Source organism: Lysobacter firmicutimachus, assembly GCF_037027445.1.
Classification (GTDB): Bacteria; Pseudomonadota; Gammaproteobacteria; order Xanthomonadales; family Xanthomonadaceae; genus Lysobacter; species Lysobacter firmicutimachus.
On sequence record NZ_JBANDL010000002.1, the window covers coordinates 168,639 to 395,079 of the forward strand.

At 70.5% G+C, this 226,441-nt stretch carries 192 protein-coding genes and 1 riboswitch (1 of these 193 running past the window's edge); of the genes, 98 read left to right on the top strand and 94 right to left on the bottom strand.

Annotated features, from left to right (window positions below):
* Window positions 1-80: 80 nt before the first annotated feature.
* The 3 genes from V2J18_RS00850 to V2J18_RS00860 all read left to right on the top strand — a co-directional run bounded on the left by V2J18_RS00850 (window position 81) and on the right by V2J18_RS00860 (window position 6,513).
* The gene (locus V2J18_RS00850) at window positions 81-1,979 is read left to right on the top strand and encodes an autotransporter assembly complex protein TamA (protein ID WP_336130614.1); all 1,899 of its coding nucleotides are present in this window, start codon (window positions 81-83) and stop codon (window positions 1,977-1,979) included.
* 28 nt (window positions 1,980-2,007) lie between these two features.
* A complete protein-coding gene (locus tag V2J18_RS00855) occupies window positions 2,008-5,886 on the top strand; it encodes a translocation/assembly module TamB domain-containing protein (protein ID WP_336130615.1) in 3,879 nt (1,292 codons plus the stop codon).
* Between the two features lie 84 nt (window positions 5,887-5,970).
* On the top strand, window positions 5,971-6,513 hold the full coding sequence (locus tag V2J18_RS00860; protein ID WP_336130616.1) for a DinB family protein: 543 nt from the start codon (window positions 5,971-5,973) through the stop codon (window positions 6,511-6,513).
* Between the two features lie 12 nt (window positions 6,514-6,525).
* Here V2J18_RS00860 and V2J18_RS00865 read toward each other — a convergent pair whose 3' ends face one another.
* The 3 genes from V2J18_RS00865 to mutM form a co-directional block, all read right to left on the bottom strand.
* Entirely contained in the window at window positions 6,526-9,345 is a 2,820-nt protein-coding gene (locus V2J18_RS00865) for a serine/threonine-protein kinase (protein ID WP_336130617.1), read from the bottom strand.
* 117 nt (window positions 9,346-9,462) lie between these two features.
* Window positions 9,463-10,035, bottom strand: a complete 573-nt coding sequence (locus V2J18_RS00870; protein ID WP_064747984.1) for an ECF-type sigma factor — start codon at window positions 10,033-10,035, stop codon at window positions 9,463-9,465.
* A 145-nt stretch (window positions 10,036-10,180) separates the two neighbouring features.
* The gene (gene mutM, locus V2J18_RS00875) at window positions 10,181-10,993 is read right to left on the bottom strand and encodes a bifunctional DNA-formamidopyrimidine glycosylase/DNA-(apurinic or apyrimidinic site) lyase (RefSeq protein WP_336130619.1); all 813 of its coding nucleotides are present in this window, start codon (window positions 10,991-10,993) and stop codon (window positions 10,181-10,183) included.
* An 81-nt stretch (window positions 10,994-11,074) separates the two neighbouring features.
* Here mutM and V2J18_RS00880 point away from each other — a divergent pair, with 81 nt between their 5' ends.
* From V2J18_RS00880 to V2J18_RS00920, 9 genes are all read left to right on the top strand, one after another.
* Complete coding sequence (locus tag V2J18_RS00880; protein WP_336130620.1) at window positions 11,075-11,926, top strand: CHAD domain-containing protein; 852 nt, start codon at window positions 11,075-11,077, stop codon at window positions 11,924-11,926.
* Between the two features lie 220 nt (window positions 11,927-12,146).
* Window positions 12,147-13,352, top strand: a complete 1,206-nt coding sequence (locus tag V2J18_RS00885; protein ID WP_064745993.1) for a DesA family fatty acid desaturase — start codon at window positions 12,147-12,149, stop codon at window positions 13,350-13,352.
* A 407-nt stretch (window positions 13,353-13,759) separates the two neighbouring features.
* The gene (locus V2J18_RS00890) at window positions 13,760-13,933 is read left to right on the top strand and encodes a hypothetical protein (RefSeq protein ID WP_336130621.1); all 174 of its coding nucleotides are present in this window, start codon (window positions 13,760-13,762) and stop codon (window positions 13,931-13,933) included.
* Between the two features lie 59 nt (window positions 13,934-13,992).
* Window positions 13,993-14,163: a hypothetical protein gene (locus V2J18_RS00895; protein ID WP_186442483.1), complete on the top strand. Its 171-nt coding sequence runs from the start codon at window positions 13,993-13,995 to the stop codon at window positions 14,161-14,163.
* A gap of 138 nt (window positions 14,164-14,301) precedes the next feature.
* Window positions 14,302-14,640, top strand: a complete 339-nt coding sequence (locus V2J18_RS00900) for a CREC-EF hand family protein (RefSeq protein ID WP_336130622.1) — start codon at window positions 14,302-14,304, stop codon at window positions 14,638-14,640.
* An 88-nt stretch (window positions 14,641-14,728) separates the two neighbouring features.
* Entirely contained in the window at window positions 14,729-15,547 is an 819-nt protein-coding gene (locus V2J18_RS00905; protein WP_336130623.1) for a kanamycin nucleotidyltransferase C-terminal domain-containing protein, read from the top strand.
* Window positions 15,548-15,626: 79 nt separating this feature from the next.
* Entirely contained in the window at window positions 15,627-16,619 is a 993-nt protein-coding gene (locus V2J18_RS00910; protein WP_336130624.1) for a hypothetical protein, read from the top strand.
* Window positions 16,616-17,428: an ABC transporter ATP-binding protein gene (locus tag V2J18_RS00915; protein ID WP_336130625.1), complete on the top strand. Its 813-nt coding sequence runs from the start codon at window positions 16,616-16,618 to the stop codon at window positions 17,426-17,428. The genes V2J18_RS00910 and V2J18_RS00915 overlap by 4 nt, the downstream gene beginning before the upstream one ends.
* A gap of 473 nt (window positions 17,429-17,901) precedes the next feature.
* A riboswitch (glycine riboswitch) is annotated at window positions 17,902-18,000 on the top strand.
* Window positions 18,001-18,186: 186 nt separating this feature from the next.
* Window positions 18,187-18,792 carry a trimeric intracellular cation channel family protein gene (locus tag V2J18_RS00920; protein ID WP_336130626.1) on the top strand — a complete coding sequence of 202 codons (606 nt, stop codon included), beginning with the start codon at window positions 18,187-18,189 and terminating at the stop codon, window positions 18,790-18,792.
* Window positions 18,793-18,797: 5 nt separating this feature from the next.
* Here the strand turns inward: V2J18_RS00920 and V2J18_RS00925 are convergent, their stop codons facing one another.
* From V2J18_RS00925 to V2J18_RS00935, 3 genes are all read right to left on the bottom strand, one after another.
* Window positions 18,798-19,304, bottom strand: a complete 507-nt coding sequence (locus V2J18_RS00925) for a uracil-DNA glycosylase family protein (protein WP_336130627.1) — start codon at window positions 19,302-19,304, stop codon at window positions 18,798-18,800.
* Between the two features lie 301 nt (window positions 19,305-19,605).
* Window positions 19,606-21,273: an MFS transporter gene (locus tag V2J18_RS00930; protein ID WP_064745999.1), complete on the bottom strand. Its 1,668-nt coding sequence runs from the start codon at window positions 21,271-21,273 to the stop codon at window positions 19,606-19,608.
* 105 nt (window positions 21,274-21,378) lie between these two features.
* On the bottom strand, window positions 21,379-22,782 hold the full coding sequence (locus V2J18_RS00935; RefSeq protein WP_336130628.1) for a DcaP family trimeric outer membrane transporter: 1,404 nt from the start codon (window positions 22,780-22,782) through the stop codon (window positions 21,379-21,381).
* 319 nt (window positions 22,783-23,101) lie between these two features.
* On the opposite strand from V2J18_RS00935, the gene acs reads away from it, so the two are divergent.
* The gene (gene acs, locus V2J18_RS00940) at window positions 23,102-25,054 is read left to right on the top strand and encodes an acetate--CoA ligase (RefSeq protein ID WP_336130629.1); all 1,953 of its coding nucleotides are present in this window, start codon (window positions 23,102-23,104) and stop codon (window positions 25,052-25,054) included.
* Between the two features lie 238 nt (window positions 25,055-25,292).
* Here acs and V2J18_RS00945 read toward each other — a convergent pair whose 3' ends face one another.
* Window positions 25,293-25,532, bottom strand: coding sequence for an endonuclease domain-containing protein (locus V2J18_RS00945; RefSeq protein WP_336130630.1), 240 nt, complete (start codon window positions 25,530-25,532; stop codon window positions 25,293-25,295).
* Window positions 25,532-25,678 (bottom strand): DUF559 domain-containing protein, encoded by a 147-nt coding sequence (locus V2J18_RS00950; RefSeq protein WP_336130631.1) that lies wholly within the window; start codon window positions 25,676-25,678, stop codon window positions 25,532-25,534. Before V2J18_RS00950 ends, V2J18_RS00945 begins: the two co-directional genes overlap by 1 nt.
* 116 nt (window positions 25,679-25,794) lie before the next feature.
* Here V2J18_RS00950 and V2J18_RS00955 point away from each other — a divergent pair, with 116 nt between their 5' ends.
* Both V2J18_RS00955 and V2J18_RS00960 read left to right on the top strand, forming a co-directional pair.
* Entirely contained in the window at window positions 25,795-26,463 is a 669-nt protein-coding gene (locus V2J18_RS00955; RefSeq protein ID WP_064746004.1) for a response regulator transcription factor, read from the top strand.
* Window positions 26,464-26,589: 126 nt separating this feature from the next.
* Complete coding sequence (locus V2J18_RS00960; RefSeq protein WP_336130632.1) at window positions 26,590-27,591, top strand: 3-keto-disaccharide hydrolase; 1,002 nt, start codon at window positions 26,590-26,592, stop codon at window positions 27,589-27,591.
* A gap of 22 nt (window positions 27,592-27,613) precedes the next feature.
* Here the strand turns inward: V2J18_RS00960 and V2J18_RS00965 are convergent, their stop codons facing one another.
* Both V2J18_RS00965 and V2J18_RS00970 read right to left on the bottom strand, forming a co-directional pair.
* Window positions 27,614-28,300, bottom strand: a complete 687-nt coding sequence (locus V2J18_RS00965) for a hypothetical protein (RefSeq protein WP_336130634.1) — start codon at window positions 28,298-28,300, stop codon at window positions 27,614-27,616.
* A 108-nt stretch (window positions 28,301-28,408) separates the two neighbouring features.
* Complete coding sequence (locus V2J18_RS00970) at window positions 28,409-31,873, bottom strand: PAS domain-containing hybrid sensor histidine kinase/response regulator (protein WP_336130635.1); 3,465 nt, start codon at window positions 31,871-31,873, stop codon at window positions 28,409-28,411.
* A gap of 737 nt (window positions 31,874-32,610) precedes the next feature.
* On the opposite strand from V2J18_RS00970, the gene V2J18_RS00975 reads away from it, so the two are divergent.
* Window positions 32,611-33,870: a trypsin-like serine peptidase gene (locus V2J18_RS00975; RefSeq protein WP_336130636.1), complete on the top strand. Its 1,260-nt coding sequence runs from the start codon at window positions 32,611-32,613 to the stop codon at window positions 33,868-33,870.
* Between the two features lie 376 nt (window positions 33,871-34,246).
* Entirely contained in the window at window positions 34,247-35,482 is a 1,236-nt protein-coding gene (locus V2J18_RS00980) for a trypsin-like serine peptidase (RefSeq protein ID WP_064746008.1), read from the top strand.
* Between the two features lie 470 nt (window positions 35,483-35,952).
* Here V2J18_RS00980 and rpmG read toward each other — a convergent pair whose 3' ends face one another.
* From rpmG to V2J18_RS01035, 11 genes are all read right to left on the bottom strand, one after another.
* Window positions 35,953-36,117: a 50S ribosomal protein L33 gene (gene rpmG / locus V2J18_RS00985; RefSeq protein WP_064746009.1), complete on the bottom strand. Its 165-nt coding sequence runs from the start codon at window positions 36,115-36,117 to the stop codon at window positions 35,953-35,955.
* A 13-nt stretch (window positions 36,118-36,130) separates the two neighbouring features.
* Window positions 36,131-36,367 (bottom strand): 50S ribosomal protein L28, encoded by a 237-nt coding sequence (rpmB, locus tag V2J18_RS00990; RefSeq protein WP_064746010.1) that lies wholly within the window; start codon window positions 36,365-36,367, stop codon window positions 36,131-36,133.
* A gap of 468 nt (window positions 36,368-36,835) precedes the next feature.
* Entirely contained in the window at window positions 36,836-37,171 is a 336-nt protein-coding gene (locus V2J18_RS00995; protein ID WP_064746011.1) for a lipid-A-disaccharide synthase N-terminal domain-containing protein, read from the bottom strand.
* Between the two features lie 10 nt (window positions 37,172-37,181).
* Complete coding sequence (locus V2J18_RS01000; RefSeq protein WP_064746012.1) at window positions 37,182-37,922, bottom strand: glycosyltransferase family 2 protein; 741 nt, start codon at window positions 37,920-37,922, stop codon at window positions 37,182-37,184.
* A 192-nt stretch (window positions 37,923-38,114) separates the two neighbouring features.
* The gene (locus V2J18_RS01005; RefSeq protein ID WP_336130637.1) at window positions 38,115-39,080 is read right to left on the bottom strand and encodes an NAD-dependent epimerase/dehydratase family protein; all 966 of its coding nucleotides are present in this window, start codon (window positions 39,078-39,080) and stop codon (window positions 38,115-38,117) included.
* Between the two features lie 140 nt (window positions 39,081-39,220).
* The gene (locus tag V2J18_RS01010) at window positions 39,221-39,655 is read right to left on the bottom strand and encodes a hypothetical protein (RefSeq protein ID WP_064746014.1); all 435 of its coding nucleotides are present in this window, start codon (window positions 39,653-39,655) and stop codon (window positions 39,221-39,223) included.
* A 176-nt stretch (window positions 39,656-39,831) separates the two neighbouring features.
* Entirely contained in the window at window positions 39,832-40,029 is a 198-nt protein-coding gene (locus tag V2J18_RS01015; protein ID WP_064746015.1) for a hypothetical protein, read from the bottom strand.
* A gap of 263 nt (window positions 40,030-40,292) precedes the next feature.
* Window positions 40,293-41,204, bottom strand: a complete 912-nt coding sequence (locus V2J18_RS01020) for a ParB/RepB/Spo0J family partition protein (RefSeq protein WP_064746016.1) — start codon at window positions 41,202-41,204, stop codon at window positions 40,293-40,295.
* Window positions 41,201-42,019: a ParA family protein gene (locus V2J18_RS01025; protein WP_064746017.1), complete on the bottom strand. Its 819-nt coding sequence runs from the start codon at window positions 42,017-42,019 to the stop codon at window positions 41,201-41,203. The genes V2J18_RS01020 and V2J18_RS01025 overlap by 4 nt, the downstream gene beginning before the upstream one ends.
* Before the next feature lie 71 nt (window positions 42,020-42,090).
* Window positions 42,091-42,795: a 16S rRNA (guanine(527)-N(7))-methyltransferase RsmG gene (gene rsmG / locus V2J18_RS01030; protein WP_336130639.1), complete on the bottom strand. Its 705-nt coding sequence runs from the start codon at window positions 42,793-42,795 to the stop codon at window positions 42,091-42,093.
* 50 nt (window positions 42,796-42,845) lie between these two features.
* The gene (locus V2J18_RS01035; RefSeq protein ID WP_064746019.1) at window positions 42,846-43,442 is read right to left on the bottom strand and encodes a 4'-phosphopantetheinyl transferase family protein; all 597 of its coding nucleotides are present in this window, start codon (window positions 43,440-43,442) and stop codon (window positions 42,846-42,848) included.
* 170 nt (window positions 43,443-43,612) lie between these two features.
* Here V2J18_RS01035 and V2J18_RS01040 point away from each other — a divergent pair, with 170 nt between their 5' ends.
* Both V2J18_RS01040 and V2J18_RS01045 read left to right on the top strand, forming a co-directional pair.
* The gene (locus V2J18_RS01040; protein ID WP_079247969.1) at window positions 43,613-45,001 is read left to right on the top strand and encodes an AMP-binding protein; all 1,389 of its coding nucleotides are present in this window, start codon (window positions 43,613-43,615) and stop codon (window positions 44,999-45,001) included.
* 492 nt (window positions 45,002-45,493) lie between these two features.
* A complete protein-coding gene (locus V2J18_RS01045; RefSeq protein WP_064746020.1) occupies window positions 45,494-45,769 on the top strand; it encodes a GlsB/YeaQ/YmgE family stress response membrane protein in 276 nt (91 codons plus the stop codon).
* A gap of 152 nt (window positions 45,770-45,921) precedes the next feature.
* On the opposite strand, the gene xth is transcribed toward V2J18_RS01045, so the two are convergent.
* The 3 genes from xth to V2J18_RS01060 all read right to left on the bottom strand — a co-directional run bounded on the left by xth (window position 45,922) and on the right by V2J18_RS01060 (window position 49,472).
* Entirely contained in the window at window positions 45,922-46,695 is a 774-nt protein-coding gene (xth, locus tag V2J18_RS01050) for an exodeoxyribonuclease III (RefSeq protein ID WP_064746021.1), read from the bottom strand.
* A 16-nt stretch (window positions 46,696-46,711) separates the two neighbouring features.
* Window positions 46,712-47,959 (bottom strand): hypothetical protein, encoded by a 1,248-nt coding sequence (locus V2J18_RS01055; RefSeq protein WP_336130640.1) that lies wholly within the window; start codon window positions 47,957-47,959, stop codon window positions 46,712-46,714.
* A gap of 82 nt (window positions 47,960-48,041) precedes the next feature.
* Window positions 48,042-49,472 carry a coniferyl aldehyde dehydrogenase gene (locus V2J18_RS01060; protein WP_336130641.1) on the bottom strand — a complete coding sequence of 477 codons (1,431 nt, stop codon included), beginning with the start codon at window positions 49,470-49,472 and terminating at the stop codon, window positions 48,042-48,044.
* Between the two features lie 194 nt (window positions 49,473-49,666).
* Between V2J18_RS01060 and V2J18_RS01065 the strand changes: the two genes are divergently transcribed.
* From V2J18_RS01065 to V2J18_RS01100, 8 genes are all read left to right on the top strand, one after another.
* Window positions 49,667-50,212, top strand: coding sequence for a gamma carbonic anhydrase family protein (locus V2J18_RS01065; protein WP_064746024.1), 546 nt, complete (start codon window positions 49,667-49,669; stop codon window positions 50,210-50,212).
* 64 nt (window positions 50,213-50,276) lie between these two features.
* Window positions 50,277-50,774, top strand: a complete 498-nt coding sequence (locus tag V2J18_RS01070; RefSeq protein WP_064746025.1) for an RDD family protein — start codon at window positions 50,277-50,279, stop codon at window positions 50,772-50,774.
* Entirely contained in the window at window positions 50,774-51,457 is a 684-nt protein-coding gene (locus tag V2J18_RS01075) for an RDD family protein (RefSeq protein ID WP_064746026.1), read from the top strand. The genes V2J18_RS01070 and V2J18_RS01075 overlap by 1 nt, the downstream gene beginning before the upstream one ends.
* Window positions 51,454-52,467 (top strand): stage II sporulation protein M, encoded by a 1,014-nt coding sequence (locus V2J18_RS01080; RefSeq protein WP_336130644.1) that lies wholly within the window; start codon window positions 51,454-51,456, stop codon window positions 52,465-52,467. Before V2J18_RS01075 ends, V2J18_RS01080 begins: the two co-directional genes overlap by 4 nt.
* On the top strand, window positions 52,464-54,152 hold the full coding sequence (locus tag V2J18_RS01085; RefSeq protein WP_336130645.1) for a DUF4129 domain-containing protein: 1,689 nt from the start codon (window positions 52,464-52,466) through the stop codon (window positions 54,150-54,152). Before V2J18_RS01080 ends, V2J18_RS01085 begins: the two co-directional genes overlap by 4 nt.
* Window positions 54,149-55,372 (top strand): DUF4350 domain-containing protein, encoded by a 1,224-nt coding sequence (locus V2J18_RS01090; RefSeq protein WP_336130646.1) that lies wholly within the window; start codon window positions 54,149-54,151, stop codon window positions 55,370-55,372. Before V2J18_RS01085 ends, V2J18_RS01090 begins: the two co-directional genes overlap by 4 nt.
* Window positions 55,369-56,358, top strand: coding sequence for an AAA family ATPase (locus tag V2J18_RS01095; RefSeq protein WP_336130647.1), 990 nt, complete (start codon window positions 55,369-55,371; stop codon window positions 56,356-56,358). Before V2J18_RS01090 ends, V2J18_RS01095 begins: the two co-directional genes overlap by 4 nt.
* 83 nt (window positions 56,359-56,441) lie before the next feature.
* The gene (locus tag V2J18_RS01100; RefSeq protein ID WP_064746072.1) at window positions 56,442-57,740 is read left to right on the top strand and encodes a DUF58 domain-containing protein; all 1,299 of its coding nucleotides are present in this window, start codon (window positions 56,442-56,444) and stop codon (window positions 57,738-57,740) included.
* A 363-nt stretch (window positions 57,741-58,103) separates the two neighbouring features.
* Here the strand turns inward: V2J18_RS01100 and V2J18_RS01105 are convergent, their stop codons facing one another.
* The 3 genes from V2J18_RS01105 to aroE are packed head-to-tail and all read right to left on the bottom strand — an operon-like array spanning window position 58,104 to window position 59,626.
* Window positions 58,104-58,367: a YkgJ family cysteine cluster protein gene (locus V2J18_RS01105; protein ID WP_336130648.1), complete on the bottom strand. Its 264-nt coding sequence runs from the start codon at window positions 58,365-58,367 to the stop codon at window positions 58,104-58,106.
* A gap of 28 nt (window positions 58,368-58,395) precedes the next feature.
* Window positions 58,396-58,752, bottom strand: coding sequence for a DUF952 domain-containing protein (locus V2J18_RS01110; RefSeq protein ID WP_336130649.1), 357 nt, complete (start codon window positions 58,750-58,752; stop codon window positions 58,396-58,398).
* A gap of 4 nt (window positions 58,753-58,756) precedes the next feature.
* The gene (aroE, locus tag V2J18_RS01115; protein ID WP_064746033.1) at window positions 58,757-59,626 is read right to left on the bottom strand and encodes a shikimate dehydrogenase; all 870 of its coding nucleotides are present in this window, start codon (window positions 59,624-59,626) and stop codon (window positions 58,757-58,759) included.
* Between the two features lie 49 nt (window positions 59,627-59,675).
* Between aroE and V2J18_RS01120 the strand changes: the two genes are divergently transcribed.
* Both V2J18_RS01120 and V2J18_RS01125 read left to right on the top strand, forming a co-directional pair.
* A complete protein-coding gene (locus V2J18_RS01120; protein WP_064746034.1) occupies window positions 59,676-60,587 on the top strand; it encodes a TolB-like translocation protein in 912 nt (303 codons plus the stop codon).
* Between the two features lie 451 nt (window positions 60,588-61,038).
* Window positions 61,039-61,356: a hypothetical protein gene (locus tag V2J18_RS01125; protein ID WP_064746035.1), complete on the top strand. Its 318-nt coding sequence runs from the start codon at window positions 61,039-61,041 to the stop codon at window positions 61,354-61,356.
* Between the two features lie 48 nt (window positions 61,357-61,404).
* Here V2J18_RS01125 and V2J18_RS01130 read toward each other — a convergent pair whose 3' ends face one another.
* The 9 genes from V2J18_RS01130 to V2J18_RS01170 all read right to left on the bottom strand — a co-directional run bounded on the left by V2J18_RS01130 (window position 61,405) and on the right by V2J18_RS01170 (window position 70,049).
* Entirely contained in the window at window positions 61,405-62,235 is an 831-nt protein-coding gene (locus tag V2J18_RS01130) for a hypothetical protein (protein WP_336130650.1), read from the bottom strand.
* Window positions 62,214-63,206: a porphobilinogen synthase gene (hemB, locus tag V2J18_RS01135; protein WP_064746037.1), complete on the bottom strand. Its 993-nt coding sequence runs from the start codon at window positions 63,204-63,206 to the stop codon at window positions 62,214-62,216. Before hemB ends, V2J18_RS01130 begins: the two co-directional genes overlap by 22 nt.
* A gap of 199 nt (window positions 63,207-63,405) precedes the next feature.
* The gene (locus V2J18_RS01140; RefSeq protein WP_425605923.1) at window positions 63,406-64,449 is read right to left on the bottom strand and encodes a sulfate/molybdate ABC transporter ATP-binding protein; all 1,044 of its coding nucleotides are present in this window, start codon (window positions 64,447-64,449) and stop codon (window positions 63,406-63,408) included.
* A gap of 15 nt (window positions 64,450-64,464) precedes the next feature.
* Window positions 64,465-65,325 (bottom strand): sulfate ABC transporter permease subunit CysW, encoded by an 861-nt coding sequence (gene cysW / locus V2J18_RS01145; RefSeq protein WP_064746039.1) that lies wholly within the window; start codon window positions 65,323-65,325, stop codon window positions 64,465-64,467.
* Window positions 65,318-66,184: a sulfate ABC transporter permease subunit CysT gene (gene cysT / locus V2J18_RS01150; RefSeq protein WP_064746040.1), complete on the bottom strand. Its 867-nt coding sequence runs from the start codon at window positions 66,182-66,184 to the stop codon at window positions 65,318-65,320. Before cysT ends, cysW begins: the two co-directional genes overlap by 8 nt.
* Window positions 66,185-66,623: 439 nt before the next feature.
* A complete protein-coding gene (locus V2J18_RS01155) occupies window positions 66,624-67,640 on the bottom strand; it encodes a sulfate ABC transporter substrate-binding protein (protein ID WP_064746041.1) in 1,017 nt (338 codons plus the stop codon).
* 29 nt (window positions 67,641-67,669) lie between these two features.
* On the bottom strand, window positions 67,670-69,142 hold the full coding sequence (locus tag V2J18_RS01160; RefSeq protein WP_336130651.1) for an OprO/OprP family phosphate-selective porin: 1,473 nt from the start codon (window positions 69,140-69,142) through the stop codon (window positions 67,670-67,672).
* Window positions 69,143-69,321: 179 nt separating this feature from the next.
* Entirely contained in the window at window positions 69,322-69,573 is a 252-nt protein-coding gene (locus tag V2J18_RS01165) for a hypothetical protein (RefSeq protein WP_336130652.1), read from the bottom strand.
* Window positions 69,570-70,049 (bottom strand): RrF2 family transcriptional regulator, encoded by a 480-nt coding sequence (locus tag V2J18_RS01170; protein WP_336130653.1) that lies wholly within the window; start codon window positions 70,047-70,049, stop codon window positions 69,570-69,572. Before V2J18_RS01170 ends, V2J18_RS01165 begins: the two co-directional genes overlap by 4 nt.
* A 602-nt stretch (window positions 70,050-70,651) precedes the next feature.
* Between V2J18_RS01170 and V2J18_RS01175 the strand changes: the two genes are divergently transcribed.
* Complete coding sequence (locus V2J18_RS01175) at window positions 70,652-71,410, top strand: ABC transporter permease (protein WP_064746045.1); 759 nt, start codon at window positions 70,652-70,654, stop codon at window positions 71,408-71,410.
* Window positions 71,407-72,957 (top strand): dipeptide ABC transporter ATP-binding protein, encoded by a 1,551-nt coding sequence (locus tag V2J18_RS01180; protein ID WP_336130654.1) that lies wholly within the window; start codon window positions 71,407-71,409, stop codon window positions 72,955-72,957. Before V2J18_RS01175 ends, V2J18_RS01180 begins: the two co-directional genes overlap by 4 nt.
* Window positions 72,958-73,005: 48 nt before the next feature.
* On the opposite strand, the gene V2J18_RS01185 is transcribed toward V2J18_RS01180, so the two are convergent.
* From V2J18_RS01185 to V2J18_RS01195, 3 genes are all read right to left on the bottom strand, one after another.
* A complete protein-coding gene (locus V2J18_RS01185) occupies window positions 73,006-73,254 on the bottom strand; it encodes a hypothetical protein (protein ID WP_064746073.1) in 249 nt (82 codons plus the stop codon).
* 98 nt (window positions 73,255-73,352) lie between these two features.
* Window positions 73,353-74,354 (bottom strand): chorismate transformation FkbO/Hyg5 family protein, encoded by a 1,002-nt coding sequence (locus tag V2J18_RS01190; protein ID WP_064746074.1) that lies wholly within the window; start codon window positions 74,352-74,354, stop codon window positions 73,353-73,355.
* Between the two features lie 14 nt (window positions 74,355-74,368).
* Complete coding sequence (locus tag V2J18_RS01195) at window positions 74,369-75,757, bottom strand: NAD(P)/FAD-dependent oxidoreductase (RefSeq protein ID WP_336130655.1); 1,389 nt, start codon at window positions 75,755-75,757, stop codon at window positions 74,369-74,371.
* A 219-nt stretch (window positions 75,758-75,976) separates the two neighbouring features.
* Here V2J18_RS01195 and V2J18_RS01200 point away from each other — a divergent pair, with 219 nt between their 5' ends.
* From V2J18_RS01200 to fabG, 9 genes are all read left to right on the top strand, one after another.
* Complete coding sequence (locus tag V2J18_RS01200) at window positions 75,977-76,246, top strand: phosphopantetheine-binding protein (RefSeq protein ID WP_064746051.1); 270 nt, start codon at window positions 75,977-75,979, stop codon at window positions 76,244-76,246.
* Window positions 76,247-76,308: 62 nt separating this feature from the next.
* The gene (locus V2J18_RS01205) at window positions 76,309-77,010 is read left to right on the top strand and encodes a COG4648 family protein (protein ID WP_336130656.1); all 702 of its coding nucleotides are present in this window, start codon (window positions 76,309-76,311) and stop codon (window positions 77,008-77,010) included.
* A 167-nt stretch (window positions 77,011-77,177) separates the two neighbouring features.
* Complete coding sequence (locus V2J18_RS01210; RefSeq protein WP_064746053.1) at window positions 77,178-77,471, top strand: ApeI family dehydratase; 294 nt, start codon at window positions 77,178-77,180, stop codon at window positions 77,469-77,471.
* Window positions 77,468-78,445, top strand: coding sequence for a lysophospholipid acyltransferase family protein (locus tag V2J18_RS01215; RefSeq protein WP_336130657.1), 978 nt, complete (start codon window positions 77,468-77,470; stop codon window positions 78,443-78,445). Before V2J18_RS01210 ends, V2J18_RS01215 begins: the two co-directional genes overlap by 4 nt.
* Complete coding sequence (locus V2J18_RS01220; RefSeq protein WP_336130659.1) at window positions 78,357-79,103, top strand: LolA-related protein; 747 nt, start codon at window positions 78,357-78,359, stop codon at window positions 79,101-79,103. Before V2J18_RS01215 ends, V2J18_RS01220 begins: the two co-directional genes overlap by 89 nt.
* On the top strand, window positions 79,103-81,451 hold the full coding sequence (locus tag V2J18_RS01225; RefSeq protein ID WP_336130660.1) for an MMPL family transporter: 2,349 nt from the start codon (window positions 79,103-79,105) through the stop codon (window positions 81,449-81,451). Before V2J18_RS01220 ends, V2J18_RS01225 begins: the two co-directional genes overlap by 1 nt.
* Window positions 81,438-81,869 (top strand): hotdog family protein, encoded by a 432-nt coding sequence (locus V2J18_RS01230; protein ID WP_064746058.1) that lies wholly within the window; start codon window positions 81,438-81,440, stop codon window positions 81,867-81,869. The genes V2J18_RS01225 and V2J18_RS01230 overlap by 14 nt, the downstream gene beginning before the upstream one ends.
* Window positions 81,870-81,946: 77 nt before the next feature.
* Window positions 81,947-82,456 (top strand): hypothetical protein, encoded by a 510-nt coding sequence (locus V2J18_RS01235; protein WP_064746059.1) that lies wholly within the window; start codon window positions 81,947-81,949, stop codon window positions 82,454-82,456.
* Window positions 82,457-82,606: 150 nt separating this feature from the next.
* Window positions 82,607-83,347: a 3-oxoacyl-ACP reductase FabG gene (gene fabG, locus V2J18_RS01240; RefSeq protein WP_336130661.1), complete on the top strand. Its 741-nt coding sequence runs from the start codon at window positions 82,607-82,609 to the stop codon at window positions 83,345-83,347.
* A gap of 64 nt (window positions 83,348-83,411) precedes the next feature.
* On the opposite strand, the gene V2J18_RS01245 is transcribed toward fabG, so the two are convergent.
* Window positions 83,412-83,720 carry a hypothetical protein gene (locus V2J18_RS01245; protein ID WP_064746061.1) on the bottom strand — a complete coding sequence of 103 codons (309 nt, stop codon included), beginning with the start codon at window positions 83,718-83,720 and terminating at the stop codon, window positions 83,412-83,414.
* A 277-nt stretch (window positions 83,721-83,997) separates the two neighbouring features.
* Between V2J18_RS01245 and V2J18_RS01250 the strand changes: the two genes are divergently transcribed.
* Window positions 83,998-84,468: a DUF4156 domain-containing protein gene (locus V2J18_RS01250; protein WP_064746062.1), complete on the top strand. Its 471-nt coding sequence runs from the start codon at window positions 83,998-84,000 to the stop codon at window positions 84,466-84,468.
* Between the two features lie 19 nt (window positions 84,469-84,487).
* On the opposite strand, the gene V2J18_RS01255 is transcribed toward V2J18_RS01250, so the two are convergent.
* From V2J18_RS01255 to V2J18_RS01265, 3 genes are read right to left on the bottom strand one after another with little or no spacing between them, the layout of a single operon-like run.
* Entirely contained in the window at window positions 84,488-85,372 is an 885-nt protein-coding gene (locus V2J18_RS01255) for a glycosyltransferase family 2 protein (RefSeq protein WP_336130662.1), read from the bottom strand.
* Window positions 85,365-86,198, bottom strand: a complete 834-nt coding sequence (locus V2J18_RS01260; protein WP_064746063.1) for a beta-ketoacyl synthase chain length factor — start codon at window positions 86,196-86,198, stop codon at window positions 85,365-85,367. Before V2J18_RS01260 ends, V2J18_RS01255 begins: the two co-directional genes overlap by 8 nt.
* Window positions 86,195-87,394, bottom strand: a complete 1,200-nt coding sequence (locus tag V2J18_RS01265) for a beta-ketoacyl-[acyl-carrier-protein] synthase family protein (RefSeq protein ID WP_336133032.1) — start codon at window positions 87,392-87,394, stop codon at window positions 86,195-86,197. The genes V2J18_RS01260 and V2J18_RS01265 overlap by 4 nt, the downstream gene beginning before the upstream one ends.
* A 185-nt stretch (window positions 87,395-87,579) precedes the next feature.
* Between V2J18_RS01265 and V2J18_RS01270 the strand changes: the two genes are divergently transcribed.
* From V2J18_RS01270 to V2J18_RS01295, 6 genes are all read left to right on the top strand, one after another.
* Window positions 87,580-88,263, top strand: a complete 684-nt coding sequence (locus tag V2J18_RS01270; RefSeq protein WP_064746065.1) for a YdcF family protein — start codon at window positions 87,580-87,582, stop codon at window positions 88,261-88,263.
* 394 nt (window positions 88,264-88,657) lie between these two features.
* Window positions 88,658-88,819: a hypothetical protein gene (locus V2J18_RS01275; protein WP_336130663.1), complete on the top strand. Its 162-nt coding sequence runs from the start codon at window positions 88,658-88,660 to the stop codon at window positions 88,817-88,819.
* A 64-nt stretch (window positions 88,820-88,883) separates the two neighbouring features.
* Window positions 88,884-89,036 carry a hypothetical protein gene (locus V2J18_RS01280; RefSeq protein WP_186442485.1) on the top strand — a complete coding sequence of 51 codons (153 nt, stop codon included), beginning with the start codon at window positions 88,884-88,886 and terminating at the stop codon, window positions 89,034-89,036.
* Window positions 89,037-89,094: 58 nt separating this feature from the next.
* On the top strand, window positions 89,095-91,470 hold the full coding sequence (locus V2J18_RS01285; RefSeq protein ID WP_336130664.1) for a DUF4135 domain-containing protein: 2,376 nt from the start codon (window positions 89,095-89,097) through the stop codon (window positions 91,468-91,470).
* A complete protein-coding gene (locus tag V2J18_RS01290) occupies window positions 91,467-92,660 on the top strand; it encodes a hypothetical protein (protein ID WP_336130665.1) in 1,194 nt (397 codons plus the stop codon). Before V2J18_RS01285 ends, V2J18_RS01290 begins: the two co-directional genes overlap by 4 nt.
* On the top strand, window positions 92,657-93,982 hold the full coding sequence (locus V2J18_RS01295; RefSeq protein WP_336130666.1) for a JmjC domain-containing protein: 1,326 nt from the start codon (window positions 92,657-92,659) through the stop codon (window positions 93,980-93,982). Before V2J18_RS01290 ends, V2J18_RS01295 begins: the two co-directional genes overlap by 4 nt.
* A gap of 100 nt (window positions 93,983-94,082) precedes the next feature.
* On the opposite strand, the gene V2J18_RS01300 is transcribed toward V2J18_RS01295, so the two are convergent.
* Window positions 94,083-94,772, bottom strand: coding sequence for a helix-turn-helix domain-containing protein (locus tag V2J18_RS01300; protein ID WP_186442626.1), 690 nt, complete (start codon window positions 94,770-94,772; stop codon window positions 94,083-94,085).
* 263 nt (window positions 94,773-95,035) lie between these two features.
* On the opposite strand from V2J18_RS01300, the gene V2J18_RS01305 reads away from it, so the two are divergent.
* Entirely contained in the window at window positions 95,036-97,297 is a 2,262-nt protein-coding gene (locus V2J18_RS01305) for a serine hydrolase domain-containing protein (RefSeq protein ID WP_336130667.1), read from the top strand.
* 1,069 nt (window positions 97,298-98,366) lie between these two features.
* Here the strand turns inward: V2J18_RS01305 and V2J18_RS01310 are convergent.
* From V2J18_RS01310 to V2J18_RS01325, 4 genes are all read right to left on the bottom strand, one after another.
* Window positions 98,367-100,169 carry a DUF885 domain-containing protein gene (locus V2J18_RS01310; protein ID WP_336130668.1) on the bottom strand — a complete coding sequence of 601 codons (1,803 nt, stop codon included), beginning with the start codon at window positions 100,167-100,169 and terminating at the stop codon, window positions 98,367-98,369.
* A 325-nt stretch (window positions 100,170-100,494) separates the two neighbouring features.
* Window positions 100,495-100,926, bottom strand: coding sequence for a cytochrome c oxidase assembly factor Coa1 family protein (locus V2J18_RS01315; protein WP_064746570.1), 432 nt, complete (start codon window positions 100,924-100,926; stop codon window positions 100,495-100,497).
* A gap of 33 nt (window positions 100,927-100,959) precedes the next feature.
* Window positions 100,960-103,176 carry a S9 family peptidase gene (locus V2J18_RS01320; RefSeq protein ID WP_425606092.1) on the bottom strand — a complete coding sequence of 739 codons (2,217 nt, stop codon included), beginning with the start codon at window positions 103,174-103,176 and terminating at the stop codon, window positions 100,960-100,962.
* A 79-nt stretch (window positions 103,177-103,255) separates the two neighbouring features.
* Window positions 103,256-103,966, bottom strand: a complete 711-nt coding sequence (locus tag V2J18_RS01325; RefSeq protein WP_336130669.1) for a glutathione binding-like protein — start codon at window positions 103,964-103,966, stop codon at window positions 103,256-103,258.
* A 174-nt stretch (window positions 103,967-104,140) separates the two neighbouring features.
* Here V2J18_RS01325 and V2J18_RS01330 point away from each other — a divergent pair, with 174 nt between their 5' ends.
* On the top strand, window positions 104,141-104,785 hold the full coding sequence (locus V2J18_RS01330; RefSeq protein WP_064746568.1) for a TIGR00645 family protein: 645 nt from the start codon (window positions 104,141-104,143) through the stop codon (window positions 104,783-104,785).
* A 40-nt stretch (window positions 104,786-104,825) separates the two neighbouring features.
* On the opposite strand, the gene V2J18_RS01335 is transcribed toward V2J18_RS01330, so the two are convergent.
* Window positions 104,826-105,800, bottom strand: coding sequence for a M61 family metallopeptidase (locus V2J18_RS01335; protein ID WP_336130670.1), 975 nt, complete (start codon window positions 105,798-105,800; stop codon window positions 104,826-104,828).
* Between the two features lie 63 nt (window positions 105,801-105,863).
* Between V2J18_RS01335 and uvrD the strand changes: the two genes are divergently transcribed.
* Together uvrD and V2J18_RS01345 are read left to right on the top strand one after the other, a co-directional pair.
* The gene (gene uvrD, locus V2J18_RS01340) at window positions 105,864-108,041 is read left to right on the top strand and encodes a DNA helicase II (protein ID WP_064746566.1); all 2,178 of its coding nucleotides are present in this window, start codon (window positions 105,864-105,866) and stop codon (window positions 108,039-108,041) included.
* Between the two features lie 247 nt (window positions 108,042-108,288).
* A complete protein-coding gene (locus tag V2J18_RS01345) occupies window positions 108,289-108,708 on the top strand; it encodes a hypothetical protein (protein WP_336130671.1) in 420 nt (139 codons plus the stop codon).
* A 12-nt stretch (window positions 108,709-108,720) separates the two neighbouring features.
* Here V2J18_RS01345 and V2J18_RS01350 read toward each other — a convergent pair whose 3' ends face one another.
* The 3 genes from V2J18_RS01350 to V2J18_RS01360 all read right to left on the bottom strand — a co-directional run bounded on the left by V2J18_RS01350 (window position 108,721) and on the right by V2J18_RS01360 (window position 110,324).
* Window positions 108,721-109,305, bottom strand: coding sequence for a hypothetical protein (locus V2J18_RS01350; protein ID WP_141233341.1), 585 nt, complete (start codon window positions 109,303-109,305; stop codon window positions 108,721-108,723).
* A gap of 116 nt (window positions 109,306-109,421) precedes the next feature.
* The gene (locus V2J18_RS01355) at window positions 109,422-109,847 is read right to left on the bottom strand and encodes a GNAT family N-acetyltransferase (RefSeq protein WP_336130672.1); all 426 of its coding nucleotides are present in this window, start codon (window positions 109,845-109,847) and stop codon (window positions 109,422-109,424) included.
* Window positions 109,848-109,979: 132 nt separating this feature from the next.
* On the bottom strand, window positions 109,980-110,324 hold the full coding sequence (locus V2J18_RS01360) for a DUF2782 domain-containing protein (RefSeq protein ID WP_064746562.1): 345 nt from the start codon (window positions 110,322-110,324) through the stop codon (window positions 109,980-109,982).
* Window positions 110,325-110,445: 121 nt separating this feature from the next.
* Between V2J18_RS01360 and polA the strand changes: the two genes are divergently transcribed.
* Window positions 110,446-113,217, top strand: coding sequence for a DNA polymerase I (polA, locus tag V2J18_RS01365; RefSeq protein WP_336130674.1), 2,772 nt, complete (start codon window positions 110,446-110,448; stop codon window positions 113,215-113,217).
* 428 nt (window positions 113,218-113,645) lie between these two features.
* Here polA and V2J18_RS01370 read toward each other — a convergent pair whose 3' ends face one another.
* Window positions 113,646-115,637 (bottom strand): TonB-dependent receptor domain-containing protein, encoded by a 1,992-nt coding sequence (locus V2J18_RS01370; RefSeq protein WP_336130675.1) that lies wholly within the window; start codon window positions 115,635-115,637, stop codon window positions 113,646-113,648.
* A 311-nt stretch (window positions 115,638-115,948) separates the two neighbouring features.
* Here V2J18_RS01370 and V2J18_RS01375 point away from each other — a divergent pair, with 311 nt between their 5' ends.
* Window positions 115,949-116,431 carry a DUF421 domain-containing protein gene (locus tag V2J18_RS01375; protein WP_336130676.1) on the top strand — a complete coding sequence of 161 codons (483 nt, stop codon included), beginning with the start codon at window positions 115,949-115,951 and terminating at the stop codon, window positions 116,429-116,431.
* A gap of 82 nt (window positions 116,432-116,513) precedes the next feature.
* On the opposite strand, the gene hemF is transcribed toward V2J18_RS01375, so the two are convergent.
* Window positions 116,514-117,413 carry an oxygen-dependent coproporphyrinogen oxidase gene (gene hemF, locus V2J18_RS01380; protein WP_064746558.1) on the bottom strand — a complete coding sequence of 300 codons (900 nt, stop codon included), beginning with the start codon at window positions 117,411-117,413 and terminating at the stop codon, window positions 116,514-116,516.
* 179 nt (window positions 117,414-117,592) lie between these two features.
* Entirely contained in the window at window positions 117,593-119,962 is a 2,370-nt protein-coding gene (locus V2J18_RS01385; RefSeq protein WP_336130677.1) for a S9 family peptidase, read from the bottom strand.
* 466 nt (window positions 119,963-120,428) lie between these two features.
* On the opposite strand from V2J18_RS01385, the gene V2J18_RS01390 reads away from it, so the two are divergent.
* The 4 genes from V2J18_RS01390 (at window position 120,429) to V2J18_RS01405 (ending at window position 126,800) form a co-directional block, all read left to right on the top strand.
* Window positions 120,429-121,832: a cytochrome ubiquinol oxidase subunit I gene (locus V2J18_RS01390; protein WP_064746556.1), complete on the top strand. Its 1,404-nt coding sequence runs from the start codon at window positions 120,429-120,431 to the stop codon at window positions 121,830-121,832.
* Between the two features lie 31 nt (window positions 121,833-121,863).
* The gene (cydB, locus tag V2J18_RS01395) at window positions 121,864-122,868 is read left to right on the top strand and encodes a cytochrome d ubiquinol oxidase subunit II (protein ID WP_336130680.1); all 1,005 of its coding nucleotides are present in this window, start codon (window positions 121,864-121,866) and stop codon (window positions 122,866-122,868) included.
* Between the two features lie 331 nt (window positions 122,869-123,199).
* Window positions 123,200-123,457 (top strand): YcgL domain-containing protein, encoded by a 258-nt coding sequence (locus tag V2J18_RS01400; RefSeq protein ID WP_336130681.1) that lies wholly within the window; start codon window positions 123,200-123,202, stop codon window positions 123,455-123,457.
* Window positions 123,450-126,800 carry an ankyrin repeat domain-containing protein gene (locus V2J18_RS01405; protein WP_336130682.1) on the top strand — a complete coding sequence of 1,117 codons (3,351 nt, stop codon included), beginning with the start codon at window positions 123,450-123,452 and terminating at the stop codon, window positions 126,798-126,800. The genes V2J18_RS01400 and V2J18_RS01405 overlap by 8 nt, the downstream gene beginning before the upstream one ends.
* A gap of 219 nt (window positions 126,801-127,019) precedes the next feature.
* On the opposite strand, the gene V2J18_RS01410 is transcribed toward V2J18_RS01405, so the two are convergent.
* On the bottom strand, window positions 127,020-128,870 hold the full coding sequence (locus tag V2J18_RS01410) for a monovalent cation:proton antiporter-2 (CPA2) family protein (protein WP_064746552.1): 1,851 nt from the start codon (window positions 128,868-128,870) through the stop codon (window positions 127,020-127,022).
* 357 nt (window positions 128,871-129,227) lie between these two features.
* Between V2J18_RS01410 and V2J18_RS01415 the strand changes: the two genes are divergently transcribed.
* Window positions 129,228-129,413 (top strand): hypothetical protein, encoded by a 186-nt coding sequence (locus V2J18_RS01415; protein ID WP_141233340.1) that lies wholly within the window; start codon window positions 129,228-129,230, stop codon window positions 129,411-129,413.
* A 273-nt stretch (window positions 129,414-129,686) separates the two neighbouring features.
* Window positions 129,687-131,489, top strand: coding sequence for an XVIPCD domain-containing protein (locus V2J18_RS01420; protein WP_336130683.1), 1,803 nt, complete (start codon window positions 129,687-129,689; stop codon window positions 131,487-131,489).
* 119 nt (window positions 131,490-131,608) lie between these two features.
* Here V2J18_RS01420 and rho read toward each other — a convergent pair whose 3' ends face one another.
* Together rho and trxA are read right to left on the bottom strand one after the other, a co-directional pair.
* Entirely contained in the window at window positions 131,609-133,327 is a 1,719-nt protein-coding gene (gene rho, locus V2J18_RS01425) for a transcription termination factor Rho (protein WP_064746549.1), read from the bottom strand.
* A 246-nt stretch (window positions 133,328-133,573) separates the two neighbouring features.
* Window positions 133,574-133,900 carry a thioredoxin TrxA gene (gene trxA, locus V2J18_RS01430; RefSeq protein ID WP_064746548.1) on the bottom strand — a complete coding sequence of 109 codons (327 nt, stop codon included), beginning with the start codon at window positions 133,898-133,900 and terminating at the stop codon, window positions 133,574-133,576.
* Window positions 133,901-134,154: 254 nt separating this feature from the next.
* Here trxA and rhlB point away from each other — a divergent pair, with 254 nt between their 5' ends.
* Window positions 134,155-135,918 (top strand): ATP-dependent RNA helicase RhlB, encoded by a 1,764-nt coding sequence (gene rhlB, locus V2J18_RS01435; protein ID WP_336130684.1) that lies wholly within the window; start codon window positions 134,155-134,157, stop codon window positions 135,916-135,918.
* Window positions 135,919-136,092: 174 nt separating this feature from the next.
* Here rhlB and V2J18_RS01440 read toward each other — a convergent pair whose 3' ends face one another.
* Window positions 136,093-136,530 (bottom strand): hypothetical protein, encoded by a 438-nt coding sequence (locus V2J18_RS01440; RefSeq protein WP_064746546.1) that lies wholly within the window; start codon window positions 136,528-136,530, stop codon window positions 136,093-136,095.
* A 300-nt stretch (window positions 136,531-136,830) separates the two neighbouring features.
* Between V2J18_RS01440 and ftsE the strand changes: the two genes are divergently transcribed.
* From ftsE to ung, 4 genes are all read left to right on the top strand, one after another.
* On the top strand, window positions 136,831-137,517 hold the full coding sequence (ftsE, locus tag V2J18_RS01445; RefSeq protein ID WP_064746545.1) for a cell division ATP-binding protein FtsE: 687 nt from the start codon (window positions 136,831-136,833) through the stop codon (window positions 137,515-137,517).
* Complete coding sequence (ftsX, locus tag V2J18_RS01450; RefSeq protein ID WP_336130686.1) at window positions 137,514-138,503, top strand: permease-like cell division protein FtsX; 990 nt, start codon at window positions 137,514-137,516, stop codon at window positions 138,501-138,503. Before ftsE ends, ftsX begins: the two co-directional genes overlap by 4 nt.
* Before the next feature lie 172 nt (window positions 138,504-138,675).
* Window positions 138,676-139,536, top strand: a complete 861-nt coding sequence (locus tag V2J18_RS01455; protein ID WP_064746544.1) for a response regulator — start codon at window positions 138,676-138,678, stop codon at window positions 139,534-139,536.
* Window positions 139,533-140,237: a uracil-DNA glycosylase gene (ung, locus tag V2J18_RS01460; protein ID WP_064746543.1), complete on the top strand. Its 705-nt coding sequence runs from the start codon at window positions 139,533-139,535 to the stop codon at window positions 140,235-140,237. The genes V2J18_RS01455 and ung overlap by 4 nt, the downstream gene beginning before the upstream one ends.
* A gap of 174 nt (window positions 140,238-140,411) precedes the next feature.
* Here the strand turns inward: ung and V2J18_RS01465 are convergent, their stop codons facing one another.
* Window positions 140,412-141,272, bottom strand: coding sequence for a LysR family transcriptional regulator (locus V2J18_RS01465; protein WP_336130687.1), 861 nt, complete (start codon window positions 141,270-141,272; stop codon window positions 140,412-140,414).
* A 145-nt stretch (window positions 141,273-141,417) separates the two neighbouring features.
* On the opposite strand from V2J18_RS01465, the gene V2J18_RS01470 reads away from it, so the two are divergent.
* Entirely contained in the window at window positions 141,418-141,828 is a 411-nt protein-coding gene (locus V2J18_RS01470) for a tautomerase family protein (RefSeq protein ID WP_336130688.1), read from the top strand.
* Between the two features lie 5 nt (window positions 141,829-141,833).
* On the opposite strand, the gene gcvA is transcribed toward V2J18_RS01470, so the two are convergent.
* On the bottom strand, window positions 141,834-142,727 hold the full coding sequence (gcvA, locus tag V2J18_RS01475) for a transcriptional regulator GcvA (protein WP_336130689.1): 894 nt from the start codon (window positions 142,725-142,727) through the stop codon (window positions 141,834-141,836).
* A gap of 140 nt (window positions 142,728-142,867) precedes the next feature.
* On the opposite strand from gcvA, the gene V2J18_RS01480 reads away from it, so the two are divergent.
* The 4 genes from V2J18_RS01480 (at window position 142,868) to V2J18_RS01495 (ending at window position 145,814) form a co-directional block, all read left to right on the top strand.
* Window positions 142,868-143,560, top strand: coding sequence for an FMN-dependent NADH-azoreductase (locus tag V2J18_RS01480; RefSeq protein ID WP_064746539.1), 693 nt, complete (start codon window positions 142,868-142,870; stop codon window positions 143,558-143,560).
* A 126-nt stretch (window positions 143,561-143,686) separates the two neighbouring features.
* Window positions 143,687-144,466, top strand: a complete 780-nt coding sequence (locus V2J18_RS01485) for a HipA family kinase (RefSeq protein ID WP_336130690.1) — start codon at window positions 143,687-143,689, stop codon at window positions 144,464-144,466.
* Window positions 144,444-144,839: a DUF3037 domain-containing protein gene (locus V2J18_RS01490; protein ID WP_336130691.1), complete on the top strand. Its 396-nt coding sequence runs from the start codon at window positions 144,444-144,446 to the stop codon at window positions 144,837-144,839. The genes V2J18_RS01485 and V2J18_RS01490 overlap by 23 nt, the downstream gene beginning before the upstream one ends.
* 66 nt (window positions 144,840-144,905) lie before the next feature.
* Entirely contained in the window at window positions 144,906-145,814 is a 909-nt protein-coding gene (locus V2J18_RS01495; RefSeq protein ID WP_336130692.1) for an EcsC family protein, read from the top strand.
* A gap of 139 nt (window positions 145,815-145,953) precedes the next feature.
* Here V2J18_RS01495 and V2J18_RS01500 read toward each other — a convergent pair whose 3' ends face one another.
* Window positions 145,954-147,240, bottom strand: a complete 1,287-nt coding sequence (locus V2J18_RS01500) for a sensor histidine kinase (protein ID WP_336130693.1) — start codon at window positions 147,238-147,240, stop codon at window positions 145,954-145,956.
* Window positions 147,233-147,937, bottom strand: coding sequence for a response regulator transcription factor (locus V2J18_RS01505; protein WP_064746535.1), 705 nt, complete (start codon window positions 147,935-147,937; stop codon window positions 147,233-147,235). The genes V2J18_RS01500 and V2J18_RS01505 overlap by 8 nt, the downstream gene beginning before the upstream one ends.
* A 312-nt stretch (window positions 147,938-148,249) precedes the next feature.
* On the opposite strand from V2J18_RS01505, the gene V2J18_RS01510 reads away from it, so the two are divergent.
* Together V2J18_RS01510 and V2J18_RS01515 are read left to right on the top strand one after the other, a co-directional pair.
* Window positions 148,250-149,032 carry a phosphatase PAP2 family protein gene (locus V2J18_RS01510; RefSeq protein WP_064746577.1) on the top strand — a complete coding sequence of 261 codons (783 nt, stop codon included), beginning with the start codon at window positions 148,250-148,252 and terminating at the stop codon, window positions 149,030-149,032.
* Window positions 149,029-150,687 carry a phosphoethanolamine transferase gene (locus tag V2J18_RS01515; RefSeq protein WP_336130695.1) on the top strand — a complete coding sequence of 553 codons (1,659 nt, stop codon included), beginning with the start codon at window positions 149,029-149,031 and terminating at the stop codon, window positions 150,685-150,687. The genes V2J18_RS01510 and V2J18_RS01515 overlap by 4 nt, the downstream gene beginning before the upstream one ends.
* Before the next feature lie 7 nt (window positions 150,688-150,694).
* Here the strand turns inward: V2J18_RS01515 and V2J18_RS01520 are convergent, their stop codons facing one another.
* The 3 genes from V2J18_RS01520 to V2J18_RS01530 form a co-directional block, all read right to left on the bottom strand.
* Window positions 150,695-151,960: a patatin-like phospholipase family protein gene (locus V2J18_RS01520; RefSeq protein WP_064746533.1), complete on the bottom strand. Its 1,266-nt coding sequence runs from the start codon at window positions 151,958-151,960 to the stop codon at window positions 150,695-150,697.
* Window positions 151,961-152,310: 350 nt separating this feature from the next.
* Window positions 152,311-156,312, bottom strand: coding sequence for a non-ribosomal peptide synthetase (locus V2J18_RS01525; RefSeq protein WP_064746532.1), 4,002 nt, complete (start codon window positions 156,310-156,312; stop codon window positions 152,311-152,313).
* Between the two features lie 362 nt (window positions 156,313-156,674).
* Window positions 156,675-156,932 (bottom strand): hypothetical protein, encoded by a 258-nt coding sequence (locus V2J18_RS01530; RefSeq protein WP_186442507.1) that lies wholly within the window; start codon window positions 156,930-156,932, stop codon window positions 156,675-156,677.
* Window positions 156,933-157,072: 140 nt separating this feature from the next.
* On the opposite strand from V2J18_RS01530, the gene V2J18_RS01535 reads away from it, so the two are divergent.
* The gene (locus V2J18_RS01535) at window positions 157,073-157,669 is read left to right on the top strand and encodes a TetR/AcrR family transcriptional regulator (RefSeq protein WP_336130696.1); all 597 of its coding nucleotides are present in this window, start codon (window positions 157,073-157,075) and stop codon (window positions 157,667-157,669) included.
* Window positions 157,670-157,673: 4 nt separating this feature from the next.
* Here the strand turns inward: V2J18_RS01535 and V2J18_RS01540 are convergent, their stop codons facing one another.
* The 3 genes from V2J18_RS01540 to V2J18_RS01550 form a co-directional block, all read right to left on the bottom strand.
* On the bottom strand, window positions 157,674-158,183 hold the full coding sequence (locus tag V2J18_RS01540) for a hypothetical protein (protein WP_141233339.1): 510 nt from the start codon (window positions 158,181-158,183) through the stop codon (window positions 157,674-157,676).
* 80 nt (window positions 158,184-158,263) lie between these two features.
* A complete protein-coding gene (locus tag V2J18_RS01545) occupies window positions 158,264-159,631 on the bottom strand; it encodes an ATP-binding protein (RefSeq protein WP_064746529.1) in 1,368 nt (455 codons plus the stop codon).
* Window positions 159,632-160,336, bottom strand: coding sequence for a response regulator (locus tag V2J18_RS01550; protein ID WP_064746528.1), 705 nt, complete (start codon window positions 160,334-160,336; stop codon window positions 159,632-159,634).
* A gap of 167 nt (window positions 160,337-160,503) precedes the next feature.
* Between V2J18_RS01550 and V2J18_RS01555 the strand changes: the two genes are divergently transcribed.
* The gene (locus V2J18_RS01555; protein ID WP_141233338.1) at window positions 160,504-160,992 is read left to right on the top strand and encodes a hypothetical protein; all 489 of its coding nucleotides are present in this window, start codon (window positions 160,504-160,506) and stop codon (window positions 160,990-160,992) included.
* 49 nt (window positions 160,993-161,041) lie between these two features.
* On the opposite strand, the gene V2J18_RS01560 is transcribed toward V2J18_RS01555, so the two are convergent.
* A complete protein-coding gene (locus tag V2J18_RS01560; RefSeq protein ID WP_064746526.1) occupies window positions 161,042-162,028 on the bottom strand; it encodes an alpha/beta fold hydrolase in 987 nt (328 codons plus the stop codon).
* A 144-nt stretch (window positions 162,029-162,172) separates the two neighbouring features.
* On the opposite strand from V2J18_RS01560, the gene V2J18_RS01565 reads away from it, so the two are divergent.
* Window positions 162,173-163,030 carry a helix-turn-helix domain-containing protein gene (locus V2J18_RS01565; RefSeq protein ID WP_336130697.1) on the top strand — a complete coding sequence of 286 codons (858 nt, stop codon included), beginning with the start codon at window positions 162,173-162,175 and terminating at the stop codon, window positions 163,028-163,030.
* Window positions 163,031-163,051: 21 nt separating this feature from the next.
* Here V2J18_RS01565 and V2J18_RS01570 read toward each other — a convergent pair whose 3' ends face one another.
* Window positions 163,052-163,525 (bottom strand): cupin domain-containing protein, encoded by a 474-nt coding sequence (locus V2J18_RS01570; protein ID WP_336130698.1) that lies wholly within the window; start codon window positions 163,523-163,525, stop codon window positions 163,052-163,054.
* A gap of 18 nt (window positions 163,526-163,543) precedes the next feature.
* On the bottom strand, window positions 163,544-164,242 hold the full coding sequence (locus V2J18_RS01575; RefSeq protein WP_336130700.1) for a glutathione binding-like protein: 699 nt from the start codon (window positions 164,240-164,242) through the stop codon (window positions 163,544-163,546).
* A gap of 87 nt (window positions 164,243-164,329) precedes the next feature.
* Here V2J18_RS01575 and pdxR point away from each other — a divergent pair, with 87 nt between their 5' ends.
* A complete protein-coding gene (pdxR, locus tag V2J18_RS01580; RefSeq protein WP_336130701.1) occupies window positions 164,330-165,781 on the top strand; it encodes a MocR-like pyridoxine biosynthesis transcription factor PdxR in 1,452 nt (483 codons plus the stop codon).
* A 4-nt stretch (window positions 165,782-165,785) separates the two neighbouring features.
* Here pdxR and V2J18_RS01585 read toward each other — a convergent pair whose 3' ends face one another.
* The 7 genes from V2J18_RS01585 to V2J18_RS01615 are packed head-to-tail and all read right to left on the bottom strand — an operon-like array spanning window position 165,786 to window position 180,776.
* Window positions 165,786-167,129, bottom strand: a complete 1,344-nt coding sequence (locus tag V2J18_RS01585; protein WP_064746574.1) for an FAD-dependent oxidoreductase — start codon at window positions 167,127-167,129, stop codon at window positions 165,786-165,788.
* Window positions 167,130-167,154: 25 nt separating this feature from the next.
* A complete protein-coding gene (locus V2J18_RS01590) occupies window positions 167,155-167,943 on the bottom strand; it encodes a DUF6875 domain-containing protein (RefSeq protein WP_336130702.1) in 789 nt (262 codons plus the stop codon).
* 33 nt (window positions 167,944-167,976) lie between these two features.
* On the bottom strand, window positions 167,977-168,180 hold the full coding sequence (locus V2J18_RS01595) for an MbtH family protein (RefSeq protein ID WP_064746522.1): 204 nt from the start codon (window positions 168,178-168,180) through the stop codon (window positions 167,977-167,979).
* A gap of 51 nt (window positions 168,181-168,231) precedes the next feature.
* Complete coding sequence (locus V2J18_RS01600; RefSeq protein ID WP_336130704.1) at window positions 168,232-169,575, bottom strand: MFS transporter; 1,344 nt, start codon at window positions 169,573-169,575, stop codon at window positions 168,232-168,234.
* Window positions 169,572-174,077, bottom strand: coding sequence for a non-ribosomal peptide synthetase (locus V2J18_RS01605; RefSeq protein ID WP_336130705.1), 4,506 nt, complete (start codon window positions 174,075-174,077; stop codon window positions 169,572-169,574). The genes V2J18_RS01600 and V2J18_RS01605 overlap by 4 nt, the downstream gene beginning before the upstream one ends.
* 28 nt (window positions 174,078-174,105) lie before the next feature.
* The gene (locus tag V2J18_RS01610; protein ID WP_336130706.1) at window positions 174,106-177,441 is read right to left on the bottom strand and encodes an amino acid adenylation domain-containing protein; all 3,336 of its coding nucleotides are present in this window, start codon (window positions 177,439-177,441) and stop codon (window positions 174,106-174,108) included.
* The gene (locus V2J18_RS01615; RefSeq protein ID WP_336130707.1) at window positions 177,438-180,776 is read right to left on the bottom strand and encodes a non-ribosomal peptide synthetase; all 3,339 of its coding nucleotides are present in this window, start codon (window positions 180,774-180,776) and stop codon (window positions 177,438-177,440) included. Before V2J18_RS01615 ends, V2J18_RS01610 begins: the two co-directional genes overlap by 4 nt.
* 254 nt (window positions 180,777-181,030) lie before the next feature.
* On the opposite strand from V2J18_RS01615, the gene V2J18_RS01620 reads away from it, so the two are divergent.
* The 12 genes from V2J18_RS01620 to V2J18_RS01675 all read left to right on the top strand — a co-directional run bounded on the left by V2J18_RS01620 (window position 181,031) and on the right by V2J18_RS01675 (window position 197,662).
* Window positions 181,031-182,221 carry a class II aldolase/adducin family protein gene (locus V2J18_RS01620; RefSeq protein WP_336130708.1) on the top strand — a complete coding sequence of 397 codons (1,191 nt, stop codon included), beginning with the start codon at window positions 181,031-181,033 and terminating at the stop codon, window positions 182,219-182,221.
* 38 nt (window positions 182,222-182,259) lie between these two features.
* Window positions 182,260-183,918 carry an NTP transferase domain-containing protein gene (locus V2J18_RS01625; RefSeq protein ID WP_336130709.1) on the top strand — a complete coding sequence of 553 codons (1,659 nt, stop codon included), beginning with the start codon at window positions 182,260-182,262 and terminating at the stop codon, window positions 183,916-183,918.
* Window positions 183,915-185,099, top strand: coding sequence for a glycosyltransferase (locus V2J18_RS01630; protein WP_336130710.1), 1,185 nt, complete (start codon window positions 183,915-183,917; stop codon window positions 185,097-185,099). Before V2J18_RS01625 ends, V2J18_RS01630 begins: the two co-directional genes overlap by 4 nt.
* A 23-nt stretch (window positions 185,100-185,122) precedes the next feature.
* Complete coding sequence (locus V2J18_RS01635; protein ID WP_064746515.1) at window positions 185,123-185,929, top strand: class I SAM-dependent methyltransferase; 807 nt, start codon at window positions 185,123-185,125, stop codon at window positions 185,927-185,929.
* Window positions 185,926-186,513 (top strand): phosphatidylinositol-specific phospholipase C/glycerophosphodiester phosphodiesterase family protein, encoded by a 588-nt coding sequence (locus V2J18_RS01640; RefSeq protein WP_336130712.1) that lies wholly within the window; start codon window positions 185,926-185,928, stop codon window positions 186,511-186,513. The genes V2J18_RS01635 and V2J18_RS01640 overlap by 4 nt, the downstream gene beginning before the upstream one ends.
* Window positions 186,510-188,588: a hypothetical protein gene (locus tag V2J18_RS01645; protein WP_336130713.1), complete on the top strand. Its 2,079-nt coding sequence runs from the start codon at window positions 186,510-186,512 to the stop codon at window positions 188,586-188,588. Before V2J18_RS01640 ends, V2J18_RS01645 begins: the two co-directional genes overlap by 4 nt.
* Window positions 188,585-189,343, top strand: a complete 759-nt coding sequence (locus V2J18_RS01650; protein ID WP_336130714.1) for an HAD family hydrolase — start codon at window positions 188,585-188,587, stop codon at window positions 189,341-189,343. The genes V2J18_RS01645 and V2J18_RS01650 overlap by 4 nt, the downstream gene beginning before the upstream one ends.
* Window positions 189,344-189,440: 97 nt before the next feature.
* The gene (locus V2J18_RS01655; RefSeq protein ID WP_336130715.1) at window positions 189,441-191,024 is read left to right on the top strand and encodes a glycosyltransferase family 87 protein; all 1,584 of its coding nucleotides are present in this window, start codon (window positions 189,441-189,443) and stop codon (window positions 191,022-191,024) included.
* Entirely contained in the window at window positions 191,024-193,246 is a 2,223-nt protein-coding gene (locus V2J18_RS01660) for a carbohydrate binding family 9 domain-containing protein (RefSeq protein ID WP_336130717.1), read from the top strand. Before V2J18_RS01655 ends, V2J18_RS01660 begins: the two co-directional genes overlap by 1 nt.
* Window positions 193,247-195,521: 2,275 nt before the next feature.
* The gene (rpoH, locus tag V2J18_RS01665; protein ID WP_087960663.1) at window positions 195,522-196,400 is read left to right on the top strand and encodes an RNA polymerase sigma factor RpoH; all 879 of its coding nucleotides are present in this window, start codon (window positions 195,522-195,524) and stop codon (window positions 196,398-196,400) included.
* 159 nt (window positions 196,401-196,559) lie between these two features.
* Window positions 196,560-197,027, top strand: a complete 468-nt coding sequence (locus V2J18_RS01670) for a DUF1203 domain-containing protein (protein WP_336130718.1) — start codon at window positions 196,560-196,562, stop codon at window positions 197,025-197,027.
* A gap of 209 nt (window positions 197,028-197,236) precedes the next feature.
* A complete protein-coding gene (locus tag V2J18_RS01675; RefSeq protein ID WP_336130720.1) occupies window positions 197,237-197,662 on the top strand; it encodes a hypothetical protein in 426 nt (141 codons plus the stop codon).
* 56 nt (window positions 197,663-197,718) lie between these two features.
* Here V2J18_RS01675 and V2J18_RS01680 read toward each other — a convergent pair whose 3' ends face one another.
* Complete coding sequence (locus V2J18_RS01680) at window positions 197,719-198,585, bottom strand: phytanoyl-CoA dioxygenase family protein (protein WP_336130721.1); 867 nt, start codon at window positions 198,583-198,585, stop codon at window positions 197,719-197,721.
* Window positions 198,586-198,808: 223 nt separating this feature from the next.
* Between V2J18_RS01680 and V2J18_RS01685 the strand changes: the two genes are divergently transcribed.
* Complete coding sequence (locus V2J18_RS01685; RefSeq protein ID WP_064746507.1) at window positions 198,809-199,240, top strand: hypothetical protein; 432 nt, start codon at window positions 198,809-198,811, stop codon at window positions 199,238-199,240.
* Window positions 199,241-199,322: 82 nt separating this feature from the next.
* On the opposite strand, the gene V2J18_RS01690 is transcribed toward V2J18_RS01685, so the two are convergent.
* Together V2J18_RS01690 and tal are read right to left on the bottom strand one after the other, a co-directional pair.
* A complete protein-coding gene (locus V2J18_RS01690; RefSeq protein ID WP_064746506.1) occupies window positions 199,323-200,585 on the bottom strand; it encodes an NAD(P)/FAD-dependent oxidoreductase in 1,263 nt (420 codons plus the stop codon).
* A gap of 16 nt (window positions 200,586-200,601) precedes the next feature.
* On the bottom strand, window positions 200,602-201,552 hold the full coding sequence (gene tal, locus V2J18_RS01695) for a transaldolase (protein ID WP_064746505.1): 951 nt from the start codon (window positions 201,550-201,552) through the stop codon (window positions 200,602-200,604).
* A gap of 172 nt (window positions 201,553-201,724) precedes the next feature.
* On the opposite strand from tal, the gene V2J18_RS01700 reads away from it, so the two are divergent.
* On the top strand, window positions 201,725-202,528 hold the full coding sequence (locus tag V2J18_RS01700; RefSeq protein ID WP_336130722.1) for an NYN domain-containing protein: 804 nt from the start codon (window positions 201,725-201,727) through the stop codon (window positions 202,526-202,528).
* A gap of 62 nt (window positions 202,529-202,590) precedes the next feature.
* Entirely contained in the window at window positions 202,591-204,297 is a 1,707-nt protein-coding gene (locus V2J18_RS01705; RefSeq protein WP_336130723.1) for a VanW family protein, read from the top strand.
* 69 nt (window positions 204,298-204,366) lie between these two features.
* Here the strand turns inward: V2J18_RS01705 and V2J18_RS01710 are convergent, their stop codons facing one another.
* Complete coding sequence (locus tag V2J18_RS01710; protein WP_064746502.1) at window positions 204,367-206,616, bottom strand: primosomal protein N'; 2,250 nt, start codon at window positions 206,614-206,616, stop codon at window positions 204,367-204,369.
* Between the two features lie 554 nt (window positions 206,617-207,170).
* On the opposite strand from V2J18_RS01710, the gene V2J18_RS01715 reads away from it, so the two are divergent.
* The 3 genes from V2J18_RS01715 to V2J18_RS01725 all read left to right on the top strand — a co-directional run bounded on the left by V2J18_RS01715 (window position 207,171) and on the right by V2J18_RS01725 (window position 209,138).
* Window positions 207,171-208,076 carry a hypothetical protein gene (locus V2J18_RS01715; protein ID WP_336130724.1) on the top strand — a complete coding sequence of 302 codons (906 nt, stop codon included), beginning with the start codon at window positions 207,171-207,173 and terminating at the stop codon, window positions 208,074-208,076.
* Entirely contained in the window at window positions 208,066-208,728 is a 663-nt protein-coding gene (locus V2J18_RS01720) for a DUF3106 domain-containing protein (protein ID WP_261370001.1), read from the top strand. Before V2J18_RS01715 ends, V2J18_RS01720 begins: the two co-directional genes overlap by 11 nt.
* 95 nt (window positions 208,729-208,823) lie before the next feature.
* On the top strand, window positions 208,824-209,138 hold the full coding sequence (locus V2J18_RS01725) for an antibiotic biosynthesis monooxygenase family protein (protein WP_064746499.1): 315 nt from the start codon (window positions 208,824-208,826) through the stop codon (window positions 209,136-209,138).
* 10 nt (window positions 209,139-209,148) lie between these two features.
* Here V2J18_RS01725 and V2J18_RS01730 read toward each other — a convergent pair whose 3' ends face one another.
* Window positions 209,149-209,508 (bottom strand): DUF4286 family protein, encoded by a 360-nt coding sequence (locus tag V2J18_RS01730; RefSeq protein ID WP_336130726.1) that lies wholly within the window; start codon window positions 209,506-209,508, stop codon window positions 209,149-209,151.
* Window positions 209,508-210,983 carry a DUF3667 domain-containing protein gene (locus V2J18_RS01735; RefSeq protein WP_336130727.1) on the bottom strand — a complete coding sequence of 492 codons (1,476 nt, stop codon included), beginning with the start codon at window positions 210,981-210,983 and terminating at the stop codon, window positions 209,508-209,510. The genes V2J18_RS01730 and V2J18_RS01735 overlap by 1 nt, the downstream gene beginning before the upstream one ends.
* A gap of 120 nt (window positions 210,984-211,103) precedes the next feature.
* Here V2J18_RS01735 and V2J18_RS01740 point away from each other — a divergent pair, with 120 nt between their 5' ends.
* Together V2J18_RS01740 and sppA are read left to right on the top strand one after the other, a co-directional pair.
* Window positions 211,104-212,525: an MATE family efflux transporter gene (locus V2J18_RS01740; protein ID WP_336130728.1), complete on the top strand. Its 1,422-nt coding sequence runs from the start codon at window positions 211,104-211,106 to the stop codon at window positions 212,523-212,525.
* Between the two features lie 211 nt (window positions 212,526-212,736).
* Window positions 212,737-214,623, top strand: coding sequence for a signal peptide peptidase SppA (gene sppA / locus V2J18_RS01745; protein ID WP_336130730.1), 1,887 nt, complete (start codon window positions 212,737-212,739; stop codon window positions 214,621-214,623).
* Between the two features lie 97 nt (window positions 214,624-214,720).
* Here the strand turns inward: sppA and V2J18_RS01750 are convergent, their stop codons facing one another.
* Window positions 214,721-214,921, bottom strand: a complete 201-nt coding sequence (locus V2J18_RS01750) for a hypothetical protein (protein WP_336130732.1) — start codon at window positions 214,919-214,921, stop codon at window positions 214,721-214,723.
* Between the two features lie 113 nt (window positions 214,922-215,034).
* On the opposite strand from V2J18_RS01750, the gene V2J18_RS01755 reads away from it, so the two are divergent.
* From V2J18_RS01755 to V2J18_RS01765, 3 genes are all read left to right on the top strand, one after another.
* Window positions 215,035-215,811, top strand: coding sequence for an SDR family oxidoreductase (locus tag V2J18_RS01755; protein WP_336130733.1), 777 nt, complete (start codon window positions 215,035-215,037; stop codon window positions 215,809-215,811).
* 27 nt (window positions 215,812-215,838) lie between these two features.
* Window positions 215,839-216,741: a hypothetical protein gene (locus V2J18_RS01760; protein ID WP_336130735.1), complete on the top strand. Its 903-nt coding sequence runs from the start codon at window positions 215,839-215,841 to the stop codon at window positions 216,739-216,741.
* An 89-nt stretch (window positions 216,742-216,830) separates the two neighbouring features.
* The gene (locus tag V2J18_RS01765; protein ID WP_095179423.1) at window positions 216,831-217,163 is read left to right on the top strand and encodes a YbaY family lipoprotein; all 333 of its coding nucleotides are present in this window, start codon (window positions 216,831-216,833) and stop codon (window positions 217,161-217,163) included.
* Here V2J18_RS01765 and V2J18_RS01770 read toward each other — a convergent pair.
* The 8 genes from V2J18_RS01770 to V2J18_RS01805 all read right to left on the bottom strand — a co-directional run.
* Window positions 217,147-218,118, bottom strand: a complete 972-nt coding sequence (locus V2J18_RS01770; RefSeq protein WP_064746490.1) for an ATP-grasp domain-containing protein — start codon at window positions 218,116-218,118, stop codon at window positions 217,147-217,149. The genes V2J18_RS01765 and V2J18_RS01770 overlap by 17 nt on opposite strands.
* Before the next feature lie 21 nt (window positions 218,119-218,139).
* Window positions 218,140-219,498, bottom strand: coding sequence for a Dot/Icm T4SS effector Zinc-dependent metalloprotease LegP (gene legP, locus V2J18_RS01775; protein WP_079248023.1), 1,359 nt, complete (start codon window positions 219,496-219,498; stop codon window positions 218,140-218,142).
* A gap of 386 nt (window positions 219,499-219,884) precedes the next feature.
* Entirely contained in the window at window positions 219,885-220,547 is a 663-nt protein-coding gene (locus tag V2J18_RS01780) for a DUF4124 domain-containing protein (protein ID WP_336130738.1), read from the bottom strand.
* Window positions 220,547-221,242, bottom strand: coding sequence for a DUF4124 domain-containing protein (locus tag V2J18_RS01785; RefSeq protein ID WP_064749157.1), 696 nt, complete (start codon window positions 221,240-221,242; stop codon window positions 220,547-220,549). Before V2J18_RS01785 ends, V2J18_RS01780 begins: the two co-directional genes overlap by 1 nt.
* An 80-nt stretch (window positions 221,243-221,322) precedes the next feature.
* On the bottom strand, window positions 221,323-221,889 hold the full coding sequence (gene tsaC / locus V2J18_RS01790) for an L-threonylcarbamoyladenylate synthase type 1 TsaC (protein WP_064749156.1): 567 nt from the start codon (window positions 221,887-221,889) through the stop codon (window positions 221,323-221,325).
* A 79-nt stretch (window positions 221,890-221,968) separates the two neighbouring features.
* Entirely contained in the window at window positions 221,969-222,973 is a 1,005-nt protein-coding gene (locus V2J18_RS01795; protein ID WP_079248278.1) for a lytic polysaccharide monooxygenase, read from the bottom strand.
* A gap of 554 nt (window positions 222,974-223,527) precedes the next feature.
* Window positions 223,528-226,023 carry a DNA topoisomerase I gene (locus tag V2J18_RS01800; RefSeq protein ID WP_336130740.1) on the bottom strand — a complete coding sequence of 832 codons (2,496 nt, stop codon included), beginning with the start codon at window positions 226,021-226,023 and terminating at the stop codon, window positions 223,528-223,530.
* Between the two features lie 240 nt (window positions 226,024-226,263).
* On the bottom strand, window positions 226,264-226,441 hold the 3' portion of the coding sequence (locus V2J18_RS01805; RefSeq protein WP_064749153.1) for an RDD family protein. It continues 785 nt past the right edge of the window; only the last 178 of its 963 coding nucleotides appear in the window; its start codon lies off the right edge, out of view — the gene reads right to left on this strand; the stop codon is at window positions 226,264-226,266.

Genomic DNA, 226,441 nt, shown 5'->3' on the forward strand with positions numbered 1-226,441 from the left:
AACGCGGACGCAGGCCGCAGGCTTCAAACTGCCCGGAAAAATCCTCAGGCAATACAAGCCGTTGCCGGTTAATCTGACGCATGCCCCCGACCCCCCGCCTGTTACTCGCCGCCGCCCTGTGTTTCGCATCCGTCGGCGCGGCGCAGGCGGCGAAGGTGGAAAAGGTCGACATCCGCGGCCTCGACGAGGCCATGACCCAGAACGTGCGCGTGTCGTTGTCGCTGGTCGACGCGATCGGCAAGACCGTGTCGGGGCGTCGCCTGGGCTATCTGTTGCGTGAGGCCGAGGACGAGGCGCGCGAGGCGCTGGAGCCGTTCGGCTACTACTCCCCGACCATCACCGTGGAAGACTCGCGCGGCAATCGCCGGCGCAGCGAGTCGCAGGCCGGCGACGCAGAAACCGAGCGCGAGGCGGTCGCAGCCGATGCCGCGGCGGCGCCGGAGCCGGCCGCGGAGCGGGCCCCGTCCAGCGCGCCGGTATCGGTGGTGATCACCGTCGACAAGGGCGAGCCGGTCAAGGTGCGCCGCTCCGACGTCGCGATCCTCGGCGCCGGCAGCGACGACCGCTATCTCAATCAGGATCTGGCCGCGTTCCGTCCCGGCCCCGACCAGGTCTTCAATCACGAGCTGTACGAGGCCAGCAAGACCAAGATCAGCCGCCGCCTGGCCGAACGCGGCTATTTCGATGCGGATTTCTCGTCGCGCCGGGTCGAGGTGACCCGGGCCCAGAACGCCGCGGATATCGATCTGGTCTGGACCAGCGGCCCGCGCTACGACATGGGCCCGATCAGCTTCGAGCAGACGCCCAAGCGGATCATCCGCGACAGCCTGCTGCAGCGCCTGGTGTACTGGGAACAGGGCAGCTACTACCACCAAGGCAAGCTCGACCGCTTCCGCGAATCGCTGGCGCGGTTGGATTACTTCTCCAGCATCGACATCGAACCGCAGCCGGACGCGGCGGTCGACGGCCAGGTCCCGGTCAAGGTCACCCTGACCCCGGCCAAGCGCAGCATCTACACCGCCGGCCTGAGCTACGGCACCGACAGCGGCGCCGGCGTGCGCCTGGGCCTGGAGCGGCGCTACCTCAACGATCGCGGCCACAAGGCCCTGGCCCAGGTCGACTACGCGCAGCGGCGCAAGACCGCGACCCTGCAGTACCGCATCCCCGCCTTCGCCTGGGTCGACGGTTGGTACACCTTCAGCCTGCAGGGTTCGGACGAGCAGACCGACTACATCGACACGCGCCGGATCGAACTGGTCGCCAGCCGCAGCGGCAAGATCAACCAGCACTGGACCGCGACCGCCTCGGTGCACGGCCTGCGCGAGCGCTGGGCCTACGCCGACGAGGACGACGACGATCCGACCACGCCGGTCGATTACCGCACCGCGACCTTCCTGTATCCCTCGCTGCGCGCCGAATACATCGACGCCGACGACCGCCTGTACCCGCGCAACGGCATCGGCGCCACCGGCATGATCCGCGGCGGCCTGCAGGGCGCGGGTTCGGACGCCAACTTCATCCAGGCCCACGTCACCGCGCGCTGGTACAAGGGCCTGGGCGAACGCAGCCGGCTGATCGCGCGCGGCGAACTCGGCCATACCTTCACCAACGAACTGGTCGACCTGCCGCCGAGCCTGCGCTTCTACGCCGGCGGCGACCGCAGCATCCGCGGCTACGAATGGCGCGAGGTCGGCCCGCGCATTCCGCCCGGGCCGGACCGCAAAGCCTTCGCGCTCGGCGCTAAGAACGTGATCACCGGCAGCGTCGAGTACGAGCAGTACTTCAACGACAGCTGGGGCGGCGCGGTGTTCGTCGACAGCGGCAGCGCCTTCGACGACACGCCCGACCTGCGCACCGGCGTCGGCATCGGCGTGCGCTGGCGCTCGCCGGTCGGCCCGCTGCGCATCGACATCGCGCGCGGCCTCGACGATCCGGATTCGAACTTCCAGATCTACCTCAACATCGGCGCCGAGTTCTGACCCGGACCCAAGGACGTATCCGCAGCCCATGAGCGAGACGGCGAAAACCCCGGAGCAACTGCTGATCGAGCGGCGCCAGCGCCGTCGCGCGGCGGCCAAGCGCTGGGCCTGGCGCAGCAGTTTCATCGCGGCGACGCTGACCTTGCTGTTCGCGTTCGCGGTGTATTGGCTGATCGCCACCATCGCCGGCCGCGACCTGCTGCTGCGCCAGATCGTGGCCCGCCTGCCGGCCGATTCCAGCTTCACCTGGCGCAGCGCCGAAGGCCCGATGTCGGGGCCGCTGACCCTGCGCGACGTGCGCTTCAGCTACCACGGCACGGTGTTTACCGCCGAACGCATCTACGTCGATCCGGCGCTGCGCCCGTTGCTCGGCCGCAAGCTGCGCCTGGACGCGCTGCAGGTCGAGCAGGCGACGCTGGACCTGGCCAAGAGCGACGAGCCGTTCGAACTGCCGCGTTGGCCGGAGGTCTTGCCGCAGATCGAGCCGCCGCTGGCCGTGCAGGCCGACGACGTGCGCATCGACGGCTTCAAGCTCAGCCAGGAAGGCAAGCCGCTGGTCGACGTGCGTCGCCTGCGCGCCGGTCTCGATGCGCAGGCCGGCCGGCTGCACGTGGAGAAACTCGAGGCCGATACCGACCGCGGACGTTTCACCCTGCATGGGCAATACGAGCCCTACGACGACTTCAAGACCGACCTGGTCGCGACCGCGGTGTTGCCGGCGGGCTTCGGCCGGACGCCGCCGCGGCTGGGCCTGGTCGCACGCGGCGATCTGTCGCGCATGGACGTGGCCCTGGCCGGCGCCGCGCCGGGACCGCTGCGCGCGACCCTGACCCTGCGCGGCAAAGACGATCCGCGATGGCAATTGCGCGCGCGCAGCGACGCGCTCGACATCGGCCTGCTGACCTCGCCCGGCGACGCCCCCGGCGACGCGCCGATGGCGTTGCGCTTCGAGGCCGAAGGCGTCGGCGGCAACGCCGACCTGCGCGGCGAGTTCCGTCAGGGCGAGCTGGCGATCGACGTGCTGCCGTCCAAGGTGTCGCTGAAGGACCAGGTGCTGGACGTGCAGCCGCTGGCGCTGCGCCTGTTCGACGGCACCGCGACCTTGCGCGGCCACGCCGACTTCCGCGACGCCGACAACGGCCAATTCAAGTTCGCGGTCAATGCCCGCGGCCTGACCTGGGGCGGCACCGCGGCGCCGACCACCCTGGCCACGGTCGGCAAGCCCGCCAAGGCGGTCGCCGCGCCGGCGACGCCGGCGGTGACCTTGGAAACCGCCGATCTCGGCTTCGCCGGCACGGTCAAGGCCTGGGCCGCGATCGGCACCGCCAAGCTGGTGCGCGACAAGCAGGCGGCGACGGTCGAGTTCGACGGCCGCGGCGACGACCAGCGCATGACCCTGAAGTCGCTCAAGGCCAGGATGCCGACCGGCCGCCTCGACGCCAGCGGCGACGTGGCCTGGGCGCCGTCGCTGCGCTGGGATGCCAAGGCGACCCTGTCCGGCTTCGACCCGGGCTATTTCGCGCCGGAGTTCAAGGGCGCGGTCGACGGCCAACTGGCCAGCACCGGCACCACCCGCACCGACGGCGGCCTGGAGATCCAGGCCAGCGCCGAACGCCTCGGCGGCCGTCTGCGCGATCGCCCGCTCGGCGGCCGCGGCCGGTTCGCCATGCACGGCGCGGCCAGCGGCAAGACCGGCGACGCCTACGACGGCGACGTCGCCCTCACCCTCGGCGGCAGTCGCATCGACGCCAAGGGCAAGTACGCCCAGGCCATCGATGTCGACGCCACGCTGGCGCCGTTGCAGTTGAACGATCTATTGCCGGGCGCCGCCGGCAGCCTGACCGGCACGCTCAAGCTCAAGGGCGCGGCCGATGCGCCGGACATCGACGCCGACCTCAGCGGCAGCGGGCTGAAGTACGGCGATTACCGCGCCGCCAGCGTCAGCGCCAAGGGCCGCCTGCCCTGGCGCGGCCGCGGCGGCGAACTGATCGTGCGCGCCAGCGACCTCGACGCCGGCCTGGCCTTGTCGTCGTTGAACCTCGACGCGCGCGGCGCGATCGAGGCCTTGCAGCTGCAGGCGCAGGCCAGCAGCGAGGTCGCCGCGCTCGAACTGACCGGCCATGCCGACAAGCGCGGCGCGACCTGGCAGGGCGCCCTGGCTTCGCTGCAACTGACCCCGAGCAAGGGCGCGTCCTGGCGCCTGCAGCAGCCGGCGCAGTTCCGCTGGGACGGCCGCAACGGCGCGCTCAGCAACGCTTGCCTGGCTTCGAGCAGCGGCGGTTCGCTGTGCGCGAGCGCGGATTGGCCGCGGCGCGGCGTGGACCTCAAGGGGCAAGGCCTACCCCTGCTGTTGGCCCAACCCTATTTGCCCGAGCGCAGCGACAAGCGGCCGTGGCTGCTGCGCGGCGAGATCGCCGTCGACGGCAGCCTGCGTCCGCTCGGCAACGGCTGGCGCGGTCAGTTCGATGTGAGTTCCGCCGGCGGCGGGCTCAAGTTCAGCGAGCGCTCGCGGCGCGAATTGCTGCGCTACAACCAGCTCGCGCTCAAGGCCGAATTCGATCCGCAGCGGCTGCGCGCCGAACTCAAGGCCGGTTTCAACGACGACGGCCGCATCGAGGCCGACGTCGCCACCGGCTGGGACGCCTACGCGCCGCTGTCGGGCGCGATCGCGGTCGATACCGACGAGCTGACCTGGATCGAATTGCTCTCGCCCGACATCGTCGAGCCCAAGGGCAAGCTGGAAGGGCGCATCAGCCTGGCCGGCACGCGCTCGCAACCGCTGCTGGGCGGCCAGGCGCGGCTGTCGCAGTTCAGCACCGAAGTGCCGTCGCTGGCGATCGTGCTGCAGGACGGCGACGTGCGCCTGGACGCGCAGCCCGACGGCAGCGCGCGCATCGCCGGCAGCGTGCGGTCCGGCGAAGGCACGCTCAACGTCGACGGCACCCTCGGCTGGCAGGGCGAGGACACGCCGCTGGTGCTCAATCTGCGCGGCACCAACGTGCTGGCCTCCGACACCCGCGACCTGCGCGCGGTGGCCAATCCGGAGTTGACCGTGCGCTACGCGGCGAAGCAACCGCTCAGCGTCACCGGCAAGGTGACGATTCCGTCGGCGCGGATCGACCTGGAGCGCCTCGATCAGGGCGTGTCGGTGTCCGAGGACGTGGTCGTGCTCGACCCGGTCGATCCGGAGGACACCGGCAGTTCGCCGCTGGACCTGGACCTGACCTTGGCGGTCGGCGACGACGTCAAACTCAACGGCTTCGGCCTGGAAGGCAAGCTCGGCGGCCAGATGCGGGTACGCTCGCGCCCCGGCCGCGAGATGACCGCCAGCGGCGCGCTCAACGTCGAAGGCCGCTACACCGCCTACGGCCAGAAGCTGCAGATCACCCGCGGCAACCTGGTCTGGAACAACGGCCCGGTGTCGGACCCGATCCTCGACATCCGCGCCGAACGCGAAGTCGGCGCGGTCACCGCCGGCGTCGACATCAGCGGCCGGGTCAGCTCGCCGCAGGTCTCCGTCTGGTCCGATCCGGCCAGCTCGCAATCCGAAGCGCTGGCCTATCTCGCCCTCGGCCGTCCGCTGTCCTCGGTCACCGGCGACGAGAGCAAGCAGCTCAACGCCGCCAGCGCCGCGCTCTCGGCCGGCGGCGGCCTGCTGGCCTCGCAGCTCGGCGCCAAGATCGGCCTCGACGACGCCGGCGTGATGGAAAGCCGCGCCCTGGGCGGCTCGGTGCTCGGCGTCGGCAAGTACCTGTCGCCGCGGCTGTATGTCGGCTACGGCGTGTCCCTGCTCGGGACCGGCCAGGTGCTGACCCTGAAGTACCTGCTGCGCAAGGGCTTCGACATCGAGATCGAGTCGAGCACGTTGGAGAACCGGGCGTCGATCAACTGGCGCAAGGAAAAATAGGCCGGTGACGGGCGCGGCTTGCGTCGACCCTGCCGGCACGAGCACGGGCACGGGCGCCGGCTCGAATGTCGGGAGGCGGCTGCGATGAGTCTGCGCGAATACGCCGTGTCGATGGCCGGCTACAACCGCTGGATGAACCAAAAGGTCTACCAAGCGAGTTCACGCCTGCCGCACGAGTCGCTGGCCGAAGATCGCGGCGCGTTCTTCGGTTCGATCCTGGGCACGCTCAATCACCTGATGGCCGCCGATCTGATCTGGCTGCATCGTTTCGCGAGCCATCCGGCCCGCTTCGCGGCCTTGGAGCCGGTTCGCGGCATGCCGCGTCCGACCGCCATCGACCGGATCCTGCACGATCGGCTGGCGCCGCTCCAGGCGCAGCGGTGCGAACTCGACCGCGTCATCGAGGCATGGGCGGCGGGCTTGCGCGACGAGGATATGGAGCGGGTGTTGAGCTACGCCAACACGAAGGGCGTCGTTTCGCACCGGCGTTTCGACGGTCTGGTGATGCATTTCTTCAATCATCAGACTCATCACCGCGGCCAGGTCGCGACCTTGTTGACTCAAGCCGGCGAGGACGTCGGCGTTACCGATCTGCTGGCGTTGCTGCCGACGCAGGCGCCGGAGTGATGCCGGTCGGGTTCAGTCCGCGCACTGCGCACGCAGCCGCTCCACATTGCGTTTGATCTCGCTGCCGTCGGTCCGCGCGTCCGCGATCGTCCGTAGCAACCCGTCCAGTTTCGCCCGCGCCTCGCCGCGCTGCGCGCCCTGGCAGCGCACCTGCGCCGCGTACGCCTGTGCGCGCCAGCCCAACTCGCGCAGGGTTTCGTCGGTGATCGGCAGTTCGGCCAGCGAGTCGAGGTGGATCAGGGCGGCGGCGTCGCCGGCGTCGGCCTGGGCGCGGGCGAGTTCGATCTCGGCGCGGCGAGTGTGCGGGTCGCGGTCGCCGTAGTGGCGGCGGGTCAGGTCGACCGCGCGTTGCAGGCGGGCGCGGCCGGATTCGCCTTCGCCCAGGGCCAGTTCGACTTCGCCCAGCAGGCCGTCGGTGTCGCCGACCTGGCCGTGGGTTTCGCCGAACAGCACCACGCGCAGTTCGCGCACCTGCAGCAACAGCGCACGCGCCTCGACCGGACGGCCGCTGTCGAACAGCACCTGGGCGTGGTCGAACAGGACCGTGGCGAGGCGGGCGCGGTCGCCTTGTTTGCGGGCGATGCTGGCGGCGCGTTCGAGTTCGCCCAGCGCCCGCTCTTCGTCGCCGCGCTCCCAGGCCACGCGCGCCAGTTGGCGATGGACCTCGGCCAGTTCGAGGTGGTCCGGCCCCAGGCGCACCACCAACAGGTTGCGGATCTGCTCCAGCTCGCCCTGGGCCTGGGCGTAGCGGCCCTGGGCCACGTGCAGCGCGGCGAGTTGGCGGCGCACGTCCAGGGTCGAAGGATGCTGGGCGCCGTTGACGTCCAGGGCGATATCCAGGGCTTCGCGCGCGTCGCGTTCGGCCGCGTCGAGCTGGCCGAGCTCGCTGCGCAGCATGGCCAGGTTGCGGCCGATCTCGACTTGCAGCGGATGGCGGTCGCCGACCGCCTGCTGCAGGCGGCGGCGCGCCTGCTCGAAGCCGAGCAGGGCCTCGCGGCTGCGCTGCGCGTCGGCCTGCAGGCCGGCCAGGTCGATCAGGTTTTCGACTTCGGCGACCTCGTTGTTTTCCAATTGCTCGCGGCGCAGCGCCAGCGAGCGTTCGAACAGTTGGCGCGCGCCCTGGCGCTCGCCGTTGGCGCGGCGGCAACGACCGAGTTCGGAGTAGAACTCGCTGACCTGCGACGGCAGCTGCGCCTGTTGGCTGCGCGCCGCGTCCAGCGACGGCTGCATCAGTGCGGCGCAGTCGCGCGGCAGCCCGAGCAGGCGCAACACCTTGCCGCGTTGGGTCAGCGATTCGATGCGCAGGCTTTCGGGAATGTCGTCGGTGCTGCCGATGATCGCGGCCTGGCGGTCGAGCAGGGCGCGCGCTTCGTTGTAGTCGCCCAGGCCGGTGCGCATGCGCGCGACCACGCCGAACAGCTCGGCGCGCGCGCGCGGTTGGCGGGCCAGCTCGCGGGTGCCGCGCGCGACCGAGGCGTCGAGCAGGCCGCGCAGGTCCAGGGCTTCGCCTTCCGGCGTGCCGCGCGCGCTTTCGAACAGGCCGACCATGAAGTCCTGCATCGCCTGCGCGCGGCTGGCTTCGCCCAAGGCCTCGCGCGCCTGCCAGGCGACGATGCCGAGCGCGGCGGCCAGCACCACGGTCACCAGGGAGGCGGTGGCCAGGGCCCAGCGATGGCGGGCGACGTATTTGTTGAAGCGGTAGCGCAGGCTCTGCGCGCGCGCCAGCACCGGCCGTCCGGACTCGAAGCGCTGCAGATCCAGCGACAGCGCCTCGACCGAGGGATAGCGCTGCTCGGGCCGCTTGGACAGGGTCTTGAGGACGATGTTGTCGAGATCGCCGGCGAGCTGGCGGCCGAGCCGGCGCAGCGCGCCGGGATCGACGTCGGTGGTGTCGACGTGGCGCATCACCGCCTGCGAGGGCCGCAGCGGATCGGCGGCGAGGATCGCCTCTTCCCATTCGGCCGCGGTCTGGCGCTTGAGCCGGTAAGGCTTGGCGTCGGTCAGCAGCTCGTACAGCACCACGCCCAATGAGTACACGTCGGTCATGGTGGTGACCGGCTCGCCGCGCACCTGCTCGGGCGCCGCGTAGTGCAGGGTGAAGGCGCGCGCGCCGGTGCGGGTCTGTTCCGGCAGCGGCACGTCGCTGCTGTCGAGCAGCTTGGCGATGCCGAAGTCGAGCAGGCGCACGTCGCCGGCCGGCGTGACCAGGATGTTGGACGGCTTGAGGTCGCGGTGGACGATCAGGTTGGCGTGGGCGTGGCTGACCGCGTCGCAGATCTGCTGGAACATGCGCAGGCGCTTGTCGAGCGGGGTGCGCTGGTTGCGGCAGTAGTCGGTGATCGGCTCGCCTTCGACGTATTCCAGCGCCAGATAGGGCAGGCCGTCGCGGGTCACGCCGGCGTCGAGCAGACGGGCGATGTGCGGGTGGGCGAGGCGCGCCAGGATCTGCCGCTCGCGGGTGAAGCGGCTGCGCAGGTTGGTGTCGGCCAGGCCCGGGCGCAGCAGTTTCAGCGCGACCCGGCGCTGGTACAGGCCGTCGGCGCGCGAGGCCAGCCAGACCTGGCCCATGCCGCCTTCGCCGAGCAGACTTTCCAGGCGGTAGCTGCCGACTTCGGTGCCCGGGCGCATGGCGCCGGTGTGCTGGGTCGGCACCAGCGGTTCGGACAGGAAATCCTGATGATCGTCTTCGAGCGCGATCAGCTCGCTCAGTTCTGCGGCGAGGCCGGGATCGTCGGCGCGCAATTCCGCCAGCCGTTCCGCGCGCGCAGCCGGCTCCAGCTCGAGCAGGGCATCGAGCAAGGGAGACAGGCGTTGCCAGCGTTCGGCATCCATGCGGCGGTCAGCCGGCGGTCCTGCGGCGGTCTACGGCGTTGGAGCTCATGGCGTTACCCATACTGAGCGAGCGCGTCGCGCGGCACCAGGGCCGGGGCGCAGCGCAACGGCATCCGATCAGCGGTTGGGCTCGTCCTGCAGCGAAGCCAGCAGGAACAGGCGCGCTTTCTGCCAGTCGCGGCGGATGCTGCGTTCGGAGCGCTGCAACAGGGCGGCGATCTCCAGCTCCGACAGGCCGGCGAAGTAGCGCAGCTCGACCACCTGGGCCAGGCGCTGGTCGACTGCGGCGAGTTTGGTCAGGGCGGTGTCCAGGCCCAGCGTGTCTTCGTCCAGGCGCAGGCCGCCTTCGACGTCGTCGGGCAGTTCGGTGACCCGGTGCAGGTCGCCGCCGCGTTTCTGTGCCAGACGCTGGCGGGCGTAGTCGACCACCACGCTGCGCATCGCCGAGGCGGCGTAAGCGAAGAAGTGCGCGCGATCGTCGAATTGCGCTTCGCGCCGGCCGACCAGTTTCAGGTAGGCCTCGTGCACCAGCGCGGTGGCGTCCAGGGTCTGGCCGTGCTGGCCGGCGAGCTGGCGCCGGGCCATGGTATGCAGCTCTTGATAGAGGGTCGCCAGCACGCGATCGAGCGCACTGCGGTCGCCCTCGCGGGCCGCATCCAGCAGGATGGTGATGTCTGCGCTATCGGCCATATCGCCCCTCGACTGGGGCAAGACTATAGCGCGTTCAGTTTTACTTGGTAGCGACCGCCGGCACCCTGCGGGATCGACCCTCGATATGGCCGCTTTTGCCCCATTCCCCCGTCACGGGCGATTCTGCCGATCCCCAATCCCGGCTTCACCGCTGACAATGCCCGCACCAGACCGTGGTGCGCTGGCCGATCGAGGCCTGCTTGAGCGGCCGGCCGCAGCGCGGGCAGGGCTCGCCGCCGCGGCCGTAGGCGGCCAGTTCCTGCTCGAAGTAGCCGGGTGCGCCGTCGGGGCTGATGAAGTCGCGCAGGGTGGTGCCGCCGCGCTGGATGGCATAGCCGAGGATGGTCTTGATCGAACCCGCCAGTTCGCCGTAACGCTCGCGCGAGACCTTGCCGGCGGCGCGCAGCGGCGAGACGCCGGCGGCGAACAGGGCCTCGGCGGCATAGATGTTGCCGACCCCGACCACCACCCGCTGATCCATCAGGAAGGTCTTGACCGGGGCGCGGCGGCCGCGACTGAGTTCGAACAGATAGTCGCCGTCGAACTCGTCCGACAGCGGTTCCGGCCCCAGGCCTTGCAGCAATTCGTGGGTTTCGCCCGGCGCCTGCCACAGCAGGCAGCCGAACCGGCGCGGGTCGTTGAAGCGCAGCACCCGGTCGTCGTCGAGCAACAGGTCGACATGGTCGTGGTCGCGCACCGGCGTATCCGCGGGCAAGACCCGCAGGCTGCCGGACATGCCCAGGTGCAGCAGCGCGCTGCCGGCCTGGGTATCGATCAGCAGGTACTTGGCGCGCCGGCGCACCGCGTCGATGCGCTGGCCGGGCAGCAAGGTTTCGATGTCGGCCGGGATCGGCCAGCGCAGGTCGGGCCGGCGCAGGATCGCGGTGACGACGTGGCGGCCTTCCAGGTGCGGGGCCAGGCCGCGCCGGGTGGTTTCTACTTCGGGCAATTCGGGCATGGCGCAAGCGTACTATCGGTACGGGCCGCGCGCCGTTCCGATGACGGTCGCGCGGAACGATCGCGCGAAAACGAGGGCGGCATGTCGAAAAAAACCGCACCGGCCGTCGACGCCGAAGCGCCGGCCGAAGCCGGGCGACCGCCGGGCCGGCGCCTGCGCGCCTACGCCTCGCGTGAGCTGGAGGCGGCTATCGAGGCGCTGGGCTGGCGCGGCAGCCGTCTGCATCTGGGCGTGCATCTGGCACGCAAAGGCCTGCGCCGGGTGCGCGCGACCCTGGCCCTGGGCGGCGCGGCGCTGGGGCCGGGCGCGGCCTGGGTCGACCGCGGCTTGCGCGACGCCAATCGCGACCTGTCGGCGCTGCGCGATGCGCAGGCGCTGGTGGAAACCTTCGACCGCCTGCTGCGCGTTGCGGGCGACGAGGCCCATCGCACCTTGTTGCGGCGGGGCCGCCGGCGCGCGGCGGCGGTGCGGGCGGCGGCGGCGCGGCAGGCGCGCGCCGAAGATCCCGACCTGAGCGCGCGCCGCGGCCTGCTGCGGGTGTTGCACGCGGCCTTGCGCGCTCTGCCCTGGGAGCCGTTGGCGGCGCCGCACTGGCGCGCGGCGGTCGCCGATAGCCTGCGGCGGGTCGAGCGCGCCCGCCAGCGCGCCCGCGCCAGCGGCGTCGACGAGGACTGGCACGAGTGGCGCCGGCGCGCGCGCCGGCTGTCGCAGCAACAGCGCGCGCTGCAGGCGGCCGGGCTGGGCGAGGATGCGCCATCGTTCGACAAGCGCCAGGCCGAACGCCTGGGCGAGGCGCAGGACCTGAACCTGCTGCTGGACCATTGCGGCAAGCGCTCGCCGTTCGCCAAGCCGGACCGGCTCGCGCTGCGCGCCTTCGCCCGCGACGAGTTGGCGCGCTCGCGCAGCGGCATCGACCCGCATGGCAGTAGCTGAATGCGGCGCTCGCCGCATCGCCGCCGGTGCCGACCACAAACCTGAACGCGGTGGCTGAATCTCAGCGGTTTTTGCCGCTGCCGCCGCACTTGCGCGTTGGAATGAACGACCCCATCACAGTGCCGAGCCGTACCGGCGCGAACGGGCGGCCCCGGGTGGCATCATCCGGTGCAGGATCGGCCTGTTGCGGCCGGTTTCGTTCGTGTTTTCCGGAGTCCGTATGCCCGCTTCCCTGATCGATTTCCTTGCCGGCGGCCTGGCCCAGGCCGGCCTCTGGGAACTCGTAGCGTATTTCCTGGTGGTGACCCAGCTCACCATCATGTCGGTGACGCTGTACCTGCACCGCTCGATGGCGCACCGCTCGGTCGACTTCCATCCCGCGTTGGCGCACCTGTTCCGTTTCTGGACCTGGCTGACCACCTCGATGATCACCAAGGAGTGGGCGGCGATCCATCGCAAGCACCACGCCAAGTGCGAGACCGAAGAAGATCCGCACAGCCCGCAGTTCAAGGGCATCGACACGGTCATGTGGCGCGGCGTCGAGCTCTACCGCGAAGCGCGCGGCGAGCGCGAGGACATCGAGAAGTACGGCAAGGGCTGCCCGGACGACTGGATCGAACGCAAGCTCTACACCCCGCACGCGACGATGGGCCCGGTGCTGTTGCTGCTGATCAGCTTCGTCCTGTTCGGTTTCGCCGGCGTGGCGATCTGGGCGCTGCAGATGCTGTGGATTCCGTTCTGGGCCGCGGGCGTGGTCAACGGTCTCGGCCACTGGTGGGGCTATCGCAACTTCGAGACCACCGACACCGCGACCAACCTGACCCCGTGGGGCTTCTGGATCGGCGGCGAAGAGCTGCACAACAACCACCATGCCTTCCCGAGTTCGGCCAAGTTCGCCCTGCGCAAGTGGGAGTTCGACATCGGCTGGACGGCGATCCGCGGCCTGCAGGCGCTGCGCCTGGCCAAGGTGCTGCGCGTCGCGCCGACCCTGGACGTGCGCCCCAACATCGCCATGCCCGACGGCGAAACCCTCAAGGCCCTGCTGGCGATCCGCTTCCAGGCCATGACCGATTACTACCGCAACGTCACCTTGCCGGCGCTGCGCGAAGAGGCCGGCCACGCCGGCGATCGCATGCGCGCGCTGCCGCGGCGCCTGCGCAAGGGCCTGGCCGACGGCGGCCGCTGGCTCGACGACGGCGCCCGCGCGCGCCTGCAGAGCTGGGTCGCCGAGCGGCCGCGCATGGCGACGCTGGCCGATTTCCGCCAGCGCCTGGCGCAGGTGCTCGACGACCGTTCGCACGACGCCCAGGCGACCCTGGCCAAGCTGCACGCCTGGTGCGTGGAAGCCGAGGCCAGCGGCATCCAGGCGCTGCAGGCCTTTTCCGCGCGGCTCAAGGGCTACGCTTTGGCGCCGGCCCGGGGCTGAGCCGCGCCCGCCCGGCCGCGATCGGCGGACACCGCGAACCCGCGCAGCGATGCGCGGGTTTTTTGTTGCCTGGCCTCAGCACGGCCGCGCATGCGCATGCCGGCGCGCGCCAGATCGGCATACCGCGACGGCGAGCCGGTTTCGCGGTCGCGCCGCGGTGTAGCGTCGCCGCGAATGGAATTCGTCGCGACGGCAACGCCGTCCGCCGCACAGGGGAAGTGCCGCCGTTCCGCCCCGGGACGGCTCGCGCCGGCCTTTGCGCGTCCGGCGCCGCACCCGCGTTGCGAATCCCCGGCGCCGATGCCTCGGCGCCGCGCCGTCGTCGGCCAGGGAAGGAACCGTACACGAACGCGCCGCGCGCCACGGACCGGCGGCCGCGCACCCACTGCGCACAGGAGAACGCACGCATGACGGCTGTTCGTAACTCGCGGTTGAAAAGGGTGCTGCTGGCGGCGCTGTTCGCCGCTTCGATCGGCTTCGGCGCGGCCCAGGCCGACGGCCCCTACGCGGAAGGCTGCTCGCCGCGCGCGGGCTGCCTGTTCGGCGGCGACCGGCACGGCTGCTGCGTCGACGACAGCTGAACCCGGCGTCAGCCGGCGCTTCCTTTGATTTCGCTTCCCACCGACCAAGGAGAGAGAGCATGAAACTGTTCAAGACCCGCCGCGCCAAGTCCGTGGCGCTGATGGCGCTGTTCGCCCTGTCGACCGGCTTCAGCTTCGCCCAGGCCGACAGCCGCCTCGCCGAGGGCTGCAATCCGTGGCCGGGCTGCGACTACGGCGGCGGCTATATCTTCTGCTGCGTGCCGGAATGACGGTCTGATGGATCGTCCCGACGCGACCGGCGAGGGGCCGGCCGCGTCGGGGCGGGTCCGCTCGCGACCGGCCGGGGCTTGCCTGGGCGGCGTCGAGCCGGCAGGCTTCGCGCCATCTCCCTCGCTACGCGTAGGCGCATGTCCCGGCGACTGCTCGCAATCGCGCTCTGCCTGCCCGCCCTGGCCTCGGCCCAGCTCGCTTCCACCGGCGACTACCTTTCGCGCATGGACGGCGACGGCGACGGCAAGATCTCCCTGCCCGAATACCAGGATTGGCTCAGCTACGCCTTCGACGCGATGGACGCCAACCGCGACGGCGTGCTCGATGCGTCCGAGCAGCCGGCACGCGCGCACGGCGCCGGCCCCAGCGTGACCCGCGAACAGCACCGGCGCACGCTCGCCGAACGCTTCGCCAAACAGGACCGCAATCGCGACGGCAGCCTCGACGCGCGCGAGCTCGCCGCGCCGCCGCAGTAGCCGCGCCGCGCATCGATTCTCCGCCGTGCATCGCAGTGCGCGGATTGCGTCATTGCCGATCGCGCGCAGCGGATGCTATCTAGGCGCGATGGACTACGCACTGCCTTGCGGCGAACTCGATACGCTGTTCGCCGGCCCCCAATCCGTCACGCCCGAACAACGCCGCGACCTGGTCGACGAGATCGTCGCCGCCCTGCGCCGTCGCCATGGCGAACGCCTGCTCGCGGTCGCGTTGTACGGATCGACCGCGCGCGACGGCGACGGCCCCTACTCCGACGTCGAACTGTGGGCGGTGCTCGACGACGAGGCCTACGGCGAGGACTACGACGAATCGCTGGAATGGGTGCACGGCCGCGGCAAGGCCGAGGTCAACCTGATGTCGCGCAGCGCGATCGAAGCCTATGCGCGCGAGGTCGACGAAGCCTGGCCGATCAGCCACGGCCAGTTCGTGCATGCGCGGGCGCTGTGGATCGCGCCCGACCATGGCGCCCTGGTCGAAAGCCTGCGTTCGCTCGCCGCGCACCCCGACGACGCCGCGGTGGATCGGGCCATGGCCGAGCTGGTGGTCGGCGAGCTGTACGAACTGGTCGGCAAGCTGCGCAACCGTCACGGCCGTCAGCCGCTGGCCCTGTTGGCCGGCCGCTTCGCCGAGCATCTGGCCTGCCTGGTCGGACTGGCCGAGCGCCACGTCTACGTTTCCGCCGGCAGCCTGTTCGACGAGGCCGTCGACCTGGGCGGCCCGGACGGCGCGGCGGAGCTGTTCGCCCAGGTGGTGCGCGGCGATTTCCGCGACGAGGCGGCCACCGTCGCCGCGCTCGAGCGCGCCTGGGCCGGGCTGGAGCGCTGGGCCGACGCGATCGGTCTGGAGCCTGCCCTGCGGCGCCGCTGCCAGGCCGGAGAGCGCTGAGGCGCGGGCACGGTTAGAGTCTGCAGGGCGCGCGGTCGCGACGGTTGCGCGCTGCCGATTGCGAGCGGAAACCGCACCCATGTCTGCCTGGTTGCATCCCTGGTTCGCCGAAGCCCGTTACAACCTCGCCCGCGGCGATGCCTGGTGGCGCGGTCGGGCGGTGCGTGCCGCCGCACTGGCCCTGGCGACGCCGTGGCTGTTGCGTCTGTGCGGCGAGCAGGGCTCCGCCCTGGCCGCGGCGGTGCCGCGGCTGATCATGCAGCTGCCGCTGCCGTTCGCCCTGATCGCGCTGACGCTGGGGCATGCCGCCGCGCGCGCGCGCTTGGTCGCCCTGGACGAACATATGCGCCTGGGCTGGTGGGCGGCGGCGCCGATCGAACCGCATCGCAGCACCTGGACCTTGACCGTGCTGGCCGCGCTCGGTGCGGTCGCGGCCGCGCTGCTGGCCGCGTTGGCGCTGCGCGCCTGCGGCGGCGACGGTGCGATCTGGCGCAGTGCGAGCCTGGTGCTCTCCGGCAGCGTGGCGGTCGGCGTCGCACTGGGTTTGCTGTCGGCCTTGCGCCATCGTCGGCACCCGGTGCGGCGTCTGCGCGAGGGCGCGCGCGAGCCGCTGTTCGGCCTGCGCTGGCTCGACGATGCGCGCCTGCCGCACATCAGCGACTGGCAGCGGCGCGAGGCCCTGCTGCGTTGGCGGCGCGGCGGCCGTGCCTGGATGATCGGCGCGGTATTGCTGGCGATGCCGGGCGGCACCGGCCTGGCGCCGGGCGCCGGGGTGCTGGCGATCGCGGTCGCGCTGGCCTGGTTCAGTCTGGTCGCGCAGGCCTGCACTGTGGCGGCGCGCGCGGCCGCGGCGTTGCTCGCCGCCACGCCGCAGCCGCCGCAGGCGCTGGCGCGCGCCGCGTGGCGCTATCCGGCGTTCGCCTTCGCCTGCGCGGCGGCCTGCGCCAGCGGCGGTGCGGCGCTGCTCTCGCTGGGTTGGACGGCGCTGCCCGCGTTGTGGGGGCTGCTCGCCCTGACGGCGCTGCCCTTGCTGCCGGGTTGGCGCCGGGGCCGCGTGGACGCGCGGCCATGAGCCCGTTCCGGAACCGATCCGCGGGCGACGATGCGCCGCCGCCCGATCGCGCCGAGGCGGCGATCGCGGGCGATGCGATGCTGCAAGTGGAGGGCGTGCAGCATCGCTACGACGAGCACGCGGTGCTGCACGGCATCGATCTGGTGCTGCGCCGCGGCGAGTTCGCCGCATTGATCGGCCCGAACGGCTCCGGCAAGACCACCTTGCTGCACTGTCTGGCGGGCCTGCAGCGACCGAGTGCAGGACGGGTGCGGATCGGCGGCCACGATCTGGCGCGCGCGCCGGCCGCGGCCCGCGGCCTGCTCGGCTTCGCGGTCGATCCGGCGCGCTTGCCGCCGCTGCTGAGCGGACGCGAATGCCTGCGCCTGTTCGCCGGCACGCGCGGCCTGCGCGAAGTGCCTGCGCCGACCCTGGCCTTGAGCGAGTTGCTCAACCTCGGGCCGATGCTGGACCGGCGGGTCGGCCACTACTCGCTCGGCACCCGGCAGAAGCTCGCGATCGCGCTCGGCCTGCTCGGCGAACCGCCGCTGCTGGTGCTGGACGAACCGCTCAACGGGCTGGACCCGCTCAGCGCCTACGCGCTCAAGCGGCATCTGCAGGACCTGGCCCACGGACGCGGCACCACGGTGCTGCTGGCCACGCACTCGATCGACGTCGCCGAACGCTTCATCGACCGCGCCCTGCTGCTGGTCGACGGTCGCCTGCGTCGCGATTGGACGGCCCAGGAACTGGTTGCGATCCGCGCCGACCCGCAGCGTTCGCTGGAGCAAGCGATGGTCGAAGCGCTGTCGGCCGCCGGCGAGGCTTGAAGCGCAACGGCGCCTGTAGGCGCGGGGGTAAGCTGCGACGCGGGCTGGCCGACTGCATCGTTACGGCGGGGTCGCGGCTTACCCCGCTCCTACCGGCGACGCCCCGGCGCAGCAAGGGCTATGCGCGGCATTCCACGGGATTTCCTCCGGTCACAAGCCGCGACCGCGCCGTGGCCGGTCGCGGTGTCGTCGTGGTGCGCGGTGGGGCCGGCGACGGCGTAGTTGTGGCCTCGCGGTCGCGGCTCGCGCCACTCCTGCCCTTTGAAGCGGACCCGCTCTTGTAGGAGCGGCGTAAGCCGCGACGCGCAGCGGCCGGTTGCGCCGCTGCGGGAAGAAAGCGGCCGGCTTCGTCCACCGGAGTGTTACCATGCCGGCCGTTGCAGAAGAGTGGCGCCGGCCTGCCGGCCGCGCCCGCCGAAGGCGCAGGCTCCCATAATCGCTCAGGCTCGGCCCCGGCCGGAACACTGCGACGACATCGCCGATCTGGAGAGAGGCCGCGCAGCGGCCCACCGAAGGGGCAAGCGGCCGCATGCGGTCCGCGCAAACTCTCAGGTAAAAGGACAGCGGGAGCGGCACCGCGGCTTCGGTCGCGAAGACAGCCCAGGCCTGCGCGGGGAGCATTCCGCGCAACCGCCTTCGTTCGTGCGCCCGACGCGCTCGCCGCCGCCCGCATCGGTGCGGCGCCGGCGCGCGCGGACGCGGAATCGCTGAGCTTCGCTGCCAACCGCGGTTTCCCTGTCCTTCGCCGGAGTACCGCCGTGTTGCTGTCCCTGATCTACCTCATCGCCATCAGCGCCGAAGCCATGACCGGCGCGCTCGCCGCCGGCAAGCGGCGCATGGACCTGTTCGGCGTGGTCATCATCGCCTGCGTCACCGCGCTCGGCGGCGGCTCGCTGCGCGACATCGTGCTCGGCCACTACCCGCTGGGCTGGGTGCGCCATCCCGAGTATCTGGCCTATACCGTCGGCGCGGCGCTGGCCGCGACCTTCCTGGCCAAGCGCCTGCAGCGCCTGCGCCGCGCCTTCCTGTGGCTGGATGCGCTGGGCCTGATCGCGTTCACCCTGATCGGCTGCGCGATCGCGCGCGAGGCCGGCCATGCGCCGGCGATCGTGGTGATCGCCGGCATGCTCACCGGCGCCTTCGGCGGCGTGCTGCGCGACGTGCTGTGCAACGAGATCCCGCTGGTGTTCCAGCGCGAACTGTATGCTGTGATCGCGCTGCTGACCGGCGTGGCCTATCTGCTGCTGTTGCGCCTGGGCGTGGCCGAGAATGCGACCGTGCTGATCTGCCTCGGCGGCGGATTCGCCGCGCGCCTGCTGGCGATCCGCTACGAATGGGAGATGCCGAAGTTCGTCCTCCCCTGAGCGGATCAGCGACCTTGCGCCAAGACCTCGGCGATGCGCTTGCGCAGCGCCGGCAGCAGCTCGCGTTCGAACCAGGGATGGCGCTTGAGCCAGGCCCGGTTGCGCGGGCTCGGATGCGGCAGGGCGACGATCCGCGGCCAATGCGCGCGCCAGGCCGCGACCGCTTCGGTCAACGTGGCCCCGGCTTCGGGCAGATGCCAGGCCTGGGCGTAGCGCCCGATCGCCAGGGTCAGGCGCACCTCGCGCAGCTGCGGCAGCAGGCGCGGATGCCAGGTCGCGGCGCATTCCGGCCGCGGCGGCAAGTCGCCCGACGCGCCCTTGCCGGGGTAGCAGAACCCCATCGGCACGATCGCCACGCGTGCGGCGTCGTAGAACGCGTCCCGGTCCAACCCCAGCCAATCGCGCAGGCGCTCGCCGCTGGCGTCGTCGAACGGAATCCCCGAGGCATGCACCTTGCGCCCGGGCGCTTGCCCGGCGATCAGCAACCGCGCCCGCGCATCCGCTTGCAGCACCGGCCGCGGCCCATGCGGCAAGTGCGGGGCGCAGAGAGTGCAGCGGCGGATTTGTTCGAGATCGGGATTCGCGATTGGGGATTCGGGATTCGGGATTTGGGATTTGGGATTAGGGATTAGGGATTAGAAAAAGCGAAGACTGCTCTAGCTCTCGCTTTGATCCTATCCCAAATCCCAAATCCCAAATCCCAAATCCCAAATCCCGAATCCCGAATCCCGAATCCCGAATCCCGAATCCCGCCGCAAAGCGAAACGCCGGCCACAGGCCGGCGTTTCGCTTTGCGGAACCCGCGCCGCGGGCTCAGGCGGTGATGTCGCGGTCCTTGGTTTCCGGCAGGAACAGCGCGCCGATCACCACGGTCATGGCCGCGACCACGATCGGGTACCACAGGCCGCTGTAGATATTGCCGGTGGCGGCGACGATGGCGAAGGCGGTGAACGGCAGGAAGCCGCCGAACCACCCGTTGCCGATGTGGTAGGGCAACGACATCGAGGTGTAGCGGATGCGGGTCGGGAACAGTTCGACCAGCCAGGCCGCGATCGGGCCGTAGACCATGGTCACCAGCAGCACCAGGAAGGTCAGCAGCGCGATCACCATCGGCGTGTTGATCTGCGCCGGATCGGCCGAGGTCGGGTAGCCGGCGGTCTTGAGCGCGTCGCCGAGCTGCTTGGCGAACGCGTCGGACTGCGCCTTGAAGTCGTCCTTGCTCAGCGATTCGCCTTCGAAGCTGGTCAGGACGGTGCCGCCGATGCTGACCGTGGCGATGCTGCCGGCGGCGCCGGGCGCGTTGTTGTAGGGGATGCCCTTCTTCGCCAGCGCCGACTTGATGATGTCGCAAGACTGCTTGAAGGTCGCCTTGCCGACCGGGTCGAACTGGAACGCGCAGCGGTCCGGATCGGCGGTGACGGTGACCGGCGAGGCGGCGACCGCGGCTTCCAGGGCCGGGTTGACGTTATGGGTCAGCGACTTGAACACCGGGAAATAGGTCAGCACCGCGATCAGGCAGCCGGCCAGCACGATCTTCTTGCGGCCGATCTTGTCCGACAGCCAGCCGAAGAAGATGAAGCCGCCGGTGGCCAGGGCCAGGGCGACGGCGATGTAGATGTCGGCCTTGTTCGGGTCCATGCCCAGGGTCTTGGTCAGGAAGAACAGCGAATAGAACTGTCCGCCGTACCACACCACCGCCTGGCCGGCGGTGGCGCCCAGCAGCGCCAGCAGGGCGATCTTGCCGTTCTTGGAGAAGAAGCTCTCGGTGATCGGCGCCTTGGAGGTCTTGCCCTCGGCCTTCATCTGCTGGAATAGCGGCGATTCGGCCAGTTGCATGCGAATCCACACCGACACGCCGAGCAGCAGCACCGAGAACAGGAACGGGATGCGCCAGCCCCAGGCTTCGAAGCTTTCCTTGCCCAGGTAATTGCGGCAGCCCCAGATCACCAGCAGCGACAGGAACAAGCCCAGGGTCGCGGTGGTCTGGATGAAGCTGGTGTACAGGCCGCGCTTGCCGTCGGGCGCGTGCTCGGCGACATAGGTCGCCGCGCCGCCGTATTCCCCGCCCAGGGCCAGGCCCTGCAACAGTCGCAGGGTGATCAGGATGATCGGCGCGGCGATGCCGAGGGTGGCGTAGCTGGGCAGGATGCCGACCACGAACGTCGCCAGGCCCATGATCACGATGGTGACCAGGAAGGTGTACTTGCGCCCGATCATGTCGCCGAGCCGGCCGAACACCAGCGCGCCGAACGGCCGCACCGCGAAGCCGGCGGCGAAGGCCAGCAGGGCGAAGATGAACTGGCTGGTGTCGTTCAGACCGCCGAAGAACTGCTTGCCGATGATCACGGCGAGCGAGCCGTACAGGTAGAAGTCGTACCACTCGAACACGGTGCCCAGGCTGGAGGCGAAGATGACCTTGCGGTGGTCCTTGGTCAACGGCGTCGCGCGGGACTGCGAAAGGCTGGCGGTGGTGCTGGACATGAGCTGTTCCCCCGAACAGTGGGATTGGAGCGGGCTAGGGCCCGCCGGGGCGATACCGGACGCGTCGCCGGCGGTCGCGGCGGACGGCCGCGACCGCTGCGATCGTCAGAAGCTGTACTTGACGTGGGTCTGCAGGCGGTTGATCTCGCCGCGGTCGCCGGTTTCGATCTCGCGCTGGCCCCAGATGTATTCGGCGCCCACGTCGAGCTTGGGAATCGGCGTGTAGATCAGATTGATGTGCGCGGACTGCGCCGACTTGGTGATGCCGCGTCCGGTCAGGGCGGTGTCGTTGTCGTACTCGGCGCGCGAGTAGAACAGATTGCCGCGCAGCTTCGGGCTGAACACGTGGCGCCAGCCGACGAAGCCCGAGATCAGGTCGATGTTCTCCAGATCGCCGTTGGCGTCGAGCACCGCATCGTTGTTGAGCGCCAGGCCGACGTAACGGCCGATGCCGCTGCCGGCGGTGACCATGTAGCGCAGGTCGTCGTTGGCGCCGACGTTCCACTTGCCCGACAGGCTGATGCCGTAGCCGGTGTTGGTGTCGTTGATCCGCCCGGACTGGTACTTGAGCTGGCGCGCCAGGGCGCCGACGCTGAAGTGGCCCCAGTCGCCCTTGGCGGTGTAGCGTGCGGTCACGTCCGGCACCGCACCGTCGTCGCCGGCGACCTGGGCCATGTTGCCGCGATAGGGGGTGTAGACCGTCTCCGGATTCTCGATCGAGAACGACCACGGCCCGCTGGTGTAGCGCAACTGCGCCTGGCGCACGAACACCGTGCCCTCGGTGGGACCGAGGAAGTCGACCGTGTCCGGCAGCGCCGCGGTGTCCTGGAAGTTCGACCAGGCCTGGCCGGCGAGCCACTTGTTCCAGGTCACATAGGCCTGGCGCAGGGTCAGCGCATAGGTGTTGGTGGCGACTTCGTTGCCGGTGAAGGCGGTGCTGCCGCCGCCGTAGAGATCGAACTCCAGATAGCCCTTGAGCTTGTCGCCGCTTTCCAGGTCGGTGTCGGCGGCGAACCAGAAGCGCGAGAAGTTGGCGCCCATGTCGGTGTCGCTGCCGCCTTCGCGGGTGGCCGCGCCGCCGACCGGAATCGCCTTGGGGACGTAGAACAGGCGTCCGACCGAGCCGTCGGCGATGTCACCGTCGTTGGTCGAGGTGACCGAGGCGTCGAGCTTGATGAAACCGCCGTAGCTGAAGCGCGTGCCCGGGTTGGCGGAGGGACTGATGGTGGTCGCCTGGATCGGGTTCTTGACCGGCGCCGCCGCGATCGCGGCCGGCGCGGCGGCCTGCGCCGCCTTGACCTCGGTGACCTGGGTCTGCACCTGCTGCTGTTGCGACACCAGTTGCTGGACCATGCGCTCCAGTTCGGCGACCCGCGCTTCCAGCTCCTTCTCCTTCGCGGTCTGGGCGAAGGCCAGACCCGGCAACGCAAGCGCGACCAGCAGCGCCGCGGCCAGGGGCCGTGGCCGCGCCGGCGCGCGGCGTAGTGTGATCTGGGTAGACGTACCCATGGACATCGTGACTCCCTCCCGAAGAATGCATTGCCGCCTGTGCCGACGGTCGCGGCCAGCCTGCGCGCGGCTCCGGCGAGCCAACCATTCGCCTTTGGTCGTAACACGACGCAGTCAGCAAAGCTTTTACGACCAAGGTCTAAACCGGGTTCGCAGCGGCGAGCGCGCTGAATGCGGCAAACTGGCGGCCCTCGCGCGCACGCGCGAAGGGGGCCGCGACGAGCGCCGCGGCCACCCGACCGGCGGGGCAAGACCAGAACCGCGCCGGGTCGGCTATAACGCTCGTCTGCGTCGTTACCGCCAGCCTTTCGGAGCCCCCATGAACCACCCCGCCAGCGTCTACCCGATCGATGCCGACTTCGCCGCGAAGGCGCGCTACCGCAGCGACGAGTACGAGCGCCTGTACGCCGAATCGGTGAACGACCCCGATGGCTTCTGGGGCCGCGTCGCCCAACGCCTGGATTGGTTCAAGGCGCCGACCAAGATCAAGAACGTCAGCTACGGCCTCGAGGATTTCCGCATCAAGTGGTACGAGGACGGCGAGCTCAACGCCAGCGTCAACTGCCTGGACCGGCATCTGGCGCAACGCGGCGACAAGACCGCGTTGCTGTTCGAGCACGACGACCCCAAGCTGCCGGCCGAGCGGATCAGCTACCGCGAACTGCATGCGCGGGTTTGCCGCCTGGCCAACGCCCTGCGCAACCTCGGCGTCGGCAAGGGCGACCGCGTCACCATCTACCTGCCGATGATTCCCGAAGCGGTGGTGGCGATGCTGGCCTGCGCCCGGGTCGGCGCGATCCACTCGGTGGTGTTCGGCGGCTTCGCCCCGAATTCGATCGCCGACCGCATCGCCGACTGCGCCAGCAAGCTGGTCATCACCTCCGACGAAGGCCTGCGCGGCGGCAAGAAGATCCCGCTCAAGGCCAACGTCGACGCGGCGCTGAAGCTGCCCGGCACCAACTCGGTCGAGACCGTGCTGGTGGTGCGCCATACCGGCGCCGCGGTCGATATGCAGATGCCGCGCGACCGCTGGTACGACGCGGTCGTGGAAGGCCAGCCCGACACCTGCGAACCGGAGCGCATGAACGCGGAAGATCCGCTGTTCATCCTCTACACCTCCGGCAGCACCGGCAAGCCCAAGGGCGTGCTGCACACCACCGGCGGCTACCTGACCTACGCCAGCTTCACCCATGAGGCGGTGTTCGACCTGCGCGAAGACGACGTCTACTGGTGCACCGCCGACGTCGGCTGGGTCACCGGCCACAGCTATATCGTCTACGGCCCGCTCGCCAACGGCGCCACCGCGCTGGTGTTCGAAGGCGTGCCGAACTATCCGGACGTGTCGCGGTTCTGGAACGTCATCGACAAGCACCAGGTGACGATTTTCTACACCGCGCCGACCGCGATCCGCGCGCTGATGCGCGACGGCGACGAGCCGGTCAAGAAGACCTCGCGCGCCTCGTTGCGCCTGCTCGGCACCGTCGGCGAGCCGATCAATCCCGAAGCCTGGCGCTGGTACTTCGACGTGGTCGGCGATGCGCGCTGCCCGATCGTCGACACCTGGTGGCAGACCGAGACCGGCGGCATCCTCATCACCCCCCTGGCCGGCGCGATCGATCTCAAGCCGGGCTCGGCGACCAAGCCCTTCTTCGGCGTGCAGCCGGCCCTGGTCGACGCCAACGGCGGCGTGCTGGAAGGCGAGGCCGAAGGCAATCTGGTGCTGAAGGATTCCTGGCCGGGCCAGATGCGCACCGTGTACGGCGACCATGCGCGCTTCATCGAGACTTATTTCAAGACTTACCCGGGCAGTTACTTCACCGGCGACGGTTGCCGCCGCGATGCCGACGGCTACTACTGGATCACCGGCCGCGTCGACGACGTCATCAACGTCAGCGGCCACCGCATCGGCACCGCCGAGGTCGAGAGCGCGCTGGTCTCGCATCCCAAGGTCGCCGAGGCGGCGGTGGTCGGTTTCCCGCACGACCTCAAGGGCCAGGGGATCTACGCCTATGTGACCCTGATCGCGGGCGAAGCCTCCAGCGAGGACCTGCGCAAGGAACTGGTGGCCTGGGTGCGCAAGGAAATCGGCCCGATCGCCACCCCGGACCACTTGCAGTGGGCGCCGGGACTGCCGAAGACGCGCTCGGGCAAGATCATGCGCCGCATCCTGCGCAAGATCGCCGAAAACGCACCGGACCAGTTGGGCGACACCAGCACGCTGGCCGATCCGTCGGTGGTCGAGAACTTGGTCAGCGAGCGGTTAGGGCGGTGAGGTAGGGCTCTCGCTAGGGCAACAGCAAATCCCCTTTTTTCAAAGGGGGAGCCGGCAGGTCGGGGCGATGGGAACTCGTCGTGCGCACGCGGTTCATCGAAACACATGCGTATCGCCGCCGTAACCTCCATGGTCGATGCCATTCGCCATTGTCATTGCTGTTGAAGCTGCTGATGCAGCTGCTGATGCAGTTCCCCCCCCTTTGAAAAATGGGGGGAGGGGGATTTGCTCCTGGCTGTCAGCCCTGTGCTTTTGCTCCTTCCAGCAACCGCCGCTCCACCGCCCGATGGATCTCCTCCATCACCGCCGCCGTCTCCTTGAGCACTTGTAGATTGTCGAACCGGATCACCCTCAGCCTCAGCGCCCCCAGATCGGCCGTGCGTCGCGCGTCGGCCGCCACACCCACCTCGGTCGCGTGCTGCGAACCATCGACCTCGATGACCAACCCCGCCGCAGGCGCGTAAAAAATCCACCACATCAGGCCAGCAACGGTTTCTGCCGATGCACCCGCACGCCGAGCACCTGCCAGCGCCGCAGCAGCCGCCACGGCCGCTGTTCGGCCGCGCTGAGATCCCCGCGCAAGCGCCGGGCCGGGGTTCTCAGACGGCGTTCATACGGTTGCACACCTGCATTTCACCCGACTTCACCCATCGTCCAATAGCGGGCGAGCCCCCGACAGGACGTAAGATTCCCCCATGCACGTCGTCCGCAGCGCCGCACCCCAGCCCAGGCCCTCCCTCATGCCGACCCTGCTGATCGCCGACGACCATCCGCTGTTCCGCGAAGCCCTGCGCGGCGCGGTCGCCCGCGTCCTGCCCGACGCGGCCCTGCGCGAGGCCGACAACGTCGACGCGCTGTATGCCCTGGTCGAAGCCGAATCCGACGCCGACTTGTTGCTGCTGGACCTGAACATGCCCGGCGCGCAGGGCTTCAGCGCCCTGGTGCATTTGCGCGCGCTGCACCCGCAGTTGCCGATCGTGGTGGTATCGGCGCGCGAGGAGCCGGCGACCATGCGCCGCGCGCTCGATCACGGCGCGGTCGGCTTCATCCCGAAATCGGTCGACGCCGCCACCTTGGGCGAAGCCCTCACCACCGTGCTCGACGGCGACCGCTGGGCACCGGCGGCGGCCATCGCCGCGCCGGCCGCCAACGCCGAAGAGCACGATGCCGCGCATCGCTTGCGCGACCTCACCCCGCAGCAGTTCCGCGTACTGCAGATGCTCGGCGCCGGCCTGCTCAACAAGCAGATCGGCTACGAGCTGGGCGTGTCCGAGGCCACGGTCAAGGCCCATGTCACCGCGATCCTGCGCAAACTCGGCGCCAACAACCGCACCCAGGCCGTGCTGATCGCCGGCCGCCTCGCCCTGGACCCGGGCGCGATCGTGCCGCCGCCGGAAGAGGCTGAATAGGCCGGCGCGCCGTCAGCCCGCGACAACGCAAACGGAAGTGGACGCCGGCGCTTGAGGTCCTTGCGGTCGATTCGTCGCTATCCGTCGCAACGCGAAATGGCCAGGCATCCATGGATAATCGTGCGGATGTCCGGCGCCGATCTCAAGACGAAGAACGCGTCTTGCCAGGCGGGATTCAGTTCTGGAGTGAACGATTCAGCCGCGCCTCGGCTTTGCGGAGCGCATGTTCATGCCGGGGCGGCAGCCATGGCCTGCCGCCTGGCGCTTCACAAGAAGGACTGCGGCCGATATTCGCGCCGCAACCCCGCGGACACGGACCGCGGGTCGGAGGTGGACTTGCTGCCCCACGCCAACCCGGAGAGGATGCCGCATCCGCCATCCGCCATCCGCCATCCGGCTTTGCGTTCCCGTCGAGGCCCCATGCAGCGCTTGCTCCTTGCCGCAACGATGCTCTTCCTGTGCCCCACTGCCGCAGTCGTTGCAGGCGAGGTGTCGCGCACGGGCAGCGCCGAATCGCGAGACGTCGGCTTCGAGGGGCTGTTCGACGGACGCAGCCTGCAGGGCTGGCACAACCACGGGCGTCGCGGCGAGCCGGTGCGCGGTTGGGCGGTGGTCGACGGTGCGCTGGTGCGTAGTGGCGACGGCGGCGATCTGGTCAGCGACCGCGACTACGCCGATTTCGAACTGCTTATCGAGTGGAAGATCGCGCCGGGCGGCAACAGCGGCATCTTCTACCGCGCCAGCGAGAATGCGCAGCCGATCTACCGCAGCGCGCCGGAGTACCAAGTGCTCGACGATCTGCGTCATCCCGATGCCGCCAACGGACCCGACCGTCTGGCCGGCGCCTTGTACGGCCTGTATGCGCCGAGCCGGAAAGCCGCCCGCCCGGCGGGCGAGTGGAACCGCAGCCGCATCCTCGTACGCGGCGACGCGGTCGAGCACTGGTTGAACGGCGTCAGGCTGGCGGACTTCCGGATCGGCTCGCCCGACTGGAACGCGCGCTTGGCGCACAGCAAATTCAAGGATTGGCCGGAGTTCGCCGCCGCGCGCCGCGGCGCGATCGGCCTGCAGGATCACGGCGACGAAGTGGCTTATCGCAATATCCGGATACGCAATCTCGAGCCGTGATCACGAGGCAATCTCTGGCCGTTCATCGGACGGCTTGATTGAAGTTTCGGACAACCTTGTATTTTATCGCGCGGTTGGTTGCTTCAACGATTTCAATTTCGGCGCCTTTGTAGCCGATCGTCATGGACTCCCCTAAGTCGTACTCGACATCGTTGTTGAACGACGGGCGAGCTATGTTGTTAGAAAACTCTCTATACGAAATGTTGATTTTGTTGCCTATGCGGCCGCTGTAAAGCAGGGTCTGCTGGAAGCCGTCTTGGGTAAGGGCGGGGCGCTTCACTCTGGTGAAAGGCGCGTTCTTGCTGCAAACCTTGGCTCCGAAAACGGATACCCCGCATAGTGTGGGCGAAGACTTGGACACAAGTAGTGTTCTGTAGGGGTCTGCGAGCAGCGACTTGTCTACTTTTCCGCCCTCTGGACTTGGCTCGGGGCGATAGAACTCGTTCTTGCCATCCTCACCTTCTCTCACGTAATAGCCTCTGGAAAAGGTATAGGCGCCGAGCACTCCGACTTTAACTGTGTCGTGCAGGAGGATGGCGTCGCTTTCCACATATTTTCCCTGCTGAAGCATCGTTCCGCCCACTTCGGCGGTCACCACTTGCCCCAGCGGCGGTTCGCTGATCTCAACCGCAACGGGTCGGTAGTTGGTGTTGGTCGTAGCGCAGCCGGAAATGAAGAGCGGCGCTAGGGCGAGGATTGCGCGTTTCATCGATGAGCGCTCCGAATGCCAGCCATTGATGGATTGAGCCTGCGCTAGGCTTCAACACGCGCAACGTGATTTCCGCGATGCACCGGCCATGGGCGCCCGCGGCCCGGCTCAGTTCAGCGCCTGCCGCTGCGCCGCCAGAAACGCACGCAGCGAGGCCGGCTTGATCGGTTTGGTCAGCACCCGGCAGCCGCGTTCGCGCGCGGCGTGCTTGAGCGCGTCGCTGCCGTCGCCGGTGAGCAGCGCCGCCGGCAGGACGAAGCCGAGGCGCTCGCGCAGGGCGTCGATCGTAGCCAGGCCGTCGAGGCGGTCGTGCAGGTGGTAGTCGACCAGCGCCACGTCGGGCGCCTGGTCGAGCAGGGCCAGGGCGTCGTCGACGGTGGCGGCGAGCAAGGCGGTCGCGCCCCAGCGGTCGAGCAGGGCTCGCATGCCGTCGAGGATTTCGCGGTCGTTGTCGATGCACAGCACGCGCAGGCCGGCGAGCGAATCGCCCAGGGCGGTGTGGGCATTGCCGGCGGCGGCGGCGGCGCGCGGCGCCTGGCCGCAGGGCACGGCGATCGAGAACACGCTGCCGCGGCCGATCTGCGAGCGCACCCGCAGCGGATGGTCGAGCGTGCGGGCGATGCGCTGGCAGATCGACAAGCCCAGGCCGAGACCGCGTTCGCCGCCGCCGCCGGGCTGATCGAAGCGGCGGAACTCGTCGAAGATCTGCTCCAGGTGGTGCTCGGGAATGCCGGGGCCGGTGTCCCAGACCTGCAGTTCGACGTAGCCCGGTTGCGCCGGCTCGGAGCTGGGCCGTGCGCGCGCCGCCATCAGCACGCCGCCCTCGCGGGTGTAGCGCAAGGCGTTGGCGAGGAAGTTCTGCAGCGCGCGGCGCAGCAGGCGGCGGTCGCTGCGCACCGGCATCGAGTCCTGGGCGGTGCGAACGCGCAGCTCCAGGCCGCGGCCGGCGGCGCTGGGCGCGTACTGGGCGGCGAGTTCGCGCAGCAGTTCGCCGGCCTCGAAGTCGCTGAGTTCCGGGCGCAGCGCGCCGGCGTCCAGGCGCGAGATGTCGAGCAGGCCGTCGAGCAGGTCTTCGGCGGCGCGCAGCGACGCGTCGACGCGTTCGGCCAGTCGTCGCTGCTCGCCGGGGTCGGCGCTCTCGCGCAGGGCGGTGGTGAACAGGCGCGCGGCATTGAGCGGCTGCAACACGTCGTGGCTGACCGCGGCCAGGAAGCGGGTCTTGGACTGCTGCGCCGATTCGGCTTCCTGGGTGCGTTGCTCGACGCGTTGCTCCAGGGTTTCGTTGGCTTCGCGCAGAGCCTGCTCGGCGCGTTTGTAATCGGTGACGTCGCTGTAGCTGGTCACGTAGCCGCCGCCGACCAGCGGGCGGCCCACCATTTCGATCACCTGGCCGCTGGCGCGCACGCGTTCGAACACGTGCGGCGCGCCGGCGCGCAGGTGGGCGAGGCGGCGCCGCACCTGCTCGTCGATGTCGCCGGGACCGAGTTCGCCGCGTTCGGCGTTCCAGCGGATCAGGTCGCTGACCGGACGGCCGACGTAAAGCATGCCGTCGGGGTAGTCGAGCAGTTCCTGATAGCGCCGGTTCCAGGCCACCAGGCGCATCTCCGGGTCGACCACGCTGACGCCCTGGCTGATGTTTTCCAGGGTGGTCGACAACACCTGCCGATTGAAGCGCAGCTCCTGGTTGGCCTCGTCGAGCAGGGCGACGACTTCGCCCAGCTCCATACCCGAACCGCGCAGCGCGCTGGTCAGGGTCAGGCGCGCCGAGGCGGCGCCGATCGCCGCGGCCAGCAGGCGCTCGGTGAACTGGGCCAGGGCGCGGTCGGCCAATTGTTCGGGCTGCCAGGGGCGGCCCTGTTGCTGGGCGTAGTCCTCGAACGCGCGGCGCGCATGGCGTTCGCCGACGATGCGCTCGGCCAGCGCCAGCAGATCGCCGCTGCGCACGCTGCCGGCCCAGCCGCCGGGGCCGAGCGCCGGACGCCGCACGTACGGGTCGAGGAACGAGGCGGCCAGCAGCTGCTCCTGCAGCCGCGGCCGCTGCCGCGCGGACACGAACAGGAACGCGCCGATATTGGACAGCAGCGACCAGAACGTGCCGTGGGTCAGGCCGTCCCAGCCGACCAGGCCGAACAACTGCTCCGGCCGCAGCCAGCCGATGCCGAGCGGACCGGTGGCGAGCCAGTCGCCGCCGATCCAGCCGCCGCGCGCCAGCGCCGGCAGCAGCAGGGTGTAACTCCACACCGTCGCGCCGGCGATCAGGCCGGCCAGCGCGCCGGCGCGGCTGGCGCCGCGCCAATACAAGCCGCCGATCAGCGCCGGTGCGAACTGGGCGACCGCTGCGAAGGCGAGCAGGCCGTGCTGGGCCAGGCCGTTGGCGCCGAGCGAGCCGCGGTGATAGGCATAGGCCATCAGCGCCAGCACGACGATGGTGAGGCGGCGCACCCACAGCACCTGGCGATCGAGTCCGGCGCTGTCGCGCAACGCGCCGCTGCGCAGCAGCAAGGGCACGATCAGGTCGTTGCTGACCATGGTCGACAGCGCCACGCTGGAGACGATGACCATGCCGGTCGCGGCCGAGAAACCGCCGATGTACACCGCCAGCGCCAGCGCCTGGCGATCGAGCTGCAGCGGCAGCGCCAGCACGTAGGTGTCGGGCGAAACGCCGCTGGAGGCCAGCAGCGATTCGCCGGTCAGGGTGATCGGCACCACCAGCAGGGTGATCAGCAACAGGTAGCCGCCGAACAGCCAGCGTGCCGGGCGCAGATCGTTGGGGTCCTGGCATTCGACCACGGCGACATGGAACTGGCGCGGCAGGCAGACGATCGCGGTGAAGGCGAGCAGGGTCTGGGTGACGAAGCCGGCCGGCAGCCCGGGCTGGATCACGATGTGCGCGGCATCGCCGATGCGCTGGGCGAGGCTGCCGTCGCCGGGCAGGTGGATCAGCGCGAACACGCCGATGGCGATGAAGGCCAGCAGCTTGACCAGCGACTCCAGCGCCACCGCCAGGACCATGCCGTGGTGGTGCTCGGTGGCGTCGATGCGGCGAGTGCCGAACAGGATCGCGAACACCGCCAGCATCATCGCCACGTAGAACGCCGGATCGGCGAGCAGGCCGCGGTCGGCCGGCACGCCGGCCAGCACTTCCACGCTCATCGCCACCGCCTTGAACTGCAGCGCCACGTAGGGCACCGCCGCGGTCAGTGCGACCGTCGCGACCAGCGCCGCCAGGCCGGGCGCGCGGCCGTAGCGCGAGGACAGGAAGTCGGCGATGGAGACGATGCGGTGTTCGCCGGAGATCAGCACCAGGCGTTCGAGAATGCGCCAGCCGAAGGCCAGCATCAGCAGCGGGCCGAGGTAGATCGGCAGGAACCCCAGGCCGGTGCGCGCGGCGGTGCCGACCGCGCCGTAGAAGGTCCACGAGGAGCAGTACACCGCCAGCGCCAGCGAGTACACGGCGGTGCGCAGCCAGCGCGCGCGCGGCGTGCGTTCGCGCTGATCGCCGTAATAGGCGACCGCGAACAGCAGGCCGACGTAGCCGGCCGATACCAGCAGCAGGATCCAGCCTGGGATCAAGGGCGCGGCGTCGGGTGGATGATGCGGTCGAGTTTACGGCCTCGGCGGCGGCTACGGACCGCGGCGGGCCTGCGACTTGGGCCGGGCGGTTCGCAGGAACGGCGGCAGCCGGGTTTGCCGCGGTCGTGGGCCGATTCAGGGCGCCACTCGAGCCGTCGTGTCGGCGTGGGCCGGAGCGCTCGAACGACCTTCAAGCCGTCGCGTCCGCGCAGGCGGGTCTCCGGAGACTCCGGCGCGATGCCCGGCGCGATGCTGGGTGAAGCCCCGGACTCCCGTTTTCATGGGGAAGACGAGAGGAGGCTTTCGTGGACATGACGACAGGCGAGGTGGCGCGGTGGTTTGCGTGCGGGCCGCGTCGGCGCGCCCTGGAGGGCGCATGCACGAGGCGCCGGAGCGCCACCGAGCCGCGCATTGCTGTCCTGCCGCATCGTGGGATGCCGCGCGCGCAACGTCCTGAACGTTGTCCACCCTCGCCACAGTCGGGTTGAGCCGTCTATCAAGGTTCCGCGCTGCGTCCGCGCTCCCGCGCCGCGGAGCCTACCGCGATCACGGTTTGCCGCGTCCGCATTTGCCAAGGTCGCCCGCGCACGGCCGGGCCAGGCCGTGCGCCATCCCAGTCACCCCCGGCGCAGCAACCGCCACGCCTGTCCGCCGCCCGTTGCCGGCGCGGCGGACCGGCGCGCGTCCGCACGCTTCCCTGTTGCCTTCGCGCCACCACGCCACAGGAGGATTCGCGAATGAACCACGGACTGCAGAACCCGCCCGTTTCCAAGTTGCTCGCTGTCAAGTCGCTGGCTCCCGCGGTGCTCGCCGCGGCCTTGGGCCTGGCGCTGCCCGCCGCGGCGCAGACCGCGCCCGCGCCGCTCAAGATCGCCGACGTGCGCGCGGTCGACCTGCAGTTGGGCGCGCAGCCCGGCCGCGTGGGCCGCGCCGGTGTCGATGCGGGCGCCAAGGCGGTGGAGATCCGTACCCCCGATGCATCTTTCATCAAGGTGCATTTCGAACACTTCTCGCTGCCGGCCGGAGTGACCCTGGAAGTCGCCAGCCCGGACGGGCGCGAGGTGTATCGCTACAGCGCCGACCGCCGCGACGGCCACACCGTCGCCGCCGATCTGGGCGAAGACGGCAAGACCCGCTTCTCGGCGATGTCGATCTCCGGCCCGGTCGCGGTGCTGCGTCTGGTCGGCGCCGCGCGCGAGCCGTGGCGTGCCGATCACGGAATCAAGGTGTCGCGCTATCTGGAAGGCTATCCGGAAGACATGCTGCCGGAGCTGCAGAACGAAGGCTTGCTGAGCACCGACGCCGGCGGCAAGTCGATCTGCGGCACCGACAACAAGCAGGCGGCGGCCTGCTACGTCACCAGCGACCCGTTCGCCTACGCCCGCTCCAAGCCGGTGGCGCGCGCGGTCATGAGCGGCGGCAGCCTGTGCACGGCATGGCGTGTGGGCGCGCAGAACCGCATGTTCACCAACAACCACTGCATCAGCACCGCCGCCGGCGTGGCCGGCGCCGAATTCTGGTTCAACTACCAGCGCAGCACCTGCACCGGTGCGCAGGCGACGGTGACCAAGGTCGCCGGCGACCAGATGCTCAAGACCAACACCACGCTGGACTACACGCTGTTCACGGTGAAGAACTTCGCCAGCATCTCCGGCTTCGGCTATCTCGGCCTGGACCCGCGCGCGGCGGTGGCCAACGAAGGCCTCTTCATCGCCGGGCATCCGGGCGGGCGGATGAAGGAGCTCAGCATCGCCGACACCCAGAACAGCGGCGGCAAGTGCCGCGCCGATGCGCCCAGCGTCACCGGCAATGCGCCCAACAGCGACGTGGGCTATTACTGCGATACCGAAGGCGGCAGCTCGGGCTCGCCGGTGATCGCGCGCTCCAGCGGCAAGGTGCTGGCGCTGCACCACTTCGGCGGCTGCTTCAACTCCGGCGCGAAGATCTCGCTGATCTGGCCGCAGGTGTCGACCTACTTCGGCGGCGTGATTCCCTGATGCGACGCGGCTGAGCGACGTGCGGCTCCGGCGCCGATATCGGCGCCGGAGCCGTGCGCACGACGGCGTTCCGGGGCGTCCGCGCGCGATCGGTGCCGCGGTTGCGGAAAGCCGCTGGCCTGCGGCGCGGCGACGATCTAGGGCTGCTGCGCTCCGCGACGGCGCCGCACGTTCAGCCGATGCGCACACCCGCGTTGCGCGGTGCGTTCAAGTTCCGGACATCGGCCGACCGAATCTGATGCGGTTCACGTTTATGCGCGCAATCGGCCGCGCCCGGCGCGCCTGTGCGGCGCCGTCGCTGTGCAAGCTCGTGCCCGGCGCATGCGCGACGATCGACGTCGCGCAGCGAGCGCCGGGTCGTCATCAAGGAGACGATATGTCCATCGCAAACCTGCCGTTGTGTACGCTCGGCCTGTTGGTGAGCGCCTGCCTGTCCACCGCATCGGCGTTCGCCGCCGAGCGCCCGGCGCCGCTGCGCGCCGGCGAAACCCGTGCCATCTCCCTCAGTCTGGGGCCGCAGCAGGGCCTGTCGAAGTCGGCCTGGTCCAAGCCGGTGCAGATCCGCGCTGCGGACGCGGCCTACATCAAGGTGCATTTCGAGCACTTCGCTTTGCCCGCCGGCGTGACCCTGGAAGTGTCGGACCCGCAACGCCGCGAGGTGTACCGTTATAGCCAAGGCGACCTGGGCCGGCACACCGTCGATGCGAGCCTGGGCGAAGACGGCAAGACCCGTTTCGGCGCGATGTCGGTCGCCGGCGACACCGCGGTGCTGCGCCTGGTCGGAACGCCGACCGAACCGTGGGCGCCGCATCACGGCGTGCGCATCAGCCGTTACGACGAAGGCTTTCCGCAGCCGCTGATGGGCGAGTTGGGCGAGGCCGGCCTGCTCGGCGGCGATGCATCGTCGAAGTCGATCTGCGGGGCCAAGGACAGCCGCCCGGTGGCCTGCTACGCCGCCACCGATGCGACGGCGGTCGCGCGCTCCAAGCCGGTCGCATTGATCCTGCTCAACGGCACCAAATGGTGCACCGCCTGGCGCGTCGGCGCGGGCAATCGCGTCTTCACCAACAACCACTGCCTCGACAGCGCCGCGGACGTGGCCGCGTCCGAGTACTGGTTCAACTACCAGGCCACCACCTGCGCCGGCACCGCCAGCGGCGCGGTGACCAAGGTCGCCGGCGACCAGATGCTCAAGACCGACCAGACCCTGGACTACACCCTGCTGACGGTGAAGAACGCTGCCGCCATCTCCGGCTTCGGCTATCTCAGCCTGGACGTGCGCAAGCCGGTGGTCGGCGAAGAGATGTACATCAGCGGCCATCCGGCGACGCGCATGAAAGAGCTGTCGGTGGTCAGCGATCGCGACGGCGGGGGCCGTTGCAAGATCATCGATGCCGATGCGGACGGCTACGGCACCGATACCGATGCCGGTTACTACTGCGACACCGAGGGCGGCAATTCCGGTTCGCCGGTGTTGGCGCGCTCTTCGCACAAGGCGGTGGCGCTGCACCACTTCGGCGGCAGCTGCAACCTGCAGGCGCCCAACCGAGGGGTGAAGATGCAATTGATCTGGCCGCAGGTGAAGTCGTTCTTCGGCAACGTGGTGCCTTGATTCGAGGCGCCGTCGCGAGGCCGCGGACCGCGCGGCCTCGCGGCGTCGAATCATGGCGACGGCGGCGGTGGATACCGGTTTTTTATTGGGTGCCGGGACGGGGAAAACCGCGACGCATCCGATTGAACGTCGTCTCCGCGGAAGTGGGCGTCGCTTTACTTCGGCATGAACCCGCGGGGCTTTATCGGGGTATGGCGCTGAAGCCTCTGGATGCCCGCCTGCGCGGGCGTGGCGGTTTGGAGAGGTGGCGCCGAGCCCGCCCGTCGCCGTTCCCGCGACGCCGGGAGGCCGGGAGGCCGGAGTGCTATCCAGGCGCGGCCTCGGGGCCTCGATCCTCTCTCCAATCCCGAATCCCGAAAAGAAAAAACCCGCCACGAGGGCGGGTTCTTTCCGAAGGCTCTGGATTCCCGCTCTCGCGGGAATGAGGCGATGGCAGCGGCGTTCGCGCCGGGCGCGAACGCGCCATGGCCTCACTTGATCTTGCCTTCCTTGTAGATCACGTGCTTGCGAACGACGGGGTCGTACTTCTTGACCTCCATCTTGTTCGGGGTGTTCTTCTTGTTCTTGTCGGTCGTGTAGAAATGACCGGTGTTGGCCGTCGAGATCAGGCGGATCTTGTCGCGCTTGGAAGCCATGGTTCAGTCCTCCTCAGATCTTTTCGCCGCGAGCGCGGAGCTCGGCGAGGACGGCGTCGATGCCGTTCTTGTCGATGGTGCGCAGGGCATTGGCGGAAACGCGCAGCTTCACCCAACGGTTCTCACTGGCGACCCAGAAGCGGCGCTCGTGCAGGTTGGGGAGGAAACGGCGGCGGGTCTTGTTCATGGCATGCGAGACGTTGTTGCCAGTCGTCGTTCGCTTGCCCGTTACTTGGCATACGCGGGACATTACGCACCTCGAAAGGAGTCTGTGCTTCCCTTAGCCAGGGAGGCGGCGGCCCCGGCACCGGCATCGAAAGATGCTTGCGCCACGCGATTCGGGCAGGAATCCGCGCTGCACGTGGCGGCCCGGAATCGCGTTTCCGGACCGCCCGGTCGTTCCTGGGAACGGGCCGGACGCAGCGAGCCGCGCATTATGCAGGCAAATCCCTATCCGGACAAGCACTTGGCGGGTCGCCGGCCGAAATGCCCTGCGGTCGCGTGAATCCATGAGATGGAGCGCCCTCCCCGCCGGTAGGAGCGGCGTGAGCCGCGACCGCCGCAGCGGTGGTCGGCAGCGCGGTCTCCGCGGCCGGATCGTCCAAGGACTGCCACGTCCGATCTTCGGGGCTAAAGCGGTGGCCTCAGTCCTGTTGCGGGTGGTCGCGGCTCACGCCTACAAGGGCGCGTCGCACCCGCGCAGGTGGCCGACGAGGCCTCAGTGGCTGGCCTTGTCGCGGTGCCAACCGCGGTGCTTGATGTCCAGGTACAGGCTGTAAGCGGCGGTGAAGGCCGGGAACAGGTTCTGGATCACCCCGACCGAGTCCTGCTTCTGCGAGAACAGGAAGTAGCTCAGGGTCATGGCGCTGCCGACCAGGCTCATGTACCAGAACAGGCGCGGGATCACCGGCTTGCCCATGCGCTTGCTGGCGACGAACTGGACCAGCCAGCGGCCGCCGAACATCAGCGCGCCGACCAGGCCGATCAGCTTCCACGGCGACATGTGCAGGCCGGTCCAGGCCAGCCATTCGATCGGCGAATTCATGAAGTCCATGGCGGCGCCTTCAGCGTTCGACCACCGCGGTGACCTTGCCGCGGCGGATCAGCCAGGCCACCCCGCGCAGGTCGGCGATGCCGACCAGGGCGCGGTTGAGATTGTTGTACTTGGATACGCCGGCGCCGCGCGGGCGATGGTTGACCGGCACGCTCAGGGTCTTCCAGCCGGCGCGCTGCATCAGCGCCGGCAGGTAGCGGTGCATGTGGTCGAAGTAGGGCAGGTCGAGAAAGGCGGCGCGCTCGAACAGCTTGATGCCGCAGCCGGTGTCGGGGGTGTCGTCGCGCAGCATGCGGCGGCGGATCGCATTGGCCCACTTCGAGGCCCAGCGCTTGCTGCCCGAGTCCTGGCGGTTGACCCGCCAGCCGGCGAACAGCTTCACCTCCGGCGCCGATTCGGCGCGCTTGGCCAGCAGCTTGGGGATGTCGGCCGGATCGTTCTGGCCGTCGCCGTCGAGGGTCGCGATCCAGGCGCCGCGCGCGGCCTTGACCCCGGTGCGCACCGCGGTGCTCTGCCCGCTCTGGGTCACGTGGTGCAGCACCCGCAGCTCGGGCACGCCGGCCTTCAGGGCCTGCAGCGCGGCCAGGGTGCCGTCGCGCGAATGGTCGTCGATGTAGACGATCTCGAAGTCGCCGCCGTCGGAAGGCGCGCGGCCGCGCAGGGCGGTGGTGATCTCCTGGATCAACGGCGCGACGTTGTCCTGCTCGTTGAACACCGGAACGACGACGGACAGCTGGGGCGATTGGGTCATGGCTCGGAAACTCGCGTTGGGCGCTCGGGGCCGGGGCCGTCTACTGCAACGGGAACCGCGGCCGCCGCGGGCCTTTCTTATGGGCCGCCCGCTCCCGCGAGAGAGGGGCGAATCGTACCGGCGCGGTACGTTGCCGCGCCGTGAGGCGGTCCGGCCGGCGGATCCTTCCGCAAACGGGGCCGGACCGCGGGTTCAGGCATTCTCGCCGAAATAGGTCCGGCACCATTCGACCACAAGCGGCAGGCCGCGTTCGATCGCGGTCGCCGGCTCGAAACCGAACGCAGCGTGGGCGCGGGCGGTGTCGGCCATGGTCTCGACCATGTCGCCGGGCTGCATCGGCTTGTACACCTTCTGCGCCGGCTTGCCGGCCGCGGCTTCGATCACGCCGATGAAATGCTCCAGCTCGACCGGGGTGTGGTTGCCGAGGTTGAACACCCGGTGCGGCGGGGTCTCGGCCGGCGGGTGGTCGAGCGCGCCGAGCACGCCGGCGACGATGTCGTCGATGAAGGTGAAGTCGCGGCGCATCTTGCCGTGGTTGAACACCTCGATCGGGCGTCCGGCCAGGACCGCGCGCGAGAACAGCAGCGGCGCCATGTCCGGCCGGCCCCAGGGGCCGTAGACGGTGAAGAAGCGCAGGCCGGTGGCGCGCAGGCCGTACAGCTGGGCGTAGGTGTAGGCCATCAGCTCGTTGGCGGCCTTGGTCGCTGCGTACAGTGAGCGCGGTTTGTCGATGCGCTGGTCTTCCGAGAACGGCGGCACGGCCGAATCGCCGTACACCGAGGAGGAACTGGCATAGGCCAAGTGTTGCACGCCTCGGTGCCGGCACAGCTCGAGCAGGTTGACGAAGCCGACCAGGTTGCTGTCGACGTAGGCGTGCGGATGGCTCAGCGAATAGCGCACCCCGGCCTGGGCGGCGAGGTGGATCACCCGCTCGGGGCGGACCTCGTCGAACAGCGCGGCCAGGCCGTCGCGGTCGCCGAGGTCGAGCGCGCGAATATCCACGTCCGGGCACAGCGCGGCGACGCGGTCGCGCTTGAGCTGCGGGTCGTAGTAGTCGTTGTAATTGTCCAGGCCGACGACGGCGCGGCCCCGGGCGCGCAGCGCGCGGCAGACGTTGGCGCCGATGAAGCCGGCTGCGCCGGTGACGAGGATGGTCATGGAAGCTGCGGCGGAATGGGGAGGGACGGTTTGCAGATTGAGCGAAGCGGCGTCGGAGCCGTGTCGCTGCGCCCGCGGCAGCTTGGCCGCGGGCGCCTGAAGCGTAGTTCACTGCCGATTGCCGCAGTGCGGCGGGCGATTTACTGCGCCGAGATCTGCCGCGCCAGGCCGAAGGCCTCGTCCAGCTGCTCCTGGCTGGCGGCGTCGATCCAGACGTAGACCTTGACCTTGCTCTTGGGCTTCTCGCCCGGCAGGGAGATCACCGTCTCGCGCGAGTAGGGGCGGGCGTTGCCGACGGTGGCCTTCTTGTGCCAGATCACCGCCTGGCTGCCGACCGTGCCCTTCTCGGCGCGCGCCTTCTTGGCCGGCTTGAAGCTGCGCTGGCCCAGGTACACGCCCAGGCCGGTGCCGGTGCCAAGGCTGGACGGCAGTTCGAGGTAGCAGATGGTGTAGTTGGCGCCCTGGCGCTGGCCCCATTTCAGACTTGCATCGTTGAGCTCGGGGCAGGTCCCGTTCGACTGCGCCCAGGCCAGGACCGGTGCCAGCATCAGTGCGGCGGCGGCCATCCATTTCATATGCATCTCCTTCTCGGTGTCGGGTTCGGTCGCAGCGGCGACGCCCAAGGCCCGGCCGGAGGGAGATCCGGCTGGGCGGGCGGCGATTGCGGAGGCGCCAGTTTAGTGGATAACGGCGCCGGTTCCGGCGTCGGGGTCACAAGAAAAGCGGCCGGGACCCAGGCGCGGGGCCCGGCTCAGTCGACGGCGGCTGCGCGGTCTTCGTGCGGGTGCCCAGGATAGAAAGCCAGGTCCAGGCCGATCCCGAGCCGAGCCGCCGCGGCCAGCAGGTCGGGCTCCAGTTCCAGGCCGCAATCGTCGTCGCAGAACAAGCCAATGAAGAACCCGGCGCGGCCGCCTTCCTCGCGCAAGGCCCGCAAGGCCTCGGCATGCAACGAAAGCCGCCGCAGCCATCCGGCCAGGAATTCTTCCAGGGGCTGCCGTCGCGAGTAGCAGGGCTGCGGCCCCGCCGTGAGGTCGGCGCTCCAGCTCGATTCGCGGTAGGCCCCGGGCAGGGCCCGGCCGCTCGGGGTCGCGCGAAGATCGCCGGCGCGGCTGTGCCGACAGATGGCTGGATCGAGCTCGAGACCTTCGGTCCAGGGGCCCAGGTCGGCGTCGGGATGCCGCAGTCGCAGGCTGACCCGGTAGCGGTACGGGTTCAGGCCTCGACCTTGCCGCGCAGCTTTTCCAGCACGCCTTCCAGCGAGTCCAGGTCGGTGTAGTGGATCACCAGGCGGCCCTTGCCGCCGCGGCCGTGGAGCACGTTGACCTTGGCGTTGAGCGATTCCGACAGCTCGCGCTCCAGGGTCAGGATGTCGGCCTGCGGCTTGGCCTTGGCCGGCTTGGGCTTGCCGGCGGTGGGGATCTTGCCGGCGGCGAGCTGCTGCACCCGGTGTTCGACGTCGCGCACCGACCAGCCGGCCTCGGCGGCCTGGCGGGCCAGGGCGATCGCCGCCTGCGGGGCCAGGGTCAGCAGGGCGCGGGCGTGGCCCATCTCCAGGGCGCGGGTCTCGACCAGCACCCGGATCTCGGCCGGCAGTTCCAGCAGGCGCAGCAGGTTGGACACCGCGGCGCGCGAGCGGCCCACGGCCTCGGCGGCCTGAGCGTGGGTCAGGTCGAACTCGTCGATCAGGCGGGTCAGCGCCTGCGCCTCTTCCAGCGGGTTGAGGTCTTCGCGCTGGATGTTCTCGATCAGCGCCATCGCGACCACGGTGCGGTCGTCGACTTCGCGGATCACCACCGGGATCTCGCTCAGCCCGGCCAGGCGCGAGGCGCGCCAGCGGCGTTCGCCGGCGATGATTTCGTAGGTCCTGCCGCCGCGTTCGCCGATCTCGCGCACGACGATCGGCTGGATCACGCCCTGGGCCTTGATCGACTCGGCCAGCTCGGCCAGCTTGTCTTCGTCCCAGTGCTTGCGCGGCTGGTACTTGCCCGCGCTCAGCGAATCCACCGGCAGGTGGCGCAGCAGGTCGCCGGGCTGGGCCTCGACCAGGGTCGGCGCTTCGGCAGCCGCCTTGGGGCCGAGCAGGGCTTCCAGGCCGCGGCCGAGGCCGCGCTTCTTGGCGGTCATGCCACGGTCTCCGCGGTGGCGGCGCGCGCGGCGGCCTTGGCGGCCTGCTCGCGTTCGCGCTGACGGCGCAGCACCTCGCCGGCCAGGCCCATGTAGGCGATGCCGCCGCGGCTGGCCTTGTCGTAGCCGACGATGCTCTGGCCGTGGCTGGGCGCTTCGGCCAGGCGCACGTTGCGCGGCACGATGGTCCGGAACACGCGGTCGCCGAAGTGATTGATCAGTTCGGCCGAGACCGCGTTGGCGAGGTTGTTGCGCACGTCGAACATGGTGCGCAACACGCCTTCGATTTCGAGTGAAGGGTTGAGCCGGGCCTTGAGCGCCTCGATGGTGTCGACCAGCGCGCTCAGGCCTTCCAGGGCGTAGTACTCGCACTGCATCGGCACGATGATCGAATCGGCCGCGGTCAGCGCGTTCAAGGTCAGCAGCGACAGCGCCGGCGGGCAGTCGATGATGATGAAGTCGTAGCGGTCGGCCAGCGGCGCCAGCGCGCGCTTGAGCCGCTGTTCGCGCTCGTCCTCGGCCATCAGCCGGATCTCGGCCGCGGTCAGGTCGATGTTGCCGGGCAGCAGGTCGAACTCTTCCGGGGCGCGCACGATCGCGCTGCCGACTTCGGCTTCGCCGAGCAGGACGTCGCAGACCGAATCCTCGAGCTGGCGCTTGTCGATGCCGCTGCCCATGGTCGCGTTGCCCTGCGGGTCCAGGTCGACCAGCAGCACGCGCTTGGGCGCGCGCGCCAGCGCGGCGGCCAGGTTGACCGCGGTGGTGGTCTTGCCGACCCCGCCTTTCTGATTGGCGACGGCGATGATGCGGGCCATGCGGCTCGTCCCCTGCTGATTCGGTGTGATGACGGGAGACGGCCGGCGCTCGGCGCCGGCCGGACTGGGCATTATGCCCCAGGGCGGGTTGCGGGGTTCGCGGCCGCGGCGCCGGCTTCGCCGCGGCGGCCGATCACCACCATGTGGCGCTCGGCGGCCAGGCCGGGCACGCGCATCGGCTCGACCGCGCGCACTTCCCAGGCCGGCGGCAGGGCGGCGATCTCGTCGTCGGGGCGCACGCCCTTCATCGCCAGCAGCACCCCGCCGGGCTTGAGCAGGTGGCCGCCGAGTTCGAGGATCAGCGGCAGCGTGGCCAGGGCGCGGGCGGTGATCGCGTCGTAGGCGCCGGGTTCGGCGAAGGCCTCGATCCGCGACTCGGCCACGCGCGCGTCCTTCAGGCCGAGCTGGCGCAGGGCCTCGCGCATGAACCGGGCTTTCTTGCCGTTGCTCTCGACCAGGGTCACGCGCAGGCCGGGCTTGACGATGGACAGCGGGATACCGGGCAGGCCGGGGCCGGTGCCCAGGTCGGCCAGGGCGCCGCCGCGGCGCGCCAGCGGGTCGACGTAGGCGTGCATGGCCAGCGAATCGAGCAGGTGCTTGGCGACCATCTCCTGCGGGTCGCGGACCGCGGTCAGGTTGTAGGTGCGGTTCCAGCGCGCCAGCAGGGCCAGGTAGTCGAGCAGCGGCGCGGACAGGGCCGGTTCCAGGCCGAGCGCGGACAGGCCGGCTTCGAGCTCGCTGCGCAGCCCGGGCGGCAGAGGGGTGGGGGTCGTCATCGGCGACAGTATCGCCGATGCCCGGCGACGGACGGAAACCCGGGCCGGGGTCAGGCCGGACGCGGGCGCCAGGCCAGCGCGCCCAGATAGCCGGGCGCCGGCTCGATCTCGCGCAGGGTCCAGTCCGGCGCCGCGCCCAGGGCCGGGTCGCACTCGACCAGGCGCAGTCCGCCGGCGCCGTCCTCGAAGCGCAGCTTTTCCAGGCCGAACGACAGGCCGTGGCCGTGCGCCTTGAGCACCGCCTCCTTGGCGCACCACAGGCGCAGGAAGGCGCGGTCGCGGTCGGGGTGATCGCGCAGCCAGTCGGCCTCGGCGACGCTGAAGAAGCGTGCCGCGACCTCCAGCGCGCGCGGCCGGCGATGCAGCCGTTCCAGGTCGACCCCGATCCGGGCCTGCCGCGCCAGCGCCACCAGCAGGCGCTCGCCGCTGTGGCTCCAGTTGCAGTCGTAGCCCTGATGAGGCGGATTCAGGTGCGGGCGCTGGCGCTCGTCGCGGCTCAGGCTCAGGCCCGGGTCGCCGAGCTGCCCGGCCAGCCAGGCCCGCGCTTCGGGTTCGGCGGGTTGGCCGTGACGATGCGCCAGCCAGGTCCAACGCACCGCATGCGGACCGGCTTCGGCATGGACATCGGCGGGAGCGGAGACGGACATGAACGGCGTGCTTTGGCGTCGGCCGGGCCGGTCAGCGTAAGCTAAATGCGGGGAACGGACTCAGCCGGCCGGCGTGGCGCGCGACACGCGCCGTCAGCGCAGGATCAGGCGGGTCCGGGCAAGTTGCAGCGCATGAAGCGGCCTCGGCGGCCGCGGGAAACCACACCAGGATGTCAGCCGTCGTCGATTCCAGCCTCGTTGCGCTCAGCCAGGACGCTGCGCCGCGCGAATGCCAGACGTTCGCTTTCGTCGCCGGCGATGCGGCCTCCGCGCTCGCGTTCGGCCGCGACGGCGCGATCGACCGTGCCCGCTTCCAGGCCGAAGTGCGCGCGCTCGCGGCGAGCCTGCCGGCGGCGCGCCATGCGGTGAACCTGTGCGAAGACCGCTACCGCTTCCTGGTCGCGCTGTGCGCGGTGGCGGTGCGCGGGCAGGTCAACCTGCTGCCTTCCTCGCGCGCGCCGGCGGTGATCGACGACGTGCTCGGCCGCTATCCCGACAGCTATTGCCTCGGCGATCTGGCCCTGGACCCTTTGCCGCCGCGCTACGTCCGCCTCGACGCCGAGTTGGCGCGCGCCGACGCCGCGCCGGCGCTGCAGGCCGATGCCTCGGCGCTGCTGGCGATCGGCTTCACCTCCGGCAGCACCGGCCAGCCCAAGCCCAATCCCAAGACCTGGAGCGCGTTCCGTACCAGCACCGCGCAGAACCTCGCCGCGCTGCACGACCTGCTGCGCGAGGACGGCACCACCTGCGTGGTCGCCACGGTGCCGCCGCAGCACATGTACGGCATGGAGATGTCGGTGCTGCTGCCCTTGCTCGGCCCGGTCGCGGTGCACGCCGGCCGGCCGTTCTTCCCCGACGATGTCGCCCGCGCGCTGGCCGACGCGCCCACGCCGCCGCTGCTGGTGACCACGCCGGTGCATCTGCGCGCGCTGGTCGAGTCCGGCGTGGACCTGCCGCCGCTGGCCGGGGTGGTCTCGGCCACCGCGCCCTTGCCGGTGGAGCTGGCCGTCGCCGCCGAGGCGCGTTACCGCTGCGAAGTGCGCGAGGTGTTCGGTTCCACCGAGACCTGCGTGTTCGCGCGCCGCCGCACCGCGCGCGAAACCGCGTGGACGCCGTTGCCCGGCGTGCGCGTGTCGCCGCAGCCGGACGGCACCGCCGTGCATGCGCCGCACCTGCCCGAGCCGGTGGTGCTGGCCGACCTGATGGAGGTCGACGCCGACGGCCGCTTCGTCCTGCGCGGGCGCAGCGCCGATCTGTTGGAAATCGCCGGCAAGCGCGCCTCGCTCGGCGATCTCACCCGCAAACTGCTGGCGATCGAGGGCGTGCGCGACGGCGCGGTGTTCCAGCTCGACGCCGCCGACGCGTTCGGCGTGCGCCGCATCGCCGCTCTGGTGGTCGCTCCGGATCTGGACGAAGCGACGATCCTGCAGGCGCTGCGGCAAAGCATCGATCCGGTGTTCCTGCCGCGTCCGCTGCGCCGGGTCGCGGCCTTGCCGCGCAACGAGACCGGCAAGCTGCCGCGCAGCGCGTTGGAAGCGATGCTGCACGCCGCCGGTTGAGCGATGCGGCGGCCGGCCGTCGCTTCGCCGATTCGATTCGAGCGGCGCATGTGGCGGATGAGCGGGTGAACATAGCCGTTCAGTGCGGATCATTGGGTGCGTTTCCTGCACCGCGCGCACTTCGCGACCGACGGTCGCAACCGGCCGCCGACCGGCGAGGTCGAGGCGCGAATAGCGCGGTTCGCAAAATCGCCGAGCCAGTCGCGGGCGCGCGGCCGCTTCGTTGCCGCCGACGCTCCCGGGGCGGCGGAAACCCGTCCGCAGGTCGGCCGAAACCGACCGTTCGCGCGGCCCTCGCGAACGGCTGCGCACCGATCTTCACGACGCGAAAACACCTTGTTTTCGCGGTTACTGTGCTTCACGCGACACTGATATCGCTCTGACGCAACCATCACGGTGCGCGATTCAGACTGCGAGCGTCCCCTTTGAAAGGGACGACGGCGGCGCTGCCGCCGCCTCGCGCATCACCCGTGAATCGCTAGGAGAACGCACATGCTCGGTATCATCATTTGGCTGGTCGTAGGCGGTGTCATCGGCTGGATCGCCAGCATGATCATGAGGACCGACGGTCAGCAGGGTATCTTCCTCAACATCATCGTCGGCATCGTCGGCGCGTTCCTCGGCGGTTGGCTGGGCGGCGTGCTCGGCATCGGTTCGGGCACCATCAACAGCGGCGCTTTCAGCCTCTCGGGCCTGTTGCTGTCGCTGGTCGGCGCGGTGGTGCTGCTGGCCATCGTCAATCTGTTCCGCCGCGGTCGCGTGCGCTGACGCGCCGCGTTGCCGCAACGAAAAAAGCCCGGCTTCGGCCGGGCTTTTTCGTTGCGGCGGGGATTGGGGATTAGAGATTCGTCAAAGCAAGAGCGATCTCGCTCTTTCGAATCCCGAAGCTCTAATCCCGGCTTTTTACCAATCCCGAATCCCTAATCCCCGCTCAAAGCCACCCACGCCGGCGCATGATCGCTGGGGCGGTCCCAGGTGCGCGGTTCGCGGTCGATGCCGGAGGCGACGCAGCGGGCGCGCAGGGCGTCGGAGACCAGGTTGAGGTCGATGCGCAGGCCGAGGTTGCGGCGGAAGCCGGCCTGGCGGTAGTCCCACCACGAGAACTGGCCTTCGTCTTGGTTGTGCAGGCGGTAGCCGTCGTGCAGGCCGAGCGCGAACAGGCGGCGCAGCGCGTCGCGTTCGGCGGTCGAGGTCAGGATGTGGTCGTCGTTCCACACCGCCGGGTCGTGGGTGTCGCGCGCTTCCGGGGCGATGTTGAAGTCGCCGAGCACGATCATGTCCGGGTAGCGCTGCAGTTCCTGCTGCAGCCAGGCGTGCACGGCATCGAGCCAGCGCAGCTTGTAGGCGTACTTCTCGGTGCCCACGTCCTGGCCGTTGACCACGTACAGGTTGACGATGCGCAGGCCGCCGACGGTGGCGGCGATGACGCGCTTTTGCTCGTCCTCGAAACCGGGGATGCCGACCTGCACGTCCTCGGCGCTGTCGCGCGAGAGGATGGCCACGCCGTTGTAGGTCTTCTGCCCGGCGAACACGCTGCGATAGCCGGCCTCGGCCAGGGCGGTGTCGGGGAAGCGGTTGTCTTCGAGCTTGGTTTCCTGCAGCGCGACGATGTCCGGCGCGAAGCCGGCCAGCCACTGTTGCAGGTGCGGCAAGCGCACGTTGAGCGAGTTGACGTTCCAGCTGACGATTTTCATGCGGGGCAGTGTAGCGTCAGCGCCGGCCGCTGTCGGCCCGCCCGGCCGCCGGCGCGGCCGGCTTGCCGGACGGGCACAGCGCGGCGCGGATGCGTTCGGCCGCCGCGTTGCGCTCGGCGGTCCCGATCGCGTCCGCCTCGCTGTTGCGCTCGTCGTCGAGGAAGCGGTCGCAGGGCGTCCACGTGCCGCCGTTGCCCGCCGGGTCGGCGCCCGCGGCGCGCAGCGCCTCGACGGTCTCGGCCAGCGCTGCCGGTTGCGGCGCCTGATCCAGGCGCTTGGACAGCCCGTCGGCCTGCGCCGACAGCGCCCGCGCGCCCAGCACCGGATCTTCGCGCAGTTGCGCGGCGATCGCCGGCGCGGCGTCCAGCAGGCGCGCGAGTTGCTGCTTGGATTCCACTGCGCGCAGGGCGGCCAGCGACTGCCCGGGGCCGAAGCCGATACCGGCGTCGAGCCAGGCCTGCAGGCCCGGGCCGCGCCATTGCTGCAGCACGCGTTCGGCCGGGTCGCCGATCCGGCAGTGCTCCGGGTCGGCGTCGTCTTCGAACAGCAGCGGCGCCGCGGCCGTCGCCGTCGGTAAGGTTGCGCGCCACAACTGCGCCCATCGCGCGAAATGCGCGGCGTCGGTTTCGTGTTCGGTCAGTGCGCGCAACACCACCCGCAGCGCGCTTTGCTTGGCTTCGCGGGTGGCCGGTCCGGCGACCACGGCTGCGGCGGCGGTCAACAGCTCCGCGCCGTCCTGGCGCGGTCCGTAAGCCTGTTCGTCGAACCACAGCCAGCGCACGTAGCGGTAGCTGGGGCCGCCGCTGAGCGCGCACAGCGCCTGCGCCGGCGTCGGCTGTTCGGGCAGGGTCGCCAGGCCGGCGCGGATGCGCGCCGGGTCGCCGCCGCGTACGGTCGCCGCGAACGCCTCCAGTCGCGCCTGCTTGGCCTGGAAGTCGCGTTCGCGCAGGTCGACGATCGCCTGGCGGCCGAGCAGGGCCAGCGCCAGCGCGGCCATGCCGCCTAGCGCCAAGCCGAGCAAGGCCGGGCCCACGCGGCGGCCGCGTCCGGCCCAGACCAGCAACGGCAGCGGAGCGAGCGCGGCCACGGCGGCCGCGACCCAGCTGCCCTCGTAGGCCACCCACCCGCTCACGTCGGAGCGATGCAGGCGATGGGCCAGCCAGATCATCCAGACCGCGACGATCGCCGGCCAGACGGCGAAAGCGATCAGGCCGATGCGGAGCGCGGAAGGTGCGGCGTCCGACGCGGGAGCGGCGTGGGTCATGGGCGAGTTCCTTCTCGATGGGCGATGCGATGCGCCGATCATCATCGCATCGCCGACACAGGCGGTGCGCCCGCCGTGTCCGTTACTTCGCCAGCCAGCGGATCATCGCGTCGATCTTGCCGCGGTACGGCGGCTTGAGCAGATCGCTGCCGGCCAGCCGGCGCTGGTGGAACACCGGCAGCAGCTTGCTGAAGGTGTCGAAGCCGTTGCGGCCGTGGATGGCACCGATGCCGCTCGGGCCGATGCCGCCGAACGGCAGGTCGTGAGCGCCGAAATGCAGCAGGGTGTCGTTGACGGTGACGCCGCCGGCCAGGGTCTGGGCCAGGATGCGTTCGATCTGGGCGCGGTCGTGGCCGAACGGGTACAGCGCCAGCGGCCGGTCGAGCGCGTTGATGCGCGCGATGGCCTCGTCAAGATTGCGGTAAGAGATCACCGGCAGGATCGGGCCGAAGATCTCGTGCTGCATCACCTGCGCCTGCGGGTCGGGCTCGATCACCAGCGCCGGCGGGAACAGCCGCTCGGCCTGGCGCTGCGCCTGCGCGGCCGGGGCGGCGAAGGGCTCGATCACCTGCAGCCCGCGCTGGCGCGCATCGTCCAGGTAGGAGGCCAGCCGCGCGTACTGGCTGGCGTTGATGATCCGGGTGTAGTCGCGGCTGGTGCCCAGGTCGGCGCCGTAGCGCGCGCGCAGTTGCGCCAGCAGCGCCTGGACCAGTTCGTCGCGGCGCGACGCGTCGACCAGCACATAGTCCACGCCGATGCAGGTCTGGCCGGCGTTGAACCACTTGCCGCTGGCGATGCGCGCGGCGGCGCGCTCGATCGGGTAATCCGGGCACACCAGTGCCGGCGCCTTGCCGCCCAGTTCCAGGGTCACCGGGGTCAGGTTCGGCGCCGCCGCGGCCATGACCTTGCGTCCGACCGCGGTCGAGCCGGTGAACAGCAGATGGTCGAAGGGCTGGGCCGAGAACGCCGCGCCGAGTTCGGCGCCGCCCAGCGCGACCGCGACCCGGTCGTCGGGGAAGACGTCGGCGAGCAGATCGCGCAGGAACTGCGACGTGCGCGGGGTGTGTTCGGACGGCTTCAGATAGACGTGGTTGCCGGCGGCGATGGCCGAGGCCAGCGGCACCAGGGCCAGGTTCACCGGGTAGTTCCAGGGCGACAGGATGCCGACCACGCCGACCGGCTCGGGGCGGATCTCGGCCCGCGCCGGCCAGAAGCGCCAGCCGACCGCGGCCCGGCGCGGCTTCATCCAGCGCCGCAGCTGAGCCAGGGCGTGGTCGATTTCGGCCAACACGATCATCGCTTCGGACAGCAGGTTCTCGTGGCTGGAGCGATGGCCGAAGTCGGCGCGGATGGCCGCGTCCATCTCCGCGCTGCGGGCGCGGAAGGCGTCGCGCAGGCGGATCAGGTCGGCGCGGCGCTGGGCGTAGTCCGGCTTGCGCGCCTGCCAGGCGGTGCGCAGGCGTTCGCGGGTCGCGGCCAGATCGGCGATGGGCGTGTCGGCGAGGATGTCCATACGCGGCAGTGTAGTCGCGTCCGTGGCCGTGGAGCGTGACCGCGGTGGGGCGAGCGAGGCCAGGCGAGGGGGGCGTGGCGGCCGATCTGCGCGCGCCGGTCGCGCACCGGTCCCGGCCCGACGGGGGGCGGACCATGCGACGACCGGGCCGACCCGAGCAAGCCAGAACCGGTGCCGCGGACTACAATGGGCGCATGAGCTTGCGCCCCTACCTCGATGCCTTCCCCAACCTCGGCGAGCGCGTCTACGTCGACCCCGCCGCGACCGTGATCGGCGCGGTCGACCTGGGCGACGACGTGTCGATCTGGCCCGGTTGCGTGGTGCGCGGCGACGTCAACACGATCTCGATCGGCGCCCGCACTAATGTCCAGGACGGCACCATCGTCCACGTCACCCACGAGGGGCCGTTCACCCGTCCCGGCGGCCTGCCGACCGTGATCGGCAACGACGTGACCATCGGCCATGCCGCGATCGTCCATGCCTGCACCATCGAGGAATTCGCCCTGATCGGCATGGGCGCCAAGATCCTCGACGGCGCGCGCGTGTCGCGCTTCGGTTTCGTCGGTGCCGGCGCGGTGATCGCGCCGGGCAAGACGGTCGGCGAAGGCGAGCTGTGGCTGGGCAATCCGGCGCGCTGCGTGCGCAAGCTCAGCGAGCGCGAAATCGAACAGTTGCGCTACAGCGCGCAACATTACGTTCGCCTCAAGGACCGTTATCTGGGCATGCTCTCGTCGGGCTAGTCACGGAATCGGGCGGCGTTTACAGTCGCGCAGGGGAAAAGCGCGACTCAGGAGTCGGGGCAACATGGAAGAACCGCAGAATCCGTACGCCGCACCGTCGGCACTGCCCGTGGCGGGCGAAGACTACAGCGTGCGCGCCGACCGCGGCACACGCCTGATCGCGCGTCTGATCGACGGCGCCCTGTACATGGTGTGCATGGCGCCGGTGTTCGTCGCCGTGGCGGTCGATCCCAACAGCGAACAACCCTCGCCCCTGCAGCTGGGCATCATGAGCCTGGGCTTGCTGTTCGCCCTGGCCCTGTTCGCCTACAACCTGGTGCTGCTGGCGCAAAGCGGGCAGACCCTGGGCAAGCGCTGGCTGAAGATCAAGATCGTGCGCCTGGACGGCAGCCCGGCCTCGCTGGGCCGCATCCTCGGCCTGCGCATGATCGTGATCGGCCTGATCGAGTCGGTGCCTTGCCTGGGCGCGCTCTTCAGTCTGGCCAACGCACTGTGGATCTTCGGCGACGAAAGCCGTTGCCTGCACGATCTGCTCGCCGACACCAAGGTGATCAACGCCTGATGCTCGACACCTACCGCCAGGTGGTGACGCCCGAAGGCGTCGCGCTGCACCTGCGCGCTGCCGGGCCGGTGCCGCGCGCGCTGGCCTGGCTGCTCGATCTGGCGTTGCGCGCGGTGATCTACGCCGCGCTGTTCCGCGCCCTGGTCGGCCTGTTCGGCGAGGCCGGCTACGCCGTGCTCGCGCTGGTGGTGTTCGTGATGACCTGGTTCTACCAGGTGCTGTTCGAAGTGCTGATGCAAGGCCGCACGCCCGGCAAGTGGGCGCTGGGGCTGCGCGTGGTCGCCGCCGACGGCGCGCCGGTGGGCTGGATGGCCTCGTTCACCCGAAATCTGCTGCGGGTGGTGGACGCGTTGCCGGTGGGTTACGCCGTCGGTCTGGTCGCCTGCCTGTTCGATCCCTGGGGCCGCCGGCTCGGCGACATGGTGGCCGGCACCCTGGTGGTGCACGCGCCGCGGCATACGCCGCAGACCGCGGCGGCGGTGGTCCCGCCGCTGGCGCCGTCGTCGCCGCTGTTGCCGCACGAGCAGGCGGCGATGGTCGCCTTCGCCGAACGCGCGCCGCGTCTGACCCTGGCGCGCCAGATCGAGCTGGCCGAACTGACCGAGCCGCTGACCCGCAGCCGCGGCGAGCAGGCGGTCGACCGGGTCTACGGCATCGCCAACTGGCTGTTGGGGCGGCGATGAGACAAGAGCACTTCGTCGCCCGCCACGAATACGAATGGCGCGAGTTCGAGCGCTGGCTGGAGCATCGTTCCGCCAGCGCCCGCCACGCTCGCAGCCACCGCCGCGAGTGGAACGGGCTCAGCGACGATCAGTTGCCCGAACGCCACCGCCGGCTGTGCCAGCAACTGGCGCTGGCGCGCCGGCGCGGCTACAGCGCGGTGGTCACCGATCGTCTGCAACAACTGATGCAGCGCGGCCACAGCGTGCTGTACCGGACCAAGCCGGTGCATTGGCGGCGGGCGATCGAGTTCCTGTTGGCCGGTTTTCCGCGCCTGGTCCGGGCCGAGCGCCATTGCATGCTGGCCGCGGCGCTGCTGTTCGTGCTGCCGCTGGCGAGCATTTTCGTCGCCATCCAGATCAAGCCCGATCTCGCCGCCGGCCTGTTCGACGTGCAGAGCCTGGCGCGCTTCGAGCAGATGTACGACCCGGCCGGCAAGAGCGACCTGGGCCGCACCGACGAAGACGATCTGCAGATGTTCGCCCATTACATCGGCAACAACGTCGGCATCGGCTTCCAGACCTTCGCCAGCGGCCTGGTCGCCGGCCTCGGCACGGTGTTCGTGTTGATCTTCAACGGCGTGATGATCGGCGGGGTCGCCGGGCATCTGCAGGCGGTCGGCCACGGCGACCCGTTCTGGCGCTTCGTCGCCGGCCATTCGGCGCCGGAACTGACCGCGATCGTGATCGCCGGCGGCGCCGGCCTGCGCCTGGGGTTGAGCCTGATCGCCCCCGGCCAGCGGCGACGGATCGATTCGCTGATCCACGGCGGCCGGCGCGGCGCCAAGATCTGCATCGGCGTGTTCGCCATGCTGGTGTTCGCCGCCTTCGTCGAGGCGTTCTGGTCGTCGATCGCCGGGGTGCCGGCGCCGGTCAAGTACGCGGTTGGCGCGGCGCTGTGGGTGCTGGTCGGGCTGTGGCTGCTGCGCGGCGGCCGCAACGCCGCCTATCGCGACGACGAAGACGCCGCATGAGGCTGGAAGCGCTCACCGTCGCGCTGCGCCCGCGCAGCGCCTGGGAGGCCGCCGAACTCGGCATGGCCCTGGTGCGGCGCCATGCCGGCGCGATCTGGAAGCCGTGGCTGCTGACTTCGCTGCCGTTGCTGGTCGCGCTCAACGCCGTGGGCTGGGCCCTGGATCTGCTGTGGCTGGCCGGCCTGCTGATGTGGTGGCTCAAGCCCTGGTTCGACCGCATCCCGCTGTTCGTGCTGTCGCGCGCGGTGTTCGGCGAAACCCCGGACACGCGCCAGACCGTGCGCGCGGCGCTGCGCTGGGGCGCACGCTGGTGGTTGCCGTATCTGACCTGGCGCCGGCTCGGTCCGGCGCGTTCGCTGTACCTGCCGGTGGATCTGCTCGAGGGCGGCAGCGGCAGCGAGGCCCGTCATCGCCGCGGCGCGCTCGGCGCGCCCGTGTACGGCGTCGGGTCGCTGCTGACCCTGACCTGCGTCCACTTCGAAATCGTGATCGTGCTCGGCGCCCTGCTCGGCGCGCTGATGTTCGTGCCGTTCGATTACCTGCCGGACACGTTCAAGGCCCTGTTCGAAGCGGTCGCGGCCCAGCCGCAATGGTTCGACGCCACCCTCAACGGCCTGGCCTGGCTGGCGACCGCGCTGATCGAACCGTTCTACGTCGGCGCCGGCTTCGGCCTGTACCTCAATCGCCGCACCGAGATCGAGGGCTGGGACATCGAGATCGTGTTCCGTCGCCTGCGCGCGCGCCTGACCGCGGCCGCGGCGCCGTTGTTGCTGGTGTTGTGCGCGATGGTCGGTTTCGCGCCGGACGCGGCAGCGCAGGCGGCGGACGCGTCTTCCGCGGCGCAAGCGCAGGCCGCGGCGGCCGTCGAAGAAGAGGCCGCCGGCGACGAGACGGTGGGCGAAGCGGCGGCCGAAGCGGCGGCCGAAGAAACGGCCAGCGACGAAGAATCCGCACCGCCGTACGCGCCGATCCGCGACTACGTCGACGACAGCCGCAAGAGCCGCCGCTTGCCATCGACCCTGGGCGAGGTGTTCGGCGAGGACCGCCGCGACGACCGCGCGCTGCGCGAGGCGGTGGCCAAGGCGATGCAGGACCCGGCAGTATCGCCCAAGCGCACCCAGACGGTGTGGAAACCCAAGGCCGAGCGCAAGGACCAGGAAAAAGAGCGCAAGCCGTCCAGCCTGGAGATGTTCGACGGCCTCGGCGGCAATCTCGCCGCGGTGGTGCAGTGGCTGCTGTGGGGCGTGGTCGCGGCGATCGCGATCGCCCTGCTGTGGAGCGCCTCGCGCTGGCTGGGCTGGTTCCGCGGCGGCGAGGAAGAGGAGCCGTCGCCGGGCGAGGTGCGGGTCGGCGCCGCGGCCGAGCCCGAGCCCCTGCCCGACGACATTCCGACGGCGATCCGCCGCCTGTGGCGCGCCGGCCGCGCCCGCGATGCGTTGGCGCTGATGTACCGCGCCGCGGTCGAATCGATGGCGCAGCGCGCCGATATCGTGTTGGTGCCGGGTGCGACCGAGGCGCAATGCCTGCGCGCCTCGCGCAAGCTGGCCCTGGCCGACGACCGCGAGGCCTTCGCCCGCGCCGTGCGCACCTGGCAGTACGCGGCCTATGCCGACGTCCTGCCGGACGACGAAGAGTTCGACGATCTGGTCGGCCTGCTCGGCCGTCGTTTCGGGTGGACCGCATGAGCCGCGCCCGTCTGGCGATCGGCGCGCTGCTGGTGGTCGCAGTGGCGGTCGTGGCCGCAGTCGGCGTCGCGGTCTGGCGCGACGGCTACACCCGGGTCGAGGAGAGCGTCGACGCGCCGCGCAGCGGCGAAGCGGCCAGTAACCCGTTGTACGTGCTCAAGCTGGCCCTGCAACGCGATCGGGTCCAGGTCCAGGCGCGACAGCGTCTGGCGCTGGGCCTGCACCCGCTGAAGCCGCGCGACACGGTGCTGATCTTCCGCGACCCGCGCACCTTGAGCGCCGACGACGCCAAGGCCTTGCTGGCCTGGGCCGAGCGCGGCGGTCATCTGATCGTGCGCACGCCGCCGCTGCACGAACAGCTCGGCGAATCGCCGGTGCCGGTGTTGACCGAACTCGGCGTGACCTTGCTCGACCGCAGCGACGTCGCCGACGAGGAGGAGCTGCGTTCCGGCTGCGTCGGCGTGTACGAGCGCGGCCTGGAAGCGCAGAGCCAGTTCTGCGGCGGACGCCGGTTCTACTTCTACAACAGCGACATCGAGCCCGCGCATGCCTGGGGCGACGAGGACAGCGCCTACGTCTATGCCCGCTTCGCCCACGGCCAGGGCCATGTCGACGTGGCGTCGGACCTGGATTTCCTGTCCAACGACACCGGCTCGGACAATCCGCTGCTGCGCGGCCTGCGCTTCTCCGACGACCGGATCGCCAAGCCGGCCAATGCCGCGCTGGCGCGCCAGCTGCTGGCGCCGAACTACCGCGCCGGCACCGTGCACCTGATCTATGCGGCGGAAGTGCCGTCGCTGTGGAAGACCCTGATCGAACGCAGCTGGATGGCCTGGCTGCCGCTGCTGCTGTGGCTGCTGGGCTGGCTGTGGCTGCGCATGCAGCGTTTCGGCCCGCTGCGGCCGGCGCCGGCGCTGGAGCGGCGCTCGCTGCTCGAACACATCGTCGCCAGCGGCGAACACGTCTACCGTTACGGCTACGGCCCGCGCTTGTACGAGGCCGCGCGCCGCGCCTTCCTGGCCCGCCTGCGCCGGCGCGACCCCTACGCCGCCGGCCTCGACGGCGAGCCGCGCGTGGCGCTGCTCGCCGAACGCTTCAAGAGCGCGCCGGCCTTGTCCGCCGACGAGATCCGCGACGCGCTGACTCCGCCGCTGGCGCGCGAACACACCGCGTTCCGCACCCGCATCGCCACTTTGATCCGCATGAGAAACCGCTTATGACCCTCGACGCCGCTCCGCTCGTCCCGATCACCGGCGCCGCGCTGGCGCAACGCGCCGCCGACGTGCGCGAGGAAGTCGGCAAGGCCTTCATCGGCCAGGCCGAGGTGCTCGACCAGATCCTGATCGCCCTGCTCGCCGGCGGCCACGCCCTGCTCGAAGGCGTGCCCGGCCTGGGCAAGACCTTGGTGGTGCGCGCCCTGTCCAAGGCGCTGGACTGCGGCTACGCCCGGGTCCAGTTCACCCCCGACCTGATGCCCAGCGACATCAGCGGCCACGCGGTGTACGACCCGAAGACGGAGAGCTTCAATATCCGCCGGGGCCCGGTGTTCACCAATCTGCTGTTGGCCGACGAAATCAACCGCGCCCCGGCCAAGACCCAGTCGGCGCTGCTGGAGGCGATGCAGGAGCAGCAGGTCACCATCGAAGGCCACAGCTTCGAACTGCCGCCGCCGTTCCTGACCCTGGCCACGCAGAACCCGGTCGAGCAGGAAGGCACCTATCCCCTGCCCGAAGCGCAGCTCGACCGCTTCCTGCTCAAGATCCTGATCGGCTATCCCAACCGCGCCGACGAGAAGCGCATGGTCAGCGCGGTCAGCCTGGGCCGCAGCGCGTCGGACTTCGACCTGTCGCAGGTGCGGCGCGTGCTCGGTCCGGAGGAGATCGTGGCGATGCAACAGGGCACGGCGCTGGTGCGGGTCGACGAGGCGGTGATCGACTACGTGGTGCGGATCGTCGGCACCACTCGCGATTGGGCCGGCATCGCCCTCGGCGCCGGTCCGCGCGGCAGCCTGGCCCTGGTGCGCGCCGCGCGCGCCCAGGCGGTGCTGTCCGGGCGCGACTTCGTCACTCCCGACGACGTGCGCGAGATCGCCAAGCCGGCGCTGCGCCATCGCATCGCGCTGGCGCCGGAGCTGCAGATCGAAGGCCAGTCGCCGGACGACGTGCTGCACGCGCTGTTGGCCAAGGTCGAAGCGCCGCGGCAATGAGTCGGGCCGTCCCGCCGCCGTTGCCGGTCCATGCCGCCGCACCGCCGGTGCCGCGCGAGCGTGCGCTGGCGCGGCGCAGCTGGCTGCGGCCGGCGCCGCGGGTGGGCGCACTGGCGCTGGCCTGGTCGGCGCTGGGCCTGGCGGCGAGCGCCGGCTGGGCGCCGGCCTCGGCCTGGTGGCTGGCCAGTGCGGCCTTGTTCGCGTTGCTGCTGATCGACGGCCTGCGCCTGCGCGGCGCGCCCACGCCGCAGGTCGTGCGGCAGATGCACGACACCTGGGCGATCGGCGTCGAACGCCCGGTCACCCTGGTCGTGGAGACCCTGCGGCGTCAGCGCCTGGACCTGTTCGATCTGCATCCGGGCGAGTGGGCGATGCGCGATCTGCCGCGCCGGGTCGAGTTGCGGCGTGGCGAAAGCGCGAGCTTCGAATATCAGCTGCGCCCCGACCGGCGCGGCGATTTCCAGTTCGACGGCGTGCAACTGCGCCTGCATTCGCCGTGGGGGCTGTGGTGGCAGTCGCGCCTGGGCGGCGAGGTGCAGCGGGTGCGCGTGTTTCCCAATTTCGCGCCGCTGGCCAAGTTCGCGATGTTCAGCGCCGAACAGGCGTCGCGCCTGGTCGGCGCGCACGTCAAGCGGCGCCGCGGCGAGGGCACCGATTTCCATCAGATGCGCGAGTACCGGGTCGGCGACAGCCTGCGCCAGATCGACTGGAAGGCCACCGCGCGCGCGCGCCGGCTGATCTCGCGCGAGTACCAGGACGAGCGCAACCAGCAACTGGTGCTGATGCTCGACACCGGCCGCCGGCTGATGGCCCGCGACGGCGCGCTGTCGCATTTCGACCACGTGCTGGATGCGGCGCTGGTGGTGGCCTATCTGGCCCTGCGCCAGGGCGACGGCGTCGGCCTGCTGGCCAGCGGCGGCGAAAGTCGCTGGGTGCCGCCGCAGCGCGGCGTCGGCGCGATCGACAACCTGCTGCGCGCCAGTTACGCCTTGCAGCCGCAGGCGGTGGCGACCGATTTCCTGGCGGCGGCGACCGAGCTGTCGCTGCGCCAGCGCCGGCGTTCGCTGGTGATGCTGGTGACCAACCTGCGCGACGAAGACATGGACGACCTGCTTGCCGCGGTGCGCATGCTGCGCGGGCGCCATCTGGTATGCGTGGCCAGTCTGCGCGAGGGCTCGCTGGATCAGGCCTTGGGCGACGAGGTCGTCGACCTGTCCGGCGCGATCCGCGCCGGCGCGACCGCGCAGTACCTGGAGCAGCGTGCCGCCGCGCACGACGCGCTGCGCAACCACGGGGTGATGGTGCTGGACGTGAGCTGCGAGCAACTGGCGGCGTCGCTGGTCGAGAAGTATCTGGCGGTCAAGCGCGACGGTTTGCTTTGAGGCGCCGCGCCGGCCGCAGCGGCAACTCCTCCACTTTCGCTGCGCGATCGTCGCCCCTGGGTCGAAGGGGGCAGCGGCAAGGTCGTACGCCGGTCAGGCCTCGGTAGCGCGCAAGGAAGCTGCCGGCGTCATGCCCGCCATCGGGTCGTTCGCCGACGAGTCGTCCTACCGCTCGTGCCATGCGATCACAAAGCGCAGTTCGCCGGGCGTCCCGCCGCGACCCCGTCAAACGGCGCAAACCGCCGGTCGCCCTGTCGCTAACCGGCCCAACGGCGTAGCCGCCTGCCGATCCCCCTTCGAAAAAGACAGGGGGAACTCCGTTCCTGCTTGGCCTGAGTGCTGGTCGATCCAAGGCATCGCGCCTCATCCCGGCCGGGTTTGCTCTTCCAGCCAGCCCAGCCACTGCATCGCCTGTGCGCGGTCTTGCCCGCACATCTCGCCGGTCGGCTGCAGCGAGCCGCAGAACGCCGGACGCTCCGGTCGGCCGAACAAGCGGCAGCGCAGCTCGTCGTCGAGTTGCACGCAGGGTATGCCGGCCGGCTTGCCGTGCGGCATGCCCGGGATCGGGCTGTTGATCGACGGCGCGATGCAGCAGGCGCCGCAGCGGTCGCGGCAGGCCCGGCTCATGCCGGCTCGCGTACGAGACGCAAGTCGTTCATGGCGCTTCGAACGGTTCGACCGCGCGCACCGCATGCAGCGGAATCGGGCCGTAGACGTGCGGGTAGTGATCGCCGCTGCGCGCGCTCCAGTCGTAACGCAGCGCCGCGCCGAGCGCGGCCGCGTCCAGGCTCAAGCGCAGCAGCGCGCCGCGGCCGCGCTGGTGACGCTCGATCACGCCGGCCAGCTGCGCCTGCGTCGCGCAATGCAGGAAGCCCTCGCGCGCCAGCGACTCCGGCGCGTACTCGCCGCGCGCCTGCGCCGCGGCCCAGTCGGCCGGTGCGGCGAAGTGATAGACGAGGGCGGGCGCGGGCCCGGCGAACGCAGGCGTGGGCGCGGAACCGGCGTTCGCCATGCGCTCAGTCCGCCGTGACCAGAGCGTCGTCGCGCTCGCGCAGCATCGCGTACACCGGATCGGTGTCCGGACGCTTGCGGTGCCAGCGTTCGAAGCTTTCCGCGGCCTGTTCGACCAGCATGCCCAGGCCGTCGACGCGGTCGTGCGCGCCGGCGACCTTGGCCCAGGCCAGGAACGGAATCGCCGCTTCGCCGTAGCTCAGGTCGACCGCGGCGGTGCGCGGCGTGGCCAGGCTCATCGGCAGCGAAGGCATGCCGTCCTCGCGCGCGGCCGAGGTCGCGTTGACGATCAGGTCGAAGTTGCCCAGCGTGCCGACGTCGGCGAGGTAGCGCGGATGCACCCGGCCCGGCATGCCCAGCGCGTCGGCCAGCGCGTCGGCGCGCTCGCCGGTGCGGTTGACGATGTACAACTCGCCGATGCCGGCGTCGAGCAGCGCCGGAGCGACGCCGCGCGCGGCGCCGCCGGCGCCGATCAGCAGAGTACGGCGCGCGCGCAGGTCCAGGCCGTGGCGGTCGGTGAGGTCGCGGATCAGGCCGACGCCGTCGGTGTTGTCGCCCTCCCAGCCGGTGGCGGTGCGGATCAGGGTGTTGACCGCGCCTGCGCGTTGGGCGCGCTCGCTCAGATGGGTGCAGATGCTGGCCGCGCGGGTCTTCAACGGCAGGGTGATGTTGGCGCCGAGGCCGCCCTCGGCGGCGAACTCGGCCAGGGCCACGTCGAACTGCTCCGGCGCGGCGTCGATCGCGCGGTACTCCAGGGCGATGCCGAACTGACGCGCGAACGCAGCGTGGATGCGCGGCGACAACGAATGGGCGACCGGATGGCCGAACACGGCGTAACGCAGGACGGGACTGGACGAACTGGAATCGATCGACATGGACGCGCCTCGTTCTAGACTGGAGACCTTTCCTGTTGGGAGACGCACGATGCGGCACGCCAGGGTCCGGTTCGGCTCCAGTCTACTCCTCGCCTGCGTACTGGGCGTCCCGGTCCAGGCCGGTTTGGCCGAATTCGGCATAGAAGGCATGGGCGTGGTGTCCACCCCCGACAGCGAGGTGCGAGCCACGGTGAGTCCCGACGGACGGCGTATCGTCTGGGGCAGCGATCGCCCGGGCGGTCCGGGCGGCCGCGATCTGTGGCAGGCGGAACGGGTCGACGGTCGTTGGCAGAACCCGCAGCCGCTGGCCCTGAACGGCCCGCACAAAGACTACGACCCGATGTTCAGCGGCGACGGCCGCTGGCTGTATTTCTTCTCCGACCGTCCCGGCGGTCAGGGCGCCGAAGACCTCTATCGCGCCGCGGTGCGCGCCGACGGCTTTGGTCCGGCCGAGAATCTCGGCCCCGGGGTCAACACCGCCGGCCGCGAATGGGCGCCCGCGCCGAGCCGCGACGGCCGCTATCTGTTGTTCGCCAGCGACGGCCGCGGCGGCGCCGGCGGCCAGGATCTGTGGATCGCGAGCTGGAACGGCCGCGCCTTCGCCGATCCGAAGCCGGCGCCGGGCCTCAACACCGCCGCCGACGAATTCGATGCGACTTGGCTCGGCGACGGCCGCGCGATCGTGTTCGCGCGTTCGCGGGACGTCGATGGCGATGGCGACGTGCGTGTGTACCTGGCCCAGTGCGACGGCGCGCGCTACGGCGAAGCGACGCCGCTGGCGCTGTCGTTCAACGCGGCCGGCGCCTACACCTACGGCCCGGTGATCGATTGGAACAAGCCCGGCGAGCTGCTGCTCAACGGCACCGCCAAGGCGCCCAAGGCCGGCAAGCAGGACATCTACCGGATGAAGGCGCCGACGGTCACCGGTCAGGACGGTTGCGTCGGCCCAGGCAAGGGCTGAAGCGCTGCGCCCAGCCGCTCGCCGTCGAACTTTTGTAGGAGCGGCGTAAGCCGCGACCGCTCAAGCGCTGGACGCAAGCGCCAGGGCCGTAGTCCGGCCGTGCGGCGCCTCTGCCTTGGCGCACGGTTCTATCGGTGTCGAACACGAACGTGGCGCGACACCGCTTCGGTGGTCGCGGCTTACGCCGCTCCTACAGAAAGCAAGCTGCTGCCGTTGGAGTGGGAGAGGTTTCCCACGGGGATGCCCTCCGGGCGCAGGCCGCGTCCGCGCTGGCCGACGTAAGCGCCGAAAAAAACGGCCAGCCTCCGGTCGCGGACGGGCGGCGCCGGCATTTCCGCCGATACCGGTCGAACCGCCGCCCATCGGAACCGTTCCGCAGCCGGGCGGGCGCGCGCCGTCGCGTGGCTATGCTGCGCCGGCCACGCTGTGTGGCCTATGAAAAGGACTTTTCATGAACGTCTCGAAAGCCAAGTTGGGGGGACTGCTGTTCGGGTTCGTGTTGTCGCTCGCCGCTTTGCCGTCGCTCGCCGCCAGTTCCGGCGGCGCGACGCCGGTGCCGTCGGATCCGGCCCGCTTCGGCGAATGGAAGGCATCGGTGCGCTGGCTGCAGCCGCACCGCGTCGACGGTCCGGGCGGTTCGATGGTGTATTCCTGGACTTACGCCCACATCACCGCGCTGAGCCAGAGCGAGTGCGAAACCCAGCTCTATGGCTACGCCAGCCAGCTCAATGTCCAAGTGGTGAACTACTGCGCCTTCTACCCGTACTGATGCACGCTGCGGAGCCGCCGTGCGCGGCTCCGCAGTTCTTTCATGCGCTCAGTACGGCGCTTCGAGGTTCTGCCATGGCAGCGGGTTGAAGTCGTACACCTGTTGCCGCGACAGCGTGCCGTCGGCCGCGATAGCGCCGCGGAACAGGCCGCCATGTTCGACCCACAGCAGCTCGCCGCGGTCGAACTCGGCCCACTCCCAGTCCGGCAGGTCGATCAGGCGTTCGCTGCGGCGGTCGTAGAGGGCATGGCGATCGTGGCAGTGGCCGCGGCCGGGACGTTCGACCAGGCCGGCGTAGGCGATCTTGCGCAGCAGCCAGTGGCCGCCGGCAGGCTTCTCGAAGGTGGTCAGGGTCGAACCCGAGCTCGGGTCGGCATGCTTCAGCGCCCAGCCGTCGCGTTGCAAGCGCAGGTAGTACACGCCCGTGCAGTCGCTGCCGTAGCGCTCCGGCGAGGGCGGTTCGCTGCGCCGGCGCAACCCGGAGTCGGTGCGTTCGACACAGTGGCTGCCGTTCAACCAGTACTCGCCCCGGTCGAGAAACAGTCCGCCGCCCTGATAAGTGTCGCCCTTGGGAAAGAAGTCCAGCGTCTTCAGGTACGGCGCGCGCGAAACCGCGCTCCACGACGAGGGCCGGCGGCCTTGGTTGGAGGCGAAATAGAGCAGGTGGCGGCCGTCCGGCGACAGGTCGCATCGGCGTTCGTAGATGCGGCCCTTGAGCCACTGGCCGACCGCGACGCGGTCGTCGTCGCGGTTCCAGCCGAGCACGCAGACCCGCTTGCTCGGGCCGCGGCGCAGCACCACTGCGGTGTTCGCGGCGCGCGCCAACAGAATGTGGACGCGCGCCGGAATCCGCGCGATCACCGCGCTTCGCGCATCCATTGCGCCGCATCCAATGCGAAATAGGTCAGCACCCCGTCGGCGCCGGCGCGCTTGATCGAGGTCAGCGATTCCAGCACGCAGCCGCGCTCGTCCAGCCAGCCGTTGCCGATCGCCGCGCGCAGCATCGCGTACTCGCCGCTGACCTGATAGACGAAGGTCGGCGCGCCGAATTCGTCCTTGGCCCGGCGCACGATGTCCAGGTAGGGCAGGCCGGGCTTGACCATGATCATGTCGGCGCCTTCGTCCAGATCCAGCGCGATCTCGCGCATGGCCTCGTCGCTGTTGGCCGGGTCCATCTGGTAGGTGTACTTGTTGCCCTTGCCGAGCGCGCCGGCCGAGCCGACCGCGTCGCGGAACGGGCCGTAGAAGCTGGAGGCGTACTTGGCGCTGTAGGCGAGGATGCGGGTGTGGATGTGGCCGCGCTGCTCCAGCGCTTCGCGGATGCGGCCGATGCGGCCGTCCATCATGTCGCTGGGCGCGACCACGTCGGCGCCGGCGGCGGCGTGCGACAACGCCTGCTTGACCAGGGCTTCGACGGTTTCGTCGTTGAGCACGTAGCCGCTGTCGTCGACCAGGCCGTCCTGGCCGTGGCTGGTGTAGGGGTCGAGGGCGACGTCGGTGATCACGCCCAGCTCCGGAAAGCGCTGCTTGAGCGCGCGCACCGCGCGCTGGCACAGGCCGTCGTCCTGCCAGGCGGCTTCGGCGGTCAGCGACTTGGCGTCCGGCGCGGTCACCGGGAACAGCGCCAGCGCCGGCACGCGCAGCTCGCTGGCGCGTTCGGCGACGCGCAGCAGTTCGTCGATCGACAGCCGCTCGATGCCGGGCATCGAGCCGACCGGCGCGCGGCCGTCGAGTTCGTGCACGAACACCGGATAGATCAGGTCGTCGGCGGTGAGGACGGTCTCGCGCATCAGCCGGCGCGAGAATTCATCGCGGCGCATCCGCCGCGGGCGCGTGTAGGGATAGCTCATGGGCGCCTAGTCTACTCCCGCGGCCGGCGCGGGCCTGCGACCGCGGGTCGCGGCGGGCGGGGACGCAGCGTTCCGGGCACGACGGGCAAGCTCGCGTCGCAACCGACCCGTGTCGCAGCCGACCAAGCCCGGCACCCGCATTGCACCCTTTCCCGCAAGCCAGAGAGGGGGCCGCCGGCCTTCAGGACTGCGCTCGGTGTCAGTCGGAATACACCCGGTAGCGCAGCGGCCGCACGTGCACGGTGCTGCCGGCGGCCGGGATGACCGCGTCCGGGGTCGCGGCCAGGTCCAGTTCCAGCGGCCGGTGCTGGCTTTCGATCGCCAGTTCCAGGGTGATCCGCTCGGCCAGCCGGTGGGTCGAGACCACCCGCGCCGGCAGGCCGTCGTCGCCGTCGACCAGGGCCATGTCGTGCGGGCGTACGTACAGCTTGGCGCGGCTGCGGCTGTGGCTGTCGACCGGCAAGCGCATGGCGTGGCCGTTGACCGACAGCTCGCCGCCCTCGGTCTGGCCTTCGATCACGTTGGCGCGGCCGATGAAATCGAACACGTAGGCCGAGGCCGGCGTGCTGTAGATCTCGTCGGGAGTGCCGATCTGTTCGATCCGGCCGTCCTTGAGCACCACCACCCGGTCGGCCAGTTCCAGCGCTTCTTCCTGGTCGTGGGTGACGAACAGGGTGGTCTGCCCGGTCTGGTCGTGCAGTCGGCGCAGCCAGCGGCGCAGCTCGACCCGGACCTTGGCGTCGAGCGCGCCGAAGGGCTCGTCGAGCAGCAGCACGGTCGGGTCGATCGCCAGCGCGCGGGCCAGGGCGACGCGCTGCTTCTGCCCGCCGGACAACTGTTCGGGATAGCGCGCGCCCAGTTCCGGCAGTTGGATCAGGCCGAGCAGTTCCTGCACGCGCTTGGCGATCGTCGCCTTGTCCGGGCGCCGCGAGCGCGGCCGGCTGCGCAGGCCGAAGGCGATGTTCTCGGCCACGGTCATGTGCTTGAACAAGGCGTAGTGCTGGAACACGAAACCGACGTTGCGTTCGCGCAGGCTCAGCCGGGTGGCGTCCTGTTCGCCGAACAGCAGTCGGCCCGAATCGGGCTGCAGCAGGCCGGCGATGACCCGCAGCAGGGTGGTCTTGCCCGAGCCCGAGGGGCCGAGCAGGGCGACCAGTTCGCCGGAGGCGACCTGCAGGTCGACCGCGTCGAGCGCGGCGACGCCGGCGTAGCGCTTGGCGATGGCGTGGAGATGCAGGTCCATGTACGAAGCCTTGAGTCAGTGCCGGCGGTGCGAACGTGCGAGCGCGTCGCCGTGGCGCGCTTCGAGCCAGATCTTGATCACCAGGGTGACCAGGGCCAGGCCGGCGAGCAGGGAGGCGACCGCGAACGCCGCGGCGCCTTCGCCGCCGAGCTGCTTGTACAGCACCTCGACATGCAGGGAGAGGGTATTGGTGCTGCCCATGACGTTGCCCGACACCACGGTGACCGCGCCGAACTCGCCCATCGCCCGCGCGCTGCACAGCAGCACGCCGTACAGCAGGCCCCATTTGATGTTGGGCAGGGTGACGCGGAAGAACATGCTCCAGGCGTTGGCGCCGAGCGAGCGCGCGGCCAGTTCCTCGTCGCTGCCCTGCTGCTCCATCAGCGGAATCAGCTCGCGCACCACGAACGGAAAGGTCACGAACAAGGTCGCCAGGACGATGCCCGGCGTGGCGAACAGAATCTTGAGGTCGTAGCGGTTGAGCAGGTCGGCGAAGAACCCGTGGGTGGGGCTGAACAACAGCACCAGGCACAGGCCGGCGACCACCGGCGAGACCGCGAACGGCAGGTCGATCAGCGCCAGCAGGGTGCGCTTGCCGCGGAATTCGAAGCGGGTCAGCGCCCAGGCCATGAACACGCCGCAGACCGCGTTGACCGGAACCACTATCGCGGTGGTGATCAGAGTCAGGCGCAGCGCCGACACGGTGTGCGGGTCGCGCACCGCGGCCAGCCACACGTCCAGGCCGCTGCCGAACGCGGTGCCGAGCAGCATCAGCAGCGGCAGCACCACGACCAGCAGCATGATCGCCACCGCCGCGCCGATCAGCGCCCAGCGCACCCAGGCCGGTTCCTGCAACTGGTCGCGCGCCTCAGCCATCGGCGCGGCTTCCGTGCGAGAGCCAGCGCGAGCCGGCGTTGATCGCGACCAGGCACAGGAACGACATCAGCAGCAGCAAGGTCGCCAGCACGATCGCCGCGGTCACCCCGCCTTCCTCTTCCAGGCGGATGGTGATCAGCAGCGGCGCGATCTCGGTCTTCATCGGCAGGTTGCCGGCGATGAAGATCACCGAGCCGAACTCGCCCAGGCCGCGGGCGAAGGCGAGCGAGAACCCGGTCAGCAGCGCCGGCAACAGCTCGGGCAGGATCACCCGGCGCAGGGTGGTCAGGCGCGAGGCGCCGAGCGAGGCGGCGGCTTCTTCCTGCTCGCGGCCCAGGGTTTCCAGCACCGGCTGCACGGTGCGCACGGCGAACGGCAGGCCGATGAAGATCAGGGCGATGACGATGCCGGTGAGGTTGTTGACCAGTTGGATGCCGAACGGCTGCAGCAGGCCGCCGACCCAGCCGTTCTGGCCGTAGATCGCCGCCAGGGTGATGCCGGCGACCGCGGTCGGTAATGCGAAGGGCAGGTCGACCAGGGCGTCGAGCAGGCGCCGGCCGGGGAAGCGGTAACGCACCAGCACCCAGGCCACCACCGCGCCGAACACCAGCGCGATCAGGGCGGCGACGAAGGCGGTGCCGAAGCTGACCTTGAGCGAGGCGACCACGCGCGGGTCGGAAATCGCGCGCAGCCAGCCGGCCAGGCCGAGGCCGCCGGAGCGCAGCACCAGGGCGGCCAGCGGCAACAGCACCACGACCCCCAGCCAGGTCAGGCCGAGGCCCAGGCCGAGGCCGAAGCCGGGGAGCGGCTTGCGCCAACGCGTGGCGGAAGCCGGCAGGGTCAACGCGTGCTCGCTCATGTGGCGGTGGGCGGCCGGTGGCGGGGGACAGAGGGGTGTGACGCTATCGTGGGTTTGCGGTCCTGGGGAAATGCGCGTTGGTTGTTAGCTAGTGCGCGATGGCGATATCGGGCCGGGCCACGATGACCGCCGACGGGTTCGCGGGCGGTGAACGCGGGCCCGGAGACGGGGCGGCGGCGAACCGGACCGGACCGGACCGCCGGCAGGGAGCGATCAGTCCCCCGATCGCCGGGGACAGGAGCAACGCAAACCGAGATCGCCATGCCCGGAACTCGTCGCGTCGGCTGGCCGCCCCCTGTAGGAGCGGCGCAAGCCGCGACCGCACTGCATCCGTCTCGCGTCGTCCGTGTCCGAAGGCTGCGAAGCCACGTGGCCGCCCCTAAGTGGGGGGGCGAGGGCGGTGGATCAAGCGCGCTTGCCCCCCGCCGCCCCAGCGCGATCACTTCGGCAGATAGATCTTGTCGAAGAACCCGCCGTCGGAGAAATGCGCGGCCTGGGCCTTCTTCCAGCCGCCGAAGGCGTTGTCGATGGTCACCTGCTTGACCGCCGGGAACTTGGCCAGCTCCGCCGCCGGCACTTTGTCCGGCTCGGCGGGGCGATAGCCGTGCTTGGCCGCCAGGCGTTGGCCTTGCGGGGTGTAGAGGAAACGCAGATAGGCCTCGGCCTGCTTGCGCGTGCCGTGCTTGTCGACGTTCTTGTCGACCCAGGCCACCGGCGGCTCGGCCTTGATGCTCAGGCTCGGCACGACGATCTCGAACTGGTTGCGGCTGGCCGGTTCCTGCAAGGTCAGCAGGGCCTCGTTTTCCCAGGCCAGCAGCACGTCGCCGATCTTGCGGTCGACGAACGTGGTGGTCGAGCCGCGTGCGCCGGTGTCGAGCACGGGCACGTTCTTGAACAAGCGGGTCAGATAGTCGACCACCTTGCCGCCGTCGCGGTACTGGGTCGAGGCCCAGGCCCAGGCGGCGAGGTAGTTCCAGCGCGCGCCGCCGGAGGTCTTGGGATTGGGGGTGATCACCGACACGCCCGGCTTGGCCAGGTCGTCCCAGTCCTTGATGCCCTTCGGGTTGCCCTTGCGCACCAGGAACACGATGGTCGAGGTGTAGGGCGAGCTCTGGTGCGGCAGGCGGCTCTGCCAGTTGGCCGGCAATTGCTTGGCGTTGGCGATGGTGTCGATGTCGCCGGCCAGGGCCAGGGTCACCACGTCGGCCTCCAGGCCGTCGACCACCGCGCGCGCCTGCTTGCCCGAGCCGCCATGCGAGGCGCGCAGGTTGAGGGTTTCGCCGGTCTGCTGTTTCCATTGCGCGGCGAACACCTGGTTGACCTCGGCGTAGAACTCGCGGGTCGGGTCGTAGGACACGTTGAGCAATTCGGCGTCCTTGGCCGCGGCGGCGCCGGCGGCCAGGGCCAACGCGAGCAGGGCCCATCGCAACGGCGTCTCTCGGAAAATGTTCTTCATGGTTCGGTCCTGTACGAAAGGAGGAAAAGTCAGAAGGCGAGTTGGGCGCGGGTGAAGAAGGCTTTTTCGTCTTCGCGGTCGCGGCCGGCGGCGGCGCCGCCGTCGAACGCGGTCTGGGTGTAGTTGGCGACCAGCTTGAGATTGCCGGTCAGGTACCAGTTCAGGCCCAAGCCCCAGGAGCGCGCCGCCGCGGCCACCGCGTTGCGGTCGGCATAACGCGGGAACGCGGCCTCGTCGATCTCCAGGCGGCCGTAGCGCGCGACCAGTTCGAACGCGCCCCAGCCTGCGCCACCGACCGTAAAAGGTTGGTTAGGCCGGGCCACGCCCTTGTAGCCCGCGTCTTCGCCGGTGAGCACGTAGCCGGCGGTGACCTGCCAGGCGCGGTGGTCGAGTTCGCCGGCGAAGGCGCCGTTGCGCACTTCCTGGCTGGAGCCGACGTATTCGCCGATCACGCCGAAGGCGTTGCGATAGAACCACGCCTGCGGCGACCAGCGGCTGTGCGCGCCGTCGGCCAGCACCGCGCTGCGGTAATTGAAGAACTGCACCTGGCCGGGCGTGCGGTAACGCGGCAAGGCGTTGTTGCCGCCGCCGCGCTTGTCGCCGCGGCTGCCGGCGAGGCCGAAGCCCAACCCCGACAGCGCGCCGCCGTCGTTCTTCCACGGTTCGACGAACACCCGCCCGGCCAGTTCGAACTCGTTGTCGGGATTGACCGTCGGGCTGTCGCGGCCGTCGACCGCGCCGTTGAACACGCCCAGGGCGTACGACACGGTGGCGCCGGCGAGTTCGCCCTGCAGCTGCACGCCGAGGTCGCGGTTCGGGGTCAGCTCCGAGGCCAGGCCGAGCTCGATCAGCGCATTGGAGCCGCTGGACTGCAGCCGTTCCAGGCCGACCGGGCTTTTGAACTTGCCGATCCGCACGCTCGCGCGCGGATCGAACTTGAGGTCCAGGTAGGCGTCGTTGACCGTCGCGCTGTCGCCGGCGAATTCGGGCGTCAGGCGGAAGCCGACCAGCGAACCCCAGGTGCCTTCCAGGGTCGGCTGGATGCGCCGGAACAGGAACGTGTCGTTTTGCGGCGAGCGCTCGTCGCCGATGAAGAAGCGGCCGTCGGCCTGGACCAGCGCCTTGAGCTTGACCTCGACGTCGCCGGGCGGCGGCGATTTGATCGCCAGGCCCTTGCTTGCGCTCAGCGACACGCTTGGCGTGCTCGCGGCCTTGGCCGCGGCCTCTTCGGCCTGCAGCTCCAGCTTGCGTTCGATGATCCGCAAGCGCTGGTCGAGTTCGGCCAGGCTGCCGCTGTCGGCCGAGGCGCCGGCGATCGCGCCGCCGCCGCCGAGGCGTTGCTCGATCGCGCGCAGGCGCTCGGCCAGCGCCTGGACCGTGAGTTCGCCGGCGGGCGGCGGCGTTTGCGCTTGCGTCGGCAGCGCCAGGGCGCAGGCGATCGCGCCGCACAGCCAGACGGTCGCGGCGCGGGCCGCATGCGGAGGTCGAACCCGGATATGCATGATGTGCTCCTACGAACGGGCGGAACGGTGAGACGATCCGGGTGGCGCGGAAACGCGGTGGAGGTGGCGTGATGCATCGGCCCGGTCGCGGCCGCGCCTGCGCGCGTTGGCAGGAGGGCAACCCGGCCGTTCGGCGTCGCCCGCCGCCGGCCCCGGATCGGCGGCGAAGTCGGCGCGGCTCAGTCCCAGGATTCGGCCGCGGCCGCGACCGGCAGGCGCTGACTGCGGACGATCTCGACGATCCGCGCCTGACTGACCCGCACTTCGATCCGGCCCTCTTCCAGCCCGCGCAAAGCCTGCAGCAGGGCGAACTCGGTATCGCTGAGGTTGACGATGTTGATGTCCGGTTCGCGGTCGCGGGGCGCGGTCGCGGCTCTGTCCGCGCGCCGTGCGGCGCTGCGTTTTCCGGCCTCCGCCGCGTTGCGGTTCACCGGGCGTCTCCTTCCAGGTTGAGCAACGTCGGCGTCGACGACGCGCGGGCGAATTCGGCCAGGCTGCGTCGATCGAGCACGTCGGAAATGGCGTCGCGCGCCTCGCGCATCAGCGCGCGCAGGGTGCAGCCGTCGGGGTCGCGGCAGTCGGAGCAGGGCCGGTAGGCGCTGACGCTGGCGCACAACACCGCGGCCAGCGGTCCGTCGATGGCGCGGATCAGGTCGCCGACCATGATGTGCTCGGGCGGCCGGGCCAGCGTATGGCCGCCCTTTTGCCCGCGCCGGCTGTCGATGAAGCCGGCCTCGCGCAGGTCGACCAGGATCGACTCCAGGAACTTGCCCGGCGCGCCGCTGTGTTGGGCGATGGTGCGGGCCTGCAGGCGCGGGCCGTCGGCGCGATCCGCCCCGGGCCGGCCGTGGGCGCGCGCCAGCGCGCACATCGCGCGCAGGGCGTACTTGGCCTTCATCGTCAGCATTTCCCAGTCTCCATGTAGGAAATGTGGCCGGGGCCGGGGGCGGAGGGAAAAGGTTTTGCCTCATCTGCATATGACGGGGCGGTATGTGGCGTGCGGGGCAGCGGGCGCGCGCTGTGCGGCCGTGTCGGATGGGCGGCGGACGTCCGTGGCGCCGGGGGCGGCGGGGATTGCGCGGTGGTCTTGGCGGCGCGGGGAAAGCCAAAAGGCCCAGCCGAAGCCGCTCCCCCCTGACCTGCCCTTTTCAACGGGGGGAGCCGCGCCGCGGCGGCTTGGGCACGCGCCGGGAACCGTGTCCTCGTCCGCGCCGAGCGGCAGCGGCTGTTCCTTGCCTTTCAAAAAGGCGGGCTAGGGGATTCGCCGTCGCTCTTGCTCCGCTCGGGAACGGCTTCGGCGATGCGCCGTGCCGACGCCGCAGAACGGCGACCGGCGGCCCCGCCGTGGCCGGACATCGGGCGGGTCGACCCCGGTCTGCGCGAGCCTGTGCGCGGACGAAGCCGTTACGATGAGCGCCAATGCGTTCTCTCGCCTCGCTTCCGCCGCTCGCCCGCACCTGTCTGTCGGTTCTCGCCGTCCTTGCCGCCGTGTGTTGGCTGGCGCCCGGGATGAGCCGTTACGGGCCGATCCTGCCCGACTGGGACGCGTTGTCGGCCGCGCCGGGCACGGCCGGGCATTGGTTCGGCACCGATGCGATCGGCCGCGACGTGTTCGCGCGCACGCTCGCCGGCGGGCGGCTGTCGCTCGGCATCGGCTTGTTGGCCAGCGTGGTCGCGCTGGCGATCGGGCTGGGCTACGGCGCGATCGCCGGCCTGGCCGGCGGCCGCACCGAGCGCGCGATGCTGCGCGTGCTGGACGTGTTCTCGGCGCTGCCGTTCCTGCTGGTGGTGATCTTGCTGCTGACCTTGTTCGAACGCTCGCTGTGGCTGTTGCTGGTCGCGATCGGCGGCTACGTCTGGATCGACCTGGCGCGGGTCATGCGCGCCGAGGCCGCGCGCCTGCGCGAAGCGCCGTTCGTACTCGCCGCGCAGGCGGCGGGGGCGAGCTTCGGCCAGCGCCTGCGCTGGCACGTGTTGCCGAACCTGCTGCCGCTGGCCTTCGTCTACCTCGGCCTGATCCTGCCGCAGGCCATCCTGGTCGAGAGCTTTCTCGGTTTTCTCGGCCTGTCGATCGACGAGCCGTCGTCCAGTTGGGGCGGTCTGCTCGCCGAAGGCGTGCAGGAGCTCGACAGCGCGCCGTGGACGCTGTTGTTTCCGGCCGGCTTCCTGGTGACCACGCTGGCCGCGTTCCAATTCCTCGGCGACGGCCTGCGCGACTGGCTCGACGTCAAGCGCAGCGCGCCGCGCGGCGAAGAGGCCGCGGCATGAACTCGGTCGCATTGCGCGGCCTGCACGTGAGCGCGAACGGCGGCGCGCGAGCGCTGCTCGGCCCGGTCGACCTGGAGTTGCACGCCGGCCAATGCCTGGGCGTGGTCGGCGAAAGCGGCAGCGGCAAAAGCCTGACCGCGCTGTCCCTGCTCGGCCTGCTGCCGCCGGGGCTGCAGGCGCGCGGCGAGCTGCGGGTCGACGGCGAAACCCTCGGCCTCGGCGGCGCGGCGCATGCGCGCCTGCGCGGCCGCGGCCTGGCCTGGGTGCCGCAGGACCCGCTGGCGGCGCTGCATCCGCTGCGCCGGGTCGGCGCGCAGCTGATCGAAACCCTGCGCACGGTACGCGGACTCGGCAAGGACGAGGCGCGGGCCCGGGCGCAGCATCTGTTCGAGCGCGTGCAATTGCCGGAGCCGGCGACGGCGTTGCAGCGCTATCCGCATCAATTCTCCGGCGGCCAGCGTCAGCGCATCGCCATCGCGCTGGCCCTGGCCACCGCGCCGCGGGCGCTGATCGCCGACGAACCGACTTCGGCGCTGGACGCGCGCATCGCCCGCGACATCCTCGATCTGCTCGACCGGCTGCGCCGCGAGGATGGCCTGGCCTTGCTGCTGATCAGCCACGACCTGCCCCTGGTCGGCGCCTACGCGCAGCGGTTGTTGGTGCTGCAGCGCGGCGTCGTGGTCGAGCAGGGCGAGGCCGCGCGCGTGTTCGCCGCGCCGGCGCAGGCCTACACGCGCGAACTGCTGGCCGCCGACCGCATCGAGGCTTTGCCGGAGGCGAGCTCGGACGCGCCGGTGTGGCTGCGCGGCGAAGGTCTGCGCATGCACTATCCGCGCGCGCCGCGGCCGGCCTTGGACGCGGTCGATATCGAGCTGCGCCGCGGCGAAGGGCTGGCGCTGGTCGGCGAAAGCGGCAGCGGCAAGAGCACGCTCGGCCGCGCCTTGCTGCGTTTGCTGCGCGGCGCGCAAGGCCGGGTCTGCGTCGACGGCGCGGATCTGGTCGGGTTGGACGCGGCCGCGCTGCGCCGCTGGCGGGCGCAGACCGGCGTGGTGTTCCAGGATCCGTATGCCTCGCTCGATCCGCGCCTGCGCGTGGCGCAGATCGTCGCCGAGCCCTTGCGCATCCACACCCGCTCGGACGCGGCGGCGCGCCGCGCGCGCGCCGCCGAGCTGCTGGCCGCGGTCGGGCTGGACGCTGCGATGCTGGACCGCTATCCGCACCAGTTCTCCGGCGGCCAGCGCCAGCGCATCGCGATCGCGCGCGCGTTGGCGACCGAGCCCAAACTGCTGGTCTGCGACGAAGCGGTGTCGGCGCTGGACGCGCACCATCGCGCCGCGATCCTCGCCCTGTTGGCGCGTCTCAAGCGCGAGCGCGGTCTGGCCCTGTTGTTCGTGACCCACGACCTGTCCGCGGCCGCGGCGGTGGCCGAGCGCATCGCCGTACTCGAAGCCGGGCGCATCGTCGAAACCGGACCCACCGCCCAGGTGCTGCGCGCGCCGCAGCACGCGCATACCCGCGCCCTGCTCGCGGCACGACCGCAGGCCTGACGCTGGGATCGGCGCGCGTGCGCCGATGCGGCGTCTATCCGGCGGCGTTCAGATGAAACCGCCGCCGAGGCCGAGCCGGACCACGCCGACCAAGATGGCGATGCCGTTGAGCCACAGCCCGGCCTTGGCGCGGGCGTTGTGCTCGCTGCGGGTGAACAGCAGGCCGATCGCGGCGATCACCGCGCCGATCGCGGCGAACGGGATCATGAACCAGTTGCCCCAGCCCAGGAACGGGATCAGGGCGGCGATCATCCACAGCACGGCGACGATGCCCCAGAGCAGACTGATCAAACCCATCGACGTGGCTCCGCAAGCGGCCGGATCGGCCATGCCTGCAACGTAATGTCTGTCCGGACGATTGCAAGTGCCGCAGGTCGGCGTGACCGACGGCGCGCTCAGCCGCCGTGCACGCCGTCGATCTCGACCCGCAGCTCGTGGCGGCAGATCGCCGCGTGCACCAGAATCCGCGGCACGCGCTCGCCGAAGCGCCGGTCCAGCGCTTCGGCCACCGGCGCCATGTCCTCGGCGTCGCGCACGTAGACCTTCAGTCGGGTGCCGGCGCCGAACGCGGCCGGCAACTGCGGCCGGCGCTGGCGCGCCGCCGCGAGCAGGCTGTCGAAATTGGCCAGGGTTTCCTCGAGCTGGGCCAGCACCGAGTCGGCGTGGCGCGACTCGTGGCCGACCACCGCCGCGGTGCCCGACAGCAGCAGCGGCATCGCCGCCGGCTGCGGCGGCAGCATCGCCCGGGCGAAACTTGGCGATTGCGGACCGTATTGGCGCGGGTAGCGGTAGGCGCTGACCTGGCGCGGATTCTCCAGCGGCGTACCGGCGCTGCGCGCGGCCAGCCAGTAGACCTGCAGCCGGCGCGCGCCGTCGACGCGGCCGATCGCGGTCGCCGCCGGCAGCTGCGCGGTGTCGAAGTCGCCCAGTCCGCGCGCGCGGCCGACGCAGAACACGCGATAACGTTCTTCGTCGCCGTGACCGAGGGTGATGCCGTCGAGGTAGTTCCAGATCCGCAGCAAATGCGGATAGCCGCGCTCGGCGGTGAAGGCGAGCAGCTTGCGGTACAGGTACTCGGCGGCGCGCGCGATCTCGCCGTTGGCGGCTTCGCCCGGCAGCGGCTCGGGTTCGTCGAACTCGATCACGCCGAACTGCAGCGCGCCGTCCTCGGACCAGGCCAGGTCGCCGTCGCGGCCCTTGCTGACCGGGCCGGTGCCGCGCCAGCGCTCCAGGCGGGCGTCGCCGAACGGCTCCAAGGCCACGCGCAGGTAACGCGGATCGTCGTGATGCGGGGCGCCCCCGCCGAAGCCGAACACCGCCAGGGTGTCGTCCTGCGCCAGCAGCGTCTCGGGCGCGGCGTCCAGATAGTCGACCTGCAGGCGCGGGCCGGCCAGCATCGTGGCGGCCGCGCTCACGGGTTGCCCCGCTGCAGCGTGTCGCCGCGGAAGTCGACGCCGACCTGGCGCTTGCGCCGCAGCCAGCCGCGCAGCGCCTGCGGCGCCATGCGCACCGCGGTCAGGGCGTAGATGAAACGAAACAGCCGCAAGCGGTTGAGCACCGCGCGGTTGTCGAAAACGTCGCCGGCGAGCATCGAGATGACCGCCTGCTCGACTTGCCAGAAGTTGCGTGGAGCGTTGAACAATTCGCGCATGACCGGGGTGGTGAAGCGATAGATGAACCACTGGAAATGTTTCAGGCCGCGCTTGAGCCGCACGGTCATTTCGTCCTGCAGCGCGGCCTCGCGGGCCGGTTCGCGCAGCGCGCCGTCGACCACGGCCGCGGCCTGCTCGCCGCTGTTCATGCCGAGGTAGACGCCGGAGGAAAACACCGGATCGACGAAGGCGTAGGCGTCGCCGACCATGACCCAGCCGGGGCCGGTCATGCGGCTGCAGGTGTAGGAATAGTTGCCGGTGACGTGGACCTCGCCGCAGCGCTGCGCGCCCTGCATGCGCGCCCACACCGAGGGCTCGGACTCCAGGGTCCGCATCAGGAAGGCTTCGCTGTCGCCGCGACGCTGCTTGAGGTACTCGGGGAAGCACACCGCGCCCACGCTCATCACTCCGCGCTGCAGCGGGATCAGCCACATCCAGCCGTGGGCGAAGCGCTGCACGGTGATGTTGCCGGCGTCTTCGCCCTCGCGGCGCTGGACGCCGGTGAAATGGCTGAAGATCGCCGCCGACTGGTGCAACGGATTCTTGCGCTTGAGCTTGAGCTGGCTGCCGAGGACGGTGTCGCGCCCGCTGCCGTCGACCAGATAGCGCATGCGCACCTGCAGCGCGGCGCCGTCGGCGCTGCGGGCATAGGCGAGGGCGGGGCGGCCGTCGGCGCCGAATTCGATCCGCTCGACCTTGACCTGCTCGCGTGCGTCGACGCCGTTGCCCTGGGCGTGACGGAACAGCAGTTGATCGAACTCTTCGCGCTTGACCTGGAAGGCGTAGCCGAACACCGGATCGAGCGCGCGTTCGAAACGGAAAGTGTTGTAGCGCTCGGCGTCGATCGGAAACTCGGCCCCGGGCTTGTGCACGCCGATCGCGCGCACCTGCTCGAACACGCCGAGGCGTTCGAGGATGGCGAGGTTCATCGGCAGCAGGGATTCGCCGATGTGGAAACGCGGGTGCCGGTCCTTTTCCAGCAACAGCACCTTCCAGCCCTTGCGCGCCAGCAGGGTCGCCGCGGTGGTGCCCGCCGGGCCGCCGCCGATCACCAGCACGTCGACCTCGAGGGTCTGCGCGGGCGCCTGGGCGGGGGCGGAAGCGGGGGCCGCGGCGGTCGCGCCAAGCGCGGATTCGGACGGAGTCATGCGCAAATCATAGCCTGCCGCCTCCGCCGGCTGTGCAGTCTGCGGCGTCGGGCCGCGCCGGTGGACCGCGTGCCCATGGGCTGCAAGTGCTTGATATGACAGGGACTGTCGCGCCATCGGCGGAGGCGTCGGGACGGCGGACGGCGCCGCCCGGTTGCGCCTGCGGCGCCGATGGCGGATCGTGACCGCCCTTCGTCATAGCCCCACCGGATCGTCCCGATGTCTGAACAAAACCCTGCCGAACGCGAACTGGCGCAGCTGCTGGTCGAGAGCCTGAACCTGGAAGACGTGGCGCCGGAGCAGATCGATCCGGAAGCGGCGCTGTTCAACGACGGCCTGGGCCTGGACTCGATCGACGCGCTCGAACTGGCGCTGGCGATCAGCAAGCGCTACGGCTTCCAGCTGCGTTCGGACAACGACGAGAACCGGCGCATCTTCGCATCGCTGCGCGCCCTGTCGGGCCACATCGAGCAACACCGCGCCGCCTGAGCGGCGCCGCGGCCGCTTCGTTTGCGTTCCCCGTTTCCGTTCCGGCCGCGCGCCGCCGTCCCGTGACCGCCTCTTCGTTCAGCGCCCCGGCGCGCTTGCTGCTCGCCGTCGCCTATCCGCTGCTGGCGCACTGGGCCAGCCACGACGGCGGCGGCGCGGTCGCGGCCCTGGCCCTGGCCGACCTGGTGCTGTTCGTCGCCATCGACGGCCTGTTGGGGCTGCGGGCGGCGGCGTGGGCGGCGGTGCTGGCGCTGTGCGCCGGCCTGGCCCTGGCGGCGCGCACGCCGTTGGCGCAGATGCTGTTGCTGGCGCCGCCGATGCTGTTCAACGCCTGGCTGGGCTGGTGGTTCGGGCGCAGCCTGCGCGCGCCGCGCGAGGCGCTGATCACCCGCATCGTCGCCGCCCTGCACGAACGTGCGCCGGCGGCGCTGGACCCGCCGCTGTACCGCTATACGCGCCGGCTGACCGCGCTGTGGGCGGCGGTGTTGCTGCTGTTGGCGTTGGTCAACGGCGCGTTGGCGACGATCGCCGTGCCCGACGGGCTGCTCGCCCGGCTCGGCCGCCCGCCGGCGTTCGCGATCACCCAGGAGCAATGGTCCTGGTTCGCCAACCTGCTGAACTACGGCATCGTCGGCGGCCTGTTCGCCGGCGAGTACCTGGTCCGGCGGCGCTTGTTCACTCAGCGTCCGGAGACCGGCTTCTTCGACTTCCTGCAGCGCATGGCCCGGCTCGGTCCGCGCTTCTGGCGCGACCTGTTTTCCTGAGTTCCGGCGTTGAACGCAGCGGGCCGGGCCCGCGCCGCCGACCGCTCCAGCGCCGCCACACAACCGGGCGCACGGCCAGCGGCGGCGGTCGCAGTTCCACACGGCCGTAGCGGCCGGTGCTTTATCCTTTCCCTACGATCCATCGCTCGCCGCCGCTCCGATCCCGCATGCGCTTCGTCATCGATTCCGACCATCCCTGCCTGCCGGGCCATTTCCCGGGCCGGCCGCTGGTGCCCGGCGTAGTGGTGCTGGAGCGGGTGATCGCAGCGATCGAGGCCGAGCACGGCCCGCTGCCGGGCCTGCGCCTGCCGCAGGTCAAGTTCGTGCAGCCCCTGTTGCCGCAGCAGAGCGCGCAGATCGAACTGGACGCGCTGGGCGCGGGGCGCTGGCGGTTCCGGGTGATGCGCGAAGCCGAACTGATCGCCAGCGGCGAAGCCGTCGCCGACGGGGCCGGCGCATGAGCGCGCACTGGAAGCAGCGTCCCGAGGGCGGCGGCCGGTTCGCGTTCCGATTGATCGCGTTCGTCGCCCGACGCGGCGGGCGGGTCCTGGCGCGCCTGACCCTGTATCCGATCGTGGCTTATTTCCTGGCCGTGCGCGGGCCGGAGCGGCGCGCCTCGCGCGCGTACCTGAGGCGTGTGCTCGACCGCCGGCCGGGCCTGCTCGACATCGCCCGCCACATCCACACCTTCGCCGCGACCATCCTCGACCGGCTGTACCTGCTGGGTGGGCGCATGCAGCCGTTCGACATCCGGGTCAGCGGCCTGGAGGCGCTGGAACGGCATCTCGACCGCGGCCAGGGCCTGCTGCTGTTCGGTTCGCACCTGGGCAGCTTCGAAGCGTTGCGGGTGCTGTCGCGGCAGCGGCCCGGGCTGAAGCTGCGGGTGTTGCTCGACCGCGGCCACAACCCGGCCCTGACCGAACTGCTGGACACGCTCGACCCGCAGATCGCGAGCACCGTGATCGACGCCGGCCAGGACGGGCCTTCGATCGTGCTGGCGATCAAGCAGGCCACCGACGAAGGCGCGATCGTGGCTCTATTGGTCGATCGCGTCGGCCCGGGCGAGCCCAGCGTCGCCGTCTCTTTCCTCGGCGCCAGCGCGGCGTTCCCGAGCGCGCCGTGGCTGATCGCGGCCGCGCTCAAGGTGCCGGTGGTGCTGGCCTTCGGCCTGTACCGGGGCGGTCCGCGCTACGACCTGATATTCGAAGCGTTCAGCGACGGTGTGGCGATCGAGCGGCCTAACCGCCCGGCTATCCTGGCCGCGCTGGTCCAGCGCTATGCCGAGCGGCTGCAACTGCACACCCGCAGCGCGCCCTACAACTGGTTCAACTTCTACGATTTCTGGCATGCCGATGACGATCAAGCCCTGCCTGTGGACGCTGACGCTGACGCTGCTGTGCGGCGCGGCGTCGCTGCACGCCGCTCCGGTTACTGAGCCGGCCGCCGCGCAGTCCGCGCCCGCGGGCGCGGCGACCGCCGTGCCGGGCGAAGCCGCAGCCGCCGATCCGGCCTGGATCTTGCCGCGCCTGGCGCAGCCGGTGCCGGCGCGCACCGATTTCGTCGAAGTGCGCGGCTCGGCCCTGCTGAAGGCGCCGCTGCGCCTGTCGGGCGAATACCGCCGGCCCGACGCGGCGACCCTGGTGCGGGAAGTGCGCGCGCCCTACGCGGAAACCACCACCATCCGCGCCGGCGCCAAGCCGGGCCAGGGCGAGGTCAGCATCGTCCGCCCGAACAAGCCGGCCAAGCGCTTCTCGCTGGCGCGCGCGCCCGAGCTGGTCGCGTTGCAGGCTAGTTTCGGCGCCCTGCTCGGCGGCGATCGCGCCCTGCTCGAGCAGCATTACCGCCTGGCTGCGGAGGGCACGCGCCGGCAGTGGGCGATCAGCCTGACCCCGAAAGACGCCGGCTTGGCGGCGCGCGTACGCGAGATCGTCCTGCTCGGCCGCGACGACGAATTGCGTTGCATCGAAACCCGGCCCGCGCGCGGCAGCGAACAGCAACGCACCTTGTTGGCGAGCGCGGCGCGCGCCGCCGCCAACGTCGCCGACGCCAGCCAGCTCGCGGCGCTGTGCCGCGGCCACGGCGCGGCGCGTTGATGACGCCCGCGCGCCGTATCGCGCTGGCCCTGCTGTGGCTGGCGGCGCTCGCCGTCGCCGGATGGGTGATCGGCCAGCGCCTGCAGCTCAGCGGCGACCTGCGCCGGTTCATGCCCACGGCGCAGACGCCGGCGCAGAAACTGCTGATCGACGAGCTCGGCGAAGGCCCGGGTTCGCGCTTGCTGCTATTGGCGATCGGCGGCGACGCGCCGCAGGCGCTGGCGGCGCAATCGCAGGCGCTGGGCCAGGCGTTGGCGGCGCAGGATGTGTTCAAGTTGGTCGCCAACGGTGCCGGGCAGGGCCTGGACGCCGTGCCCGAGCGCTTGCGTCCCTACCGCTATCTGTTGTCGCCGACGTTGGACGAGCAGACCTTCGACGCCGACTACTTGCGCGAACAGCTCGATCAGCGCGTGCAGGACCTGGGCTCGCCCGCCGGCGAGCTGATCGAGCCCTTGCTGCCCGGCGATCCGACCCTGGAGATGCTGCGCCTGGCCGAGGCCTGGCAGCCGGCGCAGGCGCCGCAGACCTTGCACGGGGTGTGGTTCGACCGCGCCGGCCGGCAGGCGCTGCTGGCGGTGGAAACCCGCGCCGCCGGCTTCGACCCCACCGGCCAGCACAGCGCGATCGAGGCGATCCGCAGCGCATTCGCAAGCGCCCGCGGCGCCAGCCCGGCGCAACTGACGATCAGCGGCCCGGGCGCGTTCTCGGTCGAGATCGGCGGCCGCACCCAGCGCGAGGCCAGCCTGATCGGGACCATCGACGGCATCGTCTTCGCCCTGCTGCTGTGGCTGGCTTACCGCAGCTGGAAAGTACCGCTGCTCGGTGGCCTGCCGCTGGCGACCGCCGGGCTGGCCGGCCTGGGCGCGGTGGCGGCGCTGTTCGACGGCGTGCACGGCATCACCGTCGCGTTCGGCTTCACCCTGATCGGCGTGGTCCAGGACTATCCGATCCATTTGTTCAGCCACCAGCGGCCCGGACTGTCGCCATGGGCCAGCGCGCGCAGCCTCTGGCCGACGCTCGGCACCGGCGTGGCCTCGACCTGCATCGCTTACCTGACCTTCTTCGTCTCCGGCGTCGACGGCCTGCAGCAGTTGGCGGTGTTCACCATCGTCGGCCTGGCGACCGCGGCGCTGACCACGCGCTTCGTGCTGCCGGCGCTGATCGACCCGGCACCGCGCGACGCCGCCGGCTCGCCCTGGCTGGCGCGGGCCTGGACGCGGCTGGCGCGCTGGCCGCGGATCGGCCTGGCCGGCAGCGCCTCGATCGCGGCGCTGGCGCTGGCGGCGATCGTGTTCGTGCCGGGGCCGTTCTGGCAGAACGACCTGGCCAAGCTGACCCCGGTGCCGGCCGACGCGCTGGCGCGCGACGCGCAGCTGCGCGAGGAACTCGGTGCGCCCGACGTGCGCTACGTGATCGCGATCGAACGCGGCGACGCCGAAGCCGCGCTGCAGGCGTCCGAAGCGCTGATGGCCGAGCTGCCGGCGCTGCGCCGGCGCGGCGCGATCGCCGGCTACGACCTCGCGGCGCGCTACCTGCCCAGCGCCAAGACCCAGCGCGAGCGCCAGCGTCGCCTGCCCGACGCCGCGGCGCTGCGCGGTGCGCTCGCCGCGGCGGTCGCCGACACGCCGTTCCGCAGCGATGCGTTCGGCGATTTTCTCGCCGACGTCGAGCGCGCCCGCGCGGCGCCGCCGCTGAGCGCGCGCGACCTCGCCGGTACGCCGTTGGCCGTCAGCGTCGACGGTCTGCTGCTGCAGCGCGCCGGCCATGCCACCGCGTTGGTGTCGCTGACCGGGCTGGCCGACCCGGCCGCGGTGGAGGCCGCCGCTCGCCGCCACGGCGGCCGACTGCTCGATCTCAAGCAGGCGTCCGAATCGTTGGTCGCCGACTACCGCGGCCGGGTGCTGATGGCGTTGGCGCTGGCCGCGGTGCTGTTGGCGGCGGCGGTGTGGATCGCGCTGCGCTCGCCACGGCGGGTGCTGCGGGTGCTGGCGCCGATGGCGTTGACCACGCTGTTGATCCTGGCCGTGCTGCGCCTGGCCGGGGTCGAGCTCAATCTGTTCCATCTGGTCTCGCTGATCCTCGCCGCCGGCCTGGGCCTGGACTACGCGCTGTTCTTCGATCACGCCGGCGACGACCGCGCCGAGCAATTGCGCACCCTGCATGCGGTGATCGTGTGCAGCCTGACCACGCTGCTGGTGTTCGCCCTGCTGGCGCTGTCGTCGATACCGGTGTTGCGCGCGATCGGCGTCACCGTCGCGCTGGGCGTGGCCGCGAACTTCGCGCTCGCGCTGTTGATCGTGCGCGCGCCGGCGGCGGCCGCGACGGAGGGCGCGCATGCGCACGCGTGAGGCCATCGCCGCGTTGATCCCGCACCAAGGATCGATGTGCCTGTGGGAAGAAGTGGCCGAATGGGACGAGGCTTCCATCGTCCTGCTCAGCCACGGCCACCGCGATCCCGCGCATCCGCTGCGCCGCGACGGTCGCCTGCACGCCGTGCATCTGTGCGAGTACGGCGCCCAAGCCATGGCCGTGCACGGCGGGCTGCTCGCCGTGCGAGCCGGCGGGGCGGCCAAGCCCGGCGTACTGGTGGCGCTGCGCGGCGTACGCTTGCATCGGGCGCGGATCGACGACCTGGCCGGCGCGCTGGAAGGGCGCGCGCGGCAACTCGCGGCCGGCGCCGACAGTTGGCAGTACGAGTTCGAGATCGCGCACCAGGGCCGGCTCGTCGCCAGCGGCCGCGCCGCGGTGATGGCGCGCGGCGACTGAGCGCCGCACGCGAGGACCGGTTCACGGCCGCGGCGCGGCCGCGTTTGCGTGGGTAACCTCGCCCCAGACGCGCGCCGATGCCGTTCCAGTTTCACTTCGAAAACCCGCATGCGCTGCACGAGGACGGCCGGATCGGCCACGAGTTCCGCCTGCGCCTGGCGTTCGCGCACCGCGAGGGCGCGCGGCTGCACTGGATCGAGCGCAGCGACCGGCCTTACGACGAGGACATGCTGGCCGGCCGTTGGGTCGACATGCATGCGGTCGCCGGCGCGCGGCTGGCGACGTTCCTGCCGTGGCTGGAAACCTCGGCCGCGAGCGGCGCGGTGGAGCTGGACTTCGTCCATCGCGTCGGCCTGCGGCGCCGGCCGCTGGCGCAGCGTCGGCTGGAATGGTGGGTGCTGGCGTTGGACGGCCCGGACCCGGACGACCCCGACGATGAGGAGCGCGACTGGGCGCTGTGGTGCGGCGAGCAACGTCTGCAGTGCGACGGCGCCGGCATCGCGATCGCGCACGATCTCGAGGAAGTCGAGCGTCGGCACGGTCGCGGCCGGCCGCCGTATCCGCCCGGGTTCGCGCCGCCGGATTGAATGCGTCGGAAACCGGAGGCGAGAAGCGAAGAACGAGCGTCGAGCGCAGCCGGCGATCCACGACGGGACTCGCCGCTGGCATCGTTGCGCTCGCTTCCCGTTCCGCCCGCATCCGGGGACAATCGGGCTTTGCCGATCGGAGCCGCCCGCATGTCCCAGCCGCTTTCCGCGCCGCGCCGCGTCCTGGTCACCGGCGGCAGCGGCGATCTCGGCGGCGCGATCTGCCGTCGTCTGGCCGGCGCCGGCTGGCAGGTGATCGTGCACGCCAGCGCCGGCCTGGAACGCGCCGAAGCGCTGGCCGCGCAGATCCGCGCCGGCGGGGGCGCGGCCGAGGCGGCGGCGTTCGACGTCGCCGACGGCGAGGCCGCGCGCGCGGCGCTGGAGCGTCTGCTCGAGGCCGGGCCGATCCAGGGCGTGGTCAACAACGCCGGCATCCACGACGACGCGCCGATGGCGGGCATGAGCGCGGCGCAATGGACGCGGGTGATCGACGTGTCCCTGCACGGTTTCTTCCACGTCACTCAGCCCTTGTTGCTGCCGATGGCGCGCACGCGCTGGGGACGCATCGTCAGCGTGTCGTCGGTCGCGGCGGTGCTCGGCAATCGCGGCCAGACCAACTACGCTGCGGCCAAGGCGGCGCTGCACGGCGCGTCGAAATCGCTGGCGCGCGAGATGGCCAGCCGCGGCATCACCGTCAACGTGGTCGCGCCGGGCGTGATCGAGGGGCGGATGGCGGCCGGGGCTTTTCCGCCCGAGGCGATCAAGCAGATGGTGCCGGCCGGCCGCGCCGGCCGCGCCGACGAGGTCGCCGCGCTGGTCGCGTTCCTGTGTTCGGACGATGCCGGTTACATCAACGGCCAGGTGATCGGCGTCAACGGCGGCATGGGCTGAGTCGCGAGCGGTGGGCGCGCCGCCGCCCGCGGCGGACGGCGCGCGATCGCGTGGCCGCGACGGATCAGAAGCCGGTTTGCCAGGTCACCGACAGATTGCTCAGGTACAAGGTGTAATCGCGGTTCGATGTGGTCGAGGGCGCGATGTAGTAGCCGGTTTTGTTCGGGTAGCCGGCCAAGCCGCCGGGGTAATGCGCGGCCGCGTTGTAGGTCTGGCCCTGGATCGGCGCCAGCGTGGCGCTGTCGGTCACTTGGTACTGGATCGCCCCGGCATCGGAGACCTTCACCGTCACCCGATAGGAAAGGTTGTTCTGCATCGGGATCGGGTCTTGGAACTTGTCGTTCGGATCGTAGCTGCGACCGAGGCTCTCCATTGAGACGCATGAATTCGGGACGGATGCGTGGTTCCGCGCCGCTTGGCCTTGGACGAGCCGGACGGCGTGCGGCGAGGACACGCGCATCAAGCCATGCCGCGGTCGCAGGCGCGGTGACCGGCGTCGGAATGCGCGACGCGGCGCACCTGCCGGCCGCGTCGCAGGTGCGGCTGTGCCGGCCGTCGCCGGTCGGCGACCGCTCGCCGGGCCCTCACCCGGCGCTGCGCCGCGCGGCGTAGCATGGGCCGTCCGCCGCGCAATCCGCCGGGAGATCTCCATGCCGCGCACCCTGCTTGTCGTCCTGTCCGCGCTTGTGCTGTCCGCCTGCGCCAGTTCCCATGTCCTGACCGGGCGGCCGCGGCCGCCGGTGCCGGTCTCGCAGGTGCGGGTGTACTTCGCGCCGCCGCCGGGCCGCTACGAGGAAATCGCCCTGTTGCAGAGCAATAGCGGCCCGTTCACCTACGGCGAACAGAACAAGATGGACTCGGTGATCGGCAAGCTGCGCAACGAGGCCGCCAAGCTCGGCGCCAACGGGGTGCTGTTCCAGGGCACCGAAGACGGTTACGGCGGCGGCGGGGTCAGCGTCGGCGCCGGCGGCGGCCGCATCGGCGGGCGCAGCTACACCGGCGGCGGGGTCGGCATCGACATCAGCCCGCGGCAGAAATTCGCCCACGGCGTGGCGATCTACGTGCTGGATCCGCCGCCGCTCAGCGATCCGGGACCGCAAGGCCCGCCGCCGCGTCCCTGAGTCAGGCAGGCGCCGGGGATCAGCGCAGGTGGGTCTGCGGCTTGGCCGGCGCGGAGGCGAATTCGCCGCTGGGATCGTCGATCAGCGGCGGATTGGCGCGGATGCTGCGGTACATCGCCGGTACGCCGCCGCGGCGCAGGCACTGCAGCACGATGTGCGAAGTGATGCGGGTGAAGTCGCGCAGCGGCTTGAAATGGCTGGCGCGGAACTGCTCGTCCGAATCCTGGCTCCGGTAGCGCGATTCGATCGGCACCGAGACGCAGCGCGTGCCCAACTGCTGCGCCGCCGACATCAGGATCTGCGCCTCGAACACGAAGTCTTCGCCGGGCACCTCGCGCAAGGCCATGACTTCGGCCGGGTACAACCGCTGCCCGCTCTGGCTGTCGGCGATCTGGTAGCCGGTGCCCCAGGCCACGCCCCAATCGCCGAAATTGTTGGCCAGCCGGCGGTAGGTCGGTTGCGCCGCGCGCTTGCGCAGGCGCGCGCCGATGACGATGTGGCCGGGATGGCGATTGGCGCTGTCGATCAGGCGCGCGATGTCGCCGGCCGAATGCTGGCCGTCGCCGTCCATGGTGACCGCGGCCAGAAAGCCGCGCCGCAAGGCTTCGGCGAAACCGTCGCGCAGGCTGGCGCCCTTGCCCTGGCGCTGGGCGTGGCGCAACACGGTCACCGGCAGATCGGCGATGCGCTCGCCGGTGCCGTCGTCGGAGCCGTCGTCGATCACGATCACGTGCGGGCACTGCGCCAGCGCGCCTTCCACGACCTCGCGGATGCGCAGGGCTTCGTTGAGCGCGGGAATCACCACGGCGACGTTGTTGCGGTCCAGCCGCGCGGCGCGCGGTCGGTCGGCGGCGTTGCCCGGGGCGGCTGCGTCGCGTCGCGGCGACCCGGCGAGATCAGTCATGGGCGAACTCCACCCGCAGAATCCGGCCGGCGCCCGCCGGCAGTGCGAGCCGATCATGGCCCGAGGCCAGGGCGTCGAACAAGGCCAACATCGGCGCGCCGGCGTTGCCGGTTTCGCGTCCAGACAGCTTGCCGCCGTTGGGCCAAGCGGGCTCGCCATCGGCGTCGTCCATCCACGCGGACAGGCGCGGCCCGTGCGCCGCGGACGACACGTGCGCCAGCACCAGCGCGGCGCCCAGCAGGCCGCGGCTCGGCGCCACTTCCTGCAGCGGGCCGGTGGCTGCGCCGTCGTAGCCGACCAGCAGCACCGCTTCGTCGCCGGCGGCGAGTTGCGCCAGCGCTTCGATCAGGCCCTGGGCGAAGCTGGCTTCGAGCGCGCTGATCGCGGTCGCCGGGCGCATCGCACCGGCGCCGATGGTCCAGTAGCCGGCGGCGGCGTTGTGCACCGAGTTGTGGAAGCGGGTCGGCGAGATCGTGCGCGGCTCGCGGGCAAGGGTGGCGCACATGTAGTCGGTGATGGCGATGTCGCCGTGGCTGGAGGCGAACACCGACGGCAGGCTGGCCGGATCGCGGCCGGCGTCCTGGCAGGCCGCCAGGGCCACTTCCAGCGCCACCGCGACCGTATCCGGCGCGCGCCGGCGCTCGTTCGGCGCCAGCAACTGCGGCGAGGGCCGGCTCGGCGCCGCTTCGGCGTCGCTGCCGTGGGCGACGAACTCGCGCGCCGCCGCCCACGAGGGCAGGCCGCGACTCCAGTAACCGATGCCTTCGACGATGGCGCTCAGGCCGGCAGACGCGCCGGTGCGGGGTTGCGTGACGGCGGAACTCATGCGCGGCCGAACACCAGCGAGCAATTGTTGCCGCCGAAGCCGAAGGAATTGTTCATGGCGTAGCGGATCTCGGTGCGGGCGTCGGCGAAACGGATCTGCGGGCCGTTGCCCGGGTCCGGCGCGACGCTGTTGAGCGTGCCCGGCAGATGACCGCGCTCGAGCGCGAGCAGGGCGATCGCCGATTCGACGATGCCGGCCGCCCCGAGCGTGTGCCCGGTCCAGCCCTTGGTCGAACTGGCGTGCAGGCCGGGCGGGAACAGCCCGGCCACCGCCAGCGCCTCGATCGAATCGTTGGCCGGCGTGGCGGTGCCGTGCAGGTTGAGATAGCCGACCTGGCCGGCGTCGATGCCGGCGCGGGCGAGAGCGTCGCGCATCGCCAGCCGCGCGCCCAGGCCTTGCGGATGCGGCGAGGACATGTGGTGGGCGTCGCTGGACTCGCCGTAGCCGCACAGTTGCAGCGCGGCCTCGTCGCCGGCGTCGAGGCGTTCGAGCACGGCGAAGCCGCCGGCCTCGCCCAGCGACAACCCGTCGCGCTGCGCGTCGAACGGGCGGCAGGGCGCAGTCGACACCAACTGCAGCGAGTTGAAGCCGAACAGCACGCTGCCGCACAAGGTGTCGACGCCGCCGACCAGGGCCGCATCGGCGAGCCCGGCGCCGATCAGGCGCGCGGCCTGGGCGAACACTTTGGCGCTGGACGAGCAGGCCGTCGCCACGGTCACGCAGGGGCCGCGCAGGCCGGTGGCCGCGGCGACGAAGGCGCCGAGCGAATGCGGGGTATGCAGGGACGGCCGTGCCAGGTCCTCAGGAAAGCGACCGTCGTCGCCGAGCCGCGCATAGGCCTCCTCGGTGGCGCCGATGCTCGAGGTCGAGGTGCCGACGATCACCGCGACCCGCTCGGCACCGTGGCGCGCGACGGCGGCGGCGATCGCCGTTTCCATGCCGTCGGCTTGCAGGCTCAGCCAGGCCAGGCGATTGTTGCGGCAGTCCCAGTCGGCCAGAGGCGCCGGCAGGGCGGCCTCCTCCAGCCCCTCGACCCGACCGATCCAGCAGTCCAGCGGTGCTTCGCCCGGCGCCAGCGGCACCAGATCGTTGCGGCGCAGGCCGCTGCGGCGCTCGCGCAGGGCCTGAGCCTGGGCCTCCAGGCCGCGGCCGAGCGCGGTGGTGGCGGTATAGGCGCGGACCGCCAACGGCGGCATCGGAGCGGGTGCGGACGTCACGTAGTCGGTAGAATCGGGCGAGGGGAACCGCCGGCAGTATAGCGAGGGGGCCGCGGGGCCCGCCGGACCGCCCCGGCGGGGCGCGCTGAACGCTTCATCGGCCGCCGCCGCGCGCACCCGGGTTTTCGTCCACACAGGTCGCCGAGGTTTTCGCGCCGCATCGCATGAGCAGTCGCCTGTCCCATCGCCTGTCGTTGTTCGGCGACCGCGACGTGCTGCACGTCGCGGCGGTGGCGTCGGCCGCCTGCGTGCTCAGCGCCGGCCTGGTCTACGTCGGTTACTTCGTCCATGTCCTGCGGGTGGCGCGCAATGCGCCCTGTCAGCCCGAGCGCGGCGAGTGCGTGTTGCTGTTCGGCAAGCACGCGCCGGGCGGACGCCTGGACCACGATTTCGAAGCGCGCCTGGACCGTGCGGTGTCGTTGTGGCGCGAACGGCCGCCGGCCAGCGTGGTCCTGCTCGGCGGCGGCGCCGACGACGAGCCCACCGAAGCCGAGCTGGCCCGTTCCGGGCTGCTCGCGCGGGGGCTGTCCGCCGATGCGCCGTTGCGTCTGGAGGCCGAATCGCGCGACACCCTGCAGAACCTGCGCAACGCCCGCGCACTGCTCGGCGAGGGCATGCGCTCGCGGGTGACCCTGCTCAGCAGCCGCTACCATTTGGCGCGTTGCGCCTTGTTCGCGCGCCAGCTCGGCTACGACTGGGAACTGTGCGCGGCCGAGCCGCGGCTGCAGCTGAGCCCGCGCATGCTGTTGCGCCTGGCCGGCGAAGCGGCCTACGTGTGCATGAGCGACATCGGCGCGCGCTGGGCGCGGCTGATCGGCAACCGGCGCATGCTCGAGCGGATTCGCTGATTCGCTGATTCGCTGATTCGGGATTCGGGATTGGGGATTCGGGATTGGGGATTGGGGATTGGGGATTGAGGATTGGGGCGATGCTGCGGGCGCACATCGCCGGGGCGGTCCGTGCGGGGGCGACGGATGTCGTTTTTCCTTGTTTTCCAGGTTTTTTTACGGGTCCCGGACGGTACGGCGGCGGCGTCGCCCGATTCCGGGGCGGGGGCCGCGTTGCGAAGCCGCTCACGGTTTGCGTGCGTGGCGGCGAAGGCCGCGCGGGCATGGGCTAGAGTCGGGGCAGCTTCGCTGCGGGCGTACGGAGGTACGCGCGGTACGCCGCGAAGCGCTCGTGCGCGGAGTCGCCGTCGGTGTCTCTCCGCGCGTCGCAACGCGTCGTTCAAGGAGAGCCATCGTGAAGCAATCCAGTACCGCGAAAGCGTCCGCACCGGTCGTCGCACCGGTCCCGCGCGTCAAGCTGCAACCGACTTCGGCGCCGCTGAGCAAGCACGCGCCGGCCTCGGCCTCGGCCTCGTACGCGCCGCGTTCGTGCAGTCGTTTCATCTACTGCGTCTGATCCTGCGTCCCTGGCTGCGGCGCATCCGCGCTGCGGCTCGCCAACCGTCGAAGGAGATGGTCCGATGAAGATGAAGAAGTCCAAGCCCGCCCCGACCACCGCGTCCAAGCAGCGCCAGGCCGTACCGGCGCTGGCGATCGGCGAACTGCGCAAGCAGGCCGCTTCCGGCGCGAGCTTCGTGCCGGCCACCTGCCGCCGCATCTATTGCATTCCGTGAGCGGCACCGCGGCCGGCGCCTCGCGCCGGCCGCGCCGTTGCGAGGGCGACGCGGCGCGATGAGCGAATCCCTGCTGGACCTCGCGCCCGCGCCTGCGCGCGCGGCGCCGCCCGCTTCGCCTGCCGCCCGTCGTCTGCTGGCGGCTGTGGCCGGCGGCGGCTCGGCCTGGTGGTGGCCGCGGCGCGCGCGCATCGGCGAGGACGGTTTGCTCGTCCCTTTGCGCGCATGGCGCGGCGCGCGTGCGGCGCGCCGCATCGGCGCGGCCTTGCACGACGCGCGTCTGGCGCCCTGGCTGCGTTTTCTCGATGCGCTCGATCGCGATTGCGCCGCGCTGGCGCGCGCGCATGCGCGACGCGTGGCGCCGTCCGCGCTGGCGCTCGACAACGGCGAGTTGCATGCGCCGGTGCTCGACCTCGCCCTGCATTGGTGCCTGGCGCCGCGCCGCCCGCGCCTGGAAGCGCGCCTGCGCGCTCTGCGCGAGCGCCACCGTGAGTTCCTGGCCTTGTTCCTGCGCCGGCTGCGGCGCGATCTGCGCAGCGGCGCGCTGCAGCGGCAGGCCGGGGCCGACGGCCGCGTCGCGGCGTTGTGGGCGCATCCGGAAGAAACCCACCACGGTGGCCAGCGGGTGCTGCGTGCGACCTGGGACAACGGCGTCGCCCTGGCCTACAAGCCGCGGCCGGCCGATGCCGAAATCGCCTTCCTCGGCGCCGACGGCGTATTCGCCTGGATCAATGGCCTGCGCGGCGGCCCCGCTGCGCTGCGGCTGCCGACACTGAACAGTTTTCATGGCGATGGCCGCGATCGCGACTATCTGTGGCAGGAGTGGATCGGCGCGCCGCCCGGCTACGGCCGCGTGCGCGGCGGGCCGCTGCGCGCCGTACGCTTGAGCCGGTCCCGGGCGCGACGTCTGTGGCGCGACGCCGGCGCATTGGCCGGCGCCTGCTTCGGCTTCGGCCTGGTCGACCTGGGGCCGGGCAATGTGGTCTGCGGCCTGCGCCGCGGTCGCCCGCAGTTGTTGCCGGTCGACCTGGAGGTCTGTCTGTTTCCGGTCCAGGGCCTGGAGGACACCGGCCTGACCGTCGGCGACCGCGACCGCGGCCGCTATCCGGCCGGGTTCGAGCGCGATCCCGGGCGCGGCGACAGCGAAGGCCCGGACTGGGCGTTCTTCGATGCCGACGACGGCTCGGCGCGATTGTGCGCGGTGGCGCGGCCCTGGCGGCGCGAGAGCGCGCCGGGGCTGGTCGCCGATCGCGACGGCCGGGTCGGCTACGGCGCCTATGCGCCCGATTTCCTGCGCGGCTTGTTCGATCTGTGGATGCGCATCCATTGTCATCGGGACGCGCTGGGCGCCGCCGTGGGGGGACGATTGCGCGGGCGCCTTACCCGGGTGTTGTTGCGGCCGACCCCGGCGTACGCCGAGGCCTTGGATCCGTTCGCCGGTGCCGCACCGGACCTGCGCGGCTATGTCGCCGCCGAGCGCGCGCAGCTGCGCCGCGGCGACGTGCCGTACTTCTACACCCGGCTCGACCGGCCGGCGCCGTTGCTGACCTTGCCGCCGCCCCCCGGGACGCCGCACGCCGTCGCCGGGCGCTTGCCGCATCCGCGCGCGCAGCTCAATCCGCAGCCGGCGCGCGCGCGCGGCGAGGGGTTCGGGTTGCTCGATCTGGCGGTCGCGGCGCGCGACGCGATCGCCCACGTGATGGCCGATCTGAGCGCGGCGCACGGCGTCTGCGGCGAATTGCACGAACCGCGCCTGGGCGTGCGCCTGCAATGGTGGGGTGCGCAGGACGGCGAGGCGTGTTTCGACTGGGCCCGGCAGGACCGCCGGGTGATCTGCCGCTGGCAGGGCGAGCAGGTCGGCCTGCGGGTGGAGGCCTTGGCGGCGCCGGCCGAGCCCGCTGCGCCGCAAGACGACGCCGAGGCGATGGCCGCGCGCCTGCTGCGCATCGACCGCATCGACGCGGCCCTGCGCACGCCCTGGACCGACGGCGGTTTCGCCGATCCGGCATTGGAGGCCAGGCTGGACGCGCATGTGCGGGAATCGATGGCATGGTTGCAGGCGGTGGTCGATCGTCACGGTTGGCCCGGACGCACCCTGGTCGGCGAGGCCGCGGCCGCGGCGGCCTGCCGCCTGCTGCAACATGCCGACGGACCGCGGGCGTTTCAGGACCGTTGCCTGCGGCTGATCGCGGCGGCCGCGCGCGCCGGCGACATGGCACTGCGCGAACTGGCCTATCTGACCGACGCCCTGCGCGTGCAGCGCGGGCGCAAGCAGCGCTACGGCACCAAGTTCCGGCGGCGCGGGCAGGGGTTCGAGCCTTGTCCGATCGAGCGCCCGGGCCAGGTCGACCACCGCCGCCTGGCGATGGGACTGGAGCCGTTGGCCGAGTACGCCGAGCGCATCCGGCGCCAGTTCGCGGCGGCGCGCGGATGAGCGCGCCGATCGACTGGAGCGGCTTGCGCGCGCACTGGGGGCGTCGCGCCTGCCGCTTGCCGGGCGCTGCGCCGGCGTTGGATCCGGTCCGGGCCTACGCGCTGGTGCGCCGCGCGGCGCAGCCGTTCCGCGCGGGCACGCGCTTTCTGGCTTTGCCGGACGTGCGTTTCTACGTAGACGGCGGTTGGATGCGCGCGCCGGGCGATCTGTTGCCCGGCGCCGAAGACGCCGATCCGGCCGGATACGCGCAGCGGGTGCGGGCGCGGCTGGACGGGCGCCGATTCCAGTTGCGGGTGACCCAGCCGCTGTTTCTCGATTACGAACTCTGGGCGCAGGCGCGCGCGGCCCTGGCCGGTTTGTTCGCGCAGGTCGGTCAGCCGAGTCTGGCGTTGACCGCGACCTTGTGGCTGGGCGACGCCGATGCCGCCACGCGCGGGCCGCAAGTCGAGCCGGCCGCGGCGAGTCTGCGCCTGCCGCTGTTGGGCGGTTGCCTGGCGCGTTGCCGCCGCACCCGTCCGCGCGCGGCAGGCGCGGCGGGGCGGACGCTGTGCGCCGATGCGGGCGAGGCGCTGTACTGGCCGGCGGGCCATTGGGTCGAAGAGGCCGATCGGGGCACGACGCTCGGACTGGCGGTGAGCATTCCGGTCGGCGGCGAAGAAGCGGCGGTAGCGGTCAAGGACCTGTTGGCCGACCTGGTCGACGCCGAACTCGGCACGCAGGCCGAAGTCGCCATGCTCGACTATCCGCCACGTGCGCGCGGCCGCGATGCGATCGCGCCCTTGCGCGCGGTCGCCGCGCAGATGCGCAGCGCGGTGGCCGGCGGCGCGCTGGAGCGCGCGTTGCGCGCCAGTTGGGCTGCGCGCGCCAGCGCGGCCGGCCTGGAACCGCCACCGCCGCCGCGCGCGGACGATGCGCTGAGGCCGGCCGACCGCGTCCGCCTGGACCGGCGCAGCCCCCTGCTGCGGCTGGCCGAGGGCGCGCAAGAGTGGTGGGCCGTCAACGGCCATGTGTTCTCGGTGCCGGTGCATCCGCGGGCGCAGGCGCTGTGGCGGGCGTTGCACGAGCCGGCCGCGGCGACGGTCGCGCAGCTGTGCGCAGGGCCGCGCCGGCGCATCGACCCGGGGGCGCTGGCCTTGTTGCAGCGCTTGCACGATCTGCGTGCGCTGCAGTGCGAGCGGGCATCGGCATGAACGGCCCCTTCGTGCTGCCGCCGCAGGCGCCGATCGAGCGCGACGCGTTGGACTGGGACACGTTCGCGGGCGAAGACTGGGACCGGCGCCCGGTGCTGTTCAAGGGCGTGCTCGATCGCGCGGGCCCGTTTCGCCTCGACGAGGTCTATCGCAGCGCCCTGGTGGCGACCCGGCGCAGCCGCGCGCGCCTGCCGGGCGATCCGGACAATGCGGTGGTGACCTTGGACCGCTTGCAGCAACTCGATCCTGCGCCGTGGATGCCGCAGGCCGCGGACGGTTCGTTGGCCGGCTATCGGCGGCGCATGCTCGACACGCTCGGCGCGCGCCGCTACGCCCTGGTGATCAGCGCCTTTCATTCCTTCCACCGGCCGTTGTGGCGGCGCGAGCGCGCATTCTTCGCGCCGCTGTGGCGACGCACCGGCTTGCCGTTGACCGGGGCGATCACGACCTTGTTCCACGGCAACTACGAGTCGACGCCGGTCGGCGTGCACCGCGATCGCTTCGCCACCTTCATGGTGCCGGTGGAAGGCCGCAAGCGCATGCGCTTCTGGGCGCAAAAGCCGTGGACCGAGGCGGTGTCGACCTTGCCCGACTACCGCGCGCATCTGGCGACCTCGTTCCTGGTCGAGGCCGGCCCCGGCGACCTGCTGTACTGGCCGGCCGACTATTACCACGTCGGCGAGAGCGTCGGCGGCGGCGTCTCGACCAGCGTCAACATCGGCATACCGCGCACCGAGCACCGGCCGGTCTACGACCTGGAGGACCTGCTGGTCGAGATAGGCGACGCCGCATCCCTGGTCGATCCGGCCGCGCCGCTGCTGCGCGCGCGCATGCCGGCCGGGGTGGCGGCGCTGTGGGACGCTGCCGCGCCCGCGCCGGGGCATTTGCCGCCGCAGTTGCCGCCGGCCCTGGAGGCGGCGCTGGGCTTGCTTCGCGCCGCGGCGCAGGCGCCGGCGCTGGCCGCGCGGGTGGGCGCGGTGTCGTTGCAGCGCTGGTCGGCCGGCGGTTTCGAGCCGGTGCCGCCGTTGCGGCGCGTCGCTCGGCCGCCGGCATCGGCGCGGCTGGCGCTGCGGCCCGACAGCGTGGTGTTGCAGCGGCGCGAGCGCGGCGGCTGGCGTTTCGCCGCCGACGGCCACGGCCTGCGCCTGGACGGCGATGCCGCCGCGGCGCGGGCGCTGCTGGCGCGGCTGCGCGCGGGCGGCGCCCTCGGCCCGGCCGAGGCCGTGCGCGATGCGAGCCGTCGCGGCCGCGGCGAACGCGAGAGCGTGCTGCGCTGGCTGCTGGCGACCGGCGCGCTGCAAGTGCGGCGCGGCCGCGAATAATTTTCCGATCGGGAAAATCCGGCGCCGTGACCGCCGTTTGCGGCCGCTGTGACGGGTATTCGCGCGCCGCCGTGCGCGCGGTCGGACCCCGCGCGGCCGTTCAGCCGGACAGCCGGTGCGGCTGCGCCTCGCGCGGGGCTTCGATCGCGTAACGGTTCGACAGCGCTGCGCGCAGATGGTTTTCGTTGCCCGAACACACTGCGAGCAGACGGCAGGGGCCGGGCGCGGCGGCGATGTAGGCGTGGCCCATGGAGCTGTCGAAGTAGATCGAATCGCCGACCTCCAGGCGCATCGGTGCATACAGCTCGCTGTGCATCTCGACGCAGCCTTCCAGTACCAGCGCGAACTCTTCGCCGGCGTGGCGGATCAATTCGCCGAACTCGTCCAGGCTGCGCGCATGCACGTCGACGATGATCGGCACCAGCCGTTTGTTGAGCAGTTCCGAAGCCGGATATCGATGATCGTAATGCTCGCTGCGGATCGCATAGCCCTCGCCGGCGCGGGTGATGCTGCGGCGGCCGGCGAACTGGTCGCTGCCGCTCGCCGCCGGCGCCGCGAACAGTTCGCCGATGTCGACTTCCAAGCCCTGCGCGATGCGGGTGAGCTTGTCGAAACTCAGCGACATCTTGCCGTTTTCGATCTTCGACAAAGTGGAGATCGGCAGGCCGGTGCGCGCGCCGATCTCGGCCAGCGTCCAGCCGCGCTGCCGCCGCAGCGCGCGCAGCGCGACGCCGGGATTGTGGGCGCTGGGAGCGACGGCGGTTACGTGCTTGCTGCGCATGGCGGGCATGGGAGCGGCCGTAAAGGTTGCCTGCAACGACTCTAGGCGCGCCGCGGGGGCCTTGCCAAGCGGGGGACGGCCCCGTCGCATGCAGGCAAAAGCGATTTTGCGAAAGGCGAAATGCGCGCGCAGCGCGAACGCAGGCGAGGGCCGCGCGCGCCGAGCGCGTACACTGCGCGCGGCGTTGCGAACGGTTTCTGATCGCCATCACATCGCGTCGCGGGCCGGAGGGCTCCGCACGGATCTTGGCGCCGAGGGCTTGCGGGGGACGAATGAAGGCGAGAGCGAACAAGAGCGGTTGGCTGGCGGCGCTGCTGGCGGCCGGGTTGTGCGGGGCCGGGGTCTGGGCGCAGCCCGCGCCGCGGCCGGTGGACCCGGCCGAAGTGCGGCCCGACCCGCCGCCGATGTCCGCCGACGCGCCGGCGCCGGCCGCGCCCGGTGCCTTCCCTGCCGCGACCATGCCGGTGCCGTTGCGCACATCGCCGGTCGAGGCGCGCATCGCACCTGCCGCCCCGGCCGAGGCGATCGATCCGCAGGCGCTGGCGCTGGACGTGATCCCGGCGCCGAAAGCCGGCGCGGCGCGAGCGCCGGTCCTGATCGAGCTGCCGCCGCCGATCGAGCTGCCGGCGGCGTTGGCCGAGCCTGCGGCGGCCGACGGGGCAATCCTGCTCGAGCCCGGTACGCGCCTGCCGGCGCCGGCGGTGAGCGCGGCCGACCTGGAGGCCTACGTCGACGGCCTGGTGCCGTCCGCGCTGGCGCGCGGCGGCCTGGCCGGTGCGGTGGTCGTGGTGGTGCGCGACGGCCGGACTCTGCTGTCCAAGGGCTACGGCTATTCGGACCTCGCCCGGCGCCGGCCGATGGACCCGGCGCGCACCCTGGTGCGGCCGGGCTCGGTGTCCAAGTTGTTCGTCTGGACCGCGGTGATGCAATTGGTCGAACAGGGCCGGCTCGATCTCGATGCCGACGTCAACCGATACCTGGACTTCCGTATCCGCGACTACGCCGGCCAGCCGGCGACGTTGCGCCAGTTGATGACCCACAGCGCCGGTTTCGAGGAATCGACCAAGCATCTGTTCGCGCGCGACGCGGCGCACTTGCAGCCGCTCGGGCGCTATCTGCGCGAAGTGCAGCCGCAGCGGATCTATCCGCCCGGCCGGGTGCCGGCCTATTCCAACTACGGCGCGGCGTTGGCCGGTTACATCGTCCAGCGCGTGTCCGGACTGCCGTTCGACGACTACGTCGAGCGCCGCATCCTGGCGCCGCTGGGCATGCGCCATTCCAGTTTCCGCCAGCCGCTGCCGAAGGGGCTGGCGGCGGACCTGGCCCAGGGGTATGCGACGGCCGGCGGACCGCCGATCGGCTTCGAGTACGTCAATCCCGCGCCCGCCGGCAGCCTGTCGGCGACCGCGCAGGACATGGCGGCGTTCATGAACGCCCAGCTCGGTGCGGGCCGTTACGGCGATGCCGTGCTGTTGCAGCCGCACAGCGTGCAGCGACTGCACGCGGCAAACTGGCGGCCGATCGCCGGCCTGGACGCGATCGGGTTGGGCTTCTTCCGTCGCGACGGGCGCGGCCCGTTGGCGATCGGCCATGGCGGTGCGACCGAGGCCTTCCAGAGCATGCTGGTGCTGTTGCCGGAGCACGGCGTCGGCTTGTTCGTCTCCGCCAGCGGTCCGGGACGCGCCGGCCGCGCGCTGCACCGCGACTTGGTGGACGGCGTGATCCGGCGCTACTTCCCCTCGTCGGCGCCGGCGCGGCCGACCCTGGCCACCGCGCGCCTGCACGGCGAACAGATCGCCGGGCATTACGAGAACAGCCGCAGCTCGGCGAGCAACTTCCTCGCCATCGCGCGCTTGCTCGGAGGCGCGAGCATCCGTGTCCACGACGACGCCACGGTCAGCGTGTCGACCCTGCGCACGACGGACGGCCGGCCCAAGCGCTGGCGCGAGGTCGGCCCCTATCTGTGGCAGGAGGTGGGCGGCGACAGCCTGCTGGCGGCCAAGCTGCGCGGTCAGCAAGTGATCGCGGTGAGCAGCGACGACGTGCCGGCGGCGATGTGGCTGCAGCCGGTGCCGGCCTGGCGCTCGCCGGCGTGGGTGCTGCCGGTGCTGGGGCTGGCATTCGCGCTGCAATTGGCGGCTGTAGTGCTGTGGCCGGTCGCCGCGCTGGTGCGCCGGCACTTGCGCCGTGGGCTGGGCCTGGACGCGCGGGCGCTGCGCTGGCGCCGTTGGCTGCAGGCCGGCGTCGTCGCCAACGTCGCGCTGGTGTCGCTGTGGGCGTGGATCCTGGCCCGCATCGAGTCCTCGGTGCGGATGCTGGACGGCGGCCTGGACGGTTGGCTGCGTCTGGCGCAGGCGCTGGGGCTGATGAGCGTCGCGACGGCGACGGTCGCCGTGTTGTATGCGCACCGGTTGTGGCGCTCGCCACCGCATCGCCTGCGACGAGCGTGCGCGGTGGCGATCGCGCTGGCGTGCGCGGCGACGGTCTGGGCGGTGTTCGCGTTGAAGACGGTGACGCCGGCGCTGGTCTATTGAGTCCTCGCCGCAGGAGGCGGGCGCAAGCCGCGCCCCCTGCGATTGCGTCGCGCCTTGGCACTGGCCCCTGCAGGAGCGGCGCAAGCCGCGACCGCGGGACGCGCAGAGAAATCAACGCCTTCGCCATCAATCGAAGCTCGAAACCCTCGCGGGGTAGGAGCGGCGCAAGCCGCAACCGCGCGCGCTCCCGCTCGCCGCGTCTTTTTCCTTGGCCCCTGTAGGAGCGGCGTAAGCCGCGACCACGGGACGCGCAGAGAAATCAACGCCTTCGCCATCAATCGAAGCTCGAAACCCTCGCGGCGTAGGAGCGGCGCAAGCCGCGACCGCCATCCTTCACTCTCGCCGCGTCTTAGTCCGGGGCCTCCTGTAGGAGCGGCGTAAGCCGCGACTGCGCTCGTGCGGTCTCGCGGCGTTTGTCGTTCGAAGGCCTCTGAGGCTTTAAGACGCAAAGCGCAAAGCCAAGCTTCCGTCCGCAAGCGGCCGGGTCACTTTCTTTGTCCAGGGCGACAAAGTCCTACTGGATTTCCTTCGGTCAAAAGTAACCAAAGAAAACGCCATGGCTGTTTCGGATCAAGAGCCACTATGGTTCGGAACTTGCGCAGGGCTGCTCCGCACAGGCCCTCCCTGGCCTGGCTGCGCACGGCCCGCCTCCCTGTGGGCCGCCCTTCGGGGCTTGAGGGCGTTCTCGCAAGATCGATGCGGCGCCAAGCTCTTTACGGCAACGGCAACGGCAACGGCAACGGCAACGGCAACGGCAACGGCAAGAGCCGCATCGCAGCTGTTGGGGTAGGAGCGGCGCGAGCCGCGACCGCCATGCGCCGATCTCGCGGCGATCCCTGGTAGGAGCGGCGTAAGCCGCGACCGCCGGAGCCGTGCGATACCAGGTGGGTTCTCGAAGCTCGAACTTGCGGGAGACGTGTCCGGTGGGCCGGGCTTCGGCGGCATGAGTTTGCGTGCGTAATTTCGGTTGGTCGAGGTTTGCGCTGCTCCTACAGGCGGACCGCAGCGAAAACGACGAAGGCCGCGGTTCGCGCCGCGGCCTTCGTCCGGCGTTTGCGGGCCGGGTCGTTCAGCGCTTGCTCTGTTGCGGCACGAACTCCTCGCGCACCGCCTGGCCGAGCAGGCCCGGCGGCAGCAGGCCCTGGTCGAGCAGGAAGTTGTTGAACTTGAGCCGGTCGAAGCGGTCGCCGAGCTTGAGTTCGGTTTCCATGCGCAGCTCCAGGATCCGGCTGTAGCCGTAGAAGTAGCTGCCGGCCTGGCCCGGTGCGTTGAACATGTAGCGGTCCAGTTCCTGCTTGGTCATCGCCTCGGAGAAGCCGACCTGCTCGGACAGCACCTTGCCGGCGCTGGCGCGGTCGGTCAGGCCGAGGTTGAGCATCGGGTCGAGGATGGCGCGGGCCGCGCGCAACAGGCGGAACTGCAGCGCAATCAGCTGACCGTCGAGCGGCTCGTACGGCACCATCTCGGCTTCGGCGTACAGCGCCCAGCCTTCGACGTTGACCGAGTTGAACGCGAACATGGTGCGCGCCAGCGACACGCCGCGCTCGACCATGGCGGTGAATTGCAATTCATGGCCCGGGCGGCCTTCATGCGCGGACAGGGTCCAGGCCGCCGACTCGTAATTGAAATCGTCGTACTGCAGCGCCTTGCCGCCGGGGCTGGGCACCGCCACGGGCAACACGAACTGGCCCTGCTGGCCGGTGTTGCCGACCAGCGGCGCGGGCAGGAAGTGCGGCGCCGGTTGCGCGGCGGACTCGGCCTCGCTGCCCAGGCGCATCACCATCGGCCGCTGCGGCACGTCGACGATCTGCTCCTTGCGGATGATCGGGTCGATCGCGTCGATGATCTTGCGGTAGCGCGGCTCGAGCTGATCGTTGGGGATGGTGTCCTGCTTCAACGCGCGGATCACCGCCACGTAATCGTGCGGGTCGGCCACCTTCAAGCCCTTGGCCTGGGCCACCAGCGGCGCGAGCTGGCGCATCGCCGCGCGGGTTTCCATGAACTCGACCTGGGCGCGGCGGATCAGCAGCTGCGGGTCGACGTCGATGCCGTACTGCTTGAGCGAATAGGCGTACAGCTCCGGCGGCAGGCGCGCGTCGCTGCGCGCCTTGGGCAGCACTGCCGTGCGGGTCCATTGGCCGTACTCGCGCAGCTGGGTCTCCATCGCCTTCAGCGCCGGCTCGGCGCCTTCGACCTTGTACTTCTCGAACAGCTTGCGGATGCCGGCGACGTAGGTGTCGACATTGCCCAGCGCCTGATCGACCTCGAGCTTGGTCGGTTGCAGCAGGTTCTTGTCGGCCAGGCGCTCTTCGTAGCGCTGGCGCGCCAGCACGGTCAGCGGCTGGCTGCCCGGGGCCAGGCCGACGTAGGCCTGCAGGCGTTCGAGCGCGCGGGCGCGGCGCTCCGGCGGGGTCTGGTCGGAGAGCAGGGCGCGCATGCCCGAGAACACCGTCTGCGGCGCATCGAACCACGGCAGGACCAGGCGTTCGTTGAGCGCGCTGCCTTCGATGTTGTCGCTGGCGGCCTGGATCAGGATCTCCAAGTCCTGGCGCACGTTGGGATCGCGCTCGGTCGCCAGCTTGGCCTGCAGCTCGCGCTTGGCCTCGGCCATCGCGGCGCGGAAACGCTTGCCGACCTCGGGCTTGAGGTCGCTGACCTTGTCGTCGTAGCCGGGCACGCCGAAGAACGACATCTGCTCGGGCGAGAACTGGCCCTGGGCCTTGATCAAGATCTGGGTGTATTCGTTGCTCTGGGTCACCCAGGCCGGGGCCGGCTTGGCGGCGGGAGCGGCCGCAGCGGGAGCGGCGTCGGCGGCGTGGGCGAGGATGGGCGCGGACAGCGCCAGGGCGACGGCGAGGACGAGCGGCTTCATGGGCGGTCCCGGTGGATGATTGCCGGCCAGCATCGGCGCTGGCCCGACCCCAGCCAAGCGCCGAAGGTCATGCGTGCGATGGCCCGCTCGTTTCCCCGCGCGAACCCCTGCAGGAGCGGCGTCCCACGGGACTTGCTCCGGTCCTCAGCCGCGATCAACCGCGGCGCCGCACGCAAGCGCAGCCGTCGAGCCTGGGGGCTCGGTTTCGCCCTGGGAAAAATTGGCTTACCCAAGCCGCGCGGTATGTCACCGTTTTGATGGCCGTCGCTCGCGCCGCTCCCACACGAGCAGCCCACCGCTTATGCCAATCCCCCATCCCGAATCCCTAATCCCCGCCCTCAAGCAAATCGATGTTCTCGTGGCTGTCGTCGATATCGACCTGCATCACCCGGTAGTCCCAGGCGCGGTCGCGGTAGGTGCCTTCGACTTGCACATCGGCCTTGCCGCGCGGACCGCGGACGAAGATGAACAACTGTGCGGCGCCGCCGTCCTTCTGCTCGACCGCGCCGAGGATGGTGCCGGTGGGTTCGATGGGCTGGCCCAGGGCGGCGATCGCGCGCGGGTGGGATTGAGTGCGCCGCATCGCCTCGCGGTAGGGCTCGGAGTCCTTCATCGACGACATGAACAGGTACATCATCCCCAGCCCCACCGCGCCCGACAACGCGATCATCAGCACCAGGCTGAGGATCAGCAGCAGGATCCAATGCCGCTGGACCCAGGGTTTTTCGGCGGCGCGGGCGGGGCGGGGAGCGTTCATGCAGTCGATTCCGTTCGTTGCGTGGGCGTGTGGTCAGCGCTTGAGGCAGCGGTCGAAGAAGTCTTCGGTCAGGCGGTAGCGATGCAGGGCATCGCGGCCGCGCAGCCCGTGCTTGGCGCCAGGATAGGTCATCAACTCGAACGGCTGGCCGCGCTGCTGCAGCGCGCTCATCAGCACGGTGGAGTTGCTGAACAGCACGTTGTCGTCGGCCATGCCATGGATCAACAACAACTTCGAGCGCAGGCCGTCGAGGTGTTCGAGCACGCGGCCTTCGCGGTAACCGTCCGGATTGTTCTTCGGCAGGTCCATGTAGCGCTCGGTGTAGTGCGTGTCGTACAGGCCCCAGTCGGTGACCGGCGCGCCGGCGGCGCCGCAGGCGTACTGGTCGCTGGCCTTGGCCAGCAGCATCAGCGTCATGTAGCCGCCGTTGGACCAACCGTAGACCCCGATCTTGGCGCCGTCGACCCAGGGCTGCGACTTCAGCCACTTCACCCCCTCCAGCTGGTCGGCCACTTCGACCGTGCCCTGTTGGCGGTACAGCGCGCCGCCGAAGGCCGCGCCGCGGCGCGGAGTGCCGCGGTTGTCGATCGAGAACACCACATAACCCTGCTGGGCCAGGTACTGGTTGAAGTCCGGCGTCCAGGTGCGCTTGACCGTCTGCGTGGCCGGGCCGCCGTAGACGTACACCACCACCGGATAGCGACGGGCCGGGTCGAAGCCGGTCGGCTTGATCAGGCTGTAATGCAGTGCGGTCCGGCCGTCGGCGGCCGGGATCGTGCCGAACTCGGTCGGCCGCTGCGCCGCGCGATAGGGCGCGAACGGATGCTCGGGGTCGGCGAGATCGTTGTCGATCAGCGCCGCGATGCGGCTGCCGTCGTTGCGGTAGAGCTCCAACTGCGGCGGCGTGGTCGGGTTCGACCAGGCGTCGACATAGACGCTGGCGTTGTCGGCGAAGCTCGGCGAGTGATAGCCCTCGGCCTGGGACACGCGCTCGATCGCGCCGCCGGCCAGCGGAACGCGGTAGATCTGGCTGTCCAACGGCGAGTCCTTGCCGGCGGCGAAGTACACCTGGCCGGCGGCCTGGTCGACCGCCAGCAGGCTGTCCACCGGCCATTCGCCCGAGGTCAGCGCGGTGGCCTCGCGGCCGTCCTCGGACAGCAGGTACAGGTGCTCGTAGCCGCTGCGCTCGCTGTTCCACAGGATCCGGCCGTCCTTGAGGAAGCGCAGGTCGTTGTGCAGCGGCACCCAGGTCTTGCTGGTCTCGGTGACCAGCACGCGCTGCTTGCCGCTGCTCAGCTCGGTTTCGATCAGCTCCAGGGTGTGCTGGTCGCGCGACTGGCGCTGGAAGGTCAGGCGCTGCGGATCGCGCCAGTCGACCCGGGCCAGGTAGATGTCCGGGTTCTTGCCCAGGTCGACTTCGCGCGGCGCGCCGCCGCGGCGGCCGATCGGGGCGACGCGCAACGACACGCGCACGTTGGGGTCGCCGGCGGCCGGGTAGCGCTGTTCGATCACGTCGGTGCGGTCGGGGTAGACCTCGTAGCGTTTCTGGATCGGCACCGGGGATTCGTCGATGCGCGCATAGGCGATCGCCGAATCGTCGGGCGCCCACCAGTAGCCGGTATGGCGGTCCATTTCCTCGTCGGCGACGAACTCGGCCACGCCGTTGCCGATGGTGTCGCTGCCGTCGGAGGTGAGCCGGGTCGCCTTGCCGTCGGCGAGGTCGATCACCCACAGGTCGCGGTCGCGCACGAAGCTGACATAGCCGCCCTTGGGCGAGAGCTTGGGATCGGTGGCGAAGCCCTCGCCGTGGGTCAGCTTGCGCACCGCGGCCTTGCCGCTCTTGCTCAGATCGTACAGGTACAGCTCGCCGCCGAGCGGAAACAGCAGGCGCTTGCCGTCCGGCGACCATTGGTAGTCGACGATGCCCGACAGCGCGGCGATGCGCTGGCGTTCGCGGCGCGCTTTCTCGGCGTCGCTGAGCACTTCCTCGCCCGGCAGCACGTCGTCGGAATCGACCAGCAACCGGGTCTTGCCGCTGGCGATGTCGTAGGCCCACAGGTCGAGCCGGTTCTTGTCGCGCTGCTTGCCGCGCAGGAAACCGACCCGGCTGCCGTCCGGCGCGATCTTCGGCTTGACCAGGCTCGGCCCCGACAGCGGCGCGTCGCCGGTCAGCGCTTCCAGGGTCAGGCGGCCGTCGCCGGTGGCCGGGGCGGCGGGAGCGGCGAGCACGGGGGGGGCGGTCAGCGACATGGCGAGCAGGCAGAAGGCGAGGCGGGACAGGCGCGGTTTCATGCGGGCGAAAGTTCCGGTGCGGGCGTAGAGCGCGCCGTCAGGGCGTCGGCGCGGGCGTGCCGAACAGATGCTTGCGCATCTCGTCGGTCATGGTCTTGTCGGCGCGGTACGCCTTGCCGATCTCGTAAGCGCGCACGAACGCCGGCCGCGCGGCCAGCGTTTCGTACCAACGCCGGACGTTCGGGTAGCGGGCCAGGTCGACGTGATGCCATTCGTGTTCGCGGGTCCAGGGGTGGCAGGCGAAATCGGCGATGCTGAGTGTATCGGCGGCGACGAACTCTCGCCCGGCCAGGCGCCGGTCCAGCACTCCGTACAGGCGCTCGGTCTCGCGTTGGTAACGGTCGATGGCATACGGAACCTTTTCCGGGGCGTAGCGGTTGAAGTGATGGTTCTGGCCCAGCATCGGGCCGTAGCCGCCGACCTGCCAGAACAGCCACTCGGCGATCTCGACCCGGTCGCGTGCGGTTTCGCCGCCGTAGCGGCCGGTCTTTTCCGCCAGATACTGCAAGATCGCCCCGGATTCGAACACGCTCAGCGGCGCGCCGCCGCCGGCCGGGGCGTGGTCGACGATCGCCGGCATGCGGTTGTTGGGCGAAATGCGCAGGAAATCGGGCTTGAACTGGTCGCCGGCACCGATGTCGACCGGCTTGATCGAGTACGCCAGGCCGGCGCCGTCGGCGTTGGCTTCTTCCAGCAACAGGGTGATTTTGTGGCCGTTGGGGGTCGGCCAGTAGTGCAGGTCGATCATGGGGGATGACTCCGCTGGCAAAGGCCGCAGTGTAAGTGCGGTCCGGCGCGCGGGGCCGGCTTGCCGATGGAATGGCGTGTGCCGCCGGCCGCCCCCGGGGCGCCCCGACATGACGGCGGGCCTCGTCGCGGGCTACTCTTGGGCGCTGTATCTGTCTGATTTCACGAGTAACCCATGTCCGATCCCAAGATCAACCGACTCAATCCCCTGCCGGCCCTGATCTTCAGCTCGCGCTGGCTGCAGTTGCCGCTGTACCTGGGCCTGATCGTCGCCCAGGGCGTGTACGTATTCCAGTTCGTGCGCGAACTGATCCATCTGGTGCACGACGCCGCCACGCTGACCGAGCAGTCGATCATGCTGATCGTGCTCGGCCTGATCGACGTGGTGATGATCTCCAACCTGCTGGTGATGGTGATCGTCGGCGGCTACGAGACCTTCGTCTCGCGCCTGCGCCTGGAGGGCCACCCGGACCAGCCGGAATGGCTGAGCCACGTCAACGCCAGCGTGCTCAAGGTCAAGCTGGCGATGGCGATCATCGGCATCTCCTCGATCCACCTGCTCAAGACCTTCATCGGCGCCGGCGACCTGGGTTTGCCGCTGTGCGGCACGCCGCAGGCTTTCGCGGCCGCCCAGGCCGCGGCCGCGGCGACCGCCAACGGCGTGGCCAACGCCACCGCCAACTGCAGCAAGCTGACCGAGCAGGGCGTGATGTGGCAGGCGCTGATCCACTTCCTGTTCATCATTTCGGCGATCGGCATCGCCTGGACCGACAAGCTCATGAGCAGCGCCGCGCACAGCAAGCCGGCCAAGGCGCACTGAGTCTCGCCGGCGGCGCGCCGCGACCGGCGCGCCGCACCATTCAAGGCGCTGCCGCCGGCGCGCGCATGATCGCCGCGCGCAGGCGCGCCGCGTCGGCGCGCGGCGACAGCCGCAGGCGACCGTCTTCGACCTCCAGGCCGAGCGCCCGATAGCTCGCCGCCTGCGAAGGAAACTCGCGCAGCGCGGCGTGGCGCCGATACAGGCGCGCGAACACGCCCTCGCCGCCGGCGCGGTCCAGCGCGGCGACGAACTGCTGCGCGCTCAGTTCGGCCTGGCCGTCGAGGCAGCAGCGCGCATAGCGCGCCAGCACCCGGTCCAGGCTGCTGCCGTGGTCGCGGCGCAGGATCACGTCGGCGTCCAGCCAGTAGGCGGCGCCGGCCCAGTACACGCGCATGGTGCTGCCGCGATCGCGACCGATCGCGTCCATGCGCGCGCCGGGGCCGACCCGGCGTCCGCGCGCGAAACCGGCTTCGAGCCGGCGCCAGGCCTCGTCGGCGCCGAGCAGGCCGGCGCGGGCGCGCAGCACGTTCTGGTAGTAGCTGGCCAGGCCCTCGGCCAGCCAGCGGCCGTCGTCGCCGAGGAAGGGGTGGAACAGATGGGAGAGTTCGTGCACCGCGGTCCAGTCCGCGCGCAGCTCGTCCAGCCCGGCATCGGCGCGCACGAACAGCAGCACCGCGACCTCGTCGCCGTCGCGCCGGGTCTGGCCCCAGGGCACCGGGCTGCGGTCGCGGCCCGGCGGCACCTCGCGGATGCGCACTTGCGCGCGCTCCAGCGGCAAGTGCCCGAATGCGGTCAGCGCGGCGCGCACGCATTCCTCCAGCCAGGTCTGCAGCAGCGCGGCGCGGACCGGGTCGGCGGCGTTCTCGACCGTGACCCGCAGGCGGCGCGCGCCGTCGCCAAACTCGCGTATGTCCTCGTGCACGTCTCCGTCCGCTGCCGCGGCTTGTGCGCACAGCGTCGCCGCGGCGAGCGCGACGGCCGCGAGACGGCGCAACCAGGGGGAACGGGACCGCATGACCGGCTTGGATCTCCGTGGCGCCGGGAAGGTTCCCGCGGGCATCGCCGTTACAATAGCGGGATGGACGTATCGCACCTGCTCGACGCACTCAATCCGGCCCAGCGCGAAGCCGTTTCGGCGCCGCCCGGCCATTATCTGGTCCTGGCCGGCGCCGGCAGCGGCAAGACCCGGGTGCTGACCCATCGCATCGCCTGGCTCAACGAAGTCTTCGGCGTGCCGACCCACGGCATCCTCGCGGTGACCTTCACCAACAAGGCCGCCGGCGAAATGCGCCAGCGCGTCGATGCGCAATTGCAGCGCGGCGCGCGCGGCATGTGGATCGGCACCTTCCACGGCCTGGCCCATCGCCTGCTGCGCCTGCACTGGCAGGAGGCCAAACTGCCGGAAGGCTTCCAGGTGCTCGACAGCGACGACCAACTGCGCCTGGTCAAGCGCGTGGTGCAGGCGCTGGAATTGGACGAGACCCGGTTCCCGCCGCGCCAGATCGCCTGGTGGATCAACGCCCAGAAGGACGAGGGCCGGCGCCCGCGCAACATCCAGCCCGCCGGCGACGATTGGTCGGACGTGATGCTGCGCTGTTACGAGGCCTACCAAGAGCGCTGCGAGCGCGCCGGCCTGGTCGACTTCGCCGAGCTGCTGCTGCGCGCGCACGAGTTGCTGCGCGACAACCCGGCCCTGCTGAGCCACTACCGCACCCGGTTCCGCGAGATCCTGGTCGACGAGTTCCAGGACACCAACGCGATCCAGTACGCCTTCGTGCGCGTGCTGGCCGGCGAGACCGGCCATGTGTTCGTGGTCGGCGACGACGACCAGGCCATCTACGGCTGGCGCGGCGCCAAGGTCGAGAACGTGCAGCGGTTCCTGCGCGACTTCCCCGGCGCGCAGACCATCCGCCTGGAGCAGAACTACCGCTCCAGCGCCAACATCCTCGACGCCGCCAATGCGGTCATCGCCCACAACCCGGACCGGCTCGGCAAGAAGCTGTGGACCGACACCGGCCACGGCGAGCCGATCGACCTGTACGCGGCCTACAACGAGATGGACGAGGCGCGCTTCGTGGTCGAGCGCCTGCGCCAGTGGGTGCGCGACGGCGGCAGCTATGGCGATGTCGCCGTGCTCTATCGCAGCAATGCGCAGTCGCGCGCCTACGAAGAAGCCTTGCTGTCGGAACAGGTCCCGTACCGGGTCTACGGCGGACAGCGCTTCTTCGAGCGCGCCGAAATCAAGGACACCCTGGCCTATCTGCGCCTGATCGCCAACCGCGACGACGACGCCGCGTTCGAACGCGCGGTCAACACGCCGACCCGCGGCATCGGCGAGCGCACCCTGGACGAGGTGCGCAAGCGCGCCCGCGCCGACGCGGTGTCGCTGTGGGAGGCCGCGCGTCGCGTGTCCGGCGAAAGCGTGCTGGCGGCGCGCGCGCGCAACGCCCTGGCCGGCTTCGCGGCGCTGATCGACGCCTTGCAGGCCGACGTGGCCGAGATCCCGCTGCAGGAGAAGATCGACCACGTGTTGCAGCGTTCGGGCCTGCGCGACCACTACGCCAACGAATCGCGCGGGCAGCTCGATTCGCGCACCGACAACCTCGACGAACTGGTTTCGGTGGCCTCGCGCTTCACCCGCAGCGACGAGGACGACGCGGCGGCGATGCCGGAGCTGATCGCGTTCCTCAGCTACGCCGCACTGGAAGCCGGCGAGGGCCAGGCCCAGGCCGGCGAAGACGGGGTCCAGCTGATGACCCTGCACAGCGCCAAGGGCCTGGAGTTCCCGCTGGTGTTCCTCGGCGGGCTGGAAGAAGGGCTGTTCCCCAGCGGGCGTTCGACCGAGGAGTCCGGACGCCTGGAAGAGGAGCGCCGCCTGGCCTATGTCGGCATCACCCGCGCGCGCGAGAAGCTGGTGCTGAGCTACGCCGAGACCCGGCGCATCCACGGCATGGACATGTTCGGCGTGCCCTCGCGCTTCTTGCGCGAGATTCCCACCGCGCTGCTCAACGAAGTGCGGCCCAAGGTGCAGGTGTCGCGGCCGATGTACAACGCCGCGCCGCGCCGCGACCCGGGCCATGCCGCGATCGAGGCGCCGCCGGTGCGGTTGGGCGCGCAGGTGCGTCATCCCAGCTTCGGCACCGGCACGGTCACCGACTACGAGGGCAGCGGCGCGCATGCGCGGGTGCAGGTCAATTTCGACGACGCCGGCAGCAAGTGGCTGGTGTTGGCGTACGCGAACCTGCAGCCGGCCTGAGCGGGCCGGCCGCAGCGGCTCGATCGGGTAGCATCGAGCGCGCCGAATCGATAGCAACGCCGGCCCGGCCGCGAGCGGCCGCCGGCGCAAGGACGAACCACCCCGCCGCCGCATCCGGCGACGGCGCAGCCAAGGAAAGCGACTCATGGATGCAAGCCAAGCTTCGGACCGGCCTGCTTCGAACCGGCCTGCTTCGGATCGGGGTGTTTCGGATCGGCGTGCTTCGGATCGGCACTGGAACCTGGCGATGTTCGGCTACGGCCTGATCGGCCTGTCCGCGGTCGTGGCGGCGCACCCGCAAGCCTATCTGTTCGGCAAGATCATGAGCGTGCCGGGCTGGGCCCCGGACTTGCCGTTCGGCATGGGCTTTCACGAACTGGTCGGCTTCGCCTTCCTCGCCCCGATCGCCTGGCTCAGCCGCGGCACCGCGGCGGCGTTGCGCGGGCTGCTGTTCTGTCTGCTGCTGACCCCGTTGCCGGCGTTGCTGCGCTTCGCCGCCGACCCGGGCCAGTGGCACAGCGGGCTGCCGATCAACCTCGCGTTCAATTACTTGTGGATCCAGTTGTCTTGCGTCGCGCCGGCGCTGGCGGTGCTGGTGCCGCGGCTGGCGCTGGCGTTGGGGCGACGGCTGCGTCGCGGCCGGACAGGCGCGAACGGCGAGGGCTGAGCGTCCTCCGCGTTAAGGCGCTTCCGGCAGCTCGAACGAGCGCAGCAGCAGATCGAAGCCGGGCTGGGTCTTGGCGAGGTCCTGTTCGGCGCCCTGGGTGATCAGGAAGGCGCTGCGGCGCGCGCCGGTGACCTTGCGGTACTCGCGCCGGTGCGGCACGTCGATGCCGCCCAGGCGCAGGCTGTAGCGCTCGCGGATCGCGCCCTCGGCGAAGCCGCTGCGCTCGAAGCGGTGGCCGGGCGCTTGCGCGGCCGGCAACTGCCGGTCGGCCTCGGCCGAGAAGCCGCGCGCGAACGTGTCCAGCTCCTGGCCGCGGCCGCTGCCGACGATGGCGACGAACAGCGCCGAGCCCGGGCTCTCCACGGTCAGGTAATGGATCTGGCCGATGCGCCGGTCTTCGCCGACCCGCCAGTTGCCGGGGATCTGCAGGCGCAGGCCGGGCGCGTGGTAGGCCTGCGGATGGTCCAGATCGGCGGCGCGCTCGCCGCAGCCGGCGAGCAGCCAGGCCAACGACAGCGTCAGCCACAGCCACGACCAACGGCCGGTGCGGTCGGCCGCTATCCGCCTGCGCGATTGCCGTCGGAACCCGAGCGCCATCGACGTCGTCCCTGTCGCCACCCCCCGTGGCCCGGCCACCCTAGCAGGCTGGGCGGACGATCTCGCGTGCCGGTCGGGCCGGCGCGGCGGTGCGGTTCAGCGCCGCGGTCCGGCGTTCAGTCCAGGGCGACGCCGAAGTGGAAGGCTTCGATGCGCAGGCGTTCGCGCAGATAGAACGCGTGTGCGTCCTGGCGCTGGGTGCCCGAGTCCAGTTGCAGGCGCCCGCAACCCAGGCGCTTGGCCTCGGCCTTGAGCCAGTCGAGCAGGGCCTTGCCGTAGCCGCGGCTGCGCACGGTCTGGTCGACGATCAGATCGTCGACATAGACGTGCAGGCCGACCGCGAGCATTTCCATCACCCGCCAACAGGCGAACCCGCGCGGCACGCCCTGCTCGTCGTAGACCACGGTGGCGCGGCAGCCTTCGGCGATCTGCCGGTGCATCTGGGCGACGAAGCGCTGCTCGTCGAATTCCGGGCGCAGTTGCGAGACCAGCGGCCAGACCTGGCGCAAGGCGGCGTCGCCGACGATGGTGCGGATATCCATGAGGCGCAGGAACGGTCGGTTAGGAGTCGGGAGACGGCGAACGCAGGGACTTCGACGGGCCGGGCGAGCGGAAGCCGGGGCGGCGCACCAGGCCCGCCGTCGCCGGACCAGGGCTCGCCGACCCGTGCTGCGTCACCAACTGAAAAGCTTGAAATACACCGGCGACACCGTGCCCTCGCCCTTGCTGCTGTCGAGGCGGCCGTCGCCGTTCTCGTCGACCAGGTAATAGACCGGGCCGCGCGCCGGGGTGACCTTGACCGCGCGCAGCTGGCCGGCGACGCGGTATTCCTCCAGCACGTCGCCGTTTTCGACCGTGCGAGTGCGGATTTCGGCGTTGCTGAGGCCGGCGGTGGGGTCGTCCGCGGCGGCGCCGGTGCTGGCGCAGCCGCTCAGGGCCAGGGCGAGCAGGGCGATGGCGGCGAACCGGGGCGGGGCAGGAGCGAACGTTGCGGCCGGCGTCGCGTGGGGGGCGCGCATGGCGGTTCTCCATTCTTGGGCGGTCTTTGCAGGCCGACAGGATACGCCGGATGGGGTGAAGCGCACGCATGACGCGGTGCCGGTTTCGGGCTGCGAGACCGGCAAGCGTAGAATCGAGGGCATGAAACGACTCGTCCTCATCGATGGTTCCAGCTACCTCTACCGCGCCTTCCATGCGTTGCCGCCGCTGAGCAACGACGCGGGCGAGCCCACCGGCGCCCTGTTCGGCGTGGTCAACATGCTGCGCTCGACCTTGAACGAACGGCCCGACTTCGTCGCCTTCGTGGTCGACGCGCCCGGCAAGACCTTCCGCGACGACCTCGACCCGCAGTACAAGGCCAACCGTCCGCCGATGCCGGACGACCTGCGCGCGCAGGTGCTGCCGATGTGCGAGATCGTCGAGGCGCTGGGCATCCCGATCTTGCGCATCGACGGGGTCGAGGCCGACGACGTGATCGGCACCCTGGCCCTGCGCGCCGCCGCCGAAGGCATCGACGTCACCATCTCCACCAGCGACAAGGACTTCGCTCAGTTGGTGCGGCCCGGCGTGGTCCTGGTCAATACCATGAGCGGCAGCCGCATGGATTCGGACGAGGCGGTGTTCGCCAAGTTCGGCGTCCATGCCAATCAGGTCATCGATCTGCTGTCGCTGATGGGCGACAGCGTCGACAACATCCCCGGCGTGGAGAAGTGCGGGCCCAAGACCGCGGCCAAGTGGCTGGGCGAGTACGGCACCCTGGACGGGGTGATCGAGCACGCCGCGCAGATCAAGGGCAAGATCGGCGACAACCTGCGCGCGGCGCTGCCGCGGCTGCCGTTGAACCGGCAGCTGGCGACGATCAAGACCGACGTCGAGCTCGAGCGCGGCCCGCAGGAGCTGGCCCTGCGCGAGCGCCACAACGAATCGCTGCGCACGCTGTATGCGCGCTACGGCTTCAAGCAGGCGCTGCGCGAACTCGAAGGCGGCGCCGCGGCGGCCGCCGACGACCTCGCCGCAGACCGCGCCGGCTTGCGCGCCACGGCCGCCGGCCATGCCCGTTCGAGTGCCGCCGCCGAAGCCCCGGACGCGGCCCTGGCCGCGCCGGGCGAGTACCAGGCGGTGACGAGCCCGGCCCAGCTCGACGCCCTGGTCGCCGAATTGCAGGCGTCCGACGAGTTCGCCTTCGACACCGAAACCGATTCTCTCGACGCGATGCAGGCCAATCTGGTCGGGCTGAGTTTCGCCACCCGCAGCGGCCGGGCGGTGTATGTGCCGGTCGGCCACGATTATCCCGGCGCGCCGGCGCAACTCGATCGCGAGCAGGTGCTGGCGGCGCTGCGGCCGGTGTTCGCCGACCCGAGCAGGCGCAAGATCGGCCAGCACGGCAAGTACGACCTGCACGTGCTGCGCCGGCACGGCGTCGAGGTCGCCGGCTACGCCGACGACACCATGCTCGAAAGCTTCGTCTACAACGCCACCGCCAGCCGTCACGACATGGACTCGCTGGCCAAGCGCTACCTGGGCTACGACACGATCAAGTACAGCGATGTCGCCGGCAAAGGCGCCAAGCAGATTCCGTTCTCCCAGGTCGCCATCGACGATGCGACCCGGTACGCCGCCGAAGACGCCGACGTGACCCTGCGCCTGCATCGGGTGCTGGGCCCGCGCCTGGCCGCCGAGCCGGCGCTGGAGCGGGTCTACCGCGAGATCGAAATGCCGCTGGTGCCGGTGTTGGCGCGGGTCGAAGCCAACGGCGTGATGATCGACGGCGACGAACTGCGCCGGCAGTCGGCCGACCTGGCGCGGCGCATGCTCGCCGCGCAGCAGAAGGCGACCGAGTTGGCCGGGCGCGCGTTCAACCTGGATTCGCCCAAGCAGCTCGGCGCCCTGCTGTTCGACGAGCTCAAGCTGCCGGCGCTAATCAAGACCCCGTCCGGCGCGCCCTCGACCAACGAAGAGGCGTTGGAAGCCATCGCCGACCAGCACGAACTGCCGCGGGTGATCCTGGAGTACCGCGGCCTGGCCAAGCTGCGCAGCACCTACACCGACAAGCTGTCGGAGATGGTCAATCCGCACACCGGCCGCGTGCACACCAGCTACCACCAGGCCGGCGCCGCCACCGGCCGGCTCGCCTCCAGCGATCCGAACTTGCAGAACATCCCGATCCGCACCGACGACGGCCGCCGCATCCGCCGCGCCTTCGTCGCTCCGGAAGGCCGCCGCCTGGTCGCCTGCGACTATTCGCAGATCGAATTGCGGATCATGGCCCATCTGTCGGAGGACACCGGCCTGGTACGCGCGTTCGAATCCGGCGCCGACGTGCACCGCGCCACCGCCGCGGAAGTATTCGGCAAGGCCTCGCTCGAGGAGGTCAGCGGCAACGAGCGCCGCGCCGCCAAGGCGATCAACTTCGGCCTGATGTACGGCATGAGCGCGTTCGGACTGGCGCGCCAGCTCGGCATCGGCCGCGGCGAGGCGCAGGGCTACATCGCCCTGTACTTCAGCCGCTATCCGGGGGTGCGCGATTTCATGGAGCGCACCCGCCAGGACGCGCGCGACAAGGGCTATGTCGAAACCGTGTTCGGCCGCCGCCTGTACTTGGACAACATCAAGGCCTCCAACCAGGGCCTGCGCGCCGGCGCCGAGCGCGCCGCGATCAATGCGCCGATGCAGGGCACCGCGGCCGACATCATCAAGCGCGCGATGATCGACATCGACGGATGGCTAGCCGGACAGGGCGAGCGGGCGAAGATGATCCTGCAGGTCCACGACGAACTGGTGTTCGAAGTCGAGGCCGGCTTCGTCGACACCCTGGTCGCCGAGGCGTCGCGCCGGATGGCGGCCGCGGCCAGTCTGCGGGTACCGCTCGTCGTCGACAGTGGGGTGGGTATTAACTGGGACGAAGCGCATTGATTATCTGGAAGCTATTGATTTTGCTGGAGTGGGCTTAATGAATCACTCCTGAATCCAACAAATTATTAACTCCGATCTTCACGAACTATCCATGTGGGAGATGGTCATATAGGCCGCGACAGATGCAACGTCTGTCGCTGATCTCTCCCTCCCCTGGAGTGATCCCCCGGAGCGTACGACCCCTCCCCAGGTCCCGCTCCACCAGCCCCGCCGGCCCCCCCTGCCCGCGGGGCTTTTTATTTGTGCCATGGAAAGTGCCGCGGGCCGATTTCATTCAGCGAGTTAATGTGCGGCGGTGCCGACATTAATCCAGTCACAGTTAACTATATAAATGTGCCAACTTCGTGGCGAGTCTTTGCTCGAACGCGCCGGCATGCCCGTATCGCCCCCACCGATGCCCCCGGCCCGTGCGCGCGACGGCGCCGACCTCAGAACCGGTAGGTCAGCGACAACGACAGCTCGCGGCCCGGCGAGGGGAAGCCGATGTAGCTCTTGGTCCCGGCCTGATAGCCATAAGTGCCGTGGTCGTAATAGAAGCGGTCGAACAGGTTGTTGACCGCCGCGCCGAGCTTGAGCCGGTCGTCGCCGAGCAGGTTCCAGTTCGCCATCACGTCGACTACCGCATAGCCGGGCTTGTCCGGCGCACCGGCGGCGATGGAGTTGCGCTCGTCCTCGACCAGGCGCGCACGGATCGCGTAGTCGGCCCGGGCCGAGGCCGGCTGCCAGTCGAAGCGCGCGGTCCAGGTGCGGCCGATGCTGGTGCCCAGGCCGAGGTCGGCGTCGTTGAGCGGGCGGCCGGCGAGCTTGTTGTCCGAGTTCCACACGCCCAGGCTCCAGCCCATGCGCTCCCAGCGTTGGCCGATCTCGGCCTCGTAGCCGTCGACCTCGGCCTGGCCGACGTTCTCCCAGTAGCCCCAGGCGCTGGCGCCGTCGTAGACCGCACTGATGTAGTCGTCGATGTGCTGGCGGAAGGCGGTGGCGCGGGCGAAGAAACCGTCGCGCTCCCAGGCGATGCCGATCTCCAGGTTGTCGGCGCGTTCGCCGTCGAGGTCGCCGCGATGGGTGTAGAGCGAGCTGAAGAAGGCCTCGCGGATGGTCACGCCGCGGAAGGCTTCCGAATAGGCCGCGCGCAGGCTCAGCGATTCGACCGGGGTCCAGGTCAGCGACAGGTTGGGGCTGAGCCTGGCCTGATCGTTGCGCGCGCCGGCGCTGATGCCGGATTCGCCCTTGTGCCGGTAGTCGTCCCAGCGCAGGCCGGCCGACAGCTTCCACTGCGGCGACGCCTGCCAATCGCCTTGAGCGTAAGCGCCGAACACCGTGGCGGTCTGCTCGGTGCGGCCCCAGAACGGGCGCGGCGTAGCCTGCTGCAGCGCGTGCAGACGGTCGCTGCGGTAGTCCACGCCGTAGGTCAGCGACAGCGCGTCCCGGGCCGAGGTGTTGCGCAGGTCGAAGCCGGTGCTGGTCTGCTCGCCCCAGCCGTACAGCAGGCCGGTGGTGTTGCGCCGGTTCTGGTAGTCGCTGCGGGTGCGGTAGGCGTTGAAGCGCAGGTTCAGCGCGTCGCCGTCGGGATCGAAGCGGTGCTCGTAAGCGTAGGTGGTGCGGCGCATGCGGTGGTCGGACAGCACGTAGCGGCCGGTGAAGTTGGTCATGTGCGGGCGTTCGTAGTACGTGCCGGTGTCTTCCAACTGCTCGGCCGAGACATCGAACTGGTGCGCGTCGAACAGGCCGCTGAGCTTGGCCTGGGCGCGTTCGTGGCGGTAGGCGGTCGGCTTGACCCGGTCGCCGTGGCCGTCGTCGTAGTCGCCGCCGTCCTGGTAGACGTAGGTGGCGAGCAGGCCGAGCCGGTCGGACAGGCGGCCGTAGCCGGCCAGCACGCCCTTGGCGCTGTTCTCGCCGTTGATTCCGGCCTGGGCCTTGATCAGCACGCCGGCGTCCTGGCCGGGGCGCAGCAGGTCGAAGGCGTCGCGGGTGCGCACCCGCATCGCGCCGATCAGCGCGCCGGCGCCGGCGGTGGCCGCGCCGGCGCCGGCGTCGAGTTCGATCGACTTGATGAACTCCGGTTCGATCTGCACCCGGGTCTGGTGGTGATAGAGCTCGGCCGGTTCCTGCGCGCCGTCGATGGTGACGTTGAGCAGGGTGTCTTCGAAGCCGCGCACATAGACCTTCTGCGCCACCGGCGAGCCGCCGCCGACCGCCACGCCGGATTCGTTCGACAGCAGGTCGCCGAGATCGGAAGCCTGGGTCAGTTCGATCTCGCCGCGATCGAGGTCGAAATTGCCGGGCTCGCGCTCGGCGACCACAGTGATCGCGTCCAGGGTGCGGGCGCTGTCGCCGCTGTCGGCGGCGTCGGCCGCATGCGCCAGCGGCGCGCAGGCGAGCAGGGCCAGGCCGGACAGCAGGCGGGAGGAAGAGGCGGACATCGGGCGGCGTTCCTTCGGCAGGGGCGCGAACGCGCGCCGCCGGACGGTCGCCGGGCGCCGGTTCTGCGCGGATATGGGAGAGGCTCCGCGCTGGCTGAAAATCACGGGCGGGCGAAGCGTGCGCATTCTGCGACGGTGGCGCAGAAGATGCAAATGCGAATCAAACTCAACAAGTGGCGCGGCGCACATTGCGCGACACGGCCGCATGCCGGCGGCTGCACGCGCGCTGCACGCGATCGCGGTCCAGAATCGACGCGTCCTGCCGTCGCGGTGCGGCCGCGGCGGCGTCCAAGCGATGCGGAGCCGTGCCGATGTCCGAAGCCTTCGATCTGTCTATGCCCTGGTGGCACTACCCGCTGCGGGCCTGCGTGGTCTATTTCGTGCTGCTGGCGCTGATCCGCCTGTCGGGCAAGCGCACCATGGGCCAATTCACCTCGTTCGACATGCTGCTGATCGTGTTGCTCGGCAACGCGGTGCAGAACGCTCTGCTCGGCAGCGATACCTCGGTCGGCGGCGGCCTGTTGCTGGCCGCGACGCTGATGGCCCTGAACTGGAGCGTGGGCTACGTCGCCGCGCGCAGTTCGCGCGCCGAACGCCTGCTGGAAGGCGAGCCGGTGGTGCTGGCGCGCCACGGCCGGGTACTCCGTCAGGTGCTGCGGCGCGAGCTGGTCAGCCGCGCCGACTTCGAAAAAGCGATGCGCGAGAACGACTGCGACGAAGTCGATCAGATCGAGGTGGCGATGCTGGAGACCAACGGGCGCATCACGATCTTGAAGCGGGGAGTCGGCCAGTAGGAGGCGACGGGCGACGCGCGGGGCGAGCGCGTTCGTGCGGTGCCTGCGGTCTCAGGCCTTCCATCCGGTGATCTGCGTTCCTTCAGATCCAGTCCCGCGGCACCAGATACTCCGCCAGCCGCGCCTCGTCGCTGCCGGCTTCGGGTTGGAAGCCGTATTCCCAGCGCACCAGCGGCGGCAGGCTCATCAGGATCGATTCGGTGCGGCCGCCGGACTGCAGACCGAACAGGGTGCCGCGGTCGAAGACCAGATTGAATTCGACGTAGCGGCCGCGGCGGTACAACTGGAACTGGCGTTCGCGTTCGCCGTAGGGCGTGTCGCGGCGACGTTCGATCAGCGGCAGGTAGGCGTCGAGGAACCCGTCGCCGACCGCACGCTGGTAGGCGAAGTCGCGTTCGAAGTCCTCGTGCAGATCGTCGAAGAACAGACCGCCGACGCCGCGGGTTTCGTTGCGGTGCTTGAGGAAGAAGTACTCGTCGCACCAGCGTTTGTGCGCCCGGTAGCGCTCGTCGCCGCCGAACGGCTCGCACAGCGCGCGCGCAGTGCGGTGCCAATGGCGCACGTCTTCGTCGAAGGGATAGAACGGGGTCAGGTCGAAACCGCCGCCGAACCACCAGGCCACGGTTTCGCCGTCGCGCATGGCGCGGAAGTGGCGCACGTTGGCGTGGGTGGTCGGCAGGTAGGGGTTGTGCGGATGGAACACCAGCGACACCCCGACCGCGCGCCAGGAGGCGCCGGCCAGTTCCGGCCGCGCCGCGCTGGCCGAGGGCGGCAGCTTGCTGCCTGACACGTCGGAGAAGCCGATCCCGGCTTGCTCGAACACCTTGCCGCCGCGCAGCACGCGGGTGCGCCCGCCGCCGCCTTCGGCGCGCTGCCACGGGTCTTCGACGAAGCGGGCGCCGCCGTCGGCCTGTTCGATGGCGGCGCAGATGCGGTCCTGCAGGCCGGTGAGGTAGTCGCGTACGCGGTCGAAATCGTTCATCCGCGCATTCTAGCGGCGTCGGCCGGCACGGATTTGATTTGGGTCAGACCGCCGCCTGCGGCGGCCTGTCGCAGCGGCGGCCGCGGAGGAGACCGGGACGACGGATAAGCAACCCGCGCCGGGGGGAGCGCCCGGCTCCCCCTCGTTGCTCGCTCCTCCGTCCTGCTGACCGGCTTCGCTTACTTCAGCGTGCGGTTGAACAGCTCATGGATGCGCCGGTACTCGTCGTACCAGGCGTCCGGATGGACGAAGCCGTGGCGCTCCAGCGGATACGGCGCGATCTCCCACTTGTCCTTGCGCAGTTCGATCAGCTTCTGGGTCATCATCACCGAGTCCTTGAAGAACACGTTGTCGTCGATCATGCCGTGGGCGATCAGCAGGTTGTCCTTGAGCCCGGCGGCGTACTCGATCGGCGAGGACTTCTTGTACGCCTCCGGATCGAGCTCGGGGGTGTTGAGGATGTTCGAGGTGTACTCGTGGTTGTACTGCGACCAGTCGGCGACCGGGCGCAGCGCGGCGCCGGCCTTGAACGTGCCGGGACTGCGGAACAGCGCCATGAAGGTCATGAAGCCGCCGTAGGAGCCGCCGTAGATGCCGGCGCGGTCGCGGTCGCCCTGTTTGTGGGCGACCAGCCAGTCCAGGCCGTCCAGGTAGTCCTCCAGTTCCGGATGGCCCATCTGGCGGTAGATCGCGGTGCGCCAGTCGCGGCCGTAGCCTTCCGAGGCGCGGTAGTCCAAGTCGAGCACGATGTAGCCTTCCTGCACCAGCAGGTTGTGGAACATCTGCTCGCGGAAGTAGTTCGGGTAGCGCGCGCTGACGTTCTGCAGGTAGCCGGCGCCGTGCACGAACATCACCACCGGGTACTTCTTGCCCGGTTCGACGGTCTTGGGCCCGTAGTACTTGCCCCAGACCGTGCCGGCGCCGTGCTTGGACGGGATCTGCACGTACTCCGGACGGATCCAGTCGCGCGCCTTGAACGCGTCCTTGCGGGTGTCGGTGAGCTTGGTCAGGCCTTCGCCGTCGCTGCCGACCACCGCCAGCTGCGGCGGCAGATAGCTGTCGGAATAGCGCACCAGCAGCTTGCGGCCGTCCGGCGACAGGGCGAAGTTCTCCACGCCGTCGAGTGCGGTGACCTCGCGCACGGCGCCGCCGTTGCGATCGACCGCGCAGACTTCGTAGTCGCCCGGCCACTTGCGGTTGCACAGGAAGTAGAAGCTCTTGCCGTCGGCGGACAGGCGCGGCTCGGAGACCTCCCACTGGCCCGAGGTCAGCGCGCGCGGCGCGCCGCCGTCGCTGAGGTAGAGGTGCGAATAGCCGCTCTGTTCCGACAGCAGCCACAGCGCGCCGTCCGGGGTCCAGCCGAAATCGTTGAAGTTCCAGCCGATCCAGGCCGGATCGGTGAGCCGGTGGCGGGTCTGCAGCTTGGCCTGGGCCAGGTCGACCGAGGCCAGCCAGCGGTCCTTGTTGTCGATCGCGCGGATCAGCACCGCGGCCTGGCGGCCGTCGTCGCTCCAGCGGATCGACACGCCGCTGCCGTCGCCGTCGGTTTCCACCCGCACCGGGCGGTCGCCCTTGAGCGGCTCCTGCTTGGCCGCCTTGCGCAGCGCCGCCAGCGGGTCGACGGCGATGCCCGGCAGCGCGTCGAACTTGAGTTCGCTGGCCTTGGCGTTGGCGACATCGATCAGCCACAGCTTCTGCGCCAGGGGGTCGTTGCGGCCGACGCGCGTGCGGACTTCCTCGAATTCCTCGTAGCCCGACTCGGTCACGTACTTGGGCATCTTGCCGCCCTGGCCGGCGTCGCCCTTCTTGGCCTGGGTCACCACCAGCAGGTAGCGCGCGTCCGGCGACAGCGCGCTGTCGGCGATCTCGACCTCGTCGCCGAGGTAGACCGGCCTGGGCGCGCGGCTGGGGTCGGCGCGGCGCCAGGCCTCGTCCTGCTCGCGCGCGGCCTCGCGCTGGGCGCGGTCGTTGCGCAAGGTGTCGATGGTCGCCAGCTGGAAATCGCGCAGCGCGTCGGCCTTGGGCGCCTTGGCCGGGTCGTTCTCGGCGCGCACCTGCGCGGCCTGGCTCACGCCCTGGCCGGCGCGCCACTGGTACCACTGGTTGTCGACCCGGAACACCAGGTTGCCGTCGCGGCCGAATTGCGGACGCGCCTCGGTGTCGTTGCTGCGGGTGACCTGGGTCAGCGCACCGCTGCGCAGATCGCGCACGAACACATCGCCATTGCGGACGAAGGCCATGCGCGTGCGCTGGGCGTCGTAGACCGGCGCCGCGGCGTCGAGTTCGGCGCGCGCCGCGCCGTCGACGCGTTGCGGCGCGCCGCCGGCGACGCCGGCCTGCCAGGTGTCGCGGATGATCGAATCGTCGCGCTTGAGCTGGTACTGCACGCGCTGGCCGTCCCAGGCCCACCAGGCGGCCTCGACCGGTGCGCCGATCCAGTCCGGGTTGGCCATGGTGTCGGCCAGGGTCAGCGGCGCGCTTTGGGCGAACGCGGCGGTGGCGAGCAGGGCGCAGGGCAGCGCGGCGAGCGTGGCGAAGGAGATGCGCATGGAGCGGGCTCTGGGGCGTGGGACAAAAGTGTGCGCAGGGTAGCAGCCGGGTGGGGGCGGGCGGGTCGGCCGTTGGTCACGGGGGAGCGGGGATTCGGGAATGGGGAATCGTTTGGGGCAATAGCCGGAGCGACGGGGTTTGCGGAATCGGGGATGGGGGCGGTGAGAGGGTTTGCGCAAAACTCGGGTGAGGGGCGGGCAACGGGGCGGAATCGGCTTGCGCGGGCGTGCTGCGGTTTGTCGCAGGGGCGCCGGCGATCGGCGCTGCGGCGGTGCGGCCGGTGGCGGCGGTACGGGCCTTGCGGCGACGGTGTTTGCGTTCGTGCGCGGGCTTCGGGCAAGCCGCCACCACGCTGCGCTCACCGGCTTTGCGGTTTATGTGGTTCCGGCAAGCCGTCGTCGCGGTTGCGTGCTGCGACGCAATATGACCCGGCCGGCGCACGCATCGCGCCGTGGAGGCAAGCGCGTGGACGCCCTGTTGCTGTCGCGGATCCAGTTCGGCTTCGTGGTTTCGTTCCATATCCTGTTCCCGGCCTTCACCATCGGCCTGGCGAGCTGGCTGGCGTTCGTGGAATGGCGCTGGCTGCGCACCCGCGACACCGGCTGGCGCGATCTGTATTTCTTCTGGACCAAGATCTTCGCCGTGTCGTTCGGCATGGGCGTGGTGTCCGGCATCGTCATGAGTTTCCAGTTCGGCACCAACTGGGCGGTGCTCAGCGAACAGGCCGGCAACATCCTCGGCCCGCTGCTGTCCTATGAGGTGCTGACCGCGTTCTTCCTGGAAGCGACCTTCCTCGGCGTGATGCTGTTCGGCTGGAACCGGGTCGACGAGAAGATGCATTTCCTCGCCACCTGCATGGTCGCGCTGGGCACGCTGATTTCGGCGTTCTGGATCTTGTCGGCGAACAGTTGGATGCAGACTCCCGCCGGCTACAAGATCGTCGACGGCGTGTTCGAACCCGCCGACTGGTGGGCGATCGTGTTCAACCCCTCGTTCCCGTACCGCCTCACGCACATGGTGCTGGCGGCGTTCATCACCACCTGCTTCGTGGTCGGCGGCGTGGCCGCGTCCTATCTGCTGCGCGGCGCGCACGTGGACGCGGCCAAGCGCATGCTCAAGGCGGCCACGGTATTCGCCGCGATCACCGTGCCGGCGCAGGTGCTGGTCGGCGATCTGCACGGGCTGAAGACCCGCGAGTACCAACCGATCAAGGTCGCGGCGATGGAGGCGCACTGGGAATCCAGGCCGGCCGGCGAGGGCGTGCCGCTGATCCTGTTCGCGGTGCCGAACGAAACCGCCGAGCGCAACGATTACGAAATCGCCGTGCCCAAGCTGGGCAGCCTGATCCTGACCCACACCCTGGACGGCGACATCCAGCCGCTGAAGTCGGTGCCGGCCAGCGAGCGGCCGCCGGTGAAGCCGGTGTTCTATGCGTTCCGGGTCATGGTCGGGCTGGGCGTGGCGATGCTGCTGGTGGCGCTGTTCTCGGCCTGGCAGTTGTGGCGCGGCCGACTGTACGGCTCGCGCCTGGCCCTGCACGGCTGGCGCTGGCTGAGCCTGAGCGGCTTCGTCGCCTTGTTGGCCGGCTGGTACGTGGTCGAGATCGGCCGCCAGCCTTACGTGATCTACGGCCTGCTGCGCACCGCCGACGCGGTCAGCCCGACGGTGGAGGCGGCGAGCGTGATGAGCTCGCTGCTCGTGTTCGCGGTGGTCTATCTGGTCGTGTTCGGCGCCGGCATCCGCTACCTGTTCCGCCTGGTGGCCAAGGGGCCGCACCCGCACGAGCCGCCGCCGCGCACCGTGCAGGGCGAGCGCACCGCGGCGCGGCCGCTGTCGGTGCCGGACGAATCCAGCGAGGCCGGCGCCTGAGCGCCGCCGCATAGCGAGACGGAGTGCAACGATGGACTACTGGCTGCCGGTGATCTGGTTCGGCGTGATCGGCTTCGGCGTGTTGATGTACGTGCTGCTGGACGGCTTCGTGCTCGGCCTGGGCATCCTGGCGCCGTTCGCCGAGGACGAGGGCCAGCTCGACCATATGATGAACACCGCCGCGCCGATCTGGGACGGCAACGAGACCTGGCTGGTGCTCGGCGGCGCCGGGCTGCTGGCGGCGTTTCCCAAGGCCTACGCGCTGGTGCTGTCGGCGCTGTACCTGCCGGTGCTGTTGATGCTGATCGCCTTGGTGTTCCGCGGCGTCGCGTTCGAATTCCGGTTCAAGGCGCGCCGCGCCAAGCCGGCCTGGGGCGCGGCGTTCGCGTTGGGTTCGCTGTTCTGCGCTTTCGCCCAGGGCGTGATCCTCGGCGCCCTGGTCGAGGGCATGCCGATGCAGGAAGGCAAGTACGTCGGCGGCGTGTTCGACTGGTTCAGCCCGTTCTCGATGTTGACCGGCGCGGCGGTGGTGTTCGGCTACGCCCTGCTCGGCTCGACCTGGCTGATCCTCAAGACCGAGGGCCGCATGCAGCAGGTCGCGCGCACCCTGGCGCGCCCGCTGGTGCTAGTGGTGGCGGTGTTCATCGGTCTGGTCAGCGCCTGGCTGCCGTTCTTGGACTCGCGGATCATGGCGCGCTGGTTCGAGGGCGGGAATTTCCTCTGGCTGTTCCCCGTGCCCTTGCTGGTGATCGCCAACGCCTGGGCGCTGTGGCGCTCGGTGATGCGCGAGGGCCACGACGGCCATCCGTTCCTGCACGCGCTGGCGTTCTTCGTGCTCGGCTTCCTCGGCCTGATCCTGGGCCTGTGGCCGGACATCGTGCCCGGCCTGTCGCTGTGGGACGCGGCCTCGCCGCCGTCGTCGCAGGGTTTCGTGCTGGCCGGCCTGGTGGTGCTGTTGCCGGCGATCCTGGGCTACACGTATTGGTCGTACCGGGTGTTCCGCGGCAAGATCGCGGCGGACGCGGGGTATCACTGAGGGGGGCGGTTTCGGCGACGGCGGAACGGTTTCGACGCTTGCCTTTCGGCTCGCCTCCGCGGCGGCGGTCCGGAGACCTCGGCGCCATGCCTGGACGAAGTCCACGGCGGCCTGCTCCGGCGACGGGCCGCAGAACGACTTGGGACGATTCGCGGGGCGACTCACCGAGCGCAGGACGCCGGTCCGCCGTCACCCCGCCGCCGGCCGGCCTACCATCCCGGTCTGCGCCCCGCGCTGAACGCGGAAGTTCGCGCGACACGGACGGGCGGGTATGCTGTATGTCATATCTGCGGCGCAGAAACACCCGTCCCCCGGCCGTACCGCCCGCCCCATGCAAGCCTACGTTTACAAAAGTCTCCGCAAGGCAGACACCTACGTGTTCCTGAGCGCGCGCGACGACTTCGCACGCCTGCCCGATCCGGTGCGCGAGCAACTGGGGTCGCTGCAGTTCGTGCTCGAAGTCGAGCTGAGCGAGCAGCGCAAGCTGGCCCGCGCCGATGCGACGACCGTGCGCGAACACCTGCAGTCGCGCGGTTTCCATATCCAGTTTCCGCCGACCCTGGCCAGCGCGGTCGCGCCCGATGCCTGACGCCCGAACCGCGCATACCGCCTCCCGCGACCTCGGCATCGCTGCCGGCGCCGGCCTGGTGCTGGCCCTGGCCACCGGCTTGGGCGGAACCCTCGGCGGCGCGCTGATCGCCCTGCTCGGCGGCGCGCTGGCCCAGCCGGCATTCGCGATCGCCGCGCGACTGTGGCGCCGGCGCGATGCCGCGCCGCGCTGGAAGCCGGAGCTGCTGGCGCTGTCGGCGCTGTGGGGCGGGGCGACCGTCGCCTCCGCGGCGCTGGTGGCCTGGCCGTTGAGCGCTTTGCTGCAGACCGGTTCGCTGCTCGCCGTGCTCGGCCTGAGCGCGGTCGCCGGGCTGATCTTGCTCGGCCTGTGGCGGCTGTGGCCGCTGTACCAGGAGGTCGAACGCGACGGCGCGCCGCTGGCGCCGACCTGGGCGCGGTTGGCCGATCTCGATCTGGGCGCCTGGCGCGGCCTGGGCGCGGCGGCGATCGTCGCCGGTCTGGTCGGGCTGGTGCTGGTGCTGGCCTGGCCGGGGCTGATCGTCTCCGGCGGCCTGCGCTGGGGCCTGGCCGTCGCGCTCGCGGTGCTGTCGCCGGCGCTGCATTTGTGGCTGCAGCGCATTCCCGCGGCCGAGGCGCTGCCGGGCATCGAATTCGCGCCCGAACTGGACCCCCCCGTCGCCGCCGACGATGCCTTGGCCGACGAGGATCTGGAGCCGGCGCTGTACGCCGCCGCGCGCGGCGGCAAGGTCGAACGCGCGCTGGAACTGATCGAACTCGGCGCCGACGTGCGCGCGCTGCCGGCTGCCGACGACCGCGATCGCCGCAGCCTGCCGGTGCTGGCCGCGGTACTGCCCGACCTGCGCCTGCTGCGCGCACTGATCGCCAAGGGCGTCGACCTCAACGCCGCCATCGCCGGGACTACGCCGCTGTTGGCGGCGACCCGCGACAGCTGGCACGGCCGTCCCGACGCGGTCATGACCCTGCTCGCCAACGGCGCCGACCCGCGCCTGGCCGATCACGAAGGCAACACCCCGCTGCACCACGCCGCACGCAGCTCCGACCCGGGCGTGGCCGCGCTGCTGTTCGACGCCCAGGCCGAACTGGACCCGCTCAACGAGGACGGCCTGACCCCGCTCGGCGTAGCCTGCGCCAGCGGCAACTGGCGCCTGGGCAAGTTCCTGCTCGAACGCGGCGCCAAGACCGAACACCCCGGCGGCACCCCGGCCCTGCTCGCCGCGGCCGGCGCCGACGAGGACGATCCGGCCGGCGTGCAGCTGTTGCTCAAGCACAAGGCGCGCATCGATGCGCGCGATGCGCAGCGCCGCAGCGCGCTGCACGTGGCCGCGTTCGCCGGCCACCTCGATATCGTCACCGCCCTGCTCGCCGCCGGCGCAGACGCCAAGGCGATCGATCTGCAACAGCGCACGCCGTTGCTGGAAGCCGCGCGCGGCGGCCGCCCGGCGGTGCTGGAGCGCCTGCTCGAACACCTGCCGCAGGGCGGCGTGGCCGAAGCCGCGGCGGTCGACGCCGACGGCGCCAGCGCGCTGATCCTGGCCTGCCAGGCCGAGACCGCCTCGGCGCCGCTGGTGGTGCGCCTGCTCGATCTCGGCCTGGACCCGGAACTGCGCGACCGCCAGGGCAAGCGCGCGGTCGACCGCGCGGCCGAGGCCGGTCGCTGGTCGCTGGTCGCGGCGTTGGACCGCGCCTATCCGCTGCCGGCCGCGGTCAGCGGCGAGGGCGACGCGGACGCCGGCGAGGGCGAACGGGTGATCGTCGACCGCATGCCGGCGGCGTTGCTGCGCGACGGCCTGCGCGAGGGCCACGAGGCCGACCTGACCGGTCTGGCCAAGCTGTTGAGCCCGGTCGAGCTGGGCGCGCAATTGTTCGAAGACGAAGGCGCGGTGCCCACCGCGCAGCGGATCGAGTGGCTGCTGGCGCAGGGCGCCGACCCGGCGGTGCGCGACGAGCGCGGCGATACCGTGCTGTTCGTTTTGCTCAGCCGCGGCACCGAGGCCTTGCCGGCGTTGCAGGCGCTGCTGCGCCACGGCGTCTCGCCGGCCGGCCGCGGCGGCCTGGGCCGCTTCCTCGCCACCTGCTCGGCGGGCGAACAGGCCACGCGCGGGTTGGAGCAGTTCGCCCTCGACCTGCTCGAGCGCGGCGCCGACGCGTTTGCGCCGACGCCGGCCGGGGACCCGCCGCTGGCGATCGCGGTGCGGCTGGGCTGGAACCGCCTGCTCGAACGCCTGCTCGCCGCCGGCGTCGACCTCAACACCCGCGACAGCCACGGCATGAGCGCGCTGCACCTGGCGGCGGCGCTCGGCCGCGAGGCCATGCTCAAGCGCCTGGTGGCGCAGGGCGCGGCCCCCGACCTGCTTGCCGCTGACGGCCAGACTCCGCTCGGGGTGGCCCTGGCTTCTGGCCGGCGCGACCTGGCCGACTGGCTGGACTGGCGCGGCTGGCCGCTGCCGCGGCGTGCGCTGCACGAGGCCGACGTACCGGCCGCGGCGATCGTCGGCGACGCCGACGCGGTGCGCCGTCTGCTCGATCTCGGCCTGCCGGTGGACGCGCCCGACAGCCAGGGCTGCACCGCCCTGCTGCGCGCCGCCGGCGGCGGCCACCGAGCAGTGGTCGACCTGCTACTGGCGCGCGGCGCCGATCCACAGCGCGCCGCCCATTCCGGCGCGACCCCGCTGTCGGCGGCGGTCAGCATGCGCCACGGCGAGATCGTCGACCGCCTGGTCGCTGCCGGCGCCTCGCTGGAGCAGCGCCTGCCGGGCGACCTGACCGTGCTGATGGTGGCCTGCGCCCTGGGCCTGACCGATCTGGCCGCGCGTCTGCTCGCCGCCGGCGCCGACGTGCATGCGCGCGACGCCCAGGGCCGCATGGCCCTGCATTGCGCGGCGATGTACGGCTTCACCGCGCGCGAGCGCAGCCGCCTGGTGGCCTTGTTCGACACCTTGTTGTTGGCCGGCGTCGACGCCGACCAGTCCGCGGCCGGCGCCACGCCGCTGCTGTTGCTGCTCGGCGCGCGCGCCGAGCCGGGCACCGCCGCCGACGAGGACGTGCTGATCGCCGGTCTGGAATTGCTGCTGGATCACGACGCTTCGCTCGACGTGCAGGACCCGCGCGGTTTCGGCCCGCTGCACCTGGCGGCGCTGCACGGTCTGTTGCGCGTAGTGCAGCGCCTGCTGCGCCACGGCGCCAACCCGGACCTGCGCGACGCGCTCAACCGCACGCCGCGCGAGATCGCGGTGATGCGCGGCTTCGTCGACATCGCCGCCGAGTTCGCCCCGCCCGCGCCGAGCAACGGCAGTAGCCGCGACATGTCGATGGCCCGGTTCCTGCGCGGCCCGGGGCACTAACTGCAGCCCCGTAAAGCGGCGTGAGCTCTTGTGTAGGAGCGGCGTAAGCCGCGACAGCCGAAGCGGTGGAATACCACGTATTCAGCCGAGGTCGCGAGCCTGCATGAAAAGCAAAAGCGCCGTCTTACCGGGCTTCGGCTACGGCGCTTGCGTGCACCGCTTTGGTTGGTCGCGGCTCACGCCGCTCCTACAGGAGCCCGTGCGTTCGCGGCGACGGCCTCAATGCCGGGTCGAATTCTCCGGCCCGACCGACGTGTGCTTCTCGACCATGTTCGCCAGCAAGCCCTCGCCGCGATCGGCGTCGAACAGCGCTTCCAGCTCTTTGCGCGCGTCGCGCGCAGTCTGCAGGATCGCGTCCTCGTCGTCGTGGACCAGATACTGGGCATTGAGCATGCGTTCGTCGAGTTCGCGGAAACGTTCGACGTGGTCGCGCGCCGTCTCCGGCGGCACGCCCAGTTCGACCAGCACGTCCTCGCCGAGCTTGAGGCTGGAATAGAACGTCTCGCGCATCGGTTCTGCGCCCAGGTCCATCAATTCCCAGGCGTGGCGACGGTCGCGCGCGCGGGCGAACACCTTGGCCTTGGGATACAGGCGGCGGATGGTGCGCACGGTGCGGATGCCGGATTCGCGATCGTCGATCGCGATCACGAACACCTTGACCTGGGCCGCGCCGGCCGAGCGCAGCAGCTCCGGCCGCGCCGGGTCGCCGTAGTAGATCATGGTGCCGAAGCGGCGCATGAAGTCGACCTGGTCGGCGCTGTTCTCGATCGCGATGAACGGCGTGCGATGCGCGACCAGCAAGCGGGCGATGATCTGGCCGAAGCGGCCCATGCCGGCCAGCAGCACCTGCGGATGATGGTCGGGGATCTCGTCGTAGGGGCGCTTTTCCTTCGCCGTCGGCGCCGCGTCGAGCATGCGCTGGGCGGCGATCATCAGCAGCGGGGTCAGCGCCATCGACACGCCGACCGCGGCGATCAGGCGGTCGCGGGTCGGGTCGTCCAGCAGCCGCGCCTTGACCGCTTCGTTGAACACGATGAAGGCGAACTCGCCGCCCAGCGACATCACCGTGGCGAGCTGGAACGCGCCGCGCTTGTCCAGGCCGCCGGCGCTGATGCCGACCCCGAACAGCAGGATGAACTTCACCGATAGCAAGGCGAACACGATCGCGGCGATGGTGACCGGCTCGGCCAGCACCCGCTGCAGGTCGATGCTCATGCCCACGGCCATGAAGAACAGGCCCAGCAGCAGGCCCTTGAACGGCTCGATCTGCGATTCCAGCTCGTGGCGGAATTCCGAATCGGCCAGCAGCACGCCGGCCAGGAACGCGCCCAGGCCGGCGGACAGGCCGGCGATCTGCATGATCCAGGCCGAGCCGAGCACGGTCAGCAGCGCCGCGCCGGTGAACACTTCCGGCATGCGGGTGCGGGCGACGACCCGGAACACCTGGCGCAGCAGCACGCGGCCGCCGAACACCACCGCCGCGATCGCGCCCAGCGCCTTGGCCACCGCGATCCAGTTCAGCCCCTCCACTGCCGCGGCCTTGCCGAGCAGCGGAATCGCCGCCAGCAGCGGAATCGCGGCCAGATCCTGGAACAGCAGGATCGCGAACGCGAGCCGGCCGTAATCGGTGGCCAGGCTCTTGCGCTCGGACAGCAACTGCAGGCAGACCGCGGTCGAGGACAAGGCCAGGCCCAGGCCGATCACCGTCGCCGCCTTCCAGCCCACCGGCACGTCGGCCAGCGGCGCACCGAACAGGGCCAACGCGCCCAGTGCGATGCCGCTGAGCAGCACTTGCAGGCCGCCCGCGCCGAACACCGGCTTGCGCATCACCCGCAGGCGCGCCGGCGACAGTTCCAGGCCGATCACGAACAGCATCATGACCACGCCGATTTCCGAGGCGCCCAGCACCGGTTCGGCGTCGCGGATCACCTTGACCCCGTAGGGGCCCAGCACCACGCCCGCGGCGAGATAGCCCAACACCGCGCCGAGGCCGAATTTGCGGAACACCGGCACCGCCACCACCGCGGCCAGCAGGAACAACAACGCGAGTTCGAGACCGCCACCGTGCATGAGCACCTCCGGCTGGGATTATGACGCGATGCGCCGGGCTGCGGCGGTGCGGCGCGCATCGTGCGAGTGAACGCAGTGTCGCGCCGGCGGATGACGCCGGGGCTCTGCTATGGATGCCGGCAAGCGCGATTTCAACCTGCGGATGCCGCGTCGCGCGCGTGCGTCCCGAGTGACGGCGGCCGCGGCGACGCGTGCGCGGCGGCGCAAATCGTGCTCGCGCCAGGCATTGCCTCTGGCCCGTCGCGGGCTGCGCGACAGGCGGGGCGGACAATGACGGACGCCAGGCCGGCCGCGTCCGAACCGGTCCGCAACGGCGTCGATTCGTCGTCATCCGTCGTCGTCCACAAGGAGGTTGTCATGAAGGGATTGATCGTTGTGTTGGCGGCGCTGCTGTGCAGCGCCTGTGCTCCGACCCTGGTCGATGGCTGGCCCGGCAGCGAGCTCGCGGCGGCGGCGGGCAACGCCCGGGAGGCGGCCGTCGCTGCTGCGCCCGTGCCCGCGTCGGTGTCGGTGCCGGGGACGCCGCGGCCGGCACGAGGCTGAGTCGCCGCGGCCGGCATGTGGGGTGCGAACCGCGGCCCGCATCGGGCCGCGTCCGCCTGCGTCGAGGGCGCAGCGCCGCAATGCCTGAATACGCTGCGGCACGAAGCAGGCCGCCGCAAAACCGGCCGCAGCGCCCGGTTCCGATTGTCACCATTCGGTAGCGAATTGCCCCAGCGCCGGGACGGGGGCATCATGCGGGTCCGCCCGCGGCCGTGCCGCCGGCGCGACAGGGGGGTCATGACGACTTCGTAACGGGGACAAGGAGCCAGTGCAATGAATGCAGCAGTCGATTCGATCTCGGCGGGGAACCGAGCCCAAACCACCACTGCGGCCCTGCGGCGCTACGCCGGCCAGGGCAGCGCGCAGGAGCGCGCCCAGGACTACACCGTGTTGCTGCCGGCCGACGACGAGTGGTCGCGCGACAGCGTGCTGCGCGCCGTCGTCGCCGACGCGTTGCAGCGCAACGGCCAGGTAGTCGACGAAGATACGTTGGAAGCGACCGTGGCCCAGGTCGGTGGCCCCGGCGGCGCGCTGGCCCAGCTCGCGCCGGCCTGGAAACTGCATCCGGGCGAAACCCGCGCCGACGGCCGCGTCGCGCCGCCGTTCCACGGCTATGCGCTGGACGTGCCGGCGACGCTGCAGGATTCGATGGTCGACTACGCCAAGCGCTGGTCGGCGCAGCGCGATGCCGGCCCGCAGGCGCCGGTCGACGCGCCCTTGAACGAACTGCGCCAGCTGGCCCGCAACGGCGGCCGCGGCGACGTCGCCGACACGCTCGATGCGATCGACGGCGCGATCAAGGCCGGCACCGCCGCGCGCGCCTCCGGCCAGCCGATCGACGCCGCGGCGATGAGCGCGCTGATGGAGTTCGCCCACCGCACCGGGCGCGAGCGCCAGGCGGCCAAGATTCTCGAACGCTACACCGCGATCAAGGACGTCGGCCACGACGTGCGCGACCTCGGCCAGAACGCCGGCCGCGTGTTCAACGGCCGCGATCCGGTCAGCGGCCGTCCGCTGGACACCGACCAGCGCGTCGACGCCGCGTTCGACATGCTCAGCGGCGGCTTCAAGCTCGCCGGCAGCGTGGGCAACACCGCGGTGCTGCTCGGCGCGCGCAACGCCGGCCTGGTCGGCAGCCTGATCGGCATCGCGCCGGTGGGCATGGCCATCGTCGCCTTCGCCGCCGGTGCGTTCGAGTTGATCAAGCGCGCCCGCGAGGCCTTGCTGGCGCCGCGTTGGGACGAGTTCCGCGAGCGCTTCCCGTTCGCTCAGGGCATGGAGCCCAAGCGCGCGATCAGCGCGGTGATGCGCCAGATCGAGGGCATGCCGACCGATGCCGGCAACGCTTTGTCGACCGCGACGCGCATTCTCGACGGCGTCGGCCAGAACCCGGAAACGCGCGAGCGCTTCCTGTCCTTCCTCAAGCAGAAGGTGCCGGAGTCGTTGGTCGACGCGCTGGGCTCGGGGCAGGGGCTGGAGAAACTCAGCGCGCAGCAGCAGATGCTGCTGGCGCAGGCGGCGAAGAATTCGTCCAAGGAGTTCTTCGATCTCGAGCTCAAGGACGTCAAGCGCTATGTCGCCGACCGCGACGGCCAGCGCGAGCGCGGCACCTACCTGTTGCCGCCGGAACTGCGCGAGGCCGCCAACCACAACGGCAACCGCGTCGGCGGCGGGTTCGACGAGGGATTGCGCGTGGCCGGCATCCTCAGCAGCGGCGCGCACGCGATGAACGGGCTGTACAAGGAACTGCTCGGCAAGGTCCAGGGCGGCGAGCTCAACCGCGACCTCGGCCGGCTCGGCGAGCAGCAGCAGAAGAACCTCGCCGCAGCGCTGATTCCGGCGATGCGCGACGGCGGCCTGAGCCAGATCGATCACTTGCTGGCGAGCAAGGACGGCAGCCGGCTGTTCGCGGTGCAGGGCGACCCGCAGTCGCCGAGCCGGCGCATGGTCGCGATCGACGTGTCCGCGGCGGCCCACCAGAGCGTGGAAGCCAGCAGCCTGCTGGTCGCGCGGCAGATGGCGACGATGGAAACGCAGAACCCGCAGACGCAGTTGGCGGGCGGCCGCGGGCTGTAAGCGATCGGTCCGGCGCGGCCCGGGCCGCGCCGGACTTCGTGGTCGCAGCTGCAGTAGCGCGCCGTCGCCAGGGTAGGAGCGGCGCGAGCCGCGACCGCGATGCCGCAGGCGGCGGCGCGTCAGCGCTTCATCGAGCTGAAGAACTCGTCGTTGGACTTGGTGTTCTTCATCTTGTCGAGCAGGAATTCCATCGCGCCGATCTCGTCCATGCCGTGCAGCAGCTTGCGCAGGATCCAGATCTTCTGCAGCAGCTCCGGCTCGATCAGCAGGTCTTCGCGGCGGGTGCCCGAGCGGTTGATGTTGATCGCCGGGTAGACGCGCTTTTCGGCGATGCGGCGGTCCAGGTGCACTTCGCTGTTGCCGGTGCCCTTGAACTCTTCGTAGATCACCTCGTCCATCTTGCTGCCGGTGTCGATCAGCGCGGTGGCGATGATGGTCAGCGAGCCGCCTTCTTCCACGTTGCGCGCGGCGCCGAAGAAGCGCTTCGGGCGGTGCAGGGCGTTGGCGTCGACGCCGCCGGTGAGCACCTTGCCCGAGGACGGCACCACGTTGTTGTAGGCGCGGGCCAGGCGGGTGATCGAGTCGAGCAGGATCACCACGTCCTTCTTGTGTTCGACCAGGCGCTTGGCGCGCTCGATCACCATTTCCGCGACCTGCACGTGGCGCGCGGCCGGTTCGTCGAAGGTCGAGGAGACCACTTCGCCGCGCACGGTGCGCTGCATTTCGGTCACTTCTTCCGGACGCTCGTCGACCAGCAGCACGATCAGGTGCACGTCGGGGTGGTTATGGGTGATCGCGGTCGCGACCTGCTGCATCAGCATGGTCTTGCCGGCCTTGGGCGGCGAGACGATCAGGGCGCGCTGGCCCTTGCCCTGCGGCGCCATCAGGTCGAGGATGCGGCCGGTGATGTCCTCGGTCGAGCCGTCGCCGCGCTCGAGCTTGAACTTGCGGCGCGGGAACAGCGGGGTCAGGTTTTCGAACAGGACCTTGTTCTTCGACGCTTCCAGCGGTTCGCCGTTGATGCTGTCGACCACCGAGAGGGCGAAATAGCGTTCGCCGTCCTTGGGGAAGCGGATGCGGCCGGACAAGTGGTCGCCGGTGCGCAGGTTGAAGCGGCGGATCTGGCTGGGCGAGATATAGGTGTCGTCCGGGCCGGCCAGGTAGCTGGCCTCGGCCGCGCGCAGGAAGCCGAAGCCGTCGGGCAGGATCTCCAGCACGCCGTCTGCGGCGACGCCTTCGCCGTGGCGGGTCAGCACCTTGAGCAGGGCGAAGATCACGTCCTGCTTGCGGGCGCGGGCGACGCCGTCGGTGATGCTCAGCTGTTCGGCGATCTCCAGCAGGCGCGGCGCGGGCATGCGCTTGAGGTCGCCCAGCGAATATTGCGGGAAGCCCTCCGGAACCTGCGGGTGCGGGCGGGGAACGAAGTTCTCGCCGTTGTCGGCGTAGTCGTCGCCGCCGCCGCCGCGCTGCTGCGGGCGGTTGTTGCGATCGCGGTCGCGGTCGCGGCGGTTGCGGAAGCGGTCGCGGCGGTTGCCGCGGTTGTTGTCGAAGCCGCCTTCGCGCTGGCCCTGGGCCTGCTGCGATTGCGGGTTGCCGCCGCCTTCGTTGCCCTGCTGCGGCGCGGCGCTCTCGGCGCCGGAAGCGGCGGCCGGTGCGGACTCGCTGGCGCTGGGGGCCGGGGCGGGCTTGGGAGGCGCCGCTTCGACGGGAGCGGGCGCGGGAATCAGAGGGCTGGCGTCGCCGACCACGGCCGGAGCGGCTTCGGCGGCTTTGCTGGCGCGCGGCTTGCGCACGCGCTTTTCGGCGGTATCGCCAGCGTCGGGGGTCTTATCGGACAAGCGGAGGTTCCTCGCTAAGCGGCGAGCGCTCGCGTAGAGGCGAGCGGGACGTCAGGGACGTAGGTGGATAGATGGGTATGTCAGACGGGGTGCGGCGCGGGGACGCGAAGTCCGACGCCGGGTACAGCGAAACTAGCACTGCCGCTGCGTGGCGGCAAGCTTCCCGAGCGATGCCGTTCACCTTGCCGGGCAAGGCCCGGAGCGGCTCGCGCCCGCGGCGGGGCAGGGGCGCGAGACCGGGGCGCGTCAGAGCGCCTTGTCGATCATCTGGCTCAGCTGGGCCTTGCCGACCGCGCCGATCTGGGTGGCCTGGACCTGGCCGTCCTTGAACAGCAGCAGCATCGGGATCGAGCGCACGTGGTACTTCATCGCCGTGGTGCGGTTGTGGTCCACGTTGACCTTGGCGATCTTGACCTTGCCGTCGTAGACCTCAGCCAGTTCGTCCAGGGCCGGAGCGATCATCTTGCACGGACCGCACCATTCGGCCCAGAAATCGACCAGGACGGGTTCGGACGACTGCAGCACGGCGGCGTCGAAGTCGGAATCGCCGACATGCAGAATTTTTTCGCTCACGGGGGTCTCCTGCGGATACTGGACCGTACGGTACAGGTGAATCTTGAATGGAACACCCGGAAGGTCATGCCGGGTGGGGGCTTACGTTAAACTGGGGCGTTTCGCGGCACCTTCAAGGGCTGCGCCACGGCCCCATCGAGCCCGCCACGGAGTCCAAACTCGGGCGCCGGCTCGGCCCCGGCAGTCTGCTTCGCCGACGCCACCCACGCAAGCGACACCCTACGGCGCCCGAACGGCGCGGACTTCTGAAACGCATGAGCGACAAGCCTTTAACCGACGTAACATTTTCCTCCTTCGATCTGCACCCGAGCCTGCTGGCCGGCCTGGAGGGCGCCGGGTTCTCGCGCTGCACGCCGATCCAGGCCCTGACCCTGCCGATCGCCCTGACCGGGCGCGACGTCGCCGGCCAGGCCCAGACCGGCACCGGCAAGACCCTGGCCTTCCTGGTGGCGGTGATGAACCGCCTGCTGACCCGCCCGGCCCTGGCCGAGCGCAAGCCGGAAGACCCGCGCGCGCTGATCCTGGCCCCGACCCGCGAGCTGGCGATCCAGATCCACAAGGACGCGGTCAAGTTTGGTTCCGATCTCGGCCTGAAGTTCGCCCTGGTCTACGGCGGCGTCGACTACGACAAGCAGCGCGAGCTGCTGCAGAAGGGCGCCGATGTCATCATCGCCACCCCGGGCCGGCTGATCGACTACGTCAAGCAGCACAAAGTGGTGTCGCTGCACGCCTGCGAAATGTGCGTGCTCGACGAAGCCGATCGGATGTTCGACCTGGGCTTCATCAAGGACATCCGCTTCCTGCTGCGGCGCATGCCGATCCGCACCGAGCGCCAGACCCTGCTGTTCTCGGCGACCCTGAGCCACCGCGTTCTGGAGCTCGCCTACGAGCACATGAACGAGCCGGAGAAGGTGGTCGTCGAGACCGAGTTCATCACCGCCGCCAAGGTCCGGCAGAAGGTCTATTTCCCGGCCGACGACGAGAAGATCCCGCTGCTGCTGGGCCTGCTGTCGCGCAGCGAAGGCGCGCGCACCATGGTGTTCGTCAATACCAAGGCATGGGTGGAGCGGGTCGCGCGCGCGCTGGAACGCGGCGGCTACCGGGTCGGCGTGCTGTCCGGCGACGTGCCGCAGAAGAAGCGCGAGTCGCTGCTGAACAAGTTCCAGAAGGGCCAGCTCGAGATCCTGGTCGCCACCGACGTGGCGGCGCGCGGCCTGCACATCGACGGCGTCAGCCACGTCTACAACTACGACCTGCCGTTCGACGCCGAGGACTACGTCCACCGCATCGGCCGCACCGCGCGCCTGGGCGCCGAGGGCGACGCGATCAGCTTCGCCTGCGAGCGCTATGCGATGAGCCTGCCGGACATCGAGGCCTACATCGAGCAGAAGCTGCCGACCGCTCCGGTCGACGCCGAGCTGCTGGTCGCGCTGCCGCGCGCGCCGCGCGAAGTGCCGGCCGGCGAGGACGGCGAAGAGAACGAAAGCATCGGCGCGATCTTCAAGGAGGCGCGCGAGCAGCGCGCCGCCGACGAGCAGCGCCGCGGCGGCGGTCGCAGCCGCAGCGGTTCGGGCTCGGGTTCAGGCTCGGGCCGCGGCGGCCGCAGCGAAGGCCGCCGGGACGGCGCGCCGCGCCGCGAGCGTCCGCGCAGCGAGGACGGCGCTGCCGTCGCTGCTGTCGCCGCGGGCGGCGAAGCCGCTGCGCCGCGTCCGCCGCGCGCACCGCGTGCGGAAGCCGCTGCCGCGTCCGCCGTGCCGGCCGCCGAAGGCGAGCGTGCGCCGCGCAAGCGTCGCCGCCGTCGCGGCGGTCGCCGCATCGAAGGCGCCGAGGGCGCTGCCGCCCCGGCCGCCGCCGCCGCCCCGGCGCAGGGGCACGCGCCGAAGGCCGCGCCGGCGTCCGCCGCGAAGCCGACCGTTGCCGCCCCGGCCGCCTCGGCCGAGGCCAAGCCCTCGCTGCTCGGCCGCATCGGCCGCAAGCTCAAGTCGCTGGTCGCGCGTCCGCCGCGCAGCCAGCACTGACGCGCTCCGGCGGCCGGCGCTCGCGCCGGCCGCCGTCGTCCTGCCCGTCCGGGTCTGCGCGTGCGCAGGCCCGGTGCGCCGTCCTCGGTCAGCTGGCCGCGCGGGCCTGGCCCGCACCTCCATCGCCTCTCCCCATCCCCTGCGAAACGGCGGCCCGCAGGCCGCGCGGCGCGCTCACTGGGTGCGGCTGAGGTACACCGACCAGGTGTTGGCCGCGGTTTCCACCAACTGGAACACGTCCAGGTCGCCGTCGATGTCGATGTCCAGCGACTGATACTGGTTGCCGTAGTTCGGCGAGGCCGGCCAACCGACGCCGAACGCGCCGCCGGCATACGGCCAGGCGCTGAACACGCCGCCGGAACCGGGTTCGAAATGGCCGCGACGGCCGCTGCCGCCGGCGTTGCACCAGATCGTCATGCGCCAGTTCGGCGGCGCGCTGCCGAACGAGGGGAAGACGATGAAGCGCGCGTTGCCGTAGCCGCTGGAACCGGCCGGGCAGACCAGGGTGCCGATGTTGAGCGGCGGATCGTATTGCTCGGCGCGGGCGTCTTGGGCATGCAGGCCGAGCGCGAACAGGCCGGCGAGCGCCAGCGAGGCGGGAAGAGTGCGCATGTCGGGTGCTCCTAGGTCGTGGACAGGGGCGGTCCGCCGCCGCCGGGAATCGGCGCGGCGCGTGATGTCGGACGTAGGCAGCGTTGCAAGAGGGCTAGCGTGCGCCGGCCGCGCGCCGCGGCGGCACGCGCCGGTGCGGCGGAACGGTGGCCTGCGGTCGCGCGAGCCGTGCCGGCCTGAACGGTCGGTCTGTGTCGTCGAGCACGTCGGCGATGCCGCGCCGACCGCAGCGCGAACATAGGCCAAACCCGGATGCCGAAACGTGATGAAGCCGGCGATTCGCTCTGCGATACTTCCGCCATGACCGTCCTGCGCTTCGACAACGTCAGCAAACGCTACGACAGCGGCCACGAGGCCCTCAGCGAAGTCAGCTTCGAGGTGGCGCCCGGCGAGATGCTGTTCGTGACCGGCCACTCCGGCGCCGGCAAGAGCACTTTGCTCAAGCTCATCCACCTCAGCGAGCGCCCCAGCCGCGGCGCGGTGCTGTTCGGCGAACGCAGCCTGCACAAGGTCGGCGGCCGCCGCGTGGCCCTGCACCGGCGCGAGATCGGCGTGGTGTTCCAGGACCACCGCCTGCTCGCCGATCGCAGCGTCGCCGACAACGTCGCCCTGCCGCTGCTGCTGCGCGGCCTGCGCCGGCCCGACATCGGCCGGCGGGTGCGCGCCACGCTGGAGAAAGTCGGCCTGGGCGCGCGCGCCGAAGCGCTGCCGGGCCAGCTCTCGGCCGGCGAGCAGCAACGCGTCGGCATCGCCCGCGCGATCATCGGCGAACCGCGCCTGCTGGTCGCCGACGAGCCCACCGGCAATCTCGATCCGACCCTGTCGGCGGAGATCATGGCCCTGTTCCAGTCGCTGCCCGAACGCGGCACCAGCGTGCTGGTCGCCAGCCACGACCTGGCCCTGGTCAAGCGCATGCGCAAGCGCGTGCTGGTGCTGAACCAAGGCCGCCTGGTCGACGACATCGCGCCGGAGGACCTGGCCGAATGAACGCATTGCCGCAGGACGGCCGGGACCAGCGCGGCCCCGCCCACGATCACGACGACGCCATCGCCGCGGCCGCGCGCTCCGGCTTGGGGCCGTGGTTCGAACACCATCTGCACAGCCTGGTCGCCAGCCTCGGCCGCCTGCTGCGCAAGCCCTGGGCGGCGCTGCTGACCATCGGGGTCATGGCGGTGGCGCTGGCACTGCCGTTGGGGCTGTGGGCGGCGCTGAGCAACATCGAGCGTTTCGCCGGCGACGTGCAGCGTTCGCGCCAGATCAGCCTGTTCCTCAAGCCCGACATCGCGGTCGAGCGCGCCCGCGCGCTGGCCGCGGCGCTGCGCGCGCGGCCCGAGGTCGGCACGGTCGAGCTGCGCACGCCCGAGCAAGGCCTGGCGGAGCTGCGCGAGAAGAGCGGCCTCGGCGACAGCCTCAGCGCGATCGAAGGCAATCCACTGCCGAGTCTGCTGCTGGTGACGCCCAAGGGCGACGAACTGGCCCTGGCGCAATCGCTGGGCGAGTTGGCCGAAGCCGATCTGGTCCAGCACGACGCCGGTTGGCGCCAGCGCCTGGACGGTTGGCTGCGCTTCGGCGGCCGCCTGGCCTGGATGCTGGCGATCGGGCTGGGCCTGGGCGCGCTGCTGGTGGTCGGCAACACCGTGCGCCTGGACATCCAGTCGCGGCGCGAGGAGATCGGTGTGCTGCAATTGCTCGGCGCCACCGACGGTTTCATCCGCCGACCGTTCCTGTACCTGGGCGCGTGCTACGGCCTGGCCGCCGGCGCGGTCGCGTTGGCCTTGCTGACCGTGGCCGACCGCAGCCTGCGCGAACCGCTGGGCGCGCTCGCCGCCAGCTACGGCAGCCGCTTCGTGCTGGAGGGCTTCGGCCCGCTGCAGGCGCTGGCGATCCTGGCCGGTTCGGCCGCGCTGGGCTGGTTCGGCGCCGGCCTGGTGACCGGACACCACCTGCGCCAGGCCCGCGCCGGCCGCGGCTGAGCCGGGCGGCCGCGCCGCCGCGGGCGCCCGCGTGCCGATCGCCAGCCTGATGCGCAAGACTCGGAATCTGCGACCGCTTGCGCCTAGAATCGGGGTTCCCCCGCCTGCGCGCCGCGCATCGGCGCCCGTCGGCGCCGGACGCGCGTCGCCGACCCGGTAATCATCGATCGCCATGCAAAGCCAGAATCTGCGACATTTCGACAGCGCCGCGCCGCGGGTGATGGTGGTCGACGGCTCCAAGCTGGTGCGCAAGCTGATCGCCGACGTGCTGCTGCGCGAGCTGCCCAACCTGCGCTTGGTCCAGTGCGGCAACATCATCGAGGCCAAGCTCGCGCTCGATCACGGCGAGGTCGATCTGGTCACCACCGCCCTGGTGCTGCCCGACGGCGACGGCATCGCCCTGGCGCGGGCGGTGCGCGAGGCCGCCGGCCAGGCTTACGTGCCGGTGATCGTGGTCTCCAGCGACGCCCAGTCGCATCTGGAGGCGCGCCGTTTCACCGAAGACGTCACCGACTATTTCGACAAGTCGCTGGGCCCGGCCGCGCTGGCCGCGTTCATCCGCGGCTACGTGCAGCCGCAGCCGATTCCCGGCGCGCGCGTGCTCTACGTCGAGGACAGCCGGGTCGTGGCGGTGGCGACCAAGCGCATGCTCGAACGTCATTCGCTGCAGGTGCTGCACTTCATCGGCGTGGAAGAGGCGCTGGAGCACCTTGAGGCGCACCGCGCCAGCGGCCGCGACGGCGGCGACGCCGGCGCCGACCTGGTGCTGACCGACGTCTACCTGAAGGGCGAGCTCGGCGGCAAGGACCTGCTGGCGCGGCTGCGCGGCGATTTCGGCTACGGCAAGCGCCGCCTGCCGGTGCTGGTGATGACCGGCGACGCCAACCGCGACAACCAGAGCGAGTTGCTGCGCGCCGGCGCCAACGATCTGGTGCTCAAGCCGATCGAAGAGCGCCTGCTGGTGACCAAGACCTTGTTCCAGCTGCGCCTGTCGCGGCTGTCCGAGCCCAGTGCGACGGTGGTGCCGGCATGAGCGACGGCGATCGCGACATCAAGCTCGATCCGTCGTGGAAGGCGCGGGTCGGCGATTGGTTCGGGCGCGAGGACATGCAGTCGTTGTCGCGCTTCCTGCGCGAGCGCAAGGCCGCCGGCGCGCGGATCTTCCCGCCCGGGCCGCAGATCTTCTCCGCGTTCGACGCCACGCCGTTCGAGCAGGTCAAGGTGGTGATTCTCGGCCAGGACCCTTACCACGGTTACGGCCAGGCGCACGGGTTGTGCTTCTCGGTGCAACCGGGCGTGCCGGTGCCGCCGTCGCTGGACAACATCTTCAAGGAAATCCAGCGCGACCTCGGCATCGCCCGGCCCGATCACGGCTGCCTGCTGCCGTGGGCGCGGCGCGGCGTGCTGCTGCTCAATGCGGTGCTGACGGTCGAGGAAGGCCGCGCTGGCGCGCACCAGGGCAAGGGCTGGGAAGGCTTCACCGACCACGTCGTCGACGTGCTCAACCGCGAGCGCGAGGGCCTGGTGTTCCTGCTCTGGGGCAGCTACGCCCAGGCCAAGGGCAAGGTCATCGACCCGCGCCGCCACCGCGTGCTCAAGGCGCCGCATCCCTCGCCGCTGTCGGCGCATCGCGGCTTCATCGGCTGCGGCCATTTCTCCGCGGCCAACGAATACCTGTCGCGCCAGGGCCAGGCGCCGATCGACTGGACCTTGCCGCCGCGCGAGCAGTTGTAGCCGCGCCTTCTGTAGCAGCGGCGTGCGCCGCGACGACCGCTGCGGTGTGCGCGAGCGTTGCGACCGAAGCCCGGGTGGACGAGCTCTGCGCCTGCAGGTTCGATCGGCTCCGGGGCCGCACGCGTTGTCGCGTCGCTTCGGCTGTCGCGGCGTACGCCGCTCCTACAGGGTGCGCTACGCGAAGTAGGCGTGCAGGGCGGCGCCGGCTTCGCGCAGCGCGGCATTGGCGCCGGGCGAGGGCAGGATCAGGCGGAAGCTGCAGTCGGGTAACGCCGGCAGGCGCGGCGACTGCGCTACCGCCAGGCCGTCGCCGATCGCCGAGGCGTTGAGGCAGCCGACGCCGAGCCCGGCGCGCAGCGCCGCCTGCAGGCCGGCCACGCCGCTGGCCTGATGGGCGAGGCGGCAGGCGCTGCGGTGCTTGCGCAGCCGCTCCACTGCCAGCCGATGCAGGGCGCAGTCCGGCGGCAGCAACACCAGCGGCAATTCCTCTTCGGCGCGTAGGTCCAGCCCGGCAGCGGCGACCCAGGCCAGCGCTTCGCGTCGCAGCGGCGCGCCCGCGCCGGCGGCGCGCGGCGCCGTGCTTTCCACCTGCATGATCAGGGCTGCGTCGTAAGCGCCCTCGGCATGGCCGCGCGCGATCGCCGCGCTGGTGCCCAGCGCGACCTGCAGGCGCAGTTGCGGGCAGTGCCGGGCGAGGTGGCGCAGCAGCCCGGCGATCTCGTCGGGCCGGTAGTAATCGCTGATGCCCAGGCGCAAGTCGGTGCGGCGCAGTTCGCGGCGCACGTCGTGCAGGGCCAGTTCGCCCAGCGCGAGCAACTGCCGCGCATGCGCGAGCAGGCGCTGGCCGGCGGCGGTGGGCGCGACGCCCTGGCGCGAGCGCAGCAGCAAGACGGCGCCGGCGGCGCGTTCGAGCTTCTGCAATTGCTCGCTGATCGCCGACTGCGAGCGGAACACCTGCGCCGCGCCGGCCGAAATGCTGCCGGCGTCGGCGACCGCGACGAAGGCCTTGAGCTGGTCCAGGTCGAACGATGCCAAGGCGCGTCTCCCACTATCGGATTGGCCGATGGATGCCCTTCAATATTCCCGCTTTTCCGATGGACGGCGCAAGCCTACTCTGCAAGGGCATTCCCGGGCCGAGTCATGCCGGCCCGCCCCGACGCCCCATCACGGAACCCCGCTCATGCCGCACATCGCCCTGCAGATTTCCGCCGCGCCCGACGCCGAGCTGGCGCGCGCCGCCGCCGCCCTGGTCGCCGACCTCACCGTCGAGGTGTTGGGCAAACCGCGCGAACTGGTCGCGGTCGCGATCCAGTTCGTCGACCGCAACCATTGGTTCATCGACGGGCGCAGCCTGGCCGAACACCAGCGCCGCGCCTATCACCTGGACATCAGCATCACCGACGAGACCAACACCAAGGCCGAGAAGGCGCGCTATCTGCAACGCATGCATGCGGCGCTGTCGGACTTGCTCGGCGACGCGCACGACACGTCTTATATCCACATCATCGATGCGCGCGCCGCCGCCTACGGCTACGGCGGCCTGAGCCAGGAACAGCGCTACCAGGCCGCGCGCCAGCGCGCGGAAGGCTGATCCGCCTAGGCTGCCGCCGCCTGCGCGCGCAGCCAGTCGCGCAGCGCGGTCACTTCCGCGCGCGGCGCGCGTTGCGGATAGACCAGCCAATGCGGGTAGCCGTCCAGCGCGAGCTCGGGGGCGAACGGCTGCACCAAGGTGCCGGCGGCGAGATCGTCGGCGACCAGGGCCAGGCTCAACAGGGCCACGCCGTGGCCGGCGATGGCGGCCTGGATGGCATGGCTCTCGTCGGTGAAGCGCAGGCCCGCATCGACCTCCAGGCCGTCGACGCCGGCCAGCGCGCACCAGTTGCGCCAGGTCGGCGTGTCGGCGGTGGGGTGGCGCCATTCCGAATGCAGCAGCGCATGCTCGCGCAGGTCCTGCGGCCGGCGCAGGCCGAGGCGCGGGTTGCACACCGGCGCGAAGCGGTTCTCGATCAGGCGTTCGGCGATCAGGCCGGGGTAGGGGCCGCGGCCGTAGCGGATCGCCGCGTCGGCGACGCCGGCGGCGAGGTCGACCGGGTCGTCGGAGGCGTGCAGGCGCAGGTCCAGTTGCGGCTGCGCGGCGCGAAACGAGGCCACCCGCGGCACCAGCCATTTGGCGGTGAACGACAGCGTGGCCGATAAAGTCAGCGCGCGCCGCCGGCGCCGCGCCGCGATCGCCGCGACCGCCTCGGCGAAGGCGTCGAAGCCGTCGCGCAGCACCGGATACAGCAGGGCCGCCTCGGCGGTCAGCGCAACCCGCCGGGTCTGGCGTTCGAACAGGCGCACGCCCAGTTGCTCTTCCAGCAAGCGGATCTGATGGCTGATCGCGGTCGGGGTCACCGACAACTCGTCGGCGGCGCGCTTGAAGCTAGCCAGCCGGGCGGCGGCTTCGAACGCGCGCAGGGCGCCGAGCGGGGGCAGTCGAGGGCGGCTCATGGATGAGAAAATCTAATCCGTTCGCTGAGAAATCGGAGTTTGTCGTCTCTTTCCGGCAGATACAACATGGCTCGAAAGCCGGGTGGCGCGCCAGCGAGCGCTAACCGGGCTCATCCATAATTGCCTTCGAGACCGCCCCCATGACCCGCCTGCTGCACCTGGATTCCAGTGCCCGTTCCGACAGTTCCGAACGCAGCCGCTACGGCTCGCACAGCCGCCGCCTGAGCGAGCGCTTCGTGCGCCGCTGGCGCGAACGCCGACCCGACGACGAGGTCGTCTACCGCGATGTCGGCACCGCGCCGCCGTCGCCGGTCACCGGGGCCTGGATCCATGCCGCCTTCACCCCGCACGGGCAGCGCTTGCCGTGGATGCACGAGACTCTGGCCGAGAGCGATGCCCTGGTCGACGAGCTGATCGCCGCCGACGTGATCGTCGCCGGCGTGCCGATGTACAACTTCGGCATGCCGGCGCAGTTCAAGGCCTGGATCGACAACGTGGTGCGGGTCGGCCGCACCTTCGGCTTCGATCGCCAGCGCCAGGGCGAGCCGTACTGGCCGATGCTGGCCGGCGCCGGCAAGAGCCTGGTGTTGCTGAGTTCGCGCGGCGACGTCGGTTACGGCGCCGGCGAGCGGTTGGAAGCGATCAACCACGTCGAACCCGGCGTGCTGACGCCGATGCGCTACATCGGCATCGTCGACCACCACGGCGCGGCGATCGAGTACGACGAATTCGGCGGCGAAGGGCTGCGCCTGTCGATCGAGCGCGCCGAGGCCGAGGTCGATGTCCTGGTCGAACGCCTGATCCGCCAGCACGCGCCGGCCGCCGCGGCCTGAGTCCGGGTTCGAAACGCGCGACCGCTGTGCGACGCGTTTGAAGGGCGGCGGGCTTGGCGTTTGCGCCGGCCCGTCCTAAGGTGGACGACCCAATCCGCGCCCGTGCGCCGCAACCGACCCAGGTCCGTGCTCAGAACCGTCGCCGCCACCCGCTACGTCACGCCGCTGCGCGAGGGCGGCTCGCTGCCGGCCGTGGTCGAGGCCGACGACGACGGACTGTACGTGATGAAGTTCCGCGGCGCCGGCCAGGGTCGCAAGGCGCTGATCGCCGAGATCGTCGCCGGCGAGATCGCGCGCCGGCTGGATCTGCCGGTGCCGGAGATCGTGCTCGCCGAACTCGACCCGGAACTGGCGCGGACCGAGCCCGATCCGGAGATCCAGCACCTGATCCGCGAGAGCGCCGGGCTCAACCTGGCTCTCGACTACCTGCCCGGCTCGGTCAACTACGACCCGCTGGTCGATGCGCCGGCGGCCGCGCTGGCCTCGCGCATCGTCTGGTTCGACGCCCTGACCACCAACGTCGACCGCACCGCGCGCAACACCAACATGCTGCTGTGGCATCGCCGCCTGACCCTGATCGATCACGGCGCGGCGCTGTACTTCCACCACGACTGGGCCAACGCCGCCGGCGCCGCCGCCAGCCGTTTCGCGCCGATCAAGGACCACGTGCTGCTGCCGTTCGCGGCCGCCCTGGCCGAGGCCGACGCCGAGCTCGCGCCGAAGCTCACCCCGGCGCTGATCGACGAGGTGGTGGCCTTGCTGCCGGACGCCTGGCTCGAGGACGAGCCAGGCTTCGCCGACGCCCGGGCCCATCGCCGCGCCTACGCCGACTATCTCCAGCGCCGCGTGCAGGCGCCGCGCGCATTCGTCGAGGAGGCGATCCATGCCCGCTCGCTCGCTGTATGACTATGCGGTGATCCGCGTGGTGCCGCGGGTCGAGCGCGAGGAATTCGTCAACGTCGGCGTGCTGGTGTCGTGCCCGGCGGCCGGCCTGCTCGCGGCCGGCATCGAGCTCGACGAGGCGCGGCTGCGCGCGCTCGACCCCGGCGTCGACGTCGAGGCGGTGCGCCTGCACCTGCAGGCGATCGAGCGCATTTGCCGCGGCGGCCGCGACGCCGGCCCGATCGGCCAGTTGCCGGCGCGCGCGCGCTTCCACTGGCTGACCGCCAAGCGCAGCTCGATCATCCAGATGTCGGCGGTGCATACCGGCCGCTGCCTGCAGGCCGCGGACATCGTCGAGCACCTGCTCGAACGCATGGTGCGCACGCCGCGCACTTGAAGCGCGGCCGCGGCGGTCTTATGTTCGTGCCGCCGCACGACGCGGCCGACCCGGGAGAACGGCAGGATGCGGCAGGACCACGACAGGCTCGACGACACCGCCGACGCGGCCGATCTGGCGCGCGCGGTGGCGCTGCTGGAAACGCCGTCGCTGACCGCGCGGATGACCGCGTTGGCCGGCGCGCCGATCGAGTTCGGCCTGTCCAAGCTGCCGGGCTTCGTCAACCGCAGGATCCAGAGCATCGTCCACGGCGCCTTGCACAAGGCCGCCGCGGCGGCGCTGTGGACGGTCAAGGACCAGCCCAACAAGGCTTCCTCGACCAAGAGCCACAAGTTCGCCGCCGGCGCGGTCGGCGCGCTCGGCGGCTTCTTCGGCGCCGCCGGCCTGGCCGCGGAGCTGCCGGTATCGACCGTGGTGATGATGCGCGCGGTCGCCGACATCGCCCGCGCCGAAGGCTTTTCCCTGGCCGATCCCGAAGTGCAGGCGGCCTGCGTGGAAGTGTTCGCCTTCGGCGGCGGCAGCGACGAGGACGATGCCTCCGCTTCGGGCTATTACGCAGTGCGCACCGCGCTGGCCGAGGTCGGCCGGCAGGAACTGGCCGGCCTGGCCAGCCGGCGCGGCGCCCAGCACGCCACCCACGCTTACGCCAAGAAGCAGGCCACCGCCTGGATGAGCAAGCTGGTCGACGTGGTCGCGACCCGCTTCGGCGTGGTGGTCGGCGAAAAGACCGCCGCGCAGTTGGTGCCGGTGATCGGCGCGGCCACCGCGGCGACGATGAACGTGTTGTTCACCAATCACTACCAGGACATGGCGCGCGGCCATTTCATCGTCAAGCGCCTGGAGCGCAAGTACGGCGCCGAGCGGGTCGCACGCGCCTACCAGCGCCAGCGCAGCGATCCGCTGCCGCTGCAGGCGCCGGCGAAGCCGCCGGCGGCGTTGCCGCCGCCGCGAGGGGACGATGCGGCGGGCCAGTGAGGTCCCCTCACCCCAACCCCCTCCCGCTTGCGTGAATGCCGGGTCCGCTCCCTTCTCCCGCTTGCGGAAGAAGGCGGCCCGAAGGGCCGGATGAGGGCAGGCCGGTTCCAGCGAACCGGAACTGGCCGGAAAGCGCCGCTCACCCCGGCCGCAAACTCAGCGTCGTGCGCGCGCCGCGTTCGGCCGGATCGAAGCGCAGCCGCCAGCCCAGGTGTTCGCACAGCCGCGAGATCAGGTCCAGGCCGATCCCGCCGCCCTCGCGGCCGTCGCGGGCGACCCGGGCGTAGAGCGCGCTGATCTCCTCCGGGCTCATGCCGTGGCCCGGGTCCTCGATCACCACCGTGGCGTCGGGGTCGAGCCGGACCGCGATCTCGCCGCGGTCGCTGTTCTCGATCGCATTGCGCAACAGATTGCCGATCGCCGCCTGCACGATCGGCAGCGGCGCGACGATCTCGCACGGCGGCAGCGGCGCCAACGCCAGACGCAGGTCTTTGTCGCGGCACAGATGGCGGTGGTCTTCGACGATCTCCGGCAGCAACTGGTCCAGCGCGACTCGGTCGCTGCTCGCGGCCAGGCGCTGCGGATCCTTGGCCAGCACCAGCAACAACGACACCAGTTGCTCGACGTCGCGTGCGGTGCGGTGGATGCGGGCCAGGTGCTGGCGCGCGCCGGAGGGCAGGTCGGGTTGGGCCAGCGCCAGCTCGGTGGAGCCGGCGATCACCGCGATCGGCGTGCGCAGCTCGTGGCTGGCGCTGTCGATGAAGGCGCGTTCGCGCTCGACGAAGCGATCGTTGCGGGCGACGTAGTCGTTGACCGCGTCGGCGATCACCACCAGCTCCGAGCTGGCCGAGTCGGGCAGCTCGATCCGTTGCCCGGCGCGGTCGGGCTGCAGGCCGCCGATGCGCTGCGCGAGCAGGGTCAGCGGCCGCACCAGCCGGCGCACGCCCCAGGCGATCACCAGGCACAGGGTCAGCAGGGTGGTGATGGCCGAGCCGGCGATGGTCAGGGCCAGATCGAACTCCAGGTGCTCCATGTCCTCGATGTCGAGCGACAGGGTCAGGCGGCGGCCGTCGACGTCGCGCACCAGCACCACGTGCTCGATGCCGTCGGATTCGATGTCGTCGTGCATGCCCGGGCCGAGCGCGCGCAGCGCCGGCGGCGCCGGCCGGGTCGCGCTGTCGTACAGGCTCAGCGACTTGGTGTCGGTCCAGCGGTAGCCCGGTTCGTTGCGGCTGCGCTCGACGAAATGCTCGAGCTCGGTATTCATCAACGACGCCCACACCATGCGCTCGGCGTGCTCGTTGACCACGACCCCCTGCACGATCACCACCGCCGCCAAGACCAGCAGGGCATAGCCGAGCAAGCCGAGCAGGATGCGCCGGCTCAGACTGCTGCGCCGCCGCGGCGCTGCGGCTGGCTCAGTCATCGCGGTCCGCCGCTGCGCTCTGCGCCGGTGCGGCAAGGCGATAGCCGACCCGAGGCAGAGTCTGGATCAGCTTGACCGGGAACGGGCCGTCGACCGCGCGCCGCAGTTCGTACACGTGCGAGCGCAGCATGTCGCCGTCGGGCGGGTGGTCGCCCCACAGCGCATGCTCCAGGCGCTCGCGGGTGACCGCGGCGGGGCTGGACTGCATCAGCACTTCCAGCAGCTTGCGGCAGGCCGGATAGAGGTGCAGCGGGCGGCCGCCGCGGCTGGCTTCCAAGGTGGTCAGATCGAGCTTGAGGTCGGCGACCTGCAGCAGCTTGTGCCGGCCGCGGCCGGCGGCGCGCGCGGCCAGCGCTTCCAGCCGCACTTCCAGCTCGGGCAGGGCGAAGGGCTTGGTCAGGTAATCGTCGGCGCCGGCGCGGAAACCGGCGATCTTGTCGGGCAGTTCGTCGCGCGCGGTCAGCATCAGCACCGGCACGTCCGAACCGGCCTCCTCGCGCAGGCAGCGCAGCACCTCGCGGCCGTCCAGGCGCGGCAGCATCCAGTCCAGCACGATCGCGTCGTAGCGCTGGGTGACCGCCAGATGCAGGCCGGTCGGACCGTCGGGCGCGGCGTCGAGGGTGTAGCCGCGCGCTTCGAAATAGTCGAAGAGGTTGGCGACCAGGTTGCGATTGTCTTCCACCACCAGCAGGCGCATGCGCCGGGTTCTCCCGCCGCCCGAGGCGGCCCGATCCGAGGTTGCCCGCCCCGAGTGTGCCCGAGCCGGCGCGTGGATGCGCGAGCCGGGGCCGCGGGCGGTCGCGGGGCAGTCCGCCAGCATCGCCCGGCGGCTGTCGGAATAGCGTCGAAAGCGATCGGGCCGGGCACCCCGCAGCCGGCCGGCGCTGCCGCGGCTGGCCGGTTTAACGCCGGCGGAACTTCGCTCCGACCGCTCTCCGACAGGGCGGTTTCGATCATGCCGCATCCCCGCTCCGGGCCGGACGCGCTGTCCGGACTGCCGCCCTTGCCGATGATCGAAACTACGACCGTTCCACTGAATCCTGTCGCCGGGCCGGCCCGCAGCGCGGCCGGAGCGTCGCGGCGCTTCCTGCTCCGGCATGCGGCCTGGCCGGCGGTGGCGTTGCTGGTAGCGAGCCTGGCGACGATGGCCGCCGGCGGCGATTTCTGGTGGGCGGACCGGCTGTACGCCTGGCAAGGCGCGCGCTGGGCCTGGCAGAACGCCTACCTCACCGAGCACCTGATCCACCGTTTCGGCCGCGACGCCAGCGCCGCGGCGTGGCTGGGCGTGCTGGCCTTGTGGCTGGGCGCGCGCCTGCGTCCGGGGCGGAACGAGTGGCGGCGCCCGCTGGGCTATCTGTTGCTGGCGGTGTTGATCTCGGTCGGACTGGTATCCGGACTCAAGCAACTGACCGGCATGGACTGCCCCTGGGATCTGCAGCGCTACGGCGGCGGACATCCCTTCGTCGGCTGGCTGGCGGCGCGTCCGGCGGGACTCGGCCGCGGGCGCTGCTTTCCCGCCGGCCATGCCAGCGCCGGCTATGCCTGGGTCGCGCTGTATTTCTTCTTCCTCGCCGTGCGGCCGCGCCGGCGTTGGCTGGGCTTGGCGATCGGACTCGGCTCCGGCCTGTTGTTCGGCTTCGGCCAGCAATTGCGTGGCGCCCACTTTCTGTCCCACGACGTGTGGAGTCTGGCGATCGCGTGGTTCGCATCGCTCGCCCTGTATCTGGCGACGATGGCGCGGCCGGCGCCGGCCGCGGCGATCGGTCCGCGTTCGCGGAGCGTCGGTCGATGAGCATCGTCGCCCGTTCCGTGCCGCGTTGGCCCGCCTGGATCGGCTACCGGCCGCAGGCCAGCGTCGAAACCGTGGCCCTGCTGGCCAGCCTGTTTTTCGCCGGCTGCGCCAACGCTGCGTTCTGGCGCGCCGCCGCCGCCGCGGGCGCGCTCGACGGTGCGCGCGGGCTGTGGGTCGGCGCCTGCATCGGCCTGGCGGTGGTGGCGATCAACTTCGCCTTGTTGGCCAGCGTGCTCAATCGCTGGACGCTCAAGCCGCTGTTGACCGTGCTGCTGCTGGTCACCGCCGCGGCGGCGCATTTCATGAGCCAGTACGGGGTCTATCTGGACACCGGCATGATCCGCAACGTGCTGCAGTCCGACGGCCGCGAGTCCGGCGAGCTGCTCAGCCTGGGACTGTTGCCGCCGCTGCTGGCGTTCGGCGTGCTGCCGGCGCTTTTGCTGTGGCGGGTGCGGGTGGTCGAGCGACCGTGGACGCAGGCGCTGTGGCGCCGCCTGGTCGCGGTGGCCGCGGCGCTGGTGCTGGCGATGCTGGCCTTGCTAGGCGCGTTCCAGGACATCTCGGCGCTGATGCGCAACCACAAGGAAATGCGCCACCTGGTGACCCCGGCCAACTACCTGGTGTCGCTGACCCGGGTCGCGTTCGACGACTCGGCTTCCAAGGTGCGCGGCCGCGCGCCGATCGGCACCGACGCCCGCATCGCCGCGCGTCCGGCCGGCGGCAAGCCGCGGCTGTTGGTGATCGTGGTCGGCGAGACCGTGCGCGCGCAGAACTGGGGGCTCAACGGCTACGCCCGCCAGACCACCCCGGAACTGGCGCGGATCGGCCCGGTCAACTTCACCGACGTCGTCGCCTGCGGCAGCAGCACCGAAGTCTCGGTGCCGTGCATGTTCTCGCCGTTCGGCCGGCGCAACTACGACAAGGGCCGGATCCAGGGCAGCGAATCGCTGCTCAACGTGCTCGAGTACGCCGGCATCCACACCCTGTGGCGCGACAATCAGACCGGCTGCAAGAACGTGTGCAAGGGACTGGCGTTCGAGTCTTTCGAGCACGACAGCGATCCGGCCTACTGCAATGCCGAGGGCTGCTCGGACCTGGTGATGCTGCGCGGCCTGCGCGAGCGCCTGGCCGCGCAGCCGGGCGATGCGGTGGTGGTGCTGCATCAGCTCGGCAACCACGGGCCCAGCTACTTCCGCCGCTATCCGGCGCAGCTGCGCCGCTTCGTCCCGACCTGCGACACCAACGAGCTCGGCCGCTGCAGCCGCGAGCAGATCGTCAACGCCTACGACAACGCGATCCTGGCCACCGACGCGTTCCTCGCCCGCAGCATCCGCGCCCTGGCCGAGGACGGCAGCCGCGACAGCGCGCTGATCTACGTGTCCGACCACGGCGAGTCGCTGGGCGAGAACGGCCTGTACCTGCACGGCGTGCCGTATGCGATCGCGCCGCAGACCCAGACCCGGGTGCCGATGACGATGTGGTTCTCGCCCGGTTTCGCCGCCTCGCGCGGGCTCGACCTGCGCTGCCTGCGCCGCGAAGCGCTGCGGCCGGCCAGCCACGACAACCTGTTCCACTCGGTGCTCGGGCTGATGCAGGTCCGGACTTCGGTCTACGCGCGCGAACTCGACCTGTTCGCGCCCTGCGCTCCGGCTTGAGCGGCGTTCATTCGCCGCCGCCCCACCAGCGCGGGTGCAGCACGCGCTTGTGGCTGTGGCGCAGCCAATGGCGCACGCGGCCTTCGTCGGCGCGTTGCGGATAAGGCCAGGCCGCGGCCGGCGAGGCCGGCCAGCCGTTGTGCCGGGTCATCGCGTCGAGGCTGGAGAAATAGCCGTGGTTGACCAGCACCTCGAACTCGACGTCGAGGAAGCGGTCCAGGTCGGTGCGGATGCGGCCGATGACTTCGGCGACCAGGGCCGGGCTGTAGCCGTCGGCGCCGCCGTCGCGGCCGCCGCTGAGGCCCCAGTACACGCCGATCAGCGAGCCGGTTGCGGCCTGGCCGAAGAACAGCCGCTTGCGCAGTGCCTCGGCCTGGTTGCCGATCACCTGGGTGTAGCGCATCAGCTGGCGCAGCCACCAGCGCCGGCTCTCGAACACGAACGGGCCGCCGGCGTCGGACACCAGCACTTCGCGGTAGCGGCGCAGGGTCGGTTCGGTGGCGAGGTTGTCGTACACGCCGCCGTCGCTGAGTTCGATCCGCTGCCGCAGCGCTTCGCCGTCGTCGCCGCGGTAGTCGCCGCGCTGGTAGTCGCCGGGCGCGGTGTCGAAACGCACCGGGCCGAACACCGGCGGAAAACACGACGAGGCCGCGACCGCGCAGGCCAGGCCGACCCGGCGCGCGCCGTCGCGCAGGTAGCCGGCCAGGTAGTCGCCGACCCGGCGCCGGGAGAATTCCCAATTGACGCCGAAGGTCAGGTCGGTGGCGCAGAACACGAACGCCGGCGTTTCGGGCAGCCGGTCCAGGCTGCGTTCGCCGAACACCTGGGCATAGCGGCGCTCGAGCAGGGCGATGCGGTGCGAGGGCCAGAGCCAGTTGTAGGCGACGGTGGCGAGCACCGGCAGGGTGCGGATGTCGCGCGCGACGACGTCGCGGAACGGTTCGACCACCACGGCGCGAAAATCGATCCGGTCGTTCCAGGCGGCGAAGGATTCGTCTTCGCGGCGGGTATCCAGATAACGGCAGGCCAGCCAGGCGGAGACGATGCTGCCGCCGGAGACCGAGCTGAACATGGTCGTCCCGGCGAGCAGCCCGGTCTCGTGCAGGCGCAGCAAGGCGCCGAGGTGGAACAGCGCGGCGCGATAGCCGCCGCCGGACAGGCACAGCGCGCGGCCCTCGCGCTGCTCGGCATGGGCCGGGTCGGCGGCGCGCTCGGCGCGCCTGGCCTCGCGCTGCACACGCAGGCGTTCGAGTTCGACGTCGCTGCTCTTCATCGCCTGTGACGGTCCCTGCGGCGCGAGCGATCGCGGAGCCGCCTATTGTGCGCGTTGCCGGTCGCGATGGTTAGGACGGGGCGTCGTGTTCGGCGCGCAATCGCGTCACAGCCGCGCTTTTGAAAAAGGGGGGATCGGGTCTCGCTCTGTCCTGTCGGGCGCAGGAGCGAATCCCCGCGCTGCCGGCCAGTCCCGGCTTCGAACCGCCGCCGGGCGCGGGTCCCTTTCCAAAGGAGGCGTGCCTGCGGCGCTGCTCCGGTGAGGCACGGATAATGCGACCGGGCCCTCACCCGCGAAGCGGAGCCTGGGCGCCGCCGTTGCCGAACGGCGGCGCCGCTGTTTCCCGTCGATCACGAGAACGCGATCGCGAACTCGGCCGGATGCAGTTGCGGCGGCAGCGGTGCGGGTTCGCTGCGCAGCTCCAGGCGCTCGCGCAGCAGCCGCACGATCTGCGCCGCGGCCCGCGGCTCCAGCATCGACTGGTGATCGCAGTCGATGTCGTGGACCTCGATGCGGCCGTCGATCACCGATTGCCAGGCGCCGGCGTGGTAGTGAAGCAGGCCGTCCAGATCGACGTGCTCTTTGCGCCCGGCATTGAAGAACAGCACATCGGCGGCGATCGGCGCCGGCCGGTAACGTCGCGCCAGGGCCAGGTTGTTGCGGGTGATCGCGCTGACGTTCTCGATCAGGCGCGCATCGGCCTTCATGATTTCCTGCACCAGCGGGATCGAGAACACCTCGTATTCGCGGCACAGCAGATCGGCCAGGGCGCGCATGTCCTGCGGCGGGTTGTCGCGCGCCTGCTGGTGGAAGCCGAGGAACTTCAGCACCGCCGCGACCTGCTGGGCCTCGCCGCCGGCCTCGGCCGCATCGGCGACGAAGGGGTAGGAGTCCATCATCGCCAGCAGCTCGACCCGCTCGCCGAGCTGCTGCAACAAGGCCGCGATCGCGTGGCCGACCAGCCCGCCCAGCGACCAGCCCAGCACGCGGTAGGGGCCGTGCGGCTGCACCCGGCGGATCTGGGCGACGTAGTCGGCGGCGATCTCTTCGATGCTGGCCGGCAGGCTGGCGCCGCCGCGCAGGCCGCGCGACTGCAGCGCGTACACCGGCACGTGCTCGTCGAGATGGCGCAGCAAGGCCGCATAGGCCCAGCTCAGCCCGGTGACCGGGTGGATGCAGAACAGCGGCCGCGCGCCGCCGGCGGGGCGCAGCGCCAGCATCGCGCCGAGCGGATCGTTCTCGCCACCGTTGCGTTCCAGATGCGCGGCCAGCCCGGCGATGGTCGAGCCTTCGAACAGGGCGCCGAGCGCGAGTTCGCTGCCGAAATGCTGCGGAAACGCCGCGACCATTTCGGCTGCGGTCAGCGAATCGCCGCCGAGTTCGAAGAAGTTGTCGTGGATGCCGATGCCTTCCTGGCCGAAGATCTGTTGCCACAGCGCGACCAGCTTGCGTTCGGTTTCGTTGCGCGGCGGCGCGTAGGCGCTGCGCCGGCTGCGTTCGGGCGGCGTCAACGCCTTGCGGTCGAGCTTGCCGCTGGCGGTCAACGGCAGACGCTCCAGTTCGACATAGGCCGACGGCACCATGTGCTCGGGCAGGCGCCGCGCCAGTCGGGCGCGCAAGGCCTCGCCGTCGACGCCGCCGCCGGCCGTCGGCACCACATAGGCGGCGAGCAGGGCGTGGCCGAGCGCGTCGGTGTGCAGGGCCACGGCGACGTCGGCGACGCCGGCCTCGGCGGCCAACTGGGCCTCGATCTCGCCGAGTTCGACCCGATGGCCGCGGATCTTGACCTGCTGATCGGCGCGGCCGAGGTATTCGATCGCGCCGTCGTCGCGCCAGCGCGCCAGGTCGCCGGTGCGGTACATGCGCTCTCCGGCGACGAAGGGATCGGCGAGGAAGCGTTCGGCGGTCAGCTCGGGCCGGCGCAGATAGCCGCGCGCGACGCAGGCGCCGGCCACGTACAGCTCGCCGACGCTGCCGGTCGGCACCGGGTTGAGCGCGGCATCGAGCAGATAGGCGCGGGTGTTGAGCAGCGGCCGGCCGATCGAGGGCGGCGCGCCGTCGGCGACGTCGTCCGCGCTCAGCTCGATCGCGCTGGCCCAGACGGTGGTCTCGGTCGGTCCGTACAGATTGGTGACCTTGGCCGAGCAGGCGACCAGGCGTTGCGCGAGGTCCGGCGGCAGGGCTTCGCCGGTGGACAAGGCATGCACGCCGTCCAGGCGCAGGCGCGGATTGGCCAACAGCATGCGCCACAGCGAGGGCGTGGCCTGCACGTAGTCCAGGGCCTGGTCTTCGATCAGCCGCGCCAGGGCGAGCGGGTCGCGCACGGTTTCGGCATCGGTCATCACCACGCGCGCGCCGACGCTCAGCGGCAGGAACAGTTCGAAGCAGGCGATGTCGAACGCGATCGTGGTCTGGGCCAGGAAGCGTTCGCCGGGGCCGGGCGCGAACAGTCGCTGAGTGGCGGCGAGGAAGTTGCTCAGGTTGCGCTGATCGACCTCCACGCCCTTGGGCCGGCCGGTCGAACCGGAGGTGTAGATCACGTAGGCGCAGGCATCCGGCGCGGCGCGCGGCAGAGCGGGAGCGTCGGCGGCCGCGGCCTCCTCGCCCTCGGCTTCGTCGATGCACAGCAGCGGTATCGCGCGGGCATCGAAGGCGCCGGCCAACGCCGGCACGGTCAGCAACAGGCGCGGCGCGGCATCCTCCAGGGTCTGCAGCATGCGTTCGCGCGGCGATTCGGGGTCCAGCGGCAGGTAGGCCGCGCCGGCTTTCCACACCGCATACGGCGCGGCGGGCAGGCGTTCGTCGCGCGGCAACGCCAGCGCGACCAGATCGCCGGGGCGCACGCCGCGCGCGATCAGGCGCCGGGCCAGGCGCGTGCTCAGCGCGTCGAGTTCGCGATAGCTCAACGCGACATCGCCGGACACCACGGCGACCGCATCCGGCGCCGCCGCCGCCTGCCGCTCGAACTGCTCCAGCGCGGTGGCCTGCGCCGGTTTCGCTGCGGTGTCGTTCCAGCGCCGCAGCAACCGGTCGCGCTCGTCGTCGCCGAGGATGTCGATCTCGCCCAGCCGCAGGCCGGGATCAGCCTGTACCGCATCGATCAGGCGCAACAGCCGACGCAGATGCTCGTTCAGTTCGTTCTCGGGATACAGGGTCGGATTGGCGTCCAGGTCCAGGCTCAGGCCCTGGCCGTCGAGGCGGTCGAACACGAACACAGTCAGGTCTTCGGCGCTACCGTTGTGCAGGTTGCGCGCGCTGGCGCGATGGCCGAGGAAGTTGTTGTAGTCGTAAGGTTCGATGTTGATGCCGAGCCAGGCCATGTGCTGGTCGGGGTTGAGCAGGCCGAGGTCGCGGCGCAGCTCTTCGTAGCGGTACTGCTGATGACGCAGCGCCTGCTTGACCACGCGCGAGACCTGCGCGAACAGTTCCGGCATGCTCATGTCGGCGTGCATCTTCAACCGGATCGCGACCACGTTGGCGGCCATGCCCGGCGTGCTGCGCATGGCGTGATTGACCCGGCCGGTGACCGGCATGCCGAACACCAGGTCTTCGGCGCCGGTGGCGCGATGATAGTAGGCGGCGATCAGCGCGATCAGCACCTGCGGCAGGCTGACGCCGCAATCGCGCGCGATCTCCGCCAGGCGCTCGCGCACATCGTTGCCGACCTGGCCGCTGGCGCGGCGCAGGCCGCCGTTGTTGCGCACCCGGCGACGCGCCAGGGTCACCGCCTCGGGCAGCTCGGCGAGCTGTTCCAGCCAGTACTCGCGATCGCGCCGATAGCGCTCGGAGTCGCGGTACGAAGTTTCGGCCTCGACCAACGACGCCAGCGTGCCGTAACCGCTCGGCGGCGGTTCGACGCCGTCGCGATAGGCCAGGTACAGCTCGTTGAGCCGCTTGGCCGCCATGCCGCCGCTGAAACCGTCGTAGACGGTGTGGTGCGCGCGCTGATACCAGCAATACAGATCGTCGGCGTACTTGAACAAGGCGCCGACCCACAAAGGATCGTGCGCCAGATCGACCGGCTTGGCGATGTCCGCATGCATCCAGCGTTCGGCCGCCGCACGAGGATCGGGTTCGCCGCTGAAGTCCAGATAGGGGAATTCCGCCACCGTGGTCTCGCGCACGATCTGGTACGGCAGGCCGTCGCGCTCGACGATGCGCACGCGGGTGCTCTCGGCCTCTTCGGTGAAGCGGCGCAGGGCGCGCAGGAACGGCGCCGGCTCGACCGGGCCGTGGATCTCCACCGCCTCGGCGATGTTCAAGGTCGCTTCGAGCGAGGCGATCTTCTGTCCGACCCACAAGCCGCGCTGGGCGGTGGTCAAGGGCAGGGCGTTGGCGTTGGATTCGTTCATGGTACGCGTCCTTTGAGGCGGCCGCCCGGCCGCACGCCCCCGGCGGCCGACGGGCCCGGGGCCCGACGACGCGAGGATTTCGGCGCGCGCGATCCTGCGGCCAGCTCGTCGTGCGAGTGGCCCCCTCTCCATGTCCGTTACGAATCAAATACCGTCATGGCCGCGGCGCATGGCGCCGGGGCAGAGCCCGTTGCGTCGCGGCGGTGGCGCTTGCGCGCGCACGCCGGGCTCGAGTAGTTATGCGTTCCGCCCAATGCAGGCGTTCGTACGTTCGATCCGTCGAGTGCCTGCGGAATCAATATCCCTGAGCGTGGATTTCATGTCCATCAAGACGGGTGAGAGACGGATCACAAGTCGAGTATTTACGGTGGCGGCGGTGAGAGCCGGATCACAAGACCGCTATGTGAAGTTTTTTCTACAACCGCCAGCTCGCAACTGCGCGTCGCGCGGCGATTTTCGCGGCTATTTTTCTCGACGGAAAATCCGCTGGCCGGCGCATCGGCGGCGATGGGGGTGGATTCACCATTGCGTCGCGACGGCTTCGATCGGGTTTCCTCGTCCGGGCAAAGATTTTTCCGCGGCGGAAAATCCGCGAACGCGGCGCAGTTCGCCGAACGCATCCGCCGCAGGCCTCGAAACCGGCGCGGCGGAGATCGCGATCCGCGGTCGTCGATACCGGTCGCGCCCGCGCTCCCGGGCATTTCCGCACGGCCTCGGAGAATATTTTATGATGAGAACGATTCTCATCCGAGGGGCGGTCATGTCCGCGCTATCCCATGCCTCCGCCGTGCCGGCGGACGATCCCGTGCTCGACCACGCCGAGCGCTTGCTGCTGACCCGCGGTGCGCAGCGCCTGGGCCTGGCCGAGGTCGCGCGGGCCGCCGGCGTCGAGCCGGCCGCACTGCGCGATCGTTACCCCAGCCGCGAAGATTTGCTGTCGGCGCTGCGCCAGCGCTTCGTCGCCGAGTTCCTCGGCGAGCTGGCCCGGGCCATGGACCGCTGCCGCCCCGGCGACTGGGCCGCGCGACTGCGCGCCTGGGTGCAGGGCGCGGTCGACGGCTATCTGGACCGGCTCGCCCTGCACGATGCGCTGTTTCACGGCCCGGGCCATCACCACCGGCATGCGATGCAGGACAATCCGGCGATCGACCAGCTGGTCGAATTGCTCGAAGGCGGCATCGCGGCGCGGGTCTGGGCCGCGCCGGACCCGCGCTTGACCGCGGTGATCTTCTTCAACGCCATGCACAGTGCGGTCGACCGCGCGATCTTCTGCGGCGAGCCGCCGGACCGGCGCCGTCTGGCGCAGATCCTGTGCGGCTACTTCGAGCGCTCGGTGCAATGGTGGGCGCGGTTCTGAACGCTCAGGCGGCCAGCGCCGCCATGCGCGCCAGGATCGCCTCGCGATGGCGCTCGTCGAGCGCGCCGGCGAAGGCGGTGCCGGACAGGGCCTGGGCTTCGCCGAGCGCATCCAGCGCCTCGTCGACCCGGCCGCTGCGGAACAGCGCCTGGCCCAGCCACAGCGCGGTGGCCGGGGCTTGCTGCTGGCGCGCCCAGGCCCGGGCGATGGCCGCGGCGGCGATGCAGGCGGCATCGTCGCCCAGCCGGAAGCAGGCTTCGGCCAGGCCGCTGCGCAGCCAGTAGCGGATCGGGTCGCCCGGCAGGCCGCGATCGGCCAGGTCGATGGCTTCGCGCCAGTGGCGCGCGGCCTCGCCGGATTCGCCATTGACCTGATGGGCGATGGCCTGATTGGCCAGATCCAGGGCGCGGGCCTCCACGTCGTCGAGCGCCGTCGGGTCGGCGTGCGATGGGAGGGCGGGGTCGATATCCGCACCGGTGGCGTCCGGCGCGTACGCGTTCATGTCCGTATGCATGCGAGCTCCTGCGGCCGGGTCGTGGGGACGGCCTGCGAAACAGCTAACGTGTTGTCCCGGCGAAACGGGTCAGGCCCGGCTCATTGCAGGTGGAAGGCGTGGCTGAGCGGTTCGCCGGCGGCATCGCGTGCCGGGGCCGAGGCCGCGCGCAGCTCGCCGGGCTGATGCGTCGGCAGGCGGATCACGAACCGCGCCCCGCCCAGGTTGGAGGCCTCGACCCGGATGTCTCCGGCGTGGCGGTCGATCACCTGGCGCACGATGCTCAGGCCCAGGCCGAAACCCCCGGTGGCGCGGTCGCGGCTGCGGTCGAGCCGATAGAACGGTTCGAACACGCGGTCGCGGTCCTCGACCGGAATGCCGACGCCGTCGTCCTCGACGATCAGCTGCCAGCCCGCGCCATCGGGTTCCAGCACCACCCGGATCAGGCCGTCGGCATAGCGCAACGCGTTGCGCATCAGATTGGAGAAGGCGCGGGCGAAGCTGCGCGGCTCGACCACCACTTCGGCCAGCGCCGGCGACAGCACCCAGTCGATCGCCGTGCCGCGGGTACGCAGTTCTTCCGCGGCCAGCCCGGCGGAGGCGCGCAGGAAAGCGCCGGCCTCGACCTGTTCCAGCATCGCGCGCGCACCGTTGCGCTCCAGCATCCCCAGGGTCAGCAGTTCGCCGACCAACAGGTCCAGTTCCTCCACGTCGCAGCGCAGCGCGTGCACGCGCGCGCGGGCGACCCGATCGTCGAGCGAATCGGACAGGTTGGCCAGGCCGAACTCGAGCCGGGTGATCGGCGTGCGCAGTTCGTGCGAAGCGGCGTTGACCAGGTCGCGTTGCGACTGGATCAGGCGGCCGATCTGGTCGGCCATGTTGTTGAAGTACACGCACAGCTGACGGATCGAGGAACCGCCGCGCAACGGCGCGCGCGCCTCCAGGTCGCCGTCGCCGAAGCGTTCGGCGGCTTCGCGCAGGCGCTCCAGGTCTCCCCACAGCGGCTGCAACCACAGCAACAAGGCCAGCAGCATCAGCCCCAGCACGGTGACGTAGGCCAGGTAACGCGCCGTGTAGTCGTCCTCGACGTAGCCGATCTGCACCACCTGGCCGCCGTCCAGGCGCAGGTAGACCCGATGCTGGTCGCTGCCGAGATGGTCGCCGGCGCTGCCGTCCGCCGCGAGCTGGCCGCGCACCGGCACCGACAGCGCCTCCACTTCGGCGGCGCCGAGCAGCCGGTAGCGATCGGGCAGGTCGCGGTCGAGTTCGGCCAGGCGCCGGCGCAGCTCGGCGCCGTCGGCGCCGCGCAGACGCTCGCGCAGCAAGCGCAGCTCGCCGGCGAAGTCCTGTCGCGCCGATTGCGCGTACGGCTCCGGGAACAGGTGCGGGAAGGCCTGCTGCACCAGCAACAGCGAGCACAACAGCAGGCCGGCGACCGTCAGGTACAGCCGCACCAGCATCGGCAGCATTCAGTCCTCCCAGGCGATCGGGCTGAACAGATAGCCGCGGCCCCACACCGTCTTGATCTTGCGCGGCTCCTGCGCGTCGTCGCCGAAGTGCCTGCGCAGGCGCGAGATGCTGACGTCGACGGTGCGGTCGACGCCGTCGAAGCCGATGCCGCGCCAACGCCGCAGCAACTCGTCGCGGTTGAGCACGCGGCCGGCGGCCTGGGCCAGGATCACGAACAGGTTGTAGTCGGCGGTCTTGAGATCGATCTCCTCGCCGCGCCAACGCACCTGGCGCGCGGTCAGGTCGATCTGCAGGCCGCCGTACTGCAGCAGGCTGGACGGCGTCGCGGCCGCGGCCGGAGCGCTCTGGCTGCGCCGCAGCACCGCGCGCAAGCGCGCCAGCAGCAAGCGCGGCTCGACCGGCTTGAGCACGTAGTCGTCGGCGCCGACCTCCAGCCCGGTGACCTGATCGAACAGGTCCGCGCGCGCGGTCAGCATCACGATCGGCACGGCCGAACGCTTGCGGATCTGGCGACACACGTCGAGGCCGTCCATGCCGGGCAACATCAGATCGAGCACGATCACGTCGGGCGGATCGTCGTCGATGGCGTTGAGGGCCTGGTCGCCGCGCAGCACCACCGAAGTTTTGAAGTCGTAACGAAGCAGATACTCGGAGATCAACCCGGCCAGTCGGGCGTCGTCCTCGATCAGCAGGACCTTGTTCATGGCCACCTCATGCGAGCCGGCATGGTAGCGCCGGCGGATACAGCACGTTTGGGCGATACAAACAAACACAACTGGCGTTGTGCCGCGCGTCAGGCAACGCTGCGGTGTTGTATCGTCTCGAATAGAATCGTGAACCCGGAACGCGCGACATGCACATGAGATGCGTCATGTTGATGGCGTTACTGATGTCAGTTGCAACGGCGTGGAAGCCGGCGGCCGCCTGCGAATGCGTCCGGCCTATCGACGAAAGTCGTATGCGGACGGCGCCGCAGGTATTCGTGATGCGCTTGCGTTCGGTCGAGGCGCTGCAGCCTGCGAAAGGCGGCTATTCCTTGCGCGGCCGCATCGAGATCGTGGAGCGCCTGCGCGGGGACGCACAAGTCGTAACGATCCGCTACTCGGGCAATCCCCAGTGTTGCGGATTGCGCCTGGACCCAGGCCATTACTATCTGGTGGCGGCCGATACGGCTCGGCCCGAGTTGCAGGTCGGCCATACCGACCTGCTCTATCTGGGATGGGACTACCCCGGCGATGCCAAGGCCTTGGCGCGGTTGCGCGCCACGGTCGCCGGACGGGCGGGGCTCGATCCACGCTGGTCGCAAGGCGGCGAACGCATGCATCAGGTATCGCCGCCGCCTTGTCCGCGGCGGCGTTAGCGAGCTACGGCCACGTCCTGAGCCGGTCAGGACGCGGCCGATGCCACGCTCAAACCGATTCCCACAAGCGCGACGCCTCTTCCGCGACCAACTGCGGAAACTCCTCCGGATAGAACAGTTTGGCGCCCTCGACCCGGCGCACGCCGCGCGAGTTCGGGAACACCCGGTCCAGGTAATCCGGACTGGCCGGCGAGAAGATGTCGTCGCCGGTGCCCCAGACCACCCGCACCGGAACCCGACTCCGGCGCAGCCCGGCTTCGATGCCGGCCAGCGGGTTCGGGTCCAGCGCCAGCGCGTAGGCGTCGGTGAGCCGCTTGCGCCGCGCCGATTCGACCAGCGGAGTGAAGTAAGTGTCGATGGCTTCGTCGCTGGGCTGATAGCGGTAGGTGTAGCACTGTCCGCCGATGCCCTTGGCCGAGCGGGCGAAATTCTTGTCGGCCAACTGCGGCGGGAAGGTGTCTTCGGCGAAACGGCCGCGGCGCGCGGCCTCGATCACCGGCATCAGCGCCGGCGGCGGGCTGTCGGGTTCGACATCGCAGTTGGTTAGCAACAGGCTGCGCACGCGCTGCGGATACTTCAGCAGGAACAGCTGCGCGACCGCGCCGCCGCTGTCGTTGGCGACCAGGTCGACGCTGTCCACGCCGAGCGTGTCGAGCACGAAGGCGAGCATCTCGACCTGCGCCGCCGGCGCCACGCTCTGGCCGTCGGCGACCCGGGTGTAGCCCAGGCCGAGGAAGTCGGCGGCGATGCAGCGGCGCTCGCCTTCCAGCGCGGCCATGACCCCGCGCCACTGGAAGCTGTTGAGCGGGAAACCGTGCAGGAACAGCGCGGCCGGGCCGCGGCCGCGTTCGACTACCGCGATCTCGCCGAAGGCGCTGGGCAGGTAGCGGCGCGCGGCGTGGAAGCCGGCGGCGTCCCAGGCCTTCGCCGTGCTCAGCGACGCCGGTGCGCGTACCGGCGCGCCGCCGGCGCAAGCGGCGAGCAGACCGGTGCCGGCGGCGCCGAGTCCGAATCCAAGAAAGGTTCTGCGGTTCATTGCGTCTCCGATGCCCGTGGGGGGCGTTGCGTTGACGCAAAGCATCGGCGGCGCCGGTCATGGCGACAATGACGCGGCAGGTGATGGTCGCATGACCTCGCAGGTCATGGTTTCGCCGCCATGCCTGCGCCTATGATGCCGGCCATGCACGCCCTGTCCGCCGACTCCCGTCCTTCGCCGCCCCGGTCCGCCTTGCCGCCCGGCGCGCCCGAGATCGGGGTGCTGTTGCGCGAATGGCGCGCCGCGCGGCGTTGGAGCCAGCTCGATCTGGCCCTGGACGCGGGCGTGTCGGCGCGGCATCTGAGTTGCGTGGAGACCGGCAAGGCCCAGCCCAGCCGTGAGTTGGTGATCAAGCTCGCCGACGCGTTGGAGTTGCCGCTGCGCGAGCGCAACGCCCTGCTGGTTGCGGCCGGTTTCGCGCCCAAGTACCCCGAGTCCACGCTGGCCACGCCCGAGCTGGCGCAGATCCGCCGCGCGATCGAATTCATCCTGGCCCAGCAGGAGCCCTATCCGGCCTTCGTATTGAATCGGCATTGGGACGTGCTGATGGCCAATGCGGCCGCGGCGCGGGTCAACGGCTTCGTGCTCGGCGGCCGGCCGATGAAGCACGCCAACATGATCCGCCAGTTCTTCGATCCGCAGGATCTGCGCCCGGCCGTGGCGAACTGGGACGAGGTGGCCGGCACCCTGATCCGGCATCTGCACAACGCCGTGGCCGCCGCGCCCGGCGATGCGGCCGCACGCGCCCTGCTGGCCGAGGCGCTGGCGTATCCCGACGTGCCCGCGCACTGGCGGCGGCGCCAGTTCGACGCGGCGCCGTCGCCGCTGTTGACCACCATCCTGCATCGCGACGGACACGAACTTCGCTTCTTCTCCACCATCACCACCTTCGGCACGCCGCGCGACGTGACCCTGGACGAACTGCACGTGGAGTGCTGCTTCCCCGTCGACGAGGCCACGGCAGCGCTGTGCCGACGCCTGGCCGCCGAAGCCATCGGCTGAGCGCGATCGCGTCCGGCCCGCTCAGGCGTCCTCGAGGTCGACCGTGTCCAGGCCCCGCTCGCCGCAGTAGCGCCGGTACGCCTCGCGCCGGCCGTCGGCGTCGGTGCGGCCGCGCAGGCTGCCGCCGGGGCCGAGGAACTCGATCGCGCCCATCGTCATCACCAGCGCGGTCAGGATCTCGTCGCCGACGACCTTCCACCAGTCGACGTGCCCGGCCGGCTCGTAGACATAGTCGCCCGGGCCGACGATCTCGCCGCCGCACAGCTGGCGCCAGCCGCTGAGCTGGTAGGTGTGGGCTTCGCCGCTGTGGCGATGCAGCGGCATCACCGAGCCGGGCGGCATGCGCAGCAACTCGACGAAGCCGCGACCGTCGGCGAGGAAGCGCAGCGGCTGGACCGACAGGCCCGGCAAGCCCGACGGAATCCACGGCAGCGCTGCGCCGGCGGCGATGCGCGCGGGCCGACAGTGCGACAGGGGGCCGGGGTCGTGGGGCATCGGCGCGATCGGCGCGGATCAGCGCGCCGGCTCGGCGGCGCCGTTGCCGAACAGGACCTGGCGCGCCTGCGACGACAAGGCCTGCGAGTACGGCACTTCGACGCCCTCGTAGGCGCGCCGGGTGGCCGGTCGCGCGGCGATCTCGTCGAACCACCGCTGCAGGCTCGGCGTGTTGGCCAGATCCTGGCCGAGGCCGGCATAAGGCACGATCCACGGATAGCAGGCGATGTCGGCGATCGAATAGTCGTCGCCGACCAGGAAGCGGCGGTCCTGCAGCCGGCGATCGAGCACGCCGTGCAGGCGCTGCACTTCGCGGGTGTAGCGATCGATCGCGTACGGCAAGGGCTCGTCGGCATGGACGCGGAAGTGTCCGGCCTGGCCGGACATCGGCCCCAACCCGGCCATCTGCCAGAACAGCCATTGGCTGAGCTCCAGGCGCTGGCGCGGGTCGGACGGATACAGCCGGCCGGTCTTCTCGGCGAGGTACAGCAGGATCGCGCCGGATTCGAATACCGGAATCGGCGCGCCGCCGTCGCTCGGGGCGTGGTCGAGGATCGCCGGGATCTTGTTGTTCGGCGACACCGCCAGGAACTCGGGCTTGAACTGATCGCCGGCCGACAGCCGCACCGGCACGATGCGGTGCGCCAGGCCGGTCTCCTCGAAGAACAGGCGCAGCTTCAGGCCGTTCGGGGTGGCGGTGTAGTACAGGTCGATCATCGCGAACTCCATGACGGATGGGCCGGTTTCGTAGCGCCAGCTTAGGCGTACCCTGGCGCCCTGCAGGGGCCAGATTGGAGAGATTCCATGGAGCCAGTTTTCCCGTTTCCCGTGGTTGTGCCGGACCGCGGCCGCGGCACGCTGACGCACGAGCTGCATCGCCAACTGCGTTCGGCGATCCTCGACGGCCGCTACGCCGCCGGTGCGGCGCTGCCGGCCACGCGCCAGGTCGCGCAGGCGCTGGGGGTGGCGCGCAATACGGTGACGACGGTGTACGACCTGTTGATCGCCGAGGGCTACGTGTTGCCGCGCAGGGGCGCCACGGCGGTGGTCGCCGACGTCGTCGCGCGCCGCGAGCGCCGGGTCGCGCCGCGTCCGGTCGGGGCCGGCGACGCACGCCTGAACCCGCTTTGGCAGACCCCGTTCCTGCGTCCGGGACCGCCGCGCGATCTGCCCGAGCGCTGCTTCCGCCTCGGCATTCCGGACCATCGCCATTTTCCGCACGAGATCTGGCGCCGGTTGTCGGCGCAGAGCTTGCGCCAGTGGTCGCGCACGCCTTTCGCCTATCCGCCTTCGGAAGGCATCCCGGCGCTGCGCGAAGCCATCGCCCAGCACGTCGCGTTCGCGCGCGCGGTCGCTTGCGGCGCCGACGACGTGATCGTGACCTCGGGCGCGCAGCAGGCTTTCGACCTGCTCGCGCGCCTGCTGGTGACGCCGGGGCGGACCCGCGTCGCGGTCGAGGAGCCGGGCTATCCGCCGGTGCGCGCCGCCTTCGCCGCCGCCGGCGCGCAGCTGGTGCCGATGCCGGTCGACGCCGAAGGCCTGTGCGTGGACGCGCTGCCGGACGACGTCGGCGTGATCAGCGTGACCCCTTCGCACCAGTCGCCGACCGGCGTCGCCCTGTCGATGCGCCGGCGCCGCGCCCTGCTCGATTTCGCCCGCAGCCGCAACGCGCTGGTGATCGAGGACGACTACGACGGCGAGTTCCGTTTCGGCCAGCGCCCGCTCGATGCGCTGCAGACCCTGGACCGCGACGCCCAGGTGTTCTACGTCGGCACCTTTTCCAAGAGCCTGTTCCCGTCGCTGCGCAAGGGCTTCATCGTCGCTCCGGGCTGGGCCCGCGACGCGCTGATCACGGTCAAGCATTGCGCCGATTCGCACAGCGACACCATCACCCAATCGGTGCTGGCGGCCTTCATCCGCGACGGCCATCTGGCCCGGCACGTGCGGCGCATGCGGCCGATCTACGCCGAACGCCGCGAAGCCCTGCTCGCCGGCCTGCACGGCGAGCTGGCGCCCTGGCTGGAGCCGATTGCGTCCGAGGCCGGCCTGCATCTGGCGGCGCGGATCCGCGAGCCGACGCTGGCGCCGGCGATCTTCGCCCGGGTCCAGCGCCATCTGCCCGGCGCGCAATCGATCGCCGAGTACGCGCTGAGCCCGCCGGCGCGGCCGGCGATCACTTTCGGTTACGGCATCATCGACGCCGACGAGATCGCCGCCGCGCTGGGCCGGTTCCGCGCTTCGCTGGACTCGCTGTAGCGCGCTACAGCGCGCGCAGCAGCCAGGCGCCGGCGCCGAACGCGGCCAGGGCCGTCGCCGACACCGCGCCGAGCACGATCTTCTCCTGCCGGCGCGAACGCGCCAGCGCGTCGCCGTAGGGCATCGTGGTGTGGGCGATCATCGTGTACAGCGGCAGCCACGTGCGCGGCAGCAACCGGTTCAAGGTCACGTCGATGCGCTTGCGGGCCAGGAACCAGAACGACTGCACCTTCTGCTTGAGCTCGACGAAGTTGGCCTTGGACAGCTCGGCCAGGGTGTCGGTGTGCGGCCGGCGCGCGGCCTCGTAGGCGATGAAGGCGGCGCGCCGGTCGCGCGGATGCGCGTGCAACGCCGCCATCAGCGCCGAGCAGTCCTCGAACGCCGAATTCATGCCCTGGCCGTAGAACGGGTACACCGCATGGCAGGCGTCGCCGACCAGCACGATCCAATCGTCCGCGCTCCAAGGCGCCGTCCGGGTGGTGATCAGCGAACCGGTCGGGTGACTGGCCCAGTCCTCGACCAGGTTCGGCAGCAGCGGGATCAGGTCGGGGAAGTACTTGTCGAACAGCGCCCGGATCTGCTCCGGCGTGCGCGTGCTGTCGAAGCTGTCCGGGCCCTGATGGGGCAGGAACAGGGTCAAGGTATGCGAGCCGTCGCGATTGGGATGGGAGACGAAGAAGCCGTGCACGCGCGGCCACACGTGCAGCGCTTCCAGTTCGATCCGCGAGCCGCCGTCCGGCTTGGGCGACAGGCTCAGCTCCTTGTAGCCCCATTCCAGGTATTCCTGGTGATAGTCGGCGCGTTCGCCGCGCTGCATCTGCGGCCGCGTGCGCGAGAACGCGCCGTCGGCGCCGACCACCCAGGCCGGACGCGCGATCACCCGCGCGCCGCCGTGCTCGAACTCCAATTCGCGCGTCGCCTTGTCGATCCGGTTCAGGCGATGCTCGAAATGCAGGCGCACCTGCGGATGGCGCTGGGCATGATCGAGCAGCAGCCGGTTGAGCTCGTTGCGGTCGATCGAATGCAGCACTTCGCCGCCGTCCTTGCCGTAGGGCTGAAAGCGCGTGCTGCCGTCGGGCGCGTGGATGACGCGCCCGCTCATGGTCACCGTCAGCGGCATGACCTCGTCGATCAGGCCGACCTCGGTCAGCGCCTGGATGCCGCGCTTGGACAGGCCGAGATTGATCGAGCGCCCGCCCTCGGCGCGGCCGTCGCGCGGATCGGGCCGGCGCTCGTAGACGTCGACGCCGACGCCGCGCTGCGCCAGCGCCAGCGCCAGCAGCGAACCGGCCAGGCCGCCGCCGACGATGGCCACGCGGTCGCGCGCGGCCGGTTGGGAGTGAGTCATCGGATCGTCCATGCCCGCCCCGCGCTCAGGCGCCAGCCGCCGCAGCGCGCGGCGCTTCGGCGCGCGCGGCCTTGAGTTCGATCTCGGCCTCGACCAGCGCGGCGACCGCCTGGTCGAAGTAGTTGCGCCGCACCGTGCCGCCCAGCCGGCGCAAGTAAGAGCGCAGGTATTGGGCGCGGATCTGCGCGGTGTCGAGGTCGCGGCGCAGGAACGGCAGGTCGGTTTCGACCATGTGCCGGATCGCCAGCATCGGCACCGGGCTGCGCAGCGGACGGAAGGCCGGATTGCGCAGCCCCGGGCTTTCGTTGGCGGCGTGGAACTCGCCCAACATCAGCCCCAGGTCGACGAAGCTCGGCTTGAGTTCGCGCTGCACGTCGTCGATGAAGCCGGCCGCATCCTGGCCCAGATGCGGGAACACCACCAGCACGGTCTTGTTGATCGCGGCCTGGCCGTTGCGCGGTTCGATCTCGCCGAACAGATCGCGGTACTCGCCGATCAGGTCGACGATGCGCTCGACGCTGACGTCGCGGTCGGTCACCTCGGCCAGCCAGATCGTGTCCAGCGCCAGCGCCGCCGGCGTGAACGGGCATACCGGCCCGGCCCGGCCGACATCGGCGTGCGGCCGGGCGAGGAAGTTGCGGATCCAGGCCACGGTGACCGCGAGCGGCGCGTCCGCGGCCTGTTCGCGCTCCACCACCGAAGCCTGCACGAGCCCGCCGCGTACCGTCGCCAGCGGGCGTTCGACGCAGGCGCGTCCCTGCATCATCAATCGGTCCGATTCGATCATCGGCACCGCGTCGTTATCTGGAATCATTGCCGTTCGTCCCTGCGGATACTGATACTGAACTCAGTTCGCGTCGTCGCGCAGGCTGCGCGGACGCATGTCGTTCCATCGCTCGCCGATCAGGGCGAGGCATTGCCGCTTGCTGCCGGCGGCGCCGGCATCGCGCCAGCCCGACGGCAACGCATCGCCTTCGCGCAGCAGCGAGTACTGCCATTCGTGGTTCACCACCACGCGGTACGCCACCGTGTCGTTCGTTTCGTCCTGCATAAACCGCTCCTTGTCGTTTCCATCCCGGCCCGCTGCGCGCACGGTCGCGCCTCAGGCCGCGCACTCCATCGTGTTATCCGCCTTGCGCGTCTGCGCCGCTGCGACCGGCGCGTCCGGCAGGTCGTCCTCGACCTGACGGATCGCGCGTACCGACCAGGCCAGCGCCGCGGTCAGCATCATCGCCACGCCCAACACCACGAACATCAAGCCCAGGCCGCGGCCGGGACCGGTTCCGATGACAACGCCGACCGAACCGGCCAACAGGCCATCGGCGCTCAGCCACGGTTCGAATACCTGCTCCGCGAGCGGTCCGGCCAGGCAGTAAGCCAACGGCATGGCGGCCTCGGAAAGGACACGCTGGATCGCGAAGCAGCGTCCCTGCAGGTCGGCCGGCACCTTGCTCTGCCACAGCGCGGCGTTGCTGGCGCCGATCACCGGCACGGTCAGGAAGAACGCGAAACCGGCGGCCACCAGCAGCGCGAACGAGGGCCACAGGCCGTGCACGGCCAGGAACAATCCGGCCAGCAAGGAGAAGCCGAGCACGCCGACGATGCGACGTTGCGGCCCGCCCCAGGTGCTGACCGCGAGGCCGCCGATCAGCAGGCCCGCCCCGCCGATCGCCATCTGCACGCCGAGCAGGCCGGGATCGGCCACCGACAGGATCAGCGGCGTGATCGCGATGCTGGCCAGGCCGAACATGAAGTTGCTGATGCCCAGCACGATCAGCAGGCCGAGCAGGCCGCGGCGTTCGCGCACGTAGCGGAACCCGGTCGCCGCTTCGCGCCACAGGCTTTGCTCTTGCGCGTCCGGGCTGCGTTGCGGCTGCGGCACCCGCGCCAGCCACAGCGCGACCACGCCGGCGCAGAAGGTCAGCGCATCGACCAGCAGCACCCCCGGCATCGAGATCGAGCTGACCAGAACGCCGGCGAGCAGGGGCCCGCCGACCTGGGCCACCGCGAAGCCGGTCTGGACCATGCCGTTGACCCGGGTCAGCTGTTCCTGATTGGCCAGCAACGGAATGCTGGCCTGATAGGCCGGTTGCAGGAAGGCGTTGGTCAGCGCGGTGACCGCCACGCCGAGGTAGATGTGCGCCATCGCCAGCCGGCCGCTGGCGAGCAATGCGGCCATCGCCAGCATCGTCGCCGCGGCGATGGCTTCGCACCCGATCATGGTGCGACGCCGGTTCCAGCGGTCGACCAGGGCGCCGGCGAACGGCGCGATCAGCAAGGCCGGCACCGCCATGGCGACGAAGATCAGGGCGAAGCGGGTGGTCGAGCCGGTGGTCTGCAGCACCCACACGCCCAGGGCGAAGCTGGTCAGGCGCGAGCCGACCCCGGAGATCAGCTGGCCGGACCAGATCAGCAGGAAATCGCGCAGGCCGGACCAGCGGCTCATGCGGTCGCCTCCGCGGCCTGGACCAGGAAGCCGCGTTGCTGCAGGAAGCCCAGGTAACGGTCGAACAGCGCTGCGTCGGCCGGCGGACACACCAGCCCCAGCGGCGCGACCGCGGCGGCGGTGGCGCTGCAATCGAAGGTCGGCTCGCGCGGGTCGGGCTGCGCCGGAAACAATCCGGCGAACGCGGCCAGGGCGTTGTCGCGCGACACCGCGGCCTCGGCCAGCAGGCGCTCGCGCCAGCGCGGGTAGTCGATCTCGTCCAGCGCGTGGCCGGCCGCGCGCAGCCGCGCCACCGCCAGCGGAATCGGCAGGCGCGCGCGGTTGTAGAAGTGGAAGTTGCCGTTGGCGTCGCCGGCGCCCAGGGCGATGCGCACGATCGAGCGGCCGACGTAGTCGACCGGCGCCATGTCGAAGGCCTCGTCGGGAAGATGCGGCGCGGCGCCGAGCTGCACGCAGCCCTTGAGCCAGGCGTTGAAGTAGTCGCCGAGATTGCTGACCCCGCTGCGGCTGTCGCCGGTGATCCGCGCCGGGCGGTAGATCGCCACCGGCAGTCCGCGTTCGCGCGCACGCAACGCCAGCTGTTCGCCGACCCATTTGCTCTGGTTGTAGCCGCCGTATTGCTCGTCGGCCGGCGGCGGCGGATCGGACTCGCGCACGGTGCGCTCGAGGTTGGAGCCGATCAGGCACACGCCCAGCGTCGATACCAAATGCACCGGCTTGACGCGGTGGCGGGTGGCCAGGCGCAGCACTTCGCGGGTGCCTTCGACATTGGCCGCGCGCAGGTGTTCGTAGGGAGCGAGGAAGTTGACCTGGCCGCCGTTGTGGAAGATCGCCTCGGCGCGCCGGGCGATCGCATCGAATCCGGCTTCGTCCAGGCCCAGTCGCGGCGCGGCCAGATCGCCCAGCACCGGCACCAGCCGCGCGCCGTCGGCCTCGCGCCACAGGCCGTAGCTGTCGAGATTGGCGCGGATCCGGCGCAGGCCGTCCTCTGCGTTCGCCGCGCGCACCAGGCACAGCAGCTCGGCGTCGGTGGCGTCGAGCAGTTCGCGCGCCAGATAAGCGCCGAGGAAACCGGTGGCGCCGGTGATCAGCACCGAGGCCGGCGCGCCGCGCGGCGCCGCCGGCAGCGGCGTCAGACGCGGATCGATGTCGTCGTCCAGCGACACTTCGGCCGCCAGATCGAAGGCGTCCTCGCCGCCGCCTGCGCGCAGTTCGTCGATCTTGCGCGCCTGGCCGGCGATGGTCGGCGCGGCGAACACCGCCGCCAGCGGCAGTTCGACCCCGAGCGCGGCGTGCAACTTGAACACCAGCGGCAAGGTCAGCAGCGAATCGCCGCCGCAGGCGAAGAAGTCGTCGTCGGTGCTGAGCTCGTCGCGGCCCAACACGTCGCGCCATACCGCCAGCACCGCGCGTTCGGTATCGCTGGCCGGCGCGCGCAGGCTGCGTTCGAGCGCGGCCTGCGCGCTCGGCGCCGGCAGCGCCTTGCGGTCGATCTTGCCGTTGACGGTCAGCGGCATCGCCGGCAGGCGCAGATACTGGGCCGGCAGCAGCGCCTCGGGCAGGCGCTGGGCCAGATGTTCGCGCAGGCGGCCCGGGTCCAGGCCGTCGCCGCCGACCACATAGGCGATCAGACGACGGTCGCCGGGGCGGTCTTCGCGCAGCAACACCACCGCGCTTTCGACCGATTCGTGCGCTTCCAGCGCGGATTCGATCTCGCCCAGCTCGATCCGGAACCCGCGCAGCTTGATCTGGTGATCGCGGCGGCCGAGGAACTGCAGATGGCCGTCGCGATCCCAGCGCGCCAGATCGCCGGTGCGATACAGGCGCGCATCGGCGGAGGAGGCATAAGGATCGGGCGGGAAGGCCTGCGCGCTGAGTTCGGGCTGGCCGAGATACTCGCGCGCCACGCCGAGGCCGCCGATGCACAGCTCGCCGACCGCGCCGCGCGGCGCCAGCGCGCCGTGGCGGTCGAGCACGTAGCAGCGCACGCCGGGCAAGGGCCGGCCGATCGGCAGTTCCAGTGCGCTCAGCTCGCTGGCGTCGCGGGTCGCCAGCACCGTCGCGCAGACCGAGGCCTCGGTCGGGCCGTAATGATTGCACAGCACCGCGCGGCCTTCGGTGGTCGCGGCGAAGCGGCGCACCTGTTCGACCGGCACGCTTTCGCCGCCGATCATCATCAACCGCAGCTGCGGCAGCAGCGGGCGTTCGCGCTCCGCCGCGGCCCAGCCTTCGCTCCAGCGCCGCCACAGCGCCGCCGGCGCGTCGATCGCGCTGACCCCGTGTTCGTCGCAGAAGCGCTCCAGTTCGAACGGCCCCAGCTCGGTCGGGGTCGGATGCAGGACCAGGGCCGAGCCGCTGGCCAGGGCCGGAAACAGATCGCCGACCGAGGCGTCGAACACCAGCGGCGGAATCATCAACAAACGCTGACCGGCGAAATCGTGGCGGGCGATGAAACCGCGGGTCAGGTTCACCGCGCCGCGGTGCTCGATCACCACGCCCTTGGGCTGGCCGGTCGAACCGGAGGTATAAACCACGTAAGCCGCATGATCGGCCCGGCGCGTCGCCGCCGGCGGTTGCGCGTTCGGCTCGGCTTCGTCGCTGTGCAGCACCGGCAGCGTCGGCGCCAGCGCCTGGGCGCGGGCGCGCTGCGTCGGCGGCACGATCAGCGCCTGCGCGCCCGCGTCGGCGAGCAGGAAGCGCAGTCGCTCGTCGGGATGGCCGGGGTCCAGCGGCACGTAGGCCGCGCCGGCCGCCAGCGCGGCGAGCACGCCGACGATGGCGTCGGCCGAGCGGTCGGCCAGCACCGCGACCCGCGCTTCCGGGCCGATGCCCAACGCTTGCAGGCGCAGCCCGAGGCCGTTGGCGCGCGCGATCAGTTCGGCATAGCGCAGTTCGCGGCCGGGTTCGACCAAGGCCGCGGCGGCGGGCGTGCGTGCCGCCTGGGCGGCGATGAGCGTATAGAGGTGGGCATCTTCGGCGTCTTCGACCGCGCCGCCGTCGCCCAGCCGCAGCAGTTCCTCGCGCTGTTCGTCGTCGAGCAGGCTCAGTCGGGCCAACGGCCGTTCCGGTTCGGCCAGGGCGTTGCGCAGCAGGACTTCGTACTGGCGCAGCAGGCGTTGCGCGGTCTCGGCATCGAACAAGTCGGTGTCGTAGTCGAGCACGCCGCGCAACCCGTCGCCGGCGTCGCCCAGCGACAGGGTCAGTTCGAAGCGCGCGCTTTGCACCTGCGACTCGATCCAGTACGCGTCCAGGCCGGCCAGGCGCAACGGCGCGCCGTTGCCGTTCTGCAGCACGAACATGGTCTGGAACAACGGCGTCCGCCCCGGCACGCGCTCGATGCGCAGCTCGTCGACCACCCGTTCCAGCGGCGCCTGCGCGTGCTCCAGCGCATCCAGCACCTGGCCGCGCGTACGCGCCAGCAACGTCAGCAACGAGGGCTCGCCGCGCAGGTCGCCGCGCAGCGCCAGGGTGTTGACGAACAAGCCGATCAGCGGCCCGGTTTCGCTGCGCTCGCGATTGGCGACCGGCGAGCCGACCACGACTTCGTCCTGCCCGCTGTGGCGGCCGAGCAGGGCCTGGAACACCGCCAACAGCAGCATGAACGGCGTCGCACCGTGGCGACGCGCGAAGGCTTCGACCGCCGCGCCGAGTTCGGGCGGCAGGTGCAGCGGCAGACGCGCGCCACGGCCCAGCGGCGTGGCCGAACGCGGCCGGTCGCTGGGCAGATCGAGCAGGCCGCCGACGCCGTCCAGGGCGCCGCGCCAATAATCGAGTTGAGCGTCGATGCGCTGCATCTGCGCCGGCTCGCGCTGCCACAGCACGTGATCGCCGAATTGCAGGGGCAACTCGGCCAAACCGGCGTCGCCGCCGTCGAGTTCGGCGGCGTACGCCGCGGCCAACTCGGCGTGCAGCACGCCGAACGACCAGGCGTCGGACACGATGTGGTGCATCACCACCATCAGCACATGGTCGTCGTCGGCCAGGCGCAGCAGCCCGGCGCGCAGCAGCGGCGGCCGAGCGAGATCGAACGGCCGCTCGCTTTCGGCGCCGACACGGCGCTGGATCTCGGCCTCGCGCTGCGCTTCCGGCAGCGCAGTCAGGTCGTGGCGATCGAGCGCGAAATCGACGTGCGCGACCACGGTCTGGCGCGGCTCGCCGGCCACTTCGTCGAAACCGGTGCGCAAGGCGTCGTGGCGGCGCACGACGGTCGCGAACGCGCGCTGCAATGCCATGGCGTCGAGCGCGCCGCGCAGGCGGTAGTGTCCATAGACGTGATAGGCGCCGGTGCCGGGCTGGAAGCGCTCGAAGAACCACATCCGTTGCTGAGCGGCCGACAACGGCAGCGCTTGGCCGGCGACGCTGCGGCGCGGGATGGCTTCGTCGCGCGGCGCCGCGGCGCCGTTGCGCGCGGCGAGCTGGCGCTGCAGCAGCTCGCGCTGCTGCGGGCTCAGCCGCGACAGGCGTTCGGCCAGAGCGTCGGCGGGAGGAGTGACTGCGGTCATGCGGGTATTCGTCCTTGAATGCCGAGGATCAGGCGCCGGCGCCGGCGAGCAGGGCCTGGATTTCGTCGTCCGACAGGCCTTCGAGTCGATCGAGCATGCCGGCCAGGTCCTCGGCGTCGAGGCCGCTCATGCGATGTTCGCTCAGCCATGCGGAAAAGCCGGCGACCGTCGGCGCCTCGAACAGCGCGCGCAGCGTCGCCTGGACGGCGAAACTTTGGTTGATCCGGCTGAGCAAGCGGGTGGCGAGCAGGGAATGGCCGCCGAGCGCGAAGAAATCGTCTTCGATGCCGACGCGTTCGCGTCCCAGGGTCTCCGCCCACAGCGCCGCCAGCGTTTCTTCTTCGGCGTTGCGCGGCGCGACATAGCGCTCGCCCGCGGCGGCTTCGGCCGCGGCGTCGGGTGCCGGCAGCGCGCGACGGTCGACCTTGCCGTTCGGGGTCAGAGGCATCGCCTCCAGCGCGACCCAGGCGGAAGGCAGCATGTAGTCGGGCAGGCGGCGCTTGGCCAGCGCGCGCAAGGCTTCGACGTCGATGCGCTGGCCGGCCCGGGCGACCGCATAGGCGACCAGCCGTTGGTCGCCGGGGCGGTCCTCGCGGCAGATCGCCACGGCCTGGTGCACCGAGGGATGTTCGGCCAGCACCGCTTCGATTTCGCCCAGTTCGATCCGGAAGCCGCGCAGCTTGATCTGGTGATCGATACGGCCAAGCACTTCCAGGCGACCGTCGCGGCGCCAGCGGGCGAGGTCGCCGGTGCGGTACAGGCGTGCGCCGGGGGGCGCGCCGAACGGATCGGGTACGAACTTTTCCGCGGTCAGCTGCGGTCGGCCCAGATAGCCGCGGGCCACGCCGAGGCCGCCGATCAACAGCTCGCCGGGCACGCCGGCCGGCACCGGCCGCAGGGCGCGGTCGACGACGTAGATCTGGGTGTTGGCCATCGGCCGGCCGACGCAGATCGCGCCGTCGGAGCGCACGCGTTCCAGTGCCGACCACACCGTGGTTTCGGTGGGGCCGTACAGATTCCACAACTGCGCGCCGTCGGCGAGCAGGCGGTCGGCGAGTTCGCGCGGCAGCGCCTCGCCCCCGCACAGCAGGCGCAGGCCGGCGGGCGCGCGCCAACCGGCGTCGAGCAGCATGCGCCAGGTCGCCGGCGTGGCCTGCATCACTGTGCTGCGCGAGCTTTCCAGAAGTCGCGCCAGGGCCAGGCCGTCGGTGGCGGTTTCGCGGTCGGCGAGCACGATGCGCGCGCCGACACTGAGCGGCAGCAGCAGTTCGAGCACGGCGATGTCGAACGACAAGGTGGTCACCGCGCACAGCGCGTCACCGCGGTCCAGGCCGGGTTCGCGCGCGACCGAGGCGAGGAAATTGAGCGCGGCACGGTGCGGAATCTGCACGCCCTTGGGCCGCCCGGTCGAGCCGGAGGTGAAAATGACGTAAGCCAGGTCGTCGGCCTGCGGCGCGCCCGCCGGGCGGCCTTCGCCGGGTGCGGCGAGCGCGTCTTCCAGCGCCAGCGTCGCCTGCGCGGACGGCAGCCGGGCGAGCAGCTCGCGTTCGCCCAGCACCGTCCGCATCGCCGCGTCTTCGAGCATGAAGCCCAGCCGCTCCGCCGGGTAGGCGGGGTCCATCGGCACGTAGGCGGCGCCGGCTTTGAGCGTGCCGAGCAGCGCCGCGAGCATGCGCGGGGTGCGTTCGACCAGCAGCCCGACCAGGTCGCCGCGGCCGATGCCGCGCGCGGCCAGGGCGCGCGCGACCGCATCGGCCTGGGCGTCGAGCTGGGCATAGCTCAAGCGGATGTCGCCCTGCTCGACCGCGATCGCCTGCGGCCGCTGCGCGGCCTGGGCTTCGAACGCGGTGTGCAGCGCCTGCTGCGGCAAGTCCAGCGCGGTGTCGTTGTTGGCGTACAGCAGCCGCTCGCGTTCGTCGGCGTCGAGAATCTCCAGCTCGCCGATCCGGCGCTGCGGTTCGGCCACCGCCGAACGCAATAGCTGCACGAAATGCCGCGCGAACGCGGCGATGGTGGCGTGATCGAACAGCGCGCTGGCGTATTCGAAGAACAAGCGCAGCTCGCCGGCGTCCTCGCTCGCGAACAGCGACAGATCGGTGCGCGCGGTGCCCTGATTGACTGCGTCGAAGCTGACCGAGCGCAGTTCCAGCTCCGCGGTCGGCGCGGCCCCGGCGGGGAAGTTCTGGAAGAACAGCATGACCTGGAACAGCGGTGTATGGCTGAGCGCGCGGTCGAGGTCGAGGCTCTCGATCAGGCGCTCGATCGGCAGGTCCTGATGCGAGAACGCGCCGATCGTGCCGTCCTTCACCCGCGCGAGCAGCTCGGCGAAGCTGGGATCGCCGGACAGGTCGTGGCGCATCGCCAGGGTGTTGATGAAGAAGCCGATCATCGGCTCCAGCTCCGGCCGGCCGCGGTTGGCCAGGCCGACGCCGCAGATCTGGTCGGTTTGGCCGCTGTAGCGCATCAGCAGGGTCTGGAACGCGGCCAGTACGACCATGAACGGCGTCGCGCCGTGCTCGCGGGCAAGCTGCTTGACCTGCTCGTAAAGCCCGGCCGGCACCGTTTCGCGCAAGGCCGCGCCGGCGTAGTCCTGGCGCGCCGGCCGCGGACGGTCGCCGGGCAGCTCCAACACCGGCAGGCGGCCGGCCAGGCGCTGGGTCCAATAGTCGAGTTGCGGCTGCAGCTTGCCGCGCTCGGACTCCTCGCGCTGCCACAGCGCGTAGTCGGCGTACTGCAAGGCCGGCTCGGGCAACGGCGAGGCCGCGTTCTGCGCATAAGCCGCGTACAGCTGCTGCAACTCGTCGAGCAGGATGCCCAGCGACCAGCCGTCGACGACGATGTGGTGGGCGTTGAGCACCAGCAGGCGGCGCTGATCTTCGACCTGGATCAGCGTCGCCCGGAACATCGGGCCCCGCGCCAGATCGAAGGGCCGCGCGGCCTCGGCGCGGCCGCGTTCGAACGCGGCCGCCTCGCGCGCCGATGCCGGCAGCCCGCGCAGATCCTCCTGCGCCAGCGGTACCGGCGCAGGATCCAGCACCTGCTGGCAAGGACCCTCGCTGTCGGCCTGGATCACCGTGCGCAGGCTTTCGTGGCGGCGCACGATCTCGTCGAGCGCGCGCTGCAGCGCCGCCTGGTCGAGGCGGCCCTCGACCCACAGGCTCATCGGCACGTTGTACACCGGCGAACCGGGTTCGAACTGATCGAGGATCCACAGCCGCTGCTGGGCGAACGACAGCGGCAGCCGCGCCGGCCGCTCGCGGCGAACCAGCGCGTTGCGCGCGGCGGCCTGGCGCCGGCCGAGCTGCAGCAGCAGCGCGCGCTTTTCCGGCGACAGGGCCGCCAGGCGAGGGTCGAGCTCGTTCACGACCGCGCTCCGCCATCCAGTTGCGCAGCGGCTTCCTCGTCGCTGAGCCCTTCCAGACTGGCGAGCAGGGCATCGAGGTCCTCGTCGGCGAAATCGTCGCGCGCCACGGCCACGCGCGCCGCCAACTGCTCCAGTGTCGGCGCCTCGAACAGCGTGCGCAACGGCAACTCGACGCCGAAGCTCTGGTCGATGCGCGCCAGCAGCCGAGTAGCCAACAGCGAATGTCCGCCGAGGTCGAAGAAGTTGTCGCGGACCCGCACCCGGCGCACGTTGAGCAACTGCTGCCACAACTCGACCAGGGTCTGCTCCTCGGGCGTGCGCGGCTCGCCGCCGGCGTCGTCGTCGTTGCTGGCGACGTCTTCCGGCATCGGCAGCGCGCGCCGGTCGACCTTGCCGTTCGGCGTCAGCGGGAACTGCTCCAGGATCACGAACGCGCTCGGCACCATGTAGTCGGGCAGGGCGGCCTTGAGGTGATCGCGCAGTGCGTCGGGCGTCGGCGCGGTGCCGTCGGCGGTGACATAGGCGACCAGGCGCTTGTCGCCGGGACGGTCTTCGCGACAGTGGACTACGGCCTGGCTGACATCGGCGCGCTGGGCCAGCACCGACTCGATTTCGCCCAGTTCGATGCGGAAGCCGCGCAGCTTGATCTGATGATCGATGCGGCCGATCACCTCGATCGTGCCGTCGCGCCGCCACAGCGCCAGGTCGCCGGTACGGTACAGGCGCGCGCCGGGGGCCGACGAGAACGGATCGGCGATGAACTTCTCTTCGGTCAGGTCGGGCCGGCCGCGATAGCCTGCGGCGAGACCGTCGCCGCCGATCAGCAGTTCGCCCGGCACGCCGACCGGTTGCAGGTTCATGCGCGCGTCGACGATGTGGATCTGGGTGTTGTCGACCGGCCTGCCGACCAGGATCGGCCCCTCGCCCGGGAACACCCGGCACAGCGCCGAGTACACCGTGGTTTCGGTCGGCCCGTAAAGATTCCACAGCTCGCCGCAGCACGGCAGCAGACGATCGGCCAGCTCGCGCGGCAGCGCTTCGCCGGTGGAGATGATCTTCAGCTCGGCGTTGCCGCGCCAACCCACTTCCAGCAGCATGCGCCAGGTCGCCGGCGTCGCCTGCATCACGTCCAACTGCGCGGCTTCGATCAGGCGGCGCAGGCCGAGGCCGTCGCGCGCGGTGTCGCGGTCGACCAGCACGATGGTCGCGCCGACAGTCAGCGGCAGCACCAGCTCGAACAGAGCGATGTCGAACGACAGCGTGCTGATCGCGCACAGCGTCTGGCCGGCGGCCAGGCCCGGTTCGCGGGCGACCGAGCGCAGCAGGTTGACCGCGGACCGATTGCGGATCTCCACGCCCTTGGGCTTGCCGGTCGAACCGGAAGTGAAGATCACATAGGCCAGGTCCTGCGGCGACGCGCCGTCGGCCGGCGCGCGCTCGGCGCGTTCGTCGAGCGCCGCATCCGCATCGGCCAGCACCACGGTCTCTACTCCGCCCGGCGGCGTCGCGGCGAGCTCGCGCTGGGTCACCAGCACCCGCGCGGCCGAGGTTTCGAGCATGTAGCTCAGGCGATCGGCCGGATAGGTCGGGTCCAGCGGCACGTAGGCGCCGCCGGCCTTGAGAATGCCGAGCAGGCCGATGAGCATTTCCGGCGTGCGGTCGACGTACAGCCCGACCAGCGAACCGGCGACGACACCGGCCGCGCGCAGTTCGTGGGCGAGCGCGTTGGCGCGTCGGTCGAGTTCGCGGTAGCTCAGTTCGCGCGCGCCGAAGCGCAGCGCGACCGCATCCGGCGAACGCTCCACCTGTGCTTGCACCAGCGCGGCCAGCGTCGGATCGGCCGGCAGTTCGCGCCCGGTGTCGTTCCAGCGCGCCAGTTCCTCGCGTTCCTCGGCGCCGATCAGGCGCAGCGCGTGCACCGGCGTTTGCGGCGCCTCCAGCGCGTGATCGAGCAGATTCAGCAAGTGATCGGTCAGTCGCTCGATGCGCGGCGCGTCGAACAGGTCGGTGCTGTATTCGAACACCAGTTCGCGGCGCGCGTCCTGGGTCACGAACAGGCTCAGGTCGCCCTGCGCGGTGCCCGGCATCAGCTCGACGGTGTGCACCGGATCGGTGCGCAGGCCGCTGAGTTCGATCGGGTGCTCGGGATAGTTCTGGAAGAAGTACATCGCTTGGGCGAACGGCGTGTGGCTGCTCGATCGCGGCAGGCGCAGCAGTTCCAGCACGCGGTCCAACGGCGCGTCGGCGTTGTCCATCGCGCCGAGCATGCCGTCGCCGACGCGGTCGACCAGTTCGGCGAAGCTGGGCTCGCCGTCCAGCCGCGTGCGCAGCGCGAGGGTGTTGACGAAGAAACCGACCACCGGTTCGAGCTCGACCCGCTGCCGGCCGGCCACGCCCATCGCCACGGTGATGTCGTCCTGGCCGGTGTAGCGCGACAGCAGCGCCTGGTACGCGGCCATGTAGACCATCGACACGGTGGCCTTGCGCTCGCGGGCGAAACGCTCGACGCGCTGGTTGATCGCGTCGGGAATGTGTCGCCGGTGCAGCGCGCCGCGGAAGCTCTGCGCGGCCGGGCGCGGGCGATCGGCGGGCAGGTCCAGCGACGTGGCCGCGCCGGTCAGGCGCTGTTGCCAGTAGTCGAGCTGGCCTTGCAGTCCGTCGCCGCCGAAGGTTTCGTTCTGCCACAGGGCGACGTCGGCCAGCTGCAGCTCCAGCGGCTCCAGCGCGGCATCGCGGCCTTCGCGGCGCGCGTTGTACAGCAGTTGCAGTTCGTCCAGCAGTCGGCCGATCGACCAGCCGTCGATGGCGATGTGGTGAAAGGTCAGCACCAGCAGATGCGATTGCGGCGCGAGTTCGACCAGGTGCGCACGCAGCATCGCGTCGCCGGCGAGGTCGAAGGATTGGCCGAGCTCCTCGCGCGCGATCCGCAACGCCGCTGCCTGTCGGTCTTGTTCATCGACGTGCGCGACCGAACTGTCGCGCCACGGCAGCGCGATACGCTCGAGGATGCGCTGGTACGGATCGCCGTCGTGAGTGCGATACACCGTGCGCAGCACTTCATGGCGATCGAGCAAGGCTTGCAACGATGCGCGCAAGGCCTGCGCATCGAGTTCGCCGTGCAGCCACAACGCAACCGGCAGGTTGTAGGCGGTCAAGCCGGGACTGAATTGGTCCAGCCACCACAGCCGACGCTGGCCGAAGCTGAGCGGTATGCGCTCGGGTCTGCTGCGTGCGGTGATCCTGTTCTGGCCAGCGCGCTGGCGCGCGGCGATCTGGCGCAATAGCTCTCGCTTCGCCGGGGACAGCCCCGCGATGCGGTCATCGATCTCGTTCATCAACCCCTTCCTTGTGACGACTCCATTCGGCCGACCAGTCCCGTCGGCTCCCTTATGGCATCCAGCGCTCGCAAACCTTGAGATGCAGTTGCGCGCGACCCCCAGTCGCTTGCATCCTTGGCATGCCGTCGGCGGTGCCCCCTGATCTCTATCCTATCCACATAACGGGATCCGGGCGCAAAGCGGACCACATCGATTGCCGGGTCGTCCAGTGCCTGGCGGGGAGATCGACGTGAAGACGGGCCAACGCAGCGATGTATCCGCCGGACGGGATGTCCGGTTCTCGAATTCCGCTGCGTAGAGGGAGTTTCCAGGAGTTTCACAGCCGGGGGGCAATGCATGGAATGGCAGTTCTGGCACCACGAAAGACACCACGCGGGCACATCGCCCGCAGGGTGAACGCCGTGGCCAATGCAGAGTTTTTAACCGATCTAATCGCGTTTTCGGCGCGGATTGGCGCAGAGCCTTTGCTTGTTCAGGGGGGCGGCGGCAATACCTCGCTCAAGCGCGGCGACGACTTGTGGGTGAAGGCGTCCGGCACTTGGCTCGCGCATGCGCGCGAGCGCGAGCTGTTCGTGCGCCTGCCTTTGTCGCAAGTGCGTGCTGCGTTGCGGCACGACGATGCCGAAGCGCGCATCGTCGATATCGCGCGCGGTCTGCCGTTGCGGCCGTCGATCGAAACCTCGCTGCATGCGCTGCTGCCGCATCGTGTGGTCGCCCACGTGCATTCGGTGAATGCGCTGGCCTGGGCGGTGCGCAAAGATGCACAGGAACGCATGCGGTCGCTGTTAACCGACCTGAATTGGGCGTGGGTGCCGTATCGCCGGCCCGGACATCCCTTGACGCGCGCTGTCGCCGCTGCCATCGACGCGCGCGCGCCCGACGTGCCGGACGTGCTGGTGTTGGCCAACCACGGCCTGGTGGTCGGCGGCGAGGATTGCGCGCAGGTCGCCGCGCGGCTGGAGGCAGTGGAGCGCCGGCTGCTGCGGGCGCAACGCCTTGCGCCGCCATCGCAGCCTGAGCGACTGCGCGCTGCCAATGATCTGGCCTGGCAGCCGCCGTCGGAACCGCTGGCGCATGCGCTGGCGACCGATGCGATCGCCCGCCGCATCGCCGCGGACGGCGTGTTGTATCCCGATCACGCGGTGTTTCTCGGCGCCCGCGCGGCCGTGGTCGGCGCCGGCGAACGTTTGTCGCAGGCGGTCGAGCGCTGTTTGCGCGAACGCGGCGCGATGCCGGCGTTCGCGCTGGTCGAAGACGCCGGCGTGCTGGTCGCGCCGGAATCGTCGACCGGGGCGCAGGCGATGCTGCATTGCCTGGCGTTGCTGGCCTTGCGCCTGAACGGCGACGAACCGCTGGCGCGGCTGGATGCGGACGAGGTCGCCGCGCTGGTCGACTGGGATGCCGAGGCCTACCGACGCGCTTTGGCGCGTTCGATGAACTGAACGGACCGATCGCAACGAACTCTCCACGGAAGGACAGCATGCAAATCGTCGTACCCATGTCGGGATTCGGAGAGCGCTTTCGCCGCGCCGGCTACCGCGTGCCCAAGCCGCTGATCGAAGTCGACGGCAAGCCGATCATCGGCCATGTCGTCGATCTGTTTCCGGGCGAGACCGAGTTCGTGTTCGTGTGCAACCGCGACCATCTCGGCGAACCGGCGTACCGGATGGCCGAGATTCTGCAGGAGCATTGTCCCAGCGGCCGCATCGTCGCCATCGCGCCGCACAAGCTGGGGCCGGTCAATGCGGTGTTGCAGGCGATCGACGCGATCGATCCGGCCCCGCCGACCCTGGTCAACTACTGCGACTTCTCCTGCAGCTGGGACTACGCCGATTTCAAGGACTTCGTCGCCGCCAGCGGTTGCGACGGCGCGATCCCGTGCTACACCGGCTTCCATCCGCACATGATGGGATCGACCAACTACGCCTATGTGCGCAGCGAACGCGGGCGGGTGCTGGATATCCAGGAAAAACGCCCGTACACCGACCGGCCGCAGAGCGAGTTCGCTTCCAGCGGCAGCTATTACTTCGCTTCCGGAGCGCTGATGCGCGATGCGTTCGAGCGCACCATGGCGCGGCCGGACCTGGAACTGGGCGGCGAGCGCTACGTCAGCCTGGCCTACAAGCCCCTGCTCGAGGACGGCCGGCGCATCGCCGTGTACGAGCTCAACCACTTCATGCAGTGGGGCACGCCGCAGGACTTGGAGGAGTATCGCTATTGGTCGGACGCGTTCCGCCGTCTGGGCGATCCCGCACGCGAGCCGCCACCGCGCCAGCGCGGGGCGGTAATGGTGCCGATGGCCGGCTTGGGCTCGCGCTTCGCCCAAGCGGGCTACGACGAGCCCAAGCCGCTGATCGAGGTCTCCGGCGAGCCGATGGTGGTGCAGGCGGCGCGCGACCTGCCCGAGCCGGGGCGGCGCGTGTTCGTCCAGCGCCGCGACCTGCCCGGGCGCGAACGGGTGGCGCAGACGCTGCGCGAGCGCTTTCCCGATTGCGCCCTGGTCGACCTGGAGCAGGTCACCGACGGCCAGGCGCGCACCTGCCTGCAGGGCTTGGACGGCATCGATCCGCAGCAGCCGCTGACGATCGGCGCCTGCGACAACGGCGCGTTGTTCGATCCGCAGGCGCTGGCCGGTCTGCTCGGCGAGGACGGCGGCGCCGACGTGCTGGTCTGGGTCGCCCGCGGCTATCCCGGTGCGGCCCGGCGACCTCAGCACTACGGCTGGGTCGACGAGGCCGAGGGCCGGGTAAAGGCGGTCTCGGTCAAAAAGCCGCTGGCCGACCCGGCGCGCGATCCGATCGTGCTCGGCACTTTCAGTTTCCGCCGCGCCGGCGATTTCGTCGCCGCGGCCGAGGCCATGATCGCCCGCGACGGACGCGTGAACGGCGAGTTCTACATCGACGAGTGCATCAACGATGCGATCGCGATGGGGCTGTCGTGCCGCGTGTTCGAAGTGTCGCACTATCTGTGCTGGGGCACGCCGGACGACCTGCGCACGTACGAGTACTGGCAGTCTTGCTTCCACAAATGGCCGACGCATCCGTATCGGCTGGAGCGCGACCCTCGCGTGGCCGAGCATGCGCGCGCCGGGCTGGAAAATCGCTATCGCATGCGCCGGCCGGAGCGCGCCTCGTGGTGAACGCGACCGCCGCCGCCGGGTTCGGGCGCCTGCGCGGCGAACTGCTGCGCTTCGTGTTGGTCGGCGGAACGTCCGCGGCGATCACTTTCTCGATCTACCGCGGGCTGATGCTGTTCGGCGCGTCGCCGCACCCGGCGCTGGCGCTGGGCTTCGTCGCCGGCACGGTATTCAGCTTCTTCGCCAATCGCTTGTTCACCTTCAGCCTGGCCGTCCCGATGCGGCGCAGCGAGGTGTTGCGGTTCGTGCTTGTCTACGCCACCGCGCTGGGCGCCCACGTCGGCGTCAACGCGCTGATGCTGGCCTGGCTGGGCCGGGGCGAGGTCGGCATCGCGGTGTCGTTCGCGATCGCTACTTGTGTGTCTACCGCGACGACCTTCGCCGGCATGAAATGGTTCGCCTTCGCCGGCGACGCGCCTCCGCCCGCCGCGGCTCCGGCGCGCTCCGGGCATGACCCGGCCGCCGGCGTCGCTGTGGCGCGCCCGCGCTTGTCGCTGGTGATTCCCTGCTACAACGAAGCGGCCAACCTGCCCTTGCTGGTGCAGCGTCTGCGCGAGAGCTTTCTCGACGAGCGCAGCGAAGTGATCCTGGTCGACAACGGATCGACCGACGACTCGCCGGCGGTGTTGGCGGCCCTGCTGGACGGGCAGGCGCGCATTCGCAGCCTGCGGGTCGAGCGCAATCAGGGCTATGGCTACGGCATCCTCGCCGGACTGGAGGCTGCGCAGGGCGAACTGCTGGGCTGGACTCATGCCGATCTGCAGACCGATCCGGTCGACGCCCTGCGTGGGTTGGAATTGTTCGCGTCCGGTGCCGAAGCGTGTTTCGTCAAAGGCCGTCGTTACGGTCGGCCCGCGGGCGATGCGATCTTCACCGTCGGCATGTCGCTGTTCGAGACCGTGCTGCTCGGCCGGCCGATGTGGGACATCAACGCCCAGCCGACCCTGTTCCCACGCGACTTCTTCCGGCGCTGGAACGATCCGCCGCACGACTTCGCCCTGGATCTGTACGCCTACCACCAGGCGCGGCGGTGCGGCCTGGACGTGCGTCGCTTCCCGGTACGGTTCGGCCCGCGCGCGCACGGCCGCTCGCACTGGAACGTCGACTGGCGCGCCAAGCTGCGCTTCATCCGCCGCACCGTCGACTTCAGCTGGCGCTTGCGCCGCGGACTCGGCGCGCGCTGACCCTCTCGCTATCGGATACCGCCATGTTCCTGCCGAGCACCTATTTCCCGACCCACGAAGAGAACCGCTTCGCCAACGAGGGCGATGTCGGCCGCGCGCGCGAGTTCTTCCTCAAGCATCGGCCGCGCAACCTCGAATTCCTGCTGCGCAAGCGCTACGAGTGGATGAACGCCTACATTCAGCCGGGGCAGCGGGTGGTCGAGTTCGGCGCCGGTTCGGGGCTGAGCAAGGAATTCATCCGCCACGACAACTTCCGCCTGACCGACGTCGAGCCGCGGCCCTGGGTCGACGACGTCGCCGACGCGATGGACCCGCCGCAGGCCGACGGCTCCATCGACGTAGCGGTGTTCAGCCACATGATCCATCACCTGCCCAACCCGGTGCGCTTTTTCGAGGGTATCCAGCGCAAGCTGGCGCCGGGCGGGCTGATCCTGATCCAGGAGCTCAATACCTGCTTCCTGTTGCGCCTGGCGCTGCGGGCGATGCGCCACGAGGGCTGGTCCTACGACGTCGACGTGTTCGACCCGGACGTGGTGGCCAACGACCCGCGCGACCCCTGGTCGGCGAACTGCGCGATCCCACAGCTGCTGTTCCGCGACGAGGCCGAGTTCCGCCGCCGACTGCCGGGCCTGACGATCGAGCGCAACGAGCTCAACGAGTGTTTCGTGTTCCTGGTCTCCGGCGGCGTGGTGGTGCAGGCCAAGACCGTCGAGCTGCCGGAGTTCGCGCTCAAGGCCATCGACGCCGCGGACCGCCTGCTGGTCGGGCTGCTGCCGTCGGTGTTCGCGATGGGCCGCTCGATCGTGTTGCGCAAGGCGGCGAACGCATGATCCTGGTGCGCCACCGCCGCAATACTCTGGCCGAGCTGCGCGCGACCGCGCCCGAGCTCGGCGTCGAGCTGGACCTGCGCAGCCGCGGCGATGAGCTGATCGTGCATCACGACGCCTTCGTCGAGGGCGAGCGCTTCCGGGACTGGCTGGCCGGCTACCGCCATCGGCTGCTGATTCTCAACGTGAAGGAGGAAGGACTGGAGGAGCGGCTGATCGCGCTGATGCGCGCGCACGGCATCGAGGACTACTTCTTTCTCGACCAGTCGTTCCCGTTCCTGATCCGCACCGCACGCAACGGCGAGCGCCGCTGCGCGGTGCGGGTATCGGAGTTCGAGTCGATCGATACCGCGCTGAGTCTGGCCGGATGCATCGACTGGGTCTGGGTCGACTGCTTCAGCCGCTTCCCGCTCGACGGCGCACAAGCGCGGCGCTTGCGCGAAGCCGGTCTGCGCCTGTGCCTGGTGTCGCCGGAACTGCAGGGGCGCGAAGCGGCGAGCGAGATCCCGGCGCTGCGGGCCCTGCTGGCGCGCGAAGGCATCGTCGCCGATGCGGTCTGCACCAAGGAACCGGATCTTTGGCGATGAGCGCGCAGCGGATCTGGCACGACCCGGTGTTCCGATGGGGGCTGGCGTTCAAGCTGGCGCTGGCGGCCTTGTTGGTGCCGCAGATCCAGCAAGCCTGGTTCGTGCCGTTCGTGCGCCACGCGCTGCTGCAACCGGCCTGGGACCCGTGGTCGGCGTTTCTCGCCGACGGCGGCGAGGCGATGGCCTACCCCTACGGACCGGTGATGCTGCTGGCCCACATGCCCAGCACTGCGCTGGGCCTGCTGGCCGATGCGGCGCTGGGCTCGGCCTATGCCAGCGGCTTGGGGTTCCGGCTCGGCCTGCTCGGCGCCGACCTGTGCGCGCTGGCGTTGCTGGCGCGGCTGTGGCCGGAGCGGCCGCGGCAACTGCTGTGGCTGTACTGGTGGTCGCCGATCGTGCTGTACGTGACGTACTGGAACGGCCAGACCGACATCGTGCCGATCGCGCTGTTGCTGGGGTCGTTGCTGCTGTTGCGCCGCTACCGCGCCGGCGCCAGCGGCGCGGCCCTGGCGCTGGCGGTGGCGGCCAAGCTCAGCATGTTGTTGGCGGCGCCGTTCTTCGCCATCTACCTGTGGCGCAACAAACGCCTGCGCAGCCTGCTGCGGCCGTTCGCGCTCGCCGCCGTCGCCACCGCAGCGGTGCTGTTGCTGCCCTGGCTGGGGTCGTCCGGTTTCGTGCGCATGGTGCTGGGTACGCCGGAATCGCTGCGCGTATTCGACCTGGCCTTGCCGCTGGGCCAGGACCTGCGCCTGTACCTGACGCCACTGCTGTATCTGCTGGCGGCCTACGGCCTGTGGCGGCTGCGGCGGATCAACTTCGACTTGCTGGTCGCCGCGACCGGGCTGTCGTTCTTCCTGGTGGTGCTGGCGACGCCGGCGCCGCCGGGCTGGTACCTGTGGCTGGTGCCGTTCCTGGTCGCGCACCAGTTGCGCAGCGACCGCAGTGCGCGGGTGTTGACCGCGGCGTTTTCCTTGCTGCTGATCGGCATGCACCTGATCGACTCCAGCGGCGCGTCCGCGCCCTGGCTGGGCTGGGACCCCGCGCCGGCGATCGCCGCCGTGACCGGGCGCATCAGCCCTCATCTGCATTCGCTGGCCTACACCGGCCTGGTCGCGGCCGGCCTGGTGCTGCTGGTGCAGATGCTACGCGAGCGCATCGCCCGCAACGACTACTACCGGATCGCGCAGAAGCCGGTCACGCTCGGCATCGCCGGCGACTCGGGTTCGGGCAAGGACACCCTCAGCCGCGCCCTGGCCGGAATCTTCGGCGAACACTCGGTGGTGCACGTGTCCGGCGACGACTATCACGTCTGGGACCGCTTCGAACCGATGTGGAAGGGCCTGACCCACCTGGACCCGCGTGCCAACGACCTGCAGCGCTTCAACAACGACGTGCTCGCGTTGATGGACGGCAAGCCGATCCTGTGCCGCCACTACGACCACGGCGCCGGCCGCTTCACTGCGCCGACCCGGATCGACAAGAACGACGTCGTGATCGCTTCGGGTCTGCATGCGCTGCACATGCAGCGCTTGCGCGAACGCTTCGACGTGGCGATCTTCCTCGACATCGACGAAGACCTGCGCCGGGCCTGGAAGATCCACCGCGATGTCGGCCAGCGCGGCCATGCCCTGCAGCAGGTGCTGAACTCGATCGAGCGACGCATGCTGGATTCGCGCCAGCACATCCACCCGCAGCGCGCCGCCGCCGGACTGGTGCTGCGGCTGATGCCGGTCAACGCGCAGCAACTGGAATCCGCGCCGTCGCCGGACCAGGTGCGATTGAAGCTGGTCGCGCTGATCCGCAACGGCACCTCGCACGAGCGCATGGCGCGGATCCTGATCGGCATCTGCGGCCTGCACCTGGACGTGCAGACCGCCGAGGACGGCGGCGAGGTCGAAATGAGCATCGAGGGCGACGTCGCCGCCGAAGACATCGCCATGGCCGCGCGCGCGTTGGTGCCGGGCCTGGAGGAAATGCTGGACATCCAGCCGCGCTGGGAGGACGGCATGAGCGGGATCATGCAATTGCTGGTGCTGATCCAGATCGAGGAATCGTTGAAGAGCCGGATACGATGAGCCTGAGAATCCACAATTCGCAAAAGGTGATGCGCGCGCCGCAGGCGATCATCTTCGATACCGACAACACCCTGTACGCCTACGAGCATCCGCATGCGCAGGCGTTGGCGGCCACCGAGCGCAAGGCGGTGCGCCTGCTCGGGGTCGGCCAGGAGGAGGTGCGCGACGCGTTCGCGCGCGCCCGCGAGGAGGTCAAGCGCCAACTCGGCAAGACCGCCAGCTCGCACAGTCGCTTGCTTTACTTCCAGCGCGGCATCGAGATCCTCGGGCGCAAGACCCAGCTGGTGATCACCCTGGATCTCGAGCAGACCTACTGGCGCACCTTCCTTTCGCATTGCGAGCTGTTCCCGGGCGTGCGCGACTTCCTGCTCGCGTTGCGCCGCAACGGCATAGGCACGGCGATCATCACCGACCTGACCTCGCAGATTCAGTTCCGCAAGATCATCTACTTCGGCCTGGACGATTGCTTCGACTACGTCGTCACCTCCGAGGAAGCCGGTGCCGACAAGCCGGAAGCGGCGCCGTTCCGCCTGGCGATCGACAAGCTCGGGCTGGACCCGAGCCGGATATGGATGATCGGCGACCACCCGGTCAACGACGTCGCCGGCGCGCGCAACTTCGGTTTGAGCACGCTGCTGCGGGTGGATCGCGGCCGCGACGGCGCTTCCACCGGCTGCGACGTCGAATTCGACGATTTCAACGAGCTGCACCGCTACTTCTTCTCCGGCAAGGTCGACGGAGTGGGCAAGAACTGATCGAAGCGCCGCGCGAGCGGCACCAGGACACACCGCAGCGGCGCGGGGACGCCGCTGCAGCGACCCGGCGGGGACCGGGAAGATAAGGAGTTCGTCGATGCAAACACGTACCGATTCACGGCCGCCGGGCGCCGGCCGCTGGGCGATCGCGGCGCTCGCTCTGGGCCTGGCCGCGCCCATGCTCGCCACGGGATTGGCCGGGTTCGGCCTGCGTCCCGCCCTGGCCTTGGCAGTGGCCGTGCTTGCGCTCGCCGCGGCCGGCGCGCCGTTGGCGCGGCGCCTGCCGCGGCAATGGGACACGGCATTCGCGCGCCGGCCGCTGGCCGCGCTATTGCTGGCCGCGATCGCGGTGTTGGCGGTGCTGCGCCTGAGCGGCGTCGCGCTGTACCTGGCCGACGCCGAGCAGGCACAGTTTTCGGCGTTCTGGTTCGATCCGTTCTACATCGGCCACAGTTGCTACTCCGGTTATTGGCAGGCGGCCGAGCTGTCGCGCGAGGGCGCGGCGAATCTGTACGACCCGATGCTCTACAGCGGCTCGATGGGCCGCTTCAAGCTCGACGAATTCCTGTACCTGCCGCAATTCCTGCTGCTGCCGCGGCTGGGCCTGGTCCTGGGCGGCGATTTCTATTCGCTGCGTGCGGTCTGGTTCGCGCTCGAAGGGGCGATCGTGCTGGCCGGCCTGTGGGCGGCGGCGCGCTGGATCGGCGGCGGCGCCGGTCGCCGCGCTTGGTTGTTGATCCCCGCGGTGATGCTGTCGAGCGCGGTGGTGGTGACCCTGCAGGTCGGCAACTTTCAGCTCGCGGCCATCGCCTTGTCGGTGCTGGCGATGATCCAGTTCGAACGCGGGCGCAACATCAGCGGCGGCGCGTTGCTCGGCTTCGCCGCGTTCAAACTGTTCCCGGGCTTGCTCGGCGTGTACCTGCTGGCGCGCCGGCGGTGGGCCGCGGCGGCCTGGACCGGCGCCTTCGCCGCGCTGTACACCGTCGTCGCCTATCTGTGGCTGGGGCCGCAGCCGTTCGAAGCCTTCCTGCACTACCAGGCCCCGCGCATCGCCAACGGCGAGGCGTGGGCCTTCCTCGAGATCGAAGGCCTGGAGTGGGTCAGCGCGATCAATCAGTCGGTGCCGGGCCTGGTGCTGAAGGCCAAGATCCTCGGCGTCGAGGGCCTGAACCGGGCGACGATGGGGGCGGTCGCCTGGATCTGGACCGGCGCCGCGATCGTAATGGCGATCGTCGCCGGCCTGCGCCACGACGCGATGTCGCGGCTGGAGCGCGCCGCGGTGTGGATCGCTCTGCTCGGGCTGGCGGTATTCCGCAGCCCCTTCGTGCCCGACCACAGCGGTTTGTTCGCGCCGATCTGGCTGTGGAGCCTGATCGCCGCGGGCTGCATGCCCAACCTACGCAGCGTCGCGCTGCTCGCCGTGGCCTGGCTGGCCTGCAATGCGGTGTTGCCGGTCGGCGGCCTGCCGCTGCCGGAGGTGCCTGCGCGCATCCTGCTGGCCACCGCGGTGCAGGCGATCGCGATCGGCTTGTGCCTGTGGACGGTGCTGCGCCGTCCCGGCCTGCGCTCGCCCAGCGCGCTTTTCTGGCGCGCCGACGATTCCCAACCACCGGTCTCCGCCGCCATGGACGGCGATGTCCGGGATCTCCCGATTTCTCTGACGATTAAGGCGGAACACTGATGCGTCGCGTTACTTTGTGCACCACCCTGTTGGCGCTGCTCGGCAGCGCGTTCCCGGCGCTGGCCGACGATGTGCTGAACATCCCTCGCGCCGAGCACGCACCGCGTCTGCAGGACTACATCGGCGGCGTGCCGGCCGACGCTGGCGTGGAGGTCAAGGATTTCCGCCAGAACAAGCCCGGCGACGGCGTGCCTTCGTCGCTGGAGACCCGCGCCTATTTGTCCTACGACGATCATCACCTGTACGTGGTGTTCGTATGCAAGGACGATCCCAAGCAGGTGCGCGCGCGCATCGCCCGCCGCGACGCGGTGTTCGGCGACGACGGCGTGCAGCTGATGCTCGACACCTACCGCGACAAGCAGCGCGCCTTCGTGTTCACGGTGAACCCCTACGGCGCGCAGATGGACAGCCGCTACACCGAAGGGCTGGGCTACGACTTCAACTTCGATACCCAGTGGGTGTCCGACGGGCGACTGACCGACGATGGCTACGTCGCGGTGATGCAGATCCCGTTCAAGAGCCTGCGCTTCGAACGCGGCGACATGCAGAACTGGGGCATCGCGATCAACCGCATCATTCCGCGCACTAACGAGTTCGTGTACTGGCCCTACATCACCGAGCGCAAGGAGGGCTTTGTCCAGCAGTTCGCCGCCGCGCGCATCGAGGACGAAATCCAGCCCAGCCGCAATATCCAGCTGATCCCGCACGTCACCTACCGCGACGCCGAGACCCTGGGCGTGGATTCGGCCGGCAAGCCGTCGATGCGCGGCCATCGCCGCAGCGAGGTCGGCGTCGACGCCAAGTTCGTGGTCAAGGACTCGATCGCGGTCGACCTGACCGTCAATCCCGACTTCAGCGAGGTCGAAACCGACGAGCCGCAGGTCATCGTCAACGAGCGCTTCGAGCAGAGCTTCGTCGAGAAGCGGCCGTTCTTCCTCGAGAACAGCGGCATCTTCGGCCTGCCGGTGTCGTTGTTCTACTCGCGCCGGGTGGTCAATCCGCAGTACGGCGCCCGCGTCACCGGCCGGCTCGGCCGCTGGGCCCTGGGCGGACTGCTGATGGACGACGAATCCGCCGGCCTGCTGCTGTCGGGCAAGGATTACGGCAAGACCGGCAAGATCGGCGTGGCCCGCCTGCAGCGCGACGTCGGCGAGCAGTCCAACGTCGGCTTCCTCGCCTCCGACCGCAGCGTCGGCGACCAGTACAACCGCGTGTTCGGCCTGGACTCGCGCATGAAGCTCAACGACAACTGGCTGCTCAACGCCCAGGCGATCAAGAGCAAATCGCGCGAGGAAGGCGACTTCCGCCGCGACGGCGACCTGCTGTTCGCGCAGGCGATCCGCGGCGGCCGCGACTTCACGTTCGACGGCCAGTACATCGACATCTCCGACGATTTCGAAGCCGAGCTCGGCTTCGTGCCGCGCGTGGGCATCAAGCAACTGTACCAGAAGTCGGGCTATCTCAAGCAGTTCCCCGATGCGCCCTGGCTGGTCAACATGGGCCCGACCCTGACCGCCTACCGCACTTGGGACCAGAAGGGCGACACCCAGGACTGGAGCATGGAGCCGGGCTTCGTCGTCAACGGACTGCGCCTGACCAAGATCGAGGGCAACCTGATTCGCGGCTACGAGTACTTCGGCGGCCGCGATTTCTACATGGACGGCTTCAAGCTCGGCGTCAGCAGCGAATGGTTCAAGTGGCTGGGCGGGGAAGTCAGCTACACCCAGCGCGAGACCGTCAACCATCTGCCGGCGCCGGGGCTGGACCCGTTCCTGGCCGACGAACGCCTGTTCAAGCTCAAGTTCACCCTGAGCCCGTTCGCCCAGTTGCGCATCGACCAGTCCTTCATCTGGGACGAGTTGCGCACGCGCCATTCGATCGCCGGGCGGGATTCGGACTCCAAGGTATTTCGCAGCACCCAGTCGTTCACCAAGATCAAGTACCAGTTCAGCCGCTTCTGGGCCGCGCACGTGATCTTCGACTACAAGGCGCTGGATTCGGATACGAATCTGTTCCTGATCCCGCGCGACAAGAAGCTGGTGACCGACCTGTTGGTCAGCTACTCGCCCAACCCCGGCACCGCGTTCTACCTGGGCTATACCGACCAGCAGCAGAACCTGCGCATCAACGAGAACCCGGCCTTCGTCGTCCGCACCCGCGACCTCGACCTGCACAGCGGCAAGCAGCTCTTCATGAAGTTCAGCTACCTGTTCAACTTCTGAGGATGGCGCGCAGGCGCATGGGCGAGGCCGCCGAGTAGCTCCTTACGCATGCATAGGGAGCATCGGTCAGCCCGGCCGGTTTGCCGAACCGGCGTCGTCGCCGCCCCAGGCAGCAGTCGCGACGCGGGCGGGGGCTCGTACTGATGCCGCGGGCTTTCGGCAGTCCGCCAGCCCGAGGAGTTGGCGAGCGCACACGATCATGGATCGGGTAGATCGCATATGGCGTTTCCTGTGGCCGTATCCAGCACACAGGACTCGCCGTAGGCGCAGCAAATCTGCGTACCGCCAAGTTGGCATGTTTCGCCATGCGGAACACAGGCTTTGCACGTTTGCCAGACGCACAGGAGCGGAGGGTTCCCTTGCCCACAGCAGTGCGTGCCAGGTTGGGTGTCGGGAACGCAGGCTTGGTTCAACGCCGCGCATTGCTGCGAAGGAGGTTCTTGCAGCCGCGAACACACTCCGTTAATCGGGGTTAGCCAGGCGTTGCAGCCCGTGTCGCACGGGACCTGGCCTTGGGCGCCGCAATTGCGGCACCAGCCTTGGGCCACTTTCAACGGGTAGTTGCAACGTCCTGCGCATGGCCGCTGGCCATCGGCTCCGCATGGGCGACAGACTCCAGCGGATGGGGCGAGCCCGTGCTGGCAACCTTGTTCGCACGGCGGCTGGCCATTGGCACCGCAACTCACGCAGATTCCGTTGACCGGCCGCGTGCCCGAATTACAGCCGCGGTCGCATGGCATCTGTCCATCCGAGCCACAGCGCCTGCAGAACCCTTGTGCTGGCGACAGGCCTCGATCACACCCGGCATCACAAGGGGGCTGGCCTTCCGCTCCGCAGATATCACAAAGGCCGCTGCGAATCTTCAGGCCCTCGTCGCAACCGGTAATTTCGCAGGGAGGCCTGAGGCGCGCGCCGCAAAGACGGCAGACTCCTTCCGTGGCGCGATCATTAGCGAATTCGCAACTCATGTTGCGTCCGAAGCAGCGGGCCGTGGCTTGCGCCGCATCCGGCGGACAGCAAGGGCCGCCCTCGGCAGTGCCGCAGTGAAAGCAACGATGAGAAGCGATGTCGCAGGCGCCGCCGTCGCACATCTCGCGCATGTTGAACGTGTTGGGCGAAGAGACCCGGCCGTCCGCTGTCCATTTCAAGGCTCGCGTTCCAGGTCCGTCACAACATGCCTGACCCGGGCTGCCGCAGGGCTGCACACAAGTGCCGGTGGCCAGGTCGCAACCCAGTCCGTCGTGGCACGAAACCAAGGGGCCGAACGCGGTGGAAACGGAATCCGGCGCTTTGCAGCACGATTGGCCCACGGCGCCGCAAGCGATCCACAGTCGATCGACGGGCCTGTCGACGATGCGCTGATTGGCTGGCGTTTCGATGATAACGGGAGGATCGATGGGGCTTCCGGTAGTCACCTGATCGGCGGGTGTCTGCGGAGCTACTTGAACGATCGGCTGCTCCCTGACGACCCGATCGGGGCGCGCCGTGAGGATCTGTGTGGGCGCCGACAACGAAGACAGGATCAGGCACAGCACCGCAATGCCTACGATTCTCAGGCGCCCGTGGGGCGGTGACCTTGTTGCCATGATGTCTCCTCCCTGGAAGCCATCAGCTGAGGTCCAATCGGTCAAACGCGGGTCGGCTGACGATGAGGACATGCGATGGCAAGCCTGCGAAGACACGCCGGCGCAGGTGCACGGCGCTGATGCGGGCGGCTTGGGCGGCTTGGTCGCGCTGACGCGGCCCTTAGTTTCGGCGCTTCTCGTTTAGATCGCCCGTAGAAGAGATCCCGTCGTTTCCAGCGGGCGCCACCGCTTTCGCGGGGCTGGTCCGATCAGCGCTTCGCCGGTCGCTCAAGTTCACCCTCAGCCCGTTCGTCCGGATGAAAACCACCCCGTGCTTCATCTGAGACGAGCTACGCACGCCAGTTGCCGGTTCAACTTCCAAGGGCGGAGCGGGCGGGCCCAGGCAAGGAGGCCGCACCTTATATATAGAGCAGGTGCGGCGGCAGGCCCGGCCTCGGGCGGGCCGAGGGGATTCAGCCGCCGGCCGGCCTGGCCGGCGGATACTGCGTGCCTGGCCGGCCCGCGGCCGGCGCGGTCTTCACGGCTTCTTTTGCAAGTGTTTGATATCAAAGCATTTCGGCTCGGCGCCTGCTGGGCCGGCCGGAGCCCCTCCTGCGACGGCGCGCCCGCTTTCTCGTTCCAATCCCGCAACACTGCGGAACTTCCCCCGCCTTTAGCAGTCGTATTAGCCGACTGCTAAGATGACCCCCATGACCGCTATCGCCCAATCCACCGCTCTAGTCGCCAACAACCTGCCTGTGCCCAGCGCGCTCGGTTCGCTGGACGCGTACATCGGCGCCGTGCACCAGATTCCGGTGCTCACCGCCGAAGACGAGCAGGCCCTGGCGCGTCGTTACCGCGAAGAGGAAGACCTCGACGCGGCCCGCGAACTCGTTCACTCGCACCTGCGCTTCGTGGTCCACGTGGCCCGCGGCTACAACGGCTACGGCCTGCAGATCGGCGACCTGATCCAGGAAGGCAACATCGGCCTGATGAAGGCGGTGAAGCGCTTCGACCCGGACCAGGGCGTGCGCCTGGTGTCGTTCGCGGTGCACTGGATCCGCGCCGAGATGCACGAGTTCATCCTCAAGAACTGGCGCATCGTCAAGGTCGCCACGACCAAGGCGCAGCGCAAGCTGTTCTTCAACCTGCGCAAGAGCAAGTCGCGCCTGGGTTGGATGAACGCCGAGGAAGTGCGCCTGGTCGCCAAGGACCTCAACGTCTCCGAGCGCGAAGTGCTGGAGATGGAGTCGCGCCTGTCCGGGCGCGACATCGGCTTCGATGCGCCGTCCGACGAGGACGACGACCACGCGCCGCCGTCGCCGGCCGCTTACCTGCGCGCCGCCGACGAGGACCCGTCGCAGTCCTACGAACGCGAGGACGAAGAGGACAACCAACTGGCCCTGCTGCGCGAAGGCCTGGCCGGTCTGGACGCCCGCTCGCGCGACATCATCAAGCGTCGCTGGCTCGATGCCGACAGCAAGATCACCCTGCAGGAACTGGCCGACGAGTACGGCGTCAGCGCCGAGCGCATCCGCCAGATCGAGGCCAATGCGCTGAAAAAGATGCGCGGCCTGTTCGCGGCCTGATCGCCGCAGCAGATGCAACGATGCGGCAGCGGCCCGGGCGACCGGGCCGTTCGCTTTTGTGCGGCCCGAACGTCGCGGCTGCGCAGCGCAAGCCGCGGATATCGGCGCTCGCGTCGCGGGACTAGCCTGGGGCTTCCATCGTCCTTCGAGGTTTTCGCCGTGATTTCCTACCGCATCGCCGGCTTGTCGCCGCAACCTTTCGCCGCGTTGTTCGCGCTCGACGACGCCCATCTGGTCGCGCACGATATGCGCCGGATGGCCGCCGATTCGCCGCGCGGCTTTCCGTGCCGGGTCTCGTTGACTGACGCGGCGGTCGGCGAAACCGTGCTGCTGCTGACCCACGAACACCAGGCGCAGGGGCCGTACCGCGCCAGCGGCCCGATCTTCGTGCGCGAGGCCGCGCGCCACGCTCAGGTGTATCAGGATCAGTGGCCGCCGGTCCTGTTGACCCGCAATCTGTCGCTGCGCGCTTATGACGCCCAAGGCTGGCTGCGCGAGGCGCGTGTGGTCGACGGCGCGCAAGGCGAACAAGCGGTTCAGGACCTGTTCGCCGATCCGGCGATCGTGCGGGTCGCGGCCCACAACGCGCGGTTCGGTTGCTTCCTGTGCGCGATCGACCGCGCCTGAGCGGGACGCGCGATGCGGCCGCGATGTGCGGACGCCAATCGGCGCCATCCGCAAGGGCGCCCCGCGCGCTCGGCCCACGCAGCATAGGCTGAGAACTGGAAGCGACGTCGCAGGCCCCCGCGCGTACGCTTGCCTGGCCGCGAAAACGGCGGCCAGACTGCGCCGCCGGCTTCGTCCGGAGCCGGCGCACACACCCAATGGAGGGGTACATGCACGCCAAGAAGATGCTGATCGCGGCCGGGTTCGCCGCGCTGATGGCGCTGTCGCACGCGCCGGCGCAGGCCGGCGACGTCAACGCCGCGGTGTTGAGCTGCTACGTCGATACCTTCGCTTTGGACACGTTGCGGCCGAACGTCTGCGTCGCCACCTGGACGCCGAACCGGGCCAATAATCCGACCATCGCCCACTTCGAAGTGACCGGGCTGCCGGCCGGCAACTACGGCTACAGCTGGAGCAACCTGGAAAGCGGCGGACCGGCGCCGGCCTGCGGCAATACGCGCAGCTGCAACGTCCGCATCGCCACCGAGACCAACGGCGACGGCGAAGCGCGCCTGGCGGCGGCGGTGACCGACCTCGACACCGGCGCGGTGCGCACGGTCAGCGCGGTCGCGTACTACTACGACGGCTGGCATTGAGCCGCAGGCTGCGAGGGTGCCGCGCGCGTCCTCGCAGTCGCTTCCGCGCGTAGGCCTCAGGCGATCCAGTCGGGCTGGAAATAGCGGATTCGGCCGTCCGGATTGAGCAGCGGACGGTGATAGCGCGCGCCTTCGAAGTAGTAATGGCTGACCTGGCTGTGGCGAGTGCGCGCCGGATCGACGCGCGGCGACCCGCCGTGCAGCAGGTTGGCGGCCCAGACGAAGGCCTGGCCCTTGCGGATCGTCGCCAGCGCCGGCGCGATCCCGGCGCGTTCGACCACGCGCTCCATGTAGGTTTCGTAGAGCCGGTAGTTGTGCCCGACATCGTGCACCGGCGGGTGGCGGCGCAATTCCCGCCACCAGCGCCGCGGCGAGAGCGGGCCGTCGCGCATCGGCGCGCGTTGTGCGCCGAGATCGGGCTCGGCGAACACGTCGGGCATCTTCGCTTCAGGGAGTTTGTGGCTGCCGGGGTAGTAAACGACGGCACCGTTGTACTCGTCGATGTCTTCCAGGGCCACCCATACGCCGCACATGCGTCCGGCGGGATCGGAGTTGAAGTGGACCGTGTCCGAATGGACCCGTTGCTGGGTGCCGACGCGGAAGTTGAGAGTCTGGAACGGCAGCGGTTTGCGTCCGTGCAGTTCGGCCAGCGTCGCCAGCACGGCCGGCGCGCAGGCGATGGCCTTGACGGCGGGCTCTTGCCGCCAGGCGTCCTGGAGCCGCTCCACCGTGCGCCCGTCTTGATAGAGCAGGCCGTTGCCGACGCGCTCGCGCACGCCGTCGATGAGGTCGGGATCGATTTGCGGGTCGATGACCAGATAGCCCTGGTCGGCGAATTGCTGCTTCTGCTCGGCGGTCAGCACGTGGATGTCCTGGGCGGGAGGCGGCCGCGCGGCGAGCGGCCGGCGCGGAACGCGGGCCATCTTGCCGTGGCCGGTCCGTGACGGCCACCGCCGTTCGGCGGTAACCGTGTCCGGGCCGACGAACGGCAATCCCAACGCGACCCGGAATCCGGCGCGCAGTTCCCCGCGATCCCGTCGTCTGCGTCGCGGTATCCGCGCCGGCAGCTTCCTACACTCGCAGGCGGTGCGGCGCGGCCGCGCCCGCGGGCCGGGGGCCCGACGACACGAACCAATGGAGGGGTTTATGCAGACCAGCAAGACCTGGGTGTTGGGCGCGGCCTTGTCGTTGTTCGCCTTGGCGGCGGCTCCGTCGCCGGCGCGGGCCGGCGACGTCAGCAATGCGGCGGTGAGCTGCTTCGTCGACACCTATGCCTTCGACGTGCCCGAAGTCGGCACCTGCAGTTCGATCTGGCGACCGGGTTCGGCGGACAACCCGAGCACCGCGTTGTTCCAGGTGACCGGCGTCGGCGCGGGCAATTACGCCTATGCCTGGCGCAACCTGGAGAACAACACCGCGCCGGCCGGTTGCGGCAATGCGCCGTACTGTCAGATGACCATCTACACCGATGTCTACGGCGACGGCCAGGCGACGCTGCAGGTGACCATCACCGATCTGGACACCGGCGCGGTGCGGCAGGTGCAGGCGACCGCGTTCTACTACGACGGGTTCACCTGATCGCGCGGCGCGCACCGCGACGCAACGAACGAGGGCGCCACGAGGCGCCCTCGTTCGTTGCCCGTGCGGACCGGGGCGGCGCTCAGGACGGATCGGGCTTGCCGCCGAAAATGATCCGCGCATGGCGTTGGTAGGTGAAGTACGCCCACGACCAGTTGAGCATCACGATCAGGCGGTTGCGGAAGCCGATCAGGAAGAACACGTGCGCGGCCAGCCAGAACGCCCACGCCAGGAAGCCGGAGAAGCGCAGGCCGCGCAAGTCGACCACCGCGGCGCGGCGGCCGATGGTGGCCAGGTTGCCGTAGTCGACGTAGGCGAACGGCGTTGTGGGCTTGCCGCGCATCCGGGCGCGGATGGCGCGGGCGACGTAACTGCCCATCTGCTTGGCCGCCGGCGCCACGCCGGGCACCGGCTGGCCGTTGGCCTGTTTGAGGCTGGCCAGGTCGCCGGCGACGAAGATTTCCGGATGCCCGGGCACGCTGAGATCGGGCTGCACCTGGACTCGGCCGGCGCGGTCGCGCGGCGCATCGAGCAGCGCGCCGAGCGGCGAGGCGGCGACGCCGGCGGCCCACAGCACGGTGCGCGCGGCGATGCGGTCCTCGCCGAGCCGATAGCCTTCGCCGTCGATCGCGCCGACCGGGGTGCCGGTGACGACCTCGACTCCCAGCCGCTGCAACTGCGCGCTGGCCTTGGCCGACAGCGACTCCGGAAAGCTCGCCAGCACCCGCGGCCCGGCTTCGATCAGTCGCACCTTGGCCTGCGCCGGATCGATGCGGCGGAATTCGCGGCGCAGAGTGTGGCGCGCGATCTCGGCCAGGGTGCCGGCCAGTTCGACCCCGGTCGGGCCGCCGCCGACCACGGCGAAGTGCAGCCAGGCCGCGCGTTCGGCTTCGCTCTGCGCGGCCTCGGCGCGTTCGAAGGCGAGCAGCACCCGGCGCCGGATCAGCAGGGCGTCGTCGAGGGTCTTCAGCCCGGGCGCGTTCGGCGCCCACTCGTCGTGGCCGAAGTAGGCGTGGGTGGCGCCGCTGGCGAGCAGCAGGTAGTCGTAGCCGATCGCCTCGCCGTCGGCCAGGCGGACCTGGCGCGCGCCGGCGTCGAGGGCGACGACTTCGCCCAGCCGCACTTCGGCATTGGCCTGCTTGCGCAGGATGTGGCGCAGCGGTGCGGCGATGTCGGGCGCCGACAGGCCGGCGGTGGCGACCTGGTACAGCAGGGGTTGGAACAGATGATGGTTGCGGCGGTCGATCAGGGTGATGCGCACGTCGGCGCTGGCCAGCGCACGCGTCGCCCACAATCCGCCGAACCCGCCGCCAACGATGACGACGTGTTTGCGCGAATCGCTCATGGCCGATGGGTCTCCGTCAGCCGCGCAGGCGCTGCGCGAGCAGGTCTTCCAGCTTGCGCTGGTCGGCGGCGAAACGGCGGATGCCGTCGGCGAGCTTGTCGGTCGCCATGGCATCTTCGTTGTGCTGCCAGCGGAAGGCGGCCTCGTTCAGCGCGGCCTCCGGCGCGGCGCGGGCGCCGTCGTCGACCAGCGCGCGCGGCACTTCGCCCTGGGCGGCGTCGAGTTCGGCCAGCAGTTCCGGCGAGATCGTCAGGCGGTCGCAGCCGGCCAAGGCCAGGATCTGGCCGATGTTGCGGAAGCTGGCGCCCATCACCACCGTGGCGTAGCCGTGGCGCTTGTAGTAGTTCCAGATGCGGGTCACCGACTGCACGCCGGGGTCGTCCTGCGGCGTGGCCGGCTTGGCCGCGCCGTTGGCCAGGTGCCAGTCGAGGATGCGGCCGACGAAGGGCGAGATCAGATAGACCCCGGCCTCGGCGCAGGCGACCGCCTGGGCGAAGGAGAACAGCAGGGTCAGGTTGCAGTGGATGCCTTCGCGTTCGAGTTGCTCGGCCGCGCGGATGCCTTCCCAGGTCGAAGCGATCTTGATCAGCAGGCGTTCGCGGCCGATGCCGGCGCGTTCGTACAGTTCGACGATGCGCCGGGCCTGCGCCAGGGTGGCGTCGGTGTCGAAGCTCAGACGCGCGTCGACTTCGGTCGAGACGCGGCCGGGAATCAGTTTGAGGATCTCGCCGCCGATCGCCACCGCCAGGCGCAGGCCGGCATCGCCGACGCGGGCGGACAGGTCGGCGCCTTCGGCGGCGGCGAGCGCGGAATCGATCAGCGGCGCGTAGGCGGGCAGGGACGCGGCCTTGAGCAGCAGCGAGGGATTGGTGGTGGCGTCGAGCGGACGGAAGCGGGCGATCGCCTCGATGTCGCCGGTGTCGGCGACCACCGCGGACAGCGCGCGCAATTGTTCGAGCTGGGTCATGGGGGATAGGTTTCGTCGTTGGGTTCTCGGCCATTTTCGCCCATCGCGCCGGCGCCGTCATGAGCGCGCCCTGAGCGGTGCGCGGCGGCGGTCGTGCCGCAACCGCGGTTGCGCTAGGCTGGCCGCAGCGGGCCGGCCGACCGGCCGGGCCGGAGGCAGGGAGGAGACGGGGATGGCCGCAGAGGAAAAACGCATCGCGTTGCTGATCGACGCCGACAACGCGCCGGCGGCGAAGATCGAGGCGATCCTGGCCGAGGTGGCCCGCTACGGCGTGGCCAACGTGCGCCGCGCCTACGGCAACTGGAAAAGCCAGAGCCTCAAGGGCTGGGAAGCGGTGCTGCACGAGTACGCGATCCGGCCGATGCAGCAGTTCGCCTACAGCAAGGGCAAGAATGCCTCCGACATGGCCCTGGTGATCGACGCCATGGACCTGCTGTACGCGCGCAACTTGGACGGCTTCGCGATCGTCTCCAGCGACGCCGACTTCACCCCACTGGTGATGCGGCTGTTGACCGAGGGCGCCAAGGTCTACGGCTTCGGCGAGCAGAAGACACCCGAACCGTTCGTCAACGCCTGCTCCAAGTTCACCTATCTGGAAGCGCTGGGCCAGCCGGCCGGCACCGACGCGCCGGCCGACGAGGCGCCGGCCACGCCGCCGCGCAGCGCCGGCGACCTGCGCGGCGACACCCGCCTGGTGCGCATGCTGCGGCGCGCGGTCGATGCGGTCGCCGGCGACGACGGCTGGTCGCACCTGGGCGCGGTCGGGCACCAGATCGGCAATCAGGCTTCGTTCGATTCGCGCAATTACGGCTACCGCAAGCTCAGCGATCTGATCGAGGCCAGCGGTTTGTTCGAGCTGCGCCGCGACAACCAGATCGTGTGGGTGCGCGACAAGCCCAAGGGCAAGGGCGCGGCGAAGCCCGCGCCGGCCCCGGTCGCGGCCGCGCCCGGCAAGCCGCGGCTCAAGGCCAAGTAAACCGCGCCGCGCGCGTGGACGGTGCGCGGCATGGCACAGGCTCAACCCGGTTCAAGGACGACATGAGTAGGGTCACCGTTCCGCCTCCCGCCCGCACCGATCTGCCGACCCGCCGCCAGGCCTTGCTGTTCGTCTGCAAGGCCTGGGGCCTGCGCGCCATCCGGTTCTGGCGCGACGCGCGCGACCCGCAGCGCCCGCGCGCGCATGCGCCGGCGCGCAGCCTGCGCGAGGCGCCGGTGCTGGCCGAGTTCGACGGCGCGCTGTGGCCGCGCGACGAAGCCGATCCCTTGCTGGTCGCCGGCAAGCTGCAGAACCTGCGCGTGGCCTTGCGCCGGCTCGACGGCATCGAGGTGCCGGCCGGAGCGATGTTCGGTTTCTGGAAACAGATCGGTCGCGCGACCCGCGCGCGCGGCTATGTCAGCGGCCGCGAACTGCGGGAGGGCTGCGTGATTCCGGCGATCGGCGGCGGCCTGTGCCAGTTGTCCAACGCCTTGTACGACAGCGCGGTGCGCGCCGGCCTGGAGGTGGTCGAACGGCACCGCCATTCGCGCACGCTGCCGGGTTCGCTGGCCGAGCAGGACCGCGACGCGACCGTGTTCTGGAACTACCTCGACCTGCGCCTGCGTGCGCCGTTCGCCTGGCGTCTGGAAGTCGCGATGGATGCGCAACGGCTACGCTTGCGCATTCGTGCCCTGGCCCGCGCCGAGGCGGCCCTGCCGCTGGCGCCGTCGCCGCGCCGCGCGAATTCGCTGGTCAACGATTGCGGCAGCTGCGGCCAGACCGAATGCCATCGCCATGCCGGGCCGGCCGCGCGCGGCCTGCGCCGGACCTGGTGGATGGAAGAGGCGTGGCCGGAGTTCCGCCGTCACCTGCAGGATCAGCGCGGCGAAGGCGATCGCGTGTTCGGCGCCGGCGGCGCGACGCTGCCGGCGCAGGCCGCGCACCGGCGGATCGCGCAATCGCTGGCCTGGCGGTACCGGCGCCGGCGCGGCCAGGCCTTGCCGCAGGTGCGGCTGGCGCAGCTGCAGGGCCACGCGCGCGATCTGGCGCGGCGATTGCAGGCGCGCGATGTGGAACTGGTGCTGCCGCAGAGTCTGCTGCCGTTCCTGTGGCGCGACGGCGAACTGGCCGGGCGCCGCTATGCGGTGCAGATGACCGCGCTGCCGATGGCGGCGTTGCAGGACGAACTCGACCGCGCGGTGCGGCGCCACCCGCAATGCGCTTCGCTGCGCGATTTCCGCGCCGACCCGCAGCTGATCGAGGACGAGTGGCAGGGCCTGCTCGGCGCGCAGACTTGGCTGAGCCCGCATGCGCAGGTGCTGGAGTTGGCCGGCGCGCGCGCCAACGCTCTGCCTTGGGTGTTGCCGCCGGCGTTGCAGCGCGTGCCGCGCGCGGCGGGCGCGCCGCCGCGGGTGCTGTTCGCCGCGTCGGCGCTGGCGCGCAAAGGCATCCACGAACTGCTCGAAGCGCTGCGCGGGGACGAGGTCGAGATCCTGCTGCCGCCGGGCGACAGCGAGCGCGGTCTCGATCCGGGGCGCGCCCGCCTGCGCCGCGTCGCCGGCTATGCGCAGGGCCTGAGCGAAGCCGATGCGGTGGCCTTGCCGGCCTGGGTCGAGCACCAGCCGCGCGCCTTGCTGAGCGCGATCGCCAGCGGCATTCCGGTGATCGCGACGCCGGCTTGCGGCCTGGGCGAGGCGCTGCGCTGGCGGCGCGTCGAGGCCGGCGATGCCGAGGGACTGCGCCGCGCCGTGCGCGACGCGCTGACCTGAGTCGGGCACGACCCGGCGTTGCCGGCCTGCGCTGCGTGCAGCGTTTCGGCGCGCGGCGCGCGCCGCCGGTCAATACAGATCGGCCGGGTCCACGTCCAACGACCAGCGCACCTTGCGCGTTTCCGGCGCGGCGTGGATCGCCGGCAATGCCGCGTCGAGCGCGGCGTGCAAGGCGCGCCGCTCCGGGGCCGACAGGATCAGCTGCGCGCGCAGGTAGCCGGCGCGGCGCGGCATCGGCGCCGGCACCGGGCCGTTGATCTCCAGCCCGCGCGCGTTGCCGTCGCCGCGGCGCCCGGCGGCGGCGCGCTCGAGCTCGCGCCGGGCCACCGCCAGGAACGCATTGGCCAGTTCGACTTGCTGCGCTTCGGCGCGGATCAGCGCCATGTGCGCGAACGGCGGGAATTCGGCGGCCTCGCGCTGGGCCAGCTCGGTTTCGGCGAACGCGGCATAGCCGCCCGCCAGCAACGTGTGCAGCAGCGGATGGTCGGGGTGGTGGGTCTGCAGCAGCACTTCGCCGGGCTTGTTCGCGCGGCCGGCGCGGCCGGCGACCTGGATCAGCAACTGGGCGAGTTTTTCCGGGGCGCGGAAGTCGGCGCTGAACAAGCCTTCGTCGATGCCGACCACCGCGACCAGGGTCAGGTTGGGCAGGTCGTGGCCCTTGGCCAGCATCTGGGTGCCGACCAGCACGCCCGGCGCGGTGCCGAACTCGGCCAGCAGTTTTTCCAGCGCGTCGCGCTTCTGGGTGCTGCCGCGATCGATGCGCAGCACCGGAAATCCGGACAGGCGCGCGGCCAGCGATTCTTCGATGCGCTCGGTGCCGGCGCCCTGCGACTGCAAGGCCAGGCCGCCGCAGTCCGGGCAGGCATCGGGCGCCGGCCGGCGGGTGCCGCAGTGGTGGCATTGCAGGCGCCGGCCGCCGCCGTGCACGGTCATCGGCGTGCCCTTGAGCGGGGTGCTGCAGCGCGGGCAGTGCGCGCTCCAGCCGCAGTCGTGGCACAGCAGCACCGGCGCATAGCCGCGGCGGTTCTTGAACACCAGCACCTGGCCGCCGGCACGCAGCTCGGCGTGGACGCGTTCGAACAGTTCCGGCGACAGGCCGGCCTCGAGCGGGCGCTTGCGTACGTCGACCACCCGCACCCGCGGCGCCTGCGCCTGGCCGGCGCGGCGCTGCAGGCGCAGATGGCCGTAGCGGCCGGCCTGGGCGTTGCGCAGCGACTCCAGCGACGGCGTCGCGCTGCCGAGCAGCACCGGTACGTCCAGGGCCTTGGCCCGGACCAGGGCGAAGTCGCGGGCGTGGTAGCGGATGCCGTCCTGCTGCTTGAAGCTGGCGTCGTGTTCCTCGTCGATCACGATCAGTCCCGGCTCGGGCAGGGGCAGGAACACCGCCGAGCGGGTGCCGACCGCGACCCGCGCCTCGCCGCGCGCGAACGCGGCCCAGGTGCGCGCGCGCTCGCCATCGCCGAGCCCGGAATGCAGGGCGTGCACCGGCACGCCGAGGCGGGCGCGGAAGCGCGCCAGGGTCTGCGGGGTCAGGCCGATCTCCGGCACCAGCACCAGAGCCTGCTTGCCGCGCGCCAGGCAGTCGGCGATGGCGTGCAGGTAGACCTCGGTCTTGCCGCTGCCGGTGACCCCGTCCAGCAGCAGGGCGTTGAAGCCCTGGGCCGCCAGGACCGCATCGACGGCGGCCTGTTGCTCGTCGTTGAGCGATGGGCCGGGGCGCGGCACCGGTACCTGCGTCGCGGCGGCGACGGCGACGCGTTCGGCATGGCCGCGTTTGGCCAGGCTGCGGGCGGCGTCGCGCCAGCCTTCGAGCAGATTGTCGAGGCGATCTTCGTCGAGCGTGCCGTGATCGTGCAGCAGATCGGCCAGCCGTCGCGGTTTGCCCGCACGCAGGCGCCCGCGCCCGGCGGCGCCGGCTTCGGTCGCGCACCAGGCCCAGGCGTGCGTGTCGGGCAGCGGTTCGCCGTGGCGTAGCGGGCCGGGCAGGGCGGTGGCGAGCACCTCGCCCAGCGGGGCGTGGGTGTAGCGCGCCAGCCAACGCAGCGAGTCGAGCAGTTCGCCCTGCAGCAGCGGCGTTGGGTCGAGCCGGGCCACGGCGGTCTTGAGCGCGGTGCCGTCGCCGTCGAACTCCGGTGCGCCGACTTCGGCCACCACCCCGACCAGCTCGCGGCGTCCGAACGGCACCCGCACTCGGCAGCCGACCCCGTCGTCCACGACCGGTTCGCCGGCCGGCGGCAGGTAGTCGAACAGGCGCGGCAGCGGCAGCGGCAGGGCGACGCGCCAGACGGTCTGAGGCGGCGGAAACGGGGCTTCGGGCATCGGTCCAGTCTAGCGACCGCGCCGGGCCGGCGGCAGGCTCGGCAGTTGCGGGCCATTGCTTCCGGTTACGTGACAAAAATCACGCAAGTGATGGTGTGCCAAGGGGTTTTTCCTTTATCCACACGGTCTGTGGATAAATCTGTGCATGGCGGGCCGGCTGCGGGGTCCCAATGCATGGAAATACAGGGGCGGGTTAGGTTGGTGAAAAAATAGCCATCGATGTTATTTCTTTCAAAATCATTGGCTTAGGTGTGAAACATCGCTGTAATGCGGGTCCCGGTCCAGGCAAAGTGTGGCTTCGTGACGGTTCCATTACTGCTGTGCACAACCGCATTTGGGCCGCAGACCGCGCCGGGCTTCGCGCTGCAACGGATCGGGCGCTTGTCAAGCGTTTTGTGCGCGCGCTGCCTCGCTATGATGCGGCGTATGGTGAAGCTGTTCCGATGAGTTCGAAGTCCCCTGCCGCGGCCCCTGCCGCATCCTCCGCCGGTCCTCGTCCGGGCCCGCCGGCCGCTCTGTCCGCCTTCTTGCGCGGGGTCGAACGGCGCGGCGCCGTGCTGGCGGAACTGCAGGCCGGCGACGCCGCCGCCGGCGACGCCGCGCTGGCGGCGGCGATGGCCCAGTTCCGCCCGATCGCCGCGCAGGCGCCATTGGGCGAGTGGCCGAGCCGGTTCTGGTCGCTGTTGCTGACTCAGCCGCGGCTGCGCCACCGTACCCCGGTGGCGATCGCGGTGGAGGCCACCGACCGCCTGGCCGAGCTCGGCAGCGGCCCCCGCGCGGCGCTGCTGCTGCGCCTGGCCGCGGGGCTGGACGAGAACGACGCCGCCGCCGCCCTTGGCGTGGCCGCGCCGAGCTACCGTCTGGCCCTGCAGCGCGCCCTGCCGCGCCACCCGGACGGCCGCGCCGACCCGCTGGCCTGGCAGCAATTGCGCGAACAGGTCCACCGCCGGATCAAGACCCTGCCGGCGGAGCGCCTGCAGCGCCTGGGACAAGCCCGCGAGGCGGCGCTGCACGACGCGCCCGCGCCGTCCGCGCCGGCCGGCCGCGCCGCGGTCGGCCCGCGTCCGCGTCCGCGCTGGCTCATGCCGCTGCTGTGGAGCGGGCTGGCGCTGTGCGCGCTGGCGTTCGCGGCCACCTTCTGGAGCGACGGCCCGGCCGGGCGTTGGTTGGGCGGTTCGGACCGGATCGAGGTCGAACCGCTGCCGCCGGCGGCAGCGCCGGCCGCGCGCTACCAACGCGAATCCGGCCTGATCGCCCATCGCGATTTCGACCTGCTCGCCGACCCGGCCGGCGAAGCCGCCGCGGCCGAGCTGGCGTTCCACAGCTGGCTGGCAGCGATGGACGCCGGCCGGATCGTGCCGGCCGAACCGACGGCCGTTGCGGCGGCCGACCGCGCCCTGCCGGCGGCGCCGGCCGCCGGTGGGGAAACCCAGGACCTGGAGAGCACCGATGCGCCGTGACCGGTTCCGCAGCGCCCCCCGGCCGGCGCCGGCCTTGGCCTTGGCGATGCTGGCGGCCTTGATCGGCCTGGCCGGCGCCGCCGCGGCCCTGCCGCCCGAGCTGGAGCAGACCCTGGCGCGCTTGCCGGCGCCGGAGCGCGCCCGTCTGCAGGCGCAGGGCGCGCGTTGGGACGGCTGGAACGACGCCCAGCGGCGCGAGTTCGCCCAGCGCGCCGCGCAATGGGAGCAACGCCCGGCCGGCGAACGCGGCGCCGCGCGCGAACGCTATCGGGCCTGGCAAGGCCTGAGCGCCGGCGATCGCGCCGAAGTCCAGGCCGCAGCGGCGCGTTACGCCGCGCTGCCGCCGGATCGGCAACAGGCCCTGCGCGCACGTTTCGATGCGCTCGACGGCAGCGAACGCCGCGGCTGGCTGCTCGGCCCGCAGCTCGGCGCCGACTATCCGGCGCTGCAGCCGTTGCTGGCGCAATTGCCGGCTTCGCAACACGCCGCGCTGCTGGCCGCCCTGCACGGCCTGAGCGCGCCGCAGCGCAAGGAACTGGCGGTGCTGGTCCAGCGCACGCCGCCGCAGGAACGCGCGCGGCTGCGCAGCGAACTGTTGGCGGCGCCGGCGGCGAGCCGCGGCGCCTGGCTGCAGGACGCGCTGCAGCGTTGAAACCGTGATCGGGTCGGCGGCGCTACAGACTGCGACGGTCGCCGTCGCGGGCGCCGGCTAGAGTCGGGGCTTGGTCGGCCGCCGGAGCGTTGCGCATGATCGTCGAATACATCCGTTATCGCCTCGCGGCCGACGCCGCCGAGGCGTTCGAGCGCGACTACGCGCGCGCCGCGCGAGTGCTGGACGCGTCGCCGCATTGCCTGGCCTACGAACTGTCGCGTTGCGTCGACGAACCGGCCTGCTACCTGTTGCGGATCGAATGGGACAGCGCCGACGGTCATCTGCGGGGTTTCCGCAAGAGCGCCGGGTTCGCCGATTTCCTCGCCGCGATCGGCGGCTACATCGGCGCGATCGAGGAGATGCGCCACTACGCCGCGACCGGCGTGGTCGCGCGCAAGCCGGCGCCCTGAGCGCGGCCGCTCAGGCCAGGCGCCGCAGAATCCGTCGGCTGGCGTCGAAGCGTCCGCCGAAGCGGGCGAGGCCGTCGCCGCGCAGGCGCGGCGCATGCTCGCGCAGATAGTCGTCCAGCGCGGCGCGATCGCGCAGGCGGTATTGCACGCACAGGCCGAACCGCCCCGCGGCGGGCGCCGGGTCTTCCACCCGGTGCAATCGCGCGCCGAGGAAGCCGGGCAGGGCGCAGATCTCGTCGATGTGCGCGCGCAGCCAGGCCATGTACTCGGCTTCGATCGCCGCATCGACCTCGAGCGAGACTTCGTACGTTGTCTCGGCCCGGCTTGCGTCGGCCTCGCCCGCGCCGGTGGTGGCGTCCCGGTCCGCCATCACATCCGCACGATCGTGGTCACCGCCAGGGCCATCGCGGCGATGCTCAACATCACGAAGTACAACGAGCCGATCACGGTGTAGCGCACCAGGGTCAGCAGCCAGCCGTTGCCGTACACGCGCTTTTGCATGATCAGCAGGTAGATCGGCATCCACAGCCACAGCAGGCCGATGCCGACGCCGCTGATCACGCCGGCCGCGGGCCAGTGCGTCGCGATCGCACCGCCGAGCAGCGTCAGCACGAACATCGCCAGGAACACTAGGCACAGGTAGGCGTGGCTGTACAGCGCGACCACCAAATGCTCCAGGTAGCCGCGGCCCGAGCCCAGGTAGGCCAGCTTCAGCAGCAGCGCGAACATCGGCACCATCAGGAACAGCGCCGAGGGAACCGCGCCGAGCAGGGTGTTGATGTAGCGCCAGGGCTCTTTGCTGAGCCGGCTGATGTTGGCCTGGCCGATGCCGACCTGGCGGTTGAGCCAGTCGTTGGCGAACTTGGGCAGGTAGGGCGACACCAGGGGATTGCTCTGCGCGTCCCAGGGCTTGCCGTTGAAGCTCAACGGGTCGTGGATGTCGTCGCATTCGGCGTCGCCGTAGCGGTCGCGGTCGGTCTTGCGCGCGGCGCGTCCTTCGCTGACCGCGGCGTGCGCCTTCTGCAAGGTGGCGATGCGGCAGCCGGCTTCGGCGTTGATCCGGCGGATCTGCTTGGCCTGCTCCAAGGCCTGCGGCGAGGCCGGCGCGAGCTTGCCCAGTTGCGCCTGCAACGGCGCGATCTGACGGTCGCGCCATTGCTCGACGTCTCCCAGGGTGTTCATCGCCTGCACCGAGCCGGCGGCGGCAGTGCCGCCTTCGCGCTCGCCCTGCGCCTTCTGGAAGGCGAACTCGGCGTCGTCGATGCCCTGCAGCGCGCGCAGCGCTTCGATGCGCTTGTCGGCCTGGCGCTGCACGCTCTCGATCGATTTGTCGATCGGGCTGCGCGCCGTCTCCGGCACCGCTCGCCGGGCCAGCTGCAGCTCTTTGACCATGCGCGTGCGCAAGGCCTCGACCTCGACCACCGAATCGGCTTCGCGGAACTGCTTCTTGGTGTTGCCCAGCCGCACGGTGGTGCCCTGGACGTCGCCGACGCTGATCAGGCGCTGATCTTCGTCGACGTGGATGGCGAACTTGGCGATGAAGAAGGTCAGCACCGACAGCACCACGAACAGGCGCAGCGGCGGCACGTAGCGCATGCGGTGGCCGCGGATGTAGTTCGCCGCGGCCCGCCCCGGAGACAGCAGATCGCGCAAAGTGCGGAAAATGCGCCCGTCCAGGTGCCAGAACGACTCGAACACTTCTTCCAGGGCGTGGCCGACGTGGCGGATCGGGTTGTGCACCGACTGGCCGCAGGCATGGCAGAACTCGCCGTGCAATTCGGCGTGACAGTTCTCGCAATGGCTGAGATCGCCATGGCCGTGGGCGGTAGCTGCGCTTGCGCTCATGAGTGACGAACGAGGCTCCCCGGCCTTCACTTTCGAGCGGGTAAGATAGCCCTCCGCCGCGACCCGGCGCCAGCGCCCTAGACCGGATGCGCGGCCGCAGTCGTGCTGTTGGGTTCCCCGATGTCCGCGTCATCCCCCTCCGTCTCGCGCTCCGGCCTGCCCGGCGAGATCCGCACCACCGTGGTACTGGCCGCGCCGCTGGTCGCCGGCCATGTCTCGACCGGCCTGATCGGCTTCGTCGACAACACCCTGGCCGGCCACCACGGCACCACCACCCTGGCGTCGGTCACCATCGGCACCGCGCTGTGGTGGCTGCCGATGATGGTGCCGATCGGCACCCTGCTGTCGGTGCCGCCGTCGGTCTCGCAATTGGAAGGCGCCGGCCGCCGCGGCGAGATCGGCGCGCTGTTCCGCCAGGCGATGTGGCTGGCGGCGCTGCTGAGCGTGTTCCTGTTCGCGTTCCTGACCGCGATTCCCTACGCGCTCGGCGCGATGGGCATCGCGCCGGAAATCATTCCCGGCGCGCAGGCCTTCCTGCACGGCATCCGCTGGGGCGTGCCGGCGCTGACCCTGTTCTTCTGCATGCGCTACCTCAGCGAGGGCCTGCACTGGACCTTGCCGACCATGCTGCTCAGCGCCGGCGGCTTGCTGGTGCTGCTGCCGCTGGGCTACGTGCTGACCTTCGGCAAGTTCGGCCTGCCCGAGTTGGGCGCCGGCGGGCTCGGCATCGCCTCGGCGGCGATGCTGTGGACGCAGGCGATCGGTTTCTTCCTGGTCCTGCGGCGGGCGCGCCGTTTCGCCGACCTGGGCCTGTTCGCGCGCTTCGACCGGCCGCATTGGCCGACCATCCGCGGCCTGCTCGCCACCGGCCTGCCGATCGGCGTGACCGTGCTGATGGAAGGCAGCTTGTTCATCGTCACCGCCTTGCTGATCGGCCGCCTCGGCGAGGTCCAGGCCTCGGCGCACCAGATCGCGATCAATCTGTCGGCGTTGTGCTTCATGGTGCCGATGGCGCTGGCCGAGGCGACCACGGTGCGGGTCGGCCATGCGCTGGGCCGCGGCGATGTCGGCGGAGTGCGGCGGGCGATCTGGGCCGGCTATGCGATCGTGATCGGCACCCAGCTCATGTCCGGCATCGTCTTGCTCAGCGCCAACGACGTGCTGGTGAGTTTCTACACCCGCGACGCCGCGGTCGCCGCCCTGGCCGCCTCGCTGCTGTTCTACGCGGCGATGTTCCAGTTTCCGGACGGGATCCAGGTGCTGTCCGCCGGCGCCCTGCGCGGGCTCAAGGACACCCGCATGCCGATGATCCTGGCGGCCCTGGCCTACTGGGGCGTGGGCATGCCGGTCGGCGCCGGGCTCGGCCTGGGCCTGGGCTGGGGCCCGAAGGGCATGTGGATCGGCCTGATCGCCGGCCTGACCGTGGCTGCCGTCCTGCTCGGCCTGCGCCTGCTGCGCTCCAGCGCTCCCGACGCCCTGACCCGCCGCATCGCCGCCGAGCACCCCCACGAGCTGGACCCGCATGAGACGGGGTGCACGTGAAGCCGGGATTGGGGATTCGGGATTGGTTTAAAAGCGGGGATTCGAGATTTGGGATTCGGGATTAGTTTGAGGCCGGGATTCGCCACGGCCTGCGCTCTTAACCAATCCCGAATCCCCAATCCCCAATCCCCAATCCCCACCCTTACGAATGGCGGGTGAAACCCGGCCTCGGCCCGGTTAGTCTGGGCACGTATTCATGGAGCTCGTGCAAATGAACGATACCGCCCCGTCCCGCGGGCCTTTGGCCCGGCTGCTCGTCGGCGCCTGGGATGCGATGAATTTCACCCGCCGGTTGTTTTTCAACCTGGTGTTTTTCGGCGTGCTGTTGTTTTTCGCCCTGGCGGTCATGTTCGGCGGGCGGCCGGAGCCGCTGCTGGAACGCACCACCCTGGTGATCGCGCCGGAGGCCAGCCTGGTCGAGCAGTACAGCTCCGACCCGGCCTCGCGCGCGCTCGGCAAGGCCTTCGGCGACCGCAACGAGGAAGTGCAGCTGCGCGATCTGCTGCGCGCGCTGGACGCGGCCAAGGACGACAAGCGCATCGAGCGCGTGGTGCTGCGCCTGGACAAGCTGCAGGCCTCGGGCCTGGCTTCGCTGCGCGAAGTCGCCGCGGCGGTGGCGCGCCTGCGCGAGAGCAAGAAGGAAGTGATCGCCTTCTCCGAAGCCATGGACCAGAAGCAGTATCTGGTCGCGGCGCAGGCCAACCAGCTGTACCTGGACCCGATGGGCGGCATGCTGCTGGAAGGCCTCGGCCGCTATCGCCAGTACTACCGCGAAGGCCTGCAGGACAAGCTCGGCGTCGACGTGCACCTGTTCCGGGTCGGCGAGTTCAAGTCCGCGGCCGAGCCCTACATCCTCGACGCGGCCTCGGAAGAGTCCAAGACCGCCGACCTGTTCTGGATGAACGACCTGTGGTCGCGTTACCTCGGCGACGTCGCCAAGGCGCGCAAGCTCGACCCGGCCCAGCTCGCGGCCAGCATCGACGAATTGCCGCAGCGCCTGGACGCGGTCCAGGGCGACCTGGGCAAGTACGCGTTGCAGCAGAAGCTGGTCGACGGCCTCAAGACCCGCGCCGAAGTCGACGAACTGTTGGCCAAGCGCGGCGTCGCCGACGACGACGCCGAGGGCGGCTTCCGGCAGATTTCCCTCGACGCTTACGTGGCCAGCCTGGACCGCGTGATCAACCCGGCCGACCAGCGTCCGCAGGTCGCCGTGGTGGTGGCCGAGGGCGAGATCACCGGCGGCGAGCAGCCGCCGGGCACGATCGGCGGCGTCTCGACCGCAGCCCTGCTGCGAGAAGCGCGCGAGGACGAGCACGTGAAAGCGTTGGTGCTGCGGGTGGACTCGCCCGGCGGCGAAGTGTTCGCCTCCGAGCAGATCCGCCGTGAAGTGGTCGCGCTGAAGGCCGCCGGCAAGCCGGTGGTGGTGTCGATGGGCGATCTGGCGGCGTCCGGCGGCTACTGGATCTCGATGAACGCCGACCGCATCTACGCCGATCCCTCGACCATCACCGGTTCGATCGGCATCTTCGGCATGATCCCGACCGTGCCGCGCGCGCTGGAGAAGATCGGCGTGCACACCGACGGCGTCGGCACCACCCGCCTGGCCGGTGCGTTCGACATCACCCGGCCGCTGGCGCCGGAAGTCGGCAGCGTGATCCAGAGCGTGATCAACAAGGGCTATGCCGATTTCACCGGCCGCGTCGCCGATGCGAGAAAGCGTCCGGTGACCGAGATCGACGCGGTCGCGCGCGGCCGGGTCTGGAGCGGCGCGCAGGCCAAGGAGCGCGGCCTGGTCGACGCGCTGGGCGGTCTGTCCGATGCGATCGACGACGTCGCCAAGCGGGCCAAGCTCGGCAAGACCGGCGAATATCGGGTGCGTTATGTGGAGAAGATGCCGACCCCGTTCGAGCGCTTCTTCGCCAACTTCGCCCAGAGCCGTGCCGGCAGCGCCATGCTGGGCCAGTCGGACTTCGCCCGCGGCCTGCTGGTCAAGGCGATGCCGCAGGCGGCGGCGGACCTGCGCTTCCTGCAGAGCGCGGCGGTGCCGACCCGCGGCGTGCCGGTGAAGTCGCTGGCGTATTGCTTCTGCGAGCTGTAAGCGCGCGCAGCGGCGGTCGCGGCGGCCGGGCTTCGGTCGCCGCGGCCTCTCACGACGGGTCGCTGCGGCGGCCCGTTTGCGTTATGGGGCGCCGGCCTCAGCCGCCGGCGGCCTCGATCGCGTCGCGCTGGCGCTGCGCGCCCTGGTCGACCGCGTCCTCGCTGCTCTTGGCCTGGTCGATCGGTTGCTGGATCGCGTCGCGCAGCTGAGTCGCCTGCGGCTCGACCGGGCGTTCCTTGTCCGGCGGTTGCGGCTTGGTGCAGCCCGCGAGCGCGCCCAGCGCGGCGACGGCGATCACGAGAGGCAAAGTCCGGCAGCGTGTCATTGCGGCATCCTCGGTCGGCTGGCCGTTATGCTACGCCGGTCGCGCCGCGCCGGCGCGTCGATTCCGCGGCAGATCTGGAGAAGGCTATGGACCCGAAACGTTGGCGCCTGGACGGACAACTGGCCCTGGTGACCGGCGGCAGCGCCGGCATCGGCCGGGCGATCGCGCGCGAACTGCTGGGCTTCGGCGCCGATGTGCTGCTGGCCGCGCGCGACGCCACCGCCTTGGAGTCGGCGCGCGCCGAATTGGTCGAGGATTTCCCCGAACGCGACATCCACGCCTTCGTGGCCGACGTCGCCGACGACGAGCAGCGGCGCGAGCTGCTGGACTGGGTCGAGGACTTCGGCGAGGGCCTGCACATCCTGGTCAACAACGCCGGCGGCAACCTCAGCAAGCCGACCAACGACTACACCGAGGACGAGTGGCGGCAGATCTTCGAGATCAACCTGTTCTCGGCCTTCGAACTCTCGCGCTACGCGCATGCGCTGCTGACTCGGCACGCGGCCTCGAGCATCGTCAACGTCGGCAGCGTGTCCGGCAATCTGCACGTGCGCACCGGCTCGCCCTACGGCATGAGCAAGGCGGCGATGCACCAGATGACGCGCAATCTGGCAGTGGAATGGGCCGAGGACGGAATCCGGGTCAACGCGGTCGCGCCCTGGTACATCCGCACCCGCCGCACCTCGGACAAGCTGGCCGATCCCGACTATCTGGACGAGGTGCTGCTGCGCACGCCGCTGGGCCGGATCGGCGAGCCGGAAGAGGTGGCCGCGGCGGTGGCCTTCCTGTGCCTGCCGGCCTCGGGCTACATCACCGGCGAATGCATCGCCGTCGACGGCGGCTTCCAACGCTACGGTTTCTGAGCCGCGCGTCGCGCGCAAGGAGGCGGAGTGCGATCGATCGCATGGACGTTATTGGCGCTGACCGGTGCGCCCCTCGCCCACGCGGGCGACGGCGCCGAGGCGGCGTTGCTCGCGCCCGCGTCGCGCACGGCGTTGTGGATCGGGGCCGACCACGCGCAGGCGGGCGAATATCCGTTCGTGCAGGTGCTCGGCGACGCCGGTGCCGACCCGCGTGCGGCGCCCTGGCTGGGCCGCGAGTTCCGGGTCTATGCCGATGGACAGGCGCATGGCCGAGTGCGGCCGCTGCGCCGCATCGCCGTGCCGGACCTGGGTTGCAGCGAGCCGGACCGGCTGGCGTTCGCGGCCGGCGACGCGGCGCCGGCGCTCGGCGAACGCGGTGCCTGGTTGGCCGATTTCGATCTCAATCCGGAACGGCGTCTGCAGAGCCGTCCGGCGACGGCCGCCGAGCGCGAGGAACTGCTGGCCGAACTGGTCGCGATGGCGATGCCGGGCCGGGGCGAGCGGCCGCAGCGCCTGCGCGAGGCGGTGATGCGATGGCGGCGCGATGGCGAGGCTGCTGGCGCGCGCGAACTGTGGTTGATCGCCGATGCGCGCGCGCCGCAGCGCCGCTGGGCGCTGCTGACGCTCGATGCGCAGTTCGATGCGGATGTGGGCGACGAGCGCGAACGCATCGGCGTCGTCGCGCTGTTCGCGCGCGAGGCCGCCGATCGCGGCTGGCGCCGGCGGGCCTGGATATCGACCGCGTCCTGCGCCGACTGCGACGGTATGGAACCGCGCCACACGGTGCTGGACTTCGCCGACCTCGATCGCGACGGCGCGCCCGATTTCCTGTTCGAGGTCCAGCAATACGAAAGCTGGGGCTACCGGCTGCTGCGTTCCGGCGGCGAGGGCGGGTCCTGGCAAGCGCTGGACGGCGGAGGCGGTTGCTGAATCCGCGCGTTCGCGGCGCGGTCGCGACCGTTCGGCGGCGGCATCGCCACACGCGGTCGCGGCGCGAACCGCAGGCGTATACTGCGGCCATGCGCCTCGCCCTGACCATCGTCGCCGCCGACGGCGCCGAACTGCCTGCCGGCAGTTCGGTCAGCGTGCAATTGCGCGACACCTCGTTCGAGGATGCGCCGGCGCGGGTGCTCGACGAATGGGCGCAGACCGTGCCCGAGCACGCTCAGTCGCTGCCGCTGCAGGTCGAGATCGCCGACGACCTGGTCGACGCCGGCGACGCCACCTGGTGGGTGCACGTCGACAGCGACGGCGACGGCCGTCTCGGCCGCGGCGATTACGTCACCATGCAGGCCTATCCGCTGCGTCCTGGCGATGCAGCGGTGACGTTGCAGGTCAAGCGGATCGGCTGACCCCGGCCAGCCAATCGGCCACCGCGCGCGCGATCGGCTGACCGGTGCGGTGCTCGATGAACAAGAACTCGCCGGCGGTGTTGACCTCGAAGAAGTAATACTCGCCGTCCGGCGTGCGGCGCAGGTCGATCGCTCCGTAGACCAGGCCCAGTTTCTGCATCAGCGCGCGCAGGCGCTCGCGCACCGGCTCGGGCAGGGCGTGTTCGCGCACCTCGGCGTCGCCGAGGTTGGGGCGGAAGTCGACCGTGCCGGCCGCGGCTGCGGCGCTGCCCGGGTCGAGCTTGATTTCGGCGGCGAACAACTGGCCGTCGACCGCGGTGACCCGTATGTCGGCGTCGGCCGGCACGAATTCCTGGAAGATCACCGGCGCCAACCGCACCGTATCCAGGTGCGGCAGGTCGCTGTCGTCGAAGCGGCGCGTCTCGCGCCAGACCGCGTGGGTGCAGGAGAAGGTCTTGTGCACCGTGGCGCCGGGGCCGCGCGCTTCGACGAAGGCGCGAACCCGTTGCGGATCGGAGCTGATCAGGGTGCGCGGGACCTTCAGGCCGAGTTCGGCGGCGATGCGCAACTGCGCCGCCTTGCGCGAAGCTGCGTCGTCGCGGCCGGGGTCGTTCATCCAGCGCGCATCGCCGAGCAGGCGCCACAGCCCGTTCAGGGCCTCGTTCCATTCGTTGGCGGTGAACAGGTGCGCGTTGGCGTCGGTGACGCGGGACAGGTTCGGCGCCTGCGGCCGGCGCCACCATGCCGAGCGCACCCGGTCCAGGGCGTAGTGTTCGCCGCCGGCGCGGGCGTAGTCGATGCGCGGACGCGCGCCGGCGGCGTACTCGATCGAGAGCGTGGCGCGATCGGGCAGCTCGGCCAGATCGAACAACAGCACCGGCTGGTCCATCGACTGCAAGTGTTCGACCACGCGCCGGGCGTGGATGTCCTCGTCGTGCGATATCACCAGGATCACGGCACGTCCTCCTTGCGGGTTTCAGCCGTTGCCGCCGGCGGATTGGGCGATCTGCGCCAGCAGCGCCGCGGTTTCGTCGTACTGGGCCTGCAACGCGGCGCGCGCGGCGTCGGCGCGGGCCAGCTCTTCGGCCAGCTGCTGCAGCTGGGCGTCGAGCGCGGCAACGGTGTCGGCGATCTCCTGCTCGCCGGCGCCGCCGTCGCCGGCCGGCAGCGCGCCCGCGCCGGTGGCGATCGCGAACGGCACCGCGCCGCGCGCGCCGCCCGGCAGGGCCGGATTGATCACCGCGCCGCGCCCGGGCGTGGTCAGGTTCTCGGCCAGGGTCGGGCCCGGGTCGAACACGCCTTCCTTGCGCGTATCGGCGATCTGCTCCTTGACCGTGTCGCTGATGATGTCCTTGCGCAGTTCCTTGAGCGTGTCCAGCGGGGCTTCCTTGATCTTCTCCTTCAGCGTATCCAGCGGCGCTTCCTTGACCTTCTCCTTGAGCGTGTCCAGCGGCGCTTCCTTGGTCTTTTCCTTCAGCGTATCCAGCGGCGCCTCCTTGAGCGTCTCCTTGATCGTGACCAGCGGGCAGAACGAGTTGACCGCGGCGATGTCGCCGGGCGACAGGCCGTTGCGCTGGCCGATCACCGTGCCCGGCGGCACCGCGCCGATCGGCACGATGGTGTCCAGGCCGTTGGACGAGAACGCGTTGCGCGGGTAGTGCATGATCGAGCCGTAGTCGTAGCCGCCGATGTCGTCGCCGTCGCTGATGTGCTGGTTGAAGTTGTGCTCGAAGCCGGAGGTGATGTTGGCCCATTCGATGCGCACGAACGAGTCGCGGTCCTCGCGGCTTTGCTCGTGCCACAGGCCGACCACGTGGCCGATCTCGTGGATGGTGTTGCCGAGGGTGCAGCCGGGCGCAAGGTTGACGAACTGCTGGCCGCCGCGCCGGCCGACCTGGGCCGAGCAACCGCTGCCGGGACGGAAAGTGACGTAGTCGGCTTCGCTGGTGCGCAGCACGAAACGGAAGCGCGTGTTGGCCTCCCAGTGCGCGATGGCGTCGGTGACGCGGGCTTGGTTCGGCAGCGCCGGATCGATGGTGTAGGGGATCTTGCAGCCCGGCCAGCGGAACTGCGAGCCGCTGATCGCCACCGCCATCGCCACGCCGCCGGCGGCCTCGGCGCGCAGCATCTCGGACGTGGCTTCGACTTCCTCGACCGTGCCCAGGACGATGTCGCCTTCGAACATCGCCATGCCGTCGATTTCGACGTATTGCACGGCCTTGGCGCGGAAGGTCTCGCCGCGGATCAGCGCGGTGCGGACCGGGCCGCCGCCGCGGAATTCGCCTTGCTTGGGCGGGCGGGTGTTGTCGTCGTCGTTGCCTTTGCGGGTGGCCATGGGCTCTCTCCTGGCGTCGCCGCGGCGCTCGGCGCGCGCGGCCGGTGCGCGAGCGCGCACGCGGCCGTCGCCGCGGGCGGCGGCGTTGGGCCGCACGCCGGCGTCCGCGCGTGCGCGCGCCGGTGTCCGGCGGATGCGGGGGGGGGGCGGAACGTGCGTGCGCCGGCTCGCGGCGCAGTCGCCGATCCGTTCGGTGCGGGATGCCGTCCCTTCGCTGGGCTGAGTCCACCGTGGCGCAGCGCGTCGTGTCCTTCGACGAGGCCGAACCGCGCTCTGATCGCCGCGGTTTCAGCTATAGCAACGCGCGCGCTCGCCGCAGTCGGACAGCGGTCACGCTAGCGGCGACGAACGGCGCGGGCGGCGTCGCGGCGCCGCCTGCGAACGGCTCAGCGGCCGCAGGTGCTTTCGGTGACGATGCGCTGGATGCGCGCGACTTCGGCCTGCGAGGCGTCGCGGCTTTCGCTGCGGCCGAAGCGCAGCGCCGACTCGGCTTCGCGCAGGCGTTGTTTCCAGTTCTCGCACAGGCTCTGGTCGGGAATGCGCTGGCACTGGTCGGTCACCATCTGGCAGGCCACGCCGGCGCCGCTGGCATTGGTGCCCAGGCCGGTGGTCTGCAGCGGCGCGCAGCGCTGCGGCGGATTGCCGTCGTCGCTGAGGTAGCGGCCGTTGTCGTAGGTGCGGCATTCGAACAGCACCGGCGGCGGCAGCCGGTCGGCGTCGGCGATCGCCGGTGCCGGCGGCTTGGGCGCGGCCGGCCTGGCCAGCGGCTTGGTCACCGAGGGCAGCTGCGAGGACACCGGCGGATGCGGCGACGGGTTGGCCTGCGGAATCGGCGCCACCGGCGAGGTGATGAAGGTCGGCGGCGCCGACGAACTCGGCGCGGACTCGATCACCCGCTTCTCCTGCAGGCTGCCCTTGGGGCAGGGCGTGTCGTTCTGCACCGTCAGCTGGCCGAGCGCATCGGTGCAGCGGTAGATCGTGACCTTGCCTTGCGCGGCAACGCCGGCGCTGGCCAGCAACAGGACGGGCAGGGACCACCACACTCGCATCAGTACGCTCCGCAATCGGTATTCAGGCGCGCGTCGATGCCGCGCTGTTGTTCGACGATCTGCGCGCGCTCGCTTTGCAACGCGCTGTTGTAACGCCGGTCGAGCTGGTAGCGGCGATCGCGCAGGCGCGCGCAGACTTCCTGCTGCGGCAGCGCGTGGCATTCGTCGCGGACCAGGGTGTTGCCGCCGTAGAGCACGCCGTAGCCGCGGCCGTCGCGCGGCAGGCGCGCGTCGGGGTCGCCCAGCCGCGGCGGCGGCGCGCCGACCCGGTCGCCGAGCGGGTTGCGCGGCAGGTAGGCCGGATAGCCCAGCGACCACAGCGGCAGCCAGCGCGGATTGCCCTCGGAGGTGTCGCTGGTATAGCGCTCGCCGTCGGGGGTGACGCATTCGTACATCGGGCGCGGCGGCTGCACCACCACCACCCGCGGCCGCGGGGCGGCGGCCGGCGTGGGCGCCGGCGCGGCAGGCGCATCCGTGGCCGGCGTCGGGCGCGGCGGCGGGTCGACCGGGCGCAGCATGGTCTGGGTCTGCTGGCGCTGGCCGGCGGCGCAGGGCGTGTCGCGCAGGGTCAACCGGCCCTGCGCGTCGGTGCAGCGGTAGATCACCACCTCGGCCGCGCCGGCCGACGCCGCGAGGCAGCACAGCGCGAGCGCGGTGAGCGAGCGAGAGCGAAGCAGGGCGCGGCGGCAGAACATGCGCGCATCTTGCGCCAGCCGCGCGCAGGACGAAAGCGCCGCTGCAGTCCGGCGCGTCGGCGCTGGCCGCTTCTGCGGATTCAGGCGCGCAGCACTTCGCCGGTGAGCGCGACCCGGATCGGGGTCGGCGCGGCCAGCCCGCCGGTTTCGCCGGCGCAGACGCCGTCGCTGAGCGCGATCACCGCCGGATCGAGTTCGCCGCGGCGGAACGCCGGCGGCTGCCCGCTGAGGTTGGCGCTGGTGGATACCAAGGGCTGCGCACAGGCTTCGCACAGGGCGCGCGCCTGCGCATGCGCGGTCACGCGCACGGCGACGCTGGCGTGCGCGCCGCGGATCCAGGCCGGCACCGCTGCGGTCGCCGGCACCGCCCAGGTATTCGGTCCCGGCCAGCTGGCCAGTACCGCCTCGCGCCGCGTCGCCGGCAAGGCGTCCCAATCGACCCAGCCGGCGAGTTGGGCCAAGTCCGCGGCGATGAGGATCACGCCCTTGTCGGCCGACCGTTGCTTGATCGCCAGCAGACGCCGCACCGCGGCTTCGTCGTGCGGGTCGCAGCCGATGCCCCACACCGCCTCGGTCGGATAGATCACCACGCCGCCGCGGCGCAGCGCGGCGGCGGCGGCGGGAACAGAGAGGTCGGCGACGGTCATGGCGGCTCCGGATGCTGGCTGCCGCGAGTGTCGCATGCGCGCGGCGACGACGGCGCGAGCCGCCGTCGCCGCGCCGCGGTCAATGGCCGTGGTGGGCGTGCCCGGCCGGACGCGCCGACAGCGGCAGGCGCACGTCAATGGCGTGCGAACGGTTGCCGTCCAGCCAGACGTGGTTGCCGGCCAGGCCGGAACGAGCCTGGAAACGGCCTGCGTCGAGCGGTTCGCCGATGCGCGCGTAGCGCGAGCGGCGGTTGACCTCTTCGCCGAGCCGGCGCGGCCAGTCGGCGACCGAGGTTTCGCCGGCGCGCAGCACGGTCTCGATCTTCTCCGCATCGCTGCCGTCGGCGTTGAACACGCGCAGGGTCACCGTGGTGCCGACCGGATAGTCGTTGGCCACGGCGAGGTTGCCGGCGTCCTTCCAACGCGCGTCCTGCGCGGCCAGCGCGTTGGTGAAGTTGACGTCCATGCAGGTGTAGAAGGCCTCGGTCGAGTCAGAGCGCTGCCAGATGTTGTAGATCACATGGCGGCCGCTGCGCGCCGGCAGGGTGCAGGTGATGTGGTAGTTGTTGCCGCTGGACAGCGGCACGCGCGCGCTCTTGCAGAACTGCTGCAGGTCGGCCCAGCGCAACGGCGAGGCCGGGTTCCAGCCCTGCCGGGTCACGTAGAAGGTCCAGTCCTTGGTCGCGTGCGGCGCGGTGGCGTAGAAACTGAAGGTGTAGCTGGCGCCGGAACGCAGGGTGGTGGTCTGCCAGTCGCTGCGGACCACGTCGAGGCCGCGGAAGGTCGGGTTGCCGCCGCTGCACAGTTTGCCGTCGGGCACCACCGCCTGGTGGTTGCTGTTGGCGTTGGCCTGGTTGATGCCGTTCCAGTCGTAGAACAACTGCGAACCGGCGACTTCCCAGGCGGCGCGGCAGGCCGGGTCGGCGGGGTTTTCCTTGTTGCCGAGGTAGCACTTGTAGATGCGGCTTTGCGGGTTGACGAAGCTGCCGTGGGCCCAGGCCGCGGACAACGGCAGACCGGCGGCGCACAACGCGGCCGCGGTGGAGAGTAGGGACAGGCGAAGAGACGAGGACGTAGCGGACATGACGGCTCCTGACGACGGGATAGGCGAAGGACACCCCCCGGCAGGTTTCGCAGTGGCATGACTCGTGCGCGATTGCGATCGCGTCTGGCGCGGGCCGTCTTGGTCCGCCGCGGCGTCGCCGCGGGGCCGCAGCCTCGAAGCGGCGATCCTAGGGGCCGTGCGCAGTCCGAATCTGTGTCGGCGGTCGCCTGCGCGCGCATGCGCCGGCGCACGGTGGCCGGCGGCGGTACGTAACCGCGAAATCAGTCACGCCGCAGAGGGCGAGTGCGACGCGGTGTCGCTGGCGTTCCAAGATTCCGGTGCCGTGCCGTGCCGTGCCGCGACGCAGCCCGGGGCTGTCGCCGTCGCGGGGACGACGGCCGTTGCGGCGGTGGGGCGGGAGCGACGCAACGGCCCGGTCGCCAGGCCCGCGCAGGCGGGCATCCGCAGACTTCGGCGTTCTGCCGTGGTGAGCCCGGGTGTCATGCCACAGGCGACCGTGGGAGCCCTTGCGAAAAGAGCGGACCGAAGTCCGCTCTTTCGTTGCGAAGCCGAAGCGGCTGCGCGCCGCCCGCTTACTTGGCCGTCTTCTTGGCTACGGTCTTCTTGGCGGCTTTGCTTGCGGTCTTCTTCGCCGCCTTCTTGGCCGGCGCTTTCTTGGCCGCGGCTTTCTTCGCCGGCGCCTTCTTCGCCGCCGGCTCGGCTGCGGTCTTGGCGACCTTCTTCGCCGCCTTCTTGGTCGGTTCCTTCTTCGCCGCGGTCTTCTTGCCGAAGCGGCCGCGCATCGGCTTGCCGGTCTCTTCCAGCAGCTTGGTCACTTCCTCCAGGGTCAGCGAGGCCGGCTCGCGATCCTTGGGGATGCGGCCGTTGAGCTTGCCGTCGCTGATGTACGGGCCGAAGCGGCCGTTCAGCACCTGGATGTCGCTGCCGTCGAACTGCTTGATGATCCGGTTGCGCGCGATCTCTTCCTTCTCTTCGATCAGGAACACCGCCCGCGCCAGGTCGATGGTGTAGGGGTCGTCTTCCTTCTTCAGCGAGGCGTAGGTGCTGCCGCGCTTGGCGAACGGACCGAAGCGGCCGATGCCGACGCTGACTTCCTCGTCGTTGCTCAGGCCCAGCTTGCGCGGCAGCTTGAACAGCTCCAGCGCCTCCTCCAGGGTGATGGTGTGCATCGACTGGCCGGGGCGCAGCGAGGCGAACTCGAGCTTCTCGTCGGTGTCCTTGTCGCCGATCTGCGCGTACGGCCCGAACCGGCCCAGGCGCACGCTGACCGGCTTGCCGCTCTTGGGATCGGTGCCGAGCTCGCGCGCGCCGGTGGCTTCGGAGCGGTCGACCGATTCGGTCTTCTCCTCGACCAGTTCCTTGAACGGGCCCCAGAACTTCTCCATCAGCGGTACCCACTCCTCCTCGCCGCGCGAGACGGCGTCGAGCTCGTCCTCCATCTTGGCGGTGAAGTCGTAGTCGACGTAGCGGGTGAAGTGGCTGCTGAGGAACTTGGACACCGCGCGGCCGACGTCGCTGGGGCGGAAGCTGCGGCCTTCCATGTCGACGTACTTGCGGAACAGCAGGGTCTGGATGATCGAGGCGTAGGTCGAGGGCCGGCCGATGCCGTATTCCTCCAGCGCCTTGACCAGCGCCGCTTCGGTGTAGCGCGGCGGCGGCTGGGTGAAGTGCTGGTCGGCGTGGATGCGGTCCACCGGCACGCGGTCGCCGGTCTTCATCGCCGGCAGCTTGCGGCCTTCGTCGTCGTCGTCGGCGCCCTTGGCGTCCTTGCCTTCCTCGTAGACGGCCAGGAAGCCCGGATCGACCACGGTGGTGCCGGAGGCGCGGAAGCTGTGCTCGCTGCCCGCGGCCAGGTCGACCGAGACGGTGTTGAGCGTGGCCGGCACCATCTGCGAGGCGACCGCGCGCTTCCACACCAGCTCGTAGAGCTTGCGCTCGTCGTCGCTGAGGAAGCGCGCGACCTGCGCCGGAGTGCGCAGCGCCGAGGTCGGGCGCACCGCTTCGTGCGCTTCCTGGGCGTTCTTGGACTTGGTGGTGTAGGCGTTGGGCTTGTCCGGCAGCGCGCGGGTGCCGTAGTCGCGCGCGATCACGTCGCGGATCTCGCCCAGCGCGTCCTGCGACAGGTTGACCGAGTCGGTACGCATGTAGGTGATCAGGCCGACCGTGCCCTCGTCGCCGATCGCCACGCCCTCGTACAGCTTCTGCGCCACCTGCATGGTCTTGCGGGTGGTGAAGCCGAGCTTGCGCGCGGCTTCCTGCTGCAGGGTCGAGGTGGTGAACGGCGGCGCCGGGCGGCGCTTGCGCTCCTTGCTGACCACGTCGGTGACGTGCAGCGCGCCGCCGGCGGCCTTGACCAGGCGCGCGCGCGCGGCCTCGGCGTCGTCGCCGTTGGTGATGGTGAACTGCTCGAACTTCTTGCCGTCCAGCTTGGTCAGCTTGGCGGTGAAGGCCTGCGACGGGTGCGCGCACTCGGCCTCGACGGTCCAGTACTCGCGGGCGACGAAGGCTTCGATCTCTTCCTCGCGCTCGACGATCATGCGCAGCGCCGGCGACTGCACGCGGCCGGCGGACAGGCCGCGCTGGACCTTGCGCCACAGCACCGGCGAGAGGTTGAAGCCGACCAGGTAGTCGAGCGCGCGGCGCGCCTGCTGGGCGTCGACCAGCGGCGCGGCGATGTCGCGCGGCTGGTTCATCGCTTCCTTGATCGCGCGCGGGGTGATTTCGGTGAACACCACCCGGCGCAGCGGCTTGTTTTCGAGCAGGCCGCGCTCGCGCAGGATCTCGGCGATGTGCCAGCTGATCGCTTCGCCTTCGCGGTCCGGGTCGGTCGCCAGATAGAGGTTGTCGGCGCTCTTGGCCGCCTTCGCGATCGCGTCGACGTGCTTCTCGTTCTTCTCGATGACCGCGTAGTCCATCGCGAAGTGATTGTTCGGATCGACCGCACCCTCCTTGGGCACCAGGTCGCGGACATGGCCGTAGGAGGCCAGGACGGTGAAGTCCTTGCCGAGGTACTTGTTGATCGTCTTGGCCTTGGCGGGCGACTCGACGATGAGGAGGTTCTTGGCCATGGGTACTCCGCAGGACCGCGGGGGCGGCCGCTGCACGACAGCGATTGCCTTGACAGACAAGGGGTTAAGAAGGCGACGCCCGCAGCTGCCGGCCGCGGGCGTTCAGGTTTCCTTTTTCTAGTGGAATCATGCGGCGGCTGGGGCTGTCAAGCCTGACCTGCCGGAACCGCCAATACCTTGGCACTGAAACGGCTCAAGGCGGTGTGACGGCGCAGGCCCCGTTCAGGTATCAGTCCCTCCTCAGCGCGTCAGCGTCGGCAGCAGCGCCAGCGCGGCGACGAGGCCGATGGTGAGCAGCCACATCAGCCCGCCCAGCACCAGGACCACGATCGCCACCGGCCCCAGGTCGCGCCGCTGCAAGTCGGGCTGGGCGGTGTAGGCCCAGCGGTCGACCACCTGGGTCTTGGCGACCAGGTCG

Excerpts from the sequence above, each read along its gene's own strand:
- V2J18_RS01755 (WP_336130733.1), top strand. The coding sequence starts at position 215,035 with ATGGACCCGAAACGTTGGCGCCTGGACGGACAACTGGCCCTGGTGACC.
- V2J18_RS00955 (WP_064746004.1), top strand. The coding sequence starts at position 25,795 with ATGCCGACCCTGCTGATCGCCGACGACCATCCGCTGTTCCGCGAAGCC.
- V2J18_RS01175 (WP_064746045.1), top strand. The coding sequence starts at position 70,652 with ATGAGCCGTTACGGGCCGATCCTGCCCGACTGGGACGCGTTGTCGGCC.
- V2J18_RS00930 (WP_064745999.1), bottom strand. The coding sequence starts at position 21,273 with ATGTCCAGCACCACCGCCAGCCTTTCGCAGTCCCGCGCGACGCCGTTG.
- V2J18_RS00870 (WP_064747984.1), bottom strand. The coding sequence starts at position 10,035 with ATGGCCGATAGCGCAGACATCACCATCCTGCTGGATGCGGCCCGCGAG.
- hemB (WP_064746037.1), bottom strand. The coding sequence starts at position 63,206 with ATGAGCTATCCCTACACGCGCCCGCGGCGGATGCGCCGCGATGAATTC.
- V2J18_RS01055 (WP_336130640.1), bottom strand. The coding sequence starts at position 47,959 with ATGACCCACGCCGCTCCCGCGTCGGACGCCGCACCTTCCGCGCTCCGC.
- V2J18_RS01020 (WP_064746016.1), bottom strand. The coding sequence starts at position 41,204 with ATGACCGCCAAGAAGCGCGGCCTCGGCCGCGGCCTGGAAGCCCTGCTC.
- V2J18_RS01700 (WP_336130722.1), top strand. The coding sequence starts at position 201,725 with ATGGCCGCAGAGGAAAAACGCATCGCGTTGCTGATCGACGCCGACAAC.
- V2J18_RS01675 (WP_336130720.1), top strand. The coding sequence starts at position 197,237 with ATGCACGCCAAGAAGATGCTGATCGCGGCCGGGTTCGCCGCGCTGATG.
- V2J18_RS00885 (WP_064745993.1), top strand. The coding sequence starts at position 12,147 with ATGCCCGCTTCCCTGATCGATTTCCTTGCCGGCGGCCTGGCCCAGGCC.
- V2J18_RS01270 (WP_064746065.1), top strand. The coding sequence starts at position 87,580 with ATGAGCAGTCGCCTGTCCCATCGCCTGTCGTTGTTCGGCGACCGCGAC.
- V2J18_RS00865 (WP_336130617.1), bottom strand. The coding sequence starts at position 9,345 with ATGGATGCCGAACGCTGGCAACGCCTGTCTCCCTTGCTCGATGCCCTG.
- V2J18_RS01505 (WP_064746535.1), bottom strand. The coding sequence starts at position 147,937 with ATGCGCCTGCTGGTGGTGGAAGACAATCGCAACCTGGTCGCCAACCTC.
- V2J18_RS00965 (WP_336130634.1), bottom strand. The coding sequence starts at position 28,300 with ATGAAACGCGCAATCCTCGCCCTAGCGCCGCTCTTCATTTCCGGCTGC.
- V2J18_RS01250 (WP_064746062.1), top strand. The coding sequence starts at position 83,998 with ATGCCGCGCACCCTGCTTGTCGTCCTGTCCGCGCTTGTGCTGTCCGCC.
- polA (WP_336130674.1), top strand. The coding sequence starts at position 110,446 with ATGAAACGACTCGTCCTCATCGATGGTTCCAGCTACCTCTACCGCGCC.
- rhlB (WP_336130684.1), top strand. The coding sequence starts at position 134,155 with ATGAGCGACAAGCCTTTAACCGACGTAACATTTTCCTCCTTCGATCTG.
- V2J18_RS01180 (WP_336130654.1), top strand. The coding sequence starts at position 71,407 with ATGAACTCGGTCGCATTGCGCGGCCTGCACGTGAGCGCGAACGGCGGC.
- V2J18_RS01290 (WP_336130665.1), top strand. The coding sequence starts at position 91,467 with ATGAGCGCGCCGATCGACTGGAGCGGCTTGCGCGCGCACTGGGGGCGT.
- V2J18_RS01215 (WP_336130657.1), top strand. The coding sequence starts at position 77,468 with ATGAGCGCGCACTGGAAGCAGCGTCCCGAGGGCGGCGGCCGGTTCGCG.
- V2J18_RS01785 (WP_064749157.1), bottom strand. The coding sequence starts at position 221,242 with ATGTTCTGCCGCCGCGCCCTGCTTCGCTCTCGCTCGCTCACCGCGCTC.
- rpmG (WP_064746009.1), bottom strand. The coding sequence starts at position 36,117 with ATGGCTTCCAAGCGCGACAAGATCCGCCTGATCTCGACGGCCAACACC.
- V2J18_RS01650 (WP_336130714.1), top strand. The coding sequence starts at position 188,585 with ATGAGCCTGAGAATCCACAATTCGCAAAAGGTGATGCGCGCGCCGCAG.
- V2J18_RS01045 (WP_064746020.1), top strand. The coding sequence starts at position 45,494 with ATGCTCGGTATCATCATTTGGCTGGTCGTAGGCGGTGTCATCGGCTGG.
- V2J18_RS01540 (WP_141233339.1), bottom strand. The coding sequence starts at position 158,183 with ATGCATACGGACATGAACGCGTACGCGCCGGACGCCACCGGTGCGGAT.
- V2J18_RS01245 (WP_064746061.1), bottom strand. The coding sequence starts at position 83,720 with ATGGAGAGCCTCGGTCGCAGCTACGATCCGAACGACAAGTTCCAAGAC.
- V2J18_RS01500 (WP_336130693.1), bottom strand. The coding sequence starts at position 147,240 with ATGACTGAGCCAGCCGCAGCGCCGCGGCGGCGCAGCAGTCTGAGCCGG.
- V2J18_RS01555 (WP_141233338.1), top strand. The coding sequence starts at position 160,504 with ATGTTGATGGCGTTACTGATGTCAGTTGCAACGGCGTGGAAGCCGGCG.
- V2J18_RS01225 (WP_336130660.1), top strand. The coding sequence starts at position 79,103 with ATGACGCCCGCGCGCCGTATCGCGCTGGCCCTGCTGTGGCTGGCGGCG.
- V2J18_RS01585 (WP_064746574.1), bottom strand. The coding sequence starts at position 167,129 with ATGACTCACTCCCAACCGGCCGCGCGCGACCGCGTGGCCATCGTCGGC.
- V2J18_RS01415 (WP_141233340.1), top strand. The coding sequence starts at position 129,228 with ATGAAGGGATTGATCGTTGTGTTGGCGGCGCTGCTGTGCAGCGCCTGT.
- V2J18_RS01780 (WP_336130738.1), bottom strand. The coding sequence starts at position 220,547 with ATGCGAGTGTGGTGGTCCCTGCCCGTCCTGTTGCTGGCCAGCGCCGGC.
- V2J18_RS01130 (WP_336130650.1), bottom strand. The coding sequence starts at position 62,235 with ATGGATGCGCGAAGCGCGGTGATCGCGCGGATTCCGGCGCGCGTCCAC.
- V2J18_RS01680 (WP_336130721.1), bottom strand. The coding sequence starts at position 198,585 with ATGGCCCGCGTTCCGCGCCGGCCGCTCGCCGCGCGGCCGCCTCCCGCC.
- V2J18_RS01305 (WP_336130667.1), top strand. The coding sequence starts at position 95,036 with ATGAAGGCGAGAGCGAACAAGAGCGGTTGGCTGGCGGCGCTGCTGGCG.
- V2J18_RS01210 (WP_064746053.1), top strand. The coding sequence starts at position 77,178 with ATGCGCTTCGTCATCGATTCCGACCATCCCTGCCTGCCGGGCCATTTC.
- pdxR (WP_336130701.1), top strand. The coding sequence starts at position 164,330 with ATGGAGCCAGTTTTCCCGTTTCCCGTGGTTGTGCCGGACCGCGGCCGC.
- V2J18_RS01140 (WP_425605923.1), bottom strand. The coding sequence starts at position 64,449 with ATGGACCTGCATCTCCACGCCATCGCCAAGCGCTACGCCGGCGTCGCC.
- V2J18_RS01005 (WP_336130637.1), bottom strand. The coding sequence starts at position 39,080 with ATGACCATCCTCGTCACCGGCGCAGCCGGCTTCATCGGCGCCAACGTC.
- V2J18_RS01560 (WP_064746526.1), bottom strand. The coding sequence starts at position 162,028 with ATGAACCGCAGAACCTTTCTTGGATTCGGACTCGGCGCCGCCGGCACC.
- V2J18_RS01010 (WP_064746014.1), bottom strand. The coding sequence starts at position 39,655 with ATGAAATGGATGGCCGCCGCCGCACTGATGCTGGCACCGGTCCTGGCC.
- V2J18_RS01105 (WP_336130648.1), bottom strand. The coding sequence starts at position 58,367 with ATGAGCCGGGCCTGCCGCGACCGCTGCGGCGCCTGCTGCATCGCGCCG.
- cydB (WP_336130680.1), top strand. The coding sequence starts at position 121,864 with ATGGACTACTGGCTGCCGGTGATCTGGTTCGGCGTGATCGGCTTCGGC.
- V2J18_RS01685 (WP_064746507.1), top strand. The coding sequence starts at position 198,809 with ATGCAGACCAGCAAGACCTGGGTGTTGGGCGCGGCCTTGTCGTTGTTC.
- V2J18_RS00855 (WP_336130615.1), top strand. The coding sequence starts at position 2,008 with ATGAGCGAGACGGCGAAAACCCCGGAGCAACTGCTGATCGAGCGGCGC.
- V2J18_RS01410 (WP_064746552.1), bottom strand. The coding sequence starts at position 128,870 with ATGCACGGTGGCGGTCTCGAACTCGCGTTGTTGTTCCTGCTGGCCGCG.
- V2J18_RS01265 (WP_336133032.1), bottom strand. The coding sequence starts at position 87,394 with ATGCCGCCGTTGGCGGTCCGCGCCTATACCGCCACCACCGCGCTCGGC.
- cysT (WP_064746040.1), bottom strand. The coding sequence starts at position 66,184 with ATGAGCGAGCACGCGTTGACCCTGCCGGCTTCCGCCACGCGTTGGCGC.
- V2J18_RS01565 (WP_336130697.1), top strand. The coding sequence starts at position 162,173 with ATGCACGCCCTGTCCGCCGACTCCCGTCCTTCGCCGCCCCGGTCCGCC.
- V2J18_RS00995 (WP_064746011.1), bottom strand. The coding sequence starts at position 37,171 with ATGGACTTCATGAATTCGCCGATCGAATGGCTGGCCTGGACCGGCCTG.
- V2J18_RS01615 (WP_336130707.1), bottom strand. The coding sequence starts at position 180,776 with ATGAACGAGATCGATGACCGCATCGCGGGGCTGTCCCCGGCGAAGCGA.
- V2J18_RS01720 (WP_261370001.1), top strand. The coding sequence starts at position 208,066 with ATGCGCCGTGACCGGTTCCGCAGCGCCCCCCGGCCGGCGCCGGCCTTG.
- V2J18_RS01510 (WP_064746577.1), top strand. The coding sequence starts at position 148,250 with ATGATCGAAACTACGACCGTTCCACTGAATCCTGTCGCCGGGCCGGCC.
- V2J18_RS01195 (WP_336130655.1), bottom strand. The coding sequence starts at position 75,757 with ATGACTCCGTCCGAATCCGCGCTTGGCGCGACCGCCGCGGCCCCCGCT.
- V2J18_RS01025 (WP_064746017.1), bottom strand. The coding sequence starts at position 42,019 with ATGGCCCGCATCATCGCCGTCGCCAATCAGAAAGGCGGGGTCGGCAAG.
- V2J18_RS01355 (WP_336130672.1), bottom strand. The coding sequence starts at position 109,847 with ATGGATATCCGCACCATCGTCGGCGACGCCGCCTTGCGCCAGGTCTGG.
- V2J18_RS01295 (WP_336130666.1), top strand. The coding sequence starts at position 92,657 with ATGAACGGCCCCTTCGTGCTGCCGCCGCAGGCGCCGATCGAGCGCGAC.
- V2J18_RS01385 (WP_336130677.1), bottom strand. The coding sequence starts at position 119,962 with ATGCGCATCTCCTTCGCCACGCTCGCCGCGCTGCCCTGCGCCCTGCTC.
- V2J18_RS01035 (WP_064746019.1), bottom strand. The coding sequence starts at position 43,442 with ATGTCCGTCTCCGCTCCCGCCGATGTCCATGCCGAAGCCGGTCCGCAT.
- V2J18_RS00890 (WP_336130621.1), top strand. The coding sequence starts at position 13,760 with ATGACGGCTGTTCGTAACTCGCGGTTGAAAAGGGTGCTGCTGGCGGCG.
- V2J18_RS01470 (WP_336130688.1), top strand. The coding sequence starts at position 141,418 with ATGCCGCACATCGCCCTGCAGATTTCCGCCGCGCCCGACGCCGAGCTG.
- V2J18_RS01525 (WP_064746532.1), bottom strand. The coding sequence starts at position 156,312 with ATGAACGAATCCAACGCCAACGCCCTGCCCTTGACCACCGCCCAGCGC.
- mutM (WP_336130619.1), bottom strand. The coding sequence starts at position 10,993 with ATGCCCGAATTGCCCGAAGTAGAAACCACCCGGCGCGGCCTGGCCCCG.
- V2J18_RS01070 (WP_064746025.1), top strand. The coding sequence starts at position 50,277 with ATGGAAGAACCGCAGAATCCGTACGCCGCACCGTCGGCACTGCCCGTG.
- V2J18_RS01260 (WP_064746063.1), bottom strand. The coding sequence starts at position 86,198 with ATGAGTTCCGCCGTCACGCAACCCCGCACCGGCGCGTCTGCCGGCCTG.
- sppA (WP_336130730.1), top strand. The coding sequence starts at position 212,737 with ATGAACGATACCGCCCCGTCCCGCGGGCCTTTGGCCCGGCTGCTCGTC.
- V2J18_RS00880 (WP_336130620.1), top strand. The coding sequence starts at position 11,075 with ATGTCGAAAAAAACCGCACCGGCCGTCGACGCCGAAGCGCCGGCCGAA.
- V2J18_RS01590 (WP_336130702.1), bottom strand. The coding sequence starts at position 167,943 with ATGATTCCAGATAACGACGCGGTGCCGATGATCGAATCGGACCGATTG.
- V2J18_RS01040 (WP_079247969.1), top strand. The coding sequence starts at position 43,613 with ATGTCAGCCGTCGTCGATTCCAGCCTCGTTGCGCTCAGCCAGGACGCT.
- V2J18_RS01120 (WP_064746034.1), top strand. The coding sequence starts at position 59,676 with ATGCGGCACGCCAGGGTCCGGTTCGGCTCCAGTCTACTCCTCGCCTGC.
- V2J18_RS01080 (WP_336130644.1), top strand. The coding sequence starts at position 51,454 with ATGAGACAAGAGCACTTCGTCGCCCGCCACGAATACGAATGGCGCGAG.
- V2J18_RS01710 (WP_064746502.1), bottom strand. The coding sequence starts at position 206,616 with ATGCCCGAAGCCCCGTTTCCGCCGCCTCAGACCGTCTGGCGCGTCGCC.
- aroE (WP_064746033.1), bottom strand. The coding sequence starts at position 59,626 with ATGTCGATCGATTCCAGTTCGTCCAGTCCCGTCCTGCGTTACGCCGTG.
- V2J18_RS01575 (WP_336130700.1), bottom strand. The coding sequence starts at position 164,242 with ATGATCGACCTGTACTACACCGCCACCCCGAACGGCCTGAAGCTGCGC.
- uvrD (WP_064746566.1), top strand. The coding sequence starts at position 105,864 with ATGGACGTATCGCACCTGCTCGACGCACTCAATCCGGCCCAGCGCGAA.
- fabG (WP_336130661.1), top strand. The coding sequence starts at position 82,607 with ATGTCCCAGCCGCTTTCCGCGCCGCGCCGCGTCCTGGTCACCGGCGGC.
- V2J18_RS01065 (WP_064746024.1), top strand. The coding sequence starts at position 49,667 with ATGAGCTTGCGCCCCTACCTCGATGCCTTCCCCAACCTCGGCGAGCGC.
- V2J18_RS01640 (WP_336130712.1), top strand. The coding sequence starts at position 185,926 with ATGATCCTGGTGCGCCACCGCCGCAATACTCTGGCCGAGCTGCGCGCG.
- V2J18_RS00915 (WP_336130625.1), top strand. The coding sequence starts at position 16,616 with ATGAGCCCGTTCCGGAACCGATCCGCGGGCGACGATGCGCCGCCGCCC.
- V2J18_RS01690 (WP_064746506.1), bottom strand. The coding sequence starts at position 200,585 with ATGAGCGATTCGCGCAAACACGTCGTCATCGTTGGCGGCGGGTTCGGC.
- V2J18_RS01370 (WP_336130675.1), bottom strand. The coding sequence starts at position 115,637 with ATGTCCGCCTCTTCCTCCCGCCTGCTGTCCGGCCTGGCCCTGCTCGCC.
- V2J18_RS00850 (WP_336130614.1), top strand. The coding sequence starts at position 81 with ATGCCCCCGACCCCCCGCCTGTTACTCGCCGCCGCCCTGTGTTTCGCA.
- V2J18_RS01655 (WP_336130715.1), top strand. The coding sequence starts at position 189,441 with ATGCAAACACGTACCGATTCACGGCCGCCGGGCGCCGGCCGCTGGGCG.
- ftsE (WP_064746545.1), top strand. The coding sequence starts at position 136,831 with ATGACCGTCCTGCGCTTCGACAACGTCAGCAAACGCTACGACAGCGGC.
- V2J18_RS01255 (WP_336130662.1), bottom strand. The coding sequence starts at position 85,372 with ATGACTGATCTCGCCGGGTCGCCGCGACGCGACGCAGCCGCCCCGGGC.
- V2J18_RS01405 (WP_336130682.1), top strand. The coding sequence starts at position 123,450 with ATGCCTGACGCCCGAACCGCGCATACCGCCTCCCGCGACCTCGGCATC.
- V2J18_RS00910 (WP_336130624.1), top strand. The coding sequence starts at position 15,627 with ATGTCTGCCTGGTTGCATCCCTGGTTCGCCGAAGCCCGTTACAACCTC.
- V2J18_RS00960 (WP_336130632.1), top strand. The coding sequence starts at position 26,590 with ATGTCCGGCGCCGATCTCAAGACGAAGAACGCGTCTTGCCAGGCGGGA.
- V2J18_RS01125 (WP_064746035.1), top strand. The coding sequence starts at position 61,039 with ATGAACGTCTCGAAAGCCAAGTTGGGGGGACTGCTGTTCGGGTTCGTG.
- legP (WP_079248023.1), bottom strand. The coding sequence starts at position 219,498 with ATGGCCACCCGCAAAGGCAACGACGACGACAACACCCGCCCGCCCAAG.
- acs (WP_336130629.1), top strand. The coding sequence starts at position 23,102 with ATGAACCACCCCGCCAGCGTCTACCCGATCGATGCCGACTTCGCCGCG.
- V2J18_RS00945 (WP_336130630.1), bottom strand. The coding sequence starts at position 25,532 with ATGTGGTGGATTTTTTACGCGCCTGCGGCGGGGTTGGTCATCGAGGTC.
- V2J18_RS01400 (WP_336130681.1), top strand. The coding sequence starts at position 123,200 with ATGCAAGCCTACGTTTACAAAAGTCTCCGCAAGGCAGACACCTACGTG.
- rpmB (WP_064746010.1), bottom strand. The coding sequence starts at position 36,367 with ATGTCCCGCGTATGCCAAGTAACGGGCAAGCGAACGACGACTGGCAAC.
- xth (WP_064746021.1), bottom strand. The coding sequence starts at position 46,695 with ATGAAAATCGTCAGCTGGAACGTCAACTCGCTCAACGTGCGCTTGCCG.
- gcvA (WP_336130689.1), bottom strand. The coding sequence starts at position 142,727 with ATGAGCCGCCCTCGACTGCCCCCGCTCGGCGCCCTGCGCGCGTTCGAA.
- V2J18_RS01420 (WP_336130683.1), top strand. The coding sequence starts at position 129,687 with ATGAATGCAGCAGTCGATTCGATCTCGGCGGGGAACCGAGCCCAAACC.
- V2J18_RS01330 (WP_064746568.1), top strand. The coding sequence starts at position 104,141 with ATGTCCGATCCCAAGATCAACCGACTCAATCCCCTGCCGGCCCTGATC.
- V2J18_RS01725 (WP_064746499.1), top strand. The coding sequence starts at position 208,824 with ATGATCGTCGAATACATCCGTTATCGCCTCGCGGCCGACGCCGCCGAG.
- V2J18_RS01550 (WP_064746528.1), bottom strand. The coding sequence starts at position 160,336 with ATGAACAAGGTCCTGCTGATCGAGGACGACGCCCGACTGGCCGGGTTG.
- V2J18_RS01235 (WP_064746059.1), top strand. The coding sequence starts at position 81,947 with ATGCCGTTCCAGTTTCACTTCGAAAACCCGCATGCGCTGCACGAGGAC.
- V2J18_RS01220 (WP_336130659.1), top strand. The coding sequence starts at position 78,357 with ATGCCGATGACGATCAAGCCCTGCCTGTGGACGCTGACGCTGACGCTG.
- V2J18_RS01570 (WP_336130698.1), bottom strand. The coding sequence starts at position 163,525 with ATGCCCCACGACCCCGGCCCCCTGTCGCACTGTCGGCCCGCGCGCATC.
- V2J18_RS01495 (WP_336130692.1), top strand. The coding sequence starts at position 144,906 with ATGCGGCAGGACCACGACAGGCTCGACGACACCGCCGACGCGGCCGAT.
- V2J18_RS01110 (WP_336130649.1), bottom strand. The coding sequence starts at position 58,752 with ATGGCGAACGCCGGTTCCGCGCCCACGCCTGCGTTCGCCGGGCCCGCG.
- V2J18_RS01310 (WP_336130668.1), bottom strand. The coding sequence starts at position 100,169 with ATGAAGCCGCTCGTCCTCGCCGTCGCCCTGGCGCTGTCCGCGCCCATC.
- V2J18_RS00860 (WP_336130616.1), top strand. The coding sequence starts at position 5,971 with ATGAGTCTGCGCGAATACGCCGTGTCGATGGCCGGCTACAACCGCTGG.
- V2J18_RS01645 (WP_336130713.1), top strand. The coding sequence starts at position 186,510 with ATGAGCGCGCAGCGGATCTGGCACGACCCGGTGTTCCGATGGGGGCTG.
- V2J18_RS01625 (WP_336130709.1), top strand. The coding sequence starts at position 182,260 with ATGCAAATCGTCGTACCCATGTCGGGATTCGGAGAGCGCTTTCGCCGC.
- V2J18_RS01075 (WP_064746026.1), top strand. The coding sequence starts at position 50,774 with ATGCTCGACACCTACCGCCAGGTGGTGACGCCCGAAGGCGTCGCGCTG.
- V2J18_RS01085 (WP_336130645.1), top strand. The coding sequence starts at position 52,464 with ATGAGGCTGGAAGCGCTCACCGTCGCGCTGCGCCCGCGCAGCGCCTGG.
- V2J18_RS01375 (WP_336130676.1), top strand. The coding sequence starts at position 115,949 with ATGTCCGAAGCCTTCGATCTGTCTATGCCCTGGTGGCACTACCCGCTG.
- V2J18_RS01545 (WP_064746529.1), bottom strand. The coding sequence starts at position 159,631 with ATGCTGCCGATGCTGGTGCGGCTGTACCTGACGGTCGCCGGCCTGCTG.
- V2J18_RS01520 (WP_064746533.1), bottom strand. The coding sequence starts at position 151,960 with ATGAAGAGCAGCGACGTCGAACTCGAACGCCTGCGTGTGCAGCGCGAG.
- V2J18_RS01060 (WP_336130641.1), bottom strand. The coding sequence starts at position 49,472 with ATGGACATCCTCGCCGACACGCCCATCGCCGATCTGGCCGCGACCCGC.
- V2J18_RS00980 (WP_064746008.1), top strand. The coding sequence starts at position 34,247 with ATGTCCATCGCAAACCTGCCGTTGTGTACGCTCGGCCTGTTGGTGAGC.
- V2J18_RS01360 (WP_064746562.1), bottom strand. The coding sequence starts at position 110,324 with ATGCGCGCCCCCCACGCGACGCCGGCCGCAACGTTCGCTCCTGCCCCG.
- V2J18_RS01455 (WP_064746544.1), top strand. The coding sequence starts at position 138,676 with ATGCAAAGCCAGAATCTGCGACATTTCGACAGCGCCGCGCCGCGGGTG.
- rpoH (WP_087960663.1), top strand. The coding sequence starts at position 195,522 with ATGACCGCTATCGCCCAATCCACCGCTCTAGTCGCCAACAACCTGCCT.
- V2J18_RS01315 (WP_064746570.1), bottom strand. The coding sequence starts at position 100,926 with ATGAACGCTCCCCGCCCCGCCCGCGCCGCCGAAAAACCCTGGGTCCAG.
- V2J18_RS01300 (WP_186442626.1), bottom strand. The coding sequence starts at position 94,772 with ATGCCCGCCATGCGCAGCAAGCACGTAACCGCCGTCGCTCCCAGCGCC.
- V2J18_RS01345 (WP_336130671.1), top strand. The coding sequence starts at position 108,289 with ATGTTCGGCTACGGCCTGATCGGCCTGTCCGCGGTCGTGGCGGCGCAC.
- V2J18_RS01440 (WP_064746546.1), bottom strand. The coding sequence starts at position 136,530 with ATGCGCACTCTTCCCGCCTCGCTGGCGCTCGCCGGCCTGTTCGCGCTC.
- V2J18_RS01000 (WP_064746012.1), bottom strand. The coding sequence starts at position 37,922 with ATGACCCAATCGCCCCAGCTGTCCGTCGTCGTTCCGGTGTTCAACGAG.
- V2J18_RS00900 (WP_336130622.1), top strand. The coding sequence starts at position 14,302 with ATGTCCCGGCGACTGCTCGCAATCGCGCTCTGCCTGCCCGCCCTGGCC.
- V2J18_RS01280 (WP_186442485.1), top strand. The coding sequence starts at position 88,884 with ATGAAGATGAAGAAGTCCAAGCCCGCCCCGACCACCGCGTCCAAGCAG.
- V2J18_RS00935 (WP_336130628.1), bottom strand. The coding sequence starts at position 22,782 with ATGGGTACGTCTACCCAGATCACACTACGCCGCGCGCCGGCGCGGCCA.
- V2J18_RS01605 (WP_336130705.1), bottom strand. The coding sequence starts at position 174,077 with ATGACCGCAGTCACTCCTCCCGCCGACGCTCTGGCCGAACGCCTGTCG.
- V2J18_RS01090 (WP_336130646.1), top strand. The coding sequence starts at position 54,149 with ATGAGCCGCGCCCGTCTGGCGATCGGCGCGCTGCTGGTGGTCGCAGTG.
- V2J18_RS01530 (WP_186442507.1), bottom strand. The coding sequence starts at position 156,932 with ATGCGTTCGGCGAACTGCGCCGCGTTCGCGGATTTTCCGCCGCGGAAA.
- rsmG (WP_336130639.1), bottom strand. The coding sequence starts at position 42,795 with ATGACGACCCCCACCCCTCTGCCGCCCGGGCTGCGCAGCGAGCTCGAA.
- V2J18_RS01185 (WP_064746073.1), bottom strand. The coding sequence starts at position 73,254 with ATGGGTTTGATCAGTCTGCTCTGGGGCATCGTCGCCGTGCTGTGGATG.
- V2J18_RS00895 (WP_186442483.1), top strand. The coding sequence starts at position 13,993 with ATGAAACTGTTCAAGACCCGCCGCGCCAAGTCCGTGGCGCTGATGGCG.
- V2J18_RS01600 (WP_336130704.1), bottom strand. The coding sequence starts at position 169,575 with ATGAGCCGCTGGTCCGGCCTGCGCGATTTCCTGCTGATCTGGTCCGGC.
- V2J18_RS01740 (WP_336130728.1), top strand. The coding sequence starts at position 211,104 with ATGTCCGCGTCATCCCCCTCCGTCTCGCGCTCCGGCCTGCCCGGCGAG.
- cysW (WP_064746039.1), bottom strand. The coding sequence starts at position 65,325 with ATGGCTGAGGCGCGCGACCAGTTGCAGGAACCGGCCTGGGTGCGCTGG.
- V2J18_RS01800 (WP_336130740.1), bottom strand. The coding sequence starts at position 226,023 with ATGGCCAAGAACCTCCTCATCGTCGAGTCGCCCGCCAAGGCCAAGACG.
- V2J18_RS01730 (WP_336130726.1), bottom strand. The coding sequence starts at position 209,508 with ATGGCGGACCGGGACGCCACCACCGGCGCGGGCGAGGCCGACGCAAGC.
- V2J18_RS01795 (WP_079248278.1), bottom strand. The coding sequence starts at position 222,973 with ATGTCCGCTACGTCCTCGTCTCTTCGCCTGTCCCTACTCTCCACCGCG.
- V2J18_RS01230 (WP_064746058.1), top strand. The coding sequence starts at position 81,438 with ATGCGCACGCGTGAGGCCATCGCCGCGTTGATCCCGCACCAAGGATCG.
- V2J18_RS00975 (WP_336130636.1), top strand. The coding sequence starts at position 32,611 with ATGAACCACGGACTGCAGAACCCGCCCGTTTCCAAGTTGCTCGCTGTC.
- V2J18_RS00905 (WP_336130623.1), top strand. The coding sequence starts at position 14,729 with ATGGACTACGCACTGCCTTGCGGCGAACTCGATACGCTGTTCGCCGGC.
- V2J18_RS01170 (WP_336130653.1), bottom strand. The coding sequence starts at position 70,049 with ATGCTGACGATGAAGGCCAAGTACGCCCTGCGCGCGATGTGCGCGCTG.
- V2J18_RS01765 (WP_095179423.1), top strand. The coding sequence starts at position 216,831 with ATGCGCCTCGCCCTGACCATCGTCGCCGCCGACGGCGCCGAACTGCCT.
- tsaC (WP_064749156.1), bottom strand. The coding sequence starts at position 221,889 with ATGACCGTCGCCGACCTCTCTGTTCCCGCCGCCGCCGCCGCGCTGCGC.
- ung (WP_064746543.1), top strand. The coding sequence starts at position 139,533 with ATGAGCGACGGCGATCGCGACATCAAGCTCGATCCGTCGTGGAAGGCG.
- V2J18_RS01660 (WP_336130717.1), top strand. The coding sequence starts at position 191,024 with ATGCGTCGCGTTACTTTGTGCACCACCCTGTTGGCGCTGCTCGGCAGC.
- V2J18_RS01335 (WP_336130670.1), bottom strand. The coding sequence starts at position 105,800 with ATGCGGTCCCGTTCCCCCTGGTTGCGCCGTCTCGCGGCCGTCGCGCTC.
- V2J18_RS01350 (WP_141233341.1), bottom strand. The coding sequence starts at position 109,305 with ATGGCGCTCGGGTTCCGACGGCAATCGCGCAGGCGGATAGCGGCCGAC.
- V2J18_RS01095 (WP_336130647.1), top strand. The coding sequence starts at position 55,369 with ATGACCCTCGACGCCGCTCCGCTCGTCCCGATCACCGGCGCCGCGCTG.
- V2J18_RS01535 (WP_336130696.1), top strand. The coding sequence starts at position 157,073 with ATGTCCGCGCTATCCCATGCCTCCGCCGTGCCGGCGGACGATCCCGTG.
- V2J18_RS01480 (WP_064746539.1), top strand. The coding sequence starts at position 142,868 with ATGACCCGCCTGCTGCACCTGGATTCCAGTGCCCGTTCCGACAGTTCC.
- ftsX (WP_336130686.1), top strand. The coding sequence starts at position 137,514 with ATGAACGCATTGCCGCAGGACGGCCGGGACCAGCGCGGCCCCGCCCAC.
- V2J18_RS01320 (WP_425606092.1), bottom strand. The coding sequence starts at position 103,176 with ATGTCGCTGACCGCCCCCCCCGTGCTCGCCGCTCCCGCCGCCCCGGCC.
- V2J18_RS01490 (WP_336130691.1), top strand. The coding sequence starts at position 144,444 with ATGCCCGCTCGCTCGCTGTATGACTATGCGGTGATCCGCGTGGTGCCG.
- V2J18_RS01190 (WP_064746074.1), bottom strand. The coding sequence starts at position 74,354 with ATGCTGGCCGGCCCGCGCCTGCAGGTCGACTATCTGGACGCCGCGCCC.
- tal (WP_064746505.1), bottom strand. The coding sequence starts at position 201,552 with ATGACCCAGCTCGAACAATTGCGCGCGCTGTCCGCGGTGGTCGCCGAC.
- V2J18_RS01705 (WP_336130723.1), top strand. The coding sequence starts at position 202,591 with ATGAGTAGGGTCACCGTTCCGCCTCCCGCCCGCACCGATCTGCCGACC.
- V2J18_RS01635 (WP_064746515.1), top strand. The coding sequence starts at position 185,123 with ATGTTCCTGCCGAGCACCTATTTCCCGACCCACGAAGAGAACCGCTTC.
- V2J18_RS01515 (WP_336130695.1), top strand. The coding sequence starts at position 149,029 with ATGAGCATCGTCGCCCGTTCCGTGCCGCGTTGGCCCGCCTGGATCGGC.
- V2J18_RS01620 (WP_336130708.1), top strand. The coding sequence starts at position 181,031 with ATGTATCCGCCGGACGGGATGTCCGGTTCTCGAATTCCGCTGCGTAGA.
- V2J18_RS01155 (WP_064746041.1), bottom strand. The coding sequence starts at position 67,640 with ATGAAGAACATTTTCCGAGAGACGCCGTTGCGATGGGCCCTGCTCGCG.
- V2J18_RS01285 (WP_336130664.1), top strand. The coding sequence starts at position 89,095 with ATGAGCGAATCCCTGCTGGACCTCGCGCCCGCGCCTGCGCGCGCGGCG.
- V2J18_RS01735 (WP_336130727.1), bottom strand. The coding sequence starts at position 210,983 with ATGAGCGCAAGCGCAGCTACCGCCCACGGCCATGGCGATCTCAGCCAT.
- hemF (WP_064746558.1), bottom strand. The coding sequence starts at position 117,413 with ATGAACGATTTCGACCGCGTACGCGACTACCTCACCGGCCTGCAGGAC.
- V2J18_RS01325 (WP_336130669.1), bottom strand. The coding sequence starts at position 103,966 with ATGATCGACCTGCACTACTGGCCGACCCCCAACGGCCACAAAATCACC.
- V2J18_RS01160 (WP_336130651.1), bottom strand. The coding sequence starts at position 69,142 with ATGCATATCCGGGTTCGACCTCCGCATGCGGCCCGCGCCGCGACCGTC.
- V2J18_RS01595 (WP_064746522.1), bottom strand. The coding sequence starts at position 168,180 with ATGCAGGACGAAACGAACGACACGGTGGCGTACCGCGTGGTGGTGAAC.
- V2J18_RS01200 (WP_064746051.1), top strand. The coding sequence starts at position 75,977 with ATGTCTGAACAAAACCCTGCCGAACGCGAACTGGCGCAGCTGCTGGTC.